Origin of the sequence: Paenibacillus taichungensis, from assembly GCF_003287275.1 — a bacterium.
Classification (GTDB): domain Bacteria; phylum Bacillota; class Bacilli; order Paenibacillales; family Paenibacillaceae; genus Paenibacillus; species Paenibacillus taichungensis_A.
On sequence record NZ_QEVW01000012.1, the window covers coordinates 1 to 230,686 of the forward strand.

Here is a 230,686-nt window from a genome sequence, read left to right on the forward strand (position 1 = left end):
GAATTTGAATGTAACGCCGAGCTCTTCCTTGATTTTTTTGTAAATCTTGTTGTCAGCGGTTGGCTGCTGTCCGGCCTCGTTCAGGAATACCGAGATTTCTAACGGACTATCAGTCCCCACCTCACTACCTTTGCTACTCTCCTCTCCGCTGCCTGAATTGCTACCTGAGCAACCTGCTAGCACAACGCTCAATGATAATAACAACGTTGCCCCCATACGGAAAAATGATTTTTTACTGTCCCCCATAAAGCACCTCCAAAGTTTGATCTCACTATATGAAAGCCCTTTCATTTGAATAATTTAATTATAAATTTACATCTTCATGGAAACTATATTCGAATTATAGCTCTTTCCGAGAAAACCTCAGGTTTTCTTAAAATATCGAAATGGGCTTCTTTGAAGATACATCGCTAGACGTTTTTCTTATATTCGTTAGGAGACATGCCCATTCGTTTCTCGAATTGTTTTAAAAAATGATGGTAATTAGCGTATCCAACCTTTTCCGAGACCTCGCTATTTTTGTACTGATTCATATGTAGCAATCGACATGCCTCTTCAACCCGCAGGTTATGAAGCAGTTCATTAAAGCCGATTCCATTTTTTCGTATCAACAGTTGTCCCAAGTAGGCTGGATGCAGGAAAAAACGCTCCGCAAGCAACTTAATGGTCAATCCCTCCCGGAAATGCGCATGAATATAATCGTTAATATCCTGTACAATCCCCTGTGCTTCGAAGACGCTCTCTTTAAGCAAAAACTCAAAGCAGACTCTTCCGCACGAACGCAACATGCCGATCAAATCATCAAAGGTTAACAGTGTTTCATCCAGATCGGGAATTTCGAACAAACGGTAATTCTCTGAATCTTCTGCCATTTGTGACCTCACGTAGGCCCGAATTTCATGCAAAAGATAAATGACAAATTTTCGAGCCTCATCCGGATGGACCCTCATCTGTCGAAACGATTGCTCCATAAACTCCACAGCGGATTGGTAATTGGCGTAATCAATGAGCTGAAGTGCTCCGAGTACTCGCTCAATCAGTTCAACCTGTTTGTTGTGTCTTTGAAAATCACGGTTCTGAAGATCAGCATAATCCATTATGCTGTTCACTTCCGCTTCATAAAAGGCGTGCAGCAACGCCTTCTCTGCTGTTATTCGGGAGTTGCTGATTCGATGAAGAGAGGATTCCGTTGAGCCAATCGCCATATATGTACGAAAGCCCGCCAGACGGCGAGCCAGTCCTTCTAATAGTGTTCTTAAATTCTCGCTCGTTCTCTGCGGTCCAGAGGAAACATCGCCGAACACAATGGATACGAGATCATTTCGCATACGAATAAAATAAATGACATGCCTGCCGTTCAGAACCTCTGAAGCAAGACTACTCCACTGGCCAAACTCTTTCTCGGATACCTGAACCAGACATACACACCAGGATTCAGCTGACTGGGAAAGGGACTGAATTAGTTGAGTACTTTCTGGAGATCGCACTTTGCCTAATAAAGCCTCTTTCATCGTCAGAATTTCCTGCTCTCTCCATGCAATCTGCCCAATATATTGCTGCTCTTGCTCCTTTAGCAGTTCCATGCCCATTGTACGAATCTCGGACTCCGCCTGTTCCTCATCTAGTGGTTTTAACAGATAACCGGAAACTTTGAATTTAAGCGCTTTTCGTGCAAACTCAAAATCGCTGTACCCCGTAAGTATAATGAACTTGGTTGACCAGTTTCCTCTACGACGCCATTCTTCAATCATCTCCAGTCCATTCATAATGGGCATATGAATATCAACCACGACAAGATCCGGCTTTTGCTCTTCCATTTGTTGCAATCCTTCCGCACCATTGCTGCACAAAGCGCATACCTCAAAGCCAAGACTTTCCCATGGAATCCACAGCTGCAAGCCCTCTAGCGCCAATGGCTCGTCATCAATCAACAGTACTTTAAATGCCATTGTCCCTGCCTCCTTCTTTACCCTGATGCTCTAGCAGTTGCAATGGAATTTCGAAGGAAACCTCTGTCCCTTCACCTATTATGCTCACCAGGTTAAAATCCACTTTATCGTCATAATACAACTCAAGACGGCGATATACGTTACGTATGCCAATATGACTCCCTCCGCACTCCTCCTTGCTCCGCATATGGTACAGAACCTCTTGTAAGCGTTCCTTATCCATGGCCTTACCATTATCAGATACAACGACTCGCAGCCGCTCGCTCACAACTTCCGCTTTAATTTTCACATAGCCGAGTCCCTCAATAGCCTGAATTCCATGTTTGCAAGCATTCTCAGCCAATTGCTGGATACTCATTTTTGGAATTCTATACTGCCTCGCCTCATCGCTAATATCAATGTAATATTCAAACTTGTCTCGAAAACGAAATTTCTCAATCCCAAGATACATGACCGTAAAACTCATTTCCTCTTCCAGGGTGACCAAATCGTCCTTCCAATTCAATAAACGGCGAAGCAGCTTGGATAAGTCCTTGATAATATCCTTGACATCCGCATAGTTGTTTTTGGTGCTAACCACCAGCAGCGCATTTAGTGTATTGAATAAAAAATGGGGATTCATCTGGCTTTGCAACAAATTCAGCTCAGCACGAATGCGCTCAGCCTCCTGACTCCGCTGTTGAATTTCAAGCTTGTACACATTATTGATCAAGGAATGGATCTGAGCAGTCATCATGTTGAAATTACGTATCAGATGACCTATCTCATCCTTTCCACCATCAATGTTGATCAGATCAAATTTCTCGTTACCCACCTTTTGCATATGTCTTGACAGGCGTTTTACTCGATAATTGTATGATCGCAACACGACATAGATAAAGATAGAGGTAACCAAGGTAATGATACCAGCGAGCATGCCAAAATAAAGCTTCATGGAAAGCATCGCTTGTTTGACACGTGTTTCTTGAGGCACACCAATGAGCTTCCAACCTTTTACATAGCTGGCATTGCCAATTGGAACGATATGTAGATCCTTGTCCGATGCCTTGCTCATATTAAATAACGCATAATCACTATCGACCTCGCCCTGATACTTGTCATCTGTGGATACGATAATCTGATTTTTGGCGTTGACCAAATACAGATCCAGTGAACTTTTCTCTCTCGCAATAACGTCATAGAATCGATTAAGGTAAAAATCAATGCGCACCAGCTTCTTGTAAGAGTTGTCCGAGTTGTAATAGTCCATTTTTTCAATTACGCTAAAATACGACGAGATCGCCGCGCGATCATTTGCTGCCTTATCGCGGTATGCGAGCACACTCAGTGACTCCCCTGACGTTTCCCATTGATTGAACCAGGTACTGGTGTTCATTGAGCTGTCCAGATAATAATAATCCCCTCCTGAGACAATGGTTGGGTTATCCGTGTAGATGCCAATTCGCTGAATCTGATTGTTCACGGGAATATAGGAAGTCACCCGATGGCGAAGCTGTTCATCGAACGTATTGTAAAAATCCAGTTGACCATTGTATACACGATCCATGGATTCGGACAACAGTTTATCCGTGATTAATGCGTGACTGACAGCGATTCCCCCGTCAATCATGGTGTGAATGTCCTTTCTGGCCCGCTCCAATGAGATTTGCAAATTCTGTTCTTCCCGCTCCTTGATCAGCCCTGACATACGATCCATGAATAAGTAATTGCTTGCTATGATCGGAAGCAAAATACCAATAACGTATATCAGTATAAACTTGTAGTTCAAAGGAATATCGTTCACGATACCGCGAAATCGGAATTTCCTAAACATGTCTTCCATCGCCATCCTTCATTTGTTACTTGTCGAGTCAGACCTATGGTTGTTTTCTGTAAGTAGAAGGAGCCATACCCGTCATTCGCTTGAACTGACTTACAAAATAGTCAGCATTGGGGTACCCTGAACTGATCGCAACTTCGGCTATGCTAGAACAGCTCTGACGCAATAGTCTCTTGGCCTCCTCGATCCGTTTATCATTCAGATATTCCCGAAAAGACTTGCCAGTCTGCTGTTTGAAGGCTTGCCCCAAGTAGTTTGCATTCATATGAAATTTCTGTGCAAGTTCCTGGAGCTGCAGCTTCTGCCGAAACTCATGGTTAACATACTGCACTACACGAAAAATCGTGCTGCATTCCTTTTCTTTTCGCTGCTCCTGCAGAGCTCTCAAAGCGTTGATACTTAATATATGCGCATATTCCCGAAATGCAGGATAGGAATCAATGTCGGTTAAGCCGCCCAATAAATGTTGTAGCTGAAACTTAAACCTGTCTACATCCCCATCCAGCTCCTTCAGGTGCTTGAGAACTCCCATCTCAAGGGCAAGTAATTGAACCCGAACATATTCTATATCCGACACACTCAGTCCTGAACCTGGATTTGAAAGCAGCTCGTTTACCTCTCTCTCGATCCCGTTCTCTTCACCCGTTAAAATGGTATTAAACAGATTAGTTAAAGCCTTTTGGTTCACAGTCGCCATGATACCATTCCTTGGCAAATCTTGATCGCAAATAATGCCACTCTCTTCTTGATAACGCTTCCATTTCAAAGCGGAAAATGCTTTTTCATATGCCTGCCGCATAGCGACTACTCCACCTGAGTGATATCCAAATGCCGCTATGATCGATGCATGACCGGAGTACATCTCAAACAGGCTTCTCCCTAGCCTCTCAAGCCAAATCAGTGAATCTTCAATTTCAGCAGCAAACACACCCATTCTTCCGTCGGCATCCATAAAAAATTCGTAGTGAGGAGCGCTAGCAAAACGCTGTACATGTAATTGTATGTCCTCATTACAAGTATCCGCCTCAATTAAAAGACAGGCCATGTTCTCATGACCCTCCATTTGCAATATACTTTCCACTTCGGCTTGCAGTTCACTGCTGTCCTCACCCTCAAACAGACGGTTGAACAAACAATTTACATATAAATTACGCTCATGTTGATACAGTTTTTCCGAGACAAGTTCGTTCTGAATTTTTCGACTCATCTGTTCTAATACGTTTTCAATCTCAACCTCATCAATGGGCTTGAGTAAATAATCCTCCACACGCTGTTCCAGCGCTGTTTTCACATAATCGAAGCTATCGTATCCGCTTAGTATGACAAAACGCGGCGGTTTGGCTAGATTTTGTATCGAGCGGTCAATCAGTTCAAGTCCGTTCACTGAAGGCATATGAATATCTGTAAATACCAGATCTGGCCGAAGGTTCTCAATAATGGACCAAGCAGCGTTTCCGTTCTCTGCCTCTCCACAAATTTGAAAACCGTATTTATTCCAATTTACCATTGTTCGCAGACCTTCAAGTACCCATGGCTCATCATCCACCAACAAAACATTCATCATTCTTATTTCCCCCCGTTATATCGATGAATAATCTGCATTTACCTTGGACACAAACGTGGATCATTGCACATTGGAAAATGTGTTCCTATATAATTATTCAGATCTTTCAGCTCTTATACAATAGACAATACTTGATTTAGTATCCAAAGCTTTACTCTTTTATAGCTTTTGGTATAGTTCTCAATTTATGATAGCGAATTTTTTTCAGCCCACTCCTCAGTAGCTTTAAGTACCACATTTGGCGATGATTCTGATTCAATTCTGTCATTGTACACCTCGAATTTGGGACTTTTAAATAATCATAACATCCGAGAAGAGAATGCCAATACTTCAAACCAATAAACAAAAATTTTTAAAGAAAGTTCTTTAATTTGAACAGTAACTCAACTCGCCTATACTGCCTGGCAACAGATTTAATGTCTATGAGCAAGGATGTTGATTAACTTACCAAATGGATCACGAACATAGAACCGACGAACTCCCCAAGGTTCATCCGTAAGTTCATATTCTATTGTGTAACCAGCACTTTTCATGCGTTCGTACACTAGATCGACATCATCAACTTCAATCGAAAGGTCTGGTGTAGGTGTATTGGATCCCCCTTGTGTGGCGATACTTATTTGAACGTTCTCCTCTCCAAGTAATCCGTAGGTCTCAATCCAACCGTGATTCATCAATACATCAAGTTCAAGCACGTCCTGGTAAAAGCTTTTTGCTGCCGGAACGTTTTGTGTATTAATATTGGTGACAATTCGTTTTACCCTCATTTTCAAAACCTCGATTCAAATAATATAATCCCCCATGAGGAAGCCTCGGCCTTATTTCACATTATCATCTGGTAACATGTTATTCAATCGATAAAGAGGCCAACCAGAAAATTCTGGCTAGCCTGCTAATCCAAAAGTGAGATGCACCCCTTATGAAATTTTAAATTTGGTTAATAATAAGAAATTATTCAGATGAAAACCTATGGGAGTGATTCGATGCTGGGGAATGTCATTTTTGGTTTGCTTATCCCCATCTTAATTGGTGGGTGGATTCTACGTAGAAACGTCAACATCCTCTTAGCTTATTATCCGCTGGGTGTAGCCACCTCATCTTGTATAAACAGTGCGGGTTTCAATTTTTTTTGGAATATCCTGCCGAACACACGTAACCAATCCTATGCAGCGCTCCCTTTCGACTTAGGTATCTACCCTATTGCAGGGTGTCTCATGATGTACATGATTCTTATAAAAAATGCCAGGTCATGGCCAGCAATTTTCATAACATCTTTGACTTTAACGCTGATCGAATGGTTGGCTAAAGAAATGGGTAGAGTTATATATTTTAATGACTGGAACATCTATTGGACTTTCTTTTCTTACCTTCTTCCTTTAGTCGTAGTATACGGATATAGTAAAGTATTCACTCTGATGTACGACGTTTCTGAAAAGAATAGAAAATAAAGTTTGATTCTTAACCAAATAACAACTATATCGATTCAAGAATATATCGGTTCCATTTCTGTTGCCAGGCGATATCGTCCCAGAATGGATGATGCGGCGCACAATTAGAGCATAGAGTCATTCCCCAGAAGCCGAGAGCCATTCCTTTTCGTAGTGCGTACTCTGCAATAAATTTCCCTACAGGCCCTTCCTCGAATCCCGCTAACAACGGCGTATAACCAACATATCCTTCTCCTATAACGACCGGCAAGCCAGAATGAGCCGCCCATTCGTGAGCCTCCTCGAAGCGCATATCTGCCTTTTGCAGCATAGCCAACTTATGTTTACTATAATTGTCGTATAAAAAAAGATCCCATTTATCTGGCTCCACCCAGTCATGCAGGTAAAGCAGTCTTAGCCCTACCGGATTTCCTTCCATCCTCCATTCTTGGCCACGAGGTAGCGAGTACTCTTCAAATGGAGACGCATTCTCCCTTAGGAGCGATTGGACGAATGAACCGGGAAAAATCGTTTGCTCATCATCAAGTCCGGCCGCTTCGGTTAATTCATTCAGTACCCCTTTGATATACAGATGGAAATGAGCAACCTGTAAATTCCTTGCTACATAGGATTTGGGATACGCTTCATTTAGTGTATAGCTTGCTGTCATCAGGATATCCGGGTGGACACTTCTAAGATAACCTACAGCCTCTTCAATATAAGGCTGCATGGCTTCCACCAGAGCCGGTACATTGGACGGGGCAATGCCTTGAGCGCTTCCAATCTCGGTCAATTGCCCGAACTCCACCTCATTATGCAGCTCTGCGTAGACGATCTGCTTGTCGTATCCTTCCGCTTTTATATACCGGATGAGCTGATCCATGGATCTCGCAATAGCCATAAATCTCTCCTCCGGAGCAATAGCAGCCAGCTCATCGCGCAACCCGGGAAAGGCCAGGAAGCTGGGGCTCTGCTGATATTCCCACGAAGACAGGATGATATAACAGCCATGGGCCTTGGCCTGTCTGAATAGCTCTAGCAAATGCGCATGTCCATCCAGCTCGGCGCCGCCCCGGCAGTTATACCAGCGTGTCCGCTGCCCGATCTCTCCAAGGCTACCGAAGTGCAACGGCCCCGGCCGCTTTCCTTCCGCCGTGAACAATAAAAAGGGCATGGCACAGATTCGTATCGTATTGTATCCCCTCTCCACTGCTTCCTTAAATCTCGCTTCAAGGTCGCTATAGGGTTCTCCCGGCAAGGTCATGGTGTACCAGGAAAAATCCCACATCGTGATGGATAGTTTGCGTGGCAGCTTGCTAAATACTAGATCCATTATCATTACACCTCTTTTTTTTGTTTGCAGCAATACAGGTTTATTCCCTGTAATGCAGCCAAGTGATAATATATCTCTTCATCTCTTTGATGATGGAGCATTAAGATTGAAATCCATCGCTCAGTTGCCGGAGATACCGTCTATGAACCATTGCCCCTTGATGATTAGGCTCCATTTCCAGAACCAAATCAATTTCGGTTCCGGCTTCTTTGTCACGACCAAGCCCCAGAAGTCCCAACCCCCTCATGTACCGGCAATGGATTTCATTGCGCCGGTTCAGATTGTCCTCAAATACCAGGAAGTCAGGCAAAGATACCGCAAAGTAATCCATTTTAATGTCGTCAAAAATATGCTTTTCAGCATAATCAATCAATTTATTAAAACGACGCTTAGCTTCCTTCCCGTTACGAAGCTTCAACCAGGCCAACCCTTGGTAGAAAATCATTTCTGGCGGCTGATCGTTGTAGAACAACGCACTTGTCGGCTCGGCAAGCCCCTGTGAAGCTATAGTGTAATTAGCGATAGCTTCTGATTCCCGCTGCAGACCTTCGTGGACCATGCCGAGATAATAATAAATATTATTTTCCTGAGTTCCTTCCAACTTCCCTTCACCCAGATTCAACGGATAGACTAGTGCTAGTTGTAAATGCTGAGCTGCTGCTTCATAATGACCGTTTTGCAGTGCTTGTTTACCAAGCTCGGTATGAGCCAACTTATATTGCCCCGTCACTTTCCCCTCTCCGCCTTCCCACGGATGGAAATTGCGCAGAGACAAGGCAGTGATTGCCTCTTCATAACGTTCAAGATTGTTTAACAGGGTTACGTATTCCACATATAGATCATCCCGCTTCTCAACCAGATCTCGCCGCTCTTCAAGGATATGAAGACGTTCGTCTGTAGACCACGCAAGCTTCTTACGCAGCTGATCCAGTTCAAAGAAAATACGCCCATCATCCGGTGCGCATGCAAAGGCCTGTTCAAGCGAAGTTAGGGCCGCTTGCGGATTGTTTTGTTTGTTATAATAGGCCAACCCCAAGTTTCGGTGTACAGTCGGAAAATCATCCCGCAGTTCGCGGGACTTCTCCCAGCTCGCAATCGCCTCGATCGGCCTTTTTTTGTCATAATAGAAATTTCCGAGATAGTAATGAGCCTTGTCGTCCTGCGGATTAGCATGAACTGCACTTACCAGCAGCTCAAGTTCAAACAACGTGTTCGGGAAACAATAGGTTGGGTTGGCCAATTGTCCTTTACTGCGAGCAACTTGAACATGTTCATGCTGTCCGGTACGTTCATATAACTCAGCTAGTGCATAATGCAGCATTGGATAGACTGAATTTTCCGGGTCCATTATTCTTTTCCCTACTGCAATGGCTTCTTCATAGAAACCGCTGTTCATATAATCTGCAATGACATTCAGATAGTTGTGGGCGTCATTTCTCATCAATTGCTGCAATTCAGTCAGAACACCTTGTGCAGCCTCCTTATCTCCCATAGCTGCATGAGCCAAAGCCAACTCATTATATGCTCCAAAATCCGCAACATCCAATTCAAGGGTTTCAAGCGCACAGGCCTTTGCATGATCAATCAGACCAAGCTTGCGCAGCAATGCGGCTTTCAGATTACGTGCTTTGTAGTTTCGTGAATTGCGGTTAAGTGAACGCTCAATCTGCTCCAGTGCCTCGGCGTACTGGCCCTTCAAGCTGGAAATCTGAGCAAGGGAGAAGTACCCTGCATCCTGCCACGCTGCCGACCATACCGATTTGTGAAAAGCAGTAAAAGCTTCATCCAAACGGCTTTGGCCACGAAGTGCTACTCCGAGCTGATAGTAGGCCTCACTATCGTATGGGTTCGGATTTCGCCAGGTCAACCGCTCAATAGCTTTGCGGAAATACTGCTCGCTGTCTATATATAATCCACGGCGAAGCAGTAACGTTCCGTAAGCTACATTTAACCTGATATCACCGTTGTCCCGCTTCAAACCTTCCAGATAGTACGCTTCGGGCTCAAACGTTGCATGACGATATTGCTCCAGATGCAGGCCTGCCAGATATAGTTCTTCGGTCGAACGCAGTTCTTCTGGTGCTGCCAGTGGTTTAGCAGCATCAGGGATCTGTTCAATATCCGCACGTTTCGGTTGATAGGAGATAAGTAACCTGCCTTCCTTATTTCGGACCAAAAGCTTCAGATCATGCTCTTGCTCCCCTCTCTCCAGCGGTATAACTTTCTGATATACATTCACCGGAGACAATTCAACCGTTTCCTGCAAATACCGGGTTGCTTCTCCACTCAACTCCACGACGGCATGTTCAAGTTTAGATGTTGCATATACCTTGATCACTGCCTCTCCAGCTTGAGCATCAACTTCCAGATTGATGGCTGCTTCGATGGAGGCATTTTTTACGACACCGATGTTTTTGTAAGGCATGAAATACTGAGTGAAGGTCTTCTCCTCGTAAGGCTGTAGCCATGTGAAGTCGGGCTGATTATCTGTGTACACTCCAGTCATGAGTTCAATGTACGGGCCATCTTCATCCGTCAATTGACGGTCCCACGCCTGACCGAACTCCCCATTCCCCCACGTCCATTGCTTCTTGCCGGGAGAAATATGATGATTCGCCACATGCAGCAATCCGGCTTCTACGTCGTGATCATATGCGCCGACGAAATTATAATCGGATTTATAAGCCATGTACGAAGTCGGAACCGGGATGTTCTTATACCGGGAAATATCTACGCCTTCCGAGTAATCCTGTTTATAATAGGTTCCGGTAGCGATAGGGAAACGCGAGACATCCCTTTTACCATGATCAAATACAGCCGTTACATCTGGAGGAAACACGGATTGCGTGTAATCATTAACTGCTACAGCCGGATTTGCCCACCACAGAAAGGTCTGCGGCTCCGGTGTCCGATTGTATAATTGAGCATGGATCTCCAAATAAGCCTTGTCCGGATAGAGCTTGAAGGCTGCAGTTACTTTTGTGCCGTACATCCGATCAATCTCACTTACCCATACTGTAGCACTGCCATCGCCAGTTGCTTCGTATTTGTATTCAACCGGACCAAATGTATTAGGACGGTGATGCTGGGGCCAGTTAAATTCAATTCCTCCGGAGATCCAAGGACCGGCAAGGCCCACCAGTGCAGGCTTAATGACGCGGTTATAATAGACAAAATCATAATTGTTCGTCTTGTCAAGCGCACGATAGATCCTGCCGCCGATTTCCGGCATGATCTCAATACGGATATATTGATTCTCCAGAATAACCAATTTGTAATTTTTATCATGCTTCACATCCGAGATACTCTCGATCACTGGATGCGGATACACACGGCCGGTGCTTCCCTGATAGATTCTTTTCTCCAGAAACATGGGATTAGGGTCAGCTTCACCCGCCTCATATGTAGGTATCAACACACTTGTCTCCCACACTTGTACCTGACTGGATCCGGTTGGATCCACCTTCATCTTGTGATCCACAGCCTCATGCTTCATGTTAGAACTGCCTCCCTTGACTTTATAGTTATACTGTATATTCTGGGAAGGAAGGTTCCAATTGACGAAATGCGGGAAGTGATGGATTATATTCTTATTCAGATTATGAATTACGGAGGTAACTGGAATGACCCCAGACCACATACGAAAGCGTGAGGGATTTGTAGAGGAGAAGCTATATGTACTTCCAGAATACTGGATGAAAGAACTGGAACAAGAAGAACTAACCTCTACCTTATTTATTACGGACATCGGCTATTTCCCTAACGCTCAGTATCATTTCAGGGAGCGCCTGGAAGGCAGCCCCTCGCATATTTTCATCTTTTGCGAAGCGGGAGAAGGCTGGGTTGAGTTGAATCATGGAGAGCGATTAATGATGCAGCAAGGCGATATGATAATAATCCCACCCGAAACTGCACATCGTTACGGGGCAATGTACGAAAATCCATGGAGTATCTACTGGTTTCATTTCAAAGGTAGCCATGCGAATAGATTAGTGAAGTTGTTTGGTTTATCTAATGCATCACTCGCTTTATCCCCAAGCGGCAAAGCCCGCTTAATGGAATGGTTCGTACCTACCTATGAAATGCTCGCCGAACGGACATATACCCTGACTACCCATGTACATGTGGCCCAAACTACAAGACAGTTGCTCTCCGGGATTGGCTTAAATGCCGTCAAATCGGCACAAGAGAAGAAACGTGAAACTTATCTGGAACAGGCAATTCAATACATGAATGTACATATGAGTGGCTCTATTTCTCTTACGGAGTTAGCTAATCATGTCGGGGTATCGAAACAGCATCTGATCTTCCTGTTTAATTCTGAGACGGGCGTCGCTCCGATTGAATATTTCCTACGGCTCAAAATTCAACGGGCAGGTCATCTTCTTGATCTTACCGAAATGAGCATCAAGGAAGTCAGCTCTACAGTGGGCATCAGTGATCCCTATTATTTCTCCCGACTCTTCAAGAAGATTTCGGGATTCTCCCCTTCCAGCTACCGAAAGATTCCGAAAGGTTAGACTTTTGAAAGTTCCTTGCCGTCTTTCCTTCATTACCACAATATAAAAAACCGTTGAGTCTTTAAATTAAAGTTCAACGGTTTTTTATATCTAATAGGATCAATGCCTCATATTCTCAATTAAAAATTAGAATCAGACTGAGCATGTTGAGGTGTGTGATGCGATATGTTTTTAACGAGTAGGAAGTACGTAAGAATCGCCACGAGACTGGTCATTAATAACGTGAGTCCAAGTGGGACGGCAGTGTCTTCACCTGCGATACCAACCAGAGGAGCAACCAGGGCGCCTAAAAGAAAAGGAACCACGCCGAGCAGCGCTGCTGCACTTCCAGCCATCTTGGCTTGGCTCTCCATTGCAAGCGGAAATGCTGCAGTAGACGTAATACCGATGGAGCAAACAAAGAAGAACAATGGAATGACCAATGCGAAAAGCGGACCATGAACTATAGTTACAACCAAAGCAGCAACGCTTGCCGCTAAAGCAAGCCACAGTCCAGACAATAGAAGGGTCTGCTCAGGAATACGGTGTGCCAACCGCCCCACGATTTGGGAACCAATGATCAAGCTGATCCCGTTCGAAGCAAACAATATAGCAAATACAGTTGGTGTGACCCCATAAATATTTTGGTAAATAAACGGTGTTCCTGCTACATATGCAAAGACCCCAGCCGTCATGATCCCCTGGGCCAGCATATAGCCAACAAACTTGCGGTCACGTAGAAGCGTTCTGTAATTCCCCAACTGTTGTTTGAAGTCGGCAGCCATGCGTCGTTCAGGCGGGTTGGACTCCTTCAAACCCCATTTTGTCATTATTAATAAGAAAACGCCCAAAAATGAAAGTGAGATAAACACACCAATCCATGTCGTGAATGAAAGAATACCACTTCCAGCGATCGGTGCTGCCAAAGGCCCCAAATTCCCTACAAGCAACAGCAAAGAGAAAAATTTAGTGAGTTCATGTCCACTATAAAGGTCCCTAGCTATCGCACGAGAAATGACAATTCCTGCTGAAGCCGCAAACCCTTGAGTGAAACGAAACAAAATCAATAGTCCAATATTAGGAGCAAAAGCGCACGCCAAGGAGCAAATAATATAGGCTGCCATGGAGATTAACAACGGTTTACGTCTACCGTGAGCATCACTCAAAGGACCCATAACGAGCTGCCCCACACCTAGCCCTAATAAACAAGCCGTAAGACTAAACTGAACAAGTGATGCACTTGTATTGAAATTCTTTGCAATCTCAGGAAAAGCCGGTAAATACATATCAATAGTAAATGGACCTAACGTTGAAAATAAACCCAACAACAATGCCAGGCCAAATACATTCCAATTATTACTCTTTATCATTGTTAATTAAATCTCCAATTCATTACGTAATTTAGTTTATTTGAATCGTCATTACAATCCATTATGCATTACCTATCCCCCGTTCACACCCCACATCTATTGATCCTAACAAATTGTAACTGCCCTACTCCAGAAAAGCCACTTATTTTTCTTTCCTATTCGGAGTATAAGACATAGAGTTAACTGTAAGTCAAATCATATATTTTAATATTTAAAAAAAGAGTTTCGGCTTAACCACTGGATTCGCTTATCCGCTTCATACCGAAACCAAAGTTCTCTTAAAAACAATAATAAACCCCCTACTAGAGCAAATTATAGTTTTGCTTCAGGTAGGAGGTTATTATTTTCTTCATTTCGTTCAAACGGGAACTGTCATCTATGAGAATCATATAGGCGAATTTCGTACACTTCTGCCCGATCGCCGCCGTGCGTTTCCTTGATGATGACCCTAATCCGTGTTGATTGGATGGGATTCTCAAGGCGATGAATCTTTTTGCGAGTAAGGTTATGGCTATCTCCAGCAAAACGTACCCATTCCCCATTAATATATGCCTGCACCTCATAGCTCTTAACCAACTCTGGAATGACCAGAAACGGTGTTTCATGATGGTGCAAATTGATCAAATCCTCATTAACATCGTCATTAAAGGTAAGGTGGATTTCCCGAATATCCACTGGTTCTGGAAGTTTGACTTCAATCCATTCTTCACGGCCATTAGCGATGGGTTTCGATACCCACAGCTGTGGACCGCCAAACGGGCGGACATAGCCGTTGATGACTTTATCAGGTGAATACGCGCCAGTCTCAACTGCAAAACAAAATGGCTTTCGGACAAGGCGCTTCATCGACCATTCGATAATGGGCTGATTCGGCTGATGATCCTCCAGATCGGAGCTGACTATTGGCTTGACTCCTCGCTCGAAGGCGAGGACACCACTGATCGGGACAGCTGATGTATAAAGACTGACTGCTTCATTCGCACGAACAATGATAAATACATTACAAGGATCACCTCCAAACATTGCACTGTCAGCAGGCACCTCCAACCATTGTTTCTGACCTACATCGACCTCGATGTCCATAGCTTGCTTGAAGTTTGCCGGTACATAATTCTCAGGGCGACCTGTATCCCACAGTTCTATAGTCAGACTTGTGGCTTCACGAGCAGAGACCAATAGCGTTAATCCTTCAATTCCACCCTCGGCCGGGAACAGCCATCCAACGTCAGCAAGCAGTCGGTACTCCTCGGAAGGTTCGTTAATCAAAATCCGGGTCATCGTGCTTGAAGCCGAGATGCTCCCCTCTCTCGCAAGGTCAGCAGAATCCATATTTCTGAGTCCTATAATTGAGGCATCGGTCCGCAACATCGTTTGCTGCAATTCGGTCAAGTGCTGCTCGCGCAGTTCACGAGGCGTGATGCCTTTGCTTACCGACAAGGCAGCGCCTGCACCTGCCGCTTCTCCCATGACCGCACAAGTTGCCATGACACGGGTTGTTCCGAATGCAACATGCGATGCACTAATATTACGTCCCGCAAACAGCAGATTGCTGACATTTCGGGAGTACAGGCATCCAAACGGAATATGATAAATGCCATCTGCATGCAGATGCTTGGAGCCGCTCTCGCTTGCATACATCCCTTGCGGAGGATGCAGGTCGATAGACCAACCGCCAAAGGCGACCCGGTCTTCGAATGGGCGCTGAGACATAACATCATTTTGCGTCAGGATCGTATCACCAAGGAAGCGGCGGTATTCGCGTTTGCCTGGAATCGAGCCTACCCATTCCAGCGTCATATCCTCGGCCTGAAACTTGCCGGAGTTCTTAATATAATCCCAGATGCCATAAATAACAGACCATAACTCATCCCGAATCTGTTCATTCTCATGTACCGTATCCAGCTCGCCGCCCCATTCAATCCACCAGTAATGACAGCCGGAATCTCCGCTGCGGATCACACGCTTTAGCGGAATTGGGGTTGTAGTAATGTCTCTAGCAAATGATGGAGCTACAAACCGTACCGGTTTTCCGGTATCTTTTGTATAGAACAGCAGTGTGCTGCCAAGCGTAATATCATCAGCAACTTCCGGTGCCCATTCTTCCCCAAACTCATGACGGGCTTCACGGCCAATCCGGTATGCTGCTCCAGCGAGAAAACCGATGAGTCCGTCACCTGTACAGTCAAGGAACATCTCACTTTCAAACGTAATCTCACGCTCGGAGCCCATCATCCAGCCTTTCACGCTACGAATTATTCTCGCATCCTTCTCACCGTCTGCTTCTACTTCTCTAACATCCGTATTCATATACAGAGTCAAATTAGGTTCGGCTCTTACCGCCTCCAGCAAAGTAACGTCCCACAGATAGGGGTTGCCTTCCGGATTCCGCTGTTGATTCTGAATGAACAATTCACCCATAATGCCGGTCTCCCTGGCATAACGGTTCACACCATGCCCCGTTGCACCACATACCCATACACGGACCTCGGAGCTGGAATTGCCACCAAGTACAGGACGATTATGCACGAGTGCAACCTTTTGACCTAATCTTGCTGCTGCAATAGCGGCACAAATTCCGGAAAGTCCTCCGCCAATGACCGTAACATCGAATGATATTGTTTCGCGTCTCATAATATAAGCCTCCTTTGAATTAGCCTTTTACAGCTGAACTGGATACGCCCTGAATAATATATTTCTGACCAAGCAAAAAGATTAGAATCATAGGGATTATCGCTGCGGAAGAAGCTGCCATCATGCCGTTATAGTCAACGTTGTTTTCCAGAACGAAATTTTGCAGACCAAGCGGAATTGTATAAAGCTTTGGACTCTGCAGGAAAACCAGAGCATTCTCATAATCATTCCATTGCCAGGAAAAATCGATAATGGCAAACGTTGCAAGCGCGGGTTTGGCTAACGGTAACACCAGCTTGAAGAAAATTCGAAAATGACCCGCACCATCGAGTAATGCAGATTCTGTAATCTCGTTCGGAATACTGAGAAAGAATTGACGGAGCATAAATACGCCAAAGATTGAGAACATGGCTGGCAGAATTAATGCCCAATGCGTGTTATAAATATGAAGCCAGTTAAACAGGATAAACTTCGGAACAAAAACGACTTGAGGAGGAATCATCATCATGGATAGATACACGATGAAGAGGGTATTACGTCCTTTAAATTCCGTACGGGCGAAGCCATAAGCAGCAAAGGCCGACAAAAAAACGGCACCTGCTGTACCAATCACGGCAATCTTAATTGAGTTCAAATAATAAGGGAGAAAATTATAGTTTCCCGTCCAGATCCGCTTATGGCTGGTCCAGTCCAGCTTCGAAGGAAGCCATTGACGGAAGACCTCACTTGGAGTCTGGAAGGAAGTACTGAGCATCCATAAAAAAGGGACAATCATAAACAACCCTGCAACCAGCATAAGGATCGTTACAGAAAGCTTAACTGAGCGTGTCTTCGTTGTTCTAAGCATAGAGCCAGCTCCTCTCTAGTAATGGACCCAGCGTTTTTGGCCGACCCATTGGATAATGGTAATTACGAGAATAACCGCAAACAGGAACCAGGAAATGGTTGACGCATAGCCCATCTCATAATAGCTAAATGCCGTTTTGTAAACGAACAGCGACAGAATCGTGGTGCTTCCGCTTGGGCCGCCGCCAGTAATCGCTTGGATGAGAGAGAAGGATTTGACCGTCATTATCAGCCCGGTAATCAATAGCATAAATGTCGTTGGACTAACAAGCGGCCATACAATTCTCCATGTAATAGTCGCTTTCCCTGCACCGTCAATACGTGCCGCTTCAAGCTGCTCAGTCGAAATCTCCTGTAGGGCTGCCAAATAGATAATCATGTTGTAACCTAACATAAACCATATTTGTACGACGTCAATGGCATACATCGCCGAACTCGAATCAGCAAACCAGCCCGGAGGCGATACAATGCCGATAAAGCGAAGTACTTCATTAATTGGCCCCTGAGATGGCTGGAACAGAAGCATCCATACAAAAGCAACGGCAACTCCGCTTGAGATATATGGCAGGAAGAACATGCCTCTAAGCAATCCTTTCAGATACACACTCCGGTTAAGCACAAGAGCAACAAGAAACGCAATTGCCAATGAGACTGGAACGGACATCAGGAATATGATCGTATATTTGATTGATGCATAGAACTGATCATCACCAAAAAGGCGTTTGATATTATCTAATCCGGTGAACGTCCAATTCGGATTGGCGAATTGATAGTCCGTGAACATCATAAAGAAGGAGTACAAGGCAGGCAGAATAAAAAATGCGAGGATACCGAGCATATTAGGCAAAATAAATACGTAGCCCACCCAGCCTTGTTTCCGAATCCAGCTGTTCCTTTTCACAGAAAACGCCGCCTTTCTTCTCGTATGGAACTTTTTAAATACAGCAAAGAGAGAAGACGGAAGCGAAGAATCCTTCTTCTCTCTTAAGGATATTGTCAGTATTCGATTATTTGATATATTCCTGATGGCGTTTGGCCATATTCTTAAGCGTTGTATCAATATCCTGCTCATTCAGGAAGTATTTCTCGTATTCTTCCTTGCGGGCATCCAGCGCTTGCTGCGGTACATTCAATTGGAATGATGGGAACTCACCGAACACAACGCTATTCATCGACTCTGTATCGTATTTGTCTTCAACACCCTTGAGCAGCAGGTCCATTGCCTGCTTGTTATCAACGCTCTTCGAGGATGGAAGGCGTCCTCCGCTTGCCATCGGCAACATTCCGCCGTCCGCATACCACTTTGCGAATTTCCATGCCGCATCCTGATGCTTGGATTTTGCATTAACGGAGAGCATATCCCCTAAACCGCCAGCATATTTATAATCCTTCTGATCGGCAGATACTTTCGGAATTGTAGCGAATGCGATTTTGAAGTCATGCGGAAATTCCTTCAGGTTATTGGCGTTGCGGAAAATAAATTCTCCTGCGGCTAACATAGCTGCCTCCCCTTTGAGGAACATGGTGTCTACCGGCATCTTACTTGTTACCTGTTCTCCATATTCGGGTGTCGATTTGTCCAAAAACATCATGTCATGCACGATTTGAAGCTGCTTTTTCCAAAGATCATTATTGAAGTTAGATGTTCCTTCCGGCGTGGTTACGCCAAGACCCGCTATGGTACCGTCGATTGCAGCGGTAAAGGCAGCATCATGCTGCATAAGACCGTACACATTCGTTTTTGTTAGCGCTTTCGAATATTCCCTCAAGTCATCCCATGTCCAATCAACGGGAGGAATCGGAAGACCGGCTTCATCCAGCATGCTTTTGTTAAGCCAGATGAATAACATGTTTTTCTTTGTCGGAATGCCATAATACTTATCTCCGATTTTCCATTGAGCGGCGTCTACTCCCATTTGCTCGTCGATGTTGTAATCTGTTCTGTTGCTCAGATCCAAAGCGACTCCTGCATCCACACGTTTCTGTAAACGGTTAATCGTGTAGTTGACGAACAAGTCTGCGTCCTGACCCGTCATGAGCGCGGTATCCAGCTTCAAGTTGCCGGGGTCATCATTTACATAACGGAAGTACTCGACCTGAATGTCAGGATTTTCTTTGTTCCAGCTGTCAATCACTTCTTGAGGTCCAGCCTCGGCAGGAACAGCTCCCCAAAGCGTGAGATTAATGGTCTCACCAGCTTTTTGATTCGCCGATCCCGCACTCGCTCCCTCGTTGTTAGCCCCTCCGCATGCACTGAGCATCGAAGCTGTCAAAGTCGTAATCAAAGCTGCCTTTAACCAATTTCTATATTTCATTTACAGTCCCCCTTATCGAGTTGATAAGCTGTTTGCTACGTCTTTAACTTTATCACCAGCCTGACATTGGGGGTATGAACGGTGTTTGGATATTCATAGAACGATTTTTTGTTCTTTACGGTATTCGTTCGGGGTCAGCCCGCACCACCGCTTGAATATTTTAATGAAATAATTGTCGTTCTCGAAGCCTACCAACCTGCCAATTTCACTCACCGTTTTCTCTGTCTCTGTCAGCAGCATTTTCGCTGCTTGAACGCGGCGGTTTTGAATAAAATGCGTCATCGTGATTCCCATCTTCTTCTTGAATAAGTCACTAACATAACTGGCATCCATGCGAACATATTCAGCCAATCTTTTTAATGTCACATCCTCGGCGAAATGCTCCTCAATGTAGGTAATCATTCGGTTCAGTTCCGGATGATCCGTTGGTTCTTGGGCAGTCTTATCCGGGAACCATTTATCTGCCAGGCGAAGCTTATCCATTCTCGTCAGTTCTCCGGCTACTTTTTCCATGGTTTGCTTCAGTTCCTTCAAATCCAGAGAAAGTTTCATTAAATAACCTGAAGCCCCGTATTCCAATGCTTGTCTGGCATACTCAAATTCACTTACTGCCGTCAACATAACGAACCTGCATTCATGTCCCTCCTTTCTCGTGAGCTGAAGTAAACGGATGCCATCCATGAGCGGCATGAAAATGTCGGAAATGACAACATCGGGCTGCAGATCCCGAATCAACTGCAAACCTTCCTCGCCATTTACCGCCTCACCGATAATTTCAAATGGGATATTCGCCTTTGTAAACAATTTGCGCAAGCTTGCTCTTGCGTACTGTTCATCTTCAACGATCAATGTGCGCCACAATGGTGCTCCCCTCCTTCAAATATGGTTTGGATAACAATAATGGGAAATGCATGAAGACCTGCGTTCCATCCGCCGTCGACTCTATCCGAAGTCCTGTTGGCTGGTTCTTAAACATAAGTTCCAAGCTCTCGCGAAGGTTCTGTACGCCAATGCTTTTTCGTTTCCGGAAGGACTGATTCGCCTGGGATTTTTTCATTCCTATGCCATTGTCCGCAACCTCCAAAATAAGCAGCGAATGGTGGATTGATGCACGAATGTCAATCCGCCCCTCAATCTGTGTTTGTCCAAACCCGTGAATCAACGAATTTTCTACCAGCGGCTGCAGACAAAATTTTGGAATCAGTGCATACTCCAGGTCCCTGGAAACTTCATAGTGAAGCTCGATGCCATGTCCAAACCGTTTCCGTTGGATATCCATGTAGGATTCAATTAGCACAATCTCCTCCTTCAGAAGAATAAGATCAACCTCCAAATTCAGCGTAGTTTCTAATATTTTTCCTAGCGATACACAAATCTCGTAAATCTCATCTTCATCCTTATCCAGTGCAATGCTCTTGATTGTATTCAGCGTATTCAGCAAAAAATGAGGATTCATTTGACCAAGCAACACCTGAAATCGGACGAACTGCTTTTGCCGCTCCTCCAGCTTTAACTGTTCCAACAGATTATTGATGTCTGCGATCATAAAATTAAAGCTTCGGGTTAGCGCCAGCAATTCACCTCTTCCTTGTTCCGGCAGCTTTGTCTTCAAATTCAATTTAACGGTTGTCTCCATCTTTCGTTGAAGATGCTTTAAAGGACCGGTAACGGTTGAAGAAATGAAATAAGTCAGCAGCACAAACAGCAGCAGGATGGCCCCATATACGGTATAGAACCTCCGCTTTTGTTTGTTCACTTCTTCAAATAACAAGGACAGGGGAATCTTTTTCACAAGATAACCGTCAAGCTCTTGAATCTTGCTATAGGTATACATCATATGATTGTTCACAATGGATTGGGAGGAGTTATCCTGTCCTTGGCTCTGACTTGCTGCTGTAATGGCAGATGACACGGTAGAGGGTATATTATCCCCCGACTTGGATTGAAGCATAATTCTCCCATATCCATCCATTAGAAAATAGGCCCCTTCACCATCGCTGCCGAATGAATTTTCCTCCGTTTTTTCCTGAAACCATGCTTCATAATCGATACTAAAACGTCCATATGCGAAGGGTTTCAGCCCGTCGTCACGCAGCACTTCGTAAAGGCTCAGCATCCGATTTCCTTTTCTCTCACGAACGCCGGTCGTCAAATCATTGGATTTCCATAAGTAACGCTGTCCCTCGGTCCTCTTCAGCTCCTGTACCCAGGGCTCGGAACTGATGTGGGCATAATTCAGAGAATTCTCTGGCGTATACGAAGTGTAAGCATTTCCTTTTAAATCGATCAATGTGTAGAATACGGTAGCTCCCGTAAGGAAAAAGCTGTTCTCAATACTAGCAAATTTATTTTCCACAATTCGTTTTCGATGGATGGCATCATATAATTCCGGCTTCTGCATCACTTCGCGGAGGACAGAATCCTGATCCAGCAGCATCCCAGTCTTCATCACAAGACTCATCAAATCGATAAGATCGGCTTTGATGCCTTCGAGTTGCTTGACGTTAATGTCCGAAGCGTCCCGTTGAAGCATAACTTCCGTTTCTCGGAAGTTATAGAGGAATAATATGGCTATGGGCGTCAGGAGGAATAACAGAAAGGAAAATAGTATTCGGTGTTTAAAAGTGCCTGGCGTTATTCGTCGCAGCCATGTGGTCAACATGATTATTTCTCAGCCCTCCCATCGATGTATACCTCCCAATTTACTGAACATTACGGTTGATCGCAACAGTAAATTGTAAGCGCTTATATGAAAAGTTGGGAGCCTCCTCTTTCCTATGGAATAAAAAAACGACAGCCAAATAATTGACTGTCGTTAGGTTCTTACTATTTCCGAATCGACTTGAAGGACTCCGTCTGCTGTGTAATGCCTTTCTCTGCCGCAAATCGCTCGATGCTGGATGCGCCGAAGAATCCATCGATGCCCTTCGTTCTCTCAATGACATAGGCCGCATCCTCCGGATCCGCAATGGGTCCACCGTGGCAAATAATCATGATCTCCGGGTTCACAGCCCGCCCTGCTTCAATAATCGCCTCGATTCGTTGTACACAGTCGTCCAGAGTCAGCGCTGTTTTTGCACCAATCGAGCCCTTAGTCGTCAAGCCCATGTGCGCAACCAAAATGTCAGCCCCCGCCTCCGCCATGGCTTTTGCCTGAGCAGGATCAAAAACATACGGCGTAGTCAGCATATCCAATTCATGAGCGACACGGATCATTTCAACCTCCAGATCGTACCCCATACCGGTTTCTTCCAGGTTTTGTCTGAACACCCCATCAATCAAACCAACGGTTGGGAAGTTCTGAACTCCGCTGAAGCCCTGCTCCTTCAGCTGCTTCAGGTATACCTCCATAATTCGGAAAGGATCGGTGCCGCATACCCCTGCCAAAACAGGCGTATGTTTGACGACAGGCAGCACCTCGGCTCCCATCTCAACGACAATTTGATTAGCGTCTCCATAGGAGAGCAAGCCAGCCAGTGAGCCGCGGCCCGCCATTCTGTACCGACCGGAATTATATACGATTAACATATCTGCTCCGCCCGCTTCACTGCTCTTGGCCGTAATGCCCGTGCCTGCCCCGACACCTAGAAGAATTTTCCCCTGCTTTACCTCTTCCTTAAATTTGTCCATAATTTCTGATCTGTTCAGCTTATTCATTTCGTATTTCCTCCTTATTGGATTCATTCGGAATTTGATGTCATGAGATCGATCAGCTTTTGTGCTGCGGCTTCTGCAAAGGCTGGATCGTTGATGGCGCAATCCATTTCAATCACTTCAACAATTGAGTGATCGACATGCTCACGTAGGGTATCAAACAACATCCGGTCCTCCTCCGGTCCGTAGAAAGGCTCCCCCTCCACATCAATTGAGGAGACGCCTCTAAGCGGCAGCATTAACACGGTTTTTTCCTTTGCCATGTTCAGCTTCTCCGCAAGTTTCCTGCCGATCTGTTCATTCTCTTCCACCGTGGTTCTCATCAGAGATACAGTCGGATTATGCTGATAAAACTTATGATCCTTGAATTTCTCCGGCACAGTATTGCTCGGCCCAAAATTGCACATATCCAAAGCGCCCACCGAGACTACCTGCGGAATACCATTGCGGCCTGCAGCCTCCAAGCGATTCGGCCCCGCATTTAAGACACCGCCGATGATTTCATCCGCCCACTCCGTCGTCGTCAAATCCAATACACCTTCAATGAAGCCTGCTTCAATCAACGCCTCCATGGACTGCCCTCCGATGCCCGTAGCGTGGAACACAAGCACCTCGTAGCCCCGCTCCTCCATATATTTTCTTGCCGCTGTCACACATGGTGTTGTCACTCCGAACATCGTCGCTGCAACCAGCGGCTTCTTATCCGGTTTGTGCGTATGCTCAAACTTGAGCATGCCCGCCATCGCAAATAATGCATTTGTAAATATTTTCGTGGAAATTGAGTTCAACCCTGCTACATCCACCACGGACGGAATCATGACAATATCACACGTGCCTACGTAAGGAGCTGTGTTTCCAGAAGCAACGGTTGATACCATCACCTTAGGGACACCAATCGGCAGGGCTCTCATGGCAGGTGTGACCAGGGAGGTTCCACCAGTGCCACCAAAGGAAATGATTCCGTCAAATTTACCCTGTTTGTACAACTGTGGTACCAGCTTCTTCAATCCTATGGACAAAACTTCTGTAGCCAAAGCCCGATCCTTCTTTGCCGCAAGTTCTTCTATGATCATGCCTGCGGCGTGAGCGACTTCCTGATTGGACACATCCGGAACAAAGGACGGTTCAAATACACCTGTATGAATCATCAATGTCCCCAACCCAAGCTCCTCTGCAATGCTCTTGATGTAAAGGTACTCATCACCCTTTGTATCAAACGTTCCAATGATTGCGACTGTTTTCATTCCACGGCCTCCTCGTATGACTCTTTAGAAACCAAGCTCGATCGCAGGTAGCAAGCTGATTTTTTTGGCTAACAGAAAAACCAGTACGATCGTTATAACTTCATCATACTGGTCCTGTTTATTTATGAAAACGCTTTTATGTTCTATGTTTTTGTGTTTAGGTTAGATCTGTACTTCTTGGGAGAGCAACCCTTAAGCTTTTTGAACATTTTGCTGAATTGTGCGTAATTGGGATACCCAACCATTCCGGCCACTTCGGATAATTGAAGCTGCGGCGCATGAAGAAGCGTGACGGCTTTATTTATGCGGAAGCTCACCAGATAGGTCTGAAAGCTGCAGCCAACCTCCTTTTTAAACAAACTGCTCAAATAGCTGCGGGAAACATGAGCAACCTTGGCCAGATCCGAAAAAACAATTTCACTGCTGTAGTTTTGCGCCACGTACTCTTTGACAAACTCAACGTAATCATAATGATGGGTGATACCTTTCAGCATTTTGACCATAAAATCGTCCTCATCCAGTTTACCCAGGCGTTTAAAATCGCGTGTAATTGCCGTAATCGACTTCTCGGAAGGAATTCGTTCAAAAGAAGAACCGCCAATATAGCCCATAATATCTGTGTTGTCGCTATACATGTACTGGACATCGACCGGCGTCTTTACCGGGCCGCCATAAATCATCTTGATCAAATTCGGCTTAAACTGATTGCAGGTATCAAAAATACGCAGCGCCTTTGATTTGGCGGCCTCCAAGGATACAACCTTCCGTGCACCCAATAACCCGCCTTCGGTCAGGCCGAGATGAGCACAGATTACATCTGCTCCCGCTTCAATCATCTGGGCTGCCTGAAGCTCATCAAATACGAACGCCACCGTAAACAAATCCTGTTGATGGGCCAGGCGTATAGCCTCAACCTCAATGTCATAACTTATTCCGTCTTCCTCCAGAGCCTCTCTGAACAATCCGTCTATCAGGCCAACTGTAGGATAGTTGTTGACTCCCGAAAACCCTCTCCTCTTGATTTCCTCTATATAATCAGCCAATACTATGGTTGGATCATTCGCATTCAGTCCAAAGAGTACGGGAGATTGCCTCACCAGCGGCACAATTTCTCTTGACGCAAAATCCATCACCATATCATTACTGTTGCAAAACGGCAAAAAGCCGGCAAGAGAGCTCCTCCCCATCTGGCGAAACTTGCCGGAGTTCAGCATTAATATAAAATCCGCTCCATTCTGAGCTGCATACTTGGCTGTAATGCCCGTGCCAGTTGAGACACCGATGATGTGATTTCCCTCGCGCAGCTGTGATTGAAGACGCTCCAGTATGACTGTTCTGTTCAAACTCATCCGCTCCTCAACACAATTTAACAATTGTAGTTTTTGCTCCTCATTATTATTGTACATCATTCCATATAGCTCATTCCCTCCTTCCTCGAACCGTTTTGTTAAGGGGCATCAAAAAAGCCGATTTCCCAGTTGGGAAATCGACCTCAGACAATGCTCTTGATTCGTTACTGTGTGACAATAATCGGACCATTTTTAGTAAGGATAATCGTATGTTCCACTTGAGCTACATAGCTTTTTTCTGTAGCAAAGGTCCATTCGTCTTCTTTTTGATACACTTGTTCTTCTAAAGTTGAGATAAATGGTTCGAATGCAATAACCATGCCTTCTTTTAATAACTCATCATCCGATGTATCGTTATAATTATAAATATGGTCAGGTGCTTCGTGTATGTTACGTCCAACACCATGTCCTGTAAGGTTTTTAATTACGGTTAATCCATGCTGTTTTGCTGTTAGGAATACCGCTTTTCCGATGCCGCTTTTTTTGGAACCAGGTTTTGCTTTTTTAAGACCTGCTTCAAATGCTAGCTTAGCAACGTCGCATATTTTCGTTAACACTTCTTCTCCTTCGCCTACTACAAACGAGATTCCTGTATCTGCGAAATAACTGTTTTTCGAGCCAGAGACATCTATATTGACTAGATCTCCTTCTTGAATAACCCGTTGCCCCGGAATACCATGTGCCACTTCTTCATTAACACTAATGCAAGTATAGCCAGGAAAATTATATGCACTTTTTGGAGCTGAGACTGCGCCTTCTTTCTCAAAAAGCTCTCCAGCTATATCATCAAGTTCCTTCGTCGTTATGCCAGGAACTGTTCTTTGTACCAATTCATCTCTGATAAAGGCAACAATTCTGCCAATTTCCTTCAAACCATTAAAGTCTTCTTCTGTTTTTGCAATCATTGTTTTCTGACCTCACTATCTTTTATCATCAATTAAATATATAAGCTGAAACAATCAATTAGATAATCATATCCAAATGGTCAAAGCTTCGCAACTTTTTTTAGAAACTCAATTTATCAATAACACATTGACACTAAAAAAGAAAAGCCCCTTCCGTCTTCAAAGGGGCTGAATATCGCATTATACCTCTTCTTCTCCGGCCTGACTCGGCGGAGCCATCAGACCTTTGACGGCACCCATAAATGGATGGATGGATTTGATCATGCCGTAGCCCATTTTCATGACCGGCATGAATTGCTGGATCATGCCGAATAGCCGCATGCCGCCGCCAAGTATGCCTCCAGCCGAAGCCGCACCACCAAGCCCGCCAAACAGCGAGCCCATCATCGGTAGAAAGGACGAAACCTGCGCACGTGATACTGCGCGCGAGCGGGTAGACGGTTTACGTGTACCATTTACCCGTTTCCGGTTCTGAGAACGACCGTTTTTGTTGCGTGAAACGCCCTTTCTTTTGGAACGCGGGGAACTGTCCGCTGTGGCCACCGTGTTGGATAACTTTCCTCCCCCGGTAAGCACCACGCCTCCGCTATTCACGTCAGAAATGTAACCGATGTACGTTTCACCACTATGAAGAGTCACGCAGACGGGCCGGGCCTTATACCGCTTTGCCTTTAGGCGTATTTCATTGGTTTTAGCCATGGATTTTCACCTCGCTCTACTGAATCTACTTCAGTTTACGCAAGAAGTGGACTACTTGCCTGTGCGAATGAGACATACGTGCGGTATTCGCTATAGGTCAATTCATCAAATTAAATGATAGCAGTGGAAATATAACTACAAATCTCGCGGAGCCCACCACCAACAAAAGCAAAGAGCTAAGCGGGACATATGCCGCTTAGCTCTTTGGTCTCTTTAAATGCTAACTCTACTTATTCAGCAAGGCATTGGCCTTCTTCGCCGCTTCAGCTACAGCGGCCTCTGCCGAAACGGAAGAATCAACAACCGCACGAAGAATCTCATTCTTGATCATCTCACCAATCTCTGGATAAACCTTCTGCATTGGACGTGGACCCGCATATTCCAGTTGGTCTACCGCCACCTTGAACAGTGGCTTTTCCTCATAAAGCTTCTTCATTTCATCGCTCTCCACTGCACTGATTCGGCTAGGCAAATAGCCCGTGAAGGAGCTTGCATAAATCGTTTGTTCTTTGGAGGTCATCCACTTGATAAACTTCCACGCCGCTTCCTGCTTTTCTGGAGTCAAGCCAGAAGTCATAACTAGGTTGGCACCGCCTGTCGGCACTCCAAACGTATCATTTGCAGGCATAAATGTCGTTCCAAGTTCAAAGCCCTGCTCTTCTGCAACCTTCATATTATTGGTCAGATCCGCAGTGGAGGAGAACAGCATCGCTGAACGCTGATTGTGGAAATCCGTTTTGGCTTGCGTACCCGCATCATCGGTCGTACCGATGCTCATAGTACCTTCATCCTTCATCTTGAGCCACAGCTTCACAGGTTCAATGCCGGTTTCATTATCAAATGCCGCACTTTTTCCGTCCTCGCTGATCATCGTGCCCCCACTCTGCCTTACAAAAGCTTCATAAAGCCAAATATCGACAGGCATCGAGATACCGTAACGCTGATCCTTAATCGTTAGCTTGCGTGCATAATCTTCAAATTCTGCCCAATTCTTGGGTCCAGCAGGATCCAGTCCCGCCTCCTTCAGCATCGTACGATTAAAGTACAGAATCGGGGTGCTGCGTAAATACGGGAGAGCATATAGTTTTCCATTCACATAGGAATTTCCCATTAGCCCTTGAATGAAATCTTCCATATCCAGCTGGTCCTTCTCAACAAAAGAAGTCAACTCCTGCGTCATGCCTGATTCGGCAAACACACCCACTGAAGCAATTTCATTTTGCCATACTTCGGGGGCATTGCCCGCTGCAAAAGCAGCCTGTGCCTTTGAATGCTGATCTGCATACGTCCCTTGATATTCCGCCTTCACGATCACTTCATCTTGGGATTCATTAAACATCTTAACCAAGTTCTCATTGTTCTCGGCGATCTTGTCTCCCCATGAGTACCAATATGTAATCTCTATTGGTTTGTTGGCCGTATCATTGGAATTGCTACCGGAAGCAGCGCCGGTTGAACCATCAGAGTTGGAAGCACCACAAGCTGAAAGAGTAAGCGCAAGCGTTGCCGCTAACAAAACAGATCCAAATTTTTTCATGAATAAACCCTCCTGTTAATCTGATTATTTAACACCCGAATAGACAAATGCTTTAATAATTTGACGTTGTCCAAATAAGAAAACAATAAGAATCGGAACGACCAAAATCATGTTTCCAGCCATCAAAATATGCCAGGCAGCTCCTCCGTCAACCTCGCGCAGCTTAGAGATCCCGATCGGAAGCGTTCTTGCTGCATCGGAGGTTGTCATCACGAGCGGCCAGAAATAATCATTCCAGTGTGCAATGAAGCTGAACAATGCGAATGTTACTAACGTTGGACGCGCCATTGGCACCATAATCTTAAGAATGATCTTCCATTCCGGCGCCTGGTCAAGTCGCGCAGCTTCAATAAGCTCTTCCTGTACTTGCTTGAATGACTGCCTGAGCATGAATATGCCAAAGGCACTGGAAGAGAAGGGCAGAATGAGTGCCAGCAAATTGTTAATAAGTCCCCACTTGCTCATCAACAAATACACAGGTAGGAAAATGAGCTGACCAGGAATCATCAAGGTCACCATCGTAATCCCGAATAACAGCTTGTCTCCTTTGAAGGAGTATCTTGCAAAAGCATAGGCTGCCAATATTATCGTCGTGAATTGAAGAACGAGTATGCTGACCGATACAACAACGCTGTTCATTAGATATTTCAAAAAAGGCCCCGATTCCCACGCCGCTTGGAAATTGCTCCACATCACCTTGGAGGGAATCCACTTGGGTGGAAAAATTACCGTCTCCGGGTAAGACTTCAAAGATGTTGAAATCATCCATAGAAAAGGGATAGCAAAAATCGCAACCAATGCTATTGTGGCAGTAATATTGAGCGTACGTAGCAATGACTTCCTTGCCATAAATTCCCCTTCTCCTCTCTATTGGTAGTGAACCTTGCGGCTCAGCAACTTGAAGTAGACTAGCGTAAGCAGACCAACGACAACGAGCAGTATAACTCCTGCTGCCGATACATAACCGATCTTGAAATAGCGGAATCCATACTCGTAGATGTAAAAGACGAGCGTATTGGTTGAATTGATTGGACCCCCGTTTGTCATAATGGCAATGGTCTCAAACACCTGGAATGAACTGATCAGATTAATGATGATTAAGAAGAATAGTGTCGGCGAAAGCATGGGAAGCGTAATTTTGTAGAATTTGCGCCACCAATTGGCCTCGTCCAGCGCTGAGGCTTCATACACATCCCTGGAAATGCTTTGGAGGCCCGCGATGAAGATGAGGGCGTTATAGCCCACGCCTTTCCAGACCGAAACAAGCACAAGCGACAGTAATGAACTGTCTGGACTACTCAGCCATGCCAGTTTAGGCAAACCAACCATATCAAGCAAACCGTTAAGCAATCCGAATTTGGGATCCATCAGCCACATCCACACCAGGGAGACCGATACAAGTGAAACAATATGTGGACTGAAAAGCGCACCCTGAACAAACCCGTACCATGCCCCTTCCCGATTCAGCCAGATCGCAAGCAGAAGTGAAATCACAATGGATAAGGATACGGAAAGAAGCGTATAGTTCAAGGAATTGCTTAACACCTGAAGAAATGCACTATCCTTAAATAATTCAACAAAGTTATTGAATCCTACGAACTCTTTGACAGGATTAATAAAATCCCAGTTGTAAAAGCTTAAGAAGATCATATAGAAGATTGGATAAAGGAAAAAAATGGAGAATACTGTGATGGAGGGAGCCACCAATACATAGGGACGGAGCTTGGACCAGACAGTCATGAATATCCTCCTCCCAGGACAATCAGCTCTCCCGTTTCGGACAGCTCATGCTGACGAGCACGCACACCGTTCCGATCAAAATAGTACAGATCCTGCATAGACACGATGATGTTTACCTCGAAAGCTGACTCCAACGGTTTCAAGAAGCTCTTCACGGCGATAAGTCCAAGCGCGGAATCCAGTTGATAGATGATCTCTGCTCCCAGTGTCTCGCGTGTCATGATATGGGCTGAGAACTGAATATGCCCGGTCTGCGGTCTGTTTTCAAGCGTCATCGTTGCTTTCTCTGGTCGAAAGCCAATATGGCCAATATCATCATGAAGCTGCCCATTCCAAAAAGGCAGGATACGTTCACGATTAATCACATTCATCGGCGGTGTACCGATAAACTGCGCTGTGAAAACATTATCCGGATCATTGTAGATTTTCATAGGACTGTCTGCTTGTTGAATACGCCCTTTATTCATGATGACGATGCGATCTCCCATGGACATGGCCTCAACCTGGTCATGAGTTACAAAAACAAAGGTTGCGCCCAGCCGTTTGTGAAGCTGAATCAGTTCCGTGCGCATCTGATGGCGTAGCTTGGCATCCAGATTCGATAATGGCTCGTCCATCAGGAAGACTGCGGGACTTTTAACCATGGCCCGAGCCAAGGCAACCCGCTGGCGTTGACCTCCGGACAGAGCTTGGGGTTTCTTATGCAAATACTCTGCCAGGCCGACGACCTCGGTGATCTCCTTGATCAGTCGCTCACGTTCGGGCCGAGGCACCTTGCGATTTACTAATCCAAACTCAATGTTTTCCTTAACTGTCATCATTGGATATAATGCATAGTTTTGAAATACCATCGCCACATTACGCTTGCCCGGCTCTACCTCATTGACACGATGGTCCCCAATCCAAATTTCACCACCCGTTTCTTTCTCAAGTCCTGCAATCATGCGGAGTGTCGTCGATTTTCCACAGCCGGACGGGCCGACCAATACCGTAAAGGAACCATCCTCAATGGTCAGATCGAGACCTTCGATAACTTTGTCCTGCTTGAAGCTTTTTTCGATCTGCTTTAATACAATTTGAGCCACGACATTCCCTCCTTTTTCTTCACATTATTGTGCGGCCGATGCTATTCGAACGGATAAGATAAGGTCGTTTTCTTCACCCAATGCATTAGCAACAGGTCCAAAGCCGGGCGTATCAAGACAAAAACTCTGAATATCATTACTGAGATCAGTATCCAGCATACGTTGGTGAGTTATTATTACTTCACCCTCATGAACTTCAATAACGCGGTATGCTGGTACATCGAGACAAGCTGCAGTCTGTACATAATGCCATGCTCCTTGCTTAACGATGGAATTCATGTGGTTATGTCCGCAAAAATAGATTCCACCTTCCGGTCGACTGTTGAATATGCTCCTCAGTTCATCCTGGGGGCGGATGTAAAGCTTATCTAATGTCGAGCGCGCAGTCGTATCAAATACCGGATGATGCCCGAAGACGAGTACTTGCTTTTCATGTGAATCGGCAATTTGGCCTTTAATCCATGTCAGCTGCTCTTCGTCTAGCTCCCCTCCCCAATCCTCTCGGTTCATTTCCTGGGCAGTATCCATAAAAATCAACCTGACGTGAGGCGTATCAATAGCCCGGTAGCGCACCTGACCTGTTATCATGGAAATTTCATGCTTTGGCAGCGAATACGTATCATGATTACCCAGCACATGAATGAATTCCCGTTCACTTTTTGCAAGCATGGAGAAAATGGATCGAAGTTCCTGAGCCGTTCCTTCATGCGTTAAATCACCAATTGAGATATGATAGTCCGCATCCTCCTTCAGAAAAGCCTTGAACATATGCTCATATGCCCGGACTCTTGCAGCCCTCATTTCTTCCGTCCCGTGACTCATGCTTGAATAGTGAAGATCACCAAGTAATGCCAGACGCATAAACGCCACCTCCATCTTTATTTTGTATACCTTGTGGTTCAAGCCTTCTCCACATGCATCACATTGGAAGGCTTTGGATAGACCTGCTGCTCCATGATGAATTCGTTAAATGAAGGCCATATATAATCCGGAACGATATCTGTCTTTCCGATATCCTCTTTTGAAGAGATCCCCGTAAGCACGAGCGCAGTCTTCATTCCATTTTGCTGTCCAAATAAAATATCTGTTTCCAGCCGATCACCTATCATGAGGCATCTGCTGCGATCCACATCCAATAGTTGAAGTGCCTTCTCTGCATAATAGCGGGAAGGCTTGCCAATCACGACCGATGCTTTCCGCTGGCTGGCCGCCTCAATCGAGCTTAGAATGGCTCCTGTATCCGGAATGATATCCCCTTGAACGGGACAACAGTTGTCCGGATTAGTTGCAAGCAGAGCCGCTCCGTGCCGAACTGCTTTGGCCGCCAGATGGAGCTTATCGTAGTTAAATCCCCGATCCATTCCGACTAACACATGTGTTGATTGATATGGATCTTCGGTCATGGCTATCCCAAGTGCCCGAAGTTCCCTCCGCAAAGCCTCCTCACCTACAACCAGCACCTTGGCGTCCGGCGCATGCTCTGCAAAATACATTCCCGACAGGTAACCTGCAGTCAGAATTTCATCAGGCTGGCACGAAATGCCCAAACTCAGCAGCCGTTGGTAGCAATCTTCCTTGGTATGAACGGGAGTATTGGTAAGGAACAACAGGCGCTTGCCTCGTGAACGCAAGTTGTTTATGAAGCTATTCACGCCAGGAAGCCTCATCTGGCCAATATAGATCGTCCCGTCCAAATCAAAGCAATAAGCATCGTAAGCATATACATCTTCCATGACGTTAATCCTGCCCGCTCACAATGAGCTGGACAACTCCAATACATCGATGAAGCTTTCCAGTTCGTCAGTGCAGATCCATACGGACGGATACTCCTGAAATTTTTTCATGACGGAAGTCTCGTTGATTGTCCACGCCATCAACTGGATTCCTAATTCTTTGCATTGATGAATGTAATGCTCGGTCACAAAAGCATGGTGTATGGACAAGAACGTCGCACCTATCTCTAATGACCAGTCCAGAATAGCTTTCGAACAGCCGAAGGTAATGAGACCGATACGCACATCGCCAGATCGTTCCCTGATCTTCTCCAGGGCATCGAAATCAAATGACGTAATGACCACCTGATCCAGCATGCTCAATTCCTCGATAACTTCAAGCACCCTTTTCTCCAAAAGAGGGTAATAGCTTCCCATCTGCTTAAGCTCAATGTTAAGTTGAATCTTACCCTTCAAAGCACGCAGCACCTCTTCAAGGGTTGGAATATGTTCATCTTGCCTGATTTGTAAAGATTGCAGCTCCGAAGCAGTATAATCAGCCACTCTGCCTGTTCCATTTGTCATGCGGTCAAGCGTATGGTCATGAATCACCACTGGAATTCCATCCTTGCTGAGATGAACATCCAGTTCGAGATGTGTGAAACCAAGCTCTACCGCCTTTAAAAAGGAAGACATTGTATTTTCAGGATACTTACTTGGATAGCCGCGATGAGCAACTGCTTGAATGATCATGCTCTGTTACCTCCTGTTATATATTTTTGGACAACACAAAAAACCCAGCAGCAAATCACCCTCCTTCAACATCAAGGTTGTATTGATTTACTTACCACCGGGTTTTCTCGTCGTCTCCACCCAAGGATAAATGTATGAAATTAATTAATTCCAGAATTTCTCATGGCCTACTGAAACAAAATCTGCCCCGCTCTTTAATGCTTGTTGTATTTCTTCCTCATACCGGATAAGGCCACCCACAATCAATGGCTGCGAGATTCGTTCTTTTAGTTCTTGGATGACTCGAGGCATCAACCCCGGCATCAGTTCAACCTCATCAGGCTTATAGCTCATAATCATACGAACCGCTGTCGTTATTGCTGCCGTATCAATGGCGAATATGCGCTGAATGCTTAATATTCCCGCTTGCTTGGCCGCAGAAACTGCGTTGCTCTTTGTCGTCACGATCCCGTCGATGTTGAACACATCTGCAAGATATTGAATTGCTGAGGCATCTCGTCCAATCCCCGACACCATCTCGGTATGCACATATGCCTGTTTGCCACTTTGATGCAGACTCTCTATGATTGAACCCAGATTGGTAATGTTACCTGTCATCAGAATAACTCGCTGCACATCGCTTGCTATAGCTCGTGAAATTTGTTCATCTGTCGTAATGGAGGCTATGATGGGATAATTATTCATGAGTCAGTCCTCGTTCCCTCGTTTGTCTTCTTAAATGTTAAAGCTAAAGTATTCGTTATGTATCATTGTGATGTAAACGGGTTGTTAATTTTCACCTTTGTCAAATAGAGAAAGTCGTGATCCTGTTTTCCCATCAAAAAAAAGCGCCCCCTATAAAGGAGCACTTCGGCTTTTGACACCCCGTCTAAATTTTCGCCTTCTCCTCTTCCGCCATTGACCGGATGTAGAAAGCACCCAGCACCGAGCAGAGCAGGAATGAGAAGAAAGCAATCGCTGCGGCTTGTTCACGCTCCTGGAAAACGCTGAAGACCTGCTGCATGGAAACACCAAGCATCTGCGGAGAGTTGGCTCCGATCAGATAAGGCGCAGTGAAAGAGCCAATAACCCCCATGAAGACAAAGGTCAGGGCAACAAGGAATGTCTTGTACGACAGCGGGAAAATAAACCGGGTAAACAGCGTCAGCCTGCCTACACCCACATCCTTTGCACTCTCAATGATCGATGAAGGAATGCCCGACAGCGCGGAACTGAGCAGCATTGTCGTAAATGGAATGTTGAACCATAGGTTGGCGATGATAATCCCTTTCTCGTCAAAAATGATGCGTGGCAGCGTGATTCCGACCACTTCAAGCATTCGGGCGAGCCAACCATGATTGCCAAGCAAGTTGATTAAACCATAAGTTGCGATGACACCAGGGATGAACAGCGGAATCATGTACGTTTTACGAATCAGATTAACGATCGGCCCCTGGTTGAAGCGCATATAAATCGCCAACGTGTAGCTGACCAAGATCACGGCAACACACGTAATGGCAGTCACCTTAAGTGTAAATACGATATTGCTTCGCATCCCCTTATCTGTGAACAGATAGGTATAACGGCTTAGATCGTATCCGCCTGAACCGTTGCTTAGGCTCATGATGAAAGATTGAACAATCGGAATAATGACGACGATCAACAGGATAGCGAAGGAGGGGAGCACCATCGCCAGGCCTGTGATCGACTGTCTAGCTTCCTTACTCATTTCGCAGCAACGTCGCTCTGCCAGCGTTTGTTAATTTCCGTGCCCAGATCCCCGATGTTGAACGTACGGAAGCCTTCTGCCACACCGTCGAATTTATTCTGCATTTCCTGTGACATGTTGGAGAGTTCAATGCCTGGGAAACCATTCATTTTGTCAACGATCACTTCCTGAGCTTCAGGGGACAGTACAAAGTTCAGGAATTCATTGATCGCTTCCTTCTTGTCCGACTCCTGGTTGACCATCAGGTATGTTGGTCCCCCGTTGAAGCCCGGCGTGATCTGCTGCATCTTAATTGTATCCGGCAACAAACCTTCGTTCAGCTGCTGCAACACCATGTCGGACCAGGCCGGAATTAAGGATACTTCGCCATTCATCAGTAGATCCAGCGTGCCCTGGTTTTTCTTCGGATAGATTCCCTGCCCATAGACATACGGTCCGATTTCTTTGAGCGTGTCGAAACCGCCGTCCCACTTCTCCATAATCGCCGGATCAGAGTTGTGGATGTCTTCTTCCGGCAGGTCCTTGTAGACAATCGTCTGGACGAACGAGCTGCCGGAACCACCCGTTGATGGGTCATTGTAGGCGAACTGCTCAGGATTGGCTTTGATCCATTGCAACAGCTCGTCCAGCGTAGTTGGTGGATTGGAGATTTTGCTGCTGTCATAGGCCAGAACCACGGCGGACGAGCGATACGGAACAGCGAAGTTGTCCACGTCCTTCATCGTGTCTGTGTTGACTTTGCTCAGGTTAGGAATGTCTTTCGCGTTCAGTTGCTCCCAAACACCATCCTTTGTGCCCTGCGCGACGGAGGTGATTCCGTCCTCGTACAGATCAATGTCTCCTGAGCCCTTACCCGCTTTCTTGGCGGCCACGATCCGGTCGTAGGTCGGCTCAGCGCCAGTACCGGACGGGATATAGACCAAATTCACGTCGATATCCGGATGCTGTTTCTCAAACATTGGCTCCAGTGAATCCCACAGATCCTTGACGTTCTGAGAGCCCGTAAAGTAGAAGTTAAATTTCACCGGATCGCTCGATGCAGCAGCGTTCCCCCCGGTGGTGGTACTTTTAACCTCGCTTCCGTTTCCACACCCTGCCAGCAATGACACTGATAATCCCACAACAGTCAACAATGATAAAAATGGCTTTTTCATACGCATATCATTCATCCTCCTCAGTTCGATTCATCGACCGGAAATCCGGTCATTTTCGAGATCGAGACGCCGACGTCTTTTCCTACCTGCAGCTGCACAACCAATTCCTTGTTCAGAAAAGCACGTATAATGCCGAATTCCACCAGTTCCACGGTAACTTCGGCGTAATGTCCAAGAATCATTACCTGCTTGACCTTGCCCGCCAGTGTACCTTCACCCATCGTAGTACTGCTCACCTGTACGTCTTCTGGTCGGACCGCAGCCGTCACCTGTCCGCTTAACCCTTTCTCGTTCGGCAGGCTAAGATGTCCAATCCGGATGCTCTCCCCTTCCGCCACCCCCTTAAGGAAATTCATTTTGCCTATAAAACCGGCGACATATAATGAAGCAGGCTCATCATAAATCTGCTGAGGATGAGCAATCTGCTCGATGCGTCCGTGATTCATGACGATAATGCGGTCGGACAACGACAGTGCTTCTTCCTGATCATGCGTGACAAAGACCATTGTCAGCCCTGTCTTCATTTGGATCTCACGCAGCTCCTCACGCATTTCGTGCCGCAGCTTGGCGTCCAGCGCCGAGAAAGGCTCGTCCAACAGCAGTACCGCCGGATTCAGCAGCAGCGACCGAGCCAGCGCAACCCGCTGCTGCTGTCCACCCGAAAGCTCGGCCGGATATTTCTTCTCGAAACCCGACAGTCGGACCAGCTTGAGCGCATCCTCGACCGCTGTGCGGATCTCTTCCTTCGGCATTTTGCGGATCTTCAGGCCAAACGCCAGATTGTCGTATACCGACATATGCGACCATAAATTATAGCTCTGGAACACCATTGAGGTCGGCCGTTTCTCCGGTGGCAGTTGAATGACACTCTTGCCCTCGATCAAAATGTCACCAGAGTCCGGTTCGAGAAATCCGCCGATGCTCCGTAATACGGTAGTTTTCCCGCACCCAGAGGGACCAAGAAGGGTGACCAGTTCGCCTTTTTCGATATCGATGTTGATACCGCTGACCCCGTCACCCGTTTTGTAACGTTTGGCTAACTCTCGTACAGACAACTGCATACTTCTGCCTCCCTTTGCTTCGGTATATCGACCGAAACACTTTTATTTCATTTGAAAACCGCTCGCCAGCACATCCGCACTCACCAGCCGCTGGGCTGCCACTAGCAGAATAATGGTCGGCAGCGTCAGGATGATTGAGAATACGGCTCCGGCGCTGCTCGGAAAGTCGGAAATAATGGAGTACATGACGATTGGCATTGTTTTGTAATCCGGAATACCGACCAGGAACGTCCCCTGCGCTTCATCGAGCGAATTGAGGAACGTGAAGATTGAAGCGACCATGATGCCGGGCATCGCCATTGGCAGGGTGATGCTGCGGAACACTTTGAAGGGGCTTGCCCCAACGTCACGCGCCGATTCCTCCTGCGCCCGGTGCACGTTGCGAAAGGCGGAGGTTGGAATCCAGGTCATGAACATCAGCACATTGATCATATGGATCAGCACAACGCCGAGCAGCGTATTCATTAATCCAATCCGGTAGAAAAGAACCGCGATGGAGACGTACAACCCCATTTTCGGAAAAGCGTGCGTCAGCAGGAATGAGAACAGGAACATCCGCTTCAGCGGAAACTGGAGTCTTGCGAAGGCATACGCTGCTGGGATGCAGACGACGATGGACAGCAGGGTCACCAGAGTAGCAATGAGGAATGACAGTGAGATCGACGAGACAATATCGTCCTTCGCCAGTACGAACTCCCACCATTTGAAGCCCCATACCTGAGGCAGAATATCCGGATAATTCCACTTTTCGCTAAAGGCAAGTACAAGCAGGTTGACCAGCGGACCCGCGAAAAAAACGGCGAACACGGTCAGCAGCACAAATTCGATTATTCTTCTCGGACCTACGTGTTTCCAGTACCAGGACATGTTCCGTCCTCCCTTCCATTCGTCGATTGACGGACAATCACTTCGCTTTCGTATTCAATCAGGCGCGGCACACTCCCCTCGCCGCTAATCAGGCGATCCAGAATCGATACTGCGTCTCGGCCGATACCAGACGCATCCACGCTGACGGTAGTCAGCGATGGGTGGTACATGCCGGCCACTTCGGTATTGTCGTAGCCCATAACGGATACTTCCTCCGGAACGCTGACTCCGCGTTCCATCAGCACCTTCATCGCCCCTAGTGCAAGCATGTCATTTGTACTGAACAGAGCACTGTATCGTCCCTCGCGGAAGGCCACATAATGCTCCTCCATCAGCTTCCGACCGGAATCAAAGCTTGATTCCGATGACTCGACAACGATAAACCCGTCTTGTTCACAACTAACGCCGAGGGATTCAAGCCGCTTTCTGAAGCCCTCCAATCGCAGTGAGTGGCTCCGATGCTCGCCCGGTCCGGCGATGATAAAGAATTTGCGGTGTCCAATATCATATAAATGCTGTGCCGCCCGTTCTCCACCGGCCTCATCGTTGCTAACGAGATGCACGACGTCCGGATCTTCCGTCGATCCGTTCACCATCAGATATGGGATATTGAAGTTTTTGACGTAATCAATGACGTTCTTCTGTAGCCGACTGACCAGAATGAGCCCATCCACCCGCTGTTCCAGCATATAATCGGTGGAGCGCAGCGACATTTCCCGGTCGGTCTTCAGGAAAATTGAGTAGCCCATCTCTTCAGCGGACATCAGTATCTCGTCAATGATTCTGCCATACAGTGTGTGGGACACAATCGGCAGCCTGTCACGGAAAACGATAACTCCGATATTGTAGGTACGCTTGGCAACCATCGCTCTGGCGACAGCGCTCGGCTTGTAGCGAAGCTGCTCGACCGCCTTGAGAACACGATCCCGGACTTCCGGACTCGCGTATCCATTTCCGGAAATCACCCGAGAAGCGGTCGATTTCGATACACCGGCCAGTTGGGCCAGCTCCCGCAGACTATGATTCAACTTATTGTCCAATCCCTATTCTCCTTTGCAAAATCCGTTTCTTCCCGGACGGCAATCAGCTTCTCCGGATCACGGGTTGTTATCGAGTCCACGCCCAACTGTGCTAGTCGCCGCATGTCGTCCGCCTCCATAACCGTCCAGACGTAGATATCCAGACCGCTTCGCTGCACAGCTTCCATTAGTTCGGGCTGAACGACCTGATACGACACGTTAATTCCAAAGCAGCCGGCTTCGCGAGCATTTGCACACGCCTTGAACACTGCCTCGTCGTAGCTCAGACTCCCGAAGCTTTGCATGTTCACATTAAGCAACCTGCGGATGCTTGGAGCGTACTGGCTAGCTTTAACCGCTGACCCGTAATCGCAGCCACTGAGAAACACCATCTCCTCCATATCCATCCGATTCACCAGGGTGGAGATCGGCTCCAGAACGCTGTCTGATTTGATATCAAGATTCATAATTTTACCGGCTGCGCGTATCTGCTCAAGCACATCCTGAAGCGTTAGAATAGGCGCTAGTCTAGCGTTGTTCAACTCCTTCAGTGTCATTTCTGCAAGACTGCAGCAGCTTCCATCTGCCAAAGTAATATCGTCATCGTGGGCGAGCACCGGCACGCCGTCCCGAGTCGAACGGATATCGTCTTCGTAAATATCTACGCCAAGTGTTATGGCTGCCTGAAGTGACTCGAAAGAATGATCTGGATGGCCCATGCAGCCAGTATGGGCTGTGATCAGGGGGAATTTGTTCATCGCTGGAATCCTCCTTCTTCGAAATAGATCGCGTTGGTAAAGGCAATCAGCACATGGACTCCTCGTACGGTTCCCCACAGCTCGGCGCGAATCCACCTGCGGGGGATATCTGGAGCGGACTCCCTCAGTTGTGCTTCAAATTGCATCAACTGTTCATCCAATGAAAACGGAACTTCAAGATTAAGCTCCTCGCCCAAATTGGAACACAGCTTCAATCTGCAGACCTGCTTCTGTAGCGACCACAGTCCGGTGCGTACCGAAAAGTCCAGCAGCAAGTTCGCCCGGATCGGCTCCTCTGCAGCTTCCCGTTTCTCGACTACCGTTGGAACCGTAGAGCCGATTGCATAGAGTGCACCTCCAGCTTCCAGCGTCAGGGTCAGCAGAGGACCTATCGTTACGGACGCACGCCCTTCCCGCAGCGCTTGGATAAGCGTTTCTTCATGGAGCGAAAGGGCTGTCGATCCCTCATTCCCTGCCACTGCGTTGTCTTCGATGCCGAGGTACGTAACCGAGATCGGATCGTCTGTATCGCCCTGCGCATGCCAGTCCCTGCCTGAAGTGGCTGCAATCCGATATCCTTCATTCAGCTTGTGAGTCCAAAGATCAAATGCTCGCCGATTGTTCGTTTGAATGGAAGGGAACGTGCCAGACCAGACTTCAATGTAATCGACTGCGGACCAGTTCCCAATCTCGTATTCCCAGAAACAACCGGTACAGGCCGGACTGCCGATTCGGAAGGGATGAGCAAGCCCGGCGATTCCACCGAGGCGATGCACGTTCTCGATCCCCTCATCGATTCCATCCCGATTCGATTGACGCCAGTCGGCAAAAGCACTCAGCCCTATCGTCACCATATGGCCGTAAAAAGTGGTCCACTCCATGCCGGGGATGATTCGCAGTCCGTATTTCTGCTCGATTTCCGCTTTGCCGCTTAAGCCGGACATCGTATTGTGATCGGTCAGCGCGATGGCGTCAAAGCCCAGATTGACTGCTCCCTCTGCCAGTTCTCCCAGCGTCTGACTGCCATCGCTGTGCAGCGTATGTGTATGCAGTTCACAGGCGAACCACTTCATATCGAGTCCTCCTCTGTCGTCCAGACTTCCAGCCGGTAAGCGCACGTATCGGTCACGATACAGTGCAGGCTTAATGTGACGCTCCAGGGCCCCGGAACCAGCTCGCCCGCCATAAGGCCGGGAGAAGCTTCTCTCTCCGATACGTGTAGATCCTGTACCTCGTCTTGGCGGTGGCATGCCCCACGATATCCCCGTGCATCGTCCAGCGAGAGTGTGATCAGATTTTTCAGAGGGAGATGCCGGTCAGCATTGGCAATCGCGTATTCCCGATGTTCCGGCAAAATGTATAGATCGTAACTGTCCTTGAGCAACCGCAGCGCCTTCTCCCGATTTTCGAGCTTCTTCGGCGTATATTGTAATCGCAGGTTCAGCTTTCCACAGCCCTCTTCCAATTCAAATGGAATGCGGATATGTGTTTTGGAATCCTCCGGAGATGCATATCCTTGTAGATCCAGCAGCTTCATTGCGCCGCACCACCTTTCATTATTCCGTTATCTTCATGACTTACGTTATGCATGTTTTTCTGAATGTGGGACCGTTCCCACATCCAATACTTATGTTACGCGCAAAAAATCAGATCTGTATCTGCATCGTGTTAATATTCTGTAAATGCAAAAAAGACCAGACTTCTATTAAAAGAAGACCGGTCTTTTTATCTTTTTATCACTAGATTGTTTTCGCACTGCATACGAGTAGCAACACATAAATTTTCTCTTGAATGGATTATTAAAATCGATTGATTGAAAATGGAGAAATATTATGTTCCGTTTTCCCTGATATAATCAAATCACTTAAAATCTGTCCAACTACACTACTAAATTTAAAGCCATGTCCTGAGAAACCTGAGGCAATGGCAACGTTAGGATAGCTAGGATGTGTATCGATAATGAAATCTTCATCGGGAGTCATTGTATACATACACGTTTTACCAAACTTCAATTCTTGTGCAGAGGGCATATAGTGTTGTAAAAATTGTTTTAAATCTGTCGTGTCTTCCTCTAGTTCACCAAATCCCAGGATGGCTTCATCTGGATCGATTGTATCTCCTCCATCATGTCGGCCTAATTTTAATCCGGAACCATCGATGCTTGGGAAACCATAATAATGCCCGTCGGCTGTTTCAAACGAAAAGGCGGGGAACTCCTTATGATTATATAAATCTTCATTAGTATCGAACCAGGCAAATGTTTTTCTTATAGGATTAAGAGGAAGATTTAAATCCAACATGGAAAGGAGACTTCCTGACCAGGCCCCTGCTGAAACTACTAACGCATTAGCACTAAAAGTATGATCATCGGTCTTGATGGTAACTCTTTTATCATGAACCATGATTTCTTTTACTTTACTATTGGTTATGATGGTGGCTCCGTTTTGCTCTGCGAGTTCTCGATATGCTTCAATGCATTCCTCACATTTCAACACTCCTGAGGTTGGTTCGTAGCAACCAATGTAATTGTTCGGTAAATTGATGCCTGGCCAGCGCTTATTTACTTCAATGGAATCTAATATCTCAAGTGGCAACGAATAGGTTCTCGAGCTTGAAATGATATTTTGGATAAAATCTGTTTTCTCGTAACCCACGTTTATAACCCCCGTAGGAAGAAATAATTGTTTTCCTGTCACTTTCTCTAAGTCATTCCATAATTCTTGAGCCTTGAGCGCTAACGGAACATAATTTTCACCTTCACCATACGCATGGCGAATGATTCTCGTCTCTCCGTGATGACTGCCTTGGTTATGGGGTGGGTTAAAGGAATCGATTAATAATGTACTCTTCCCACTCTTGGATAAAAAATAACCAGCTGCCATCCCCATTGAACCTGCTCCTATTACAATTACGTCATAATGCATTGCAAGTTACCTCCTTGTAAGAAATCCCCATGTAACTTAAGTATTAAGTATGGCAAGTATTCTTCTATATTACTAATGATATTAATACTTAACAATTGCGCTATCCTGGGCATGATACCCAAGTCATAATAAAAAAACCGCATAACAACGCGGTTTTCTTAGATTCATAAATTTATTATTACTGAGCCGTTAAAATCAGCGGTCCATCCGACGTGATTGCGATCGTATGTTCATATTGTGCCGACAACTTGCCGTCGGCCGTTCTCGCTGTCCACTGATCGTCGTCGATCGTGATACGGAACGTACCTTCGTTGATCATCGGTTCAATCGTAAACACCATGCCTTCTTTTAATCGAATGCCTTTGCCGGCTACACCGATATGCTCATAGGTCGGCTCCTCGTGCAGGCTCCGCCCGATCCCGTGTGCCAGCAGATCTCGTACGACCGAGTACCCATGCGCTTCCGCATGCTGTTGAATCGCCGACGTTATGTCGCCGAGCCGGCCCCCGGGTATAGCCCGGGCAATTCCCAGATCTAAGCATTCCTTTGTCACCTTCATTAATTTTTGCACTTCCGGCCGAATATTTCCCACGGCATAGCTCATACACGAATCACCTAACCATCCCCCGTATTCCGCCACGATGTCGAGTTTCAGCAAATCACCGTTCATAAGTACCCGGTTCGAGGGAATACCGTGGGCCACCACATCATTTATCGAAATGCAGGTTTCGGCGGGAAAACCATTATACCCTTTTGTAAACTGCTTGCCACCAAGTTTGCTGATGTGTCTAGCAACAAAATCATTGATTTCCCGCGTGGTGATCCCAGGCTCGATCAGTTTGGTTACCTTACGATAGCAGTCCGCAACAATTTGGCTCGCCGGCTTCATTTCTTCAATTTCTCTAGGTGATTTTATAATGATCATCTTTTATTTATTCGCTCCTTATCGATCCTATAATTTTAGAAACCGGACGATATCCACTGCCTCTTCGTGCAGCTTTTCACGGCGCAGCGAGAGTGAGGCGCAGCCAACCAAGGCGGCCAACAGCATTTCCGCGCGCTGTAGCCGATACGACTGCTCCGCCTTGTTTCCGCTGGAAGCGACATCCTCGTCCGCCGCACGCTCGGTCTCCACAAGCGCGGCAATCGGCGCGAGCACTTCACCCTGAAAAGCGGCCGTGAGCTTGCTCGAGCGTGCTTCAGGTAGCGAGGAAAAGCCCTCGAGAGACAGCTTATACAGTAGGTATAGGGCGTGGTCCTCCGCCCAAAGCTGCAGAATCCGCACGCTGGCGCTGGCGACAGGGCCAAGCTCTTCGGTAGCAGCCGTTTCACGGATTTCGCGTCTGGGTCCTGATGCAGCCGAGTTCCCGGTGTCCACCGCTGGAGGCAAGTTAACATGCCCGCCTGTCATCTCCTCCCCCGAAGTCGAAGCGTGCGGGGCTACTGGTGCTCCCCCGATCCGCTCCAATGCGTCCCACAACAGATCGTGGAGCAAATCGCCTTTATTGCTGTAATAGTGGTATACCGTGCCATATCCGAGTCCTGCCTGTACAGCCACATCGCGGATTTCGAGTAGAGGTCCTTTATTCAAAAACACATCGGCAGCGGCTTCACGGATTTGCGCCAGACGCCGCAGCCGGATCTCTTCGTTTTGTTCTTTCGTGCGTGGAGTCATCTCGTCCGCCACCTCTTTCTTTTTTTGGCCTACTATTATGTCAATATAAAACATTGGTTTACGAATAACAAGAGAAACGCTGTTATAGAAATTCTATTTTATTCACTTTTATGTATTGTGCTAGTAAAATACTATTATTAGGAGAGAAAAAAGGATGGATATTCGACGAATTAAAGTACATTTCAGAGTGGAGCGATAATATGAAGAAGTCTCCGTTGTATGCAGTAACAGATCGGCTTAATATCAGACAATTTGGCTTGCAAGATATGCTGCCTTTCTACGAGTACCGAGCTAATCCAACCGTTTCCCAGTTCCAGTCCTGGGAGAACTTTTCGTATGAGGATGCCGAATTGTTTGTCGAAAAGCAAATGAACCACATTCCTAACCAGCCAGGTACATGGTTTCAATTCGCTCTTGCCTTAGCGGATTCGGATCTGCTTATTGGAGATTGCGCTCTGCATACACCACTTAATGAACCGAGAATTGTGGAGATTGGGTTTACCCTCTCCCCTGAGTATCAAGGACATGGATATATCCATGAAGGGCTAAAGGCGTTGTTGGATTATATTTTTAGAACACTGGGTAAACACAAGGTAATTGCATTTACGGATGTACGGAACGACAAATCCATTCGAGTTCTTGAACGCTTAGGCATGAGGCGTGAAGGGCATTTGTTGCAAAACTACATGTCCAAAGGACACTGGGTGGACGAGTATCAGTACGCCATTCTCCAATCGGAGTGGTTAATTGACTAATCAATTCATGAGGGGAGGTGCTCTATGCCATTCAAAATGACAGAAGCCATTGAGATTCTGGAGCGTACACCACAGACGTTAAAGCACTTGTTATCTGGACTTTCCGAAGGCTGGTTGACTTGCAATGAAGGGGAAGAAACCTGGAATGCTCAGGAAGTCATCGATCACCTTATTGAGGGAGAGAAAACCAATTGGATGACCAGGTTAACGTTTATTTCCAATGAGGGGGGAAGCAATAAACCCTTTCCGGCATTTGATCGTTATTCGCATTTAGGTAGAACATCGGAGGAATCGATCGAGGATAAGTTACTTGAATTTGATATATTGAGAACACGGAACATTACCGGACTCAAGGAACTAATGGATTCTGAAGCAAAGCTGGAGCAAACGGGAACCCATCCCGCATTTGGTACAGTTACGGCCAGCGAATTAATTGCTACATGGGCCGTTCATGATTTAACACACATCGCACAGATCGTTCGGATAATGGCCAAAAGATACGATTCGGATGTGGGACCTTGGAAAGAATATTTGGGTATTTTAAAATAAAGACCACTCAATATAATCGTGTCATATCTCTTCATTGTTAAAAAAAACAGACGTACCATGGGATGCCCCAAGCGAGTACCCCGGTTTAATACGTCTGTTTTTTAACGAGTAAACAACGTACTTTACGATAACTTTGATTTGCAGATCTGCATTACCAACCGTACACGCCCTGCTCATTCAAGAATTCGCCGTTATGATGTTTGCCATCTGTCGCATAACCCACAATAATCGCAGCGGCCTCTTCTTTCGATTTCCCCCCTTCAGCATTACCGTTTAGGTCTGTTGATGTGAAACCGGGGGTTACCGCAAATACTTGAGCTCTGCTTCTTTTCAGTTCATACGCCATGGAAACTGTCATAGCATTGTTGGCGGTTTTGGATGAGTTATAGTCGAACGCGTTTAAAGCAAACCCCGCATTTTGCATATGATCCAGCGAAGCCATGTCGGTCGATACATTAACAATTGTGCCTTCGTTATCTTTGATTAACGGGAACAAGTGCTGGTTCAGACGAAAGGTTCCGAAAAAGTTGACTTCGAAAGCATTCCTCAGATCCTCTTCTTTGGTGTCCGTAAAGGAACGGGAGAAAGCACCCGGCATACCTGCATTATTGATCAGAAGTTTTAAGTCCGGATAATCCTTGATTATCGTAATGGCTGCCCGTTTGATGCTTTCCAAGTCACTCATATCAATTTGCACAAAATCTATGTCTAACCCCTCGGAATTTAACTCAGCTACAGCCGCTTCGCCCCGTTCTGCGCTGCGTGCACCAAGTATGACTCTCCAGCCGGCCTGACCTAACTGCTTGACGATTTCGAATCCGATTCCTTTATTTGCTCCAGTTACAAAAGCCGTCTTCTTCATGCAAATCCCCTTTTCTCTCATTTGATTTCATTAACAATGTATAAGTTACTATGCTACACTTAGTGTAGGTCAACCATAAATTTTGATAAAAGAGGGTTAGCATGTTAACGATTGGTGAAGTAGCGAAGAAAGTCGATATCGCTATCGGGGCGATACGCTTTTACGAAAGAAAGGGACTGTTGAAGCCTGCTGCGCGAAGTGAGCAGAATAACCGTCTTTACACGGAAGATGATCTGAACTGGCTGGTTTTTATCAAGTGCCTTCGCGAAACCGGGATGAGTGTGGAGGACATCAAAACGTATTATGACAAGGTAAATGAAGGAACCTCAACCCTGCCGGAACGAACCAAACTGATTCAAGATCAAAGGCAGAAGCTGTTGGAAGATATCGAGGAGAAAAAAGCGCAGCTCGTTCATTTGAATAACAAACTGGAGCGATATTATCGCGGAGAAAATTATTAAGATAAGTTGAGTTTTAAAGAATACTCCTTTAGTACAAGAAATGAACTATATCTTTCCTCTCTTGTACTATCATCAGCCAAATAAGACGTTGAACCAGAAGGCAGCCGATCACTTCAATTTGGATCGCGTGCCTTTTGGTCTTATCAAGCACCCTTTTGCGACTGCACCGTTCCCTTCACAAGCAGTCTTCTGGCGAGCCATTACATAAGAACTGTCTGACTAAGCGAGTGGCTTAACAACTTGCGGTAATGACCTTTCGTATTCCTTATATAACACATAACGATAAACACCTCTGGACGAATTTACTGCTTCCCTAGCATGCTCAATGGCTGCTTCATGGCGACCTGCTTTGAGTTCTATTTCCGCGAGCAGCGCTGATTTCATCCATTGCTTTTTGATAGACTCTAGGCGATTTCGCGCCTGACCACTTTCCCCATCCTCCATTAGTAGAATCGTTTCGTAATAAGCGCGGTAATCGGCAAAGCGGATGTTGTGCACGGCTTTTCGAACAGCATTCATATCCTTGCGATAAACGCCGTAAGCCGCCTTGTAAGGCGCCTGTGCCGTTTCTTGCTTATATTTACGCATAAGCTGTTCCATAATTATTACGGCCTCATCTTCAAGTCTGTTCGCAAGTACGTAATTAATGTAAAGTCCCGGGCTATTTTGCTGTCTACGCAAAAAGGACTCCACACGGTCCATACGCTTTTCCAGCGCTAAAGGGTAATACACGCGGATTATAAAAGCAACAAGAGAAGCACCCATTCCAACCCCTACTGTCAACACTGGAGAATAGTCATTGAATATCATAAAAAAGACAAGTACGAACACTACGCAATAAAACACGACTTCCCACCAAAAGAACTTCATTATTATTCTCCTCCGAACAGCGTAATTAACAATCAATATGTATTATACCAAAAATATATTTCTTTTTTTGTGAATTATTAGGTGATAAAAGAAATGAATTAGTCTACCTTTTTTTCTCTCTTTTTTTTGGGGAGTTAGTTTATAAAAAATAGGATTGTGCAATATATCTACAGAAACAGGCAAGCCCCTCCACTCTTTTTATGCGAAATTTATTTAGTAGACAGTCGCGGTTTGACCGTCAAATGAAGGAGGTAATATTGGATGTCAATGATGAAAGCAATTCAAGTAGCAGCCAAGGGTGAACCGATGCGACTGGTTGAAGTCCCCATCCCTGCCCCTAAAGAAGGACAGGTACTTCTGAGAGTAGAAGCTTGTGGTATCTGTCATGGAGATGCAAAAGTTAGTGAGGGGGCCACGACTTCTTATCCAAGAATTCCAGGACATGAAGTAGTTGGTATCGTAGAAAAACTCGGGGTAGGAACGATGAAATGGAAAGTTGGTCAACGTGTTGGTATCGGCTGGCATGGTGGTCATGGCCATACAACAGCCCTTACAACGGACGGGGGTTATGCAGAATATATGGTTGCCTATGAAGATGGGTTGATTACAATTCCACAAGAAATCTCGGCTGGGGAGGTAGCCCCTCTTCTATGTGCAGGAGAAACCGTCTTCAGTGCATTGCGAAACAGCAAAGCTCGCCCTGGGGACCTCGTCGCAATCTCGGGTATTGGCGGACTTGGGCACCTCGCGATTCAGTATGCAAAGAAAGCTGGATATGAGGTTATTGCCATATCTCGTGGGAAAGAAAAAGAGAAACTGGCAAGGGAACTTGGCGCACATCACTATATTGATGCCGATACAAAAAAAACTGCCGACTCCTTAAAAGCTCTAGGTGGCGCAAAAGTTATTCTCGCAACAGCTCCCAATGGAAAAACTATTTCTTCACTTATCGGTGGTTTGGGAACAGATGGAGAACTAATCATTGCCGCCGTTTCGGATGAACCGCTGGAATGGTCTGCTATGGATTTTCTGAATGGTCCCAGCAATGTCAAAGGAACATTTACAGACATTAATGAAATGGAGGCTGCAGTAAGGTTTAGCATACTAACAGATGTGCGGCCTATGATTGAAATTTTCCCTCTGGAAAAGGCCCCTGAAGCATTTGAACAAATGATGGCTGCCAAAACTCATTTCCGTGCAGTTTTGCATATTTCTTAATAGTATAGAGATACGAGAAAGAAGGGCACTCCGGAGTGCCCTTCTTTTGTAAATCTCCTCATTTATATCATCAAGCAGATTTTTGAGAGTAGGCTAAGTTCCTGCTCTAAAGCAATCACGTATTTCTTGAACATCCTTCTGTGGTGACCGACCAAATAATCGACGGTAATCCCTTATAAACTGGGAAACACTTTCATATCCTACCTCTAATGCTGCGTCGGTTACATTGGATGCAAGATCAAGCATCAGCCGTCGGGATTCTAACAAACGAAGTTTCTTTTGACATTGCAATGGGCCCATTCCCACAGCTGTTTTGAATTTTTGATGAAAGCTAGATAAACTCATATTACTTTGTTCAGCTAAATCCTCCATCGAAAATGTTTCTTTGTAATTACTTTTAATCCAGCTATTAATGTTATATATAGTACCTGCCTGTTGAATTGAAATCATGCTTTGCAAAAAAAGTTTTCCATACGGACCTGCAATCAAGTTGAAGATTACTTCCCGTTTCAGATGTTTGCTCATAAATGAAAGTTCATTATTATTATCATTCATATCTATAAGACGCAGAATAACCTCTAATAATTTTGTATTGCTTTGTTGAGTTGTGGAGGGGTCTTCTATTTCGAATAACTTTTCAGGCAAATCTCCATCTATATCCAACATAACGGAAGTCACATCATCTACTAGAAAATCAATCGATATAGCGAGAAAAGGTGAGTCCACCGTTGCAAACAGAGTATGACCAGATAACGGGCTGTCTATTGCTGATATTAGAAATTCGCCAGGTGAGTAGTCCTTAATACCTGTTGAAAAATGAAGTCGCATCGTATCGCTTACAACGAGCAGTATATACGGATTCTGTATTTCGGGAAGATCAATATTTTGCTGACTGTATCGGTACATATTTAAATATGGGATGTTAGTGGTATTTTTACCTTCTGTTATCCCAATTTGATTTATTTTAAGCTGGAGGCTTTGAAGCAGCTTTTCCATTAGTTTTCATTCCCTCGTAACGTCAAATATTTTGTATGTAGTTTATCATATCACATCGATGGTTTAGTGATTTGTACCTTTTCTCCGATTCGTATTCTGACTTGAAATTAGCCGAATTCGGTATTTTTATTGTTTATAAATATTGACACAATGATAATCATTATCAATAATGTGGAGTGAGTTGTACAAGATAATCGCAAAGTCACCGGCAACCTACTATCGAAATGAGGTACACAACGTGAAAATAGACGTGAATCAGTTAGCAGAACATTTTGCACACATTCCTTTTCAAGTAGAAGGAATATATCGATATGCTACATATCCAGGGGTGTCTCACGCTGATTATACCGATTCTTTTCCCGGATTTGTGTTTCCCCTTACAGGAAAGATACAATTTCAATTTAATGGAACCCCTTATATCTTTTCGCCAGGCAAAGTGGTACATGGTGGTGCAAATATGAAATTGGATGAACAAACGTTTGATAACTCCAATTGGGAATATATACTTGTTTTATACCGGATATGTAGCTCAGAATTAGAAGAATCAAGCTTTTCCCATCAGCATTTTGAATTATCAACGGGACACTCCCCTCGTCTTATGGAATTAATTAAGCAGTTATGGCATGTGTATAATCAACGTGGCGGCATTTCGATGTTTCAAACTGAAATGCTGTTTCGCGATGTGCTGAACGAAGCCTTAATAAGCGTGGCGAATAGACAAATGAGCAGTGAATCAAAGGCTTTATTCGAACGGGTATCTAATTATATCCATGAATACTACTATCATGGCCTTACCATAACATCGCTCGCAGAACAATATAACGTTAATCGAAATCGGCTTTCTTACGTATTCAGAAAACATGCAGGAATGGGACCGGCAGAATATCTATTAAAATATCGTATAAACATGGCACAAAAAATGCTATTTACAAGTGACGTGCCCATACAGCAAATTGCACAAACGGTTGGAATTGCTGACCCCTTTTATTTTAGTAAAGTGTTCAAGAAACAATTTGGATTCTCTCCTACTGAATATCGACAGAAGTTCATCAATAATCCATGCTAACTTCAACAGGCATCCATTTTAAAGCCAAAATTAAATCAGTATACTTATGGCAGGCCAAGGCAACATGATATCTGAATTAAGTATGCAGCATTATATTGTAGGTGAAAAATAAGGAGGGCTTACTATCCATTATCAAACGATTAAACTAAGCGAGGAACTGTCTAAAATAAACGATAATTGGTCACCCCAACTAATTGGTGAAATGAATGACTATCAATTTAAGATTGTTAAGATAGCTGGCGATTATGAATGGCATGTTCATCCTGAAACCGATAAGTTATTTTTCGTGATTGAAGGCGAGATGATCATTGATTTTCGTGATGGTCAGGTGAGAATTTGTAAAGATGAGATGTTTATTGTCCCGAGGGGACTCGAGATCAAACCCTCCTCTGAAAAGGAATGTCATATCATGTTAATGGAACCCAAAAGTGAAGGAAACACCGGTGGAACTGTGTCCGCATAAACAGTCTACTACGTATCGTTGAAGGGAATATGTATTCAAGGAATTTGCTTGTATATTCTAGAAAGGAGCTGAATGCAAACGCTCCTTTCCAAATTACCTTTTTTACCGAAAAATCATGTCTACAACAATCTACTTCTCATTCCTCATTCTGTGCTTTTTCTCTCCCGTTTGAATGGGGATTTCCTACTCTCCGCATCAGGGTTTCCAAAGGTCCACGGCTATTTATTTGAGTTATCATCAACGCAACCTCCCGAGTCGATAGATCGTTTCCTTGTTCCATCCAGTGAGTTAAAAGTCCGATACTGGCCGAGGAGGTAAAGGCCAAAAAGTAATCCCAGGGAATGACGACAGCAGGATCATTTGGCATAATTGTTTCAAAATGTTGAAGCATCCGTTCCGCTATCAGTTCTTTAATCTGAATGGGCAGTTGTAAATCACCATTAGGACTGAGCATGATTCGCAGGTAGTCCGCATGTGACAACAGATATTCCAACAGCTTAAGGATAGCCGGGTATGGTTCCCCTCGCTCAGCATAATGTCCTACCTCCAACGGGTTAAGCTCCACTGAAAGAATCTTTATTCCTTCGAAAATCTCTTTCTTCAGCTGGTCAACAAGGTCTGCCACATCCTTGTAGTGCAGATAAAATGTACCCCGGTTTATTTCCGCTCTTTCTGCGAGATCCATAACACTGATCTTGCTCAATCCCTTTTCAGCCGTGAGCTCTAACAAGGCCTGCCGAATAAGTTTCTTCGTTCGGATCTTGCGACGATCTTTTTTTAATTCATGCTCCACTTTGTGTTCACTCCTAATTCAACACCTTTTAGGGCAGTGTTGATTAATGCTCAGTTTATAAAAATGTGATTATTGTTTTTTTTCGTGCAATTATTATAATCAACTTTGTGATGAATAATCAACATCATGATCATTAAAAGGGAGTGAAACGTATTGCATCTGTTCAAAAACAAGATGGTCTTGATGTCACCCATTATTGCATTGGTTATCATCTTTGTCTTCTCGCTGACTTTATTTCCATCCGTCCAGCCTAAGCCCGACAGCTTACCCGTCGCCATCGTCAATGAGGATCAGGGGGTACAAATCCCCAATCAGCCTCAGATGAATATGGGACAAAAAATTGTGGAAATGATTCAAAAAAGTTCATCATCCGGAGATGATACAGAGCCGGCGGTAAAATGGGAGTCGGTAAACAGCCTGGAGGAAGTCCAACAAGGACTAGACCTTCAGAAGTATTATGCAGCCTTGGTTATCCCACAGGATTTCAGTTCAAAGCAAGCTTCACTCATGACTTCGGCCCCTTCTTCACCTGAAATACAGATTCTGATTAACCAGGGAATGAACATGGCCGCGTCGACTTTGTCTGGACAAATCTTAAACGGAGTCGTTGATAACATCAATAACACGGTACGCACGCAACTACTCGAAGAATTAAAAGCAAAAGGCACAACCCTGACCGTAGAACAAGTTGCTTTTTTGGTGAATCCCATTGCCAAAGATGTGACCAATGTTAATGAAGTCGGCACACACAGTGCAAACGGCAATTCCCCCATTTCTTTATTCCAGCCGCTGTGGATGGCCAGTTTGGCAAGTTCTGCTCTTATTTATACGGCGGTCAAAAAAGTGCCTGTCACTACACGGAAAGGTCGCCTTTCTGTTAAAGTGGGACAGATTTTGACGGGTGCTGTCATTGCTGTTGTCGTAGGATTTGGCTTCACCTGGATCGCAGATAGGATCGTTGGGCTGCAAATAACGAATTTTACCGATACTGCCCTGTTCCTGTCCATTTCGTCATTCAGTTTTTTCCTCCTGATCTCGGCCGTCATTTCTCTGTTGGGGCTTGGGGGAATAGCCATTTTTGGCTTAATGCTCTTCTTTGGTGCACCGCTGCTTGCATTGGCGCCAGAAATGATGTCTTCTTTTTATCGGGAGTGGGTGTATCCGTGGCTTCCGATGCGTTTTATGATCGAAGGTTTACGGGGAATTTTCTTCTTTGATCACGGGTTGAGCTGGAGTTCACCACTTTCCGCTCTTGTCTGGATTGGACTTGCGGGAATGCTCATCATACTGGGTAGTGCGTTCATACCGCAACGTCATAAAGAGAGCCGCAATGAAATGATGAGCACATAATCTGGAGAGCGCATAAAGTCCTTTATATGTGACGACACCGTCCAGTTAAGCTGCCAAAGACATAAACGAAACAAAGCCCCTTCACCAATGAAGGGGCTTTTACTTTTTTTAAGAGATAATACATGTCACTACACAGCTGAATGGTTTACTACAAACCGATTTTAAATAAATAGATTATGATTTGCATGAGCTGCCTGTCCAAGATAGTAACCCACTCCACCAATGTTAACTGAATCCATTAATTCTTCACGCTGAATCCCCATCAAATCCATGGACATCTGGCAAGCGACAAACTCAACTCCCTGCGCAGTTGCGGTCTGCATCAGTTCTTCCAAAGAAGCAACATTATTATTTTTCATAATGCCTCGAATAATCTTTGGACCCACTCCGAGCATATTCATTTTGGACATGCCTAGCTTGTGGCTGCCTCGTGGTAACATCATTTCAAACATGCGGCCAATCATAGTTTTGGATACAGGCTGTGGCTGATGCTTACGAATAATATTTAATCCCCAGAATGTGAAGAACATGGTTACTTTACGTCCACTTGCTGCTGCCCCATTGGCAATAATAAGAGAAGCAATCGCTTTATCCAGATCACCACTGAAGACAACCATCGTGCTGGCAGGCTCCTCTTTAGGCGTTTCCATAGCTGAAGATGTGGTCTGCACGGTATTTTTCTCGATAACTGCTTCAATCGTACCGCCTTTGGATCGTTCCAAGTGTAAGAGTGAGGAGCCAGACATGGTTGCCCATGCTTTCACATCTTCATAAAATCCTGGATCGGAAGCTTTCACCCGCAAAGTCTCGCCATTCGATAGTTGATCCATTTTCTGCTTAAGTTGTATCAGCGGACCGGGACAACTTAAACCGCACACGTTCAACTCGTTATCAATACGCTGTGGCTTTGCAGAGATTGGATTGGAAGGCTCTGTTTCCTTTACAGCATATTTCGGATTGTTGTTCTGATCCTGCCCGTTATTATTTTCATCGTTTCCGGGAGAAATTGGAGCGGGCTGAAATTGTGCTTGGCGGTATGTTTTATAGCCTCCACTCAGATTTTTCACATTAAAGCCATGCTGACGCAAAATCTGCGAAGCTGTATATCCACGCAGACCAACCTGGCAGTATACCCAAATATCTTTGGCTGGGTCTAATTCATCTAACCGCTGACGAAGCTCATCCACTGAAATATTTATGGAATCCGGAATATTTCCATTACGGTGCTCCAGCTCACTTCGTACATCCAGCAATATCGACTGCTCCGGATGGCGTTCAGATAGCTGATCATAGGTGAACGTTTCAACACGTCCAGCTGTGATATTTTCAGCTGCATATCCAGCCATATTAACTGGATCTTTCGCAGAGGAATACGGTGGCGCGTAACTCAATTCGAGCTCTGTCAAATCCTTGATGTGACCCCCGAAATGAATGGCTACAGCAATATCATCAATCCGTTTATCCACACCGTCATAACCAACTGCTTGTGCGCCTAAAATTTTTCCTGCCGGTGTAAACAGCAGTTTAAGAGTAATCGCGCTGGAACCCGGATAATACGATGCATGAGATGCAGGATGCACGATTACAGTTCGATAATCGATGCCTAGACGTTTTAGTGTTTTCTCATTACTGCCTGTAGCTGCTCCAGTCATTCCAAACACTTTAATAATGGCTGTTCCTTGTGTCCCCCTGTAAATGGAACTTAGTCCGGCAATACGATCTGCAACAATGCGTCCCTGTTTGTTTGCAGGTCCAGCAAGCGGAATAGCTGTCTTTGTGCCATGAATGGTTTCAGTTACTTCAATGGCATCACCAACAGCATAGATATGTGGCACACTGGTTTCGAGAGCTTCGTTGACCATAATATGTCCACGTGTTCCCAGGGATACTCTGCTATTTCTCACAAAAGCTGTATCTGGGGTTACTCCTATTGCAAGAATAACGAAGTCAGCTGTCAGAACACGACCATCAGCAAGCTCAACACCAATGCCATGTTCAAGTGAATGAAAGCCCTGTACACGTTGGGAAAACAGCAGCTTCACTCCATTTTGCTCCATTTCCTGTGCCAAGGCTGCTGCCAGCTCAGCATCAAATGGAGTAAGTAGCTGACCGTTACCCTCTACCAATGTTACATCCAATCCGGCTTCCTTTAAATTTTCCGCCATTTCAACACCAATAAACCCTCCACCTATAACAATTGAAGATACGTTGTTAGATGAATTAACTTGCTTCTTGATCCGATCAATATCTGGAATGCTCCGCACGGTATAAATCAGTGGATTATCCTTACCTGGCAGATTGGGTATGATTGGCTTGGCGCCTGGTGACAAAATCAGTTCATCATAGCTTTCTTCATATGAACCACGCTCCTGGCTTTGTACCCGAACTGTACGAGTATTGGGATCAATCGCGACGATTTCACTTTCTGTACGCACATCAATATTAAAACGGTCAGCCATACCTTTAGGCGTTTGGACCAGCAGACGCTCTCGCTCCTCAATCGAGCCACCAATATAATAAGGTAAGCCACAATTGGCAAATGATATATAGGGTCCTTTTTCAAATATGATAATTTCGGCATGTTCATCCAGACGGCGCAGACGGGCAGCAGCTGATGCCCCACCCGCTACTCCGCCCACAATCAGTACTTTTTTGCTCATGATTCACAATCTTCCTCTCCAAACAAAATAGGGATCATCTGTTCAATCCGTTGGTCGGCAAGCACGTAATTTACTTCAAGGCCATTGCGCTCAGTCGCTACAATCCCTGCACTGCGCAGCTTCTGCAAATGCTGAGATACTGTTGATTGCGGGAGGTCCAGACACTCCTGCATATATGAAACATTACATTTCTTTTTTCGCATCAACCCACGCACAATGCACAGTCGAATCGGATGAGATAGAGCTTTCAGTAAATTAGCAGGTTCATCGAACTGTTTTAAATTAGTGCTATCAAAAGCTTCAGTATTCAAAATTACCCCTCCTGAATCGTTATATCGTAATATTACGATATTTAAATTGAAATGTCAAAATCTTTTCATCCGTTGATTTAACTTCAACTTAGATTCTATAAAATGTCGCATCAAAATTATAAAAGCCAGTAACACCAAGACCATTAAGAAAAGCCTATACACACGCAGAAACTGTCATGTTTATCGGCTTTTGGGCTTTCCATCCTATTATGATTGACTCTTCCCTGTTCCTCAGAATCCATATAAAATTAAAGATTTGATAAGAAAGAACATACACAGAACACCTAGCAATAGAAACATCATTGCAGACTGACGTTCATTTTTCCACATTCGAATTGTATTAGCAATACTTAAAATTGCCAATGCAACCATATTAATTCGAGTATCCATCTCAACAAAATTAATACACAGGAGAACAAATATCATTACCCCGACAAAAAGAAACCATATTGGTATATTCTTAGTAAGTCGTTTAATCATTTTCATTCCCCTTAAAATTTTACATTCTAACTCTAATAGGGTATTCTTCAAGTTTATTGAAATACCTTCAAAATTTTTTATATTAAGCTTTGCTGTATATGTACTCTTTTATTTTAATCTAAATCAAAAAGCAGCCGGTGAGCGGCTGCTTCTGCATCATTAGTTACTCGTATATTTAACCCAATCGTATTCTGCATACAATGGATTGGCACCGTTATAAGGACCTAGCCAGCTATCCACGCCGGTTCCATTCCATATATTCATCATAATTCTACCGGGTGTTACGGGAATATTGCTGGTTGCAGTATGCTTCAATACGCCATCTACATACCATTTGATATAACCTGGTTGCCAATCGAAAGTATAGGTATGAAACCCCTGTGATGCATCAAACCCAAGGTTAATAACCTTCTCATGACCACCAACCCCATTTGTATAATAATTAAACTGCACTTTGGTCGTGTCCTTTCCCAAGAATTCAATATCAATTTCATCCCATTGTGTGCCATGAGCAGGTCCTGTGTACGTGAAAAAGGAGGAGACAATGCCCGTATTTTTGGCAGGCTTCATACTGACTTCATACAGTCCATATCCGTAATTATTTGTGGATCGATACTCCCCGCAATCAAACTTGTTGTACGCAGAACTTGTCAAACCAAGCTTGAGCTTTCCATCGTTTGTAAAATTGACATTGTTGGCTCTCCACGTGCAATTGAACATATTTCCGTTGGAATAACCATCTGCCTTTTGCCATGTTTCCGGGTTAAAATAAGTTAGTGGTTCCCAGAATACATAACTTGCGAAAGCACTTACCGAAACAAATAAAGATACCACACCTGCCACCACCAAAGTGTACCAAGACTTCCTCTTCATCATACACCTCCATAAACGATTCCACACATGTACGAAGTATGGGCAAGTGATTCCCGAAAAATGAGTAGATTCTCTTGCCGCAGCAGATATGTAAAACGCTTACATGGTTGGTGTTTCCATTCTATCTGGATGTGAAAAGGGTAACTATAATAATCTTTAAAGATAGATATTCATTTCTAAAGATTGATGTGAGGAAAAACTACCTCACTTGCGTCAATCATCATGGATTCATGTGCTGGATGAAGAGAGTCAAACCTGCTGATTTCAATTGATCCAAAAGAAAATATGACACGGTGTCATTTTTATTGTTGACGTATGACATTGGTGTCATATATAATTCGTTAATCAGCAATTGTGACACGGTGTCACTCATAAAGATTGGAGGATTATATTTGCCCAAAAAAACATTTTTCCACTTATCGAAAGATAAACAGGACACGTTAATTCAATGTGCCAAAAGGGAATTTTCTCGGGTTCCATTACACGAAGCATCCATTGCCAATATTATCAAAGATGCCGGGATCTCCAGAGGAAGTTTTTATCAATACTTTGAAGAAAAAGAAGATCTGTATTATTACCTGTTGAACCAGTCCTCGCAGAAAAATAGTGAACGATTTATTGCAGCTTTAAAGGAGAACAACGGAGATATATTCGAAGCTTTTATCGATTCATTTCAATTTATGATTCAGAATCACACCAATCAAGAACACAAAAACTTTTTTAGAAATGCCTTTTTAAATATGAATTATAAAACAGAAAAAACATTTACGAAAAACATTTATGAAGAAAATCGGGATAATCACCTTTTACCTATCATTGGGTTAATGAATACAGAAACGTTAAATATACAAGGTGAACGAGAATTGCAGCATATTCTAAAAATTATTATAGCTGTAACTTTTGATAACCTTATTCAAATATTCGTAAAAGATTTAACCTATGAAGAAGCTTTAAAAAATTATGGTGAGCAAATGGAACTGCTAAAAAGAGGATTTAAAAAAATTCAATAATCAGAAGTGTAAAAAGGAGAAAACAAATATATGGATTCAGCTTTACAAGAAAAAAAACCACCCTATTTAATGATCGCCATTCTTTTTATCGGCGCATTTGTTTCATTTCTCAATAACTCGCTCTTAAATGTAGCACTGCCATCCATCATGGTGGATTTGGACATTAAAGATTATTCCACGATTCAGTGGCTTTCTACTGGCTATATGCTGGTCAGTGGTATATTGATTCCGGCGTCAGCATTCTTATTAACACGTTTCTCCAATAGAAGTTTATTTATTACCTCCATGGCCATTTTCACTTTAGGTACGGCCATAGCAGCCGTTGCACCAAACTTTGGTTTATTGCTTACAGGAAGAATGGTTCAAGCAGCAGGCTCTTCAGTAATGGGACCCCTGTTAATGAATATTATGCTGGTAAGTTTCCCACGTGAAAAACGCGGAACAGCAATGGGTATTTTCGGATTAGTTATGATTACTGCCCCTGCAATCGGGCCAACATTATCAGGTTTCATTGTAGAATATTATGACTGGCGTTTACTTTTTGAGATGATTTTACCGTTAGCCGTCATTAGTTTACTGTTAGGAATCTGGAAATCCAAAAATATAATGCAGCAAAACAAAAGTGCAACACTGGACTATTTCTCGATCATATTATCTTCCATTGGTTTTGGTGGTTTGTTATATGGGTTCAGTTCTGCAAGTTCAGATGGCTGGACAGATCAAGTCGTTTTAATCACTTTAATCGTTGGAGCTATTGCCCTGATCGCCTTCGTTGTGCGTCAATTGAAAATGGATACACCATTATTGGATTTACGTGTTTACAAGTATCCAATGTTTGCCCTTGGCTCTGTTATTGCGATTGTAAACGCAGTGGCAATGTTCTCCGGAATGATTTTAACACCGGCATACGTACAAAACGTAAGAGGTATTACACCACTTGATTCAGGTTTAATGATGTTGCCTGGTGCAATAATCATGGGGATTATGTCACCTATTACGGGTAAACTGTTTGATAAATATGGCCCACGTATTCTCGGCATAATCGGGCTTACAATTACAGCGATCTCAACGTACATGTTGGCAAACCTACAAATCGACTCGACTCACACTTATATTATCCTTGTGTATACTCTGCGTATGTTTGGTATGGCAATGGTGATGATGCCTATTATGACAAACGGCCTGAATCAATTGCCAACACGCTTAAATCCACATGGTACAGCTGTCAACAATACAGCTCAACAAGTGTCCGGTTCAATTGGTACGGCTATTCTGATTACGATTATGAATTCGGTGACAAAAACAAAAGCTGAAGATTTAATGACTGGTGTTGATCCAACAACTTTGACAGCAGCCAATAAAGCTTTATTAACCCAAGAAGCGTTATTAGCCGGAATCCAATATTCATTCTATATCGCACTTGGCATTAATATTGTCGCATTAATATTAGTTTTCTTCATTAAACGAGCGGAAGTCAAAGATGAACCTGTCGAGGCTTTAAAGAATCAACAGGGTAAAACTAAAACAAAACCCGCAGTAAATTAATTAAAAGCATTTGACCAAAAACAATACTGACAAAATAAGAGACGAAATTAAAGAATATACAATATAAATGGAGCTTACTATCGTTAAGATAGCAGGCTCCATTTTTTCTCTCCTCTAAACGCTTTATGATGATCAGATCAACATATCTCAACTTTTATATGTACTGGCAGTCTGAACCACCTTCAGCCCAAGATTTGGGGACTCGAACACATTCCGATAGTTTTCCTATTACAGTGATTGATAAAGGTGAAATACTGAAAATGTCGATGAAAGGAGAGGAAATTGATGCGGATAAGGTAAGATTCGAGATGCAAAAACAGGGATATGACCATATTAAGGATATAGCTTATGCGGAATATGGTGAGGATGGAACGCGCTTTATATCATACCGAGAAAGAGAAAGAAAAACCGAACGATCATTAGAAATATGACATAAAGCCGGGAAAATACTCCCGGCTTTTCGTGTTACTTTCCAGTTTCAGCGAACGTCTGTATCCGTACCCCAATCTGGTCACGAACCCTTTGGAATACAGCCCATCTCTCTTCTTCTGTACCTTGCGCTTTCGCGGGATCATCGAATCCCCAGTGTTCTCGCTTCACTTGTGGAGGGGTCATTGGACATTTATCTGCCGCATCCCCGCATAATGTGACGACGAAATCTGCACTGTTCATTAGCTCGGAGTCAATGATGTCCGAAGTTTGGCTTGAAATATCGATACCTGCTTCGTTCATCGCTTCAACTGCTTTTGGATTCAAACCGTGAGCTTCGATTCCTGCGCTATAGATGTTCCAGTCCTCACTCAGATATTTCTTGGCCCAACCTTCAGCCATTTGGCTCCGACACGAGTTGCCTGTGCATAGGAAATAAAGTGTTTTTTTGTTCATGTTCATCATCTTCTCCTCGTTGTTTGAATTTATAGAATGCTTAACCACAGATATAGACCCACTAGCGTAATCAGTAGAGTCGGAACTGTGATAATGATACCTGTCTTAAAGTAGGTGCCCCATGAAATTTTGACACCTTTGGTGCTGAGCACATGAAGCCAGAGCAGTGTTGCCAGTGAACCAATCGGTGTAATCTTGGGACCTAGATCGGAACCAATAATATTGGCGTAGATCAACGCCTCCCGAACGGTTCCCGTAGCCGTTGTTGCGTCAATAGCTAGTGCGTCAATCAAAACCGTAGGCATATTGTTCATCAGAGATGAAATGATCGCAGCAATAAAGCCCATACCAATCGTTGCGACAAACAATCCTTGATCTGCCACGGCCTGGATGGCTACGGCCAGCAGATCCGTCAGACCCACATTACGCAAGCCATAGACCACGACATACATACCGATAGAGAAGAATACGATTGCCCAAGGCGCTTCCTTAACGACTACTTTAGTCGGTACAGCAGAGCTTCGAGAAGCCATAATCAGGAAGAATATAGCCACGACTCCTGCCACAATAGATACAGGCATACCAACAAATTCACTGCCAAAGTAACCGACGAGCAGGATGCCAAGTACAATCCAAGACAATCTGAACATCTTCAGATCTTTGATCGCTGTTACAGGTGCTTTCAGTTCACTGGCATCAAACCGTTTGGGAATGCTTTTCCTGAAAAAGAGATATAACACACCGATACTTGCAGCCAGTGAAAACAGATTCGGAATAAACATTTTGCCTGCATACTCCATGAAAGTAATACCGAAGAAATCGGCAGATACGATGTTTACCAGGTTACTTACAACCAGTGGCAATGAAGTTGTATCCGCAATAAATCCGCTGGCAATAATGAAGGGAAATACTTTCTTCTCATCAAAATTCAATGCGCGGACCATAGCCAGAACAATTGGGGTCAGAATCAGTGCTCCTCCGTCATTGGCAAAGAAAGCAGAAACTACAGCTCCTAAGATGGAGACGTATACAAACATCCGAACCCCTCTGCCATGAGCCGCCTTCGCCATATGTAAAGCTGCCCATTCAAAGAAACCGATACGATCCAAAATCAATGAGATGATAATAATGGCCACAAAAGCAAGCGTGGCGTTCCATACCATTTGCGTAACATCCCATACGTCCTTGAAATGAACTACGCCTACAAGTAACGCCAGAATTGCTCCGCCGCAAGCAGACCACCCTATGGACAGGTTTTTAGGCTGCCAGATGACAAGCACTAACGTTATCAAGAAGATCATGCAAGCAAGAAAAGTAGAAAACAAACATATACGCCTCCAATCAAATTAAATACATTTACATAATCATATAACAATATACTTATATATTGCTCAAAAATTAATTACATACGGATGAAATGTTCTCTTTATTTAGAGACTTAAGAATGGCTGCAGAATCCGGCATGAATTCCAACACAGATTTAATATAAGGTGTATCCTCTACATTCAAAGAGTAATATACCCATTGTCCACGTTTATTCTCTTTGACCAAGCCTTGATCCTTTAACTTGCGCAAATGCTGACTGACCCCAGGTTGCGACATGTCCAAAATGTCTACAAACTCACATACACACCATTCGCGTTCTTTGAGGAGTGTAAGTATCGTCAGACGAGTCTTATCCCCCAGCAATTTTAACTTTTCCGATGCTTCTTGAATAGAATCCATATCACTTACCTCCTTCTCTTTATATAAGCACATGCTTATATTATAATGTAGAAGTCTTATTGTCAATTTTAATATCCAAGTTAACCTGACAGTATTGGTTAACAGTCGAACCATCACTGTCAGGTTAACCTATTCTACATTAATTGGAACAAGATGAACTACAATCACTTGTCCGCTCGGCTACCTGTACTTCTGGACGATTCAGACTGCATACACCCGTTTCAGGTAGATCCAGTTCTACTTTTGTAGCTGCATCCAGGTCACCTGCCAGAAAAGCTACCACCGAACGAACTTGTTCATATCCGGTAGCCATCAGGAAGGTTGGGGCACGTCCATAACTTTTCATCCCAACAATATACAATCCTTGTTCCATATGACGCAATTCCTTCTCCCCATGAGGACGAACAGTGCCGCAACTATGAACATTCGGATCGATTAACGGAGCAATGGTTGCCACACTTTCTGTGGTCGGGTCGATACTCAGCCGTAGCTCCCTGAGGAAAGACAAGTCTGGCCGACTTCCGGCATTCACGATGATCTCATCAATATGTGCTATCATCTGTTTCACACCATGTTGCTCTCCGCTTATGGTAATTTGCTTCCATTCCTGCTTCAGTTCCTGAATATGGAACGGTGTAACAACAGTAATTTTTCCGGAATCCACCAGTTCATGAATACGACGTCCCAGTTCTCCTCGCGCTTCGAGCTGATCACTCGCTTCTCCGCCATATGCTTCCTCCACGTAATCTTTTCTCATAATCCAGGTCAGTGTCATACCGGAATTTATTTCTTGAAGCATGGCAAGATCAAGTAATGTATTCAAGGCTGAGTGTCCGCTTCCTACTACTGCGATATGTCTATCTGTGTAGCGCTCTCGATCTACTCCAAACACATCCGGAATGCCATAGAATATATGGTTACTAAGAGCTTGTTCCCCAGGAGTCAACACGCCGCTGGCGAGTACAGGGTTAGCATGCCCCCAAGTTCCTGATGCATCAATGATAGCTCTCGCCTCATACCGCTTAGTCTCATCCTCTTCTTCAACGTAGATCATAAAGGGTTGTTTTTCTCGGCTCGCTGTTTTCATTTTATCTGTATTTTTGCGACTGATCCCCACAACACGTGATTTTAAATGAAGATTGGACTGAATCTCCGGAAGTTCTGCGAGCGGGAGCAAATACAGATCTCGCAGTTCACGCCCTGTCGGTAAAACATCGGGAGCAGGGGCAATCCATCCGTTCTTGGATAACAATCGTCCAGCCGCTTTATCTACGTTATACTGCCATGGTGAGAACAAACGAACATGGCCCCATTGGGAGATATTTTCACCCACTTTAGTCCCCGCCTCAAGAATAATAAACGATTGGCCTGCTTCAATCAGATGAGCTGCTGCAGCCAAACCAATAGGTCCTGCACCAATGATAACAACAGGTAGATGGGTTAACTTTCCTTGATTTAAAGATTCCGAAGGGGAAACCTTCTTTTTCTCTAAAGTGGGAGCACAGCAAGAATCAACTTGTTTGAATTCAACGTTTTTCATATCAATGTACCTCCAGTATGTTTAATAAAACTTGCATTTTACAAGTATTAGAGCAATATAACGAGGTAATGAAGCTCATTACCCCAGCGGCGTACAACACATTTTCGATTTTAGCATGCTCTCATTGAGCAGTTTAATGGATTGAATGACCGTCTCCTTTTCCGTATCCGTCATGAAAGAAAAAACCTCATCCAGATGAGTATTCATCTGATGATCGATAGCCGTTGTTACAACCTCCCCTTCGTCTGTCAAACTGAGAATGTATACTCTACGATCCTCAGGCAGTGGTGTCTTTTGAACCAAATTTTTCTTAATCAGTGTCTGCACTTGACGACTAAAGGTTGTGATATCCATGGCGAGCGTTTCAGCAATTTGTTGCATGGACGGCTCATGTTGATGGTTAATTTCGTATAGAATATGGCTCTGAACCAGCGATATTTCATGCTCTCCAACCGTGCAACAGTTTTTATCCAGTAAGCCGAAACGGCGGACCATGATTTGTAGTGGCTCTCTGGGATTCTCAATATCTGACACATCATCACCTCTGGTCATCATTATAAACAAATTACTTGCAGTTTGCAAATATAAAAATTAACACTCTCAATCTATCAAAAAAAGTAATTTAGATTTTTATGTCTAAAATTTTAACTATAAATTAATTAATAGAAAGAGGTAGCAGGAAAATGTCAAATTATCTTCATACTATTACGACAATCATTTGACTTGTCTGTGACAATAGTCACGTTCTTATGATAATTCTGATATATTATGAGATGAATGATCTTGATCGTAATGTCAATGAGTAGAAAACTATGCATTATTACTGTAAGGATATTAGGAGGAATAAGATTGTGTTATTAGCGATATTAAGTATAGTTATGGTCGTACTGTTCACAGCATTCATTGTTCTTAAAACGTATCAGCGAAAAGAAAAACTTACAGGTATGCCTGGCATGATGATCGCTATGACCATTGGCATGATGTCCAGCCTTGTACTTGGTGTACAATTAGGCATTTTGTTTCCACGTGATTTAACAGTCCCATCCATTGCCGCCATATTGTTCGGGCTAGGAGCCGGTTACTTCACAGGCAAACCTATCAGTATATTGGCAACTTTGGATGGAATGTTGGCAGGAATTATGGGTGGCATGATGGGTGCAATGCTCGGAGTAATGATTGGTCCTTCCTATATCATGATGATATTTGTTGACATCCTATTCATTTTTATTTTGAGCGTTGCTCTTCAATTGTCCAATCAAGAAACGGATACTAGCGATAAAACAAATAAAAGTGGGATTGGTATGCCGTTTATTGGAGGTATACTAACGGTAGCTTTTGGAATTATAGCTGTGGGTGCAACGTTATTTTACCAATATCAACCGACTGATACATCGGCAATTAAATCACAAGAATCACAAAGTGAGCAAGCCAATGCTATTCAAGAAAATTCGGGATATCAGATTGTTTCCGTCGATGTAAAATCAGATGGTTTTAGTCAAGAAAATATTGAAGTAAAAGCTGGCGTTCCAACAAAAATAAATTTCATAAAACATACAGGTTATACATGTATAAGAAGTGTTCAGTCTAAAGATTTAGGAATAGATGTGTATCTTGAAAAAGGAGATAACTTCATTACCTTAAAAGATCTGAAACCCGGAACGTACAACTTCAATTGTGGCATGTACATGTATTATGGAACGATCACCGTAGTATAAGCGAGAAATGTAGGATCATAATAGGGAACTTTATGTCAGTGAATCATGACACAAAGTTCCCTATTTAAATTGCTTTCATTAACCATATTACAACAACATAAAAAACCGCCAGCGAAAGCTAGCGGAAATTGTATAGCATCTATTAAACCAAGAAAGCTTTGGAGATGATAACCAACAGAATAAACAATACCAGAATCGCGCCAACGGACGTGAAACCACCGTATCCTGCACCAAGTCCGCCTACATTTCCATATCCAACTTCACTCATGCTTCTTCCCCCTCTTCTGTGGTATGTGTTAGATTATTCAGAATTTGTTAATTTGACAAGGCTAAAAATAAAAATAGGCTACTGCTTCTGCCTCCCTTTCAACTGTAAGCTTTTTGTAAGTTGCAGGCACCGATTCCAGTTACGAAATGACTAACTTTATTTACGACATTTCCTTGCACGATGAACTTGAACTGCTAGTTAAAAGTGGCCTCATCCCACTTCAGTCCGTGCAGTCAGCAACGTTGAATCCGCTGTAGGATATACAAAATACGCCAAGCACTTCCCTTCCCGAATCTGAAGCGGAAGGGCTTGGCGTGTCCGTATCTACTCAACAAAAAAGACCGTTTCCGAGTCAATGTAATGGCTCGAAAAACAGTCTTCTTCATCGTTATTCAGCTTGCCAGATATCGTTCAGCTTCCAATATGACAACCCATTTACTTGAGTCTCTCCGCCCTCAGTGATGAGTTCAATATATGAGAGCTTCCCACTCGGATAGATACGACTTGTCATCGTAGCTTGCCCTTCATTTGCGAACATTTCAATGGATGACCGATCCAGAAATACATGTAGTGTCAGCCGTCCCTCAGCATTTAAGTCTGCACGACGAACGCCATCCGTCTTCTTCCCTGATTTGGAACAATCAAGCTTAAGCTTCTGATCTGGAATGGAATAAGTAATTACCGTTTCCTCCTGATCTGTACTGCGAAGCTTCAAGCCTACCCGTTCCGCACTTGTCTTCGTCAGGTCGAACACGACTTTCACTTCAAGCAGATCCGCTTCAACTTCTGTCATGGAACTTCCTGAAATCACGTGATTCTGATACACAACATGTTCTCTTTGGCGAAGCAGCTTCATTTCTTCTACCGGATTCATCAGAACCTTGTCATTTTCACCCAATGTAAGTACACGTGGGATGGTGAGCGCACCGCACCAACCGTCTGCTTTTGTTGGCATATCCGCTTCCCACATATCCATCCAGCCAATCGCAATCCGGCGACCTTGATCATCTAAGAAGGTTTGAACCGCGTAGAAGTCATGACCATGATCAAGCTCAATGAACTCTCCATGCTTGTATTTATTATGTTCATAATCATATTCCCCAACATAGTACCCAGTCTGGAATAAGTTATTGTACTGATCTCCTTGCGCATCAATACCTTGAGGAGAGAACATAAATACATGCTGGCCGCCTAGTTCAAAGAAATCCGGGCACTCCCACATGAAGCCCATATCTTTGTCTCCCTGTAAAAGCACACCATGATAGGTCCACGTTCTAAGATCCGCAGATGTATACAGAATAACACGCGGTTCCTCTTCTTTCGTACTGTTCCCCAGGATCATGTACCATTTACCCTCATGTTTCCATACCTTCGGATCACGGAAATGCTGGGAGCTATCAGCCGGAGGTTCAGCGATCACGGGATTCTGTTGTAATTTTGTGAAATGAATGCCGTCTGTGCTTACTGCCACGTTTTGATTTTGGAAAAAAATATTGTTCGGTTGATCAATGTAATGATGTCCAGTATAGATCAATGTCAGTTCGCCGTTATTATCAACTGCGCTGCCTGAGAAGCATCCGTCCAGATCACATGCATCTCCAGGAGCTAATGCAATCGGACAATGCTCCCAATGCACAAGATCTTTACTTTTGACGTGACCCCAGTGCATGGGTCCCCAGTTCTCATCATACGGATGATGTTGATAGAAAACGTGATATTCGCCTTTATACTGAATTAATCCATTTGGATCGTTAATCCAGTTTGCTGGTGCCATAATATGATAGCCTAAGCGGTAACGCTTGTTCATTTTCCCTTCTGCCTGTTTCAAAGATTCCTCAGCTTGCTTCGTATTGTTGTAAAAAGTGTTCATATGTTTTCCTCCTATGCTGGTTCAATATGCGAGTTAGGTTTAGGATCCAGCTTATTCAAGTTTTTCGGCTCTCTCTTTAAGGTAAAGATTGAGATTGTCGTAAAGGCAAATACGAATATCCCCATAAGAACATAAGTATTCGAGAAACCTCTGATGTCATAAAGCGTACCAGCGATGGGTGAGAAGATCGAAGCTCCTACCTGACTCGTAAACTGGAAACCAACCAGATACAAGATCGATGACAAACGCGTGTCGAAATTAGCAGCCAAGTATTTGAATACAGAGATTAGCATAATGGGCAGTTCCAATGCATGAATCAATTTCATAGCCGAGATACCGTAAGGTCCGATAACGAGGCCGGAACCCATAATACGGAATGCCATTAAGAACCCTGCCAATATCAGGCCCTTCTTAGCTCCAGTTTTGTTTACAATAAATGGTGCTAGGAACATCATGCCTGCTTCCAGGAACACTTGGAAAGAATTTAAGTAACCGTATACTTGATTGCCTAATGCAGTGCTCGAGAATGTCGATGAGAAGTAAATCGGGAATTGCTGATCATACACATTGTATATACACGTAACTCCGAGCACATATAAAATGAAGTACCAAAAATGCTTATTCGCAAACAAATTACCGACTTGTTTAAAGTTAATGGATTCAGCTCGTTCCATCTCGGATTCTGTCATCTCGACCTTGATTGTCATCATGATGATGAACAGAACGATAGCAGAGACGGATGCAATCCAGAAGTTAATGTTCGGGTTGATATTAAAGAACTGACCAGCAAAGAATGTTGCTGCCGCCCAACCTAGCGAACCCCACATCCGAGATTTACCATATTCAAAGGCATATTTACGGCTGACTTTCTCGACATATGATTCAATAGCACCAATTCCGGCCAAGAAAGAAACACCCAGGTATAGTCCACCTACCACTGCACCAAGAAATACATTGTACTGAAGTAAAGGTCCGTAGATAAAGATATAGAATGGACCAACAAGTAAGAGCAAACCGCTAATTAGAAATAAAATATGCTTTTTCAATCCGATTTTATCCGAAATATAGCCATAAAGCGGTTGCATACATAACGCAAAGATAGCGTTTACAGTAAAGATAATACCAGTCTCAGCACCATTCAGACTGATTTCTTGCCCCAGCCAAATAGAGAACAATGAATAACTTGCTGACCATGTAAAAAAGAAAAAGAAGAAATAGGCGCTTAGTTTCCAATACATGCTCTTTGAATGTCTCATATCGAACGCTCCTCTAAGTTGAACATTTAATGTGAATGTAAGCACTTTAATGCGCTTGCAAAATCGATTATATGTCAACCGGTTTCATATGTCAACCGATTGACATATTTTCGAAAGAAAAAGGAGCTTCCCTTAATCCCAGCATCCAAGGGTTAGCTCCATCCGTCTTGTATTCGAAAATTTTGTAGTGATATGAACATTAGAGTTACACTGTACCAGCTTCAATAAGTTTCACAGGCAGATACGTTTCTCGCGGCACCTTACTGAATTCACCTTCAATTTCTTTAATAACTAGCTCGACAGCAGATCTTGCAATTTCCTGTATAGGTTGCTGAATCGTCGTTAATTCAGGAAGCAAGTTACGAGTCGTTTCGGTTCCGTCATAACCAATGACACGAATATCTTCAGGAACACGTTTACCACGTTGTTTTGCTTTAACAATAAATGAAGCTGCCACCAAATCATTACTCGCAAACAGTCCATCTACTTCGGGATGTTCATCAAGCAAACGCCCAATCGGTTCATCGTGATTCTGTTGATGGAATGGATCATATACTTCATAAGTGATCGCCTGGCGACCATGCTGTTCCATGACATCTTCGTATGCTTTTCTTCTTAAGCTTGCAGGAGTTTCCAATTCGACAGGTCCATTAATATGCAGGATGTGCTTGCATCCCTTCTCAATCAGCAGCTCGGAAGCCATTTTTCCGCCCATGTAATTATCCGATCCTACGACAGGAATTGTATCCGATAAGAAGCGATCAATCGCAACGACTGCAATATTTTTCTGATCATAATTCACAATACCTCGGTTATGTGTTCCTACGATAATGCCGTCAACTTGATTGCGCATCAGCATATCCACATATGCTTCTTCTTTATCAAGCTGATTCAAGCTATTACAAATCAGTAGTTTAAAACCTGATGAGGCACAAATATTTTCAATATGAAAAGTCAACTCTCCAAAAAAGGGGTTGCTTGTTGTGGGTATGATTAATCCAATGAGGTTGGTTCGTTTACTAAATAATGACCGAGCTATATCATTTGGAAAATAATTTAGCTGCTGCATCGCGTCATGGACTCGATTCTTTGTTTCCTCACTTATGTAACCTCGATTGTTAAGCACCCGAGAAACCGTCGTAGGTGAAACTCCTGCTAAATCTGCAACATCATTAAGTTTAGGTTTCATTAATTGCTCCCTGCCTTCTTTCCATACCATATGTCCAATTATCCCTCCATTTTAACATGGTTAAACGTGAAAGGACATGCACCAGCCTATAAGAGTCGCAGCTCAAATGAAAACGACAGCCCAGTAAATTACTGTTCTGCCGTTATAATAAACAGGATATTAATTGCATGCATGATGATCAAGCGAGCACATCTGCTCTTACAAATTCAGATCATCTGCGAGTGCTTCAACTCCTGTGAAGATGGAATCCCCATAACCCCAGAAGTTGTTGAAATCAATAACATAAATTTTCTTGTTTTTAATTGCGTTAATACTTTGCAATTGCTTGTTGGCTAGCAGCTTTTCAATCGTTTGTTCCGGATCAATACCGCCGGCATATTTCGAAATAATCATGGCATCTGGATTGATCTCGATTAGCTTCTCCAAACTGAGCGTGCCTTCTTCGTTAATCAGCATATTATGCATATTGATTAATGACATTGCACTTTCAATAAATGTGTCTCCATTTCCGTTGTACACTCCAATGGTTCCATCACCATTATCAAAGAAAGATGCATAATTGATCGTTTCAGCGCTTGCCCGAGCCGATAACGCTTTCTCGCGTGCTTTGAGCTGTTCGATATATGCCGCTGCATTCGCTTGTACGTTAAATATTTCACCTAGCTCAGTGATATCCTGATATAGATTATCTAATTTTGCATCTGTAACGCTAGTACTTTGTACATATGTTTTGATGTTCATCTCATTCAGACTGTTTACAGTGCCAACGCCCCAATCAGCATCTTCAAACAATCCCCCACGCCCCATAACCAGGTCAGGAGAAGCACCTATGGTTACTTCTTTGCCTACATAACCTTCAGATAACACAGGAATTTTTTTGAAATCTTCAGCAATATCATCAGGCACATTGCCAAACAGCGCCGCTACGCCAACAATCTTGTCAGTCAAACCAAGACGAATCAATAACTCCGCTGCACCTTGTGTATTGGCAACCACTCGTTCAGGTGCTTTATCAAAGGTTTGTTCCTTTGCCACCCAGGTGCCGTTTTCAGTTGTATAGTTTGAAACAACGATTGGGTATGTTGTTTGAGCTGCACCTGTAGCAATTTCATCCGTTTTTTGCTCATCTGTTGAAGCATTCGTAGCGCTATCCGTCACGGCTCCCTGTGAGCTTGTGTCTGCATCGTTGCTGCTACCATTACTACTGGAGCAAGCTGCAAGCACCAGAACAAGTGCAGTAATTAAACAAAGGATTGCTCCTTTTTTTACTCGTAAAAACATTCAAAATCTCTCCCTTTTCCTTTTTCTTTTGGCCAATATGTATCATAGTCATTGTCAGTATACAGCAAATGTCGAATAACGTAAATGATAATGATAATTATTATCATATTAAAATTTTCGATTTATAGAGAAGCACATTCCATTCGTGAAATTTCCAATACCGATTAACTATCCATTCTCTAGAAGCTGTCCGTTTCTAGTAGCAAATCCAGATAATACAAAAAAAGCCGCTATAATAGCGACTTTCAATGGGCCATAACCGATTGTCCCAGCCGGCACGTGCCGTCTTCGAACCTTCCACTCAACCCCGTAATATTGCCCCTGCCCCTGATATTAAACATTAGTTATATTGACGAATATCAGGCGGTACATAAGTACTTATAAAAGTGTTAATTTCGTCTAAAGAATCTGTAACAAGTATCTTTTGTCTATCTGTTTTCGTTAGGAAACCTTCTTCAACCATCTTGTCATAAAATTGGCCAATCAGATCATAATAGCCGTTCACATTGTAGAAGATGCATGGATTGACATGCTGCCCAATTCTCCCCCACGAAATGACCTCTGTAATTTCTTCAAGTGTCCCCGGTCCACCTGGAATTGCAATATAGCAATCTGCAAGTTCAATCATTTTAGCTTTTCTCTCATGCATATTGGACACAATAATGATTTTGTTAAGCTGCGCATGGGCCAGTTCTCTCGCTTGCAAAAAGGTAGGTATAACCCCAGTAACAATACCACTACGTTGAATCACAGTATCCGCGAGCACTCCCATTAATCCCGCTTTTCCGCCACCATAGACTAGTTCATGTTCCTGGTCAACAATCCAGTTACCTATCTGAACAGCAGCTTTCTCGTAAATGGCGTTGTTACCTTTACTTGCACCACAATATACCGCAATCCGTTTCAATTCAGTTCCCCCTTCTATTCATACTCATTAAAAAATTGCTCTGAAAATCCGATTATAGACTCGGTTGAACAGAAGCTAATCTATGTTATCAAAAAAAGAACAAGCATGCTATATTGTTATGGAAATATATGAATATCAACAGTAGATTAGCCGCGCCAACTGCTTACATCACATTGACCATATTCATTATCACCCACAGCAACCACCGTACCGTCTGATTTAATGCCAAGAGTATGAGCACAACCCGCAGCAATCGCCACAATGTCACTCCAGTCACCTACATTGCATTGATCGTACTTATTCCAACCCACGGCAACCACCGTACCGTCTGATTGAAGGCCTATGGTATGATTACTGCCTGCTGCGATCGCCACTATACCACACCAGTCGTTTACTTCGCATTGGCCATGTTTATTCCTACCCACGGCAACCACCTTACCGTCCGATGTAAGCCCCACCGTATGAAGATACCCTGCCGCTACTTCAATAATGTCGCTCCAGTCGCTTATATCGCACTGGCCATACTGATTATTGCCCACAATCGTCACGGTACCATCTGATCTAAGCCCAACGGTATGCCAGTCACCCGCCGCTACTGCAACCATATCACGCCAGCTGCTTACCTCGCATTGGCCTTCATTATTTCGTCCCACAGCAATCACCGCGCCATCAGATTTAAGACCAACGCTACGACGCCAACCCGCAGCAATTGCTACAATATCTTGCCACTCGTTTACCTCGCATTGATTGTGTATATTCCAACCCACAGCCACTACAGTGCCCTGAGAGGTTAGGCCGATGGAATGCGCATTACCGGTGTTCGTCGCCATATGAACATTACCAGCAGCTACCGCCACCATATCGCTCCAACCGTTTACATCACATTGTCCAACTTTATTATCACCCACAGCCGTCACTGTTCCGTCCGATCTAAGACCAATGGTATGACGTCGCCCCGCCGCTATGGCGGTATATTTAGGGCGCTTCTCCTTTAACGCCGCTTCAACCGGCGAAGTATAATCCATCTTTTACCTCCTTGAAATAAATTGCCTTAACGCCGTTGCAGTATGAATATTATTTTTTTACATCTTACTCTACAATAAATAGTAAATACAACAAATAGAACGGTCGAGCATTGAAATGATTTAGAATGATGTTCATGCCTATTCCGGCTATCCTCACAGTAAAAAACCGTTAACTCTTCTCAGAATTAACGGTTTGAAATCGTACCCTATTATAATTTAGCCGGTGGAATACTTTGCGGGTTATTAAATACATTTTTCGGATCGTATTTTGCTTTTACTTTTCTCAATCTGGCGTAGTTCTTGCCATAATAGGTCGGCCCTGGATTTTTAATACCTTGGTCTGGTACGTTAATGTAGGACCCTACAATATAAGGTTGTAATTTCTTTCTCGTGTTCCGAGCTAAAGCAATATTTTTAGCTGCACGGGATGGCTTCACCCATGAGCTGTTCCATTCCACATAAAATTCAGCTTTTCGCCAGTAAAACGCAGTGGCTTGAGGAGCAACTCGACTTACAGCACCGCCCCAGTTAAGGAAATAGAAACCGGCTGGTGTACCTTCCTCAGCATTTTCCAGAAACTCACGCATGACTTTGAAGGCTTTATCCGGGAATGGCTGTCTGCCAAAGCCACTGGAAAACTGGTTGCTGTACCTTTGGGTGAGCACGGGATCTGGGGCTAGCAAAAACTTCGTGGCTGCCCTGTATGGCAGGTACAGAATACTTTTTTTGGTAGGCGTTCCTACGCTAAGAATGGGTTCCAACTGACGGAGGGCTTCAGTCTTCGAACCGAGGTATACTCCTAACATGCTAACATTTCCGCCTTTTTTGGGACCAACACTTAGTTCACTTCCCAGCTTGTTACTGGCATTAGGTGCCCATACTTGCCATTTCTTCACGACTTTTTCGAACTGTTCCCATGGCCATGTGATACTAAATACAGTAGCTTTGGCTGGAGCGCGCCGCACTTTGAATTTATATTTAGTGTACACACCGAAGTTACCGCCTCCGCCGCCACGTGTAGCCCACAGAAGATCGGAATTTTGCTTTTTGTTTGCCCGAATAATTCGCCCTTTAGCGTCAACCATTTCGAGTTCAATTAGATTATCACTGATGAGACCCGTTGTCCTTTGCAGTGGACCAATTCCGCCGCCAGGTGTTATCCCACCAATCCCTACCGTTGGACTGTCACCAAATGGGGCCATAAAACCTTGTCGAGCCAACGTATCCACGATTCTTCCTACTCGATTACCTGTCTCAACAACGGCCGTTCCGCTTTTTTTGTTTAACTTGATTCTCTTCATTTCGCTAACGTCGATGACAATACCACCATTGACTTGAGATAGGTTGGACTCTAAAGCGTGCCTCCCACTTCTCGGACGAATAGGAACCTTATTTTGACGCGCCCATCTTATAGCATTGGCTACATCCTGTGTTTTTTGAGCAAACACAAAAACTTTAGGGAATCTGTCCGTATGCGGATCCCAGTTCTTCCTAGCCACTTCATATCCAGGATCGCCTTTAAACACCACTCGCCCTGTAAGCTTAACTTTTGAAATCACGTATCTATCCAACTCCTTAGTTATGAAAACATATAATTTTCATTAACAAATTAGGCTGATTCCATATAACCTATGAAGGAGAATCAAGTTGTGTTTGGGCGTATAACAAAAGAAAAATATCGGATCCCGAGCAACCTACGCTCAGAACCCGATATTTTCGAATGAAATCATTTTCCCTTATGCAATCATTTTAGTTGAATCTTGAAGACATCTCCTGCTTCACCACCAAAGACGATAAAACCACCTTTGGGAAGCAGCGTTGATTGTAGATGCGTTGCTTTCGAAAATTGAACCACTTCACCTTTAGCGTTATATACCGCATAACCTCCGCTCTTTGGAGAATCAACCGTTAACGTTTTGTTCGCCGAGCGGGAATCGATGGCATACCACCGAGCTTGACCGTTTGACGGGATGGTCGTGATGCCTATTTTGCCACCAAAGATTGGTTTAATGGCCTCCTCTGCAATATACTCCTGTCCATCCTGAATTAAGTACTCCGCTTCATTCTTAGTGCGGAAATGCAGATCAAAGGCATCTCTTCCGTTCATAACAGGAATCTGGGCGACATTCTCTGCATTGTCTGGATCCACAACTCGGGTACCGTTCGCATACCCGTTCTCCACATCTACGGACAGGTTTTTGATCAGCATGGATGGAACCAGATAGAAGATCGACGTTATCTTTTCGTCCAGCGCGTAATATTTCGAGCCGTTTCTAGCCTTCCATTTCTCTTTCGACGCAGTGTCCAATGAATTATTTTCCAATTTTTGAAAATCATATGTGGTCATCGCCGTTTGCCCTAATCCGGGCAACGTGATATTCGCCTGAACTTTAAAATATACCTTGTTGTTGCTTTCCTTCTCGAAGTTGACCTTCACACTTCCATCGCTACTCGTAAATTTCCCTTCACCTGTGTACACGTAATTCTGCTCCGGGATAAGTCCTCCCTGCATAGCCGGAAGTGCGATCTCTCCATTCTTAACCTCTATATCAAGAGTTGAACCTACCGTTCCATAGAGACCGGAATACGCCGTCAACTCAGCAGGCATCTTCATTTTGACTGGTGGTGAGAATGTCTGTTCAGGCTCTATCTCATCAATGATGCCTTGATCCTCAAGAACCTCCAGCAGAACTTTAGTAGCAAACATCTGATTATAGATAGAAGACCCACCCGAAGAAAGGACGGCCATCGATATATCATGTTCAGGTATAGTGATTAGCGATGCATGATACATCATGGTGTCTCCACCTTTGGAAAGTGCAGTAATGCCATAATCGCTGAACGGTGCAAGTGCTACAGCATCCCATCCTAGTCCATAGTTGAAGGTATTTCTCTCTTCGGACACCCATATTCCTTGACGATATTCATGTTTTTGCATGGATTCTGCTGCTGATTTGGACAGAATATCCGGTTTGTTTCCTATCAACATTTCAGCGAACTTGCTTAATTCTTCTGCAGTCGAGTAGACTCCACCCGCACCGATGATATTGGCATTTTCAACAGGCAGTTTTGTTTCAAACGAAGGCCAATATGTTTCGGATAATTGGTTTTTATCAAAAGAATCAAGTGGTGTCTTGGTTGCTTGCAGCTGTAACGGATCACTTATGAACTTGGCAATAAATTCGCTATAGCTCAATCCACTCACCCGTTCAACCAATATCTCAAGCAACTGAAAGCCATCATTGCAATAGACGGAATAGGCTCCCGGGTTTGATTTTAATTTCTCTGACTTAAGTTTGAGTAGTAATTCATCATGATTGCGGGTATCCGTATCGTCAAATAACATACTGTTGCCATAATGGGTACCATAGAGCCCGGAAGAATGGTTCATGAGCATTCGCGGGGTTATTTGGGTATACCGGGCATCTGCCATTTCAAAATCTTTAATATAGGATGTGAGGGGCTGATCCAGATCCACTTTTCCGGAATCCACCAGCATCATGGTGGCAGCCGTGACAACCATTTTGCTAACAGAGCCTATTCCAAACATCGTATCCTTATCGACAGGTGTCTTGGATGCTTTGTCCTGGAATCCAACACTGTCGGATAAAATGATCTTCCCTTCATCCATGATCGCATATTGTAAACCTGTGACACCATAGTTCTGCACCATCTCTGTGGCGAGTCGCCCAGCCTGATCCTCAATCGCCCCCATCTTGTTCGTCTCTGCCCTGACATCTGTCAGCGGAATGACTACAAGTACAGCCGTACATAACATACTGATTAGTTTCTTCATAATAATATCTTCCTCCCTTATGATACTGCTCATATGATTGCATTCATCATATCGGGGAATAAGCATATATAACGATAACGAGCCCTGAATGGAAAAAAACAATCCCCGAACGGTATGTTCAGAGACTGTCCATGTCAAAAGGAAGCACAACCATGTTATTAAATGTCCGATGATGATTCTCGATACTCATATGTCCGCCATACTTGTCGCACATTCTCGATATATTCGTTAAGCCGATCCCATGAAACTCGGGATTGGGCTTCTCACTCTTGAAGTGAGCCAATTTTTGCTCCACATGATTTAGAATCTGGATTACAAGTGTAGACGCCGTGGAGTGAATTGCAATCAGGATATACCTGTCTTCGGCATGTTTAACTTTCTTGGAAGCTTCGATGGCGTTATCCAACATATTGCCGAGCACAACACACAGATCATAACGATCGATAAGAAGATGTTGTGAATGGAGTTGAATACGGGTGTCGACTTTGATCCCATTTGCCTGCCCCACGGCGATGGTATTCGTAACAAGAGCATCAATAACAAGGTTGCCGGAGTTCACCCGCTGGTACGCCCCTTCAATCTTATTTAATGTGAGTTTAATATGCTCACCTGCGGCATCAAGCTTGTTTTGCTTGATGCACTCTTCAATGTACAGGAACTGCTGATTGGTATCATGGATGATGCTTTTCACGTTTTTGAAACTGTGCACTGTCTTCTCATAGTTGGCGTCCTGATAGTCCATCTGACGCTGTAGTTGAACATTTTCATGTGCGAGCTGAACCTTTTCTACCATATTATCGAATAGATAAACAATGAATACATTAAGAAAAAGGGAGCCTAACACGGAAACGACATAATATATGTTTTTTTCACTATAAGTTGAGGCCACATTGATCTGATAGATCGTAATGGTAGGTACAATCAGAAACAAGAAATAATAACGATAATGCATAGCGAAACTTCTCCGTTTGGCAATCAAACGCACAATCTGGATCACAATGAACATGATACCGCAACCAAGCAGCATCACTTTGGAGAACACCCAGTGATAATCCACGTTGAAATGATCCCATATGCTGTAATCCGTGGAATCAATCGCACTCATAATATATACGGCAATGTAATTTACCGTTGTGAGCAGTACTGCATAGAGGATGGTAAATGCAATTTTTTTGATGAATTCCACCTCATAGGATTGTGCCAGGCTGAAGATGAATAACAATGCAAAAGCGGACGAAACGACAGGTGAAAATGAAGATACCAAATAGAAATACCCCAGTACAACAAATACAATGAAATAGATCGCTCTGTATGGCTTTCGTCTGGACTTGCCCAGCACGGAATTGAAGTAAAAATTCACCTGGAATGCCATAAGTAAAGGAACGACGAAGACGGACAAGAGTACATACATATCCATATCACTGAATCCTCATGATCATATATTTGGTATAGGCATCCTTGACTTCCTTGACTTTGGAGCGCCCTATAGGTAATTCCGTACCATTTAACATGACGACTTGGGTACCCACAAACTTCTGGACATGCATCAGGTTGATGATAATTGAGCGATGAATTTGCAAGAAACCATGGTCTTTCAAAGCGGCAGCATAACCGGATAGGATGCCTTTGCTCTCATGCGAGTTTTCCTGAGTCACAAATTTTAATTTGTTCTTGATCGTCAAACTCTTCATAACCTCAATCCAGAGAATATCATCGTATTTCAATAGCAGCTCTTCATAATCTGACTTAATCAGTACATACTTTTTGTCCAGCGCTTTAAAATATTGGCACAGCTTAATCATCTTCTCCTCGAAGATATCCGGCAGGATTGGTTTGATCAGATATTGAAAAGTTACCACATCAAAGCTCTCCACCATATACTTCGGATAGCTTGTCAGAAACATGATTTGCACATCCAGATACTTCATATTCCTGATTTCTTTGGCTGTCTGGATTCCGTTCATTCCGCTCATCTCCACATCCATGATGAGGATATGAAACGCGTCTCCAACGTTATTATAATGTGAGACGAGCTGCTCACCGGATGCAAATAATGTAATTTGGAAATCAATATTCGTTTTTAGAGACAAGGAGATAAGCATCGTTTTTACAAGTTCTCTTTGTTTCTCCTCGTCATCACAGATTGCAACATTGAACATGTTTGAACATCCGCCTTTCATCGACATCGATGCTGAATTTCACTCTCAAATATACTATTTTATCACAGGTTTAAGGATGAAATTCGGATGAAACGCATGATACAGACTCTAAAATGCACAAAAACCGTTAACCTTTTCAGATTAACGGTTTAATTTTTAAATAGTTATGAATCCTCCAGTATTATGATTTGGGACGTACCCAAACAACTACGGGGATTAGAAGCAAGGACAGGAAACCGCCGATTAGGGAGAGTGTTGAAAAGCTTGTTTGTTCCACAACCATGCCAGACATAGCGCCTCCAGAAGCCCCTGCCAAAGCGATCAGCACATCCACCATCCCTTGAGTCTTCGCACGAACCTGAGGAGGGGTAGCATCGACGACGGTCGCAGTTCCACTGATCAAACCAAAATTCCATCCGAGCCCAAGGAGGGCTAAAGCCAGGATAAGGAGTACCATGGAATCAGCAGGTGCAAATGCGGCCAGCAAACCTGCAAGTAGCAATGTCACGCCAGAAGCATAAGACATCAACGTACGCCCAAACTTATCGACGAGAACACCGGTAATCAAAGAGGGCAGATACATGGCCGCAACATGGATACCGATAACAATGCCTACATCGCTTATTCCATGTCCATGATGCGTCATATGAACAGGAGTCATGGTCATAATGGCAACCATGACACTCTGGGTAAGAATCATGACCGTTGCGCCGATAACGATGCCACGCTTATGGACGCTCGTTATCCTATTATTCGGTTGTTCTGTTCGATCATGTCTCTCTTTTTCCGCAATGGCTTGGGCCACCATGAAAGGATCGGGACGCAGAAATAGGAGCAGTACCACTCCGGCAACAATGTAAGCTACTGCCGCGAGCATAAACGGTCCCGACAATGCTGGAGCACCTATGGATACGGAAAATCTCCCCATTACATTTACTAGATTGGGACCGGCAACTGCACCAAATGTAGTGAACACCATGGCCATGCTTATTGCTTTCGCTCTTTCTGTGGGCAGTGCCAAATCGGTACCCGCATATCGAGCTTGCATATTTGTCGCCGTACCTCCCCCATAGACTAACAATGAAAGAAAGAGTAGCGGTAAATTGTTGAATATAGCCGCAAGCACGACACCAACCGCGCCAAGGCCCCCTGCCAGAAATCCGGTGGCCAATCCAATTCTACGGCCCTTTCGCTGAGAAAGGCGACCCACAAGCAGCGCCGCTGCGGCAGAACCCAACGTAAATAGTGCTGTTGGGATTCCCGCATAACGGTCCGTTCCTAGCATATCCTGAGCGAGCAATGCTCCCACTGTGATGCCAGCGGCGAGCCCTGCGCCACCAAATATTTGAGATGCGATGACAATGCTCAATGTTCTTTTTTGCAGCTGACGCTGCTTCTCATGTGACTCTACGTATCCTTGAATTTCTGCGTTAAGGCGTCCATTCTTATCTTGATTCTGGATCGTTTCAAACGACATACACGTACACCTCTTTATTTAACGAATTGAATGAATAATAACTATTGTTCCTTGTGCTACACTCCTTCTATGTTGACATCAGACTTTATTCTTGGTTCGGCTAATTTCATTATATAAGAGTACAATCAGCCTACAATCCCAGAACGATGGGATATTGACTTGGAGAAGGAGCCCCCTTTGTAGCCGACATTAGATAAAGCCATGTTATTCACAACAACTCTCTCAAAAACAATAAAAAAGCCGATCAATTTTATCCATTGATCGGCTTTTCTTGATATCTACTCCTACTCCATTCAAGCTCAATGCTCATATACAGGCTGTGTAGAATCATAACACTATTTTAAAACTACTGTTCTATTTACGCCTTACCAACCGCGGTTGGACATGCGCTCTTCTGGAGCCAATTTAGAAATTTCAATGCCTTTCATAGGGGCGCCCAAGTTTTTGGATACTTCGGCAATTAGCTTGTAATCCGTGTAATGTGTAGTAGCTTCAACGATTGCACGAGCGAATTTCTCAGGGCTATCTGATTTGAAGATACCTGATCCTACAAACACACCGTCTGCTCCTAGGTGCATCATTAGTGCTGCGTCTGCCGGAGTGGCTACACCGCCTGCTGCAAAGTTAACGACAGGAAGTTTTCCATTTTCATGAACATCGCGCAGTAATTCATAAGCTACGCCCAGATTTTTTGCTTCAGCGTATAACTCATCCTTGGACATGTTTTTTACTTTGCGGATCTGGCTGTTAATCAGACGCATATGACGAACTGCCTCAACAATGTTACCTGTTCCAGGCTCACCTTTTGTACGAATCATCGATGCACCCTCGCCAATACGGCGAAGAGCTTCTCCCAAATCCTTGGCTCCACATACAAATGGTACGGTGAACTCATGTTTATCGATATGGAACACTTCGTCTGCAGGCGTAAGAACTTCACTTTCATCGAGATAGTCCACACCTAGAGATTCAAGTACTTTGGCTTCTATGTAATGACCGATACGAGCCTTGGCCATAACCGGAATAGATACAACCTTCATAACCTCTTCCACGATGGTTGGATCTGCCATACGAGCTACACCGCCAGCTGCGCGAATATCGGAGGGTACCCGTTCAAGAGCCATAACAGCTGTTGCCCCTGCTGCTTCAGCGATTTTAGCTTGCTCTGCATTCATGACGTCCATGATGACGCCGCCCTTTTGCATCTCAGCCATTCCTCTTTTTACACGATCTGTACCTGTTTGCATGATTGTATTCCTCCTAATTAATGTATTGTTTCACTTCAACCTATGATTTAGTATAGAATGAGAATGGACAACTAAAAAGATCCAATAATTTCGGTTTTTATTGTACCACTTCTAAATTAACCTCTGGAGGGCATATGCAATTTCATGTAGCTTACAGTTCATATTTGAACCGAAAATATACCAAGATGAAGTCTCTCTATCATGCGATTCGTGATGCTATTCATGAAGGCAATCTGGTGCATGGCGAGAAGTTACCCTCTACGAGAGAATTAGCTGCGACGTATCACATTTCCCGAGGCACAGTGAATCAGGTATACGATACGTTGACTGCTCAAGGTTACATTCATTCAGAGCATGGAAAAGGAACCTTTGTTGCTTATCAGTTGGATTTAAGCAATGATGAATCCAACGTGAAGGCTTGCACACATCACTTATCTGCCTGGGGCAATCGTATTCAGCAGTTTGAACAGCACACAAATCATAGGAATTCACAAACCAATGCACAAACAAGCATTTCCAGAATAGAAAGCGACGAAGTTATTGATTTTAGCAAATACCAGCCTGATTTCTCCAAATTCCCATACGATGAATGGAATAATCGATTGTATGCTGAGATACGAAATCGAGAGCATCACATCGAAACAACCTCTGTTCTTGTAAGTTCAACTGGAGAGCCGAAATTGCGAGAAGCCATTGCTGCCTACCTTCGGCGGATGCGGGGCATTCAAGTCGATGCAGATCATATTGCAGTGACTGCAGGCTCTATGCAAGCTATAGCTCTGCTCACTCAAATACTTGCAGATCCTGGAGATCATGTAGTGACGGAAAGCCCTTGTTATGTTGGGATTTCTCAAGCCGTGTTGGCTGCGGGTGCTAAGGTGATTGAAGCCAACCTCGATGGTCAGGGCGTTGTTCCGCAAAACTGGGACGCACGTATGCTGTTTGTCACGCCATCAAGACAATTTCCTACGGGGGAAATGCTTAGCCTTGAACGCAGACAAACATTGCTGGACTGGGCACATCGTCGTGATGCTATGATTGTCGAGGATGATTATGATAGTGAATTCCGATATCGTGGAATGCATGTTGAACCGCTGAAAACATTGGATAAAGCGGGACGCGTAATCTACCTCGGTAGCTTCACGAAAACCTTGCCTTTAGAAGTACGGCTTGGTTATGTTGTTCTCCCCCCCACTTTGGCAGACACCTTTAGGAAAGCACAGGCATTATACGAGCCCAGACCTGTCAATCTGATCGAGCAGCGGGCATTAGCAGCATTTATGACAAGCGGCCAATATGAGCGTCATCTGCGTAGGATGAATCGTTTATACAGTCGCAAATTTCATCTGTTACTCAAACTTTTGAACGAGCAACTCTCTACATGGTTTGATTGGGTGGAAAACGAAGCCGGTCTGCACGTGTTTGGCTGGTGGCGAGGAGATGCGTCCACTTATGAAGTCTTTCGCGCATCGGCTAGGTCAGAAGGGGTTATATACTCAGAAGTCAGCAGTTCAACGTCTGAGGGTACAAAGTATGGTATCTATTTATCCTTTGCACATTTGTCAGATGTTCAATTACAGGAAGGCGTATCCAAATTAAAAAATGCCGTCATAGCTCCATTGTGAACTTTTTCTCTTTCTTGTCTCTCTCGTCTTTTAAAAAGGAACACCAAAAATCCCCTCTGTTGTACAGGAAGAGCTCACAATCACGGAACTCTATTGACCTGTCCACCCTGAGGGGATGTATTGGTTAATGCAAGGGCTCTGGTTGAAGCATCGCACTTTTCATTTGATTATTTATTGAAAGTAACCTTCTCCGAACCACCTTCAAGAATGATTGACGTGTCCCGCGGTTTTGTTTCCGCGATTTTGCGGCCACCTCTATACGAGTACAGTACACCAGCCTGTTTGCGAACAGCCTCGTATTCGTTCTCTGCTTCAAGAACGATGAAGTTGGCAGGTTTTCCTACTTCTATGCCGTATACGTCCTCGATATGCAGCGTTCTTGCGCTGTTTTTCGTAATGAGATCGACCGAATTTACGATTTGATCATAACCCAGCAACTGCGAAGCATGAATACCCATGTGCAGTACTTGGAGCATGTTGCCCGTTCCCAGCGGATACCATGGATCGAAAATGTCATCATGACCGAAACATACGTTAAGACCAGCTTCCTGCAGCTCTTTGACACGGGTCAGACCTCTTCTTTTTGGATATGTGTCGAAGCGTCCTTGCAGGTGAATGTTGACCAACGGATTGGAGACGAAATTGAGGTCAGCCATCTTCAGCAATCTGAACAATTTGTACGTATATGCGTCATTGTAAGACCCCATCGCCGTCGTGTGACTTGCCGTTGTGCGAGAGCCCAGTCCACGTTCGTAGGCTTCCTTGGCAACGACTTCCACAAAGCGGGATTGCTCGTCATCGATCTCGTCGCAATGGATGTCGATCAAACGATCGTATTTTTCGGCAAGGTCAAAAGCAACCTTCATCGAATCAACGCCGTATTCTCTCGTGAATTCGAAGTGCGGAATGCCACCGACAACGTCAACGCCCATTTTCAGTGACTCTTCCAGCAGTTCTGCACCGTTCGGATAGGAATGAATACCTTCCTGTGGGAAAGCCACAAGCTGGATGTCGATGTATGGTGCCATCTCTTCTTTTACTTCAAGCATCGCTTTGACTGCCGTCAGGCTTGGATCTGTAACGTCCACATGTGTCCGAACATGTTGGATCCCCTGCGCCATCTGCCATTTCAGTGCTGTTTTGGATCGGGTTTTAACATCTTCATGTGTCAGGAATGCTTTGCGTTCCGACCAACGTTGGATGCCTTCAAATAGCGTTCCGCTCAAATTCCATTCCGGCTCGCCAGCGGTTAACGTTGTATCCAGATGGATGTGAGGCTCAATGAATGGTGGCAGTACAAGTGAACCGTTGACGTCAAGTATCTCCTCATTTGCAGTGGCTTGAAGCTCCTGCGTAATTTGTTCGAACTTCCCGTCCTTCACGACGATATTCCATAGACCTTCTTTACCCCGCAATTTTGCGTTCTGTATAATCATTTATTTTCCCCTTTTCTTTGTTGGATTCTTTGTTAGGAACGATCAACATCAACACGATGTAAGCCACCGCCGTACCGAGCAGCGCATTCAGTGGTGTTACTCCTGGAGCCAGCTGAGCAAACGCAACGCCGATGGCCCAAGCAACCATTGCTACCCAGTTTACCGTTTTGAAACTCATCTCGGCAAACGGTTTATAGTTTCTGCGTTTCACGAAGAAGTAGTCCGCGATGATGATGGCACCAATGGACGGTACCGCCGCGCCCAGCACATTCAGAAAGCTGACGAAATTGTTGTACATCCACATGGCGAATACTGTACCCACAATGCCGTTTACGATGACGAAGAACTTTTTCGAAATTTTAGTGATGTTGGCAAAACCAAGACCCGAAGCATATAAGGCATTATCGTTGGTTGTCCAGATATTGAGTCCAAGAACGATGATCGCGGGAATGAGCAAGCCTTGCAGGAACATGACCTCAGAGATATCAGCCAGGTTATATGCCATTGCACCAACTGCCCCGAACAGGAACATAAGCGAGTTCCCAAGGAAGAAGGCAATAACCGTCGCGGTAACCGCCTGCTTGGACGTCCGGGAAAATCGGGCAAAATCGGGCGTCAGCGTTCCGCCACTAATAAATGAACCGATACAAATGGTCAATGCTGCTGCCGCGGTGAGTGTCTCTGTCGGCGTGTAATCGAGCAATCCTTGCAGACCCCCCAGCGAGCCTGCCCCTTCGAACATGGAGTAACCGCCGAGAATGGCAATAGCAGGAACCGCGATATAACCCAAGATGACGAGCGACTTCATACCGAAGATGGCTGATGCCGTCATAGCAAGACCGAACAACAAGATTAACAGATACACGTTCCAATCCATCGCTTTGGCAACCGGAATTGCGAACATGGCCACGCCTACCCCGAACCATCCGACCTGTGTGAAGCCGAGCAGAAATGATGGCAGGTACGATCCTTTCGCACCAAACGCATATTTAGCAAGTAAATGTGTGGAAAGGCCTGTCTTGGCAGCGATATGCGCTAGTGCTCCAGTATAGATACCGAGCACCAGATTGCCCGCAAGCACGATGCCAATGAACTCCATGAACGTCAAACTGACTCCAAGCGTCCCCCCTGCCAACATACTCGCCGAGAAGAAGGTGAAACCCAACATGACGGATAACGTCTTCCAAAAATGATTTCTCTGCGTTTTTGGCACCTCTTGCCATGAAAACTCTTGATCTTGTTTGCTCATCAGAATACCTCCAGCTTAAAGTGTATCTGATACCAAAAAAAAGCAGAAAAAAGAGGCTACTCGTCAAGTTATACACTGACAAGTAGCCTCTTTTTGCATCATAATCCGCGCGAAGACGCAGAGCATCCCTGAGGGGATCTGCCCTGATTCACGCGTGATTATAAAATCCGCTGCCCTTGCCAGCCTCTCTGGACTGAATTAAAGGTACCAGTATTCAATTACATTTATTATTTTAGAAAACGCCGCAGATGTCAATGTCATTATTATCCAAAGGTTATAAAACCCTTCTACAACAAGCTATTTTTATACTTATTTATCTTTTCAAATAAACTAGCACTTATTAATAAAATCAAAGACCACGTAGTTTCCTTCAGAAGGGTCAACGTGGTCTTTGATCGTTATCTATACTCTAGATATACTGCAGTCTGTCCTTGTACCAGACGTCGGGAATCATATCGCGCTCCAGTTCCAACAATTCATGAATGATCTTGTCCGCATCACTAATGGAACTCACGAGCGGGTCGGTGAGCATCGCCCTTCTCAGTTTCTCGTAGCTCTGTTCCAGAACAGCTTCGACCGTCAGCTCATGCGTATCCAATACAAGTTCTTGCATACCTCTTACACCTCGCGGCATCTCGCCTACATGAATTGGTTTCACTCCATCCATGCTCACGTCGCATAGCACTTCCAGGAACGAATCGGCATTCATATTGGTTACCGCGTCTTGATTAAGCGTATTAATGAAAAACTTCTTCCCCAAATTTCCTACCATGTTCTCAATGATATCCGTCGCATGATCCGGGCCAAAGGTACTCATGTAATCGGCAATCGGGATATTCCCCGCAAGAAAGTCATCTACCTGACGCCACATTCCGTCATGACGCTGATACCTGTCCTCTGTCTCCCAGATGGACAATGGCGAGATAGCGTCTCTAGTCTTGCCGAGACCTTGCCAATACCGAACGTATTCCTTCGTATGCGCCGTGCAGGTGGGGATGATTCCGAAAATATCATACAGTTCGTAGGTAATCGCATCGTTAAAAATAGCTTTTGCGCCGCGATCACCGCCGTTGTTCTCATCACCTGCCATTTTGCGCATGGCTTCCGCGATTAGGGGCATCACATTTTTCCCTTCGAATTCAGCTTTAAGCAGCCAAGTGAAATGATTGACGCCAGCGATGCGGAAATCGAATCTCTGGTCGATCTCTTGGGTGAACTCGTCTGACTTTTCGATAATTCCCGCTCTTACAGCGTAATAGGCTTTCTTATGCGGCATATGATGACTATCGCACAGGGCAAATGATTTCAGCTTCGGCGCATAGCGATGTAATGCGATACCATGAACGGTAGACGGATTAATATAATTAATGACCCAGGCATCAGGACATAGCTCTTCAATGTCTCTGGCGCATTCCATAATAACCGGAAGCTCTCTCATTGCCCTAAAGATCCCACCCGGGCCAATCGTATCGCCGGAACACATGCGAATGCCGTATTTTAGAGAGACTTCGCAGTCAATTCCCCGATATTTGACCGATTGCTCTGCAAAGCTAAGCACAACGAAGTCAGCTCCCGGCAGCACATGTCTTCGGTCCACCGAGCCCTCAATCTTCAAGGATACGTTGTTCTCACGAGCAACCATCTCTGCAAGTTTTACCATTTTCGAGAGCCGCTCCTCGTCCGTATCCACCAAAGCCAGCGTTCCCTGATTCAGATATGGGGAGTGAACCATCTGCCAGATGGACTGACGACCGAAAAACAGACTGCCTGCCCCTATAACGACTACCTTTGGATGCTGTGTGTTTGTAGCATTCATCAATAACCCCTCCTCGTAACGATATAATTTCATTATAGGTGAGTGGGCTAGAATCGGAATGTGAGATAGTTTTCAAAACATGTCATATGGTACGATAATCAACAACAGATAAACCATTGGTTATATTAGTTAGAAGTCGAAGGATGTCATAAAGTGGAGAGAGACGAGATGAACAAAATGCATGCAGGGACTGTAAATATGAGTATAATCGATGAACTTTCGGAGTATATCACACTGCGCATGAGCTCTTATTTGGAACAAAATCACGACAGCAATTGGATGGAGCACAAGTCTCATTCCGATTATGATCTGTGGTTCATTACAGCAGGCTCCGTCCAGATCACCATCGATGGGATCGAACATATGGCGGACCCGGGTGACATTGTATTTTTTTATCCGGATATGCCCTATCTGGCTTCCACGACTGGAGAGCAGTGCCGATTCATATACATGCACTTTGATTTCAGCATAGCTGAGCAAAAGCGAATTCTGGGCGAGTTTCAGCTGCCGGGGATCGTACCGGGCAACCTGGTTCGGGATGAGTCAACGCTGTTCACCTCATCCTATCGAAGGTTCAAGCAGGACAGCGGCGCATCCGGAAGTCCACTCTATTTGAAAGCTTCCTTACTTCTCGTCATTGCAAAAATTTTGGAGCTTCACGGGCATGGTCTGTATAACGGTGAATTTCTAAAAGACCGAAAACCGAGGAAAACGGAAGGAAGTCTGGAGGTTCTGCAGAACGTATTCCCCTATGTGGATGCGAATCTGCATCGTATCATCCGAGTTAGCGAGCTTGCAGCCATTGCAGGAGTCTCTGAGAAATATTTTATTTCTTTATTCAAGAAAATTTTAGGTATTACGCCGGGGCAGTACATCAATCAAATCAAGATGAATCGGGCACGAGACTACTTGTACGAGAAAAAGTATACGATCCAGCAAATTGCCGGATTTCTGGGCTATCCCGATCCCTTCACCTTCTCCAAAGCATTTAAAAAATTTTACAACGTGCCTCCTTCCAAATTTGAATAGAGCGCCATCACTAAACAAAGAGGCAACCGGTATATGCCGGCTGCCTCTTTGTTTAGTCACTGGTTATTCATGCTTCAGGTGTATGTTCCTCAGCACTCCTCATAACGTAAAGGGTGCTTCACTAGAATACATGTCATGGAAAAATCCCCTGTACAGTATATCCTCTTCCAGACATTTAATGAGATACAACAGTTCATCGTCATCCTCAGGTTCTTCACCAGTATGCTGCATTTCCTCAAATTGACCTAGAATATTCTCCAAAAGGGTGACTTGAATAAATAAAGGCAGCTTCTCCAACATCGAATCTTCGATCTTGGTTTCGGAAATATAACCAGCGAGGGCAGTTTCAAAATAATCATCCATGAATGATTTCCGTTTACCGGCGTCAGGTTCGAATTGGATCCAGCCCACACCGTGTGTCCAGAGATCTGCCAGGTCATACATATACCAACCAAAGCATGAATTATCGAAATCATATACGGTGATTTGACCATTATCAAAATCGATTGAGTAATTCCCATCGTTATAATCGAAATGGATCATCCCGAATGTTTCCGGGTTTGTATCCAAACCTTTTAAGGTATCCAGAAGCTCGACCATCTTCCCCTTAAGCAGTGAGAATGATTCAGGTATCAAGTTATTGATATATTCATCTTTGTAATTGTCAAAAAAATGATGCCGGCGATGGACAGGACTATACTCTTTCGATAATTGGTGCATTTTCCCCAGGACTTTACCGCAATTATAATAGTATTCGGTAAGTGGAACACCTTTCCGATACTGATAATTATTTTCTACCAGCAACTTTCCCTTGGCCTTCACAAACATACAGATAAAGAACGTATGCTCATTATAAGTGATCTCTTCAAACAGATGGCCCTTTTTCGAGTTGACTACATTCGATACCCTTGCTTCGTGCTCAAATAAATAACGGACATATTCCAGTTCTGCCAGGAAATCTTCTCGCTTTCTGTCAGGCAAAAAAGACACTCGAAGGATTAGCGATTCACACCCCTCTTGCTCACAGGTATATACGACATTCCGCCCACCCTCATGAGGTGGAATAAGCTGAATGCTGTAACCCTCCAGATCGAACAACTCCGATACCAATGCCAGTACATGCGTGTTGCTGATGTTAACAGCCTCGTTAAAATTAATAATAATCTCCTCCAGTAAACATTGTCGGGACGGTTTCCCGCACTGCAATGTCCACAAAAGGAATCCCTATGCCGCAAATATCCTTCTGTGAACCTAAAGCACAATCACCTTGTTAGTCATTTGAAATTCGCTCCTTTTTGTTCAGATGTATATATCTTATCCTATAATTCCATATTATTCTAGCCCTCTTGTAACACTGCTGTCTCGTAATAGTACCGAATCAAAATGTCCTGATCGTAGTTGCCGAACCCCTTCCCGAACAGCGTAAGTCCACCCCGGCCGGGTACCACTTCTTCCGGGGTTAATCGAATGGTCCAATATGGAGCAGCATTGAGATTCAATTCATGTATTCTTACATCCGAGATGCGCTGGCCATCGATAAAGGTTCCTTCAACGTTGATACGAAGCACTTTCAATACGCCGTACTGGTTCACATCGGCATGCCACCACTGCGGCGTGAGTCTGCCCTTACGGTCTCCAAAGTCACCCGGGCTTGTCCAGGTTCCGAGGTGATGGTTATTAAGTGTAAAACGGATGTCCGACGGCCAGTTTTCATTAACTTGTGGAGCCTCCGAGCCAAGCTCCAGCGATATTTCGATTTCACGGAGTTCCTGATCTTTGTACAGATAATTAGGGACCTTATATTCAAGGAAGCCTCGTGCCAACCAGAGTATGCCCGCATTCACCCGGCTGGGATCCATGAAGCAGGCTGGCGTGTCGTATTGTCCAATCATCTGGGTTGTCGTCGCGAGCCCGCATGTTGGCCACGCTTCGTAATCCGTATATTGCCCTACCGGAATAGATACCTCGTGGTACGGTACATCGAGCGGTTCAGGTGACAGATTGATCAGCATAAATTCTTGCTGAATAAAACAGTACTTATACGTCCCGCCGTTCTCCCGTTTCATTCGACTGCCTACAATCCCGGCCTTTTGTAGCTTGCTCACATGGGTACTAACGATGGCTTTACTCAGATACAGCTCCTTGGCGAGCGCATTAATGTGCATTTCTCTGTTCAGCAGCAATAAACGAACGATATGTAACCGGGCTTCACTCGCGAGCGCTTCGTAAATGATCAGTGAAGATGCATCCGTACCAAGCATCATCTGTTTCACTCTCCTATTTTGAATTCGCTATTTTACGAACCCTGTAAAATAAACTTGCTCCCATATAGGCATTATGATACACATAGATTAAGAAATCAAATTTCCGATTTCGCTTTAGAGCGAATCCAATAAAATTCATTCTATGGAGGTTTTCATTTTGCTTACATCCAAGATGCTTATTGATAAAGAATTTCAGGTAGCAGAGGTGGATCCTCGTCTTTACAGTTCCTTTGTTGAACATTTGGGACGTGCCGTTTACGGTGGCATTTACGACCCTGGTCATCCTACTGCTAATGAACAAGGTTTCCGCCAAGATGCCATCGAAGCAATCAAAGCGCTAAATGTGCCCATTGTTCGTTATCCAGGAGGGAATTTTGTATCCGGTTACAATTGGGAAGATGGTGTGGGGCCTGTAGCGGAGCGGAAACGCAGACTTGAGCTTGCCTGGTGGACCATTGAAACCAATGCGGTCGGCACCAACGAATTCGCGGATTGGGCCAAACTTGTTGGAACCGAGGTCATGATGGCAGTTAATCTCGGCACCAGAGGCATTGATGCTGCAAGAAACCTGGTGGAATACTGCAACCATCCTTCGGGTACCTATTGGAGTGATCTGCGTATTTCCCATGGTTATAAAGCCCCTCATCAATTTAAAACGTGGTGTCTTGGTAACGAAATGGATGGACCTTGGCAGATTGGAGCCATGACCGCTAGCGAATATGGCCGAATTGCCAACGAAACGGCGAAAGCGATGAAATGGGTCGATCCCAATATTGAACTGGTGGCATGCGGTAGTTCCAGCCGAGGCATGAGTACTTTTGCAGAATGGGAAGCGACTGTTCTTGATCTCTCTTATGAAAATGTGGATTATCTGTCCTTGCATGCGTACTACAACAATAACAAAGACAACACATATGACTTCCTGGCTACATCGCTGGATCTGGATCAATTCATTGACAGCGTCGCTTCGATCTGCGACTATGTGCAAGCTAAGAAACGCAGTAAAAAGAAATTGATGCTGTCGCTTGATGAATGGAATGTCTGGAACTCGATTGGCACAAGCCGAGCCGAAGAACGCTGGCAGATTGCTCCTCCGGAATTCGAAGATGTATACACACATGAAGACGCCTTGGCCGTAGGATGTTACCTTATTACGCTTCTCAAGCACGCGGATCGTGTAAAGATGGCCTGCCTTGCACAGTTAATCAATGTCATTGCCCCAATCATGACCGAGAATAACGGAGCCATCTGGTTCCAAACAACGTATTATCCGTTCATGCATGCATCCAACTTCGGACGTGGCACCGTGCTTCAGTCCATCGTATCTTCTCCGAAGTATGATTCTAAGGAATTTACGGACGTGCCTTACCTTGAAGCGATCAGCGTACATGATGATGAAAATGGAATCATCACCATCTTTGCGGTGAATAGGCATCTGGACGAACAAATGGAACTCCATGTGGATCTTCGCTCCTTTGGGGAAACGACTTTCATGGAGCATATCGTAATGGAGAACCCGGATTTGAAAGCCGTTAATACCAAGTCGAACCCTAACAATGTTGTTCCTCATTCTGGCGGATATACCAAGGTGGATCAAGGAAAAGTCCAATCGATCCTGACCAAAGCGTCATGGAACGTCATTCGTTTTAAAACACAGCAGGCTTGAGCTAACTATATATGGACTGCCTAAATAATGATTGATAAGCATGATGGATGTTCATTACATTAAACAAAGACCTCCAGTCTTCTCACGAAGCTGGGGGTCTTTTGGTGTTTCATTAACCCACAATTCAAATCTATAAGAGGATTTTGGAGCCATGAGTAAAAAAAGATTTGGTGAAAAGTAAAAAAAGTGCACAGACCAATTTTATGATTCCTCCACTTTAACCCAAAAGTAAAAAATATGCGGATTCTCGTCAATAACCTTTATATCCCGTTCTCGCTTTCTCGTTTAGACTATTTTCAAGAAAACGTATTCAAATAGGATACTCAAGGGGGAAAGGAAATGAACAAGAAAACCAAGACTTTAATGTTGTCCTTATGCATGTCGACCCTGTTACTCGCTGCCTGTACGAATGGAAGCACTATCGAGAAAGGTACATCCACTACCGATTCGGATGCCAACGAGGGCGGAATAACGACCATACACACCGTAACGTCAGAATATACTTCTGCCAAATATCCAAAGGGCGATGATATCACAAACAATGTGTGGATTAAGCGATACAAAGAACAGTTTAATATCGATGTCAAAACAGACTGGGTCAGCGATGAATATGATACCAAATTGAATTTGGCTATAGCATCGAATGATCTTCCCGATGTGTTTAGGGTTAACCCATCACAGTTAAGGCAGTTGGTCGAAGCAGATATGGTCATGGACCTTACTGACGTCTTTGAACAACACGCTTCAGGACGTCTCAAAGGCTACATGGAAGCAGATGCAGACAGTTATGAATCAGGTAAGAAGGACGGCAAGCTGTACGGGATACCGCAGATGCACTGGGGATTAATTGAACAACCAGACTTCATCTGGATCCGAAATGATTGGAAAGAAGAACTGGGTCTCCAGGATCCAAAATCTGTAGAAGACATCAAGAACATTGCACTTAAATTTATGGAAAAGCACGGCGGGTATGGTATAGCAATAGATCAATCGCTCGATTACCTCAACCTGCTCGCCATTGCATGGAATGCGCATCCTGATATGTGGATGGAGGATAGCAGCGGGAAACTAGTATATGGTTCAGTTCAGCAAGAGATGAAAAATGCACTGACTGAATGGTCCGAATGGTACAAGCAAGGCATTATTGATCCGGAATTTGCAATCAAAGACTTTAATGCGATGAACGCGGATATCGTAGCAGGCAAGGTGGGCGTACAACCTTATTACCAGTGGTGGGGTTATAATCCTGGTGTCGATACAGTAGCCAATCTGGGAAAGGACGCAATCTTCTATCCGTATATCATCCCTACCATCGATGGAAAGGAAGCGAAACAATCCATTTTCTTCGCCAACAACAATTATATTGTCATGAAAAAGGGATTCAAGAGCCCTCAAGAAGTGATTAAGATTTTGAATGACTATGCTTACATCGTTGATGAAGGCAATGGCAAGGAGTCCAAAGAAACACTGTCCGCTCTGCTGGACAACGATATTGCACATGTGGTCGGGGCGTTCCGTGTACTTAATCCGAATTCCGATTACGAGCAGTTCGAGGCTGTATCAGCAGCCCTTCAATCCGAGGATACCAGTGGACTCACAACTTCGGGAATGTGGCAGAAATATAATAACAGTGTTGAGTTTATGAAAAATGCAACACCGGGAGCAGTCGGTGATTATTTGCAACAAGGTGCTCCAAAGAATGCGTATGGTCTGGCTAAGAAAGTACTCGATAACGAGAACTACACAAAGACGGCATTGTGGGGTGTCTCACCAGAGGTGCTGTCGAGTTACGGCACAACGCTGGATGATATCCTGACTGAAGGCTTCACCAAGATCATCATGGGCAGTGAAAATATCGATTATTTCGATGTTGTCGTCCAAAATTGGCGAGCAGCCGGTGGCGATGAAGCAACCCAGGCAGTCAATGACGCCTACGGAAAATAATAATGCGGTTGCCAAGAACGGAGGAATAATGAATGCTGAGAAAATGGAAACAGCAGAGTCCCTACCATCTCATGTTGATCCCGAGCCTGGTCTTGGTCTTCATCTTTAGCTACATCCCTTTTTACGGACTTATTATTGCATTTCAAAAATACAATCCCGGTCTCGGTTTTAACTCTCCATGGGTCGGATGGGATAATTTTTCCCATGTATTTAGTCAGCCGAACTTCGTAAGAACCATCTGGAATACGCTGTATATGTCCGTCTTCAAGATAATCGGCGGCATTATCGTGCCCGTTATTTTCGCATTACTGCTTAACGAGGTACTGCACAGTGGAATTAAACGTACATTTCAAACACTCGTATACATTCCGAACTTTCTTTCTTGGGTCATTATGGCTGGCATCATGCTGGATATACTTAGCTCTGATGGCATTATCAACACATTTCTAGGCGTGTTCGGGATTGCACCTATTTCTTTTCTGGGCACACCGTCCATATTCCCTTGGACCATGATCGTGAGTGATATTTGGAAAGGCTTTGGATTCGGGACGGTTGTATACCTGGCAGCTCTAACCAGTATTGACCCTGGTCTATATGAGGCAGCGGTTATTGATGGAGCTAAACGTTGGAAACAGACCCTCTACATTACTTTACCCCTTCTCATGCCAACGATTGTCTTAATGACTGTGTTGTCACTTGGTAACGTCCTCAATGCCGGATTCGACCAGATCTATAACCTGTATTCCCCTGTCGTGTATCAGACTGGCGATATTATTGATACCTATGTATACCGTCTGGGAATTCAGCAGGCTCAGTATTCGATTGGTACCGCTGTCGGATTATTTAAATCCATCATTTCCAGTGTTCTCGTTGCTGTATCGTACTTCCTGGCCTACAGGGTAGCAGGCTATCGTATCTTTTAAGGAGGAACTACCATTATGATCTATGATAAAAGTGTAAGTAGGCGCTTGTTCCATATCCTAAATTACACGATATTGCTTCTAATCTCCCTTCTATGTATCCTACCATTTATCAACCTGTTGGCTGTTTCATTCAGTAGCAGTTCCGCTGTATCTGCGGGAAGCGTGACGTTCTGGCCAGTTGAATTCACGACTAAGGCTTATGAATTTGCATTAACTGGAGGTTCATTTTTCTCCTCTCTCTGGGTGGCGATCCAACGAACTGTTCTCGGAACGTTTGTGAATCTGGTTCTGATCGTACTCACAGCCTACCCGCTATCCAAATCCAAACAAAAATTGATGGGTCGTAACATCTACATGGGATTCTTCATTGTGACCATGTTATTTAGCAGAGGATTAATTCCTACCTATCTGGTGGTCGTCAAAATGGGATTGATTGATTCGATTTGGTCTCTGATTCTGCCCGGAGCTCTACCCGTGTTTAGTATGATTATTCTTATGAATTTCATTAGAGGTTTGCCAGAGGAGATTGAAGAATCGGCAATTATCGACGGTGCCGGGCCTATACAGGTATTGCTTCGTATTCTACTGCCGCTCCTCAAACCCGCTCTCGCAACGGTCGGTTTGTTCAGTATCGTCGGCCATTGGAATTCATGGTTCGATGGCATTATCTATATGAACAATCCAGCCAATTATCCATTACAAAGCTACCTACAGACCCTGCTGCAAAGCTTTGAGCAAATTATGCTGAAAGCTGGATCAGACTACACTCAATTGTTATCAATGATGAACGCCAGAACTGGGCGCGCCGCTCAAATGTTCTTGGGTGCCATTCCGATTTTACTCGTTTATCCGTTCTTGCAGAAATACTTTACCAAGGGTTTGGTACTTGGTAGCGTCAAAGGGTAATTAAAAGAGCTTGCAGTTAATCCTGCAAGCTCTTTTGGTGTGTTCACCCTATGTAACATAGTTGGAATCGTTCTACTATGGTAAACGTATGCATGAATCCATGTTGACTACGTTATTTCTATGATGGCAGGTAACAGAATGGTAAAAGTCGTGCCTTCTCCAATCTGACTAGCTACCTGTATTCCATAAGGCTTGCCGAAATGAAGTTGAATACGCCGCTGCACATTATGCAGGCCGATTCCTGTTCCTTTGTCTGCTTCGAGCTTATCTTCCATAAAGTTCTGAATCGTATGTTGATCCATACCAACGCCATTATCGCAGACTTCGATTACAATATCACTGCCCTGAGGTTGAATCCGAATGCTAATAGCCCCGTCTTCTTCGAATTCAGCCAAACCGTGAAAGATCGCATTCTCCACAATGGGCTGCAGGATCATTTTGGGCATATGATAATCGAGCAGTCTCTCCTCAATTTCATAATTCATCTGAATACAGTCGTAGTACCTGACATTCTGGATCGTCACATAATTCGCTATATTATCGATTTCTTCACGAATCGTTACGAGGGTTCCATCGGATCTTGTTGCATAACGAAGCATCGAGATTAATGCATCTGTCATTTCCACGATTTTGTCGGCCTGCTGCATGGAGGCAATCCATTTCACTGAACCCAGTGTGTTATACAGAAAGTGAGGCTTGATCTGGTCGTGAAGCGCACGCATCTCGGCCTTTGCTTTCTCTATTTCTTCCTGCTGCATTCGCTCAACCATACGCTTCAATTCATGTGACATCTTGTTAAATCGAACCGATAAATGCCCAATCTCATCGCGAGAACGAATATGTTCAACTTGTTCAAACTGCCCCTTCTCGACCAAAGAGATATTGCGCAGCAGCTTCTTGATAGGGGTGGTGATGACATGAGATAGAAAAATCGAAATAATGGCAGCAAAAAGAACCAGAACAATGGACAGTGTCACCAGATTATGCCCTAATATTTTGCCGTCCGCAGTCAGCTCATCCAAAGGCATGTATAAGTATGTAGTCCATTTCTGCTGACTAAGTGGACTGGTCACCACAACATTTAATGATTCGGGTGGACGAACATTGTCCCGGAACAATGTACCGATTAAGCGGTCATTCACGTTATATACAATTTTGTCATTCTCATCGACGATCATGAACCTGGAACGTAGCCCTTCCTGCAAGTTACGATTAACGATTTCGATGAACTTTATATCAATGCTGACGACAATCACGCCAAGCAGTTCTCCGCTAGCCACATCATGAATTTTGCGAGCGTGTGACACTGCCAGAATTTTATTCTTTAATTGCTCATCGATCCGGGTTGTCAATGTGATGGTCCGATCATTATCATGCATGAATTTTTTGAACCACAATTCGTTCGCCACTTTGAAGTCCGGGTCAATAGGCTGGTTAGGACTGACAAACAGATCTTGCCCCCCGTTCAAATTATAGAGGTAGATGGAAAATACGCGATCTTTCATCATGATATAATTCATCAAAATATTGTACGCGGCAATCTCATTTTGTTCATCACCCTCTCGCAGAAAATCCTGGATCGGAAAGCTTCCTTCATGGGTTGCAGATAAATTGTTGCTAAGGCCATTACTGGCAAGCAGCGTGATCTTCTCAATTTCCTTTAGGAACTCGTCGATGCGAATATTCGTCTGCTTGGCCAGATCGGTGAGCAGATTGGTGTAATTTTGTGCCAATAATCGCTCTGAGGAATAATACGAACTAATCGTCATCACAAATACAGGGAGAATGATGACTGTAATACATATCACCATGATTTTGTACTTAATTCGTAAGGGCTGGGCGTGCTTCATATGCTGCACCTCTATTCACGGATCATATTAATCCCTGCTGTTGTTCTCGATATTCCTCAGGAGTAAATCCTACGGATTTTTTGAAAATCTTACTGAAGTACGTGTAATTATGGTAGCCCACCTTGTCAGCGATTTCATATACTCTCAGTTCCCTGCTCAATAGGTAAGCCTTGGCATGTTCAATCCGAACACGTGTCAGGTAGGTGATAAAGTTCTCTCCTTTTTCCTGCTTAAACAATCGACTGAGATACGAAGGGTTGACACTGATCTGGTTAGCTATACTCTGCAACGAAATATCCTCGGCATAATACTTGTCCATCAACTCAATTGCGAGGTCTGTGTAAGAACGTTCCTGCATGATCAGGGAATCGGTTTTAAAGTAATACGCGATATGAGCCAGCATAACTTGGTGAATATCCTCCCAATACTCTCCCTTCAAAACGATTTCGTAAGGCGATCTATCGGTGAATGAAAGCTTGCCTCTTTCAGTAGCCCGTGAGAGATGGGAGTGTATGGTTTCCATCACCCTGATATATTGCTTGCGAATACTGCTCTCATCTGCTCGTTGCACCTCCAAATCAGAGCGGATTTCTTCAAGAAATTCCTCAGCCTTTATGTTGTCTTTACTCACCCATAATTTGAGGAAATCTCGTTCCTGCTCCGGACTGAGCACTCCATTCACTTCTCTCCGAGCTGGAGCTTGAATCACGTCCGCGTAATACAGAATCTGGTTACTGCCTTTAAAGAAACTTTGTTTTAGGGCGAATTCTGCTTCTCGACATGCCTTTCTTATGCCATGAAAACCGGAAACAATTGTACTTACACCCGCTGAGAGTGACAGATTCATAAAATCCTTAATTGAAGACAGAAGCTTATTACATAATTTGTTTAGATCAGCTTGCACAGACTCACTCCCAGGAAGAACATTGACAATAACCCAATATTCAGATGAGCTTTCCACGAAAATCTCTTTCTCCCATTTGGATGGAATGATCTCTTCCATAATATTCAGAATAGAGAATCGAAGTAGTTTTTCCCCCTTCTCGACATATTTCCTCTTCGCGTCCTCGTAATAGTTGACAACAAACTGGATGACGACCAACTTGTCTGATCGTATACGGAAATGCATTTCTTCAGCTTTGGATATCATATCCTTTTCATTTATGAATCCGCTTACAACATCTTGGAAGAAGCTATCTTTTAGATGTCTCAGGCTCTTGAAATAGTCATGTGTCATAAATGGTACGTTAGTCTTAGTGTCACGTTCACTTTTTAATTTCTCTTCAATGGTGGTAAGAAGATCAACTAGAGAGCTTTCTGTAATCTCACTTTTAATCAAGTAGTCTACAGCCCCAAGCTTCAGTGCCTCTTTTACATAAAGGAATTCGTCAAAATTGCTCAGGATGACATATTTGCAGGTTTTCAGCAAACAAGATGCCTCTTGTATGAGCTCTAACCCATCCATGATCGGCATCTTGATATCGGTAATAATTAGATCGGGGGTCACTTCTAGCGCGAGTTCCAACGCTTCCTTCCCGTTCCCCGCTTCTCCGGCAACATAGAAATTGTACTCTTCCCAGTTTAGCATGGAACGAATTCCAACCCGCATGAGCAGTTCATCCTCTACGATCATCAGTTTATACATGAGCATCCTCCAACATGAACCATTTTCACTATTTTACCATTAATCCAATTATTGCAAAGATGTCTAGCCGCCCTATGGATTGTGATTTTTAAGCGTATCACTGTTCAGAAAAGATAATGCCTTAGCATGATCGACGAAACGCAAACCCAAACACCAAAAATACTGATTCCGTATGTTGGAATCAGTACTTTTGGTCAGTACTAATCGTGCTTTAATCCGTTCTCACAGGTAACTTACCCTCAGCTTTCCGTTGGCCAACCAGCACTTTGATCCCTGCTGTCGTATTGGGCTCCTGCTTTCCGTACACGGCAAGCCCTGATCGCACATTCTGTAAATAAATCATCTCGTACGGGTTGCCGAGCGACAATAGGGAGTATCGCTGATTACTCCTGTTCATCGTATCAATCAAGGTTTGATAATCGGACCATCCGAACTCACTGGCCACGTTACGGAACTGGTAAGATGCGAGAATGACGTAGTCAGCCTGTCCAATCGCCTTAAGGGCTTCATTCGTCTTCCCTTGTCCAATAAGAGAAATTTCTGTCTTCAGAGATAGGTTACTTGCAGCTTGTATCAGTTGCTTCTCGAGTTGCTTTCCCTGTTCCTGTTCGGCTGCGAGAATAACGACCCGGTCACCTTGCTGAATTTGATCCGGAAGTACACCCTCGCGGCTGGCCAATACGGTAACCGCTCTCTCTGCAATTTCCTGCTCCACCGCCCGATGCTGCTTCGATCCAATGACACCGTTAAGTTCGTTTAGCTTTTGCACCAGAGTCTGGCTGCGTTCAAACAAACCATATTTGGCTTTCAGCTCCAAAATTCGTTTTACTGAAGCATGAATGGTTTCGTCCGGGATCTTCCCGCTCTTCACCGCGTTCACCAGCGTTTGATGTGCAGCCGCCGGATCTTTTGGCATAAGGATGATATCAACACCTGCAGAAACAGCACGTTCCACGGCTTTATTCTCTCCAAAATGCTCCGCGATCGCCTTCATGGTAAATGCGTCAGAAATGATCAGACCCTCGTATCCCAACTCCCCTCGAAGCAGTCCGGTCAGCACTTTTTTGGATAAGGTTGCAGGTATGGGCACATTCTTTCCGTCTTTGAGTGAAGTAACATGCTCGTTATCGATGGCAGGGAAAGCAATGTGTGCAGTCATGATCATCTCGACCCCGTTTTCAATCGCATCCCGAAATGGTTTTAATTCTACCGCATCAAGTCGCGCCCGGTTATGGGTTAGTACCGGCATACCGAGATGAGAGTCTACGGTTGTATCCCCATGCCCCGGAAAATGCTTGACTGCCGCGATCACCCCGGATTGCTGTAGACCCTTTATCGTTGCTAGACCAAGCTGCGTCACCAAATTCGCGTCTGAGCCAAACGATCGTATGCCAATGATTGGGTTGTCTGGATTGCTGTTTATGTCGAGCACTGGTGCAAAGTTGATCTGTATTCCCAGTGCCTTTAGCTCTTCCCCTGTCAACTGACCAGCCGCTTCGGCCAATGCCGTGTCTCCCGTTGCGCCGAGCGCCATTTGCCCCGGCAGATTCGTCCCGCCCGGTATCCGCTTAACGACGCCTCCTTCTTGGTCGATGCTAAGAAATAAAGGAATATCACCGGCTTCTCTTTGCATGTCATGTGTGAGCGTTGTCAGCTGCCTGATATCTACAATATTTTTATCGAAAAGAATAAGCCCGCCCAAATCTTGATCATGAATGCTGCGTTTCAGTCCTTCATTAACGGTCGTAGTCACTTTACCGTTCCATTGCCTAATGTCCGGCATAAGCATCTGGCCGACTTGTTCGCTTACGGTCATATAGGATATCAGCTTGTCCCAATCTTGAGTACGAATAGCCGCTTCGCGTTCGAACCGAATCACTCGTGACATAAACACAGCATATTCCGCTCGCGTGACCGTTTGATTCGGACGATAGGTACCATCCGAATACCCGCCGACCAAGCCGTTGGAGCTCAAGATGAGAATGGGTGCCTCAGCCCAATGTTGTTTCGTATCTGACCAATTGGCTGGCTGCTTGCCTTCCAAGAGTGAATACGCACGCGTAAGGAATGCCGCAGTTTCGGCGCGGCTAAGCGGTGCGTCCGGCCGGAAGGAGCCACCAGGAAATCCGCTGGCAAGTCCGTTTTTTGATGCTAATGCTATTTCCCGATAAAAGGGGTGCGTTGTCGGAACATCCGAATAAGTCGTTGTACCTTCCACCGGCTTCTCCAGCTGTTGAGGATAAAGCTCCCGCACCATAAACGTGACGGCTTGCGCCCTGGTTACCAACCCTTGGGGCTTAAATATTCCATTTCCATACCCTGCGACTGTTCCACGTTCGGCCATATACTCGATACCGTCTTCTGCCCACTTCGAATGCTGCAGATCGGTAAAACGTTCTTCCGCATCTGCACTTCCTGCCCATATGAGCATAGAACCGAGAACTGCACCAAATATCGCTATCATTTTTAGTTGCATCTTTTTCACTCCTGTTGCTGTTCTATGTAAGATAAATAGACGCTATTGATATACGTTTTGTTGCGTTTGGTCGCTGTTTTTATCGCCCTGGTACTTATCCCCCTAAGATCACTTGACTGTTGTCGCAGCATCTAAGATAATTACAGTTTGACTAAAAAATTCCTTACTAGAGGACCATTTATTTGGAAGGGGGGATCATTATGAACTGGTTAAATGAACTCTATAAAATAAATAAGCGCGATTCAAAAAGAGAAATCGAACGATCCTTGGTTGACGCCATCTTCCGAATCTATGATCGGTTTCCTCGAATTGGCCTTAGAGAGCGAATCGGGCAGCAAGAAATGTCTCTCGATATAGCCGATGCTTATATCCATGGGCATAACGCTATGATTGAAGCTGGTGTCGGAATCGGCAAGTCTTTTGGCTACCTGATACCCAGCCTGCTCATGAATCAAATATCCCAGAAACCGGTCATTATAGCTACATCCTCCATTCAGCTTTCGGAACAGATACATAAAGATTTACGGGTCATTGGCAGTCGGTTGGGCTTCACAACGGTTCGCTCTGTCGTTGGGAAAGGTATGGGCCAGTATGCATGTCGAAGTAGGGCCGCGGAATGGACTAGGCCTGATGATCCGAACACCTCACTATCTACCCTTGCCAAGCGCATTTTAGATTTTGAAATTGATGAAAGAGCGGATATTAAAGCTGGAATTAGTGATGCCGAATGGTCCAACTTTTCCGTAAATGATTGCAAATTTGAACGTTGCCATCATAAAAATGCATGCTTGTTTTACGATATGAGAGCTAAATTAAATGCAAAGGCTCATGAGATTGATTTTATTATTGTGAATCAGGACCTGCTCATACGGGATTTGATGAAGAAAAAAGAAGGAACCAAGAGTATCATCTCGGAACAGCCTGCTCTGATCGTCATTGATGAAGCGCATAATCTGGAAGCAAAAGTTCGAGATGCCAGAACGCTCGAGTTCACTTATCGGAGAATCTGCGGCATACTGGATAACACTGCGCAGCTTCTCACGAAGCAGTCCGGGGATAAAAGTCTTTTTTCGCAATCCAAGTTTATAAAAAAATGTGCCCAGCGTATCTTCCAACAGATAAACGCGGATTTGCTACACCATGCCAAGCAGGATAGCGATCGTATAAAAGTGTCGGAGATCAAAGGTATACCGTTAAACCAGGTCTCGAACGATTTGAAAGATCTCAGTCTTCGCCTTTCCATTTTGACCTCCCGCCACGAGCGGGAGATTGATGATGCTTTTGAAGCTATCAACGGGCTTATTACCCTCATCCATGTTTTGGCTGAAATAGAGGATAACTATCTCATATGGGCAAGCAGTCCACTGGGAGTAGCCACGATCAGCATCTGTCCCAAAGATATAAGCCAATTTCTGAAGTACGCTTTATTTAATGGAAAGTCGCCTGTTATCCTAACGTCGGCAACGCTATGCCAAGGCGGGGAGACACTGGAGGAACAATACTCTTATTTGACGCAATCCCTCGGTTATAAGGGTGAATTTATGGATCGAAAATCCTCCCCTTTTGACTACACCAACCATACCATGATGTACATCTCGAACAAGGTTCCATATTACCACCATGATCAGCGTGAAAACTATCTTGAAGCAGCCTACAACGAATTGGTTCAACTTTGTAATTTAACACAAGGAAGAACAATCGTCCTTTTTTCAGCTAAGGAGGACATGAAGTACATTTATAAGAAGCTGATTTCGAGAACCAATGAGTATACATGGACAGTCCATGTTCAAAAAGAAGGATCTTCCCAGGACAGTGTCATCACCGAATTCAGGAAAAGCAATGGTGTACTCCTTGGTACCGGTGTATTCTGGGAAGGTGTGAATATTGAGGGTCCCGACCTGTCACAGGTCATTATTTTCCGGCTGCCCTTCCCTGTTCCTTCGGACCCTATTTATGAATATAAGGCATCTGTAACGAAGAATCCGTTCATGGAGGTATTTGTACCGGATATGCTTCTACGGTTACGGCAAGGAACTGGACGTTTAATTCGCAGTGAAACAGATCTTGGCATACTCAGCATACTAGACTCCCGTCTCAGTACCGCGGCAAAAAAGAGTTACCGGGCACAGGTGCTGGACACGCTGCCTTTCAAAGAAGTGACTGAGGATTTTTCGATTTTGGAGAAGTTTGTTCAAAAAAAGGGGATACGGCGTACGGATTGAAAGTGAAACAACCCAACCATATAACTGCTCAAATCACATGAAATAGGTCCTTCCGCCCATAATTCGGAGGGGCCTATTTCAATGCTGGAAGTAAGATATATGCTACAATATATTCCAGATCTATGAATCCCAAAGGAGGCATTTACATGGTTGAAAGACCAACTACAGCGGAGTATGCGGCTTTTTATGAAGGGTACATCCAGCTTGTTCCTGAAGGAAACATCCTCGAACGGTTAGAGCTGCAAGCCAACATCGTACAAACTTTGCTTTCATCAATGACAGAGGAGCAAGCAAATTATCGTTACACCGAAGGCAAATGGAGCGTGAAGGAAGTCATCGGCCACCTTTTGGATAACGAACGCATCATGAGCAGCCGATTGCTTCGCATCGCCAGAGGTGACAAAGCAAATCATCCTGGCTATGATCAAGACGTGCTTATGCAGAGCGATCCTTTCAACGCATATACCGTAGCCAATTTGAACGAAGAATATTCCGTTACACGCCACTCAACCATTCTTATGCTCCGCCGCCTCACACCGGAAGCTTGGCTCTGTAGAGGGATCGTCAGTGATAATCCTGCTTCAGCTCGTTCGATTGCCTATATTATGGCCGGACATGAGCTTCACCATTTATCAGTACTTCGCGATCGTTATTCGCTGGATGTGCAATTATAATCACTACTGAATAATAGCTCCGGCTTCTTCTACAATTTGAATAATGATATCGCCTGCAGATTGGTTATCTGTTAACATTCTCGTTCCCTGACCTGCCCAAAGGGCCATATACTCGGGATTATTTTGCTTAGCAGAAGCATTTCTAATCTCTCGAGTTAATGTATTTTGGGTAGGAAAGGTCAGCGGCTTCATGCTGGATGCTTCCCAATGTTGTATAAAGGCGTTCTTGATGCCACGCGCTGGCCGTCCAGAAAAGGCATTTGTAATTACAGTGCTTTCCTCTGTGCTATCAAACAACGCACGTTTATATACCTCATGTGCGCCAGACTCTATTGATGTCAAAAATCGAGTCCCCATTTGCACCCCTTGTGCCCCTAAAGCGAGTGAAGCCACCAGTCCTCTGCCATCCATAATTCCTCCGGCAGCAATGACAGGAATATGGACGTGATCTACAATTTGTGGGACAAGTGCCATGGTTCCGATATTTGCTCCACTGGACTGAGATGATACATCAAAAGTTCCTCGATGCCCTCCTGCTTCACTACCTTGTGCAACAATGACATCACATCCGCGCTTTTCCGCTTGAATAGCTTCCTCTACCGTGGTGACCTTACTCATAATTTTGATGCCTAACGATTTTGCTTTCTGCACATGAGACTCGGAAAGCAATCCAAACGTTGTACTAATAATCGGAACTTTTTCGTCCAGCAAGATAGCAAACTGTTCTTCAAAATGATTGGGAGTACGTATTTCATCTTGAGTACGCTTCTTCACACCCAAAGATCCTCGAATCGGTGTCAACTCTTCATTTACTACCTCAAAATTCGTATAATGATCCGGTCCAACATGAGCAAAAATATTAATGGCAAACGGTGCTTGCGTCCGTTTTTTAATCTCATGTATGGCGCCTCTTAGTTCCTCAGGACTCATATACGCAGCGCCTAACGTCCCTAACCCACCTGCATTAGAAACCGCAGCGACTAGGGGTGCCATGTTTGCAATACCGGCCATCCCTGCAAGAACGATTGGATAACGAATATTGAAGCTTTCACAGAACCTACTGTTTAATTGAATAGACATCGAGGTTACCTCCTCATCAATTCGGATTCCATTCTTTATAGTTTACATCGAGTTTATCCATCTTGTATAATCCGTAAATCAGATGTTATATATCATGATTTCAGATAGATTGTTTTCTAAAGGAGGGTCAACTTGGATATTCACTTGCTGGAGATTTTCATCCAAACCGCTCATGAAGGAAGTATTTCCAAAACAGCAAAAAAACTAAATTATGCTCAATCCAATGTTACTCACAAAATTCAACAGTTAGAGGCGGATCTTCAGACCATCTTATTCTATCGCCACAAAAAGGGAGTTACACTTACTCCTTCTGGACAAGTTTTAGTAGGTTACGCCGAAAAGATTCTAAATACCATTAACGAAGCCAAAACCGTAGTAGGAAGCAGCTCCATTCCTTCAGGTCCTCTGGTTATTGGTTCTATGGAAACAACTGCAGCAGTGCGGCTGCCTTCCGTTTTCGCACAATATCATTTGAAATATCCGAAAGTAGATTTCTCTTTAGTTACAGGGCCAACAGAAAAGCTGCTTCATGGAGTCCTGCATTATGAGCTGCATGGAGCTTTTGTTTCCGGTCCGATTGAACACCCAGATCTCACGCAGGACAAAGTCATTGAAGAGAGGCTTGTTCTTGTTACTTCACCCAATCTTCCCCGGATACAATCGATTCATGATTTACAAAATCATACGATGCTCGTTTTTCCCAAAGGATGTTCATACCGAGCCAAGCTTAATACTCTCCTACAAGAAGAAGGATTATTGCCTGTGAAATTAATGGAATTCGGAACACTCGAAACGATAATTGCTTGTGTTAGCGCAGGCATGGGCATTACATTACTGCCTTATTCCATCATTGCGGATTATGAAGTACGTGACAAGGTAACCTGCCACTCCTTACCGGAGAAGTATTCTTCAGTAACGACCATGTTTGTTAAACGAAAAGACACCCTCATTACACCGGCGCTATCTGCTTTTTTAGATGAAACTAAGAAAGAAATTCCCCAAAGCTAGCTGCACCGTTAAAACAAAAAAAGCCGCTAAACCAGCGACTTTCAATGGGGCTACGCTCTGCTTTCTCCACATGTGCTTTTGCCCACTTCAATACTCTCTCTTGATTACAAAAAATGAGCCCCGAATGGTTCCAGCTAACTTAGATTTCTGTCTGGCAAACTTAAACTTGCCTTCCAACTCCGCTGGAACTTCCATCCCCTCAGAAAGCTTAAAACCCACGGCCCGCTTCTTAGGGTCATCCACCGTATACATAACATTGAGTCCAAGACCATCTTCATAAAAGACGTAGGAAAATCGAATGTTTTCCACTTGAAAAGCTGACGTCTCCAAAGGCTTGGCGGCAAACTCAATATCACGTTCTTCCTTCAAAATTCGTGTTACATAGTCAAGGGTGTCCTGACTTTCGCTAGCAGGAACAACCGTAAATTCATGCTTATATTTGTTCATAAAGTAACGGGCTTCATTCGCACGCAAACCTGCAAGCGCTGCTGCTACTGGTGAGGACTCTAATCCGACCGTAGACACATTTTTAAAATCAACGATATACGACATCCCGATCTCTCCTTCAAGTTTATTTCCTAATTACAGGAATCCATATTTCACCAAATAACAAACCGTTTCGTTGTCCCATCTCAACCGTAGTATTTGGCCCACCAACATAAGCATAATTCGTTTCCGTTGGAAGGACTTGACCAAAAGCCACGCCAGTAAGGTTATTACTTAACTCATCAGACGTTGCCCCTTCCCCCTTAACGACCAGATATTCACCCTTAGGGAATTGGATCACTCTGGTTGCTTCTGGCAGTGTTTCTTCTGTCATGACGCCAGCATAATGCATCATTTTGTTATTCACCGCTTCGTTCACGGCAAAAATATAGTCATTTGTCGCTATTGCTTTTAAAGAGTCCAGACTTCCATCTTCTTTCACAGCCGACCAAAAATCAGCCTTTTCTTTGTTAATACCAGCATAGTCTGTGTAGTTGCTCTTAAGCTCAGTTCCAATACCCAAAACGATAAAGCTGTCTTTTTCTTCAAAATTATAATTACTCATTCGTAACACCATCCTCTTTAAATTTATCTAAGCATTTGTCTTTTCACTTGATGAGTTTATAATAACCTTAAATCATGTCAAATTATGATACTGTTTAGGAGGACCGGATGAAAAAAGTAGAACGGATTAATATCATCATGAGATATATCAACAACCGCGCTCACTTTACCATTTCTGAAATCATGCGGGAATTTAACATCTCTCGTTCAACCGCTATTCGAGATATCCGAGAGATTGAAGCTATGGGCATGCCACTTGTCGCTGAAGTTGGGAGGGATGGGGGTTATTTTGTCATGAACAACTCTGTCCTGCCTACGGTCCGCTTTACCGATAATGAGATCAAAGCTCTTTTTCTCGCCTTTATGGCAACCAGAAATCAACAACTCCCTTATTTAAAGAGTCGTCAGTCTTTAACTGAAAAGTTACTGGGCCTTATTTCCGAAAATCAGCAAGATGACCTTGTTCTTTTAAATCAAATATTGCTTTTTGAAGGGACCAACCCCCATAATCCCGACTTGCTTGATTTGTCAGACCTGCCCCACCCTATGTTGGAAAAACTCATCCAGCTTCTTCTTATAGAGAGCTCTTTGTTGGTTACCATCCAAGAAGAAATGGAAATAAAGTCTTATCCCATTTATCTCCTGCACCTTTATCGTGAAAAAAGCCTGTGGATCATTGAAGGCTTCGACTTGGAGGAAGAAAAGAGACGGATTTTATCTGTCGACAATCTCACCCATATTGAACCTTTTCCTACAAAGAAAAAGGTAAGTAAGAAAAAGATTTTAGAAAAATTAAGTAAGCAGGAAGAAATGATCAACCTTGTCCTTGAACTTGGTCCAAAGGCGATTGCACAGTTCAAGAAATACCACCCTTTAAAGCTTTCACTTTCTTATACGAACCCTTACCAAACTACAGCCGTTATAAAGACGTTTATCAATGTTCGTCATGCAGAAGAATTAACCGAAATATCCAATTGGTTGCTTTTCTTAGGTGGAGATATCCAGGTCAAGGAGATGCCAAAAGAAATTTTAGCATGTGTACAAGAGAGATTAAACTTATATTGCCCTTAAGTAGTGGATAGTTAAAACCAAATAAAATTTGGACTTAATCGTGCTTTTTATTATCTGCTGTTTCTACTGAGATCTACTATGGAACATTATCCCAATTGCCCTAAGCTTTAAGGAAATGTTTAGCGATAAAAAAACGTATTAAGGAATTATCTCCTCAACACGTTTTCCTGGTGATCTACAACTCATTTACATCATCTGTTATTGTTAAGCTCTTCAAAGAACTTAATATTAGTCTCGAAATCAGGCACGGTTTGAAATTCTTCAGCTTGTTTAACTAATCTTACAACCATATCATTATAAGGTGTTGAGAAGTGTTTCAATTCGTTCCTGATGGTTTCATCGGCAACACGGACGGCACTTACAACACTAATATCAAGATCAAGCACGACGCCATACTCCACGTTTAATGCTGCAGATAGGCCGCTAAATGCATTGTTAATAAGCAATTTGGACCACTTCGTGCCCATCAGGTTATCGGAAATATGTGTTCCACCCACAAGGTCTAGTATAGATTTGATCTGTTGAATTCTTTCGGTTGTTTCACCATTTAATATGACAACAGGTCTTGTAGAACGGACTCGTTATATGGCTGTTTAGTTAAAAGCAAGACTAGATCATAAGTTCCTGACAAGTCGTCAGGACTAATGGCCTTCACCTTTGCCTGAAAATCCGCAGTGCCAGTGGTTTTCATCTAAAATACTGTAAAATATCATTTACTGATTGCTCAGGTGACTGCTCCGAACTGTCCAGCCAAAATCCGATTTGAGGCGTTTCCTTCAAAAAGTCTGAATACAAATTCTCTACCGTAAAGCCAGTGTACCCGACCTTTCCTCTTGATTTTTCACGCTCTTTTACTACCTCTACCTTAGGACACAGCACAACTAACTGAACCGGATAATCCTTTAACTGGTCCATCATATAAACTAATTCCGCACCATAGTAATTATCCTGCAAAACTACAGAAAAGCCATTTTCATAGTACGTTTTTGCAGCATTTGCGGCTAACTGATAACGTAAATATAATTGACGGACTGCTTCTTCCGACGGTTCAGCAGACATGTCTTCGCGTCCGGATACAATCATGCGACGGAATATATCACCACGCAGATGCACGGCTTTTCCCAGCTTGGAAGCCAGCAGCTCCGACACTGTTGACTTACCAGAAGCCATTAAGCCTGTAATTAAGCAGATCGCTTTTTCCATAACTAGTACCTCCTTTTTATCATTAAAAGAGAAACATTCCACATGGGTTCTTAGACATATTTATTTATCATGGCATTTAGAAACTCCCGGAATTCTTCAACATATGCTTTAGGTTCTAAGATTTCCAAATCCGTTCCAAAACTAGCTAAAAACCGAAATCCAAAGTGGTTTTGTGGCATATCTATTTCGGCTATAAAGAGTTCAGAATTGTAAGCTTCAATCCTTTTTTGACCGTATCTTTCAATAAATTGATCTTTTATTCGACGTGAGATCAATACTTTAATTTTAATTAGTTTAGGTTGATAATATTGCTCTGTTTTCTGTTCAGTCACATAATCTCTAGCAACAAATGTTTCGATATCGATCTTCAGATTATCCGTTCTGGACAATTTAAAAGTTCGATATTCCATTCGATCTAAACAAAACCCCTTCAAATACCAACTCATTTCACTAAATTGAAGCTGGTATGGCTCGACCCGTCTCTGCGACTTGACTCCACTTTGATCTATATAATCAAATGTAAGCAACCTGCCTTGCTCTATTGCTTTCTGACAAGTCTTTAAAATTTGTACAATTTCAGGACGACCATCCCAATTGTAAAAAGACAGTTGAATTGTACCTTCTGAAGTCGTTGAACCTATCATCGATTCAATCTTTTTAAGCGTTGATTCTACTTCGTCACTAAAAAGAATTTTTCCCAATCCGCCCAGTGCAGTCAATATATTTTCTAAATCTTTGCTACTTAAAAGCCGTTTGTCTATTTTGTATTCATCCATAATTCCGTATCCACCGTTCACTCCATTTATAGCATAAATGGGAATGTTAGATAATCCAAGTGTTTCCATATCACGTAGAATCGTTCTTTTGGATACATTGAATAATTTAGCAAATTCGGTGGCTGATACCACATTCTTTTGCAGCAAGATCATGATGATGGATATTAATCTTTCAATTTTGTTCATGATAGTCCTCTTTAGGTAAATAAATTTTGATCATAGCTATAATAGGTGACAAATTAGCTGTCACCTATTATAGCTTACACTTCATGTATTACAAGAAGGAGGTTTTATCATGTCAGTTATTGCATATTTAAATTTTGATGGGAACACAGAGCAGGTCATCGCGTTTTATTCAGAAGCATTGAACGCAAGTGAGGTAAAAAAAGTAAAATTCAAGAATTTTTCACAAGATCCAAACTATCCTTTGCCAGAAAATGAGTTGAATATGATTATGGAATCATCGTTAGAATTCGCAGGTGGAAAAATAATGATGTCGGATCTTCTTCCTTCGATGAAAAATGTAACGGGTGAGCTGGTTAAAGGCAACAATGTAATCATTAGTATCATTATTGATGATAAACAGGCAATGGAAAATTACTTTTCTAATTTGTCTGTAGGTGGGTATGTGATTATGCCTTTATCAGAAATGCCTTGGTCTTCCTGCTTCGGAATGTTGGTTGATAGATTTGGTATCGTTTGGAAGTTTAATAGCGACGCTGATACATTCCTGGATAGTGTAATTTCTAATGCTACTTAATGAACTGCTTCCAGCAAAGTCAAAAAGCGAATTGAGATCTTGGTTTCAAGAACATTGCCTGACTGAACATTTTTGCTGGATCGTTGTGAGTATGAAATCAACATCAGGTACGCTGCTGTATCTGGATGCTGTTGAAGAAGCCTTGTGTTTTGGATGGATTGATGGACAAAAAAAGAAAATTTCCGAGACTCAATTAGCCCAAAGGCTATCTCCTCGAAGCAAAAAAAGTTCGTGGACTGAACTGAATAAAGAACGGGCCCGTCGCCTTGAATCGTTGGGCTTGATGACAGATGAAGGTCGAAAGGCTCTCCCTGATCTCAGTTACGAATCATTTAAAATTGACCCTATTATTGAGCAGAGGTTAAAAGAGGACACGGATATGTATCAAAATTTTACGGCATTCCCAGATCTGTATAAAAGAATTCGAATCGACACCATCCAAAGTTATAAAAATCAACCTGAGTTATTTAACAAAAGATTAGATAAATTTATAACTAACACCAAACAAAATAGAATGTATGGCAATTGGAATGACAATGGACGCCTTTACACCCCAAACACCTCACCTTGAATATTCAGGTGAGGTGTTTGATAATAGCAAGCGACATGATCGAAATTGGAATTTCCAACTTATCAATCAATGATCATTTGAAATTTTATCAGTCATAAAGATTTGATTGGTGGAGTTGCTTTATTGGATTTGTTGAGTCAAACTCCTTGATTACTCACCCAGGTTGTTCCAGAATGCTTGGAAGGAACCTTTCCCGATTTCGAAGAATACTGGTACATTGCCGTAACGAACCAGACCTTCCCCAAACAGGACTAATTGGACATTCGTCTTATCTTCGAGCGTCAGGTAGATGATCTTGCGATCTTCCTGCCCGTAAAGGCGCTCCTCCAGTTCAGGGCTTGTTGCTATAGGTTTGGCAGCATATAGCGCTGAGATAAAGTTGTTCAGTGATTTGTCCGCTGCGAGCAGCTGCATCTGCTGCAAGCCGTTGTTCCAGCTGGCGAAGTTCTCCCACTGCGCCGAAGCGACGTTGCCTTCGAGATGAAGCTTGCCGATCAGGTCTTCGCCACTGCCGATAGTGATGCCGTTGCTCTGGTCAAACAGTTGGGCGTACCCCTTACCATCGATCTCGGTGTAGGACATGATGCGGAAATTCGTGTCATAGCCGTTGACCGCATAGATGTCTGCTTCTCCAATGTTGGAGGCCAGCTCCGTGTACTCATTTTTGTCGCTCAGCTCATGAATGCCCCCTGTCGTAGTTCCGAGCTTCTCGCCTCGCAGGGCAAGCGCATCCGCACCGTCAAGTGATGTTGCGGATTGTGTATAGACATTGCCCTGATAGACCACCAGTTGAAGCATAGCGGCCTTCACGCCATTCTTGGAATCCGGCAGCTCCATTTTTGGAATCACCACCGGGTCGAATGACGCGCTCGGTGTGACCTGTGCCACCTGCGTCGCTGGCGCGGCTGGACCGCTCAATTGCTGCCATATGCTTGGCGCCGCGAGTCCAACACTGGCAGCTATGACGACGCTCGCTGCAATGTATAGAGGTTTTCGCTTTCGCTTTTGTTCATGACGTTGTGTGTTTAAGGTTTGCTCTATCCGTTTTTTCATTTGGTCACTTGTTTTCATATGGTCCACCGCTTTCTTATAATTTCGTTTGAATTGTTCCTCATTCATAGGGGTTCTTCTCCTTCCAGCTCCAGTTTTAACAGCTGTCTTCCCCGCTTCAACCGCATCTTCACTGCAGACTCGCTGATCTGCAGAATCTCGCCGATTTCCCTGATCGGATAATCTTCGTAGTAATACAAATGAACCACCGTTCTATACTTGACGGGCAGTGACAGCACGAGTTCAATCAGTGCCTGATCTTCGGGGTTGTCTGTCGTAAGGGGATCTGCTCCCTCCAGCTTGACCTCCCGTTTGCGCCAGCCTCTGCCTAATAAGGATTTACAATGATTGGTGATAACCCGGATCAACCATGCTTTCTGATGCTCTGCATCGTTGAACGTAGGGGCTTTTTCCATTAACTTGATGAAGGTATCCTGAGTGGCTTCCTCCGCGTCCTCTCGCCTGCCGAGGTGCACCATGGCAATCCGGAACAGCGTATCCGCGTATGTCTCATAGACTTTCATCATATGATCTCCCCGTTGGGGTATTGATCGCTGCATGGTTGTTCTGCCCTCCTTTATATCTCTAACACTCTCAAGGACGGCATTTGGTCACATTTTGTTGTAAATTTAATATTTAGATATTTTTCTAACGGATGACCGACCAACCTCTTGCTCGCAAGGACGGATATGGATTTGTAAGATAAAACAATAAAAAGCCGCTAAAATAGCGACTTTGACGATTAAAAACCAATTGGGATTCATCATAGAGCGGAGCTTCTTTTGGCAATAATTAAACTTATTGGGGATTTAAACAGACAAAAAGCCGTCATTATGACGGCTCACATGTTTTAACGCATCTATGATAGTTACAGCAATAACAGAAAGCGTGTTAAATACTTCTATGGATCACAGATTTGGTCTCTGCTGCCTCAAAAATGGTCTCAATCAGTACAAGTACTCTGTGAACTTCATCATTCTTAATTGCTATCTCAGATTTCCCTTCAAGAACAGAGGCAAAATTTTCATAAAAGCTTTGCTCTTCCAAGTCCGGCTTTTCTATTCCAAACTTTAGTGTGGACTGTTCGGACGGCGGCGCCATCGTTTTGGTCAATCCCTGCCCCGCTTGAATAGGTTTCGGCTCTATATGTGCAACATCCGGATTTCGAGTGATAATCTCTCCACTCAAATCCCAGTCCCTAATCACTGCAGTACCTTCCGTTCCTTTCAGATACCATCTCGGTAACTTCACATAATTGGTCGTTCCCACTTCAATAAGTGCTGTCAGGCCATCTTTAAACGTTATATAACTCGTAAAACCATCATCCACTTCGGTTCCCAAAATATAACTCAAATTAGCCGAAACACTTTCAATTTGACTATCCGTAATCTGTAGCAGTTGGTCCAGCAAATGCACGCCCCAATCCAGCAGCATACCTCCACCGTAATCCTTCAGCTGGCGCCAATCGCCAGGGATGCCGTTGGCTCCTTGAACCCGGGATTCCAAATGGAATAGCTCCCCAAATGTCTTTTTATCGATGATGTCCTTGGCAGTCCGGAAATCGTCATCCCAGCGACGATTTTGATGGACCGTAAACACTCGTTTCTCCTCGTTCGCTACCTTGACGATATCATTAAAATCCTTGCTGGTTATTGTAACCGGTTTTTCGCAAATTACATGTTTACCAGCCTGCAGAGCTTGAATTGCTATATCTTTGTGAACATCATTAGGGGTAGCAATCAAAACGATATCCACCAGCTCATCTGTTAGAACAGCATCCAGATTTGCGTATGTTTTATAGCCGGCTTCCTTACCCAATTCCATCCGATATTCAACAGTATCGTATACCCCAATTACGGAAATCTGTGATACAGGCTCAATTAACTGGCAATGATAGCTGCCCATCCCCCCAAAGCCAACAATTGCTATATTATAAATTCGGTTATTCATTTTCATCGTCCTTTCCCTTTTTGAATATGCCTACATGTTAGATTTCACACAGCAAACTTTATGTAAAAAAGATGAGTGGCTGCGACCTTGATTTATGCAAGATGTATAGCACCTCAACTTGTTTAATACCCTTATCATACAAGTCTCACAAAAGACTATCTTCCTATTTTCTTGCTGTTTTATTCCCGGATATTGTCATGCGATACTTTAAAGGCGATGTGCCCGTCGCTTCCTTGAAGAAGTGATGAAATGTCTTAACGCTATTGAATCCGGCCTGTTCTGCTATTTCGGTAATCGAATAATTTTCATTGAGCAAAATCCATTTCGCTTTATTAAGTCGATATTCATTTAGAAAAGTTACAAAGGTCATTCCAGTATTTTTCTTAAAAAACTTAGTGAAATAATAAGGGCTGAACCCTATATAGTCAGCTACGTCTTTTAGTATAATTGATTCCTGGTAATGGCTTTCTACATATTCAAAAATTCGTTCCAGCTTTAATAGCATTTCTTTGGTCGGAGTCAGGATATTTTCCGAGATTTGGGGTCGATGTTTCTCATTCCCCCTTGGTACTTCTCTCAGAATAAAAGTCAACATTTCGTAAAGTTTGGCCTTGATCATATATGCATAGCCCTCTTTGCGCTCGTAATCTTCTGTGCTTATGTTTTGAAGAAGAGGAAGAAGCTTGGTTGCCGTTTCACGAGGCCAGTTCCTGCTGGATTGCTCTATTTCAGTAAAAATGTCACGAAGCGACCGATCATCGTAAATTAGTGTTGATACGTCTTGGAACAGACTCAGATCAAATTGAATAACAATTCGCTCACTATCAGGGGACGACAAAAAAAAGTGGACGTCACCGCCATTAATGAATTGGACTTCCCCCTGCTTCAGACGGATTACCTGGTCATTCAATCCCAAATCCAGGCTTCCCTGGGTAACATAAATAATTTCAATTTCTTTATGCCAGTGAGGATAACAGAGCACATCTCCTTGGTGAATAAAGCTTCGAAATGGGAGTCTTTTGTCAAGTTCCGGGATTTCCAGATATAAACTCATGTACGCTAACTGTCCTCCTTATATATGTTGCCTTCAATATATCCTGTAACCGTTCTCATAAAATCCTCATGTGCAAATTCCTTATTTTCATTCTCTGTAGTTCCAATAATAATTCAAAAGGATATGTTTATAAACGTTTTTCTAATAACAATTGTTGTGAGTATTCCTGCGTCATCAATTCGATTTTGAAGGTAACAGTGCAATATAAAATTTAAAAATAAGCCTATCAAAAACCGCAAATCCGATATTCGGATGTGCGGTTTTTTGACATTTTAATTTTCTTGTTCCTTTATCACCTGCTCAATTCCCGACAAAATCAGCTTCAAGCCGAACTCAAACGCTCCATCGCTCCCCATCATCTCAAACAGCCCACCCTTGTGCATTCTTCGGAACAGTCCTGCTTCTGTTTCGCTCATGGAATCCAGAAGCTGTATCATCTCCCCGCCCGGATGCTCTCCCTGGTCCTTAGTCATAACGGAGACCGTGCGCTGATGCTCATAATTATCCAGAACGAAGAAGAAAACATAGTTCACAAGCGTAAGAACGGCTTGCAATTTCTGCTCTTGCTCAAGCGGCGTCGATTCCATGCAGAGAAGCATGCGGTTGGTGAAGCGAATCATGTCCGGCTCATGTGGTAGGGTCTGCATCATAAGCTGCGTGGAGCAGGGATAACGGCGGAGTACACTCCGTATCGATATTGCAAGGCCCTCCATTTGCACCTTCCAGTCCCCGTCGTATTGGAATTCGTTCAGGATCATTTTCGATATCTGGTTGGCCAGATGCTGGTAGAGATGCTGCTTGCTCTTAAAGTACCAGTACAGAGAAGGAGCTTGAATACCCAGACGATCGGCCAATCGTCTCATACTGAATTTCTCAATGCCTTCATCCCCCAGAAGCTCCCAAGAGGCTTCCAAAATCTTATCCTCCGAAATCTGAGGCTGTTGTTTTTTCATCCGTATCCGCCCTTTTATCTAACAGTGTAAGATTATGCTTTACAGGTTCATAAGTTCATGATAACATCTAACACTGTAAGGCACAAACTAACACTGTTAGATTGAAAATTGGAATATCGTTCGAATTCCAAATCATTTCAAAAAATAAATGAAGAAAGTAGTGACTCACACATGGATGCAGAAAACCTCCATTACTTTGAAAAAGCACCGATCGCAAAAGCCGTAGCTCACTTCGCTGTACCGATGATGTTAGGTACGTCGATGAGTGTCATCTATTCTATCCTGAACGCCTATTTCCTTGGTACATTAGGCAATACTGCCATGTTAACCGCACTCGCGCTAACCTTGCCATTATTCGCGGTGATTATGGCGCTCGGCAATTTGATTGGTATGGGTAGCGGTACATTCATCTCCCGTTTGTTAGGTGAAAAAAGATATGATGATCTAAAACATGTTTCCTCATTCGCTTTTTACAGCAGTTTAGTTCTTGGTCTTATCGTAATAGCCATCGGCCTCCCGCTGATCGACCCAATTGTTCATAGCCTGGGAGCAACGCCTGAATCCTTCGGATTTACAAAAGACTATGTCACGATTATGCTTATCGGTTCACCATTCGTCATATTATTCTTCACGCTGGAGAACATCGTGCGCTCGGAGGGTGCAGCAATCACATCCATGGTCGGTATGATTCTAAGTGTGGTTGTAAATATTATTCTTGATGCAATCGTCATCTTCATCTTCCATTGGGGGATAATCGGCGTTGCTTCTGCAACGGTCATTTCTAACTTAGTTGCCAGTATTTTTTACGCATTCCATATGGGATATAAAAGCCAATTCTTAACGGTCTCCGTAAAATGGTTCAAGGCTTCCAAGGAAATTATGAGTAATGTTTTCAAAATCGGAGTTCCTGTCTTTATTATGAGTATCTTCTTGGGTGCAATGTCGCTCATTTTGAACCATTTTCTTGTCGAATACGGAGATCAGGCCATAGCGGGGTACGGAATTTCATCACGTTTGTTGCAATTTCCTGAGTTTATTCTGATGGGCTTATGTGAGGGAGTTGTGCCATTGATTGCCTTCTCTTTTACAGCGAATAAATTACGCATGAAGCATACCATTGGATTCACGATCAAAGCGATTTTGGCGTTAGCTGTTGTGTTCGGGGTTATCGTCTATTTGATTTCCGACCACTTAATTGGTTTATTTACGAATGACCCGCAATTAATTGAAATGGGTAGCTACATTCTACATGTGACGTTCCTATCCTTGTTCATTACAGGAATGACATCGTTGTTTGTGGGGATCTTCCAAGCAACAGCGCAAGGAACCGCAGCATTTGTTATGTCAGTCATTCAAGGAATTACTCTGATTCCTGTACTCTATATCGCCAACCGATTGAATGGCTTCCATGGGGTTGTATGGTCACTCGTCATTGCCGATGTTGTCGCGTTTCTTGTTGGAGCCATCATGCTGTATATTCTTCGTAGCAAATTGCAGCCGGATTTAGAGAATCTAGTGCATTAGAAAACAGTTAATAAGCTTTCCACCTAATCAACGAATTACTAATCAAAATAAGAAAACCGTTCCTCTTGTCTAGGAACGGTTTCTTATTTATGTGTTATTATTCAATTACGCTGCAATCAGCAAGAACTTCTGGTTTATAGCGCATGCTGTCCGATTCTGTGATTGGACGAATGACTCTGCAAGGTACACCCGCTGCAAAAGACCCTTCAGGAATATCTTGGGTCACTACACTTCCAGCGCCAATGACGCATCCGTCGCCAATGGTAACACCGCCGCATACGGTGACGTTGGCCGAAATCCAAACATCATTTCCGATGGTGACAGGTTTAGCATAACAGAGCGACTTAGGTTCCCCATTTTGGTCCAGCATTTGTCGACGTTCTGAAGCAATGAAAGGGTGAACCGGTGTAACAATGGTTACGTTAGGTCCAAAGCTGACGTGATCACCAATGGTAACCTTAGCATCATCCTGGACGGTCAGATTATAGTTCGCAAAAAAATGGTTACCGATTTCTGTGTGAACGCCATAATGAAAGAAAATGGGGCCTTGTATAAAACAACGCTCTCCTTTTCGACCCAGAATCTGCATGAGTAATGCTTCGCGTTCTTCCGTTTGATCTTCAAAAGTACGACTGTATTGACTACTAAGATTGTGTGAGCGAAGCTTAATAGCCTTAAGATCAGGATGGCCGGGGCTAAATAAGATCCCATTAAAAATACGTTCTTCTTCAGTCATGTTATCAACTCCTATTATAAATACTTCGATACATGAATCAACCAAACTCACTTTATACAATACCTTTATAATGAATATTTATAAAGTGTATAAAAAGCATCCTACGAAATCAACTACAAAACAAGTGTATTTATCCACACCATTTCTGTCAATGAATACTCGGAGGCTTTTCGTTCTTCCAACAACGTTTATTTTCCTTACAAACTGATTCCCTTTTCGTTTCGTACTTTGTCCGGTGTTACATCATTTCCATCTGGATCAAGTATGGTAAGCACTGAAAAAGTGTTTAGAACTTGCCCACGAATTTCCCGTAAATAGTCCTCTCGTAATACTTGTTGTTCAACTCGTTCCGCATTGGTCAAACCTTCTTCACGCTCTTTTTTCGCCAATTCATTAATGCGACCTAAATGTTTAATCATCCTTTTCCTCTCCTTCTTTACAATTAATCTTACTGGTAGTCTAGCACCGAAATGCATACATTGCACCTATTTATTAGATAACGCCGGGAAATATGGAACCATTTCCTGCCCTAATTCTTGAATCACCTCTTCAACCGGTCGTGTTCCATATTTCAAGTTGAATGCAAGATGATTCATACCTATTCCCACATCCCCAGAGCTTGGAACATTCAAAGGAATAAGACTCTATCGAAAAATAAATCCGAGCGTAAGTTGGTCTTCTTTAAACATGTTTGTATAGTCCAGATGTGAGTCAAATTTATTCATTTCCTGACCTCCGCAAAAATATCCAATATTCAGTTGCAAAGGCAATGATAAACCATATAACCTTCAGAAAATAGTACGCACAATTTTGTTCTATAGGATAAAATTTGTGATAATGTATACTTTTTTATACCAAACGGGAACTGTCACGTTCGACAGTCCCCGTCTCCTAATTACTGCTTGCCTTGAAGCTCCTCATGCCATTCCTGTTTGAGCTCACTCCAATGTGCTCGTTTTTCCAGTGCAGCCTGGAAATCACTCCAAGCCTGTTCAAATTGTGAGTCATCCTTAGCCATAATCAGCTTGGCTTTGTACTCTTTTCGTACATTATCAAGTTCAGGCAAATATTTCTCCCATAAGCCGCCCGGTTTGGCCTTCACCATATCGTAGTTTTCAGCAACCCGGGTCCCACCCATTTTGCCAATCTTTTCGGTGAATTCGATCGTTTTGAATCTTCCTTTCGGATCAGTAACCCCATAATTCCACCACGGATACCAGTCATTACTATAGGAAGATGTTGCGTAAAGCTCTGGCGTCGTGCTTGCCTTCTTCGCCTGATCTCCAGAGTCATGCAAGGATTTATATTTCTCGTCCGTGTACACCCATTTTCCTAACGGTTTATCCACCCAATCCCAGAACACTCCTGGCGGACCTTCATTCACCACCTGCTGCTGTTCAGGCTTGGGCTGTAGTGTATAATCGAAGAAAGCAAGAATGGAATCGAGATTTTTAGTATTTTTATTGATAAATACGTCATTGGCAGGATAAGGATTGATAATCTGATTAGCGCCAATCTCACTCACGCCATCCACTTTTGGATAGGGAATGACATCATAGTACCATGCCGGATCGGTTGGCCCATCGAGAACCTCCCATAATTGGGCGTCCATATTAAAGAACCCACCTGCATTCATGGCTACACGTCCTGATTTGTTTTTCTCTTTGTATCGCTCCTTCTTGTCTGTAATCGCTTCATGATCCAGAAGCCCTTCCCGGAACATGTTGTTCATCCATTGGTAAGCCGCTTTATATTGTGGATTGTCATAGATAAACTGATAGTCATTACCTTGCTTCTCTACTGGAATGACGCCGCCCGCTGTGCTGACCGTAACGCCAAATGTACTCAGGATGACATTTTCATCGCTTGCGTCAGAGAGAAAACTAAGGGGAATCAACGGTTTCCCGTTTGCATCTTTCTGCTTAGCCGACAATCTCAAATACTTCTCTATACCATCCAACGATTTCAGATCATCCATCGTCATGCCGGTTTTCTCCAGTACATCTGTACGGACAAACCAGCCATAGGAAGCCCAACCAGGCCAAGGATCATCGGGATTTTGATCAAACCATGTCGGAATGGAATAGATATGTCCGTCCGAAGCTTTCATCTGATCCAGATAGATTTTCGGAATGGAGGCCAATCCAGGATATTTATCCGGCATATCAAAGTATTGCTCCAGCGGAAGAACGCTGCCCGAACGCGTCATCGCAGTGGTCACGACATCACTACGTGAGAACAGAGCTGCATCATCAAAACCACCAGTATTCAATTTCAGGTTCAGCTCGGTCATTACATCGCCCTGCGTAGCCTCCAGCCGAACGTCTATGCCCGGCTCCTTTTCTTTCCAATACATTTGGACCATGCTTTGGTTATTAATTGTTGCATTCCACCCCAGCCATAGCTTAAAGGAATTTGCAGAACTGCTGCCGCTCTCCGTACTGCTGCTTGAGCATGCTGTTATCCCAAACATCAGTAGAGCCAAGGATAATAGCGCCAGCTTTCTTCCCTTTTGTTGACGTAAACTCATCACATGTGTCCCCCTCGGTTATTTTGAATTTGTATAGGATTAGAAACCCCGTTCTGTTACTTCATTTTTCATTGGGTTATCCTTTTACTGAGCCGATAAGCACACCTTTTACAAAATACTTTTGCAGGAATGGGTACACACACAGGATTGGAAGCGCACTTACCATGACTGTCGCCATTTTGATGGACATGAGTGTAACGTTAGAGAGCATAGTGCCCCGGGCAAGCGCTTCCTGATTATTGTTGGATCCGAGGACAGTCGAGATATCCTGGGCAGACAGCAGTTGTTGCAAAAACGTTTGAACCGGTATCAGATTCTGATCTGAAACATAAAATGCGCCAGAAAACCAGTCATTCCAGTGCCCTACTGCAGTAAAAAGGCCAATGGCTGCAAGCATGGGTTTCGAAAGCGGCATAATAATAACGAAGAGAATGCGGACCGGATTGGCGCCATCAATCTCAGCCGATTCGATCAGTGCTTCCGGAATTCCCTGGATGAATTTCATCATCACAAACATATTCCACGCCGAGAAAGCGGACGGAATGATATACACCCAGAATGAGTTTAATAATGACAAGTGATTAAGCTGGATATACAAAGGGATTAATCCGCCACTAAAGAGCATCGTAATCAGCACGTATCCCAGGAGGGATTTCCTGAAAGGAAGCTGCCGATAGGACAAGCCATAAGCCGCCAGAAGTGTGATGAGTAAGCCGACAAAAGTGCCTACGATTGTTCGGGATATCGTAATTAAGTAGGCATGTTGAATAACCGAATTTCCAAGCACAACTTCGTAATTGTACAGAGTAAACTCCCTAGGCCACAGATAGACACCGCCTTTTGCGGCATCGCTGCCAACGTTTAAGGAAACGGCGAGCATATACGTGAATGGATAGATGACCGAGATACAGAGAAGTGCCAATAGAAACACAATAATTGTCTGGCCCACCCGTTCCCTTATAGAAGTTCTCATATTACCAAAGCCCCTCTCCGTTGAACTTTCGCGCCATCTGATTGGTACATAGTACCAACACCAGACTGATGACTGATGAAAGGAGACCCACTGCAGTGGCCATTCCAAAATAACCTTGCTGCAAGCCATTGCGTAAAATATATGTGTCTAGCACATCCGCGACTGGCTGATTAGCCGGATTCATCAGAGGATAGATTTGATCCATGCCTACTGCAATCAATCCAGGCATACTGAGAATCAACACGATGGAGATGGTCGGCATGATACCCGGCAGGGTAATGTTGCGAATTTGTGCGAGCCGTCCTGCTCCTTCCACCCTAGCGGCTTCATAGAGCTGCGGGTCAATCGTTGTAATTGCCGCCAAATACAAGATTGTATTCCAGCCTACCTCCTTCCATAGACCGCTCACTACGATCATGGGCCGGAACCACTCCGTGGATCCCAAGAAAAAGACTGAATCTCCTCCGAACTTCTCTATCAACTGATTGACCAATCCGCCGTCCAACGTCAGCAGGGATTGCAGAATGTAAGCCACCACGATCCACGAAAAGAAATGCGGAAGATAACTAACGGATTGAACAAACCGCTTGTATTTGTTATTTTTCACCTCATTGATGAGCAGTGCCAAAATAATAGGAGCTGGAAATCCGAACACAAACTTGAGAATCGCAATGTAAATAGTATTCTTCACCACAATCCAGAACTGTTCATCTTGCAAGAATGAGAAGTTTTCCATACCAACCCATTCACTACTCCACATCGTGCTGCCGATGTGAAAATCCTTGAATGCCACCTGGATGCCCACCATCGGAATGTAGCTGAAGAGAAGCAGCAGGATCGCACCAGGTAGAATCATTACATATTGCCAACGGTATTTTGCCAGTCGTTCAATCATTTAACCACCTCTGCCATCAGTATAGAGATCAATTAAAAGCGGTAACATACAACAACGATCGGATTTCTATCGATTGGATTGGCAAGATCAGAAAAGGCGAAGTAACAACTTACAAATCAAATACGCTGCGTACAATTAGCTGTGATTGCAGTTCTTCAAGGGATGCTGGTTTGTTGAGATCATCTTTCTTCAGAGAAACGGTCTTTCTCTCACCTGCTGACAAATCAAAATAATTGTTACTGAAAATACCGTCTAATTCACTGAAATCCAGTTCCACAAACCGTGCAAAGGCTTTCGAATTAATCGTAATAACAAAACGATCCTCTTCTTCTATCATCGTGGTCTCAATTGCAGGATCAATAAAACCAAAATGCTTTGGCTTCACAAATAACACCGTACCTTCGCTGACAACTTCACTATCCACCACAAAGGAAAACTGTAAATACGTATTCCGTTTCTTAGCAGTTGTATCGAGCATCTCAGTGAAATCAAGCTGTTCGAACAATGAGGTTGATAACGCTTTCAATTCGATTACTTTTGAAGAAGCTACGATTTTATTGGATTGCGAATCCATGAGCCTCCATTTCAATTCTCCTTGTACAGCACTCCTACTCTCATTCGATACGTGAAGGTCTACCTTCGAACCATCTTCCCGAGCCGATACAAGAACAGGCGCGAAAAAACGTTTGGCTGCATAATGCAATGCTTTCCAGCGACCAAAGTAATCGATACTGGACCAGGAAGCAACAGGCCAGCAATCATTTAACTGCCAGTACAGTGCACCCATACAGCGACCACGATGTCTGCGCCAGTGCTCTACCCCACATGAGATACCTTCAGCCTGAATGAGCTGTGAAGCGTATAACAGAGAATTGAAATCTTTTGGCAAGCGATATGTCTCCCCGATGTAATACAGAATTTTCTCATTGCCCGTACCATTCTTCTGATGAGATTCCATGACCGGAGAGAAGATATTGCGATCTTCCGGCAATGTAAATGTCTCAATGGTCTTGTGATTCGGAAAGGATTGCAATCCGAATTCGGACATGTAGCGCGGGTACAATGTGCGAAATTCGGTAAAAGGTTTCTTGCCATGCCATACATCCCAGTAATGCATGTCTCCGTAATTTTCATCGTTTGGATTGTCAAAGCTGCCTTTTGATGAAGGTGAGGCTAACCAGTAGAACGTGTTTGGATCATATTCCTTCGCTATAGCCGGAAGTAATACCTCGTATTGCTTAATATAGTCTGCTTGTAACTGTAAGGATGTTTTCTTCGCCCAGTCCCACTCAACCCAAGCCATCTCCTGCTCATTGTTTCCACACCAGATTCCCAATGAGGCATGATGACGCAAGCGTTTCATGTTATCGATGGTCTCTTTTGTAATTGATTGCTTGAATTCCTCAGTCAGTTCATATACACCGCAGGCATACATCAAGTCCTGCCATACAATCAAGCCGTATTCGTCGCACAAATCATAAAAGTAATTCTCCGGATAATGTCCGCCACCCCAGACACGAATTGTATTGAAATGGGCTTGCGCACAGCTCTTGATCAATCGTTCTGTCCGACCTGGGTTACAGCGCGGCAAAATGTTATCTTCCGGAATATAGTCAGCACCCATAGAGAAAAAGGATATACCGTTCACTTCGAATTCGAAGGACTCGCCCCACTGATCCTGCTCTTGTTTAACAGTTAATGTTCTCAGTCCAATGCGCTTAGCATCACGATCCAGTTCCACGCCTTGTTCCATAAGCGTAACGCTCAGCTGATACAATGGCTGTTTGCCTAGACCATTCGGCCACCATAACTCGGGATGGTCCACTTCGATCAAGATATGATGATCCGCATCATTCACGACAGATGTGCATCCTTTCAATGTCTCCCCGGAAGGAGTATCCAATGTGACCGTGATCTCCCGCTTTTCTTCGACCCAACCAGATGCCCTTACGCGAACATCTAATGTCACTTTGCCTTCGCTATGCATCTGTGTAATGTAGAGATCTTCCAAATGGGCATGATTATAGCCTTGAATGGAGATATTCCGCCAGATTCCCAAATCAGGTAATTGTGGCCCCCAATCCCAACCGAACATGGAGTGTGCTTTACGCAAATGGGAGATTCCTTCCACTGCATCACTGCAGTTAATCAACGGGCGCTCGGCTTGTTTACGCAGTACATACTCCACAGGGGAACGCAGAATAATGTGTATGGTATTTTCACCTTGTTTGATAAAGGAGGTAATATCGATTTCATAAGTACTGTGCATATTGCTTACATTCGCGATATTCATTCCATTCAGAAACAATTCGCCAATCGTATCCACCCCTTCACATAACAGGATGATCTGGTCGTGTTTAAGATCCGCTTCGCTCACTTCAAAAGAGTGTTTGTATTCATAATCATAATTGCACAGTTCAAGTGCCGCTTGCTCATGCTCGCGGTAGTAAGGGTCTTCCATTTGTCCAGCTTGAAGCAAATCATTAAAGACCGAGCCTGGAACCGTCGCCCGAATCCATTCGGCATGGTCCACTCTCTTCATTTGCCAGCTGCCATTGAGATCGATAAGCAACATTAGTGATACCTCCTGATGTCTTTGTAATCTATTTCATTCTATCAAGAGGCCTCCATACTTTCTTATGTTGTGTTCACGGATTTCGTGTGCTATTTTGACATTAACAATAATTGGAGAGGTTCGAGCCATGATCAAATACACAGCGTCTACTCACATCCATCCCGACCTGCTCGTAGATCCATTCTGGGTCGATTCCTTATCGAAAGTATCACCTGAGCATACCCATGACTTTTACGAATTCTTCATTCTAAGTGAAGGGCAGTGCCAACATATCGTCAATGGAAGAACCCAGCATTTAAGGCCGGGCTGCCTTGTCTTTATTCGACCGGACGATATTCACCGTTATGAGCCGGAAGGCACTCAGGACTGCCGTTTTCTGAATAGCCCTTGTCGATCCGCAGTAATAGAAGAAGCTTTGGCCTACTTGAATGAACAGAAGTATGCACAAGGGCTCTTGCAGGCTCCCGTTCCCCAGATTGCCATGTTATCTCAGTTAGAAATGACAGAGATGGTTCGCAGCTTTGAACGGATTATGATGCTCTCCACAGTGGATAAGAAGAAAGCTCGCGTATACGCAAAAGGGCTGATTATTCAAATTTTTACGCAGCATTTCTTTGAGTTGGATACCATTGAACAACCCATTCTCCCGCTGTGGCTTGAGCATGCGATTTCCAAAATGCAACTGAAAGAGAACATGAATCGTGGTCTTCATGCCCTCTATGAATTGTCAGGTCGAAGCGTCGGTCACGTGAACCGTGCCTTCCGTCAATATCTGAATCAGACACCAACAGAGTATATTAATCAGCTTCGGCTGAATGTAGCCAAGAACTTGCTGCTCACGACTGAGCTTCGCGTGCTTGAGATTGCACTGGAAGCGGGATTTGAGAACGTCAGCCACTTCTACCATCAGTTCAAAAAATACTATAATCAAGCTCCGCTAGATTTCCGTAAAAACGCGACAATGAATAAGGAATCGCTGCTGCCATAAGGAATTCAAAGCACCCATATTGTGATATCTGCAGCATGCCATCCATCATATCCGAATCCAAAGTTTAAAAAAGCTCTCCCTATAGTGCAGGGAGAGCGGAGTAAACACAAAGCAAAATAAGCGGAGCATTGATATTGGCTATTGGCGACACGAACCCCTTCGAGCATTCCCTCTATTTCTCTCACTTCGAGGTTAGGTGCAACTTAGAAGGATATAGTTGCCGTCCTTTTCTTCAGATATGTTGAGCCGCAGGGAAGCCGAACGAGATTACAGCTCCTCCTTCCTTACGGTTGGTGGCCTGAATCAGCCCGCCGCACCGTTCCACAATGGCCCTGGCAATCGCCAGACCCAATCCGGACTCACCGTCTTTTCCTTTGACAAAACGGTGGAATAAGGTGGGCAACAGCTCCTGCGGAAAGCCGGGACCGTCATCTGAGACGGATAGCGCGATCTTTCCTTTTTCCAAGTTTGCAGTGATGTGAATTTCTTCTATAGCGTATCTTGCAGCGTTCGTCACGACGTTGAGCAGTGCCTGCAGCAGTTTATCCTGATCAGCCATGACGAACAGCTCCTTATTCTCCGGGCAGGCGATATGGAGTGTTAGTCCTTTCTTTACAAGCAGCGGATTGACACGTTCTGACGTTTCCTTCAACAATTCGCTCAGACTGACTTTGGAAGGTTTGAAGATATCCTCTTCGCTATCCAGCTTCGCAAGCAGCGTCATTTCGGTGACAATCTTTCCCAATCTGCCACTCTCCCCCAGGATCACGTCCAGTCCTTTACGGACATTCTCACCTTCAAAGATTCCATCTCGAATACCCTCCGCATAGCCTGCAATGGACATCAGAGGGGTCTTCAGCTCATGAGAAGCATTCTGGAAAAACTGCTTCTGCACCTCATTGAACCTGTTCAGTTCACCAGCCATCTCGTATACCGTCTGTGCTACAGCTCCAATCTCACCGCCAGCCTTGACCAGCTGAACATCCGTGAAATGACGTTGTTTGACCTTCTTAAGTTCCTGCTTCAGATTCATCAATGGCTGAATCAGCCTTTTGGTAATAAACAAACTGAGCAGGAACATAATGGCCCCAACAATACAGATCACCAGGATGAGACGACCCAGAAGCGCCTGTTCGATAGCTTTAATCTTGCTCATAGGAGTCAACAGAGTCAGGGTTCCTTGGGGGATGGGACTGACATCCATCACATAACGTCCATCCGTTCCCTTCCACAGGTCCTTGATGCTGGACGAAGTGACCGCTGTGTATTTCGACAAGTTTGCTGGTACGGCTTCAGTCAAGGTGTTACTGCTCGCCATTCCGGTTGTACCACTTACAGACAAAGTCCCCGACAGCACATTTCCGTTAAAATCAGTGACAAAGGCTTCAACATCCGCAGGAATGAGTGTTGAAGGAGCACTCATAGCCTCTCCCGTTACCAACTGGACGGACTGCATTCCCGTAATGTTTGAATTAGGCATCGTGACAGCAGTTCCAGTGGTAAGTACAGGACTCATTGTGAGATCTCCCGTTTTCGTTATAGAAGCAGACATCGCCGCACTTAACGTCTTGAGATCATTTTTCTCTGTCCCAATGAAATGATCCAGCAGCACGTAATGAAGTAAAACGGCCGTGACGGAGAGAATTAGAACCAGTGACAATCCGAACGCAAGGTTAATTTGATGAACAAGTTTCATATTAAACTTCACTCCGATCTGTACGCATACGATACCCGTGTCCCCATACCGACTCGACGGGAAGTTCCTCAATCTTTTTGCGAATCCGCTTAATTAAATGATCCACGGCACGGTCACTGCCAAAATAGTCTTCTCCCCAGACAAAACTGAGCAGCTCGTCCCTCGTAAACGCACGATTTGGATGTTCAGCCAGTACCTTGAGCATGGTGAACTCTTTGCTGGTCAGGTCCACTTCTTCCCCTCGCCATAACGCCCGCCTCTCTTCCAACATTAATTGAAGCTCCCCCATATCGATTCGTGGCGTCGCCGCTTCGCTTACAACAGCTCTTTCTTCCGCACCGGTAAGTCTAATCCAACGTTCCAGCTGCCGCTTGATGCGGGCTACCAGCTCACGGGGGCTGAAAGGCTTCACCAGATAATCGTCACTGCCCAGTTCAAGACCAAGTATTTTGTCCACCTCATTATCTTTCGCCGAGATCATAATAATAGGTACCTCTCCTTCATTACGGATGCGTTTGCACAATTCATAGCCGTCCATTCCGGGCAGCATAATGTCCATCACCCACATGCTCGGCGGACTTATTCTATATAAAGACCAGGCATCCTCGGCATTAGCAAGGCCTATTGTTCGATAGTTCTCTTTGTGCAAATAAGCTTGAATCAGTGTGCGTATATTCTCGTCATCGTCTACAACCGCGATGAGGTAATCGTTATTCATGAACGGGGCCTCCTGTACTTTTCTCTATAGTGAGTATACCAAAGGTATATATATGGAAAGAGCTTTGCCATTGTTTTTCCACAATTACACCAATATTGTGCCACACTCCTTCGGTAAATTGATAACTGTAAGACAAACCAAACCATAAGGAGTGTTACGAAATGAACTACAGTTTCAAATTCAGAAATGTTGCCCTGTCCGCCCTACTGCTCACTGCGATCTCCGCACCGATTGTCGCGAATGCCGACAGCGCCGCTAACACAAATGCTGTTACAAATGGAACTGCTACCTTGCAAGAAGCGAAATCCGCCATTGCGACCTTTACATTGGCTAATCCAGTGGAGCAGGCCAAAAAGTACGCGCCAGAAACAGTAAGCGAATGGGAAAAAACGCTGGCCCGTTACAATAAACTGCTTTCACAAAACTATACATCCCGAGTAATGGCCACTTTGGTTGCTGTTGACGTAGACTCTGATGAATGGAAGAAATTTTCCGAGAACGCCAAACCAGGTGAGATCAAAGAAATGCAGGCCTTAAAGCTTGAGGAAGGCAAACTTACGTCAGTTGAGAGTGTAAAAGCCGAAAAATTACCTAATTCCGAAAATAAGAACACCTTGTCTTTCTCCATTACCACAAGCAGTTCAGATCTGAAAGGATTAGTTGAGAATGCAGAATCTGGAGTGCCAATTGCCGTCAGCCCGCTGAATCTTGACGAAAAATCAACCGGAACAACAAGCGCGGTTATAGCAAATGCTGAAAGTCTTCAATTTAGCGGTACTACAGCTGCCAGTGCATTCTTCTTAGCACAAAGCAATTTGAATAATGCCGTAACAGCTAAGGACGAAGCTGCAATCAAGACTTCCCTTGCCGACCTTCTCAAGCAATACAAAGCACAAATTGCTGAACTAGAGGCAGCTCAAGAGTAGGCTTAAATACATTTCAGCTTTAACTACATCATTAAGCCAAGACGTAATCCTTACCCGAACTAAATGACCGGACGCCAACAACCAGCAAGCCTCCATATGGAAGCCTGCTGGTTGTTGGTTTATCGGCTATAAGCTATTTCTGTTATTGTTACCCACTGCCTACCCTGATCTTCAATGAGTCAGGGCTTTTGCCGTTATGTTTATTTTTCATTAACACGGGTAACCACAAATGGCTCGTTCAACGCATGCAGGGCTGCGGCCATATCTTCAACCGAAAGGCTGCCGCCAGCCGAAATATGATATTGAAACTCATAGAAGCCGCCCAAGGTCGCTTTGAAATTCGTCTCCCAATAATTCGTCATCAGCCAGGCATAGGCTTCCGGTTGAGCGTCAGGCGCTTGCTGGGTGTGGACCTTTCTGGTCCCGTAATCCAGCGTTCCCCATTGCACGAGAGGTGTGTCCGGGACGGCAAGCAGCAGGCTGCGGTCATTATCCTGCCAGGCAATGCCCGACTGTACAGCGGAATAGTCCAGGCAAGTTCCCGGAATCTGATCCTTCCAGGGGCGAACGAGGCCTCCTGGCTTGTCGGCAAACAGGGTAACTGGCCCAGTGCCTCCCGGGGTGAACGGTAGAGCCAGATAAACGTTCTCCGGATTCCAGATGCTCTCTTTATGGAACCGCGCCGAAATATCCATCCGGTTTTGACGGGTATAAACCCGCAAGTGCAGTGAAAAATAGGCGATGCCCTTGAGCTGATAACCAAGCTCAACGGTAGCATACAGCGGTCCATTATCCACCGCGCGCACAGAGATGAGCTGACCAGCCGAACGCTCCACGTTAAGGCCTTTACGGTTGCGTCCCATTTTGGAACGGACACTCCAAACCTGAGAAGCATCCGCAGGGTTCGCTGGATTTGTCACCTCATAGATGGGTGTAAACGCCCCATACAGATCATCCGCTTTCAGCAGTTCGCGTCCTGTCTCCTTATCGATCCACGAGACAATGCCGCGCTCTTTCGACCAAGTCAAGCGTACAAAAGGTGACTCCAGCCCCGTTTCGCAAACGGAGACCTGCGCTTGCTGTCCGCCTGTGATTAAGGAATACATATCCTCCATATCGTACACCTGGTCAGCGCCGATCAGCTTCGAATTGGAGGTTGACGTTAAGGAAGAAAGACTCTTCTGCGCTGCCAGAATTGGGCGCAGCATCAGTATGCAGCTCTCCATACCCTGGAGCTTAAGCTCCGCAATAATCGTCTGTGGGTGGCTTGACTGCTGGATCAGCACCTGTCCCGTGTCCTCCCGGATTGCTTCTACTCCGTTCAATAGCTCATCCGGTTCCCATCCTTCAAGCTTCAACTCAACCAACTCGGTTACCTCCCGCTCCGAGAGATTCGTGACCTTAAAGCGATAAGGACGCCCCGGGTACAAGGTGGCGGCATTATCGGCAAGCAGCACCTGATCTAGCGCGCGGTAAGCAAGCCTGCTTGCCTCTGCGGCGTTAGCTGTCTTGCGAACCTCAAGCATCTGCACATTTTTGTGCCAAGGTTCATACACAGAAGAATGATAACCCCAAGTATGTTCGGCATAAAGAGTAAGCGCCTGCTCTACAGCCTCGATTTCCTGGAGACTAACACTCTTCTGTTCAGGGTCGAGCTTTTCCACCTTGCGAAGCGTCCGCTGTGCGTCACGGTAAATCTGAGTGTGCATCGGTGTGGAGCTTACACCGTCCGACCACCAGTCTGGCCAATCGCCTTTATGCACAGGCAGACCGTCCGTCCCTTCCTCCTTCAAGCGGGCAAAAAAGCCGCTCAACGTGCTCATCTCCACGGAAATTCCCTCGCCGTTTTGACGGTTCCATGTATCAATCCATTCCATGATTGCGCTATTGGGCGATCCGTTGTCTGTGGGCAATCCGGACAGCATCATCGGCACGAAGTCATATGGATACTGTTCCGCCTCAAGCTGGGCCAAGTACCGGTGGATGCGAATATTGGCGATTTGATCATGAATGTTCGCCGGTTCCACAAGTCTGTGCCCGAATTCATCACGAATCATGTATTTGCCAAGCGCACCAGGGCAGAAGCCAAGCTCGTTGCCAAGCATGTAGTGGTCTCCATTCCAGACCAGCAGGCGTTCCCCACTTGGGGCTTCCCACCAGAAAGGAGACTGCTTGCGGCCCAGCGCATACATGCCGTGATGGGTATGTATACAGCTGAATAAATGTCGGATTCCGTTATCCAGCAGGCTGTCGGCATATCCCCAGCTGTAGCCGTTGATATCCGCCGTCATCGCACTGTCTATTGGGTGACCGATAGATTCGGCATAGGTCTGAGCTTTGCTGTGTATTTTGTTCAGCAACTGTAGGTCGGGCAGCTCGGTCATATTCAAATACGTGCCGGAGAGCTCGATATCGCCGCGCCGCACGGCATCGGCAAATGCAACTTTTTCCTCGTCTCGAGCCTGCTTCAAGAATTGCTCCACAGCCCAGAAGGTCTCACATGTCCAGCGGAACCCTTTCCACTCGGGGTTTACACCGTCATGAGCATCATTAACAATACGCAGTGCCTGACGGATAAAATCGATATGATATTGTTCAATCTTCTCCTGCCGGTCGGTATAACCAATGTCAGTATGGGAATGGTGAATGACATATATTTTCCATTTCCGTTCAAGTGTCGGGATGGCGGCCTGTTTGATTTGTTGTTCGAGTGTCATCTTTTTTCTCCTTTATTGGTGGATTAGGTACCTTTTACGAGTTGGAAAATCCCGTGAAACACATGCTCCTGCATTTGTTTCTCATTATGCAGAGGCATCTTCTCGGGCAAGAGTGCTTCCGAAAGCGTCCCGCCAAATAGATCATGGGTTTCGGCAATTTGTCCCCCCAAGATCAGACGAGTGGGGCGAAACTCAGCCACGTACGGACGCAGCATTTCCCCAAGCCGCTGGCCGTATAGCTGCCATACACGGATGGCAGAGGAATTTCCCTGTCTGGCCGCTATCGCCAGATGGTACACGTCCTCTCCCTGCCTTCGAGCATCATGGCTATCTGCCAAGGCCAAAATCCCTCGGCTTCCGAACAAATCATCCACGGTTCCTCCCTTGTATTGCTCGGCATACAACATGCCTGAGTCGGGAATACCCCATTTTCCGCTGACAATGGACCGGTTCTCAACAAAAGCGGAGCCAAGGCCCGTTCCCAATGTAAGGCAAAGCAATCTTTCCTGTGGAAAAAGCCTACTAACCCCCAGAGCGAACAGGGCAGCATCATTGCCAAAACGAATATCTGCGGCGGCAAGCTGGGTCATCCATTCAGGCGCGGAACCTTCTGATGCAAGCGCCGTTAATTCACTTCGCAGCAGTGTTTTTAAATTAACTTCATATAGCTGTTCGTATTTATTCAAACCCCGGATACGGGAAACACCTGTGTCGTATTCGAAAGGGCCGGGGAAAGCAAAGCCTATGTGAAATCTGGGAAATCTGAACCTGGTTCCTTTAACGGAACTTAGCTGCTGCATGTAGGCGAAGTATCCAGCTGCAAGCTCCTTAATCACGTCGACTAGGTTGACGGCAATTTCATACGCGCTACTGTCGGAGCGAGATGACCTTTTGACATAAAGTTGTGGTAGAAGATTCCCGTCACTCAGCACGACCGCACCCTTCAAAAAGGTTCCCCCGGCATCAATGGCAATCGTGACGTCAGGATTCATAAACGCTCACCAGATTTCCAGTGATGCGGAAGCAGAGACATGTTCCAGTCTGGCGAAACCTGTGCCCGGATCAGGGTGCATGGTCTGTCACCCAGACTCTCCAGACGGAAACCTCCGACGGAGGCAGGAACGATATACGCTTCGGCGTACCCCCACTCCACAGCTGCTGCCTCATCATCCAGTGGAGTCAGCCGCACACGGTCGCCTTCTACGAGGTTGAACATAACAAACTCTCCAGCCGTATCGTCGATCCACTCTCCGTCCAGTTTTAATCTTTTGATCTGAAAAAGCAGATCCTCCCGTTCGCCCAACAGCTCTTCCCTGCTGTCTCCCTGTACCCGGCTTTCCCTTGGAACCGCTATCAAATGCTTCTTAACGTAATCCGTATCAAACTGTTCCTGCATGTTGGCTCTGGCATGATCGCCGTTGATTGGACGGGGCAGTCCGTCTCTGTCCAGCCGCAAATGATCGTATATTTTGAAGGTAAACCACCAGGTTGTCGAAGAGATCTCCAGCACCAGATTGTTTTTACCCGAAAAATGTACGGCGCCCGGCGGGATCAGAAACAGGTCACCCTTATTCGCACCCCAAATATTTACATATTCTGGGATGTTCAGCGGTTTTCCCAAGGTGTGGGCAGATTCAACCGCCTGAAGCAGCTCCTCCCCGGTTGTCCCCTCCTTGAAACCCAGTCCCACAAAAGGGTTGGCGCCTTCCTTCTGTTCCATAATGTAATAGGATTCCTGCTGAGTCATCGTTTCGTTGAAGGTCTGCTCGATGTAAGCCTGCTGGGGGTGGACCTGCAAAGACAGATGATCCCCGTCAATCGTATCGAGATAATCAAACCGGATTGGAAAATAGTCGCCAAACAGCCCGACATTGCGCTCGCCCATAATTGCTTCTGGATGAGCCGACAGTAGCAGCGGGAAAGGAAGCTCCAATATAAAATCCCGATAACCGATTAATAGCGTGTTCTCCGGTGCGATAGGTTCAAACCCCCATGCGCAGTTATTCCAATCCTTAGGCAGTTCGCATACTTCTTTTAAATACTGTCCGCCCCAAATCCCCGGTGCAAAAAATGGCTTTACTCGAAAAGGCTGCTGGGCTGCTGAAGCCAAAAGTCGGCGCAGCATGGGGAGGGTGACCAAAACGGGTCGTTCCCTGTTGTTCGTATCCACGTAGTAGTCAAAGTCATACAAGTGGTGTTTGCGATATCCCTCCCAGACGGGCCACTCCAGAAACAAGGCCTGCTTATAGGTTTCTACCGTATCCCGGCAAGGACCTAATCCCAGAGAACCCATCCCCTGCTGATGCAGTTGCTGTTGTGCCTCTCTGGATAAGTCGCAAAACAGAGAAACGTTCGTTAAACCTGATGCTGTAGAAAGGAAACCAGCGCCTGGCCCAAAGGTCACAACGATGGGAACTAACGGGTCTACGTTTGGCGATTGGGCCTCAGCATGTTCAGCGGAATGATAAAGCCGAAGTTGATCGTCAACATCACTGAGCCAGACTGACTGTGCATGTGGCCGGAAATAATCCTCAACGCTGACGTCCGAGGCCACAACGCCAAAAGCACGGTTATCCGTTAGGTAAGGGTGAAACTGCTGAAGCAAATCTGCAGAAGACTTTATATAAGCAGCGCTGTCTATTTCAATTAAAACCCTGCTATCTAGGTTGCAGCGCGACCGAAGTATTTCCAGACATTCGCTGAATGCGACACCATGCGTACCGTCAATGACCATATAAAAAGGAAGCGAATCATTCTGTACACATTCAGGCCAAATTTGATCAAGCCATTGTTCATACGCATTCCAGATCCCCGGTTCTGACTCTTGGTCGGGATGAAGCCGAATGATATTGACTGGGTTGGTTTGAAAGGGCATAGGGGCTATTCGGGGCATGTTTAAAACCTCCAACTCTATATCGATTTATGTTCATCATTGTATAGGGAGTTGGAGGTGCTGTCTTTAAACGATCAAGCTGTGTTTTTGTACAATCAGGACATGCGGGGTGGGTAATGCATTTTGCCAGAGCGGCCTTCGGCAAACTGATTGCGTCGGAATTTGGCCGGAGAAACACCAAGCTCGCGGGTGAAGATCCGGGTAAAATAATGCACGGATTGGAACCCGCACTGGATTGCGATATCTTTAATTGGTGTCTGTTCATTTAACAGGAGCCAGGTGGCTTGCTGCACGCGTCGTTCCTGAATATAGTGGACAAAGGACTGCCCCAGATTTTCCTGAAACAACCGGGTCAGGTGGCGGGACGAAATGTGGAGGTGCCTTGATACCGTCATAAGTGTAAGCTCATTGACCAGATTATCATCAATGTATCGTTTGGCCTGTCGGAACAAGGTATTTGGTTCCATGGGCTGCTCTCCCGTGTCGGCCGAATCTGTTCGAGTCGGAACGTGCAAATCTGCTATGGATAACAGCAGAGAAGCGGAAATTTGCTTTACAGCAAGAGGAAGAGTTGCCCCAGGCTGGTCGAAAGAAGTAATGAGCGCTTGCCATAAATGGCCAGTTGGCGTAAGGTCCGCTTGCTGCGCTACGCTTTGCCCAAGCTCGGCAAGACGACGAAAGGATTCAGTATAATAAACATCTGTGTGGGCTTCATCCAGTTCGAAAGCCACATAAGAAAGTGTCAGTCCGGTCTGGCTGCGAATTTGATGCCATACACCTGGAAGAGATAGAAATGCTGTTCCTTTATTTAAAGCATAATGCTCGTTTTGTTCTATGTAGCTTCCTTCACCGTCTACCACATAACAAGCCTCAAAAAAGGAATGCCGGTGGAAGGCATTGTCGAAATGATCGGGCATGAATCCCCAATATAATATGGACAATGAAAGCCCTGTTTGCTCCACTTTTGTAATATAACGATTGCATATTTGATTGGCCCGGCGGAAGCTGGCTTCGATGGTCATGGCGTTTCTCTCCCTTCAAGCTCTCATTATACGTTTGCATAACAAAAAGGCAAACCGAAAGTCGGTCTGCCTTTTTGAATATGTTTCAACTAGGTAAATCAGATTAGTCCGTTTGGCAATACGTTAATAATCTGCTCAATAAAACAGCTGCCTCAGCCCGGGTCAGATTACGTTTCGGATTAAGTTTGTGATCCGGTGTTCCTTGAATGAAACCAAGCTCAATGCAAATCGCTAATGCTTCCCTGGACCAAATTCCTGCCTTATCCGCATCTTTGTACTTAGACAGTACCATTTGTGTTGTATTGGAGGCTTCTGGCAATCTCCCTTTCATCTCAAGCGTTCTTACTATAATAACGGCCATTTCTTCACGGCTTAAGGGTTTCATAGGTTCAAATAAATTACCCGCATAGCCCTTAAACAAACCTGCATTCGCCACAGCACGAACATCATCCTTATACCACTTATCTTCTGTTACGTCTTTAAATGATGATGACCCATTAACCTTAAGACCCAATGCTCGAGTTAACATCGCTGCGATTTCAGAACGGTTTATCGTCAGATCTGGAGCAAATTTCTGATCATTCATTCCCTTGATAATCCCTTTGCTTACAAGAGCTTCAATTTCCTTGTTTGCCCAGTGACCAACCGTATCGAGAAATGCTTTGGGTTTGGTATTACCCGTATCCGGCTTAGTTCCAGTTTGGTTATCCTGATCAGACCCATTATTTGTTCCTGTACCAGGATTAGGCTGGGTTTCGGGTTTCGTACCTGTGCTTGGATTTGATCCGATGTCTGGGTTTGATCCTGGGTTTGTTCCTGTTCCTGGATTTGTACCCGGATTACTGCTGTCCTTCGCTTTTACTTTGACAGTCGCAATCGCTTTAATGTCCGTCCCATTGACCGCGCCTTTCACCTGAAAACTACCTGCCTGTGCATAAAGGGAAGGATCAATCGCTTCCCATACAACGGTAGCATTCTCCGCCGTATCATTACTCAATGTCACAGTCACTTGCGAAGGCAATATCGGTCTCGATCCAGCTTCCGTTTCAACCTGTACGTTCTCAATGGATACGATGCTAACTGCTAATTTTTCTTTAATGTAGAAATCATCGAGAATGAAGGCGTAATCAGAAGTAGGGTTTCCAGCACCTTTGGATACCATTTTGAAAATAACTTGGTAATCATGTTGAGCACCAGTTATGAATTTTTTCTGGAAGCGAATATAACCCCCGTCTTCACCCGCTTTATTACCCGGATTAGGTAGCGTGCTCAGTGCTTCCTTCAGCACAATTTCACCAGTGGAGCGTGATTGTACAGAAACCTCATAACCAGCATACTTTTCTAAGGTGTAAATAAAGCCTAAGTCATATTCTGTGTTTGGTTCCATTTTCACGCTGGATTCATTCGTTTTTATTAATTTACCAACATCGGTTTCATTAACTTTCAACGAATTCTCCCCATCCAGAACCCAGGTCATTACAGGACCAACTTTGTTCTCAGATGCGGATACAACGGGATTGTTATCCTGTTTATTGCTCTGATCGGTTGCTATATGAATTTTTCTATCCCCACCACCGTATTCAAAAGGCCCCCAGCCTTCATATACATTTTCAAAATCCTCATATACAACGTAGCCCTTATTTGCAGGGTCCTTCTCTACAGTTGTATGCTTCCAAATTCGCACATCATCAAATTGAACAGTACCCGCTCCCGGATCAGCAACAAGTTTAACTGTCGCGGAATGAATGCCTACCGGAACCTTGAATTCCACATTCATTCTTTGCCACTTGGTGTCCACGTACTTAAAGGAGGATTTATGGATGCCATCTTGACCTGTCACATCATTGGAATAGGTTTGACCATTAACCGTGACCTGAAGTGAGGATTTTCTCCCTTTCTCAGTCTGTGTCCACACTCCGACAGTGTAATCCTGACCAGGCTGCAATCCGTTAATCTCCTGTGAGATTACACCTGAATCACTGCCGACCTCTGCGTATCTGTTCCAATTCGATTTGTTCATTTCTTTAGTGATATCGTATTCTGTATCCCCTTGAACAGTCTTGATTGTAATGTTTGCTGGATCATCGACTATCCATGAACCGGGAACATTGAACTTCTCTGAATTGAAGGCAAAATCCTTGATCAAACTGCCTTCTCCCCAGTTCCCTGCATTAGGCACCAAAGTCAGGGCATCAGCAGATGCTGGATACAATACATAAGGCGTATTTTTCTTTGCCTTCGTAATCGTAAGAGATTCATTCCGGGCGACCAGCGTATCCACTAGAACTTTACCTTGTTGGGTCAATTCGTACATATTAAACTGCTTCACATCTTTAAATTCATCCGTCAACTGCCAGGTGGTCGTGTTACCTGTTGTGTTCCAATGATACAACTTCGCACCATCGTTAACACCCAAGGTTTGATTAGCTTTGATATCCCAAACCCATGGAATTAACGAGTTAGCCTCTCCTGTATGGCGCACTGATTCATCGGTAGTTGTCCCGGTATCTTTCCAAGAGGAGATCAGCTTGCCATTTTTGGTAAGCTCTATCATACCGGTGGATTTATTTCTCTTAGAGACGACATCATGATCAAAAGTTACTTGGTCTTCTTCATATTTCAGCACACCGAAATGCTGCATATACTTCGTCGGCAATACTTCATTGAAGAACACCGTTACACCCTGCTGTATGTCTGGCTTAGAATCCCCCCAAGTGGTCACACCAGGGATTTTTTGTCCTTTAAATAAGGCGTTCCCCACAAAAATATCGAGATTGTTCTTCACCATTCTAGAAAGGATACTCTTGTTGCCTTTATTGGGATATCCCAAATCCGGACCCCAGTGAACGAAATCCACACCCGGTTCTATCGGACCGGAGAATTCTGTTCCTACTTTGACTCCAAGTCCATTGGCATATTGCAACAATTTATAGGCATTGTAGTCATTGCCGGTATACACGTCTACATAATAGAAATCCAACGCAGGATCTTTAGGGTTATTGGCGTCCTTGGTGAGATTATACAGATTGGTTAACCGTGATTTCAGTTCACCACTCAGGACATCCTTCGTTTGATCTACATAATAAGCCGTATCGATCCAATCCCAACCTTTGGATAATCTGTCTAACTTCGGTCCATTAGCTGTAGCCCCAGTTAGATTGGAATAATCCAATTCGTTGGCATCAAGATGGTATTCGGTTGCATTCAGATGTACGCCGACGTGAAGGTTGTACTTATCCCCCTCATCGATCAAATAATTGAAATCATCCAATCCACCTTGTCTTACACCAATATTGGAGTAGGAAGGAATATCATCATCATGCCCCTCCGCCTGATACCCCTTATGCAGAATCATCTGTCCAAAACCATCTGTAAAATTATATAGAACTTTTCCCGTATCCAAACTGTTCAAGAACGGATCATTGGCTTGGCTGGCAAAGTTGAAGGCAATGTACATCATATTGTTCTTCATATCCTGCGCGCCAAATGGCTCATTGTAAATTTCCGTTCGGTAAGCAACAGCCGCATCCTGCCAATCTGTCTTATCGTCGTTATTGCGTTCCCCAGTGACGACCACTTCATACCATGGTAACTCTTCAGTTTCACTACTTTGAAGATGTCGGTACGTCCAACTGCCTGGCTTCACCGTTATTTTATTGACAAGTGTTTTTTTCTCTGTGGTAATTATCAATTTATTGCCACCACTCATGACGTTGTCCTCTGCCGATGCTGCCAGGCCATCTCCACTCACCATAGCCATCGTTACACCTGTTGAACCGCTTTGCTTCATAAGAGACATATCGTCAACCAATTCCTCCGAGACGCCGTGCCACTCCCCGTTTGACTTACTCCATGCATATGATGCATCTTTCATTGAACTATTCACATGGATCAGAGCGTTGTTCATTTGAATCGAACGCACTAAGAAATCCGGGCCGTCGGAAATTTTATCCATTTCAAATCGAACTACATTGTTCGCCTTTGCCTCGAGATGCCCATCAATCACAACGCCGATCTCATCAAAAGTCATCGTGTACTGATATGTGCTAGCGTTCTCTTTCTTCGACACTGTACGTGGTACATAATCCTTATTATTAATCTTCACGCTATTCGTTTGCTCCACGTCAGCCTGCAGCGTGTGATGATCCACTTGATATTCTACAATGCCTGGAAAATCCTTATATATGGTAACGCTCAGACCATCTTTCTCAATCGTATCTGTTTCTTGCGCCAGCTTCAGCTTAGGTAGCGACTCCAGTTCCACCATTTTGAGGTTACTCAGCGTCATTTGTTTGGTTCCATACCATGAACGAACACCAAACCAACCCGGCATAACAGCCATCGATTCTTCAGATATTGAACCCATATCCGTAACTACGCCATCAGGACCCGTAATGTTGAGACTAACCGTTGTTCCCACCAGACGAAGCTCAATATGATAATTTGTATTTGCTTGCATCTGATACGTATTCGGAAAGGATATCTCATTCCCGTTACTTGTTGTGACCTTCCACTTGCCATTAATATCATGAACGACACCTACATATTTGTCAGCCGCCGAACCTCTCACGATAAAACCATAACGGCCACCATCTGCTCCTGCGGAAACATTCGTGTTAAAATCAAAATTGAGTAGCTGATCATTGAATTTAGGGCTATCCTTATCCACGGCTAATGAAACCCCTGGCATGTTCAATCGGATTTGGCTGTTTCCACCCGCGAGTACCTCTGGTTTACTGTTATCAAGAGGACCCCAGTTCTGCACATTATAATCTGGTGCATACACGCGAACCTCTTCTGCAGTGATCGCGTCTATCTTGGCTTGAATAGCATGGGTCGCAGAATTGTAGATGCCAAATGAACCTGGTGTATATCCCGTTACATTCACACTGCCAACCCTAATTCCATTCACGTAAAGACCTAGCTCGTTCTCGATCATTTCTACACGTAGCGTGTAATCTTTGCCATAAGCAAGTGTAGTAGTAGCGCCAATCGCAAAGGCATCATTACAGCCTTCCAGCTTGTATTTCCAACTCCCCGGACTTTCCTCGTAAATCACGATATTTCCAAGGGTAATCCCCGCAGCTCCATCCGTCTGCATTTTCACTTGATATATGCCGTTGGGTACTGGATTTACATCCTTATTGACAGCAGCCGTCCCAGCATCAAGCATCCCTTGCAAATATCCATTTGCAACTTGCGGCATATCCTTGAATCCTTCCCAATTCACGATTGGATCACCTTCATAATACTCTTCGTATCTCAGTTTACCGGCATGTGGTGAAGACGTATTCATATCAAGGAATTCTTCAGTAAAAACAACATTATCAATATACATGTAATTCTGCGCAACTATCCCAAAAGACCCTTCCCCGAATTGCTGCCCTGCCGGTAAGTTGGCCTGTAATGTAGCGCCATTAATACTCAATATTACAGAATGATCAGAGTATTGAAGTCCAACTTTGTTCCAGGTATTAGGTAAAGGATTGAAGCCCATTGCATCAGAAATGACAAAGTCAGTGCTGGTCCCATCCTTATTCAACAAGACCCATTTCGTGCCCTCATACTTTACAATAGCACCATCGCCTATAACAAATCCGATATCCGTTGTTGCTGGCTTCACATCCAACATATATGTGGCACTTTGCAAGGACGGTGCATCCAAGTTCATTACATTGTCTTTGATATTGGAAAGTCTCAATACCCGATTACTACCTTCTGTAATAATAGTAGAATCAGCACCAGTCCAAGTACCTTTAATTCCATCCTCAAAATCATTACTGTATTGTGCAATTTGTTTGGGTTCAATGATCTGATTCGTATACTGCACATTGTCGATTTGTAGCTCTACAGTGCTTCTAATGCGAAGTCCGAAACGTCCAGCTGCTTCAGAATACTGTTCAAACGAAATGTCGCCAATCCGCTTTTTATTCAAAAAAACCGTTATTTTCTTACCATTAAAATTAAACATGAGATTGTTCCAACGCCCTTGAATCGGATAAGGAATCTCTTGCTTATCTCCCCAGCCCGTATTGGACTCCGGTATCCAGCTGCTTGGATCAACCCCGAGTTCATTAAAAATACTTGCTGAATCATTCATTCTGAAACCAAAAGCAAATCCTTGTCCGCTAACCAATTTGTCCGGATTAACCAGTTTGAAATCTAACGAAAGAGTTCCTTGTTGAATTTGTGGCGAATCCAGATCCTCACCTCTTTCGCTAGATCCTTTTTTAAGGGAAAGAACTTTATTGCCCGTAATATCCGTCACGACCGTTGCTTTCAGCCCCGACCAATGGGGTGTATAATTGGAGTTTTCATAATCTTGAACATAATTAACAATGTTTGCAGGTTTCTCCTTCGTCCCCACACCTTCAATTCGCAAACTTTTGATCGCAATCTCTCCTGTAGCATAGCGCTTATACAGCCCGATCTGCCCTAATCCGGATAACGAACTCAATAAATCAGTATTCTTATTGTAATAAGTCACGTCGTCTACAATGATCAAAAGCTTCGTACCATGAAAGCCGATCTGAATGTGATAATCTGTTTCCATTTTTAGTTCTGGTCCGTCAAATGTTTCCCACTTACTTGTACCATCCGGACTCTGAATAACCCATGTTGTGCCGGCATCATAACGAATAGCTACGCCTTGGTTACTATCATTAGATCCTAGAACAAATCCAATATTGCTTTGATTTGTGCTGTTATAACGCATCGTTGTATCTATGATTCCTCCGGAGAGCCAGGGAGCCTTATCCCATGTGGCTATAGCTCCACTGCCACCCAGATTGTTAATTGTTACTGTCAATCCATTGTTTACTGAAGTTGTTCCATTTCCTTTGACGAAAGTCATGGCTTCCGGTTCCATAGACTGATAGTTGTTTGTGTAGGAAACAACCTCTTGGCTACTTGGAACATTATTTTTTAATTCATCCAGGAATGTATCTATATCTACATTTCCTGTTGTTTCCTTACTCTTTTCAAGAACCGTGACTGCAGCTTCAGCTTTAATACTCGTTCCCTCTACAGATCCCTTTACGGTAAATGTCCCTACCTGCGCATAGTTAGAAGATTCGATTGAATCCCAGCTCACCATGACTTCTGCGGTAGTGCTGTCACTGTATACTGCTTGTATTACTGATGGGATTACTGGCTGCTCATTAACGAATGTTTCAACATTAATCGGAGGAATGCTTTCGATCGTTTTTTCCTGTGACACAATCGGCAAATCATCAAGTTCTTCTGAATTAGCATGAGCAGTATTGCTTGGGAGTACCATCAACTGACTTGAAGCAACCAATAAAACCATCATCCAAATCCATAATTTGAATATCATTTTATTATTTTTGCTGAGCATCAAATCATTCCTCCTACAATAGAATGCTGGATTTTTATATTTCGTACCACTTGATCTCATTGGCATCCAGCTTCAGTGAGAAGCTGGAGCCATCACCGCGGTAAACGACGGTCTCCTGTGGCTCATACGTATTATTCACCACGCAGTATTTGCCCTTTTCCACATAAGCATGAACCTCAACATTATAGTTCTCACTGAACCAGCTGTTCAGCTCCTGATCGCTGCGGGCGCTCCAGAGGATCGCACGGTACAGCAAGCGGCTGTTCTCGAAGCTGTATGGTAAACCGCTTATATATACGCTTCGCCCGTCACCGAATTCGTTCACCGCGAGTTGGACTTCCTTGTCCGTTTGACGGAGAATCGTAGTGCCTTCAAGGGCAAAAATATTTTTTTTGCCTTCTCCAAAGTCGATTTCCTTGCTTCCATCCGGATTGGTTTTACAATCTGCCGTAATGAAATGTTCATGCTCATCCCAGTTATATTTGTCATAACCTAACGTAAAACCGCGTTCTTCCTCTACACCGAGAATATTGGCCAGTTGGAAAAAGCGCCCGTTCGCTTGGTGTGCTGTGGGTTCGCCAACACCGATAAAGCCACCGCCTTCATAAACAAACCTTTTTACAGTGGTAACGATATCCGTATCCAGCCACCATTCTCCGCCCGTATAGGCCGTATCTGCATCTCCGACGTTTAATATGACGTCAATATCATCCAGGACGGAAGGGTTTTCTTTGATATCGTCGAAGCTGATGAATTTTACATTAAAAGGTGCGCCAGAAAGAGCTTCAATAATACCGGCATAACTGTAATTTTGCTTGTAATAAAGTGCATGATGGACCATATGGTTGCCCCAGGCCCGCATTTTGCCCCAACAGTTAAGCACGGCTACCGACTTGATGCAATACGGCGTCGTTCCCTGTACATTGTCATAGAGCGTACGGAACTCATCCGTAACGCTTTCTACATATTCAATAAACTCGGGAAAATCAAGGGCTAGCTTAAGATATCCGCCGTAGCCAATCCGATCGATCGGTTTGCGGAGAATCGCACGTCGCGCGGTGACCCAATTTACTTTGGCTTCCTTTACAGGGTCCCCGCCTGTATGAAAGGTATCCGGGAAAAAGTAAGGTAAGAAACGACCTTCCGTATATTGCACGCCTGGGATGTCGCTGATCAGTCTTAGTGTTGAACCGTTACCTACACTGCCAACTACGGCATCCAGACCGATTGATGTAAATTCTTCCATGAAAGGCTCTGTGCCGATCCAATGATCACCCAGGAACATCATGGCCTCCTTACCGCATTCATGGGTAATATCGACCATTTCTTTGGCAAGCCTCGCCACTTCACGGCGCTGGAATGCTTGAAAATCACGGAACTCTTTCGTAGGAATTCGATAGGTGTTGTTGTAGTAACCTTGGTCGATAATAAATTCAGGTCTGAATCGGTAACCGATCTCTTCCTCAAACTGTTTGAGGATATAAGGACTTACTGAGGCTGAATAGCCGTACCAGTCCACATATTTTTCACGAGCGAGCTCATCAAAAACCAAGGTGAATTGGTGGAAAAAGGTTGTATACCGAATCACATTGACATAAGGATGATCTTCGATAAAATTGCGGACTCGCTCCATCGTGTACTTACGAGTCTTCGGTTGACGAACATCAAAGGTAATTTGATGCTCGACATCTTTCCATTCATTGGTGACCGCATTGTACATATGAACCGGATCCCACATAATATAAGCCAAGAAACTAACGGTATAGTCATGGAACGGCTGGGTTGTGATGGTCACATCACCGATTTTGTCGTCATAGTTCCATTGTTCGGTCGGAACAACCTCGCCGGTTGTACGATTGATGACTTCCCACCAACGCTGAATATCATCTCGACAATTCACTTTGAGCATGTCGGGATAAATCCCCTTCATAAGGGAAATGGACATGCTATCGCCTTCAGCCGTATGAATGGGGGTCATCAAATACATTTGTTGAATCTCATCAGGGTTGGCATTTGCCCATACGTTATCCTTGCGGGTTGTATAATAGGTGGAATAGACCTTGGCATCGATATCCCGCAGCTCGGCGGGAAAGTCGGTTCCATCACAGTCGCGCACAGCGTCGGCTCCCCAGCGTTTCATGATCTCCAGGGTTTGCGGAATAACGTCTAAATCAGTAGGGATCGTTACACGTCCTCTTTTGGTACTCATCGTTGAAAACTCCTCTATTTATATTTTCGGTTATATAGCCACAACAGACCAATCAGCATAGCAAGCCCAAGCAACATCAGACCCAGTCCGGGGGCTCCAATGTTCTTTTGGCCGATAATTACCAATCCAATACCGACGATAAAAACAATCAGCATCAACAAATTACGCAAATAATTCTTTGTAAAGTCTTCCATCATCGCACCTTACCCTTTCAGCCCGCCCATTGTCATGCCTTGGGTTAGCTTTTTTTGTACCAGAATATATATAATCAAGGTTGGAAGCATGACCAGCACCAGACCTGCATACATCTGACCATACTGAACAGCGGATTTTTGCGCTGCCATCAGGTTCATTAAGCCGACAGGCAATGTCTTAAGGGTGGGTTTGGTCAGGAGTGTCATGGAGATGATATATTCGTTCCAATAGGACAGGAAATTGAACAGAATAACCGTTACGATGCTGGGTTTGGCCATAGGCATGATGACTTGCACCATAGTACGGAAATAGCCAGCACCGTCCACCGAGGCCGCTTCCTCAAACTCTTTGGGCAGCGATTTAAAATATCCCGACATGAGATAGATGGTGAATGGCAGGGCCATCGCAGCATATACCACTGCAAGAATAAACAGGTTGTTCAGCAAGATGGGGTGCCCCAGAATGCCGCGGAGCATCTTGTCGCCGTTGTTAAGCATCAGAAAGATAGGAACAATGATATAGTTGATATTAATAAACAAACCCGCCATAAACATCATATTCCAGAATCCGTTCCCTCTAAATTTAAAACGAGAAAGCACATAGGACGCAGGCAATGCCACCATAAGCAGAAGCACCAGTGCGATTACCGTCACCAATACGGAATTGAGCATAAAAGAACCCATTTTTGCCTTCAGCCATGCATCTGCAAAGTTCTGTAGATGCATCCCGGCGGGCAGTGCCCAGGGGCTGCCGTAAAACTCACTATCTTGTTTAATCGAGGCCATGAATGCCCATAGAACTGGGATGAGGATGAGGATGGCTAAAGCGATCAGTATAACGTAAATGAAGCCTTTATATAATTTGTCGCTAACACCTCTACGTGAGCGGTTGTTTGTATTCATCTTATCCCCTCCTAAAATTCCAAATGCTCTCGTCTGGTAACTGCGTTTAGGATCCCAGCAAGCGCAAACGAGAACAGGAACACAATTACACCGATGGCCATCCCATAGCCATAAGAGGAATTAGTATAAGCTTCTTTATACATATAACTAAGGAACACTTCGGTGGCACCGTCGGGACCGCCGCTTGTCATCGTCATTACGAACAAAAAGCTCATGTTAATCGTACTGATGATGAAAAAGGTGAGCGTCGTCCGTATGTTCGTCCAGATTAACGGGATGGTGATCTGGAAAAACTGAGCCATTCGCCCTGCCCCCTCAAGTCCTGCCGATTCATATAAGCTCTCTGGAATGTTGGCCATACTAGCCATGTACATTACCATGTAATAGCCGATCGCCTGCCAGATCATCGCGCCTGCAAGACTGAAAATAACCACTTTCTGATCTCCTAACCATAGGACGGGCTCTGCTTGTAACCCGCGAAACAGCTTTAGTAATGAGTTCAAAAGCCCGCTGTTCGGATCGTAAATCGCTGAGAAGATCGCACTGATGACAACCACAGACAGAATGTTAGGAATATAGAAGATTACGCGTAAAAAGTTTTGCCCCTTGAGTTTTTCACGTGTGAGCATCGATGCATACAGAAGTGCCAGAGCAAAGGTCACGATTGTAACAAGAACAATGAGCAGAACACTGTTTTGAAAGGTCTGATAAAACTTGTCGCTATGAAACAGCTTATTGAAATTCTGCAAACCTACGAAGGTTTTGTTATCGGTATAGCCGCCCCACTTGTACAATGACATCCGAAAGACATCGATCGTAGGAATAATTAAGAAAATTGCAAAAAGGAGGACGGCAGGTGCTAGACAGAAGAAAATAAAACGTGCTCTTCCTTTTTTCATATCCATGACTTTCTCTCTCCCCCCAAAGGTCAGATCATGGTGGTCAGCGCAGTTCCGCCCACCATGATCCTGATACATGATCAAGGCCTCGGCCTCTTTATTATTTCAATGCTCCCCGCAAGGCGTCGCTTGCTTTAATGATTCCCTCAACCCACTGTTGCTGTGTTTTAGCACCTGTTACAAGGGAGTCAATGGAAGCAAACACTGCATCCGATATATTCACCCCTTCGACAGGGTCTGTTGTTGCAAATGCACCCATAGCAGCCTTTGCACCATTGTCATAGATGCTGTAGAAAAGCTTGTTGTCTCCATCCAATTTGTCGGACATACCTTTGATCGGTTGAATCGCGCCAACCTTTGAAAAGATAGCTGCTGCCTCATCGGAATAAAGATAAGCAATAAATTGTTTTGCCAGATCCGCGTTTTCCGCTTTGGCAGGAATCCAAATTTGTTCGAAGAAAGTATAAGAATAACGGTCTCCACCGTCTTTTATTGCCGGAAGAGCTGTGAAACCCCATTTAAAGCCTTCTGCTCGCGGAGCTTTGCTCATTTCGCCAACGACCCAAGTACCGTTAGGCATGAAGAGTGCTTTATTGTCCAGAATTAGTTGTTGGTTTTTGGTAAAGTTATCTTTGTTGGCATTTGCGGGAACCGTTTTTTCCGTGTAAGCAGCCAGTTTACCGATTAGTTCGACGGTTTGTTGAGCTTCTGGGCTTTGCCAAATGCCCTCGTTGTAATGTGTTACTTTGGTGAAGAAATCCGCGCCGCCCACCTCGTTGAGCAAGGCATAGAAGAAAGAGTCAAAGTAACCTGAAGTCGGATAAGCAAATAGTGAAATCCCCTCGGCTTTAGCTTGATCACCTAGAGCCCACATTTCGTCCCAAGTTGTAGGAACTTTCCAACCTTTTTGTTCAAACAATCCCTCGTTATAAAACAGACCGGTTGGGCTGTAGAACATAGGCATCAGATAGGTCTTTCCATCGTTATACGGATTCGTGATCGTTGTATCAGTGAAACCTGGAATGAGCTTATCCTTGACGGTTACACTTTCGCCGGGTATGGTCATGGACAGCACATCTGAAAGGTCAGTTAGGTTATTATCCTTTACAAAGGTTTCAGTCAAGCCCTTCGGCTGGCCCGTGGCCAAATGGATAACATCAGGAAACTCACCAGATTTCATGCTGGGCCCAATGACATCTTCAATATTTTTGTCAATCGTCGTTTCGACTTTCACACCAGGGTTGGCGCTTTCGAAGGCAGCCGTAATTTCCTTCCATACATCAGCTCCGTAAGCGGTTTCCAAAGCAGCTAGCTTAAGAGTACGTTGTTCCGTAGGCGTTGCCGAGTTCGTGTTGGATGAATCCTTTGTTGAATCGGAGCCATTTTCAGAAGAGCTGCCGCAGCCTGCCAAGCTAAGAGTCAATGCTGCCGTGATTGCAAGGCTAAAAATCTTTTTCATAAATCCATTCCCCCTATATTTATTGATTGTTCGTAACCGCTTACATCCTTCTCGCCTTTCTAATTTATCTTAACGGCCTCTTTATATCTACATACATGTTGTCGTTGATTTTATATATCTTGCTAATATAATAAATTTATAAATTAACAATTTTTTCAGAGCATAAAACGTTGAAATTGGTTTAACTGTTGTTCACTTTATGAGATTGAGGAAAGGACGGATTGCTGATGGGAAATGTACGCTATTGGCTCCCTGGTAAGGGACGTGGAGAGATTCCCGCAAAGTTAATCTATGTTAGCTCTTCCATTTATGAAGGGGATTGGTTCAGCATTCGTCATTCACATAGCTTCGCCGAGCTGTTTTATGTCCGAAGTGGACGAGGAAATTTCATCGTAGAGGATGAGATTTTTTCCGTGCAGCAGGACGATCTGGTCATTGTGAACCCGAACGTAGAGCATACTGAAGTATCCATTGGCAGTGACCCTTTGGAATATGTAGTGCTTGGGGTTGAGGGGATGAGTTTTGATTTTGGAAAGAAAAGTGGAACCCGTAATCATGAAATCATCAATTATTCAAAACAAAGGAATGAACTCTTGTTGTATTTCAACGCTATGCTTTCGGAAACCGAAAACAAGAATGAGAACTATGAGGACGTCTGTCAAAACTTACTTGAGATTGTCATCATTAGTTTGATGCGAAGATCTGGTCATCCCTTCTCTGTTGTAACCACGCAAAGGGCTGACAAGATATGCAGCCGGATCAAGCGACATATCGACTCGAACTATGCTGAGGAAATCTCGCTCCACTCTCTTGCGGAAAAGGCGCATATCAGCAAATATTATCTGGCACATACTTTCGCTAAATATTACGGGTTGTCACCTATTAATTATCTCAATGAGGTCAGGATTCGTGCGAGCAAGGAGCTGCTGGAAACCACAGATCTTACCATTGCTCAAGTTGCGGAATCCACTGGTTTTTCCTCTCAAAGCTACTTCTCACAAAATTTCCGCCGGTGTTGCGGCCTAACTCCAAGCGGTTATCGCCTTCAGACCAAAAAATGAACTCAAATGAACTGCCAAATACGTAACTTCGAATGCGACTAAATACTTGTCTTCTGACATCAAAAAGTCCGATTGCGCTCAGTTTCAGCAATCGGACTTTTTGTGTAACCATTATTGTTCAGCCATTTTCAGAAAATACTCTGAGGCCAAACGGACAGCCAGGACACTCGCACTATTGAGGGAATTATCAAATATAAGAACATGGTTGTTTTTTACGGCCTCCAGTGAGTTCCATACCTTCGAAGATTCCTTTTCCTTCACGGCTGCCTTTGCAACGTCAATATCATGTTGAATAATAATATAATCGGGATTCATGTCGTATAGCCCCTCCAGCGTAAGCGCCTCGCCACCCTCAGGATATCCCTTCGGTGCCAACAATCCAAAGCCTGCAGTTTGATTGTAGTACATTGTATTTTTAGATCCTTGAGCATTAAAATTGGCTTTTCCATCAACTCGCAACAAGGCAAAGGTCTTATCCTCAAGAGTACCTAACTGATCTTTCGTTTTTGCTATCATTTCCTGGGTTTCCTTAATCAATTGTTCTGCAAGTTCTTCTTTTCCAACAACCTCTGCGAGCAGCATCGTTGTATTTTCCCAAGTATCGGTGTAGTCGATCAAAATGACTGGAGCAATCTTGTTCAACTCATCATAAATGGTATCCACAGACCCCTTAAAGGTTACAATCACATCAGGCTGAGCCTCAATAATCTTTTCCAGATTCGCTGAGTCGCTACCCAAATCAATAATGTCAGCAGACCCGGCGTAAGGCTGTAAAGTAGCAAACTTCTCCATCGCTTCCGCCGCGCTTATGGATGCGATTGGAGGCGTATCCAGAGCAAAAAAGTAATCTAAGTACAATGGATGCAGCACCGCTATACGCTCTGGTCGTCTTTCAAGCACCACCCCATTATCGCTGGCATCCGCAATGGTTCTTGGCCATCCTTCACCCTCAATCTTGCTCGCCTCAGGAGTAACTGCAACGGGCGTTTCGGAGCATCCAGCCAGTATCCCCCCTGCAAGTAAAATTACAGTTAAAATCAATCCAGTTAGTCTTTTCATATGTCCTCCCCAATGAATGTGAATGCAATGTTTTATGAATTCCCTAAATGATCGCGCAATGTTTTCCCGGTATATTCACTTCTGAACAGTCCTCTTTCAACCAGTTTAGGAATCAACTTATCAAAGAATATTTCCATCGATTTTTCTGAACCTCCCGGCAGGGCGATGAATCCATCAATAGCACCAGCCTCAACCCGCTCCATAATATCATTCATTACGGTCTCGACTGTTCCTACAGATACCCAATGGGCAGATCCAACAACCTCTGGCCGATTCAGAATATCTTTCACTGTAGGCTGGTATTTTGTAATATATCGGCGCAACAATTCAGCATGTGTACGACTGCGAACAGCCTGATCCGGATCAGGAAGCATATCTTCCGTTACGCGTTGCTCCAAGGGGAAGCCGCTTAAATCAAGCCCCATCAACGATTGCAGAGATGCGTGTCTGCGCTCAAGACTTAAATGGGCATGAGTGGCCTTATGTAATTCAAGCGCTTCTTCGTGCGTATCCGCCAGGAAAAAATATAAACCTGGCAAAACTTTAATCGTGTTCGGATCGCGCCCATGTTCTACAGCTCGTTTTCTCAAATTACTTCGCAATTCCACACCCGATTCAAGATCCGGCATGGCCGCAAAAATAGCATCCGCTACGGAAGAAGCAAAATTCCGTCCAATATCCGAAGCCCCAGCTTGAAACAGCGGAATGGTTCCCGATGGATGAGAAGGTAAAGTAAGCGGACCTTTTACATTGAAAAATTCACCGGAATGATGAATAGCGTTCACTTTTTCCTTATCAGAAAACATGCCTGACTCACGGTCAATAACAATAGCTCCATTCGGAAAACTATCCCAAAGCTTGCATACCACATCCGTAAATTCGATTGCCTTTGCATACCGTTCTTCCGGTGATGGCATGGGTGAATCGCCAAAATTTTCAGCACCTTCAATAGAAGTAACAATATTCCATCCAGCACGACCATTGCTTAGCCAGTTCAAGGATTGAAGCTGCCGGGCAACAACATAAGGCGGATTAAACGTAGTGGAAATGGTCGTAACGAGTCCGATCCGATTGGTTTCACGAGCTATTGCTGCAAAAAACAAAGTAGGATCTGGGCTGCCGAAATTAGAAGAATCGCCTAACATCTGCGGGCTAATATACAGGTAATCAGCTCTGAAAAGAAAATCGAGCTTAGAATTCTCCGCCATTTTCGCCCAATGAATATAATAGTCAATGGATCCAGTCTGCTCCACTCCACTATCCGGGTGCCGCCAGCCATCACCTTTATTCCATGTTGCATTCAAGGACAATCCAATACATAGTTGCTTGTTTGAAGTCATTTCTACCAACCTTTCTTATTTCTGATCATTGATGTGCGCCAAGAAAGCCCTACCTTCTATATTCAGGCGTCATTTATCAATAATGATTCTCATTATCAAAACAAAGTGTAGCAAGGATTTAAGAAAAGTTAAATACACAAGTTACAAATTCGATATGCACAATTATCTAAACTATGGTTAAGTGGTAAAAAGTCAGCTTCTTGTCCCCGACAAAACAAAAAAAGCCGCATCAATGCGACTTTTATCTTTCAAAGCTTTAACTTATGTCTTCTGTACTGTTTGCCACCTATTGTCACGGTTCCGATTCCACCTCTAAATTAATCTTATAATCAAAGTAGCTCCAGAGCTTTCAACAAGGCATACTCACTAGAGTTGGCACCTATTTGAGAAAAATGTGCATTCGGAAACATTGGAGCCAAATGATGGTATCCAGGGAGTACTTGCAATTCAATTAACACACCGTCAAAGGCAAGTTGTTTGGCAAATAATAAGGTTTCATCTATAAACAGATCAACGCTGCCTATGCTCATATACGTGGGTGGCAAACCGGCAAGAGATTTTGCACGCGCTGGCACGTAATATTCACTTGTTTCTTCTTGTCCGGGTTCGTGACCTAATACTGATTTCCAGCCGAAATAATTGCTTTTTTTGGTCCAAACAAACTCACCTGCATATGGATGATCTGGCAAAATACTCGTACGATCATCGAGCATTGGACTTCGCAGTCTTAGATGGTGGATGTCGAATTCCTTCTGGTCGCGAATGTACAGGGCTAGCCCTGCCGCTAAACCACTGCCAGCGCTGCTGCCCGCAAGAGCGACTTTCTCGGTATCGATCCCTAATTCCTCGGCATGCTCGATGCACCATTTCAGGCCAGAATAACAATCCTGTAATTGACTTGGCTGAATATGTTCAGGCGCTAGCCGATAGTAAACAGATACACAGCAAAAACCATGTTGCACAGCCAGTGCCGCATTGCTTTGGCGTTCACCGACCGGACTGCCCATAACCATTCCGCCACCATGAATCGAATAATATAACGGCAACTTACTGTACTTTGGTTGGCCGGGTTTAATAATTTCTATACGAATATCAGGACCACCAAAATAACTTGGTATCTCCCTTTCTTCGAATGTGACTGGAAACAACTGTGTTACATCGATTTGCGGCATCATTTCTGTTTGACTTTTCCGTGCTTCCATTAGTGTGGCAGCGGAAAGATCGGTGGTTAGGATTAATTCAATCGCACCTATGATCTCCTGATCGATCAGATGTCTGCTTCTGCTTTTTGGTTCATTCATATTTACCGTTTCCTCGCTCTCTTAATCATGTTCAATGAAGTGCTGCTCGCTCCAATGGTTCCAGTATTCCCGATTTGAATTCTAATCAAAAGTTACACTTTCTCTCACCGTATCGACTTCCCTTCTGCCTAATCCTATTGTAAAGAGCGCACTAAGCTATTCAAATGAAAACAATAAGTTAGAATCGTTTTTGACATAAAAAACACTGATGAATTCCTTCATCAGTGTCGTGTACTACTTATTTTTGGAATAAACAATTTTCTTAATGGTTTCAACAGAGAGAAAGTAGTCCTTAGCAAGTTGCTCAATGCTGCTATTATTCTTAAAAGCTTGTCTAATAGTGGCATTTCGGTGATCTAACCACTGCCTTCCGCCACTCAAGCTTCCCCAATGGTTATATTCCTTTTCCTGTTTCGGAATGTAAATCGTCTCTCCCTGGACATACTCTTGAATCATTATTATTAACTTTTCGGGTAATATTTTTTTAGCGTTAGTATATCTCACTCTGCTTCACTCCTTATTTTAGAAAATAAGGTGCAAAGCCAAAATATTAGATAAGCTTATTTAGCGTTAGAAAAAATTTAGCCCCATGCAAAGTAACGCTTTTCCAATACTGGCTTTGCACAAGTGAAGAAAGTCACAGACAATCTTAACAGATTCTCCATCAGTAAAGCACCTCCCTTTTACGTTGACAGTATAGCATAAATATTATTACTTCGGACTATCTCATGATCAAAAGTTAGTCGTTCCTATGGATATATTGAATTAACTTAACTTTACCGGGATCGATAACCCTTACCTATCAAGTTTCCCATTGGTTGATTTTTTTAATACAAGTCAACGACAAGTCGCTTGGGAGTTGATTTTATAAACCGTATAATCATAAGCAGAGGTGACGTTGATGAACGAAATTAATTTGGCATCGATTCTAGTCGCTAAACGCAGAGAAAAAGGATTAACACAGGATGCAGTTGCTGCATTTATCGGTGTTTCCAAAGCGTCTGTTTCCAAATGGGAAACGGGACAAAGCTATCCCGATATCACATTTCTGCCGCGGCTTGCGGCCTATTTTAACATTAGCATTGACGACTTGATGGGTTATTCCCCGCAAATGAAGCAGTCGGACATCGCAAAGCTCTACACCAAACTGGCCAACGATTTTGCTTCTCTCCCTTTTGATGATGTAATTGCTGAATGTGCAGCGATCATCAAGAAATATTACGCCTGCTTCCCACTCTTATTGCAGATGGTCAGGCTGTACACCAATCACTTCACGCTGGCGAGAACACAGGAGCAAAAAGAGGCGCTTCTTAACGAAACCATGACGCTATGTGAACGGATTGAGGCCGAAAGTGGCGACATGCAGCTTTCCAACGATGCGGTTATGTATCAGTCGGTTTGTTGTCTGGCTCTCAGGGACCCGCAGCGGGTGTTAGATTTGCTTGGGGAGACTGTGCGGCCCATGATGCCAAAAGGTGTATTAATTTCACAGGCATATCAGCTTATGGGCAACATCGACAAAGCCAAAGAAACCTTGCAGGCTGAATTGTATCAGCACGTAATGGCAGTCTTTCAAGGGCTGCTGAACGTCCTGCAATTAAATATTAATAATATCGAAAAAGCCGAAGCTGCTTTTATGAGAGCGTCCGATTTTGCACGGATTTTTGATATGGAGCGATTAAATCCAAACAATGTCGTCCTGCTTTATGCACTAGGTGCTCATCTATATTGCGTGAACAAATCCCCTGAGAAATCGATTGAACTCCTTGAAAAATATGTAGATACCTGCGTGGAAGGATTCTTTCCTTTTGAGCTTCGTGGAGATTCCTTTTTTGACCTGATTGATCCGTGGCTGAACGATTTCGACGTCTCCGCACCACGCAGCGAGCAAGTTATCAAGAATAGCATGATGAGGGATGTTCTGATGAATCCAGCGTTCAATTCGTTACATGAAGTTCCCGAATTTCAACGATTAGTTCAAAAAATGAATAGATTTATTGAATAAACATGCTGATCGGAGGTTATAGGTTATGGGAATGAACGAAAAAATAATTATTGGCAAAGAAACGAAATATCCTCTAAATGGAATGTTATCACTGCCGGAGGATGGCTCGTCAAAAGTTCCGGCCGTGGTATTGGTGCATGGCTCTGGCCCTGCGGATATGGATGAAAAGGTGGGGAATAACTTCCCTTTTAAAGACCTTGCAGAAGGATTGTCCGACAAAGGAATCGCCGTGCTGCGATATGACAAAAGAACACTCGTCTATGGAAAAGAAATGAAAAACGATACCAGCTTATCCGTTAAAGAAGAAACCATTGAGGATGCTATCCTCGCAGCTGACTTATTGCGCCAGGACTCACGTATTGATGCCAACCAAATATTCATTATAGGTCATAGTTTAGGCGGGATGTTAGCTCCACGAATTGATGCAGAAGGTGGACATTTTGCTGGTATCATTATTATGGGTGGATCTCCACGAAAATTCGAAGAGATTTTGATGGACCAAAATGACGATGTTTTGAACTCGTTGAATCTGTTTTTGAAAATGATTGCGAAGAAACAAATAGCAGCACTATCAACCAAGTTTAATAAAATCTATACGTTAAGTGATGCAGAAGCAAAATCAACTGTCGTTTTGGGCAAATATTCCAGAGCCTTCTACTTCAAGGAAATGGGAGAACATCCATCCATTAATTACCTTAACGTATTAGATAAACCCGTACTCATTTTGCAGGGAGATCAAGATTTTCATGTATCCGTAGACAAAGATTTTAAGGGTTACCAAGACTTGTTGGGAGAAAAGCCTAACGTAACGTTTAAACTTTATCCCCACTTAAATCATTTATTTATGCCAGCTGTTTATGGGGAAATATTAAAAATGAAAAAAGAATACAAAGTTGCACAACATGTAGATAAGAAAGTGATACAAGACATTGCTGAATGGATTCATTCCGTTTAGGAAAAAACATCGTTCATACCATGCTAGATCAAAGAGCTCTTTACAGGGCTCTTTCTATTTTTCAAATAAACCCCTCGGTTGATTGAAACATCTCATCTATGAACAACGAACGAAGTTTTACGTTTATCGGAAAGGTAATAACTTTCCCTTTGAGCAAATTTGCCTAAAGGGCAAATATAGGTTAAGATGATCCTGAGAAAGGAGTCGTGTAAAACCATAATGAAGTTAACAACTTACAATTGCTTCCCTCCCGAAACAACCATGACGGAGGTGTACGCATAAGCGGAAAATGATGGCCAAACCAACTTTGCGGCATTTAAAAAAAGAAGCGACAGAGCAATCGCTGGCGATCGCAGCATTTGAACTTGCACTTGAACATGGTCTGGATGGCTTCGTTGTTGAAGATATCGTGCAAAAAGCCGGTTACTCCAGAAGAACTTTCGCAAACTATTTCACATGTAAGGAAGAAGCTGTTGCGATGGGAGCTACAGCTGTTCACAATACTGCTGAGTTTGAGAATTTACTTACCATGATTCCCCCAAATACCTCCTTGCTTGACGTTCTGTATCAACTTATCCAGATGCAGCTTACAGCGGATCTCATAGGAAGATTGCGAGAACTTTTGATACTTTCGAAAAAATATCCGGTGTTAGAACCGCATTTCCTCGGGGTACTGCATCATATGCAGACGACTGCGCAAGAAACATTGTTAGACTTGTCCAATGGAAATGATGACGAGGTATATACTTATCTACTTATAAACGCAGTTTACGGGATTATTCTTCCTTTAATTGACGGAAGACTTAATGTGCTGCTCCCTGGACAAAAGAAAACGGACCACCCTAGCACTGAAGCTGTAGCATTCGATGAGTTTTTAGAAACCATGTTTGGTCATTTGCGCAAAGGATTCTAATGCGCTAGCAACCCATAATCACCATAGAGGGAGTGTAAAATTAGAGATATGTCTACATTATTGTATAGATTGGGGAAAACGGCTTTTCGTAAACCGGGGTATTTCATCATCGGGTGGGTATTGATTCTGGGTGTTGTCATTTCTATGATCAGCATCAATGGCATTCATATTAGTTCTGAAATGAAAATTGAAGGCACAGAATCACAAAAGGTTTTGGATCAATTAGCTAAAGAATTACCAGCCGCCTCCGGCGGGCAAGGAAGTGTTGTGTTCAAAGCACCTGACAACGAGCGTCTGGATACGCCTGAACGTTTGGCTGCAGTGATGAAAGCTGTTAGTGAAGTATACGGATTGAAGGATGTGATTAATCCTGCCGATTATGCAGCTGAAGCTGGCAGTTCGGGTGCATCCGCAGACATGGCTCAGGCTGCCAATATGCAGCAATCAGCAACAGCCTCACCTCCTCCCTATGGACCTCTAATGGTGGATGGCGTTCCTGTACCTGGTGTCCTTCTCTCTTCTGATGGTAAAGTTGCTCTGTTTCAATTTCAGTTTACCATTGAGCAGTCTGCAATTACGCAAGATGTATTTGATTCTGTAATTGACTCCGTTATGTCTGCCCAACAAGGGACCAACATCACCGTGTTACCGGGCGAAACGCTCAAAACAGTAGCTATTGGAGTAGGCTCGGCAGAGATTATTGGACTGATCATTGCTGTCATTGTTTTGTTAATCACCTTGGGTTCCGTTGTTGCGGCAGGTCTGCCACTTGTCACCGCACTCCTCGGCGTTGCCATTGGAGTGGGTGGTGCATTCTCGATCTCCAAATTTATAGAAATGCCGAGTGTCACTTCCGTCCTGGCTCTCATGGTTGGTCTGGCCGTCGGAATCGATTATGCTCTCTTCATTGTTAATCGCCAGCGCCGAATGATTATTGATCAGCGCTTGAGCGCACAAGAAGCAACAGCAAGAGCGATTGGCACATCGGGTAGCGCTGTATTCTTTGCTGGATTAACCGTTATTATTGCACTTTGCGGTATGCTTGTCATCGGCCTCACATTCTTATCTACGATGGCTTTAGTTGCCGCAGCTACCGTTCTTATTAATGTATTTGTTGCCCTTACTCTATTGCCCGCTTTACTTGGATTGGTGGGTGAACGCATCTGTTCCACTAAAGCACGCGAGAAAAGTACAAAACATCCTAAAGCGGCTGGCCACGGGATCGCTCACAGATGGGTGAAATTCGTTATCAAGTATCGTTGGATCACAATTATTGCCATCGTCGTGCTTCTTGGCGCGGCAGCCACTCCTATAACAAAAATGGAAATGGGTATTCCGGGAGCTTCTTCAGCTAATCTGGACACGACAGCAAGACAGGGTTATGACGCAATATCCGAAGGCTTCGGAGAAGGATTTAACGGACCACTTATTCTGGTCGCGGAGCCTAACAATTCTTCCGCGCAGGTGACTCCGGAACTCTTGGGCAATGTCATGAAGGAACTCCAAAGCCAAAATAACGTTGCACAGGTTACACCGCTAGGCATGACAGAAGATCTGGCTATCTTTAGTCTTATTCCCGGCACAGGTCCTAACGATAGAATCACCAAAGATTTGGTGAATGAACTACGATCTACTGAATCGAGCGTTGCGAAGACGAATGACGTTAAGATTGGTGTTACGGGATTCACTGCCGTTAACATTGATATGTCAGCGAAATTAGCGCAGGTATTCCCTATCTATGTAGGAATTATTATCTTGCTGTCGCTTATTATTCTGCTCTTGGTATTTCGTTCGATCATCGTTCCAATTAAGGCAACTATCGGTTTCCTTCTTAGCATTCTGGCTACATTCGGGATTACTACTGCTGTATTCCAATGGGGCTGGTTGCATTCGCTCTTTGGTTTCGACACCGGCGGCCCGCTGCTGAGCTTTATGCCGATCATCGTGACAGGTATCCTGTATGGATTAGCAATGGACTATCAGGTTTTCCTTGTCAGTTCGATGCGGGAATCATACGTACACGGTCACAGAGGAACAGAGTCTGTTGTCCATGGTTATAATCAGGTAAGTCGCGTAGTTGTTGCCGCAGCTGTAATCATGGTCTCGGTATTTGCTGGGTTCATCTTTACAGATGACGTCATGATCAAACAGATTGGTTTCACATTAGCTGTAGGAATTCTGATTGATGCTTTCATTATTCGGATGGGATTGGTTCCCGCCATCATGGCTATTTTCGGTGACAAGGCTTGGTCACTTCCAAAATGGCTGGATCGCATTCTACCAAATCTCGACGTTGAGGGCGAGAAGCTGATTGCTACACTTCACGCTAAAGATCATTCCAACTCCAAGTCTTAATAAGGATTTGAATCATAGAATAAAACGAAAGCCCGTTGACCAGTCCAGTCAATGGGCTTTCGTTTTGTTTTACTTCCGTTTTTAAAAAATTGATTCATAGGAGTTGTTCCTGTCCAAGCTTATGACACATCATATTTCACTCCATATATATTGAAGATGGCCTTGTATTTATTTTCAAAGATGGTCCAACGATGTTCTGCTCCATACTTTCCATGCAAAGCCCTCAGATAAAGGTTAGCGGCTGTTACCTCCCCGGATTTCAGAAGGAGATGGAAGCTCTCTTCGCTTAGATGCAAAAAGGGACCTGACATGTAATAATCAACAATGGATCTCGCATCGGTCATCGTTTCAAAGAACCGTATTACTTCTTCCAACCCGGGCAGCAGCACTGCTATCAAATCATCCTTATTCGTATCAGGAGTAACTGCGAATCGATCCGGAACAGCCTGAACAATTTCCCCGATTCTTGCTCTGAAGTGACACTCGGGTTCAAGGGGTGCCGTCAAAATCTCTTTTGATTGAATTTGTGCTAACTCCACTGAGTAAATGCCGCAGTTCACATAAAACATGACATTATCCGCCGAATTTCCAGAGGATTTTTGAAAATTGAACATGTAAACAAGGTCGTCTGCTTTTCTACTGAAATTTAAACTCTTCTTTGTATAACCGTAATTGGAAAGCAACGGCTTTACATCCTGTTTGATCAGATCGTTAAAGAGCTGCTGCAACACGATCCCTCCTTCTCCTAACCAACTCCATCAGATTAGTGCTTTACTTTTTTAAGCTTTCCATAAAATCGTGCAGCGCGTTGGATACCCACTTCTTCGGATGAAGAACGAGCTGTATTTCGAGTTGGAGCTCTGCATGTTCAAGGGGTAAGGCTTTCAACTCTCCCCGCTCGATTTCTTCCATTACAGCCATTTGCGGCAGAATCGAAATGCCCTCCCCTGACTTAATACTTCTTTTGATCGCCTCCGGATTGCCAAGTTCCAGACCGATCCGATAAGGGATTGAATTTCCGCGAAGCACTCTTTCAAGCAGCTGTCTGTAATTGCAGGTATCTTCAGGCATTATCCATTCCATATCCTTTAGATCATTCAATTCAATCTGCGCCTTGATGATCAGCGGATGCTGAGGATGGACGATCAACAAAAGCGGTTCCTGGCGAATGGTAATCCACTGCAAAGCCGGATCGCTCGAATCATCTGCGAGAATAAGTCCGATATCGGCTTCACCTTCCCTGACCTGATGCAAAATTAACCCCTCACGATTCGTATGCAATCGTATGTTCAGATCAGGGTATTCCTTACGAGTGGCTTGCATATATGGAGGTAAAAAGTAAGAAGCGATAGAGTCCATCGTACCAATCGTTAAGGAGCCACCACCCTGCTTCGCCATTTTTTCCTTGGACTGTTCAAACAGTTCCAACATCTGTCCGGCAAGCTTGAACAACTCTTCCCCGGCAGAAGTCAGACGAATCTTGTTATTGCTGTAGCGTTCAAACAGTTTGACTTGATATGCTTTTTCCAGCTTCTGAATTTGCGTAGTAACACTCGATTGTGCATAACCCAGTACTTCTGCAGCTCTAGTGAAGCTCTCGCGAATGGCAACTTCTCTGAATGTCTGAAGATAGATTAAATCCAACTTGCTCACCTCATCGAAAATATTGATGACAACTATCATTTGTTATAGGTAACTGTGATGCTGGTTCCTATGTTACATTAGTTTCAATATAACGGGAAGAGGTAGTTGATTATGATGAATGAACAACATGTTCAAGGAATTTATATACCGGTAATTGCCCCTTTTTCGGACGACAACAAGCTCGACATTGAATCGTATCGCAAATATGTTACCCATCTTGCCAAACACGACATTCAGGGATTGGTCGTAAACGGCACGACCGGAGAATCTCCGACTGTCTCCTGGGATGAAGTAAAACAGATGGTGGAAGTAACGAAAGAGATTTTGACAAGTCTGAACAAATCCATCCCCCTCGTCGTGGGGACAGGAACAAATGATACCTATTCAACGGTTCATCGGACTGAAATGGCTGCTGAATTAGGAGCAGATGCTGCCCTGGTAGTCACTCCTTATTACAACAGACCGACGCAAGAAGGAATTCTAGAGCATTTTTCCAATGCATCCCGGACCGGATTACCGATTCTAGTCTATGAGATTCCGGCTCGAACCGGTAGTCGCATGACCTTGGATACGATGAGAAAAGTCATGGATCTGGATGGGGTTATTGGCCTGAAGGACAGCACTGGCGGTTTGGATCTGCTGCTGGCGTTAACCCAATATGAGATGAAACCTGTACTTTGCGGCGAAGATGCGTATTTCCATGCGATGCTGTGTCAAGGTGCTGCAGGCGGGATGGTGGCCTCTGCCAACATTCATACCCAACGGTATGTGGACGTGTATCAACGCTTTGCATCTGGTGACGTGAATGGGTCAAGAGACAGCTTTAAGCAGCTGCAGCCTCTGATTAGTGATGTATTTGCAGAACCTGCTCCAGCCTCGATCAAATGGTGGCTTGCTCAGCAACAGCTGATCGCCACGGCAAAACTGCGTCTGCCACTGACTGCCGCATCGGAAAAAGCAAAACAAAGGTTGTCGGATACACTCGCAGAGATGGTTGTACCTTCTTAAAAAAGCGCAAATCTTGCTACGATTGATGAATACATTGATCTGATAAAATGAGACATAATGGAATGGGAAATAAAAACAACCAGTATGGATACATCCATCCTGGTTGTTTTACGTTTAAACACAGATTTTCAGACGGAAATCGAGGTATTGCTAATCCCCAAGGGGATGCTGATCCCTACTTTGAATATTAAAAGTAATCCGAAAAGTAAGGCGCCTGCTGCTCAATAGCATCTTCTAATAAATCAAGCGTTTCTGGATCACACTTAATGCGTCCAATCTTATGCAAATATTCAGGACGCTTATAGCCCAACAACATCGTCGTCATGGTTTGGATACTTATGCTATCTTCACTACGTCGGCTTTGACTCCGAATTACTCTTCCGCTTCCATTCGGTTCAATTTGCAGAGTAAATGTGCCCTGATTCCATGACAGTAAAGGGTCTTGCAAAGTAAAGGTCCACTCTCTATCCATCGCTGCGGGTTTGAACGGATATTTTGAGATAAATTGCTCAATGTCCACGATCCGTGCCATAAAGTAAGGCGAAATGGTTTCCTTAATATCCGCATCTTCCAGCAAAAAAGCAAGCTGTTCATCGGTGTGAATATTGCCTACCACTTTAGATATCATTGAAAAATGCGCACTAATAAAATTCCACAGTCCACTTCGTGCCTCTTCGTGAATGAAGATCATATCTTTGACGTGGAATACTTCTTCTTCAATCCAATATAAAATGTAGCCATCCGGTTGACCATCTTCACCATAGTAGACGGCTGCAGTTAAATCATCTGAATCCCATCGCCAATACTCACTCCACGCCAGCTCTTTCCGCAACATGGCTCCATGGGTTTGCATTGAAAAGCGTTCATAAGCCAGCTTCACATCTTCGCTGTCAGGTTCTACACGTGCCACATCACCAGAAACAGGTTTGTTTTTGGGTAATTGGAAGTCTTGAACCTCAAACACGATTTTATCAGAAATGATCTCCCAGCCTTTACGGCGATAATACGGTATGGAGTAGGGATACAAGTACGAAATGGATTGTTTCTTTTCACGCATATTGGTGAGTGCTTGCAGCAGCAGTTTATTCATTAAGCCCTGACCGGAATATTCAGGAAAAGTTCCGACACCTGTGACGCCACCCATAGCGTAAGTTTGGTTAAATATCCGAACCTCAAATGGATATATGGATACCTGAGAAATCAGTTTTTCTCCATCGAACCATCCAAGTACATCTGCCTGTTGTAAGACAGGTGACTTTTCATGGAGAATTTCGTTTTCTTTCCAGCCATGTTTGTGAAGATCATTATGAGTGACCTGAAATACATAGCGTAACAGCTGACTATATTGTTCTAAATGTGATAAATCTACTTTTTTCATTTTTAGATTTTGCTTACGATGCATGCCAGTTATTCTCCCTTGGTTTTAAATTATATGATTTACCAATTGCTTCAGAATAATGCTGGCAATGATCTGATCATAATGATTAAGAGCTTGTTTTTACCTCTCTAAGTTTCCCTGTCGAATCTCTAAGGATAATATCCAGAAACTTATGCGCTGCATTATGTGAGAAGCTGAGCTTAAGATTCATATCCGATTCCAGTGTTGCTTTAGAGCTATATGCAAACATTTTTTCCTCATAGTGCTCTAAAGCCGTTTTTAGATCGCTGTGATTAGCAAGAGATAAACCTAACTCGGCTGCATCAAGCATGGCAATATTCGCTCCTTTTCCTGCAAATGGAGACATTAAGTGTGCAGAATCTCCTATGAGAGTGACCCCGTCCTTATGCGTCCAGCTGTGGTCGATTGGCAGCATATAGATTCTACGAGGCAACATCTCTCCATCAGAATAACGAATGTAATTTTTCAAGTCATCACTCCAATCGGATAATAATTGGAGCAGGGATTCTTTTGCCATTGCTGGTTGTTCGAAGTTAATACCGCAATGATCCAGCCATTCTTTCTCAATCTTGAAAGCCAAATAAGCTCGGATGCGGCCGTCACCATTAAGCTGAGCCATAATCGCTTTTTGATCTTGGAATGCAAACATACTCCCTTTCCCGTTAAACTCGGCTAAATCCGGGTGATTTTCATCAACATTTGATATCCCCATCTCAACCGCGCTTATTCCCGTATAGATGGGCTGCACATCCGAGAGAAACTCACGAACTTTTGAAAAGGCACCGTCAGCACCAACAACAAGATCTGCAATTTCTGTATGCTCATTCTCAAATTGCAACTCATGCTGACCATTGTCTAGTGAATGTATACTTTTTAGGTGATGGCCCCATTTTATTGTGTTTGGTTCAATAGAATCCAATAACAATTTGCGAAGTACGCCACGATCTATCTCAGGTCTATGGTTATCTTCGGGACCTGAAATTTCGTCCCAATAGACTTTTCCGGTTTTATCCAGAAGTCGTAAGTCCTGACCTTCATAACGAGCATTCACTTCGAATTCCTTTATCAGTCCAGCTACCTCCAATGCAAATTGACCTGACTCAGGATGCATATCAAGTGTGCCGCCTTGTTGACGAGAGTTGGAGGATGGTTCACGCTCATATACAGTAGCCTTCATTCCATTTTGCTGCAGAATACGAGCCAGCGTTAATCCCGAAGGACCACCACCAATGATAGCAATACGGGCATTTTTATTTGACATATGAAAATCTCCCTTCAATCTTCAATGAATTGTTAAGATAAATAGAATACCATTAAAATATTATTTACCTGTAAACAATAATAGTTGATAAAGATTATCATTGTCAAATAATAACGTGGTGATGTCCATATCATAGAATACTAACGTTTGTTTTCAGAAAAAACATGCTAGAATTAAGAAAGTATCATTATACTCTGACATTCAGTTTGAAACCGATAAAATTCTTGCTGTGTTTCTCTTTCCCATTTAAATGTTAACCCCTCTACTCATAAAAATATTACAACCAAATTTATTGTAAACCTGTTAACTAAATTATTGAACTGAATGCTATTCACCATACGTTAAAACACGTTAGTCTTCTGTTTATAAAAATCCAGACATGTGTTGGTCCTCTCATGTGAGGCAAGATTTCATACTCACAAAAAAAAAGCCGCTAAAATAGCGACTTTCAATGGGTCCATCTTATTGCCTCACACAAACCAACTAGTTTCTCAACTCCAATGTAAATCCTTCCAGCTCTTCTTCAGCTTCATGCATCAGGTCCAGCAACTGATCTGCGTACTCTCCAAGAAACTTCCGACTTGCATCAAAATCAATCCACTGAATGGTAAGTGGCATAGGGAGAAATCCAGTCAGGCAATCCCATAATGCGTCCAAATTCCGACCATATGTTTGACCTAATTCAAGACTGGTCTGAAGGACGTCATGTAATTCTTCTCTTCCATGAATGTCCTTTCCATTAATGACAATTGTCTTCATATTATCACCTTTTCCCTATTCGATTTGCTTGAACGTACGGTAATGATCCGTTGTTTTATAGATTAATCCATCATTGGAATATAAAATCCGATCACTGCCCCGCGTTCCTCCCGAATAGTTAATGTCTGCTTCGTACCAAATTCTTCCTTTTTTATTAGGCAACAGCCCTTCTCGATTTTGAAATACGTCACCGCCAATGCTTTTGCCTGGAGCTACTTTTTCCAAATTACCTTTGCTAGGCTCCCATCCTAATTCTCTGGCTTCTTTCTTGGTTATATAATTTTCCGGAAGTTCATTATGCTCCGAAATATACTTGGCTACTTCATCAAATTGCGTTAGAACGGCACTCTCTTGAGATGAGTCATTTAACGAAACCGTTTCGAGTGAGCATCCTGTAAACAGGATCGTCGCCAGAATAAAAAGTAAAGCACCTAACCACTTTTTTACAACCATTGATTTTGATCTCCTTCTGAAAAATTAGCATCCTCCCTATCATAACATGTTCCTTACGTATACTCCTCTTTATATTCGTTTCTCGTGAATTTCAGCCATCCCAACAGAAAAAGGCTGGAGCGGATATCCCCGCTCCAACCTTTATTATGTTTGCATCCTTACGGCTCAATCCCCCACACCAGTTGACCGTTGATATACCCGGTAACCTGTTCATTGTTTGCGAACTGAGTACCGGATGCCTTAAACGAGTAATCGTTAGCCTGGTTGTAATTGGACCAGTTATTTTTGGAGAACCGTGCTTGAATTTCAGCGCTTTGTCCAGCATTAAGCGTTCCGGCAGAACTCGTAAAACCAACCTCCAAAACATAATCCGCTCCCGCAACTGGCGTAGCCAATTTAACGAATTTGCTGGTTACATTTGCACTCCCGATACTTGCCCAGTCAGACCAGAAACTCTGCGCTTCTTCCCCGTCAATCGTATAGTAATACCGGAGCTTTACATCACTCAACTGAATCGCCGAATTACCGGTATTGACCACTTTAAATTTAGGTGAAATTCCGTTGGTGGACACACTTGTATTGCCGTTAAAAGCTTGGATCGTCAAGTTCCCAGAGGGTACAGAAACACTGCTGTCTACTACGTTTACTGTAAGAACAGCGTTATTTCCTCCGTTAAAATGAAACGTTATCGTATTTGGGCTTAGCGGCAGCGTGGAAAGGTAGGATTTACGTAGAACGACGGCTGTGCTTGATGCCGTATAATCCTGGCCCGATACAAGTGTATAAGTTCCATTCGTTATACTTGTAAGCTGTCTTCCGTTTAAGGTGAGGGTCAAGGAAACATCCTGCGCTAGATTCGCTGCTTTATCAAAAGTTGCATTCACGGGCGAAATTACAGCGCTTGTGCTTGGTGTTGAATCTACAATTTTAACTTTTAGTACAGGATCTTGCCCTTGATTAAAATCAAAAACGATGGAATGTTCGCCAACCGGCAGTCCGGTCAAAAATTCTTTTTTCAGCAGCAACGTACTTCCGCTTAACGTATAATCCTGATTTGCAGTTAATGCAGAGGTACCTATCCGTAGACCGATTAACGTATTACCGTTAAAGTTCACAGTTATGGCCTTGTCGCTTGAATTGGGTGTGTGTTTGTCAAATTCAACGGTTGTAGGAGTGAGGGACGCGTTTGATGTTGGATTGTTAGCCTTCAAATTAGGCAGTTCATCCAGCGTAATGACATAATCACTTTGATAAAGCGTTTTCAAAGTTGCTGGATAATTAAAGGCCGAACTCATGAGATGCTCGCCATACCAAGGACAGAAGTAGAGCCATCCTGATTTTTCCTCTGTCAGATTCTGTACACTTGGGACGGTATCGTTCTCTGTCATGGCCACCATTTTCTTGCCATCCGTTAGATCAACCAGTTGATAGAAGGTCGAGGTAATGGCATCCTCATTCGGCACCCCAGACAAACCGTCATTGCGGTTGTAAATCGTATTGTATTTATCATAACCGACAATATCTACCTGATCGTCACCAGGGTACCATGCAGGAGAAGTGTTATATACGTAGCTGTTGTAAGTCCAAATCAAGTTGTGCAGACCGTATGTCTCTGTAAGTTCAGTGTAGAGCATATCCCACAGTTGTTTGTACACATCCGCACCTGCAGAAGCCCACCAGAACCAGGCGCCTTCCCCATTCAACCCACCGTTGCCTTCTGCCTCATGATAAGGCCGGAAAAGAACGGGCACATTGTTATCTTGAAGAATCAATAGTTGTTCTGCCAGATCATCAATCGTACTCATTACGTATTTATATTCTTTCGTACCAGGAATTACGGCGTTGGCTGTATTAAAATTCGTTTCTGTTGGTTTATAAGTAGCCTCTTTCCAATCCACATGATCCCCAAGCTGGTAGGTCGTGAAATTTCGGGGTACATTGATATGCCAGGAAGCTGTCGCAATTCCATCCCGGTTATTGACCCAATCGATCATTCGATCGGTTGTACCGTCTTCCCATCCGTAGAGCGGATTATAGTTCATAAAATCAAATCCGCGGATAGCTGGATACTTTCCGGTTAAATTATGAATCCAATCAAACTCCAACTCCGTATTGCCATCGTTTCCACCACCGTATATCTCCTGCTGGCCAGAGATAATATGATTGCCATAAACCTCCGTTAGATAATTCATCAGAAGTTGTGTTTCCGGTGTGGCTTGGGGATCAGTAAGGACAGGCTGAACTTCCAGGGGATCAAGATTGGCATAGTCTACAGTGAAGGTGTCGAAATAAGCGAAGCCCCAACCTGCCTTCAATTGAATCGTGTTACTTCCCTGATTCAGCTTCTGATAACCAAAATTGAAATCAGACCATGTTGTTGTGTAGGGCAGCATAAACGAACCTTTGGTAACGCCATTAACAGATAAATATTGAAGTCGGCCATCAGCACTTAGCTCCTGCATGTATCGGGTGGAAATTGCATACATGCCTGTTTCGGGGACAGTCACAGTGAAGGTTATTGTGCCGGAATTCTGCATCCAAACAAATCCACTTCCAGAATATCCAGGCTTGGGTTGACCGTAAATTTCTGTCGTCACTTGAAGATCGGAGGAAAGTAAAGCGTTTTCGCTTTCGATCGTGAAAAGTGGTGAATCTGCATGAACGGGTACTGTCATCAATCCAAGAAGCAGAGTCAATGCCAGCATTAATACGCCTGTCTTTTGGAGCAAAATCTTCATCATCATCTTCCTTCCCATTTTAAAATATGATAAAGAATGATCCCTCTGTTTACTCATGATGGCGCTTTCATTGTAAACATAGCATATGTATCAATTTTTGCAAATATCTGGACGAAAAAAAGCCGCAATTTTGCGGCTTTTAATATGTTAATCCATTTATGTTCGGTAAATAAAAACCTCTTATTGGGCCGTGTATCCTCCATCAACGATCAGGCTATTTCCTGTCATATAGGATGAATCGTCGCTAGCCAGGAACAGTACCGCTTTGGCCATTTCATCTGCTTGTCCGAGCCGCTTCATTGGTGTTGCAGAAGAAAGAGCCTGTTTGCTCTCTTCTGGAATAATCGGTGTATCGATGAAGCCTGGGCAAAGTGCATTCACCCGAATATTTTTCTCAGCATACTCCAGCGCGAGTGAACGAGTCAAATTCACGACGCCACCTTTCGCTGCATTGTAGGCTGCAGAACCGGGTGAACCCACCCATCCGTACATGGAAGCCGTGTTGACGATCGTCCCACCGCCAATTTTGAGCATTTCACGGATCGATTCACGTGCGACCAAGAATACGCCGTCCAGATCTACATTCACCGTATTGCGCCATTCAGCATAGTCAAGCTCGTGCGAAGGATGAACACGCCCAATGCCTGCATTGTTAAATACGATATCCACTTTACCGAAAACATCAACGGTTTTTTTGAAAATCTCAGCAACCTCTTGTTCACTCGTGATGTTTGCTTTAATAAAGAGGGCGTCAGCTTTAAGCGCTTTCAGTTCTTGCTCAAACGCCGTTCCTTTTTCTTCATTCAGGTCTACCAAGACCACTTTGGCTCCTTCTGAAACGAATAAGCGTGCTGTCGCTGCGCCGATCCCGGATGCCCCTCCTGTAATAACTGCCACTTTGTCTTGAAGTTTGCCCATGATTAAATCCTCCAGTATACTATTTTGAATAGCACCTATTTGCATAAGTGCTATATGACGTTTACAAATATAATTGTATGCTTAAAATTGTAACAATCCAATCATTAAGATACGATGATGTGTCTACTACATCGACACTTGGTGAAACAATGTCTATTTTTATAGGAGTTTTTATGTATGAATGATGAACAAATTTTGAAATCTCAACAGCGCAATAGAACCGAGGAGCATCTTAAAACTGCTCTGATCCAGCTTATTAAGAAAAAAGGCTACCATGCCGTCTCTGTTAAAGATATCGTTGATCAGTCTGGTTACAATCGCAGTACATTTTACTTACACTATCAAGATAAATTCATGCTCGCCGAAGAATTGTTGAATACGAAACTTGAAGGTCTGAGATTCGCCGTAGGCAAGCCATATTCACATGGTCAAAAGGTCTACACCAACAAGCTTAATTTTGAATCCTTTCAAATCATCGACTATATCTATGAAAACCGAGACTTCTTCGAACTGATTCGATATGATGATACGTTACCTGGTCTGCATACAGGTTTTCCTCAGACAATTCTGAAAATCTATGAGGAGCAGTTTATCTTTGAGACGATCAACGATTTCCCTGTTAACATGGAATATTTTAAGTACTACACGGCTTACGGCTTTTTTGGAATATTGAACAATTGGATATTAAGCGATTTTCGCGAATCACGTGAGATGTTTATCAAGAATGTAATCGAATTGTCTAAAACGCATATTCATTCCTTTTATTATGTAGGGGACAAGTTGAATTAATGGTACCGATGGACTTGTAGGTTTAGGGTCAGATGGATTCGGATAAATTAAAACAAAAATAGCCGCTAAAATAGCGACTTAATTGGAATTGTGTTCTGCGACAGTTGTTATGAAGACTGCCTGCAAATTTCACAGGCAGTTAGTTGCTTAAATCGTAGTATTTTTCTCTTCATATTCGCTTGATAATTGCTTAAGCGATTTGATTTTACCATGAGGATGCTGTTCTTGCTTTCGTGACTTCCAAGCAGCTTCCTGCCTTTTCTTCTGGCTAGCCATAAAAGATCTCCTCCTCTGGAAAATTAGAGTTATACTACTTTTTTAGGATGTCATTTATGGATTATTTTCATTCAAGATCAGCAAATGATTTAATGTTAGTTGTACCAGTAGATTAGATTGTTTAAATTTCATTTAGAGACAAAGAAGGAGAATCTTATCCTCCATTCTTTGTCTTTTTTTCTCTTTTTTATGTAATTTATTAGGTGATTAATTTTTCGATCAGCCACATCAAAAAATTTGCCTCTTGATTAATTTTGCACAATGAGCAAATTAAAGTTATGATAATTCCAGTAAATGCTTGCTCGCAAAATTAACAATTATAGTTTTCAATACTATGGAAAAATACTTGTAAGCAGCATAAAAGAAGCTATATTTTTCGACAGTAAGAGGCTGCCGAAACGCTTGTTTTGAGCGAAGGCAGCCCTATCCCTTAAGTTATATGGTTACCTAACTCACACACAACCTCATTTCCCGTTCCCAACATGATGGAAGCTTAGTTTCTGAAGTGCTGCCTCCTGGTCACTTTCGGTGATTTCAACAATAACACCCCGGATTTTGATCGCAGGGATACGAATAATCGCCTTATGACCGATATGCTTCCCTTCATAAATGGTCACAGGTCGTCTTGACTTTTGAGTAATGATGTCAATCTTGAAGCTTCGTATATTTTCACCCGCTGTAAGATCCTCTTGGATAATAATGTGGTCGAGCATTTGGGGCACCTCGGTCTCGTAAATCCACGATTTTTCAATTTTTCTGCATTGCTCAATTGTTGCGAATGGACGTTCAAAACGGCGAATTTCCGAACCGAATTCCAACAGTCTCTCTACGTCTTTCTGCGGAAGCAGGCCGTTGCGATCCGGTCCAATATTCAGGAGCAGGTTTGCACCCCGGCCAACCGAATGATAATAAATGCCCATAAGTTCTTCTGTACTTTTCAGGGTAAGTTCATTGCTATCGCTATAGAACCAATCACCTCTAATTTGGACGTCACATTCCGCTGGCAGCCATAGGTTTTCACCCAATCGTTCTTTCTTTTCCGTCAAAATTGAAAACTCCGTTGAGTCCACTTCATTCCAGCATGGAATAGGTGCAATACCATCCTCGTTCCCAACCCACCGAAAGTCGGGGTCACCCATATTAAAAATTAAAATTTGAGGCTGCAAGCGTCGAATTTCAGCAATAATACGTTTCCAATCATACGAATGTCCCTCAGAGCCACAACCGTCAAACCACAGGATATCGATTTCACCATATTGCGTGAGCAACTCTGTGATTTGATTGACGAAATAATCATCGTAGGCCTTTGCATCTTGGGTGTAATAGTCAGCTGAACCATCATACGGTGAATAGTACAAGCCGGGTTTCATATCATATTTTCGGCAAGCATCAACAAATTCGCGTACGACATCCCCTTGCCCATACTTCCACTGAGAAGCCGCCACACTAAATCGACTATAGTCGGAAGGCCAATTGGAAAAGCCGTCATGATGCTTCGCAGTTAACACAGCATAGTTCATTCCGGCTTCTTTCGCCGACCGGATCCACTGCTCACTGTCTAAGTCAACAGGGTTGAAAGCTGCCGGATCCATCTGCCTTTCATCGAAATCGACATATCCTTCATAAAAGGTACGAAGTCCGAAATGAAGAAACAATCCAAATTCCCATTTTTGAAAAGCAAGTTGTTTGGCTGATGGCGTTAATTTCTGAACAAGATTCATATGATCCTACCTTTCTCATCCCATTGTTTAAAACAGCTGTTCATTCTGTTTGTCCGTTCTCAATCTCATATAATCGATCGTAGTCCTCGATATTAAAACTGTATAACTGCATGGCCGTTTTGCCAGAGGAGGGCGCAAGCTCTCTCGGATGATCGAATCGAAATACTCGCTGGAGAATCTGCTCAACCTGCTCTTCCTGTCCATTCCGCTTGGCGATCTGCATATATTCGTAATCGCGGATGCCTCGCTGCAGCCACTTATAACGCAGCGAAAGCAGCGGTTTGCCCCTTTTTCCCGGGTAAACGAAATTGGTATCCCCAGCCTTCCATATCATAGGACGATAGGAAAGCCTCTCCAGAGGTTTGTCGGGCCACACGGTATAATTCCACCGTAAAAAGCCGTCCAATTTCAGCTTTTCTGCGAGCCAAGGGATCACCCTGGACTCAATCGACGGCGAACTGAGGAACGTGTTGGGTTTCTCAGGTGAGCAGCAAACGTAAAACGTAAATGTCCCCTTCACTTCTTTTCTTAACTGTTCTAGCTGTTCATACTCTTCTGCAGCACAGTCAAGGACAGGCACATAATCAACAATTCCTTTGATATGTTTACGAATAAACTCGGTATGATTGATGGCTGCTTTATAGCGGAATGATGGTGCCATCTCGCGTAAGCATGCTAAACTTTCCTCAAATAAGCTGATATCAGCCGGTTCATCAGCAACAACGCGAACACGGTCAATCCAATTTTGCGAGATAAAATGCTGCTCTAATGCCACGATATAAGCGCTAAGATCTGATTTATTTCGGATAAACTTATAGCTCCCCGCTTCTTCATCATAATAGCGGACGCGAATGGCATCGGGGTAATCATCCACAACTCCCCCGAACCCTTCGTCCTCATGCTTCCAAATATTGATCAAACCGAATACTTCTATTTCTTGGCATATTCCGTGCTTCTCACCTATCTCAACATACCGATCCAGGTACGTAAAATCATAATCGAATCGCCCGTCGCTCCTTCTCACAATCTGAACGATACTATATTCATTCAAGTCGGATGGCTCAGCATCGATAAATGATCGCTGTCCGCTCCAAGGCTCCTCTGAAACAACAAGCGTCAACGCCTTTTGTCCAAGCTGAGACAAGCTGTGAAGATATGAATCAAGAAACGTGAAATGTTCATCAGACCAATAGGAAACATCATATTTTCTTGCAATATTACAGTTATGCTGCCACAAGTCCAAAACGAAAGTATAATTTTCAGGCTCTGGCAGCACTTGTTCACTGATCGTTAAACGAAACGTCAGTTCTTTCTCCAAAACCTCATCCTCGAACATCGTATGCGTGTAGAATTTTAGCTTGCCTTCATATTGACCACTTGCAACGGAATCATCGGCATGAAGCTCCACCCACAAAGGTTGGATCTGACGCTTCCTAAGCCATTGATAGGGTTCATCCAGCAGAACATCTGAAGTCATAACGCGATTATCGTCCTCTATCAACCCGATAAGCTGAAGATCGATCTTGCAGGGAGCATCCGTTTCCACCTCGCAGCGCACAATTTTGATCGGGCCGCCCTTCCATAACAGGGCATCCCGGTTCATCGTAACGAGCATATCCTCTTGATCTGAGCTGACCAATGCCTGGAAGGCGGCGCTGTCATTTTTACAGCAGCGAAGTTCCAAGTGTTTCACCTGTGTGTCTTCACGTCCCTGATTCCACCAATTGGACGACCACACATACTTATAGAACATGTTTTGCAAACCACAGTTCATTCCAATCTGCACCTCCGTGTCTAATCTGAAAGCCCCTAATTCCGCCTCCCGTTCAGTCTAGAAGGTGGAATTAGGTGGGGATTTTCGAATTATTTCGTATCAATTGCCCTCTGGTAAATTTCTATATACTGACCAAGCTGCAGGCCGTCCAGACCTTTCACATATGAATCCCATTCTTTCTCGATGTCCTTGCTGCCCGTAATGAACTGAGCCATGTTTGACTTGACGTAATCTCGGATTGATGTTTTCAGTTGAGCCGCTACCTGCGTGTCTTCCAATGCAATGAATACGCTGGACGGATAATTCTCCTTCGATTGGAACGGCTCATATTTGGCTGATTCACGCTTCAGACGAACCTCGTAAGCGCCTTCAGCAAGCGGATCCTGCAGAGCTGCCCATGAGTCACGATACTGGTATGTGCGGAGGGACGGTCCAAGCTGATCCCAACGGTCGTTATACGTAATTTTGGTTTCACCATCAGAAATAATTGCATAAGTTGCCGGGTTGCCGTCCATACCCAGCTCACCTTCCTCTGCTTTACGCCATCCTTCGCCTTCCGGACCATGCTCTTGATTCACAATGGCTTCTTCTGTGTACAAGTAGTCAGCCAAACGGATTGCGGCGATTTTCTGTTCATCGGTCGCTTTGTTCGTAATAGCCATTTGCGATACACTTACTCCCGCAAAGTACCCAGCTTGCTGCACACCATTCGGTCCTTTGAGGGGAGGAACGGTGACATACTCTTTATGACGCGGGTGTTTGTCATCGGGGCTGTGGGCGTAACTGATTAGAGCGGTTGTAATGCTGCCAATCACATTCGCGTCTTGACGGTTGCCCAACTGCTGGATGGCATCGGAGTTTTGTGTGAATGATGCTGGATCGATCAGGCCTTCCGTGTAGAGCTTTTTCAAGTACAATAATCCCTGCTTCCATTCTTCCTTATTGGCGACGAAATCCACTTTGTCGTCCTTTACCTGGAGAAAAGTCCCGTTGTCTTTGTCCACCTGATCGTCGATGATGAACGAATTCATCAAGAAGGAAGCGACGTTCCCTGCCCACATGTCGTCAGCGCCGGTAAGCGGAATTTCGTCTTTTATACCATTACCGTTTGGATCATTTTCTTTAAAAGCTTTTAGCACTTCATAAAACTCGTCCGTTGTTGACGGCATTTTTAACCCAAGCTTATCCAGCCAGGACTGATTGATCCATAGCTTCTGGGCATAGTTGCAGTGATAGCACTCGTTCACTTGCGGAAGTGCATATATGTTGCCGTCCGGTGAAGTGATGGAGCTTTCCAGGTACGGCAGTTCAGCCATTGCTTTTTTGAAGTTAGGCGCATATTTATCAATCAAGTCGTTCAGTGGAATAAACACACCCTCTTTGCCGTACTTCATCTGCTCTTCTTTGGTTAAGCTCCCATGCAAAATGACTTCGGGATAATCACCGCTTGCCAGCATCAATTGTTTACGGTCGTTTAGCGCTTTTTCGGGTACGAGATCCCATTTTATTTGAATATTCGTCTTGTCCTGGAGGTATTTCGTGAATGTATTGGTTTCCATATTCTCTATGACGGCGTACTGTGGAGCAAACATTTTGATCGTCATGGGCGTATTGACAATCGGATATTCCCCAACGGGTGTGAACACGTCGCTTGCTTCTGGTGCACTGGCAGAAGGTGTATTCGTAGTTGTGTTCGAATCCCCGCTACAGGCGCTCAAGACGAGTGATAAACAGAGTGCAGCTCCGAGGACGCACGAGAATGACTTTTTCCATGTTTTCATAGTTATGACCCCTCCCATTTATCGAACATTAATTTCAATTACGGAAGCATTCTATCTGCTTTTCAACCCCTCACCTCCTTAAATGCTGGTTGAGCTACCTCCCCGTCACTATCCTTTTAATGAACCAATCATGACACCTTTAACAAAGTGCTTCTGTACGAACGGATAAATGATCAGGACAGGTGCGCTTGCGACAACGATAAGCGAATATTTAAGCAAATCCTTCAACCCTTGCTGCGCCAACATCTGATCGACATTGCTCACCATGGTCGGATCGATCGAGTTCAGAATAAGAATGTTACGCAACACGATCTGTAACGGGAACAATTCTGCAGATTTCAGGAAAATCAAAGCATCAAAGTAAGCGTTCCAGTGCCCTACAGCGTACATCAGCGTCAACACAGCCAAAATGGGTTTGGAGAGCGGAATTACCATACTGGTAATGAACCGGATGTCACTACACCCATCGAGTTCGGCAGCTTCCGCAATTTCCTCGGGAATCGTGGTCTGGAAAAAGGTCCGGGCGACAATTACTTGAAACACCGCCATGGCTCCTGGCAATATCATCGCCCATCGTGTATCAAGGATATGAAGGTTTTTTACTACGAGATATAAGGGGATTAGCCCTCCTTCGAACATCATCGTTATAACTAGAAGGACCATGATGAAATTACGTCCGTAGAACGTTTTTCTGGCGAGCGGATAAGCAAGCATAACAGTCAAAGCAACGTTGACTGCTGTACCTATGACTGTGTAATAGAGCGAGTTCAAGTAACCGAAAACGATTTGTGGATTTCGAAACACCGCTTTATAGCCTTCCAGCGTAAAGTCGACGGGCAACAGCCACACCTTGCCGGATACGACGGCTTGCGGTGAGCTAAACGATGATGAAATGATAAAGATGAGCGGAAAAAGAACGACAATCGTCACCATGATCAAAAAAGTATAGACACCGATTAGAAATAAACGGTCACCATACGATTCCCGAATCCTTGACGTTTTGAACATACTTGTTCCTCCTTTCTGCTGATTTTGCTGTTACCATAAACTCGAACTGGATAACTTCTTCGCAATATAGTTAACGCTCACAAGAAGAATCAGATTGATAATCGAGTTAAAGAAACCGATCGCCGTCGAAAAGCTGAAGCTCGAGCTGAGCAGCCCCACCTTATACACATAGGTAGAAATGACCTCTGAGGTGCTGATGTTTAGTGGATTTTGCATCAAATATACTTTTTCAAACCCAACTTTCATGAAATTCCCCAAATTCAATATGAGCAGAATGACGGACACCGGGATAAGGCTTGGTAAATCAATATTGAAAATTTTCTGCATCCGGGACGCACCATCCACTTTTGCCGATTCATACAGTTCAGGGTTGACTCCTGCCAATGCTGCGATGTAGATAATGGCACCATAACCTGAAAATTGCCAGACATCCGACCACACATATATCGATTTGAACAAGCTGGGAATTCCCATGAAATTTGTATTCTCAATGCCGAGTATTTGAGTGAACTTGCTAATAATCCCAACACTCGGCGATAAAGTTACGATGAGAATAGAAACCATGATAACCGTTGAAATAAAGTAAGGCGCATAGGTGATCATTTGTACACTGCTTTTGAAAAAACCGTTACGAATTTCATTTAATGCAAGTGCCAATAGAATCGGAGCAGGGAAACCAACAAGCAAACCGTACATATTAATGCCAAGTGTGTTCTTCAAATACAGCCAAAAGTTTGGTGATTCAAAAAATTGATCAAAATATTTCAGTCCGACCCATGGGCTACCCCAAATACCTTGGATGACGTTGTACTCTTTAAAAGCAATGACGACGCCAGACATAGGTATATACTTGAAAATGACCAAATACAGCAACGGTAGAAATACGACCAAGTATAACTGCCAGTGACGCTTCATTTTTTTTCCAATGAAGCGTAATGATGATTTGCTGTCAGGCAATGCAGGTTCATGTGGCTGGCCTTGCAATGAAGTTTCGGGTTTCCTGATTCTCTTTTGCATGCTTGACATATGCTCCTTCTCCTTCCGTTCGATCTAATTGTTTGCGCTTACATTCTACATAGTAAAGTAGGATAACGAGGTCCAGCAAGAAACAATAATCGTTAACTTAACCGTCTTCGCATGGCCTGAAAATACGCAGCAGCTCCGGTGATTAGCCGGAGCTGCTGCATGAAATACATTATGAAATTGCTAGGCAAGCAGGCGTAGCAAACCATTTTCAACCAGTTAACCAAATTCAACCGATCTGTCTGCGCGCTGCTTCTTCGCGGAATTCGCTTGGGGAGTAGCCTACCACTTTCTTAAACACACGGCTGAATGAGATCGCGCTTGTATAACCTACCTTCTCAGCTACCTCCTGCATGGAACCTTGCGTTTCCGTGAGCAAGCGCTTTGCGGCCTGCAAGCGGATGTCAATCAAGAAGTCGACGAATTTCTGTCCGGTCTCTTCCCTGAATAGCTTGCTTACATATTTTCCATTAATGTTAAAGATTGAACTGAGATATTCAAGCGACATGTTCGGATTGGCATACTGCTCTTCGATCATTTTTCGCATATCTCGTATGGTAGCTGCATGCAGACGCCTGTTTTGCGCTTCCTTCAAATCTGTGAAAAAGCTGTTCAACACGGTCAAAGATTCTTCCCGCATTTGCTCAAGTGAATGGCACTCATCTATGATTTTACTGAGCCTCGGTAATCCATCTCGCATCCATATTTCTTGGACCTCTTTTGTCATCCCGGAGATTTCCAATCCCAAATAGTAAATGAAATAATTCATCAGATTTGTAATTTCATCTTTCGTTAACAACCCTAACTTCATTTCATTCATGAGCTTATCGTACTTCGTCTTCCATTCGTCCTCAAGAAGTCTGAACGACTGGATGATGGATCGAATTACGTTTAATTGTGAGAACACCTCAACCTGACCGTGATTTGTGATGTGTTCGCTAGTAATGAGCCTATTTTCTCCAAGCACTATCTTATATTTAAGCGCCCTGAGTGCCTCTTTATAAGAATTTGCGACGCTTGAAAGCTCTGTAACCTGCTCACCGATACCTACCGTTACCGTAAATTTCAGATTTTCCTGCACCCACACACGAACGCTCTCGAAAAGTTTGTATGTTATGGAAGTACCTGCTTCCTCCCCACTGTCCACAAATACCATGACACTTAGCTGAAATGCCGAAGTCCACTCGGACCAAAGCGCGAGCCCATATTTTGGAGCAAGCTCCTGAATAACACTACGTAGCGCGAATTTAAGAAGGTTTTGGTCTCTGCGGGAGTATCGGCAGCAAAAATCACTGTATTTATCCATTTCGATCACAAGTACGACTTGTTTATTAAACGAGTATGGAAGCTGAAGACTGTTTGTTTCTCCTATCCATTCCTCATGGGTTAAACCCATGTCACCTTCAATGAGTTGGTGGAACAAGTACCTTTTTCGCAAATGCAGATCTTCATCGTGCTTTTGCTGATACTGATTTGATTGCTCAATAATATTGGACAAGGCCGATTCGATGAAGGAAAATTCATCTCCCAACTCCTTGGACAAAGGGAGACGGTAACCGCGGATTCGCGCCACAATCTGTTCCAGCGGTCTTGAATTGCGTCTGGTAACATAGAGCAACCATACAAAACCACCCCCGATCGTCACGATACCGATGATAAACCAGACATTATATAATGAAGAGATCACATGGAACAACTTTCCATTTATAAGTCCGCTTTGGTAGGACCATCCGGTATAGCTCGATACATAATTGGAGAAGATCTTTGATTGTTCTTTAGAATGCAGATCACTAAACAAATCGTTTCCCGCGGCGTCCCGAATTCCGATAAAGCTTGTTTTTGAATCGTATAGGTCAGCAATACTGTTCTGTAACGAATCAGTTGCCACATTGACGACGATCATGCCTTTCTCGCCTGTAATAAATGGCGCTCCCCGTACCAAACTAACGACAGACTTACTCCCTTTTGTAGAAAACTGCTCGAAGCTTCTTACGCCCGACCATTGCTTGGATGCGAGCGGATCCATAGACTTTTTAATAAATGGCTCATCCCTGTAGTTGCTAAGTTGATCACTTGTCGCATTACTGAGCACGAAATTGTCTTCATAACGCACAAAATAGATTGAATCAATCATGGGGTAATAGGATATCATATCCTGCATTTTTTTAACTGCGCTTATGTTGATGAAAATGTTATTCTTCTCTTCATTATTGAAGAAATCAATCAACTGCTTATTATTTATTGTTTCCGACATGATCATATTGTCTATCGCCTTCAGGGAAGTATCGATCAGACGCATCGCCTGTAATGATAGCATTTTATTGGCGTTAAGCGCCTCCTTACGGCTTTGTTCGCTTAGTATCTGAAAAAAAACAAAAAACGTAAACGTGACCACGACAATAAAAATCGGCATATAAGAAAACAGCAATCGATTAAATAACGTTTTCCTCATATCCAGCCCCCAATTTTTTAAACGGAATGATATTTATTACATATTGTACACGCTTACATCTGAAGACGTCCATACAAACGGTAAGTCCACCACTCAACAATATGTAGACGAATTCCCTCTTTTTTGGCCATACAAAAATGCACCCCCTAGAATTTCATCGGCTAAACCCAGAGGTTTTTCCAATGTCTATTCTAAGGGGTGCACTTCACTCAACAGTAAGAGTCATTCTCTTAACTGTCTGACTGGAAGGGGATTGCTGACCTTTTATACTCCCGAATCGGTAGGATTCACACTCACTAAGATGCGGTCGATATCTGGGGCATAACCCGTCGGCTGTGAGAATAGAAGCGTATTGGACCCCGCCTGCAGATGTACTGTCGTCTCCTGAGAAGCCACTGTTGTCCAACTGCCGGAACTTGGGAAGTTGAGCGATGTACCAGCCGCTCCATTCACACTTAATATGGCGGAGCGGCTTGCTTCACCATTCAAGTACTGAATCGTTAATTTGTAGTTACCTGCTGACGGCACTGTTACACTATTGAACTTCAGCGTGCCGCTACCGTTGCCTAAATAACCCACCTTTGCCCCACCAGAGCAAGTCGTACAGTTCGCAATGACCGCTGAACCTGCTAACGTGTTTCCCGCTGCCTCTGCCTCATAGGCGCTAACACCTGAATTCGGAGGTGTTACTGGCGTCACGGGCGGGTCAGCCAGTAAAGTAGAAGTTGTAGCACTCGCAGAAACATGGAAACCGGACAGTGTTAGCCAGCCGTCTCGGTTTGCGTCCTGACGTGTGTTCGCAAAGCGAATTGTTTTGCCGCTGGTGAGTGGATTGACAATTCGCATGACCAGCCTGTAATCACCGGCGGGAAGGTTGTGATTCGCACTATATGAGAAAGAATAGTCCGCGTCTCCAGGCAAGATGCTTTTCAGATTCCATGATTTCGTGCCAAGCGACTTAACCCATGTGTCGGAGGAATTCAGTACGCCAAACTCGACCTCCCAATTGTAGTAAAACGGAGCAACGCCTTTGTTCTGGAGTTTGACGTTGACTTGCAGTGAGGACGCCGATGAATCACTCAGCTGCACGGATGAATTGTACAGCGTATAACCAAGCATTTTATGAGCTTGTAGCGCATTAAGCTTAGCCGTCTCGTTAGGTAAAGAATTTTTGTACACACGATCATACATTAGCCAAGAGGCATGTGTCGTTTCGACTGAGGTCTGGAAGTCTTCACCGTTTTGGTTGGGCCAGTGCTGCCAAAAACTCGTATCCTGCTGGAGGGGTGGATATAATTCGCCACCAATCGGATGAGTCTTCCAGATGTCCTGCAGGCCGTTTTGCGTAATCAAATTCCAAAAACCCCAATCATTTGCGAACAAGGTTTCGTACGAAAAAGAATCATCATGGTAGCCGAAAGCGTTTTTCAAATCTGCTGTACTCGCCGAATAAGGGTACCTGGCAAGTACCTGGGTCTTCTGGAATGCACCCTTGAATGCCGAAAGCAACCCGTCACGGTTAGTCTGGTTCATCTCCCAATTCGTTGGATCGGTATTATAGGGCCATGTATGCCACTCTCCCCAAAATCCGTATAATCCTGTTGTCAGAAAGCCAATTCGAGGATCACCATCGTAGCGGGTCCCAAGTGCGCTGACGAACTGTCGCAACGCCTGATTTAAATTTGCGTCGTTCCAGTCTGGGGCCAGACTGTGGGTAGATGTATCGTGATTGCCGTTCTGATCATAATCCCGGGTCTTAAGCCCGCCGTTAATTAGAAACTGCGGAATACCGCTTGTACGCCCCGGGTAGTCAACGTAGACACGAAAAGCCGCCTGGTTGCCCCGACTAGCGATATCATTAAGATAGGCATCCAGCGGTGCCCAGTTGTACGTGTTCCAGTCCGTCATCAGGTCACGAAGCGAAACGTAGAACCATTCCATGCTGTGCGGAAAACTACTGTTCGGATCAACACTTTCCGATGGAAGCTTGGAGAAAGGTAAAAAGCCCTTCAGTGGGTTTAGCTCCAGCCCGGCTTTGTTCGGGTCATAGGTTTGGGCCTGCCATTCTCCTGATGCATATGCATGGTTGGGCTTGAAGTTTATAAACATTATTGAGCCAAGTAGACAAAGGACGACCATCATCAATCCTAACCTTGCAAGTCTTGCATTGGACATTGCATCGTTCACTCCTGTTCGCATGAGATTAACTATTAAATATGGCAACAAACATACTCGCCAGCCTTACTCACCCCCTCTCCAGCCCTGAACTCTACGCATGAATGAGAACCCACCCCGTCTCTACTTGATACAGAAAGCTTAATAAACGTGGTGGTAGTACGCTCAGTCCTTTTCACAGATTACAATCGTTGTAATTCAAAAAGATCATCCCTTACTGGCACTAAAGGCGACACCCTCAATAAACCGCCGTTGGAAAATGAAAAACAGTATGAGCATCGGAATAACTGCCATGAACGCACCAGCCATCAATACGGGATAATCCGTACCAAACATGGAGACAAGTGTGGCAAGACCTGCTGACAGCGTTAATTTTTCCGGTGAACTGTTGATGATAAGCGGCCACTGTAATTCGTTCCATGACCAGAGCAGTTGGATGATGACGACTGCAACCAGTGCTGACTTGACAAGGGGCAGCATGATATAGCGAAAGATTTGGAACGGATTGCATCCGTCGAGCACTGCCGCCTCCTCCAATTCTTTGGAGATGCCGAGGAAAAACTGGCGCAGCAAAAAAGTCGCAAATGGGCTGACGAGCGAAGTGATCCAAAGTGCGGTCGTCGTATTCACCAATCCAAGTTTGCTCATCATCAAATATTGCGGTGTATAGAACACTGGGTTGGGAATCATCATGACCGAAATGATCAGAAAAAAACACAGCCCTCTACCTGGAAAGCGAATACGCGCAAATGCAAAGGCCGCCATCGCGCTGAAGACGACAGGGAATAACGTCTTCATGAACGCAGCCATCAGCGTATTCGCATAATAATGCAAGAAGGCCGATTGCCTTAGGGCGTCTACATAGCCTCGGAAACTCGGCTCGGCAGGTAATATCGTAATCGGAATCTGGGTCGCCTCCGTTGTCGTCTTGAGAGACGTAAGAATCATCCAGAGAAATGGAAGCACCATGACGGCTGCGCCAGCGATCAGAACCAAATGAATAATAAAATTGCTTCTATGCTTCGAAGAGACAACTCTGCTCACTTTCGTACCTCCTCAATCGTAAATCACCCATTTTTTTTGCAGCATGAACTGAATACCCGTCAAAACTAGGTTGATCACCAGCAAAATGTTGACGATAGCTGCTCCATAGTTCTGATCGTAATAGATAAATGAATTTTGGTAATAAGCGTATACGAGAGAACGCACGGCCGGTAGCGCAACGTTCGTTTTACCAATAATCAGATAGATACTGTCAAAAATTTGTGTGGCACCGATCACAAGCACAATCGACGTAAAAAATAGCGTTGGTGTTAATAGCGGGAGCGTGATGGAACGAAACTTGCGAAAACCAACAGCGCCATCAATCTCAGCCGCCTCATACAGAGTGCGCGGAATTCCTTGAAGCCCAGCTAGGATCAGCAACATGTTAAAACCAATCGCTCCCCAAACACCGACCATGACAAGAGCATACATGGCGAACCGCTTGTCAGATATCCACGCGATGTGGGTGCCGAGTACGGAGTTCAGTAGTCCGTAATCCTGTGCGAAAATAATGACCCACACCATAGCAGCCGCGGCCGCCATCGTGACCTGCGGTAGAAAATAAATGACCCGATAGACAGACTGTCCCTTAATCTTTGCGTTAAGCAGTACGGCGAAGAACGTTGACAATATAATCGTCGTAGGTACAAACAGCACGACATAAAGTATCGTATTACGTAGATTTTGCCAGAACTCCTCGTCCATAAATAATCTCTCGTAGTTTGCCCAACCGACCCAGTGGTTGACAAGGCCGAAGTTTTCGGACTTCAGGAAGCTCAGATAGATGGAATACACAGCTGGCCAGCTCCAGAAAACGAGCGTTCCGATCAACGTCGGAGCGATCATCATATAAGCCCATATATATCTGCTTTTTGAATGCATTGCCTTCACCTCATTTGTGCCATAGGTATTCCGTTTACCGGAATACCATCGACAATTTTGCCTGGCGTAGGACGCTTATTTTGCGTCCTCAATCGCCTGATTCATCATTTCCGCCACTTTCTTGGCGCCTTCTTCGATTGAAATCGCGCCGCCCCATGCCTGCGACATAATTTCTGCCTCTTTCGAGAACCAGACTGGGTACGATTTTGAACCACTCGGGTACGGAGTAGCGTCCGCCGCTTGATCAATGAATATCTGCAGGTTCAAATCGGGATTGTTCTGCACCCATGCGTCTTGCGTATTATTGAACGCCGGAATCGCTGCACCCATCTCTGCCGTGATCTCAGCGGCCTCCTTGGAGCCGAGAAACTTCAGGAACTGCCATGCTTCATCCTTGTGCTTCCCCTTAGTAGACATGACGTTACCGATGCCATTAATGATATTGCCGCGCTTGACCTTCCCCTTCGGCAGGGGTGCCCAATCGTATTTTCCTTTGATGATTTCACTACTCGCCAGATTGCCGTTGTCCCAAGATCCATCGAAAATCATCGCGAGCTTGCCGGACTTGAACATTTCGACCGAATCCGTGTCTGTCATCTGCTGGTGCGTCGGTGAAGCCTTGTCAAGAATCATCTGGTAGCGGGCTTTTAGTGCCTCAATCGAAGCCATTTCGTCGTAGCCAGATTTGGTCATGTCGTCATTTAAAATAAAACCACCGTTCGCTAACATGTCGTTCCAGTAGCCTGCTTGGGTGTCCAACTTTGCGCCAAAACCGTATATGCCCTTGTCTGGCTGACTTAGCTGTTTGGCGACTTCAGCAAGCTTGGCATAATCCCATGTATTGTCTGGATAAGGAATGTTCGCCTGATCAAACAGCTCCTTGTTGTAGGCCAGACCAATGGTATCGAAGTCCTTTGGAATACCATAGTTTTGCCCGTCCTTCGTGTAGATGGAGACAAGGTTGGACGCGTAGTTGTTCAGATCGATTTCATTGGCCTGGACTTTGTCCGTGATTGGCTCGAGGAACTGGCCCTCTGCGTACTTCATAAACTGACCACCATGCATCCAAAATACATCGGGCAGCATTCCCGCTGGCGCTGCGGCGGACATCTTCGTCCAATATTCGCCCCAAGGAATAGCATCAACTTTCACCTTGATATTCGGGTGCTGCTCAGTAAACGCATCTGCAATCGCCTCCATCGCAGGCTGCTGGTTTTTATCCCAGATCGTGTAAGAGATCGTAACGCTCTTCTGGGCACCACTGTCGGTAGCCCCGCCCCCGTCATTAGAACTATTACAGCCCGCCATCAACGTGACAAGCAGTAAGCTGGCGATCCCTGCCGCCATTTTTTTTCTTATATTCATCGTCAAACTCCCCTCGACTTTTTCTTGAAAAAGAAGATTGTACTCTTACGTCCAGCAATCATGCTCCAAAAGCCGGAGACGGAAAAAATGCGCGTTTTTTCCGCCAGTCGATCGTCGTGAGCTCTTGACGTTCTCATCATAAATCAGGAAAAATCCGGTTTAAATGCCCAGATTTTAAGATTCAAACCACATTTTTAAGATCCCCTTCCCAACTGCGGATGATCTCTGCATAATAAAACCCGTACCTAAATTCAAACGATTGGGGCAAATCATCCGCAAGATTTTGTCCGCAATTCCAAAGGAGACTTCTCCCATGAATAATATCTCAATCACCCGGCTGCCCGGTGAGTACTGGTGGGGCGGTGTGATCAACGATGGCAGCTCCATGCCGTTTGGCAAAACAACATATACGAGGGATTTACGTGTGACGGATGACAATCAGGCCTCGCCTTTGCTGCTCTCCAATAAGGGCAGATATATTTGGAGCGAGCAGCCGTTTGCCTTCCATGTGGACGAGAATGGACTTTCCGTCTTTGATAACGCTGATGAAGTCGTCGTGGAAGAGGAACATCGTTCACTGCAGGGAGCATACCGTCATGCTGCCGGCACACACTTCCCTCCTTCCAAGCAAATGCCCGACGCCCTCGTCTTCACAGCCCCGCAGTACTGTACCTGGGTCGAGATGTTCTATAACCCTGCGCAGGACAGAATTATCCGTTATGCAGAATCGATTCTAGCGAATGGACTGCCGCCCGGCGTCCTCATTATCGACGACAATTGGATGATGGATTATGGCATGTGGGACTTTGACAAGCACAGGTTTCCGAATCCCCGGGAGATGATCGATACGCTTCACGGCATGGGGTTCAAGGTGATGCTCTGGATGTGCCCATACGTAAGTGCGGACTGCACCATGTTTAAGGAATTGCGAGCGGATGATCTGCTTCTAACAGGCTTGGACAACGCGCCAATCATCCGACATTGGTGGAATGGTTACAGTGCAGTTGTGGATTATACGAAGGAGGAAGGAGCGGCCTGGTTCAAGCGGCAGATGGATCGTCTAATCACTGATTACGGTGTCGATGGTTTTAAGCTTGACGCCGGCGAGCCGTTCTTGCCGGGCGGAGCGGACACGACCCAGCCCGTTGCATGGACTCGTCCCCTGCGTCTGCTTGAAGATTGCGAAGCTTACGCCAATCTCGGAGTTGGCTATTCGCTCGTTGAGCTGCGGATGTGCTGGAAGCTCGGTGGCCAGGGACTCATCCAGCGCCAGCGGGACAAGACTCATACGTGGGACGCCACTGGGCTCAGCGGACTCATACCCAACGCGATTGCTCAGGGACTGCTTGGCTACGCATTTAACTGCCCCGACATGATCGGCGGCGGTATGGACGGCGATATCAACTCCCCGGAATTTCACTTTGACAGTGAATTGTTCGTACGGTACACCCAGTGCGCCGCGCTGTTCCCTGTGATGCAGTTTTCCATGGCACCCTGGCGCGTGCTGAAAGGTGAAGAGCTAACCTGGTGCCTTGACGCCGTACGGCTAAGATCCGAGCTTGGCCCCGAACTGCTCGCGCTTGCTCGCCAGGCCTCTGCAGATGGCCTACCGATACTGCGCAGCCTGGAGTTCGAATATCCCGAGTGCGGCTACGAGCTCGTAAATGACCAGTTTCTCCTCGGACAGAATCTGCTCGTTGCGCCAGTCGTCGTCAAGGGACTTACATCCAGAAACGTGGTTTTTCCTGAAGGTCAATGGCAGGATGAGGATGGGAATATCATCAACGGGCCAGCCGAACTTCAAGTTGATGCGCCCCTCTCACGTCTGCCTTGGTATCGTAAAATCCAATAGAAGGTATATCTCCATGAAAAAAATAAAGCTCGCCCTGATTGGCGCAGGCGCCAGAGGGCTGCTTCGCTAGATGAGCGAATTCAAAGCAACGATTTTGACGTCTTCGACCTTCAATTGACAAAGGAACAGTTCTGCTCAGATAATAAAAAGGTTGAAGATACACCATCCGTAACAAGCGAAAACTGACTGGGGGATTTAAGCATGTATGAGCTACTAATCGTTGATGATCATGCTCATCTCGTGGACAGTCTCGAACGCACCATGCCGTGGGAAGCGCTCGGCATTGGCAAGGTTCACAAGGCCTTCTCTGGTGAAGAGGCACTTGAACATTGCAAGAGCTATCCCGTCGATATTATCATCACCGATATTCGAATGCCCGGAATCTCCGGCCTGGAGCTGATCGAGCATATAAAAAAATACGACAAGCACTTCAAAAGTATCCTGTTGTCCGGCTATGGCGAATGGGACTATGCTCAGGAGGCAATCAGACAGCAGGTGGATGGTTACCTGCTCAAACCGGTCGACCAGAAGGAGCTAGCCGACATGCTGCACCAACTCACGGAAGCACTCCGCCTGGAATGGGACGAACGGGGCAAACAGGAGAAGGCAATGAGCATGCTCAGCGAACATATGCCATTGTTTCGAGAAAAGCTGCTTATTGATCTGCTTCAAGGTAGGAAGCTTCCTCCCAAACTGCTCGAAGAAAAAATGGCTTATTATCGGTTGCCATTCTGTCCGAGCGACGAAACTGCAATTTGCCTCCTCCGTATTGAATCTTCTGCAGAGGAGTTGAACTGGAAGGACAAGTCCCTGCTCTCCTCTGCCGTCGCAAATATCGCAGAGGAAACCTTCTCGGAATTGTTCCATGTCTGGCACGGGCGTGATGCATACGACCATGAAGTCTTCGTTCTCAAGGTACGGGAAGAGTCATGGCTAGCGTTAGAGAAAGAACCGGAGCTTAATCGACAGCGGTCCCTCGAACATTTGGCGGCCAGGCTTCAGCAGCACGTCAGACACTTTCTCAAAAGCAGCATTTCAATCGTCGTTAGCCACTGGCAGGTCATGGTTCACGGCCTGCGTGAGACTTACCAGGACTCACTGGCTATACTCACCCGCCATCTTGGCGGTGAGACGGACCTCTTAATCCGCATGCAAGACGCCTTAGTGCCTGAAAAGCCCTACCGCGTCCATAGCCTTTACGAGTCGCCCACAATGATCCAGTTGTTCGAAATTTACCAGTGGGAGGCGATCTCTGCCAAGTGGGACGCCATTTTCCTTGAGGTGACAAACAAACGAATGGATTCACGGGAAACGCTACTTGAGCTCTATTATCACGCGATGGGTGCCTTCAGCTTTTTTGCCCACAAAAACGGACTCAGCCTGCTTGAGATCATCCCTCCAGAGCTGGACAAGGCCACTGAAGCCAACCGTTTCCGCCATATGTACCAGCTTCAGGATTGGATAGTACTCACGCTCGAGCGATTGCGGGAGATGACCAAAAGCGAATGGAACAATGAGCAAGTAGCGCTCATCCTTAAGGTCCAACAGTTCATCACCGCGCATCTCGCGGACGCCACGCTGCAGACGGCAGCGGATCACGTCGGCCTGCATCCCGCGTATTTGTCTGCTCTGTTCAAAAGCAAGGCAAGCGAGAATATTAGCGAATATTTGTACAAAATGCGCATGCAGCGCGCGCGGGAAATCCTTATCGAGCAGCCAGAACTCAAGGTTAGCGACGTTGCGACGGCAATCGGCTACCATAAGCCGCAGTACTTCATCAAATTGTTCAAAGAGCATTTTGGACTGACACCGCAAGACTTCCGTCATCAATCCTCCTGACCGAACGGGGACACTATAATGAAACTAACCATTTTCACAAAAATTGTACTTGTCATCTTTCTACTGCTCGTCTCTACCCTGCTTCTTTACTATCTGACCAATCGCTCCAGCGTGCGGCTCATCAAGCAGGAAATTCAAAGAGTGAAATTGAATGAGCTTACTTTCCTGGCCGGAGACATCGACAACAATCTGTCCAAAGTATCGTCCTTTAGCGATTTTCTCGTACTCGACAAAGATGTGCGACTGCTTGCGACTCCTTCCTTTCTGGAAGGAGATTTTGAGTTAAACAAGTTGAAGCTGCGGGTATCGGACAAGTTGAACCTTTTGCATGCCCTGAACAACTGGAACGCCGAATTTATGGTGATTTACGATGAGGACAGTTCATCTTTCTCCTCAACGTCCACTTCGTCAAAGTTAAGCGAATTGTACCTGGAGACACACTTCCGCCCGTTCTGGCAGTATGAGCAGACGGGCGATGGCACGTATTTGACGTATTATTTGGCGCATCCGTACACCTTCCGCTTTGATCCGGAGGAAGTGTCTTATGTCGTCAGGGCCAAGATCGACACCAAAAATGTACTTGCCTACTTGGACCGTGCCAAGGGAACGAACGACAACAGCGCAATCTTGTTGTCTACGGCCGGGGATGTGCTGACAAGCGACACAGAGAAGCTTCCTTTCATTCATGAATTGACAAGCCGACTTGATGTTGGTAAAGAAATGAGTGGTAACCGGCTTATTAAACTGGATGGGGAGCAATACCTCGTTAATTTCACTGCTCTGAGTAACTTCAAAGATTGGTACATCGCGGACTATACCCCGATCAGTGAGGTACTCAATCCAATCTATGCTAACCAGCGTCTCTACTATTTCTCTAGCGTTTTCCTACTTCTGTTCAGTATCCTGCTCGCCCTGCTGTTATACCGGGACGTGCAGATTCCGATACGTAAACTGCTCTGGGGCGTTAGGAAAATCACATCCGGCCAATATTCCATCACACTCCACCAGGAGAGTAATGACGAATTCATGTATTTGTTTGAGCGCTTCAACGAGATGTCCAAAGAAATCAAAGAATTAATTGAAAGGGTTTACATGGAGCAAATCCGCTCCAAGGAGGCAAAACTGCGGCAGCTTCACTCCCAGATCCAGCCGCACTTCCTGTACAATTCGCTTGCGTTTATCAAGAGTATGACCGAGCTTGACGAGAAGCAAGCCGTCATTGACATGTCTATAAGCTTAAGCCGTTATTTCCGGCAAACGATCAAGTTCGAGAACACGTACACAACGGTGCGGGACGAGCTTGAGCTCGTCCGGTTATACCTGACGATCCAGAGCCTTCAGATGGACCGCTTTATTTTCACCATTGATGTCGAAGAGCAGCTTCTCGATATACAAGTGCCGCGGTTGCTACTACAACCGCTCGCGGAAAATGCCATTCTGCACGGCATTGAGTCGCTGCGGATGGTTGGGGACATCCGAATTCGCGGCTATTCCAACGGAGAATATTGTGAGCTGATTGTGGCGGATAACGGCTGTGGTGTCGAGCCCGGTCGACTCGACACGCTTCGTAATGCAATCTACTACGGCGCGGATGCCAATACTGCGTGGGCACTTCACAATGTATATGAGCGGATGAGAGCAATGCTCGGCTCGGAGGCCAATATGGAGCTGTCTAATGGAGATCTGGGCGGATTTCAGGTGACGTTGCGCTGGAAAGTGGTCCGTGAACAGGAGGCAACAGAGATATGTTAATCTGGAAATGGTTGAAGCAAACAGGGCTGTTTGGTCTCGCGATCATCTTGTTCCTGGTTGTTATGATTTTCTCGTTTATCTTTTGGGAAGATCCAACGGCCCCCTCCCAACTACTGGAGAAAGAAAACACGTCTGTGGGGCCTGCCCCTTCGTTCATCGGTGGAAAATATGAGTCTCCCGTCGTCTTGACGACCGTTGGGCATCTGTACCCGGACATCGAGTTCAAAAACGGTGAGGATCTGCAAAACAATGTACTGAGCCGACTGTTTGAGGACAAGCTTGGCATCCAGGTCAATTACCTCTGGACGACGACTGGTGATGAGGATGTCTACATCAATAAACTGAATACCTTGATTGCGACCGGTCAGTCCCTTCCTGATATCGTTACCTTCAAGGGTGGACAAAATATGTATTCGTTGCTGCGCTCCGGTGCCTTCCGCGACGTAGGAGAGTTGTTCGAGCAGTATGCCTCACCTAAGTGGAAGGCAGCCATGGCGCAGGCACCCGAGTCGTGGGACCGATACATGATCAACGGCAAAAAAATGGCGATACCAATCCTCGACGGCAAGATGAATTCGAACGAGGTATTGTACATTCGTCAGGATTGGCTTGATAAGCTTGGTCTGCAAGCACCCACCACCCTGGACGAGATGGAATCCGTCATGGATGCGTTCGTTCATCTAGACCCGGACGGCAATGGTAAAGACGACACCTATGGACTTAGCATCAGCTTAAAAAATTCGTTTTTCACCTGGATGTCGGATGCGGGCTTCGTATTTGGGGCTTATGGGGAGATGCCGGATATCTGGAGCACAGATGCATACGGGATGCTGTCTTACGGTTCGGTACAGCCAAGTATTCGGCAAGGTCTAACGACGTTAAAACGCTGGATGGAGCGAGGCTACATACCAAAGGATGCTGAGATTCTCGATGAGGTCCAAGCGACGGAATCATGGAAGCTTGGCAAGGTAGGCATGATTGTGGCGCCGCTATGGGCGGCCGGATGGCCGCTAGGGAACGTAACTACGAACGTACCGGACGCCCGGTTCGAGGCATACCCGATCCCCGCCGGGCCGAGCGGTTTATCCGGTACGCGTGGCACGCCGCCAGAATATGGCGCAATTGCTATCAACGCAAATATGGCGAATCCTGAGATTTTTTTCAACTATATGAACTTTGTTTATGACAACTTCATAGATCCTCCTGCCGGCTCGCCATATCGCTGGGGTATCGCTGAAGGCTACGACTACGGCTATGAGGATGGCAAGGTGACATTCCTGGAAAGCCAGGTTCCGGGCGGTTTTGCTGACCCCCAGAAGTATCTCTTAAGCCTGTCTCTGCCCTCGGTCCCTAACTTGCTCAGTGAATCGATTGCCCGTATCAACAGCGGCGTATCCGATCAGACCTCATATGACATCAAAAACAAGCTGCTCCGTACACCGCAGGAGCTGAAGGGTTGGCAAATCGTTGAAAGCAATCCCTCCGTCTACAAGACAGATGCCTTCACCGGTGCGCCAACGCCTACGATGGAAAAAATCGGTGATGTCCTTGACGAGTTACTGCATGACGCGATGCTCAAAATCGTATACGGGCAGGAGCCGCTGTCAAGCTTCGATCTCGTCGTCGCTAGATGGCACAAGCTAGGTGGTGATAAGATCACTGAAGAGGTGAACGACTGGTACACATCGCTGGAAAAAATCAATCAATAATCGTTGTTTTCTGTGGGTTATATAAAAAATGAAAGGATGAGATTAAAAACATGGCGCACAATGTTTAGTTGTACGCCATGTTTGATGAAATATTAATGCAATTCTCCTATGATTGGATAGATTGGGCTTCTCAGATTGAAATTGTAGTTCAGGTCTACAATCCCTACGACTTCGTTGTTATCATACAGATATAACATAAATCCTGCCATTTCTTTGGCGGTGTGGTATTTAGACATATTTGCTTTGTAATCAAATTCTTCTGTATCTAATGATTTCTTCACAAATTCTGTTTCCGTTATAGCTGGAGCAAGGACTTTTGCTTTTAGTTTTGCACCTTTTATTTCAAGTTCTTTGGCAAGCCCTTCTGTGAAGGCACTAACGTAGAATTTCGTCGCCGAATACGCAACACTTCCAACAGCAATGGCATAGCCAAGTGCGGATGCAACGTTAATTAACTGAGTTCCCTCTACTTCCGCATAATCACGCACATACAGTGTGGAAAGGATTGTCAGGGCCTCAATGTTCACACGCAGCATCGTTTCAACTTTCTCCAGATTCTGTTCTGCTACAAAAGAACCTTCACCAAGCCCCGCATTGTTAATCCAAGTCTCAATTTGATATTCCTTCAGCGCGTTATACAGTGTGTATGCCTGAGCAGTATCCGATAGATTACTAGTTTGAACAATAACATGTACTGTAGCGTCAATATTCTGAATTGCTAATTTGAGTTCTTGTAATTTGTCCAATCTTCTTGCGACCAAAATTAAGTTTTTGCCTCGTGCAGCAAACGCCAATGCTGTCTCATAACCAATCCCTGAACTTGCACCTGTAATAACTGTGTATTTCATCCTATTTTCTCCTTATCAACATGTATTTTAGTATTCAAACTTTGAAAATAATTTTAGAACGATCGTTCTTAATATTGCAAAAAAAACAGTTAGATCTAACTTGCTATTTAGAATATCATTTCTAGAACGAACAGTAAAGAATTATTTTCTGGCTACTATATAATCACGTGGAACAGGAAACCATGAGTTTTGCCAGAGATGCGATACAAGTTCTTTATAACGATAACTGGACAAGAACCTGTATCACTAAAACAACCAGCCTTCATGGAGACAACCCCTCTTTGCCTGCCATGCCTTAACTCCATTTTCAATCTAAAACGGATAATGTCATATCCATAATATTTGTTAATTTTTGCGAATCCGTAGTGGTTTTAACCAACGTTCGTATCCCCACCCAAGCATTCATCAAATAATGAGAAATAACTACAGGGTCAACGTCAGCCTTGATTTCACCCTTTTGCTGGCCTTCCAGAACAAGGTTTCTCAAGAATTCCTCTGTTCGCAAGTAACTCTCATTAACCAAGGATGCAACCTCAGGATCCAATACGCCCAGTTCCACGCCTGAGTTTACAAGAAAACAGCCTATAGGTTGTCCTTCATTTCTTATTGTTGACTCAAACAATGCCCGAATAATCTCTTTGATTGGTTTTTGGGTATCAATTAGAAAACTCATTTTGTTGGTCTGCTTCGATTCATATCGTTCAAGAGCTTTCATAAACAGAGCATGCTTATCCCCAAAGGTATCATAGATACTTCTTCGATGAATGCCCATATATTCAACCAAATCCTGCATCGAAGTTTTCTCATATCCTTGGGCCCAGAACAGTTGTATTGCTTTATCTAATACTTCATTAACTTCAAATTCTTTGGATCTTGCCATCTTCATCACCTCGAATAATCATTATACATTGAAGCCCCCGATTGGGAAACTTACATGGTTCCAGAGGATATAAGGTTAGTTCCACGAAAAAATCCTTACCAATTAGCTGATAACTCTTTGAAACTAGCTACATAAGATATAACATAATAATAGATTGGAGGAATTGTTATGGTTCGTACGCTTGACGCTCGTACTTCACTCGGGTCTAACGGTGTTGCTCCGTTTAATGTTCCACTCACTCCAAATACGCCTACTTTGGTGGGTATCCTTGGTCTAAACATTGTCAATCCAGGAACAGTTATTCGCACTCAGTTTAACGGAACCTATCGGATTTCGGTAGCAAATTTGTCCTCACAACCTTCTTCCGTTCGATTTGAAATTTTCAGAGGTTCGACCTACACAGGCACGCCGATTTATGTCGTTTCCCAGCCTATATTTCCTTCTGTGGGTAGCATACTGGCAAGCTTCGATGGTTCTGATTTCAATGTGCCTCCTCCTCCTTCCGGGCAGCTTATCTATTCTTGTTTTGTGACATTTGTTCCGGCATCCCCATCAGAGCAAGCCAGCCGCGTTGGTCCAGAATGCTTCAATGCGGTTTCATACAGCGACGATTAACTCATGGCTAACTGGACTCTATGAAAATACGGAAGGAGGAAATTTCATGGTTAAAACGTTAGATGCACGGACTTCCCAAGGCTCCAATGGCCAGCAAATTTTAACTCCCAGCTTTACGAATGGTGTCCCGCTATTGTTTGCACAGGTTGGATTGCAAATCAGTAACCCGGGTATGTCGATTCGGACTTTTTTTTCGGGAATCATCGAACTTACGGCAAGTCAGTTGCCAGTTAACGGAGATCTTGTCATAGAAGTATACCGAGGTTTAGGCGGTTCGCAACAGCTTGTGTATCGGGCCACTACAACTGTATTGGACAACCCTTTTTTCAGTCCTTGCATTTTAAGCTTTACCGGTTCGGAGTTCAATGTACCAGCCCCAGGCAACGGGCAGCTTGTCTATTCAGCGTACGCCACATTCTCCTATAACCCCATTTATAATGTGAATAACGTACGTTTGGGTCCTGAAAGTTTCAATACAACTGTTTATTCTGATGATTGAGTCAATATGTTTGAAGCGTATGAACAAAAATTAAACCATCTCAATAATTGAGATGGTTTTTTTGGGATCTTGCTAAAAACTTATTTACACGAACCATTGACGTTTCTTAAAAAGTGTAAGTATGGCAAATACGATTTTTGCCCCAGCAATTTATTTTCTCATAACGTCATCCATGACCTGAACAGCCAGTTCAAATGCTTTAATTCTTCTTCTCAAAAGCGTTTTTTGAGGGCTGCCCGTTTTTGACTTACTGTAACTGTTCTCAAGTGATGGGAATAAACCGCTAAGAACATTGCGAGCTTCTGCTAACTCTTCCTTGGTGTAATGATGAGCTTTTTGATTCCAGGCCGTTTCAAGCATCGATAAACCGATATATAAGGCGTTCAGTCGTTTCTTTAATAAAGTAGTGTTATTCCCTTTCTGAGTCAAATTAGTCAATGCGTTTTCGGATTTGCGTATGGTCGATTGGAAGGCATGGATGGATTGCAATTTATCTTCCTCTGATACATTTTCCATGTAGAGCTAACCTCTCCTTTTCTCATGCATACAACTAATTTACAATCCCGGCGAGATGTGATTAATAATATAACGATTAAAAACTACCGCAGGCTTCAATGTCAACTATCGTCTCCAGTGTAGCAGTTGGATAAAATAAAATGAATTAAAATGAAATGAAAATCCCGCCCTAGACTTTTACGTTCAGAACGGGATATACAGGATGATTTAATCGTTTGCGTTTTCCTTAGTCACCAGCTTCAATTCAGCTGGAATTGATTTCTCTACCTGCTTGCCGCCAAGCACATCCAGAGCAGCTTGCACCGCCAGTTGGCCAATCAGTACTGGTTGCTGAGCGACTGTTGCTGTCAACTTTCCGTCCTTAATGGATTTGATCGCGTCATCGTTGCCGTCAAATCCAATTACGGGAATATCTTTACCAGAACTTTGAATCGCTTCAATTGCGCCCAGTGCCATCTCATCGTTATGGGCAAACACCGCCTGCACATCAGGATTGCCCTGCAGCAGGTTCTCCATTACATTCAGACCTTTGGAGCGATCAAAATCGGCAGACTGCTTCGCAACCACATTTAGTTTTTGGTCAGCAATCTCGTGGAAACCTTTCCCCCGCTCTCTTGTTGCGGAAGCTCCGGGTACACCCTCAAGTTCGATCACTTTTGCTCCCTCGCCAAGCTGTTTCACGAAATATTCCGCGGCCATTTGTCCACCTTTGACGTTATCCGATGCGACTAACGCTGCCACGTCGCCTTTGTCTGCGGAACGGTCCAATGTAATCACGGGAATGCCTACACTATTGGCAGATTGAACAGCTGTGGAGATTGCCGCAGAATCCGCAGGGTTAATCAGAAGGGCATCCACGCCCTGTTGAATCAAGTCGTCCACATCATTCGTTTGTTTAGCGGAATCATTTTGAGCATCAACCACGATAACTTCAATTCCTTGTTTTTTGGCTTCTGCAACTACCCCGTCCTTGAGGGAAACAAAGAAGGGATTATTCAACGTGGAAACTGACAGGCCGATTTTTTTCTGTCCATTGCTTCCGGCAGAGTCAGGCTTAGCCCAACCCGGAGGCTCCAGAGAGCATCCCGCCAGAACAATCATCATCACGCTTACAAGCAATATGGTTAGTTTTTTCATGTTTGCTTCTCTCCTTAAGCCGTTTTCTTGCGGTCCAGCAGGACAGCGATGGCAATAACGACGCCTTTTACAACCATTTGATAAAACGAGTTCACTCCGAGCAGGTTCAAACCATTGTTCAGCACGCCGATAATCAGGACCCCAATCAGTGTGCCGACGATCCGTCCTCTACCACCTGATAGACTTGTTCCACCCAGAACGACTGCTGCAATGGCGTCAAGTTCATATGAAGTACCTGCCGTAGGTTGCGCAGAATTCAGACGGGATGTCAGGATCGCGCCTGCCAGCGCTGACAGCATACCTACCAAGGAGTAAATCATGATTTTTACACGATGCACTTTAATACCTGAGATAATCGATGCTTTCTCGTTGCCACCAAGCGCGTACGTTTTACGGCCAAAAGCCGTTTTATGCAAAATCGTCCACAGAATTACGAAAGTAATGAGCATTGTGATTGCTGGAACCGGTATGCCTAGCATATAACCACGACCGAACAGTTGGAACAGCAGGCTATCGCCCAATCCGGTAATCGGATTACCGTTTGTATATACCAGCGTCAATCCCCGGAACACCGTCATCGTCGCCAAGGTAGCAATAAACGGGGCCATCTTACCCTTTGTAATCATCAGGCCGTTCACCATACCCATGACACCACCAAGTGCCACCCCGATAATGATCGACAAAATCGGATCCAGGCCAGACAGCATCATATTGGCTACAAAGGCGCTCGATAAAGCCAAAATGGAGCCGACCGACAAGTCGATGCCGCCAGTCAGAATGACAAATGTCATGCCAAAAGCAATTAGCGCATTAATCGAAACCTGACGCAATAGATTCAAGATGTTAAGCGGTTCCAAAAAGCTTGGATTCAACACCGATACGATGATAATCAATATGATCAGTCCGAGCAATGGACCTAATTTCTGTGTCACATTTGTCAAGCGGAAACCGCTCTTGGCGGATTGGTTTTCCTGCAAAGTTGTCATATCATTGTCCCCCTGTAGCCAATGTCATAATGTTTTCCTGTGTTGCTTCTTCTTTTGCCAGTTCACCACTAATTCGTCCCTCATGCACTACCGCGATTCGATCACTCATACCGAGTACTTCAGGCAGCTCCGAAGATACCATAATGATGGCAACTCCGCGGTCTGTCAGCTCGTTCATCAACTGATAAATTTCCCGCTTAGCTCCAACGTCCACGCCTCGTGTTGGCTCATCCAGGATGAGTACACTAGGACCAATGCCGACCCATTTGGCGATAACCACCTTCTGTTGGTTGCCCCCTGACAGGTTTCGTGCTGCCGTCTCAGAGGATTGCGTCTTAATTTGCAAACGTTTGATGAGCGTATCGACGAATTCCTGTTCTTTCTGAGTCGAGATGAAGCCCTTACTTGAGAAGCTGAACAGATTCGGTAAGGCCATATTTTCACGAATGGAGAAATCGAGCACCAAGCCTTCATCCTTGCGGTCTTCCGTAATAAATCCAATTCCATGTTTAACCGCATCCGCTGGCTTCCGAATATGAACCTTTTTGCCTCGAATAATGATTTCGCCACGGTCCAGAGGTTCCAAACCGAAGATCGCCCTCATGATCTCTGTTCGTCCAGAACCCATCAGCCCGGAGAACCCGAGGATCTCGCCTGCTCTCACTGTGAAGCTAATATTCTGGAACAATCCCTTGCTGCTTGCGTCCCGTACTTCAAGGACCACTTCACCATACGAAGGATTTCGTGCCGGATATCGTTCCGTGAGTTCCCGTCCAACCATCTTCCGCACCACTTCGTCAAAACTGGTCTCCGGAATCGTTTTGGTGTCTACCGTTTTGCCGTCCCGCATGATCGTAATCCGGTCGCAAATGGTGAATATCTCCTCCATCCGGTGCGAGATATATACGATGGAAACGCCATTTTTCTTAAGCGAAGTGATTACGCCGAACAACTTCTGAATCTCCCGCTCCGTAAGCGCGGCTGTTGGCTCATCCATAATGATAACTTTGGCGTCGGTCATCAGTGCTTTGGCAATTTCAATCATTTGCTGCTGACCGACAGAACATTCACCGGCAGGACGATCCAACGGGATCTGCACGGAAAGCTTGGCAAACTGCTCGGCGGCAAGCGCTTTCATTTGTCTTGAATTCAGCAACCCAAAGGATGAAGTTATTTCCTTACCGATGAAGAGATTATCAAGCACCGTCATCTCCGGCCAAACGTTCAACTCTTGGTGGATAAAAGCAAGCCCCATCTTCTCGGCTTCCTTCGGATTGGCAAAATAGGTTTCTTTGCCGTCAATGGAGATGGTTCCCTGATCCCGCCCGTGAAGACCAATTAAAATGTTCATAAGCGTTGATTTGCCGGCCCCGTTCTCTCCCATCAGGGCATGAACCTCTCCTTCCTTCAATTCAAAATCTACCCCGCTTAGCACTTGGTTGGTGCCAAACGCTTTATATATGTCCTGCATCTGAATATGCATGATACTGTCCCCCTTTTAACCGAAAATGACGCCCGATTGTAAAATGCAATTGGCATAAGGTGTAGCTTCGCCCGTACGAATGACGACTTTAGCATTCCGGGTCAATGCCTTGAATTGTTCATGGCTGACGGAAACGTCAATGACTTCATCGCCAAATTTCTCGGTAATACATTGCAAAGCTTCTGGATTCCCTGCCTTGATCTCTGTTGCCAAAATCACTTTCTCAACGACCATATCGTCTGCAATAAGCTCCACGACCTCTTGAAAACTCGGTGTCCCCAGTTTCAGGGACAGATCAATTTTGGGTATACCATCTGGAACTGGAAGGCCAGCATCCGCAATGACAATCATGTCTGTATGACCCAGATCAGATAACACCTTGGAGATGTGACTGTTCAATATTCCATGCTTCTTCATTTCAGGCTTTCCTCCACTTCATCCCGTGTCGGCATGCCTCCTTGTGCACCGAATTTGGTCACAGATAGCGAAGCAGCCCGGTTAGCGAATCTAATGCTGTCTTGTAGTGGTTTACCTTCCGCCAGAGCGACCGCAAATGCGGCGTTAAACGTATCACCCGCTCCGGTTGTATCCACTGGTTCCACTTTGTAAGTTGGTACAACGATCTCCTGTACGCCGTCAAAATATCGAACCCCGTTGCTGCCCTCCGTAATAAACAACTTGTTTGGATATTTGCGCAGCGCCTCTGCCGGGGTCATTCCCTGAAACAAAATCTCGGCCTCATGTTCATTCGGTGTGATATAAGCAGCTTTGTCGATGACCTCATCCGGTACTTTTCTCGCCGGCGCTGGATTCAACAACAGGGGCGTTCCGCTTTGGGCACAAATTTCGCTGACACGAACAACGGTTTCCTCCGGAATTTCCTGCTGAATCAGTACAATATCTGAACTTTGGATCACTTCTGCCGCTTCATCCACATAGGCTGCTGTAACTTCGCGGTTTGCTGCTTCAACGACCACGATACTATTATCACCTTCAGCCAACACGATATGAGCCGTACCGCTCTCCAAATATGTAACCGGTTTCACATTCTGCGTATTTACACCATTTGCTTTGAAATTATTTAAAATGGCTGTACCAAAAGCATCATCGCCCACCCGGCCGATCATGGAAACGTCGGCCCCCAGCCTTGCGGCAGCGACTGCCTGATTTGCTCCTTTGCCGCCCGGAACGGTTTTGAAGCTGTCACCAAGGACGGTTTCACCCGCCCCCGGCCGCCTTGCAGAAGTAACAACCAAATCCATGGAGCTGCTGCCAATTACGCATATTTTAGCCATTTGAATTCACCTTTCTTGTTGTGCCCCGTTCAATGAAACTGACCGGAAGCTGTATGTGTTTGTTTTCGATTGGAGCTTGTTCCACAAGTTTGATAAGCAAACCGGCAGCTTCCCTTCCCATCTCGTACGCCGGTTGGCGAATGGTTGACAATGCCGGCGATAACAGGCTGCTCATCGGGATATCATCGAATCCAATAATCTGCATATCCTCCGGAACTTTTTTGCCGATTCGCAAAGCCTCATGCAGTACCGCCATAGCTGCAATGTCATTACTTGCAATGACTCCGTCGGTATCGCCATACTTGCTGAAAAGCTCATCCGCCCATAACCCAACATCGTTAAAGGAAAAGGATGTCGTTTGGATTACACGGTAATCCAGGCCAGCCTGACGAATGCTCTCGATTGCGCCTTCAAAACGATCCTGTGCAGGTTTGATATGTGTTGGTCCCTGCATAACTGTAATTCGGCGGCTTCCGCGCTTGATGATTTCCCGTGCAGCCAGACGTCCACCCTCTCTGCCATCCGCAAATACGGAGGGACTGTCCAGAGGTGTTCTGTCAAGAAACACCACGGGAATTTTCAAATTCTCATATATTGAAGAATGAGGGTAATTCGTTGAAGAGATTACGCCGACTACATTATTCTGGATAAAAGTCTGGATATAATCCTTTTCCTTCTGTTCATCCTCATCACTATTTCCGAAAATCAGTCTGAATTCCTGCTCTTGCATCCGGTCCTCTACGCCGCGCGCAAGCTGCGGAAAGTAAGGGTTTGCAATATCGGGTAACAGCAGGCCAATCAATTTGGACTTACGCTTGTATAAAGAGCGAGCTACCTCATTGGGAGAGAAGTTAAGCTGCTTGACCGCTTCCTCCACTTTCTTACGAGTGTCCGCATGAACATAACCTCTTTCATTAATGACCCTTGATACGGTGGCTACTGAGACACCAGCCAAATTAGCTACATCTTTTATTGTTGTCATGAACGTTCACTCCTATGTGTGTAACCGGTTACAGATATGAAATTATCATATTTTTTTCAGTTTGACAATCTTTTTGTTACTGGAAATTTAATCCACACACCAGAAAAGAGACCTGATTACAGTTGCATCATCATGCCATAGCAGCTTCAGAAACAATCCATATATTCAAACCAAATAAACAATTCTTATCAGTTGTATATCAGGATATTGACCAGTTTATCGCCTTTTTCGAGGGGGACTCCGACGTACGTATTAAGGTACTCCATTACCTTGGTGAGAAGCTGCAGACCTGGAATAAGTAAACGGATTGTAGGGGATTCTCTTTTTAAAGGATCATCGTGGTTTTCGGAAATCGAACTGAATATAAGCTAACCTTTTCAACTCTGGATTGAACTGAAAACAAAAAAGCCGCTAAATCAGCGACTTTAAATGGAGCATTGTTTTGTCCAATGCTAGTTCAAGCGATTGACCACTACTCTTTTGATGAAAAGGGAAAGCACAAACCCAACAAGGGCAATGATCATGCCGAATATGAACGCATCCTGTACACCGGCAGTCAAGGAAAGCGGGATAAGTGAAGAGTCGTTTGGATTCGTTGCCTGACTCATATATTTGGCTTGTCCATTACTCATCACGCTTACCGCAACAGCTGTACCAATCGCACCAAATACCTGCTGCATTGTGTTGATGATTGCCGTTCCGTGCGGATAAAGCTGCGGTGGAAGCTGGTTGAGGCCATTCGTTTGGGCAGGCATCATGATCATTGAAACGCCGATCATCATAATAACATGAACCATGATAATAAAGGCCACCGAGGAAGCAAGTGTAACGCAAGAGAACAACCAGAGTGCCACAGCTATTAAGACAATCCCAGGAAGAACGATCCATTTGGGGCCATATTTATCGAACAGCCTGCCCATAATCGGAGCCAAAAGTCCGTTCAATGCACTCGCGGGCAACAGGATCAGACCTGCGCTAAGCGTGGAGAACGCAAGGCCTACTTGCAGGTACATTGGCAGTACGAGCATCGAGGACAAGATGACCATCATGCAAAGTGCAACCATTAGCGCACCAATTGTAAACATCGGGTACTTAAAGGCGCGCAGATCAAGCAGCGGATTGGGTATTTTCAACTGTCGAATTGTGAAAAGAATAAGCGCAACAAGACCGATTGCGAGGGAGATGACTACAGTGGAACTGGTCCATCCCCCATCCCCTTCCCCAGCGCTACTGAAACCATAAACAATACCTCCAAAGCCTAGGGTCGACAACAGCATGGACAGTAAATCAATACGCGGCTTGGTCGTTTCAGAAACATTTTGCATCGTGAGAATTCCAATGATAAGAGCCATGACAAGAAAAACAAATGAAAGCCAAAAGATATAATGCCAGTTCAGCGCTTCAATGAGCAGACCGGCAATTGTCGGCCCGACCGCAGGGGCGAACATGATAACGAGTCCAACCAGTCCCATGGCTGCACCGCGCTTTTCGACCGGGAAAATGAGCAGTATCGTATTAAACATAAGTGGTAGTAACAGCGCAGTACCTACTGCCTGAATAATACGCGAAACCATTAATACACCGAAACTTGAAGCAACGGCTCCAATCAGAGCACCGAGACATGAAAATAGAAGTGACGTTATGAACAGTTGTCTTGTTGTAAAACGCTGCATTAACAGACCTGATAGTGGAACGAGTACCCCCATGGTCAGCAAATAGCCTGTTGTCAGCCATTGAATGGTCGCCGATCCAATGTTGAAGATCTGCATCAAATCGGTAAGCGCTACGTTTAACGCCGTTTCACCGAACAGACCGATGAACCCACTCATCAAAAAAGCGAGAACGATAGGAAATACTCTAATGTCTTTCTTGACTGCTTTAATTCCAGCATCGGATGTGGCTGTAGAAGCTCGCATTATTTACACTCCTTAAGTTCTGTTGTGAATCTCCCCTACCCACCATTCTCCAAAAAATTGTTGTGTCCAGTACACTAATAATGATTCTCATTATCGATATACACAGTGTAGCAATTGCTCCTACAAATGAAAATACACAAATTCCAAATACGATATGTATAATTATCTAATTCAAGCTTGAAACTGTTTTCATTGAAGCCATAAAATCCTGTGTTTTAGCAAAATGATATATGGATTATAATCAAATGTTCACCCAGTTGATCCATGTTTAAATTCTTAATATTTTTTGTGGGCACTAAAGAATTCAATAGTTTCGTTGCAACCCCTACATGGTTTTAATTGGATACTAAGATACAAGTTCTAGGTGAGTATTGCTTGCCTTAAATTCGACTTATCCTTTAGAGTAGAAAATGGAGGTGTACATCATTGAAATTTAACGAGTATGTAATAGGCGAAACCTATAGAACAGAGTCTATTCAATTGTCAAAGAAGGATATTATTGATTTTGCAAAAATTTACGACCCTCAATATATGCATATAGATGAGAAAAAAGCAAAAGAAGGCCGCTTCGGCAGCCTCATTGCTTCGGGTATGCAGACGATGAGCACATCTTTCAAACTTTGGGTGGAACTCGGGATATATGGAGAAGATGTTGTTGCAGGTACGGGCATGAATAACATAAAGTTTATCAAACCTGTGTTTCCAGATGATGAAATCAGTGTTGTCTCAGAAGTGATTGAATTGTCCCCAAGAAGGAGTAGTGGTGGAATTGTCACCGTGCTGCTCACTACCTTCAACCAAAATAATGAAAAGGTCTTTCAGGCAGAATTAAGTGCTCTGATTAGCAATTGATTTTTGATTTTTGTACAATTCGTTTCCGTTGTTGACTTTGAAAATAAAAAACGATCGCACATCAGGTCTGATGCGCGATCACTGCTGTACATTCTCAATTCGTGTATTTTACAATATTTCAATATATCCTTCGGTTCCATGTACCCGAATTCGTTGCCCATCTTTTATTCGATGGGTTGCCTTCTCCACTCCGACAATGGCCGGCAAGCCATATTCACGCGCAATCACAGCTCCATGGGTCATCAGTCCACCCACTTCCGTCACTAGGCCTTTAATAGATACAAATAATGGTGTCCAACTCGGATCCGTATAGGGAGTCACTAGTATGTCTCCATCTTCCAGATCCGCATCTTCAATATTAAAGATGACACGTGCACGGCCCTCGATAACTCCCGAAGAAACAGGCAGACCCACAATGGCTTCGGCTGGCATATTTTCACGTTTATACTGACCTGTAATGATTTCACCATCAGACGTGATCACACGAGGGGGAGTTAGCTTTTCATAGATTTTGTAATCGTCTTTCCGTTGAGTAATGATCTTCTCATCCTGTTCATTGGTGCGAACAACTTCACGAAGTTCTTCATAAGTGAGATAGTATATATCTTCTTTTCCAGCAATAACACCCGCTTGTGCAAGTCGCTCAGCTTCTTTCAATAAAGCCTGTTTATATACAAAGTAACGATTGATGATGCCGTATTTGGGATATTCCCGATAACCGATGAAGTTGCGAACCAGGTCGATCATTCGTTTCGTTTCCTTGGCTTTTTGTTCACCACCAGGCAACAGCTTCAATCGATCTAGTATCTCCTGTTCTTTCTTCAACGCTTCCTGTCGTCCCTGCTCGAATTTCCGTTTGCTTTCATTAGGCTCAAAGTTTTTGATGTTACCTAGAATCAGCGGCACAATGGTAATGGGTTTTTCAATCCAACGGGTTCTGGTCAGATCAATTTCTCCGGCACATCGCATTCCGTATTTGTCCAGATAATCCTGGATAGCGTCCCTTGTGTCCTGTCCTCCCTCAACCTTAAGCAGTTCATCCATAAAGTCATCCTCTTTCACATGCTGTAAATAAGCAATGACTTCAGGATAGGGACGAATTACATCTGCAACATCCAGTAAAGCCAGACCCATTTCCGAAGTGATATTGTTAGGAACAGATTGAGACAGTGTATCTGCGGCATTTTTCTCACCCAACCACTTTTCCATGTTTTCATTAATCCATGCAGAAGCATTCATGGCAGTCATAAATACATTTGAACTTCGTGGGTCAGATAGAAATCTCTTCAATTCTTGGAGATCTTCAAGGATAAAATTAAACAAATCCAACCCAGACTTGTTTTGGATGTTACGTTTTAACGCTTCTACTGAGGCTTGATTGCTCGTAATCAAATCAGAGACGATAGTCGATTCATTTTCAATATGTGCTTGAAACCCCTCGGACACGCTCTGTTTATGGTTATTACGTGGTATTGGTGCTGGCTGATCAATAGGTAACGATTTTATGAAATTCTCGCGCTCGATTACATTTGTAAGTGCGTCCTTAAGGAGCGGATCGGATTGTCCCATGGTATTTATGAAGTTTTCTCTCATGACAGGCGAAGCCAGCCTAGGCGTAATATCAACAAACAATCTTCCACCAGCTATACGCATGGGTGCCGGAGTCGTTAATAGGAAGAAAGATAAGCCCAGTGGTTTCATGGGATCAGTCATCATTTGTTGATGACCCACAGAAAGGTACACATGATTTTCCTGGTCGCTCGCTTCAGGAATAGGGTATAACGTAGTGATTGGCCGACTTTGGACTATATAAAACGTATCATCCGCCAAACACCATTCAATATCTTGCGGGAAACCAAAATGAGCTTCAATCTGTCTTCCTATGCGTGCCAGTTCTAAAATCTGTTGATCGGTAAGTGTTTGCGTCTTTTGCAGCACGGGATCGATCTGATGTGTAGACGTTCCACCCTCTTTCCTTCCATACATAGCCAACGTTTTGACGGCTATCCTCTTATCGACAATTTCACCTTCTCGTACTTTATAACAATCGGCAGATACCAAGCCGGACACCAACGCCTCACCAAGTCCAAAGCTGGCATCTATGGATAGCAGTTTCCGGTTGGATGTGATCGGATCAGCCGTAAATAAAATCCCTGAGGCCGTTGGGAATATCATCTTTTGAATGACAACGGACAAATAAACCTGACCATGATCAAATCCATTTTGCATACGGTAGATTACTGCGCGATCCGTAAACAGGGAAGCCCAACATTTGCTGATATGGTGCATAATTGATTCTTTCCCAATGATATTTAAATAGGTGTCTTGTTGACCCGCAAAAGAGGCATGTGGTAAATCTTCAGCGGTCGCACTAGAACGTACTGCATACGCATGACCCTCTCCAAATGTGGAGAGATAAAGAGCAACTTCTTTTTCAACATCGACAGGAATGTCTACGCCCATAATAAGTTCCCTGATCTTCCTGCTGATATTACCAATTTGCTCTCGTTCTCCTATTTTCAACAAGGTTAGTTGATTCAGTAACGCATGATATGCTTCATTTTGTTCGATGGCCTTTTGATACCCAACAGTTGTAACACAAAATCCATCGGGGACCTCTACTCCTTCAACCTTTGATAACTTCGCTAGATTTAATCCTTTTCCACCAACGAGCGCAAGTTGCAATTTTTCCGTTTCCTGAAATCCGATAACCAAAGAATTCATTCCGTATCTCCCCTAACCAATAAATTGAGAAAAAAACATTTGACAAAGAGTTTACCGCCATGATAAGATTTAAATATAAGATAAGATATTTATGTCTACGATATCAAAAGAAATGTAATCTGATTATAACATTGTGTTTATTTATATACAATATCGAAGAACCTGGGATAATTGCCCAGGTTCTTTTTTGATTCAAATATTATTAATAGCCTATCAAAACATGGCTCTCCTCAACCAGATCTCAATTTTCGTACCTTGCCGCATTTTGGATTGTACATGAATTTCTCCGCCGTGTGCTTCCACGATCGTTTTGGCAATGCTCATCCCAAGTCCAGAGCCAGCCGTCGATTCCTCTGTATTTGTTCCCCGATAATAACGATTGAACAAATGCTGCAGCGTTTCCTCGTCCATCCCTTTGCCATTATCGAATACGCGGATACATGCCTTATTGTTCATTCTGCCGATGGAAACGGTCACGTTCACGCCTGGCGGGTTATGCTTCACGGCGTTGGACAGCAAGTTATCCATTAACCGCAGCAACCAGGTTTCATCAGCCTGTACCCACAAGGGACGCTCCTCTCCAACGTAGTGAAACTGGTATTCAGATAGCGTAGCGTCATTGACATACTTCAGCACGGAGCAACGCACCAGCTCAACCAAATCGATTTTCCGAAGCTCCATAATCGAATCACCTTGCTTGAGCTGATGGATCATGGAAAAGTCAGAGATCAACTCAAGCATGTAATCCCCCTTTTCCCGGATCGTCGCCCCCATGGTACGCATCTCTCCTTGGCTCCATTGTTCCGGTAAACTCTCAAGCATATATCCATAACCTTGAATGGTGGACAGAGGGGTTCGCAGATCATGTGAAATTCCTGACATCCACTCTCTTTGATCTTTCTCCAGCCGCTCGCGCTCCTTCTCGGTTTGGGCCAATTGATCAGCCATTTGATAGAAGGATTCAATGACTTCCTTATAGAGCCTGTAACGGTTTCGCATCGTGCCATTGGAGCGGAATATCTTGCGTTTGTCCTTGGCGGTAAGTACCTGATCATACTGCCCACGCCCCATACGTTCGAACCAGCCTGCGAACAAAATTAGTGGCTGACCGTAACGGTAGCCATGCCAGACCGATAAGGGTACTGCCAAGAGAAGAGCTAGACCTGCAAACCACATGAGTCCGCGTGTTGCCGTATCCATCGCCGGATGTTTCAAAGGACCACCCGCTGGATTGCGCGTATAAAGAATCCAGGTCATTCCACTACGCTGGTCCCGATGGGCGACAATATTCGTATCATAGTTGCTGGGCGATTGCTGGATTGCCAGAATGTCCAGTGGACGGTAGCCCTTCTGCAAATAAGTTTCATCACCGATGGCTTGTTCTGCATGACCAGAGGAATTGATTACCTGGAGATAACTGCCGGTTTCACGCAGTCGCTGATCCAGAAAGGGAAGCTTTTCGCTAGACACCCTCCCTTGTTGCCCATATTCGTGGAACCAGGCCATGAGCTGATCAAGATCAGAACTTTGGTAGCCAAGGACATACAGAACCGGCACATTAAAGGCAAAGTTCAGATGAGTTTGAACAGCATATGTCCCAAGTGTCCGTGTCTCCTGAATATCGAGCAGTTGGGCGATAGAGTACGATGGCGACAGCCCATCATACGAATTTGTATTTACTTCGTAGATGACGTCCCCTTCGGCATTTACAACCTGCATCCACATTCCTTTTTCCTCAATGAGCTTATCCCACTTGGGGGAGATCTGAATGGTCCCGTCCTTTGAAGAAGCTTCTTGAGCAATCAGTTGTAAGGCACCTACTGAAAAGTTCCGGCGCAACTCACTATTGGTCGTGTTTTGAAAGTATATAATGCAAGCAATGAGAGTAATGGCCAGAATGATCAGGGCATAAAAGATCAATTGATACGTGAAGTGGAATGTCATGCGCTGTTGTATCTTCATTGCTCCTGAAACTCCTTCGACAGCTTGTAGCCGAGCCCGCGTACAGTGAGCAGCAATCTTGGATTTCCTGGATCGCTCTCGATCTTCTCTCGTATGCGCCGAATATGTACCATTACCGTGGAGTCATCTCCCTGTCCGTTGATCCCCCACACCTGATCGTAGAGCTGTGTTTTGGAAAATACGACTCCTGGAAACTTGCAGAAATGCAGCAGTAGATGGAAAACCTGTGCAGGACAAGGGACAGACTGTCCCTCCACGATTAACTCACCTTCCGCCTCATTCACGGTGAAGCGGCCGAATCGGTAAACCCCTGGTTCAGGACGCTTCACCTGACTCACAGTTGGAGTTTCAGGCTCCAAACGGCGTATGCGCGCCTGAATTCTTGCAGCTACCTCCAAAGGATTGAAGGGCTTGGTAATATAATCGTCCCCGCCCATGGCGAATCCCCTCAGCACATCGAGATCGGATGCCTTAGCCGTCAGAAATAAAATATGCGGATTTCCGTATTCACGAAGCTTGGAGCAGAGCTCCAGACCACTCCCGTCCGGGAGCGTGATGTCGAGCAGGACGATATCCGGGGAAACCCGCTTCACCAGATCGAGAGCTTCCGCACAGGTGGAGGCATCGTACAGCTGATGAAACCCTGCCCTGCGAAGCACCATTTGCAGCATGGTGACTATCGAGGGTTCGTCGTCGACAATTGCGATTTTAATATCCGTTTGATTAGTCATCGTTTTCACCCATTTCATAGTAGCATACTCACATTAACAGAACCTAAACGGCTTGGGCAAACTTAAACGATTGTTCAGCAACTCGTTTAGGCTCTGTTTCAATAACGCTGTTAGCATAGGAAATGAGATACTGATTCGCAACAAATCTACTTTATTTTAGGAGGAAAACATTTGCTAATTACAACAACACCAATAATTGAAGGTTCCCCAGTCAGACAGTATATCGGCGTTGCAACAGGTGAAGTCATCATCGCTGCCAATGTCGGGAGAGACTTTCTCGCTTCATTTAGAGATCTTGTAGGCGGCCGTTCTCGTACCTATGAGAACAAGCTAAGGGAAGCAAGAGACGCTGCCTTTGAAGAAATAACCGAGCAAGCCGCACAGATGGGAGCCAATGCCGTAATCGGTGTGGATCTGAATTACGAGGTTGTCCGTCAAGGTATGCTCATGGTTGCTGTAAGCGGAACGGCAGTTATTATTTAGGCATCCAAACTAACCAAAATATAAGTCTATTAATTTTTGGTCATCTATTTCATCCGATAAATCAATAAAGTATTGTTGTTGCCACTTTTGTGTTTGCACAGCTGATTTATTTAACTCTTTTTCCCAAGAAGGGTAAACTCTAATAGCCATCTTCCCTTTAGTGTCATTGTTTTTCAAAATTCCTTTTTCGAGTAATTTAGATTTTGGAAAAACGAATTGTCCCTTCATATTTCCATTTATAATTGAGATTATTAGTTTGTCTGGACTTTCGAAAAAGGAGTACGGTTGATTTTGATTGTTTTCGTCTTTTTCCCAAAATACAACAAAAAAACCTTTTTTCTTTGGAGTTAATTTGGCGAGGCGACTTCGATATTTATAATCTCCAATATAGATAATCATTCCTTCATATTCTCTATTATGCTTTTCTTCAATAATGCAGGTAATCTCTATATTATCAAAGTTAGCAAGTATGCTATCTATTAGCTCTTTAGATTTAAACATGCTATCATCCCCTCAATCATTTTTCACAACGTTAATTATAGCCTCTTAGCTTTGTATGAAACGGAAATTCATTTTTTTGTTACAGCTACTCGCAGTTTGTGATATGGTCAGTGAGGTGCGATCAGACCGTACACATTTACATATCATGCGAGGAGAAGATTGAAAGTGAATGAAATAAAAGCAATGGAGAACCCGAATAAGTTTAGCGATCCTCTATTTGTAACGTTAGTTGCAAGTATTTGCTGCTTGTTATGGGGAAGTGCCTACCCGTTTATTAAGCTTGGATATAGTGCTTTTGACATCCTGGCAGAAGATATTCCATCCAAATTTGTATTTGCGGGTTATCGATTTATTTTGGCAGGATTACTGCTTCTTTTCCTGTTTCGTGTCATTAGTAAACGGAAATTTGAACTGTCTGGACGGCAATTTTCAAGCTTAATATTGCTTGGCTTGTTCCAAACAGGTCTGCAGTATCTGTTTTTTTATGTGGGTGTAGCCAATACGACAGGAGTCAAAGGTTCGATTATGAATGCGACAACGACCTTTTTCAGTGTTGTTCTAGCTCACTTTTTATATAAAAATGATAAACTGAGCAAAAATAAAATAGCCGGCTGTCTGCTTGGATTTATTGGCGTAATCATTGTTAATTTCCACTCCAACCTGCTGGAATTCTCTTTCTCTCTCACAGGTGAAGGTTTCGTTATTATTGCGGCTCTTATTTTTTCTATTACGGCCATCTATGCAAAGCACTTAACTGGCTCCATCGACGTCCTCGTTATTACCGGAGTTAGCCTGTTTGTCGGCGGACTGGGACTCACCATACTGGGATTACTGCTTGGCGGCCGGGTTACCCATTTTACACTTGAATCAACGGGTATCTTGATTTACTTAGTTTTACTTTCATCAGCTGCATTTTGCTTGTGGAATCTACTTCTGAAATACAACAAAGTGGGGAAAGTATCAGTGTATAACTTCCTTATCCCTGTCTTTGGTGCATTGCTATCGGCATTGTTTTTGGGAGAAACGATTTTGGAATTCAAAAACCTAGTCGCATTGCTCTTTGTATCCATCGGTATTTATATGGTCAATAGAGTCACCTCATCAAAATAATATTTTTCTTTCCAAACGAATGGGGACCACCCACCTAAGACTTGGTACAAGAACGTACTCTTTAAATACAAAAAGGTCGCTAATTAGCGACCTTTTCTTGTATTTAAAGCCTCACCTTTTCGCATTACAAACAGGAATAAACAACATTACGCAAGCGCCGATGAACATAAGGCTCCTGATTGTTCAGCAGATGCTGCGCATACATGACCGTAAGTTCAGAGTCTGGATCAATGATGGCCATACAGCCCGCAGCACCACTCCATCCAAATTCACCTAGTGGACTTAACGAACCGCTGCCAGCTTTGGAGATATGCGTACGTACACCCAGCCCATAACCATACCCTCCCATATGATCCCAGGAGTAATCACCACGGGTCAGATCGTTCAGATGGTCTGTGCGCATCAGCTCAATTGAAGCCTGTGACAGAATGCGAACGCCTTTCGGACTTGTTCCTTTTCCCGTCAGTGCGCTAAGAAACAGTGCATAGTCGCTAACGGTGGACAATAGTCCGGCACCACCGCTCTCCAAATCCGTGCCTACCCGGAATCCGTTTCCGTCCATTCGGATGGCTTTTTCAAGCTCATCATTGTAAGCATACTGCGGAATCAGGCGGGTCTTTTGTTCATCGTTCAGATCGAACGCCGTATCGTTCATACCCAGCGGCCCGATAATTTCTTCTTGCAGATACATACCAAAACGTCTGCCACTTACAACCTCGACCAAGGCTCCCAGCACGTCGTGACACATACTATAGTTCCAATGCGTACCTGGCTCAAACAGAAGCGGTTCCTTGGCGAGCGCTTTCGCGAAGTCTCTTGTCGATAATGTTCCGTTGGTGTTCTGCACAGCTTCCTGAATGCTTGGCGAGCCAACATCATAGGAGAACCCGGCAGTCATCGTAAACAAGTCGCGTACTGTAATTGCCTTTGTCGCTTTTTCCAATCTGACCTCGCCGCTCGATAATGTTTTCTTCACCGTCATCTCGGCGTATTCCGGCAGATAGTCGGATACCGGATCGCTCAGCAGCATCTGCCCTCTCTCGACAAGTTGAAGCGCTGCCACACAGGTCATAATTTTCGTCATGGAGTAAAGATTAAAGATTGCCCCATCGCCGATGGGCGTTTGCTCCTCCAGATTGGCGTAACCATTCCGGTAACGGAAAACGGTATCATTTTGATGCATCACAAGGACCTCTGCCCACGGAATTCTCCATGATGTGATGCGATCAATAAATGACGCTAGCGGTTTAAAGTCCATATTTCCCCGTCCTTCTATGTAGAATCGTTTATCAATGCACATCGTGGATCTATGTTCATACACATGACCCACATAGTATTAATATACGACCATTCACATGCATTGACCATATCTAATGAAAAGCAACTTTAAACATTCTGCACCACTTTTTAGGATCGGTACAATTACTGGAGTGTCTTGACCATGATAAAATCGATTTGTTCCTCATCCCCCATATAAAAAGAGTGTGAGCTGGTTTGGACAAACCCCATCTTCTTGTAAAAAGCAATGGCATTGCCATTCTTTTCCCATACACCAAGCCAGATTTCTTTCTTTTTGTATTTCACTGCGGTCTCCAGAGCTTTATTTAGCAGATATTTACCTAGTCCATGCTTTTGATATTTTTTCCTAATATATATTCTCTCGATTTCAAGTGAACCATCACTCATTTGTTCAGACTGGGCGCTATCTCTGTTCAATTTTAGATATCCGGCAAGTTCATCATTGTAGTAAACGAAAAAGATGTCTGAACAGCTATTGGATAATTCGGCTTCCAACTGTTTAGCGTTAAATGCTCTCTCCAGATAGGCTCTCATATTGTCAGGGGAATTCTGATCTTTAAATGTATCGTTGAATGTTTCTATACTTATTTCTTGTAGTTTTAGTAAATCCTCGTGACTGCATGCTCTTATTTCTACTGTCATTGTGATGTATCGCTCCTTCTATGAATCAATTATCCATTTAAAAACAGGTCGGTTTTTTTGTTGTAAACACAACATTATTTATATTCTTAATTTACTTCTAATTTGTATAGTTTGCAACATAAATTAGCAAGGAGAAGCAAAATTGATATACTTAGCAAACGTTTTCGGAATTTTTAATAAGGTTTCCCCGATCAGATTATTTAAGCAGTTTTTCTTTATATTCTGTGGGACTTAGTCCTGTGTATTCCTTAAACACCTTGGAGAAATAATGCTGATCACTGAACGATAACAGATCCGATAACTCCTTAAATTTCATCTCCGGTTGACATTCCATGAGTCTGCATGCTTCCTTCATTCGAAGCTTTGTATAATACTGAACAAACGTGACTTGTGTTACGCTTTTAATCACTCTGCTAACATAAGAGGGGCTGACGTGAAACTTCATTGCAATGTCATTGATGGATATTTGGGTATACTTGTTCCGTTTGATGTACTCATCCATTTGCACAAACAGATCTTCTCTGCTTTTGCGTCCATGGGATTGAAGCATATCAAAACATTGTCCAATCCATTCCGTTAACTCAACGCAGAAATCACCATATGCTTCTTCATCAAATAACTTTTTTGCTCTAAGTTCCAAACCAAGCCTAATTCCCGCACCTTGCTCTTCAACCAAATGTGCGAATGTATCCACCACTAAGTTGATAAAACGTTCCAATTCTTTTACATGTACGTTTTCTTCTGTCCATCGATTCATTAACTCGGATAGCTTAAGGGCAAACTGTTCCTTTTGACGAGCTTGTATCATCTGGACAAACGAAAATTCCAGTGTGGAATCCAGACAACCTGCTTCAGTTCTTACTATAGAGACGGGATTCCCGCTATCCAGCACCAATCCATTGTTCAATCGCTGATGCATTGATAAAATGGACGATATTTGGTGATAAAGTTCAGACAAAATAACGGATTCCGACCATAGCAGCTGCCCACCGATTGTTGTGTCCATACCTTGTGAAACCAAATGGCGGCGCAGCGATTCCAGACATTCATGTACAGAGGAATACAAATCAAGAATTCCTTTATTTACAAAAACGATGAATTGCTGCGGAGTTTGACTTAGAAACACTTTACATGGACGAGAAGCAAAAAAATCTTCTAAAGAAGCCTGTAACGTCTTTTGTCCCCATCGTTCCCGTTCCGGGGTGAAAGGCTGCCTACGTAGAACAATCATTATTTGGGACAAAAAAACAGCATGTTCCCCCGGCTTAAGTTCAGCATAACTATGGGGATCAACGATCTCCTGCAGCTCATGAAAGTTCCTGGATCTCGATTGATCGAGCTGTTTAATAACTCTGCCCATGACTTCCTCCAGCGCCTCAGGCTCGACGGGCTTCAGCAAATAGTCGAACACCTGTAAATTCAATGCTTTTCGTGTATATTCAAAATCGCTATACCCGCTAATTAGAATAACCTTTAACTCAGGCTGAGCAAGCTTGGCGTGCTCAATTAGTGATAAGCCATCCATCTTGGGCATCCGTATGTCTGTCAACAGAAGATCGATTGGCTGCTTCTGAAGTGCTGCCAGCGCCTCTTCCCCATTCGTGGCCGTAACTGCCACGTGAATGGGAAAATCCAGCGTGTCCAGCAGCATTTTAATATTGCGCAATATAGGTTTGCTATCCTCAACGATCATGATATTGTACATTGTCTATGCCTCCTGTGCTCAGTAAAAATCCCTCGTCATCGAGCCGATGATTTGAATAGTTGCTCCTTTTCCCTCGTCAGAATGATTGTTGTAGATGTTAAAAAACAGCCGATTGCTATACATCAGTTTCAGCCGATTGACACTATTGACGATTCCCATGTTGCCAAGAGCTGTCTGACGATCAGGGTTTTGACTCATTCCGGAGCCAGACTTCTGAATATTGGACAAAATCTCTTCTATTTTGTTTGGCGGGAAGCCCTCTCCGTTGTCTTTAATCTCCAATGCCCATAATCCGTTATACTGCTTCACGGTAATTTGGATACACCAGGGAGGTGTGGTATTGAAGAAAGCATGCTCAATACAGTTTTCAACGAAAGGCTGAATGACCAGCCGCGGCAGGCGAATTTCACTCGTCAGTTCATCAGCATCAATGTTCCACTCTAGATCTTCTTCATACTTTTGCTGTACCAACGACAAATAATGTCTCGTATGCTCAAGCTCTTCCGTCATCGTCACATGTGCATAAGGGGATGAAACTATATATCGTAAACTGTCTGACAGATGTTTGCACATATCGGACACGACCCGGGTTCTTCCCTCTTGAGCAGCAATGCTGATCAAATAAAGGACGTTATGAAGGAAATGGGGAGCGATCTGAGCTTGCAATGCGGAATTCCGCGCGGTGACTTCTTCATGTAACGCCTTCTTCTCACGGTCAATAGACTCCTGTAATCTCTCCATCAAGTCCTGAAAAGCTTCATTCAACAGCAAGAGATCATTATTTTTAGGCCGATCATCGACTTTCAGCTTCATATTGCTGTAGTTGATGCGCCAAATCTGGCTGCGAAGCTTGCGAATGGGAAGCAACAGATTGCGTGTGGAGAAGAAAATGTATACGAAAGAAATGAGCATTAAGGCTGTAATCAGCAAAATGGACATGCTTTGCACGGAGCGGATTGAGCCTAAAACCGAGTCTTTCGGCGTTATTATAAAAGTAATCCAACCCGTCTGGTGAGATGTAGAATGCGTAACGTAATTATTTTGTTCATCAACTGCCAGTCCTTCGTCGGATAGTGGCTCTTTCCACACCAATGCGTTCTTTCTCACTTCCGAGCCAGTCATTTGCTCACCTTGCTTGTTCATAATGAATACATCTCCTGCTGTAATTCCTTCCGTAAGGTTTTGAATGTAAGCTTGATCCATTTGAATACTAAGATATCCGTATAGCCTGCCATTCTGATCGTTGACCGTACGGACAAAGGAAATCGTGTCTGCATCTCGAAGCAGAATAAAACCGTTCCCTGTCCACTCTCGTCCACTTCTACTTTTTTCCGTTAAGGCACTTAGGATTGTTGGAGGATGTCCTGAACCCAGATACGATGTGAGCAGCACACCCTGTTTATCATAAATGGACATGTCCTTGATGTTCATGCTGGGGCCAATAGCCTGAAACATGATATCTTTCAGTTTCCGAATCTGCTTCAGTCTTTCATAATTGCTTGGGGCTGAAGAACTCTTGTCCATCGTTGCGAAGATGTCCTTATTGGACAATATGCGCTGGGACATCTGGTTTTGCTGCTCTACGTATAGGTCAACCTGTTCTCGTACCTTAGTGGCAGTGACTAGCATATCCTCCTCCGTTTTTTGTGTAAGCGGGCGGATAACGACAAGGTTCACATAAACGATAAAACATCCCAGCACGAACAAAAGAAGCGCCAGAAATGTCAAAAATACTTTTGTCTGCAAGCTGAATTGTGTGGCTCTATGTAGAAGTTTAGCCATGCTTCGCGAAGCCTCCTGTCCTATCATGCTGTGAAATTCGTCTGGATCATGTCTTAATGTAGCATGGGTTTGAATGAAATGATAGCGATTTCAAGTTCAGTATTTTACACATAAATATTCAAGCACAGACATGTACCGAAGTAAGAGAGGATTCTATAATTGGATTTGTAAACGGATTCATCACATGTTTCAGAGGGGGATTTACGTTGAACATGCATAAAAGAAAAAAAGCAGCATCCATTGTATTGGCAAGCTTGTTGTCCATTTCACTGACCGCTTGCGGATCAGGTGACACTGATTCTGGCACATCTGCAAGCAATGGCAATAAAAACAGCAAGGTCACACTGGAACTGGCCATTTCCAAGAGCTCACAGGATTCCGCCTTTATCCAGCAGGATATTCTCGATGAGTTTGAAAAACAGACCCATATCTCTGTAAATTTGCAGCTCATCCCGGCTGAGCAAACAACAACCGTACTGCAAACCAAGCTGGCTGTAGACGAAACGCCCGACATTATCCAGTACAATTTGGCCAGCGCCATTACGGATTTGAATCTTGAACGCAATTTCGAAATTCTGGATAACGAGTCCTGGGCCAGCAGAATTGTAAACAAAGATGTACTCTCTGCTGCCGGCCATATCTACAGCTTCCATGTCAGTCAGGACACGGGCATGCAAGGCGTCGTGTACAACAAACAGATTTTTGCTGACCTGGGTCTGTCCATCCCTACAAGTTACGAACAATTTTTGGCGATCTGTGAAAAAATTAAAGCTAGCGGTATTACTCCAGTATTCATGCCCTATAAAGATGCATGGGCTGCGAACATTTGGCCTGCGGCAGCATTTGCCGATTTTGTAGCCAAAAATGACCCTACTTTTTTCGATGAACTCAACAGCAACAAAAAAAAATGGTCCGATATTCCCGAGTTTAAAACGTTTTTGGAGCAGCAATACGAAGTGTACACCAAGGGGTATACCAATACGGATGTGCTGAGCGACAGCTATGACATGGCGGTTGGCAAATTCCTGAACAAGGAAGTCGCCATGATGTTTATGGGAGATTGGTTAATCGAAGGCGTAGCAGAGCAGGATCCAAGCATGGAACTCGGCGTATTCCCAATTCCTTCTTCTGATGATGCCAAATTGGGTGCAAGTCCGCTTGGAGGACAGCTGTTCATTCCGAAAAAGGCTAAGCATTTGGACGAAGCCAAACAGTTCCTGGACTTTATCGCCTCCAAGGAAATTGCCCAACAGATCGTCGACTCCAAAGGCTATGTATCCAATTTTAGCGACGTTACTACGCCAGAGTTGCCTGCTTACAAACAGGATATCGTTGACAATTACATCCTGCCCAAGAAAACTGTGTTGACCACGGATGCTTACATGCTGGTAGATCGCAGTGAGTTATACAGACTGTTACAAGATCAATTCGCTGGCGGTTTGACACCGGAGGAAGTATTGAAATCCTGGGATGAGAAGTTCAGTCAACTAATGCAGGATAAAGGCGTTTCCGGTTTCTAAGAATTGAATTACAGGGCAGCATGTCATTCCTGAATGATGTGCTGCCTAGCTATAACGGAGTGTGAGACATGAAAAGGGCGAAAAATTTATATTCGTATTACATGGTATTTCCGGCACTACTCATCTACTCTATCTTTTTTGTTATTCCAGCTATTGCTGCTTTCTATTACTCTTTTACGGATTGGCGGCTGGATCGAATTGATCTGAAGTTTATCGGATGGGACAATTTCGAGAAAATTTTCTCAGACAAAACACTTATTTTGGCGCTTAAAAATACGGCGATTTTTGCCGTTGTTACGGTTGCTGGCAAAAATATTATTGGTCTGCTATTAGCCGTGGCCCTAAATATGAGATTAAAAACGAAGAACCTGCTGCGCGCAATATTCTACTCACCTTCCATACTGAGCATTCTGGTCATCAGCATCTTGTTCACACCAATGCTGCGTACAGAAGGTACGATCAATCGTGTATTGGAAGCAGTCGGATTACATTCATTGAGCCAGGCTTGGTTGACCAATCCTTCCCTTGTCATCTGGACGATTGCCATCGTATCCATCTGGCAAAGCGCCGGATTCCAAATGGCCATCTATCTGGCTGGTTTACAATCCATTTCTCAAGAATATTATGAAGCCGCTACGATTGACGGAGCAAGCTCATGGAAAAGTTTTTTCAAAATTACTCTGCCACTTTTGCTGCCAGCCATCAATATTAATCTGATGTTGACACTGATTGGCGGGCTTAAAGTATTCTCGGAAGTGTATGTCATGACTGGCGGAGGTCCAGGCAACGCTTCACAAGTTGTGGGAACAATCATTCTCCGCTCCTTCGGCGAAGGAAACTGGGGACTTGGTACCGCAGTCAACACACTTCTGTTTGTGGTGGTCACGATTATTGCTATACCGCTGTTGATTTTCATGCGGCGCAAGGAGGTTACGGAATAACATGGGATATACACGCAAACTCGCTATTCGCAACTATGTTGTTGAAGGATTTCTGCTCCTCGCCTCTCTACTCATTCTGTTGCCTCTGGTGGTTCTAATTCTGGGTTCGTTCAAAACGAGCGCTGAAGTGCTCAGCTTTTCCTTAAGTCTGCCGGATCAATGGCAATTTTCAAACTATGTCCGGGTATTTGAAGAAGGCGGTCTGTCCCGAGCATTCCTGAACAGCATCTGGATTACGGGGATATCGTCCATCATCAACATTGTGGCTTCCTCAGCGGCTTCCTTCATTCTGGCACGCCGGGACACCAAACTTTCAAACACAATATATATGTATTTTTTCATGGGACTGATTGCACCGATGTCGATTATTACGACGATCCGGGTCGTGCAAGGGTTGGGGTTTTATGGAAGTATATCAAGCGTCATCCTGATCTATGCAGCGCTTAATACCGCCTTTAGCGTATTTTTGTACAGCGGATTTATCAAAACCATTCCGAAAGCACTGGACGAGGTTGCGTTTCTGGAAGGTGCCAGCGTGTTCGGCGTGTTTTTCCGTATCGTTACACCACTCATCCTGCCCGTCAACGCAACGGTAGCGATCATGGTTTTTATGTCGGTATGGAATGATATTACGATTCCGGTGTACTTCCTTACGAATAGTTCAACGTGGACGATGCCGCTCTCGATCTATAATTTTTACGGCAAATACAGCCGTGACTGGAACTTGATTTTTGCTAATCTTGTACTGACTTCACTTCCTGTGTTTATCCTCTACTTGTTTGGACAGAAATATATCGTTAGCGGACTTACTGCGGGAGCGGTCAAAGGGTGATCATTGGTATTTATATAGAAATAAACTTAGGACGCTTTTGGGAAATCAACTCCCAAAAGCGTTTTTTTGTTCATGCTATCCTGACGTTTATTTACAATATACACTTCTATGTTTATTTCTGAACAAATTCAATGAATCCAACAATTGATTATACAATTCTCCCTTATATAATAATAGATAGATGTTCATTATTGTATGAATGTAAATTTAATTCACACATCAGTGTTACTACAGTAATGGATGACATTCACTTTATCCCATTCATGTCGAAAGGAGATGCTGCGATGGACAGACCCTATATGATTTGTCATATGCTTAGTTCGTTGGATGGCAAAATTATCGGCGATTTTCTGGAAGATGATCAGTCAGCCTACTTCATTCATGAGTATGAACGTATCCATGACCGCTACGAGTGTAATGCCTGGATGTGCGGACGAATCACGATGCAAGAGCATTTTGCACATGAATATATTCCTCCATTCAATCAAGACAAGCTGTCCCCCATTCCTCGAACGGACTATATTGCGCAGCGAGACATTGAAACTTATGCCATCGCTGTAGATCCACACGGCAAATTGGCTTGGAACCACAACTATATATCCGAAGAGAATGGCAACAGAACAACGGATCACATCATTGAAGTCCTGACTGAAGAAGTTCCCGATGCTTATCTGGCATATCTGCAAGAATTGGGCATTTCTTATATCTTTGGTGGGACGAAAGAGCTGAACGTTGTGACGGTTGTAAAAAAATTGAAAGCATTGTTCTCCATTGATCGAGTACTGCTTGAAGGCGGCGGTGTCTTAAATGGTTCTTTTCTGAATGAAGGTTTGATTGATGAGTTGAGTCTCTTATTCGTTCCTTTTGCAGAGGCAAGCTCTCCGGCTTTGACCATGTTTGAGAAGGGTTCGAGTTGCAAAGAAACCTCCCCCGTTCATTTTGAATTGATAAGAGTTGAACAAATGGAACATAACGGATTGTGGATGACTTATCGAGTAGAAGGAAATTCTAAATAATTCTTAAATGTACAAGGAATGGAGGATCACTTAGCCATGGAAAAAAAACAAACGGCTGGACGAGATATATTGGGTGAGTTCGCCCCCAAATTTGCAGAATTGAATGACGATATTCTGTTTGGCGAGGTATGGTCAAGAGTAGAAGAATTATCCAGTCATGATCGCAGTATGATAACAGTCTCTGCACTTATTGCCGGTGGGAATTTCGAACAATTAACCCCACACCTTCATAAAGCAAAGGAAAATGGAGTAACTCGTAATGAAGTGTCTGAAATCATTACTCACCTTTCCTTCTATGTGGGCTGGCCTAAGGCATGGTCTGCGTTCAATATTGCAAAAGATATTTATAAATAGAATAGAAAGAAAGCAGGGAATCATCATGACAAACGAACATTTGAGTAACAGCATCATCTTCCCACTGGGAAACAAAGTAGAAGCCAATTTTATTGGAGATGCTTATCTGGAGATGGTCTTTACAGATGAAACTCCACTTAACACTAGCATTGGAAATGTTACTTTCGCGCCAGGAGCACGCAATAATTGGCATTCGCACGCTGTAGGTCAAGTTTTACTCGTTACAGGTGGTGAAGGCTGGTACCAGGAAGAAGGTAAACCCGCACAATTGCTTAAAACCGGTGATGTTATTAATATTGCTCCCAACGTTAAGCACTGGCATGGGGCAACAGCCGATAGTTGGTTTGTGCATCTGGCCATGACTCCTGGACAAACCGAATGGTTAGAACCTGTGAATGATGAGTGGTACAACGCGCTCTAAGGCGAAAGAATCTGTATCTATATGAAAGGAATGAAATCGAATATGTCTAATATTGCGGGTAAAGTTGTAATTCTTACGGGAGCATCCAGTGGGATTGGAGAAGCTACCGCGAAAGTTCTTGCTTCGAAAGGAGCCAAGCTGGTATTGGCAGCTCGTCGGGAAGAACGTTTAGTACAATTGCAAAGAGAAATTCAGAACAATGGCGGTCACGCTATTATCAAACCAACAGATGTGACTTCGCATACTCAAATGGAAGATTTGGCTGAATATGCACTAAGCGAATTTGGGAAAATTGATGTTCTAATCAACAATGCAGGCATCATGCCTCAAGCCTTTCTTTTCAAGAAAAAAGTTGATGAATGGGACAATATGATCGATGTAAACATTAAGGGTGTCCTTTATGCTATTGCAGCAGTTCTTCCGTCCATGAGAGAACAGAAATCAGGTCATATTTTGAACCTTTCCTCTGTTGCCGGACATAACATATATCCAGGTGGAACCGTATACTGTGGAACGAAGCATGCCGTTACAGCCATCTCCGAAGGTCTGCGCCAGGAAGAAGCCATGAGTGGAACCAATATCAGAGTCACCAATATTTCTCCAGGTGCTGTCAGCAGCGAGTTACTGGAAACGACAAGTGATCCTGAGTCCAAAGCAGGCCTAGATGAGTTCTACAAATCCGCTATTGATGCAGATCACATCGCACGTGCCATCGCATTTGCAATTGAGCAACCATCGGATGTAGCGATTAACGAAATGATTATTCGTCCCACAGTTCAAGTGGGTTAATGGTATGATTCTCGAAATTTTGATGAATTCGTCGTATCAGATTAATACAACAGAAAATCCAATCGCAATGTTATGAGCGATTGGATTTTCTGTTTTTATAGTTGCAGTTCAAATGGTAAAGGCCCATACAATCTATTATAAAACAACTTAAATTGTGCTAGTGTCAATTACGAATCTGTACTTCACATCTGAAGCTAATACACGTTGGTAGGCCTCGTCAATTTGGTCAGCTGAAATAACTTCGATCATAGGGACGATACTATGTTCTGCACAGAAATCAAGCATTTCCTGAGTCTCACGAATGCCACCGATCATTGAACCTGCAAATGAACGACGGTGACCGATGAGTGACATCACGTTTACTGCCAAAGGCACCCCAGGAGCACCCACATTAACCAATGTCCCATCCAGAGTGAGCAGTGAGAAGTAAGCATTAATGTCGATATTCGCACTTACCGTGTTAATAATCAGATCAAACGACCCGGCGAGTTTTGCGAACGTATCTGGTTCACTTGTGGCATAGTAATGATCTGCCCCGAATTGCAAACCATCCTCTTTTTTCTTCAATGATTGTGACAGAACAGTTACTTCTGCGCCCATGGCATGTGCAATTTTGACAGCCATATGACCCAGTCCACCCAGACCTACAACCGCTACTTTTTTACCTGGTCCAGCTCCCCAATGATTTAGCGGCGAGTATGTTGTAATACCTGCACAAAGTAAAGGTGCAGCGACATCCAGCTCGATGTTGTCTGGAATCCGAACGATGAACTCCTCGGTTACGACGATGTGAGTGGAGTATCCACCTTGTGTAGGCTCGCCGTATTTATCAACACCTGCGTAGGTGGGAACATTTCCTTTGAGACAGTACTGCTCTTCTCCTTGGCGGCAGTTCTCACATTCGCCACAGGAGTCAACCATACATCCAACCCCCACTCGGTCACCAACTTTGTACCTTGAAACCTCGGCTCCTACATCGGTGACAATTCCTGCGATCTCATGTCCAGGTACGAGCGGGTAGTTTACGGGACCCCATTCACCGTGAGCAGTGTGGATATCAGAGTGGCATATGCCAGCATATTTAATTTCGATCAGGACATCGTGCAAGTCCAGATCGCGTCGTTTAATCTCGGCTGCCCGGAACGATTGGTCCGGACCATCAACAGCTCGTGCTTTAGCAGTTATCATCATAAAACCTCCTAAGATTGTCATTCTTCCTTTTCTCTTGCAAAACGATCTTAATCCCTCTAGTTAACTCTAGGTCAACTCTCTTTAGAAACTTTGACATCTTGCAACCTGCGTGGTAGAATCCCAAAAGACAATCCTAGAGTTAGCTCGAAGTCTATATGAGTAAGAAAAGAGGAAAATAAATGACGTATTCAATTAGCGAGGTCGCTAAAGAATTGAATCTAACCGTATATACTTTGCGTTACTACGATAAGGAAGGACTCATGCCTTTTGTTGAACGTACCCCTGGCGGAGCACGAAATTTTAAAGAATCAGACATCGATTTTTTAAAGATCATTCAATGTCTGAAATCTACCGGGATGCCGATCAAGGATATCAAAGATTTTATTGCATGGTGTTCCG

The 230,686-nt window shown here is 44.4% G+C and carries 193 protein-coding genes and 3 pseudogenes (1 of these 196 cut by a window edge); 53 read left to right on the forward strand and 143 right to left on the reverse strand.

Annotation, left to right across the window (positions count from 1 at the left end; all coding sequences use genetic code 11):
• The 5 genes and pseudogenes from DC345_RS18215 to DC345_RS18235 all read right to left on the reverse strand — a co-directional run.
• Window positions 1–246, reverse strand: a pseudogene (locus tag DC345_RS18215) (sugar ABC transporter substrate-binding protein); the annotation flags it as partial.
• A gap of 164 nt (window positions 247–410) precedes the next feature.
• Window positions 411–1,949 (reverse strand): response regulator transcription factor, encoded by a 1,539-nt coding sequence (locus tag DC345_RS18220; RefSeq protein WP_113054269.1) that lies wholly within the window; start codon window positions 1,947–1,949, stop codon window positions 411–413.
• Entirely contained in the window at window positions 1,939–3,762 is a 1,824-nt protein-coding gene (locus tag DC345_RS18225; protein ID WP_258530709.1) for a sensor histidine kinase, read from the reverse strand. The genes DC345_RS18220 and DC345_RS18225 overlap by 11 nt, the downstream gene beginning before the upstream one ends.
• A 43-nt stretch (window positions 3,763–3,805) precedes the next feature.
• Entirely contained in the window at window positions 3,806–5,332 is a 1,527-nt protein-coding gene (locus DC345_RS18230) for a response regulator transcription factor (protein WP_113054271.1), read from the reverse strand.
• A gap of 413 nt (window positions 5,333–5,745) precedes the next feature.
• Window positions 5,746–6,099 carry a VOC family protein gene (locus tag DC345_RS18235; RefSeq protein ID WP_113054272.1) on the reverse strand — a complete coding sequence of 118 codons (354 nt, stop codon included), beginning with the start codon at window positions 6,097–6,099 and terminating at the stop codon, window positions 5,746–5,748.
• 216 nt (window positions 6,100–6,315) lie between these two features.
• Here DC345_RS18235 and DC345_RS18240 point away from each other — a divergent pair, with 216 nt between their 5' ends.
• Entirely contained in the window at window positions 6,316–6,780 is a 465-nt protein-coding gene (locus DC345_RS18240) for a CBO0543 family protein (protein WP_113054273.1), read from the forward strand.
• 25 nt (window positions 6,781–6,805) lie between these two features.
• Here DC345_RS18240 and DC345_RS18245 read toward each other — a convergent pair whose 3' ends face one another.
• A complete protein-coding gene (locus DC345_RS18245; protein WP_113054274.1) occupies window positions 6,806–8,092 on the reverse strand; it encodes a cellulase-like family protein in 1,287 nt (428 codons plus the stop codon).
• Between the two features lie 100 nt (window positions 8,093–8,192).
• On the reverse strand, window positions 8,193–11,588 hold the full coding sequence (locus DC345_RS18250; protein ID WP_258530710.1) for a tetratricopeptide repeat protein: 3,396 nt from the start codon (window positions 11,586–11,588) through the stop codon (window positions 8,193–8,195).
• A 127-nt stretch (window positions 11,589–11,715) separates the two neighbouring features.
• On the opposite strand from DC345_RS18250, the gene DC345_RS18255 reads away from it, so the two are divergent.
• Entirely contained in the window at window positions 11,716–12,612 is an 897-nt protein-coding gene (locus tag DC345_RS18255) for an AraC family transcriptional regulator (protein ID WP_113054275.1), read from the forward strand.
• Between the two features lie 119 nt (window positions 12,613–12,731).
• Here DC345_RS18255 and DC345_RS18260 read toward each other — a convergent pair whose 3' ends face one another.
• From DC345_RS18260 to DC345_RS18410, 31 genes are all read right to left on the reverse strand, one after another.
• The gene (locus tag DC345_RS18260) at window positions 12,732–13,961 is read right to left on the reverse strand and encodes a multidrug effflux MFS transporter (RefSeq protein WP_113054276.1); all 1,230 of its coding nucleotides are present in this window, start codon (window positions 13,959–13,961) and stop codon (window positions 12,732–12,734) included.
• 372 nt (window positions 13,962–14,333) lie between these two features.
• Window positions 14,334–16,592: an FAD-dependent oxidoreductase gene (locus DC345_RS18265; protein WP_113054277.1), complete on the reverse strand. Its 2,259-nt coding sequence runs from the start codon at window positions 16,590–16,592 to the stop codon at window positions 14,334–14,336.
• Between the two features lie 19 nt (window positions 16,593–16,611).
• Window positions 16,612–17,439, reverse strand: a complete 828-nt coding sequence (locus tag DC345_RS18270) for a carbohydrate ABC transporter permease (protein ID WP_113054278.1) — start codon at window positions 17,437–17,439, stop codon at window positions 16,612–16,614.
• A gap of 15 nt (window positions 17,440–17,454) precedes the next feature.
• A complete protein-coding gene (locus DC345_RS18275; protein WP_076289323.1) occupies window positions 17,455–18,339 on the reverse strand; it encodes a carbohydrate ABC transporter permease in 885 nt (294 codons plus the stop codon).
• Window positions 18,340–18,445: 106 nt separating this feature from the next.
• Complete coding sequence (locus tag DC345_RS18280; protein ID WP_113054279.1) at window positions 18,446–19,753, reverse strand: ABC transporter substrate-binding protein; 1,308 nt, start codon at window positions 19,751–19,753, stop codon at window positions 18,446–18,448.
• 93 nt (window positions 19,754–19,846) lie between these two features.
• On the reverse strand, window positions 19,847–20,614 hold the full coding sequence (locus DC345_RS18285) for a response regulator transcription factor (RefSeq protein ID WP_113054280.1): 768 nt from the start codon (window positions 20,612–20,614) through the stop codon (window positions 19,847–19,849).
• Complete coding sequence (locus DC345_RS18290; protein WP_113054281.1) at window positions 20,592–22,415, reverse strand: cache domain-containing sensor histidine kinase; 1,824 nt, start codon at window positions 22,413–22,415, stop codon at window positions 20,592–20,594. The genes DC345_RS18285 and DC345_RS18290 overlap by 23 nt, the downstream gene beginning before the upstream one ends.
• 164 nt (window positions 22,416–22,579) lie before the next feature.
• Window positions 22,580–23,410, reverse strand: a complete 831-nt coding sequence (locus tag DC345_RS18295; protein ID WP_113054282.1) for a phosphoenolpyruvate hydrolase family protein — start codon at window positions 23,408–23,410, stop codon at window positions 22,580–22,582.
• A 23-nt stretch (window positions 23,411–23,433) separates the two neighbouring features.
• On the reverse strand, window positions 23,434–24,651 hold the full coding sequence (locus DC345_RS18300) for a Tm-1-like ATP-binding domain-containing protein (protein WP_113054283.1): 1,218 nt from the start codon (window positions 24,649–24,651) through the stop codon (window positions 23,434–23,436).
• Between the two features lie 143 nt (window positions 24,652–24,794).
• Entirely contained in the window at window positions 24,795–26,000 is a 1,206-nt protein-coding gene (locus tag DC345_RS18305) for a phosphoenolpyruvate hydrolase family protein (protein WP_113054540.1), read from the reverse strand.
• 164 nt (window positions 26,001–26,164) lie between these two features.
• Window positions 26,165–26,905: a type I methionyl aminopeptidase gene (gene map, locus DC345_RS18310; protein WP_063568306.1), complete on the reverse strand. Its 741-nt coding sequence runs from the start codon at window positions 26,903–26,905 to the stop codon at window positions 26,165–26,167.
• Window positions 26,906–27,085: 180 nt separating this feature from the next.
• A complete protein-coding gene (locus DC345_RS18315) occupies window positions 27,086–27,604 on the reverse strand; it encodes a hypothetical protein (protein WP_113054284.1) in 519 nt (172 codons plus the stop codon).
• A 226-nt stretch (window positions 27,605–27,830) separates the two neighbouring features.
• Window positions 27,831–29,141 carry an ABC transporter substrate-binding protein gene (locus tag DC345_RS18320; RefSeq protein WP_113054285.1) on the reverse strand — a complete coding sequence of 437 codons (1,311 nt, stop codon included), beginning with the start codon at window positions 29,139–29,141 and terminating at the stop codon, window positions 27,831–27,833.
• 24 nt (window positions 29,142–29,165) lie between these two features.
• The gene (locus DC345_RS18325; RefSeq protein ID WP_064637538.1) at window positions 29,166–29,990 is read right to left on the reverse strand and encodes a carbohydrate ABC transporter permease; all 825 of its coding nucleotides are present in this window, start codon (window positions 29,988–29,990) and stop codon (window positions 29,166–29,168) included.
• An 18-nt stretch (window positions 29,991–30,008) separates the two neighbouring features.
• Window positions 30,009–30,881 (reverse strand): carbohydrate ABC transporter permease, encoded by an 873-nt coding sequence (locus DC345_RS18330; protein ID WP_113054286.1) that lies wholly within the window; start codon window positions 30,879–30,881, stop codon window positions 30,009–30,011.
• Complete coding sequence (locus DC345_RS18335; RefSeq protein WP_113054287.1) at window positions 30,878–31,966, reverse strand: ABC transporter ATP-binding protein; 1,089 nt, start codon at window positions 31,964–31,966, stop codon at window positions 30,878–30,880. The genes DC345_RS18330 and DC345_RS18335 overlap by 4 nt, the downstream gene beginning before the upstream one ends.
• A gap of 24 nt (window positions 31,967–31,990) precedes the next feature.
• Complete coding sequence (locus DC345_RS18340) at window positions 31,991–32,827, reverse strand: metallophosphoesterase family protein (RefSeq protein WP_181586639.1); 837 nt, start codon at window positions 32,825–32,827, stop codon at window positions 31,991–31,993.
• 38 nt (window positions 32,828–32,865) lie between these two features.
• A complete protein-coding gene (locus tag DC345_RS18345) occupies window positions 32,866–33,699 on the reverse strand; it encodes an HAD-IIA family hydrolase (RefSeq protein WP_113054289.1) in 834 nt (277 codons plus the stop codon).
• An 18-nt stretch (window positions 33,700–33,717) separates the two neighbouring features.
• Window positions 33,718–34,431 (reverse strand): glycerophosphodiester phosphodiesterase, encoded by a 714-nt coding sequence (locus tag DC345_RS18350; protein WP_113054290.1) that lies wholly within the window; start codon window positions 34,429–34,431, stop codon window positions 33,718–33,720.
• Window positions 34,432–34,575: 144 nt separating this feature from the next.
• Window positions 34,576–35,115, reverse strand: a complete 540-nt coding sequence (locus DC345_RS18355) for a glycerol-3-phosphate responsive antiterminator (RefSeq protein ID WP_064637529.1) — start codon at window positions 35,113–35,115, stop codon at window positions 34,576–34,578.
• A 184-nt stretch (window positions 35,116–35,299) separates the two neighbouring features.
• On the reverse strand, window positions 35,300–36,139 hold the full coding sequence (locus tag DC345_RS18360; protein WP_064637527.1) for an ABC transporter permease: 840 nt from the start codon (window positions 36,137–36,139) through the stop codon (window positions 35,300–35,302).
• Complete coding sequence (locus tag DC345_RS18365; RefSeq protein ID WP_113054291.1) at window positions 36,136–37,299, reverse strand: extracellular solute-binding protein; 1,164 nt, start codon at window positions 37,297–37,299, stop codon at window positions 36,136–36,138. Before DC345_RS18365 ends, DC345_RS18360 begins: the two co-directional genes overlap by 4 nt.
• Window positions 37,300–37,313: 14 nt before the next feature.
• Window positions 37,314–38,354, reverse strand: coding sequence for an ABC transporter ATP-binding protein (locus tag DC345_RS18370; RefSeq protein ID WP_113054292.1), 1,041 nt, complete (start codon window positions 38,352–38,354; stop codon window positions 37,314–37,316).
• Window positions 38,355–38,396: 42 nt separating this feature from the next.
• On the reverse strand, window positions 38,397–39,221 hold the full coding sequence (locus tag DC345_RS18375) for an ABC transporter permease (RefSeq protein ID WP_113054293.1): 825 nt from the start codon (window positions 39,219–39,221) through the stop codon (window positions 38,397–38,399).
• Window positions 39,197–40,261 carry a LacI family DNA-binding transcriptional regulator gene (locus DC345_RS18380; protein WP_113054294.1) on the reverse strand — a complete coding sequence of 355 codons (1,065 nt, stop codon included), beginning with the start codon at window positions 40,259–40,261 and terminating at the stop codon, window positions 39,197–39,199. The genes DC345_RS18375 and DC345_RS18380 overlap by 25 nt, the downstream gene beginning before the upstream one ends.
• Window positions 40,246–40,998, reverse strand: coding sequence for a glycerophosphodiester phosphodiesterase (locus DC345_RS18385; protein WP_113054295.1), 753 nt, complete (start codon window positions 40,996–40,998; stop codon window positions 40,246–40,248). The genes DC345_RS18380 and DC345_RS18385 overlap by 16 nt, the downstream gene beginning before the upstream one ends.
• Entirely contained in the window at window positions 40,995–42,071 is a 1,077-nt protein-coding gene (locus DC345_RS18390) for a CehA/McbA family metallohydrolase (RefSeq protein ID WP_113054296.1), read from the reverse strand. Before DC345_RS18390 ends, DC345_RS18385 begins: the two co-directional genes overlap by 4 nt.
• Window positions 42,068–42,535, reverse strand: coding sequence for a hypothetical protein (locus tag DC345_RS18395; RefSeq protein WP_113054297.1), 468 nt, complete (start codon window positions 42,533–42,535; stop codon window positions 42,068–42,070). Before DC345_RS18395 ends, DC345_RS18390 begins: the two co-directional genes overlap by 4 nt.
• 262 nt (window positions 42,536–42,797) lie before the next feature.
• The gene (gene solA, locus DC345_RS18400; RefSeq protein WP_113054298.1) at window positions 42,798–43,922 is read right to left on the reverse strand and encodes an N-methyl-L-tryptophan oxidase; all 1,125 of its coding nucleotides are present in this window, start codon (window positions 43,920–43,922) and stop codon (window positions 42,798–42,800) included.
• 178 nt (window positions 43,923–44,100) lie between these two features.
• On the reverse strand, window positions 44,101–44,847 hold the full coding sequence (gene map, locus DC345_RS18405) for a type I methionyl aminopeptidase (RefSeq protein WP_113054299.1): 747 nt from the start codon (window positions 44,845–44,847) through the stop codon (window positions 44,101–44,103).
• A gap of 27 nt (window positions 44,848–44,874) precedes the next feature.
• Window positions 44,875–45,597 carry a TetR/AcrR family transcriptional regulator gene (locus DC345_RS18410; protein WP_113054300.1) on the reverse strand — a complete coding sequence of 241 codons (723 nt, stop codon included), beginning with the start codon at window positions 45,595–45,597 and terminating at the stop codon, window positions 44,875–44,877.
• A gap of 200 nt (window positions 45,598–45,797) precedes the next feature.
• Here DC345_RS18410 and DC345_RS18415 point away from each other — a divergent pair, with 200 nt between their 5' ends.
• Both DC345_RS18415 and DC345_RS18420 read left to right on the forward strand, forming a co-directional pair.
• On the forward strand, window positions 45,798–46,352 hold the full coding sequence (locus tag DC345_RS18415; protein WP_113054301.1) for a GNAT family N-acetyltransferase: 555 nt from the start codon (window positions 45,798–45,800) through the stop codon (window positions 46,350–46,352).
• A gap of 24 nt (window positions 46,353–46,376) precedes the next feature.
• Window positions 46,377–46,901, forward strand: coding sequence for a DinB family protein (locus DC345_RS18420; RefSeq protein ID WP_113054302.1), 525 nt, complete (start codon window positions 46,377–46,379; stop codon window positions 46,899–46,901).
• 151 nt (window positions 46,902–47,052) lie between these two features.
• Here DC345_RS18420 and DC345_RS18425 read toward each other — a convergent pair whose 3' ends face one another.
• A complete protein-coding gene (locus DC345_RS18425) occupies window positions 47,053–47,763 on the reverse strand; it encodes an SDR family NAD(P)-dependent oxidoreductase (RefSeq protein WP_113054303.1) in 711 nt (236 codons plus the stop codon).
• 101 nt (window positions 47,764–47,864) lie between these two features.
• Between DC345_RS18425 and DC345_RS18430 the strand changes: the two genes are divergently transcribed.
• The gene (locus tag DC345_RS18430; protein WP_113054304.1) at window positions 47,865–48,224 is read left to right on the forward strand and encodes a MerR family transcriptional regulator; all 360 of its coding nucleotides are present in this window, start codon (window positions 47,865–47,867) and stop codon (window positions 48,222–48,224) included.
• A 40-nt stretch (window positions 48,225–48,264) separates the two neighbouring features.
• Window positions 48,265–48,432 (forward strand): hypothetical protein, encoded by a 168-nt coding sequence (locus DC345_RS31790; RefSeq protein ID WP_181586640.1) that lies wholly within the window; start codon window positions 48,265–48,267, stop codon window positions 48,430–48,432.
• 11 nt (window positions 48,433–48,443) lie between these two features.
• Here DC345_RS31790 and DC345_RS18435 read toward each other — a convergent pair whose 3' ends face one another.
• Window positions 48,444–49,094: a hypothetical protein gene (locus tag DC345_RS18435; protein WP_113054305.1), complete on the reverse strand. Its 651-nt coding sequence runs from the start codon at window positions 49,092–49,094 to the stop codon at window positions 48,444–48,446.
• A 261-nt stretch (window positions 49,095–49,355) separates the two neighbouring features.
• On the opposite strand from DC345_RS18435, the gene DC345_RS18440 reads away from it, so the two are divergent.
• Complete coding sequence (locus DC345_RS18440) at window positions 49,356–50,312, forward strand: zinc-binding dehydrogenase (protein ID WP_113054306.1); 957 nt, start codon at window positions 49,356–49,358, stop codon at window positions 50,310–50,312.
• A gap of 93 nt (window positions 50,313–50,405) precedes the next feature.
• On the opposite strand, the gene DC345_RS18445 is transcribed toward DC345_RS18440, so the two are convergent.
• On the reverse strand, window positions 50,406–51,308 hold the full coding sequence (locus DC345_RS18445) for an AraC family transcriptional regulator (RefSeq protein ID WP_113054307.1): 903 nt from the start codon (window positions 51,306–51,308) through the stop codon (window positions 50,406–50,408).
• 238 nt (window positions 51,309–51,546) lie between these two features.
• Here DC345_RS18445 and DC345_RS18450 point away from each other — a divergent pair, with 238 nt between their 5' ends.
• Entirely contained in the window at window positions 51,547–52,374 is an 828-nt protein-coding gene (locus tag DC345_RS18450; protein WP_113054308.1) for a helix-turn-helix transcriptional regulator, read from the forward strand.
• Window positions 52,375–52,498: 124 nt separating this feature from the next.
• Complete coding sequence (locus tag DC345_RS18455) at window positions 52,499–52,837, forward strand: cupin domain-containing protein (RefSeq protein WP_113054309.1); 339 nt, start codon at window positions 52,499–52,501, stop codon at window positions 52,835–52,837.
• Between the two features lie 136 nt (window positions 52,838–52,973).
• Here DC345_RS18455 and DC345_RS18460 read toward each other — a convergent pair whose 3' ends face one another.
• Window positions 52,974–53,630 (reverse strand): TetR/AcrR family transcriptional regulator, encoded by a 657-nt coding sequence (locus tag DC345_RS18460; protein WP_113054310.1) that lies wholly within the window; start codon window positions 53,628–53,630, stop codon window positions 52,974–52,976.
• A gap of 159 nt (window positions 53,631–53,789) precedes the next feature.
• On the opposite strand from DC345_RS18460, the gene DC345_RS18465 reads away from it, so the two are divergent.
• Window positions 53,790–54,980, forward strand: coding sequence for a YhgE/Pip domain-containing protein (locus DC345_RS18465; protein ID WP_113054541.1), 1,191 nt, complete (start codon window positions 53,790–53,792; stop codon window positions 54,978–54,980).
• A 161-nt stretch (window positions 54,981–55,141) separates the two neighbouring features.
• Here the strand turns inward: DC345_RS18465 and DC345_RS18470 are convergent, their stop codons facing one another.
• From DC345_RS18470 to bglS, 3 genes are all read right to left on the reverse strand, one after another.
• Complete coding sequence (locus DC345_RS18470) at window positions 55,142–57,640, reverse strand: FAD-dependent oxidoreductase (protein WP_113054311.1); 2,499 nt, start codon at window positions 57,638–57,640, stop codon at window positions 55,142–55,144.
• Window positions 57,637–57,951: an ArsR/SmtB family transcription factor gene (locus DC345_RS18475; protein WP_113054312.1), complete on the reverse strand. Its 315-nt coding sequence runs from the start codon at window positions 57,949–57,951 to the stop codon at window positions 57,637–57,639. Before DC345_RS18475 ends, DC345_RS18470 begins: the two co-directional genes overlap by 4 nt.
• A gap of 639 nt (window positions 57,952–58,590) precedes the next feature.
• Window positions 58,591–59,304, reverse strand: a complete 714-nt coding sequence (gene bglS, locus DC345_RS18485) for a beta-glucanase (RefSeq protein ID WP_113054314.1) — start codon at window positions 59,302–59,304, stop codon at window positions 58,591–58,593.
• Window positions 59,305–59,696: 392 nt separating this feature from the next.
• Here bglS and DC345_RS18490 point away from each other — a divergent pair, with 392 nt between their 5' ends.
• From DC345_RS18490 to DC345_RS18500, 3 genes are all read left to right on the forward strand, one after another.
• On the forward strand, window positions 59,697–60,314 hold the full coding sequence (locus tag DC345_RS18490) for a TetR/AcrR family transcriptional regulator (RefSeq protein WP_113054315.1): 618 nt from the start codon (window positions 59,697–59,699) through the stop codon (window positions 60,312–60,314).
• A 30-nt stretch (window positions 60,315–60,344) separates the two neighbouring features.
• On the forward strand, window positions 60,345–61,859 hold the full coding sequence (locus DC345_RS18495; RefSeq protein WP_113054316.1) for a DHA2 family efflux MFS transporter permease subunit: 1,515 nt from the start codon (window positions 60,345–60,347) through the stop codon (window positions 61,857–61,859).
• 125 nt (window positions 61,860–61,984) lie between these two features.
• Complete coding sequence (locus tag DC345_RS18500) at window positions 61,985–62,290, forward strand: YetF domain-containing protein (RefSeq protein ID WP_113054317.1); 306 nt, start codon at window positions 61,985–61,987, stop codon at window positions 62,288–62,290.
• 34 nt (window positions 62,291–62,324) lie between these two features.
• Here the strand turns inward: DC345_RS18500 and arsC are convergent, their stop codons facing one another.
• The 5 genes from arsC to DC345_RS18525 all read right to left on the reverse strand — a co-directional run bounded on the left by arsC (window position 62,325) and on the right by DC345_RS18525 (window position 66,534).
• Window positions 62,325–62,744, reverse strand: coding sequence for an arsenate reductase (thioredoxin) (arsC, locus tag DC345_RS18505; RefSeq protein ID WP_113054542.1), 420 nt, complete (start codon window positions 62,742–62,744; stop codon window positions 62,325–62,327).
• A 29-nt stretch (window positions 62,745–62,773) separates the two neighbouring features.
• Complete coding sequence (locus DC345_RS18510; RefSeq protein ID WP_113054318.1) at window positions 62,774–64,069, reverse strand: arsenic transporter; 1,296 nt, start codon at window positions 64,067–64,069, stop codon at window positions 62,774–62,776.
• Between the two features lie 73 nt (window positions 64,070–64,142).
• A complete protein-coding gene (locus tag DC345_RS18515; RefSeq protein ID WP_064637482.1) occupies window positions 64,143–64,469 on the reverse strand; it encodes an ArsR/SmtB family transcription factor in 327 nt (108 codons plus the stop codon).
• 139 nt (window positions 64,470–64,608) lie between these two features.
• Complete coding sequence (locus DC345_RS18520) at window positions 64,609–66,009, reverse strand: NAD(P)-binding domain-containing protein (RefSeq protein WP_113054319.1); 1,401 nt, start codon at window positions 66,007–66,009, stop codon at window positions 64,609–64,611.
• Between the two features lie 78 nt (window positions 66,010–66,087).
• Window positions 66,088–66,534, reverse strand: coding sequence for a MarR family winged helix-turn-helix transcriptional regulator (locus tag DC345_RS18525; RefSeq protein ID WP_113054543.1), 447 nt, complete (start codon window positions 66,532–66,534; stop codon window positions 66,088–66,090).
• A 326-nt stretch (window positions 66,535–66,860) separates the two neighbouring features.
• Here DC345_RS18525 and DC345_RS32230 point away from each other — a divergent pair, with 326 nt between their 5' ends.
• Entirely contained in the window at window positions 66,861–67,724 is an 864-nt protein-coding gene (locus DC345_RS32230) for a cupredoxin domain-containing protein (protein WP_258530711.1), read from the forward strand.
• Between the two features lie 142 nt (window positions 67,725–67,866).
• Here the strand turns inward: DC345_RS32230 and DC345_RS18535 are convergent, their stop codons facing one another.
• From DC345_RS18535 to pdxS, 13 genes are all read right to left on the reverse strand, one after another.
• On the reverse strand, window positions 67,867–67,992 hold the full coding sequence (locus tag DC345_RS18535) for a dihydroorotate dehydrogenase (RefSeq protein ID WP_113054320.1): 126 nt from the start codon (window positions 67,990–67,992) through the stop codon (window positions 67,867–67,869).
• Between the two features lie 388 nt (window positions 67,993–68,380).
• Complete coding sequence (locus DC345_RS18540) at window positions 68,381–69,862, reverse strand: glycoside hydrolase family 32 protein (RefSeq protein WP_113054321.1); 1,482 nt, start codon at window positions 69,860–69,862, stop codon at window positions 68,381–68,383.
• 11 nt (window positions 69,863–69,873) lie between these two features.
• A complete protein-coding gene (locus DC345_RS18545) occupies window positions 69,874–71,118 on the reverse strand; it encodes an MFS transporter (protein ID WP_113054322.1) in 1,245 nt (414 codons plus the stop codon).
• A gap of 205 nt (window positions 71,119–71,323) precedes the next feature.
• Entirely contained in the window at window positions 71,324–72,307 is a 984-nt protein-coding gene (locus tag DC345_RS18550; RefSeq protein WP_113054545.1) for a LacI family DNA-binding transcriptional regulator, read from the reverse strand.
• Window positions 72,308–72,505: 198 nt separating this feature from the next.
• On the reverse strand, window positions 72,506–73,588 hold the full coding sequence (locus tag DC345_RS18555) for an ABC transporter substrate-binding protein (protein ID WP_113054323.1): 1,083 nt from the start codon (window positions 73,586–73,588) through the stop codon (window positions 72,506–72,508).
• A gap of 340 nt (window positions 73,589–73,928) precedes the next feature.
• Window positions 73,929–74,495 carry an LOG family protein gene (locus tag DC345_RS18560; protein WP_113054324.1) on the reverse strand — a complete coding sequence of 189 codons (567 nt, stop codon included), beginning with the start codon at window positions 74,493–74,495 and terminating at the stop codon, window positions 73,929–73,931.
• Between the two features lie 146 nt (window positions 74,496–74,641).
• A complete protein-coding gene (locus DC345_RS18565; protein WP_113054325.1) occupies window positions 74,642–75,520 on the reverse strand; it encodes an RCC1 domain-containing protein in 879 nt (292 codons plus the stop codon).
• A 209-nt stretch (window positions 75,521–75,729) separates the two neighbouring features.
• The gene (locus DC345_RS18570) at window positions 75,730–77,079 is read right to left on the reverse strand and encodes an FAD-binding oxidoreductase (RefSeq protein WP_113054326.1); all 1,350 of its coding nucleotides are present in this window, start codon (window positions 77,077–77,079) and stop codon (window positions 75,730–75,732) included.
• A gap of 185 nt (window positions 77,080–77,264) precedes the next feature.
• Window positions 77,265–79,316: a serine hydrolase domain-containing protein gene (locus DC345_RS18575; protein WP_113054327.1), complete on the reverse strand. Its 2,052-nt coding sequence runs from the start codon at window positions 79,314–79,316 to the stop codon at window positions 77,265–77,267.
• Between the two features lie 118 nt (window positions 79,317–79,434).
• A complete protein-coding gene (locus DC345_RS18580; RefSeq protein WP_113054328.1) occupies window positions 79,435–80,733 on the reverse strand; it encodes an ATP-binding protein in 1,299 nt (432 codons plus the stop codon).
• A 1-nt stretch (window position 80,734) separates the two neighbouring features.
• Entirely contained in the window at window positions 80,735–81,475 is a 741-nt protein-coding gene (locus DC345_RS18585; RefSeq protein WP_113054329.1) for a LytR/AlgR family response regulator transcription factor, read from the reverse strand.
• Between the two features lie 181 nt (window positions 81,476–81,656).
• Window positions 81,657–82,952 carry an MFS transporter gene (locus DC345_RS18590; RefSeq protein WP_113054330.1) on the reverse strand — a complete coding sequence of 432 codons (1,296 nt, stop codon included), beginning with the start codon at window positions 82,950–82,952 and terminating at the stop codon, window positions 81,657–81,659.
• A 365-nt stretch (window positions 82,953–83,317) separates the two neighbouring features.
• Complete coding sequence (gene pdxS / locus DC345_RS18595; protein ID WP_218642256.1) at window positions 83,318–84,202, reverse strand: pyridoxal 5'-phosphate synthase lyase subunit PdxS; 885 nt, start codon at window positions 84,200–84,202, stop codon at window positions 83,318–83,320.
• 161 nt (window positions 84,203–84,363) lie between these two features.
• Between pdxS and pdxR the strand changes: the two genes are divergently transcribed.
• Window positions 84,364–85,824: a MocR-like pyridoxine biosynthesis transcription factor PdxR gene (gene pdxR / locus DC345_RS18600; RefSeq protein ID WP_258530712.1), complete on the forward strand. Its 1,461-nt coding sequence runs from the start codon at window positions 84,364–84,366 to the stop codon at window positions 85,822–85,824.
• Between the two features lie 167 nt (window positions 85,825–85,991).
• Here pdxR and DC345_RS18605 read toward each other — a convergent pair whose 3' ends face one another.
• The 3 genes from DC345_RS18605 to DC345_RS18615 all read right to left on the reverse strand — a co-directional run bounded on the left by DC345_RS18605 (window position 85,992) and on the right by DC345_RS18615 (window position 90,325).
• Window positions 85,992–87,260 (reverse strand): cytosine deaminase, encoded by a 1,269-nt coding sequence (locus DC345_RS18605; RefSeq protein ID WP_113054332.1) that lies wholly within the window; start codon window positions 87,258–87,260, stop codon window positions 85,992–85,994.
• On the reverse strand, window positions 87,229–88,509 hold the full coding sequence (gene codB / locus DC345_RS18610) for a cytosine permease (protein WP_113054333.1): 1,281 nt from the start codon (window positions 88,507–88,509) through the stop codon (window positions 87,229–87,231). The genes DC345_RS18605 and codB overlap by 32 nt, the downstream gene beginning before the upstream one ends.
• A gap of 409 nt (window positions 88,510–88,918) precedes the next feature.
• Complete coding sequence (locus DC345_RS18615) at window positions 88,919–90,325, reverse strand: family 4 glycosyl hydrolase (RefSeq protein ID WP_113054334.1); 1,407 nt, start codon at window positions 90,323–90,325, stop codon at window positions 88,919–88,921.
• A gap of 177 nt (window positions 90,326–90,502) precedes the next feature.
• On the opposite strand from DC345_RS18615, the gene DC345_RS18620 reads away from it, so the two are divergent.
• Window positions 90,503–91,354, forward strand: a complete 852-nt coding sequence (locus tag DC345_RS18620; protein WP_113054546.1) for a helix-turn-helix domain-containing protein — start codon at window positions 90,503–90,505, stop codon at window positions 91,352–91,354.
• A 99-nt stretch (window positions 91,355–91,453) separates the two neighbouring features.
• Here the strand turns inward: DC345_RS18620 and DC345_RS18625 are convergent, their stop codons facing one another.
• Both DC345_RS18625 and DC345_RS18630 read right to left on the reverse strand, forming a co-directional pair.
• The gene (locus DC345_RS18625; protein WP_258530714.1) at window positions 91,454–92,569 is read right to left on the reverse strand and encodes a phosphotransferase enzyme family protein; all 1,116 of its coding nucleotides are present in this window, start codon (window positions 92,567–92,569) and stop codon (window positions 91,454–91,456) included.
• 122 nt (window positions 92,570–92,691) lie between these two features.
• A complete protein-coding gene (locus tag DC345_RS18630) occupies window positions 92,692–93,618 on the reverse strand; it encodes an ArsR/SmtB family transcription factor (protein WP_113054335.1) in 927 nt (308 codons plus the stop codon).
• A 172-nt stretch (window positions 93,619–93,790) separates the two neighbouring features.
• Between DC345_RS18630 and arfA the strand changes: the two genes are divergently transcribed.
• The 4 genes from arfA to DC345_RS18650 all read left to right on the forward strand — a co-directional run bounded on the left by arfA (window position 93,791) and on the right by DC345_RS18650 (window position 99,057).
• Window positions 93,791–95,284 carry an arabinosylfuranosidase ArfA gene (gene arfA, locus DC345_RS18635; RefSeq protein ID WP_397333688.1) on the forward strand — a complete coding sequence of 498 codons (1,494 nt, stop codon included), beginning with the start codon at window positions 93,791–93,793 and terminating at the stop codon, window positions 95,282–95,284.
• 339 nt (window positions 95,285–95,623) lie between these two features.
• Window positions 95,624–97,228: a type 2 periplasmic-binding domain-containing protein gene (locus tag DC345_RS18640; RefSeq protein ID WP_113054336.1), complete on the forward strand. Its 1,605-nt coding sequence runs from the start codon at window positions 95,624–95,626 to the stop codon at window positions 97,226–97,228.
• A 32-nt stretch (window positions 97,229–97,260) separates the two neighbouring features.
• Window positions 97,261–98,151, forward strand: a complete 891-nt coding sequence (locus DC345_RS18645) for an ABC transporter permease (protein WP_113054337.1) — start codon at window positions 97,261–97,263, stop codon at window positions 98,149–98,151.
• Window positions 98,152–98,166: 15 nt separating this feature from the next.
• The gene (locus DC345_RS18650; protein ID WP_113054338.1) at window positions 98,167–99,057 is read left to right on the forward strand and encodes a carbohydrate ABC transporter permease; all 891 of its coding nucleotides are present in this window, start codon (window positions 98,167–98,169) and stop codon (window positions 99,055–99,057) included.
• A 107-nt stretch (window positions 99,058–99,164) separates the two neighbouring features.
• Here DC345_RS18650 and DC345_RS18655 read toward each other — a convergent pair whose 3' ends face one another.
• The 3 genes from DC345_RS18655 to DC345_RS18665 form a co-directional block, all read right to left on the reverse strand.
• Window positions 99,165–100,907 (reverse strand): cache domain-containing sensor histidine kinase, encoded by a 1,743-nt coding sequence (locus tag DC345_RS18655; RefSeq protein ID WP_113054339.1) that lies wholly within the window; start codon window positions 100,905–100,907, stop codon window positions 99,165–99,167.
• A 22-nt stretch (window positions 100,908–100,929) separates the two neighbouring features.
• On the reverse strand, window positions 100,930–102,552 hold the full coding sequence (locus DC345_RS18660; protein WP_181586641.1) for a helix-turn-helix domain-containing protein: 1,623 nt from the start codon (window positions 102,550–102,552) through the stop codon (window positions 100,930–100,932).
• A 211-nt stretch (window positions 102,553–102,763) separates the two neighbouring features.
• Window positions 102,764–105,028 carry a glycoside hydrolase family 3 N-terminal domain-containing protein gene (locus DC345_RS18665; RefSeq protein ID WP_113054341.1) on the reverse strand — a complete coding sequence of 755 codons (2,265 nt, stop codon included), beginning with the start codon at window positions 105,026–105,028 and terminating at the stop codon, window positions 102,764–102,766.
• A gap of 200 nt (window positions 105,029–105,228) precedes the next feature.
• Between DC345_RS18665 and DC345_RS18670 the strand changes: the two genes are divergently transcribed.
• Complete coding sequence (locus DC345_RS18670; protein ID WP_113054342.1) at window positions 105,229–107,250, forward strand: ATP-dependent DNA helicase; 2,022 nt, start codon at window positions 105,229–105,231, stop codon at window positions 107,248–107,250.
• 146 nt (window positions 107,251–107,396) lie between these two features.
• The gene (locus tag DC345_RS18675; RefSeq protein WP_113054343.1) at window positions 107,397–107,924 is read left to right on the forward strand and encodes a DinB family protein; all 528 of its coding nucleotides are present in this window, start codon (window positions 107,397–107,399) and stop codon (window positions 107,922–107,924) included.
• A gap of 3 nt (window positions 107,925–107,927) precedes the next feature.
• On the opposite strand, the gene DC345_RS18680 is transcribed toward DC345_RS18675, so the two are convergent.
• Window positions 107,928–109,004, reverse strand: a complete 1,077-nt coding sequence (locus DC345_RS18680; RefSeq protein ID WP_113054344.1) for an NAD(P)H-dependent flavin oxidoreductase — start codon at window positions 109,002–109,004, stop codon at window positions 107,928–107,930.
• Between the two features lie 132 nt (window positions 109,005–109,136).
• Between DC345_RS18680 and DC345_RS18685 the strand changes: the two genes are divergently transcribed.
• Window positions 109,137–110,012, forward strand: coding sequence for a LysR family transcriptional regulator (locus DC345_RS18685; protein ID WP_113054345.1), 876 nt, complete (start codon window positions 109,137–109,139; stop codon window positions 110,010–110,012).
• An 87-nt stretch (window positions 110,013–110,099) separates the two neighbouring features.
• Here the strand turns inward: DC345_RS18685 and DC345_RS18690 are convergent, their stop codons facing one another.
• Together DC345_RS18690 and DC345_RS18695 are read right to left on the reverse strand one after the other, a co-directional pair.
• Window positions 110,100–110,564 (reverse strand): hypothetical protein, encoded by a 465-nt coding sequence (locus DC345_RS18690; RefSeq protein WP_064637420.1) that lies wholly within the window; start codon window positions 110,562–110,564, stop codon window positions 110,100–110,102.
• 19 nt (window positions 110,565–110,583) lie between these two features.
• Window positions 110,584–111,063 carry a GyrI-like domain-containing protein gene (locus tag DC345_RS18695; protein ID WP_113054346.1) on the reverse strand — a complete coding sequence of 160 codons (480 nt, stop codon included), beginning with the start codon at window positions 111,061–111,063 and terminating at the stop codon, window positions 110,584–110,586.
• A gap of 107 nt (window positions 111,064–111,170) precedes the next feature.
• Between DC345_RS18695 and DC345_RS18700 the strand changes: the two genes are divergently transcribed.
• Window positions 111,171–112,133, forward strand: a complete 963-nt coding sequence (locus DC345_RS18700; protein WP_113054347.1) for a helix-turn-helix transcriptional regulator — start codon at window positions 111,171–111,173, stop codon at window positions 112,131–112,133.
• A gap of 191 nt (window positions 112,134–112,324) precedes the next feature.
• Here DC345_RS18700 and DC345_RS18705 read toward each other — a convergent pair.
• The 3 genes and pseudogenes from DC345_RS18705 to DC345_RS18715 all read right to left on the reverse strand — a co-directional run.
• Window positions 112,325–112,821, reverse strand: a pseudogene (locus DC345_RS18705) (hypothetical protein); the annotation flags it as partial.
• A complete protein-coding gene (locus tag DC345_RS18710; RefSeq protein WP_113054348.1) occupies window positions 112,821–113,336 on the reverse strand; it encodes an AAA family ATPase in 516 nt (171 codons plus the stop codon). The gene DC345_RS18710 and the pseudogene DC345_RS18705, both read right to left, overlap by 1 nt.
• A gap of 50 nt (window positions 113,337–113,386) precedes the next feature.
• Window positions 113,387–114,298 (reverse strand): helix-turn-helix transcriptional regulator, encoded by a 912-nt coding sequence (locus DC345_RS18715; RefSeq protein WP_113054349.1) that lies wholly within the window; start codon window positions 114,296–114,298, stop codon window positions 113,387–113,389.
• A 109-nt stretch (window positions 114,299–114,407) separates the two neighbouring features.
• Between DC345_RS18715 and DC345_RS18720 the strand changes: the two genes are divergently transcribed.
• Both DC345_RS18720 and DC345_RS18725 read left to right on the forward strand, forming a co-directional pair.
• Window positions 114,408–114,872, forward strand: coding sequence for a VOC family protein (locus DC345_RS18720; RefSeq protein WP_113054350.1), 465 nt, complete (start codon window positions 114,408–114,410; stop codon window positions 114,870–114,872).
• Window positions 114,862–115,443: a YdeI/OmpD-associated family protein gene (locus tag DC345_RS18725; protein WP_113054351.1), complete on the forward strand. Its 582-nt coding sequence runs from the start codon at window positions 114,862–114,864 to the stop codon at window positions 115,441–115,443. The genes DC345_RS18720 and DC345_RS18725 overlap by 11 nt, the downstream gene beginning before the upstream one ends.
• Before the next feature lie 150 nt (window positions 115,444–115,593).
• On the opposite strand, the gene DC345_RS18730 is transcribed toward DC345_RS18725, so the two are convergent.
• The 5 genes from DC345_RS18730 to DC345_RS18750 all read right to left on the reverse strand — a co-directional run bounded on the left by DC345_RS18730 (window position 115,594) and on the right by DC345_RS18750 (window position 120,450).
• Window positions 115,594–116,562, reverse strand: coding sequence for a hypothetical protein (locus DC345_RS18730; RefSeq protein WP_113054352.1), 969 nt, complete (start codon window positions 116,560–116,562; stop codon window positions 115,594–115,596).
• Window positions 116,559–117,053: an RNA polymerase sigma factor gene (locus DC345_RS18735; RefSeq protein ID WP_113054353.1), complete on the reverse strand. Its 495-nt coding sequence runs from the start codon at window positions 117,051–117,053 to the stop codon at window positions 116,559–116,561. The genes DC345_RS18730 and DC345_RS18735 overlap by 4 nt, the downstream gene beginning before the upstream one ends.
• 331 nt (window positions 117,054–117,384) lie before the next feature.
• On the reverse strand, window positions 117,385–118,449 hold the full coding sequence (locus tag DC345_RS18740) for a Gfo/Idh/MocA family protein (RefSeq protein WP_113054354.1): 1,065 nt from the start codon (window positions 118,447–118,449) through the stop codon (window positions 117,385–117,387).
• A gap of 157 nt (window positions 118,450–118,606) precedes the next feature.
• Window positions 118,607–119,497, reverse strand: coding sequence for an AraC family transcriptional regulator (locus DC345_RS18745; protein WP_113054355.1), 891 nt, complete (start codon window positions 119,495–119,497; stop codon window positions 118,607–118,609).
• Between the two features lie 272 nt (window positions 119,498–119,769).
• Complete coding sequence (locus tag DC345_RS18750) at window positions 119,770–120,450, reverse strand: TetR/AcrR family transcriptional regulator (RefSeq protein ID WP_113054356.1); 681 nt, start codon at window positions 120,448–120,450, stop codon at window positions 119,770–119,772.
• 171 nt (window positions 120,451–120,621) lie between these two features.
• Here DC345_RS18750 and DC345_RS18755 point away from each other — a divergent pair, with 171 nt between their 5' ends.
• Entirely contained in the window at window positions 120,622–121,974 is a 1,353-nt protein-coding gene (locus tag DC345_RS18755) for an MATE family efflux transporter (protein WP_113054357.1), read from the forward strand.
• A gap of 97 nt (window positions 121,975–122,071) precedes the next feature.
• Here the strand turns inward: DC345_RS18755 and DC345_RS18760 are convergent, their stop codons facing one another.
• The 7 genes and pseudogenes from DC345_RS18760 to DC345_RS18790 form a co-directional block, all read right to left on the reverse strand.
• Window positions 122,072–122,710 carry a sugar O-acetyltransferase gene (locus tag DC345_RS18760; protein ID WP_063562689.1) on the reverse strand — a complete coding sequence of 213 codons (639 nt, stop codon included), beginning with the start codon at window positions 122,708–122,710 and terminating at the stop codon, window positions 122,072–122,074.
• 197 nt (window positions 122,711–122,907) lie between these two features.
• On the reverse strand, window positions 122,908–123,129 hold the full coding sequence (locus DC345_RS18765; protein ID WP_076289250.1) for a DUF896 domain-containing protein: 222 nt from the start codon (window positions 123,127–123,129) through the stop codon (window positions 122,908–122,910).
• Window positions 123,130–123,195: 66 nt separating this feature from the next.
• Window positions 123,196–123,312, reverse strand: a pseudogene (locus tag DC345_RS32235) (LLM class flavin-dependent oxidoreductase); the annotation flags it as partial.
• A gap of 293 nt (window positions 123,313–123,605) precedes the next feature.
• Window positions 123,606–125,240 carry a type 2 periplasmic-binding domain-containing protein gene (locus DC345_RS18775; protein WP_113054358.1) on the reverse strand — a complete coding sequence of 545 codons (1,635 nt, stop codon included), beginning with the start codon at window positions 125,238–125,240 and terminating at the stop codon, window positions 123,606–123,608.
• 76 nt (window positions 125,241–125,316) lie between these two features.
• Window positions 125,317–126,213, reverse strand: a complete 897-nt coding sequence (locus DC345_RS18780; RefSeq protein WP_113054359.1) for a carbohydrate ABC transporter permease — start codon at window positions 126,211–126,213, stop codon at window positions 125,317–125,319.
• Between the two features lies 1 nt (window position 126,214).
• A complete protein-coding gene (locus DC345_RS18785) occupies window positions 126,215–127,108 on the reverse strand; it encodes an ABC transporter permease (protein WP_113054360.1) in 894 nt (297 codons plus the stop codon).
• A gap of 109 nt (window positions 127,109–127,217) precedes the next feature.
• Window positions 127,218–129,683 (reverse strand): beta-mannosidase, encoded by a 2,466-nt coding sequence (locus DC345_RS18790; protein WP_113054361.1) that lies wholly within the window; start codon window positions 129,681–129,683, stop codon window positions 127,218–127,220.
• A 127-nt stretch (window positions 129,684–129,810) separates the two neighbouring features.
• Between DC345_RS18790 and DC345_RS18795 the strand changes: the two genes are divergently transcribed.
• A complete protein-coding gene (locus tag DC345_RS18795; RefSeq protein ID WP_181586642.1) occupies window positions 129,811–130,671 on the forward strand; it encodes an AraC family transcriptional regulator in 861 nt (286 codons plus the stop codon).
• A 232-nt stretch (window positions 130,672–130,903) separates the two neighbouring features.
• Here DC345_RS18795 and DC345_RS18800 read toward each other — a convergent pair whose 3' ends face one another.
• Together DC345_RS18800 and DC345_RS18805 are read right to left on the reverse strand one after the other, a co-directional pair.
• Window positions 130,904–132,367 carry a sensor histidine kinase gene (locus tag DC345_RS18800; protein WP_113054363.1) on the reverse strand — a complete coding sequence of 488 codons (1,464 nt, stop codon included), beginning with the start codon at window positions 132,365–132,367 and terminating at the stop codon, window positions 130,904–130,906.
• A gap of 1 nt (window position 132,368) precedes the next feature.
• On the reverse strand, window positions 132,369–133,085 hold the full coding sequence (locus DC345_RS18805; protein WP_113054364.1) for a response regulator transcription factor: 717 nt from the start codon (window positions 133,083–133,085) through the stop codon (window positions 132,369–132,371).
• Window positions 133,086–133,246: 161 nt separating this feature from the next.
• Between DC345_RS18805 and DC345_RS18810 the strand changes: the two genes are divergently transcribed.
• Window positions 133,247–134,011: a hypothetical protein gene (locus DC345_RS18810; RefSeq protein WP_113054365.1), complete on the forward strand. Its 765-nt coding sequence runs from the start codon at window positions 133,247–133,249 to the stop codon at window positions 134,009–134,011.
• A gap of 200 nt (window positions 134,012–134,211) precedes the next feature.
• Here DC345_RS18810 and DC345_RS18815 read toward each other — a convergent pair whose 3' ends face one another.
• From DC345_RS18815 to DC345_RS18860, 10 genes are all read right to left on the reverse strand, one after another.
• The gene (locus tag DC345_RS18815) at window positions 134,212–136,728 is read right to left on the reverse strand and encodes a glycoside hydrolase family 38 N-terminal domain-containing protein (RefSeq protein WP_113054366.1); all 2,517 of its coding nucleotides are present in this window, start codon (window positions 136,726–136,728) and stop codon (window positions 134,212–134,214) included.
• Window positions 136,729–136,751: 23 nt separating this feature from the next.
• Window positions 136,752–137,720 (reverse strand): ROK family protein, encoded by a 969-nt coding sequence (locus DC345_RS18820; protein ID WP_113054367.1) that lies wholly within the window; start codon window positions 137,718–137,720, stop codon window positions 136,752–136,754.
• On the reverse strand, window positions 137,717–139,621 hold the full coding sequence (locus DC345_RS18825) for a class I mannose-6-phosphate isomerase (RefSeq protein ID WP_113054368.1): 1,905 nt from the start codon (window positions 139,619–139,621) through the stop codon (window positions 137,717–137,719). Before DC345_RS18825 ends, DC345_RS18820 begins: the two co-directional genes overlap by 4 nt.
• 95 nt (window positions 139,622–139,716) lie before the next feature.
• Window positions 139,717–140,643, reverse strand: coding sequence for an AraC family transcriptional regulator (locus DC345_RS18830; RefSeq protein ID WP_113054369.1), 927 nt, complete (start codon window positions 140,641–140,643; stop codon window positions 139,717–139,719).
• Window positions 140,644–140,746: 103 nt separating this feature from the next.
• Window positions 140,747–148,000: an endo-alpha-N-acetylgalactosaminidase family protein gene (locus DC345_RS18835; RefSeq protein WP_181586643.1), complete on the reverse strand. Its 7,254-nt coding sequence runs from the start codon at window positions 147,998–148,000 to the stop codon at window positions 140,747–140,749.
• 34 nt (window positions 148,001–148,034) lie between these two features.
• Window positions 148,035–150,209, reverse strand: a complete 2,175-nt coding sequence (gene gnpA, locus DC345_RS18840; RefSeq protein ID WP_113054371.1) for a 1,3-beta-galactosyl-N-acetylhexosamine phosphorylase — start codon at window positions 150,207–150,209, stop codon at window positions 148,035–148,037.
• A 14-nt stretch (window positions 150,210–150,223) separates the two neighbouring features.
• The gene (locus tag DC345_RS18845; RefSeq protein WP_113054549.1) at window positions 150,224–150,403 is read right to left on the reverse strand and encodes a DUF6903 family protein; all 180 of its coding nucleotides are present in this window, start codon (window positions 150,401–150,403) and stop codon (window positions 150,224–150,226) included.
• 9 nt (window positions 150,404–150,412) lie between these two features.
• A complete protein-coding gene (locus DC345_RS18850; protein WP_113054372.1) occupies window positions 150,413–151,306 on the reverse strand; it encodes a carbohydrate ABC transporter permease in 894 nt (297 codons plus the stop codon).
• An 11-nt stretch (window positions 151,307–151,317) separates the two neighbouring features.
• Complete coding sequence (locus DC345_RS18855) at window positions 151,318–152,283, reverse strand: carbohydrate ABC transporter permease (protein WP_258530723.1); 966 nt, start codon at window positions 152,281–152,283, stop codon at window positions 151,318–151,320.
• Window positions 152,284–152,305: 22 nt separating this feature from the next.
• The gene (locus DC345_RS18860; protein ID WP_113054373.1) at window positions 152,306–153,664 is read right to left on the reverse strand and encodes a carbohydrate ABC transporter substrate-binding protein; all 1,359 of its coding nucleotides are present in this window, start codon (window positions 153,662–153,664) and stop codon (window positions 152,306–152,308) included.
• Between the two features lie 227 nt (window positions 153,665–153,891).
• Between DC345_RS18860 and DC345_RS18865 the strand changes: the two genes are divergently transcribed.
• Window positions 153,892–154,725 carry an AraC family transcriptional regulator gene (locus tag DC345_RS18865; protein WP_113054374.1) on the forward strand — a complete coding sequence of 278 codons (834 nt, stop codon included), beginning with the start codon at window positions 153,892–153,894 and terminating at the stop codon, window positions 154,723–154,725.
• Between the two features lie 111 nt (window positions 154,726–154,836).
• Here DC345_RS18865 and DC345_RS18870 read toward each other — a convergent pair whose 3' ends face one another.
• The 4 genes from DC345_RS18870 to DC345_RS18885 form a co-directional block, all read right to left on the reverse strand.
• On the reverse strand, window positions 154,837–155,784 hold the full coding sequence (locus DC345_RS18870) for an ABC transporter substrate-binding protein (protein WP_113054375.1): 948 nt from the start codon (window positions 155,782–155,784) through the stop codon (window positions 154,837–154,839).
• Window positions 155,785–155,816: 32 nt separating this feature from the next.
• Window positions 155,817–157,124: an NtaA/DmoA family FMN-dependent monooxygenase gene (locus DC345_RS18875; RefSeq protein WP_113054376.1), complete on the reverse strand. Its 1,308-nt coding sequence runs from the start codon at window positions 157,122–157,124 to the stop codon at window positions 155,817–155,819.
• 329 nt (window positions 157,125–157,453) lie between these two features.
• Window positions 157,454–158,425 (reverse strand): alpha/beta hydrolase, encoded by a 972-nt coding sequence (locus tag DC345_RS18880; RefSeq protein WP_113054377.1) that lies wholly within the window; start codon window positions 158,423–158,425, stop codon window positions 157,454–157,456.
• Window positions 158,426–158,659: 234 nt separating this feature from the next.
• The gene (locus tag DC345_RS18885; RefSeq protein WP_113054378.1) at window positions 158,660–158,929 is read right to left on the reverse strand and encodes a CD3324 family protein; all 270 of its coding nucleotides are present in this window, start codon (window positions 158,927–158,929) and stop codon (window positions 158,660–158,662) included.
• Between the two features lie 397 nt (window positions 158,930–159,326).
• Between DC345_RS18885 and DC345_RS18890 the strand changes: the two genes are divergently transcribed.
• The 4 genes from DC345_RS18890 (at window position 159,327) to DC345_RS18905 (ending at window position 164,653) form a co-directional block, all read left to right on the forward strand.
• The gene (locus DC345_RS18890) at window positions 159,327–160,430 is read left to right on the forward strand and encodes a helix-turn-helix domain-containing protein (protein WP_113054379.1); all 1,104 of its coding nucleotides are present in this window, start codon (window positions 159,327–159,329) and stop codon (window positions 160,428–160,430) included.
• A gap of 25 nt (window positions 160,431–160,455) precedes the next feature.
• Window positions 160,456–161,385 carry an alpha/beta hydrolase family protein gene (locus tag DC345_RS18895; RefSeq protein WP_309304337.1) on the forward strand — a complete coding sequence of 310 codons (930 nt, stop codon included), beginning with the start codon at window positions 160,456–160,458 and terminating at the stop codon, window positions 161,383–161,385.
• A gap of 292 nt (window positions 161,386–161,677) precedes the next feature.
• Window positions 161,678–162,298: a TetR/AcrR family transcriptional regulator gene (locus tag DC345_RS18900; RefSeq protein WP_113054552.1), complete on the forward strand. Its 621-nt coding sequence runs from the start codon at window positions 161,678–161,680 to the stop codon at window positions 162,296–162,298.
• Between the two features lie 48 nt (window positions 162,299–162,346).
• Window positions 162,347–164,653, forward strand: coding sequence for an MMPL family transporter (locus DC345_RS18905; protein ID WP_113054380.1), 2,307 nt, complete (start codon window positions 162,347–162,349; stop codon window positions 164,651–164,653).
• Between the two features lie 119 nt (window positions 164,654–164,772).
• Here DC345_RS18905 and DC345_RS18910 read toward each other — a convergent pair whose 3' ends face one another.
• On the reverse strand, window positions 164,773–165,384 hold the full coding sequence (locus DC345_RS18910; protein WP_113054381.1) for a DUF4304 domain-containing protein: 612 nt from the start codon (window positions 165,382–165,384) through the stop codon (window positions 164,773–164,775).
• A 40-nt stretch (window positions 165,385–165,424) separates the two neighbouring features.
• Complete coding sequence (locus tag DC345_RS18915) at window positions 165,425–166,297, reverse strand: LysR family transcriptional regulator (protein ID WP_113054382.1); 873 nt, start codon at window positions 166,295–166,297, stop codon at window positions 165,425–165,427.
• A gap of 111 nt (window positions 166,298–166,408) precedes the next feature.
• Here DC345_RS18915 and dapA point away from each other — a divergent pair, with 111 nt between their 5' ends.
• Window positions 166,409–167,305: a 4-hydroxy-tetrahydrodipicolinate synthase gene (dapA, locus tag DC345_RS18920; protein ID WP_113054383.1), complete on the forward strand. Its 897-nt coding sequence runs from the start codon at window positions 166,409–166,411 to the stop codon at window positions 167,303–167,305.
• A gap of 187 nt (window positions 167,306–167,492) precedes the next feature.
• On the opposite strand, the gene DC345_RS18925 is transcribed toward dapA, so the two are convergent.
• The 6 genes from DC345_RS18925 to DC345_RS18950 form a co-directional block, all read right to left on the reverse strand.
• Window positions 167,493–168,707, reverse strand: coding sequence for a GNAT family N-acetyltransferase (locus DC345_RS18925; protein ID WP_113054384.1), 1,215 nt, complete (start codon window positions 168,705–168,707; stop codon window positions 167,493–167,495).
• An 82-nt stretch (window positions 168,708–168,789) separates the two neighbouring features.
• Window positions 168,790–169,965: an FAD-dependent oxidoreductase gene (locus tag DC345_RS18930; RefSeq protein WP_113054385.1), complete on the reverse strand. Its 1,176-nt coding sequence runs from the start codon at window positions 169,963–169,965 to the stop codon at window positions 168,790–168,792.
• Window positions 169,966–170,448: 483 nt separating this feature from the next.
• A complete protein-coding gene (locus tag DC345_RS18935) occupies window positions 170,449–170,724 on the reverse strand; it encodes a barstar family protein (RefSeq protein WP_113054386.1) in 276 nt (91 codons plus the stop codon).
• Window positions 170,725–170,739: 15 nt separating this feature from the next.
• Window positions 170,740–171,177: a ribonuclease gene (locus tag DC345_RS18940; protein WP_113054387.1), complete on the reverse strand. Its 438-nt coding sequence runs from the start codon at window positions 171,175–171,177 to the stop codon at window positions 170,740–170,742.
• Window positions 171,178–171,335: 158 nt separating this feature from the next.
• Window positions 171,336–173,915 carry a glycosyl hydrolase gene (locus DC345_RS18945; RefSeq protein WP_113054388.1) on the reverse strand — a complete coding sequence of 860 codons (2,580 nt, stop codon included), beginning with the start codon at window positions 173,913–173,915 and terminating at the stop codon, window positions 171,336–171,338.
• Window positions 173,916–174,095: 180 nt separating this feature from the next.
• Window positions 174,096–174,833 (reverse strand): SDR family NAD(P)-dependent oxidoreductase, encoded by a 738-nt coding sequence (locus DC345_RS18950; RefSeq protein WP_113054389.1) that lies wholly within the window; start codon window positions 174,831–174,833, stop codon window positions 174,096–174,098.
• Window positions 174,834–175,010: 177 nt separating this feature from the next.
• Here DC345_RS18950 and DC345_RS18955 point away from each other — a divergent pair, with 177 nt between their 5' ends.
• Window positions 175,011–175,622 carry a TetR/AcrR family transcriptional regulator gene (locus DC345_RS18955; protein WP_113054390.1) on the forward strand — a complete coding sequence of 204 codons (612 nt, stop codon included), beginning with the start codon at window positions 175,011–175,013 and terminating at the stop codon, window positions 175,620–175,622.
• A 147-nt stretch (window positions 175,623–175,769) separates the two neighbouring features.
• On the opposite strand, the gene DC345_RS31970 is transcribed toward DC345_RS18955, so the two are convergent.
• The 11 genes from DC345_RS31970 to DC345_RS19005 form a co-directional block, all read right to left on the reverse strand.
• Window positions 175,770–175,898 (reverse strand): DUF6254 family protein, encoded by a 129-nt coding sequence (locus tag DC345_RS31970; protein ID WP_220095247.1) that lies wholly within the window; start codon window positions 175,896–175,898, stop codon window positions 175,770–175,772.
• Between the two features lie 464 nt (window positions 175,899–176,362).
• The gene (locus DC345_RS18960) at window positions 176,363–177,619 is read right to left on the reverse strand and encodes an alpha-L-fucosidase (protein WP_113054391.1); all 1,257 of its coding nucleotides are present in this window, start codon (window positions 177,617–177,619) and stop codon (window positions 176,363–176,365) included.
• 40 nt (window positions 177,620–177,659) lie between these two features.
• Window positions 177,660–179,393 (reverse strand): DUF4091 domain-containing protein, encoded by a 1,734-nt coding sequence (locus tag DC345_RS18965; protein ID WP_113054392.1) that lies wholly within the window; start codon window positions 179,391–179,393, stop codon window positions 177,660–177,662.
• Window positions 179,394–179,482: 89 nt separating this feature from the next.
• The gene (locus tag DC345_RS18970) at window positions 179,483–181,174 is read right to left on the reverse strand and encodes an ABC transporter substrate-binding protein (protein ID WP_181586644.1); all 1,692 of its coding nucleotides are present in this window, start codon (window positions 181,172–181,174) and stop codon (window positions 179,483–179,485) included.
• A 108-nt stretch (window positions 181,175–181,282) separates the two neighbouring features.
• Window positions 181,283–182,182, reverse strand: coding sequence for a carbohydrate ABC transporter permease (locus tag DC345_RS18975; RefSeq protein WP_113054394.1), 900 nt, complete (start codon window positions 182,180–182,182; stop codon window positions 181,283–181,285).
• Between the two features lie 30 nt (window positions 182,183–182,212).
• Window positions 182,213–183,199, reverse strand: coding sequence for an ABC transporter permease (locus DC345_RS18980; protein ID WP_397333690.1), 987 nt, complete (start codon window positions 183,197–183,199; stop codon window positions 182,213–182,215).
• Window positions 183,200–183,434: 235 nt separating this feature from the next.
• Window positions 183,435–185,657, reverse strand: a complete 2,223-nt coding sequence (locus DC345_RS18985) for a helix-turn-helix domain-containing protein (RefSeq protein WP_113054396.1) — start codon at window positions 185,655–185,657, stop codon at window positions 183,435–183,437.
• A gap of 264 nt (window positions 185,658–185,921) precedes the next feature.
• A complete protein-coding gene (locus DC345_RS18990) occupies window positions 185,922–187,832 on the reverse strand; it encodes a DUF4832 domain-containing protein (protein ID WP_181586645.1) in 1,911 nt (636 codons plus the stop codon).
• Window positions 187,833–188,039: 207 nt separating this feature from the next.
• A complete protein-coding gene (locus DC345_RS18995) occupies window positions 188,040–188,876 on the reverse strand; it encodes a carbohydrate ABC transporter permease (protein WP_064637320.1) in 837 nt (278 codons plus the stop codon).
• Window positions 188,877–188,888: 12 nt separating this feature from the next.
• Window positions 188,889–189,758: a carbohydrate ABC transporter permease gene (locus DC345_RS19000; protein WP_113054398.1), complete on the reverse strand. Its 870-nt coding sequence runs from the start codon at window positions 189,756–189,758 to the stop codon at window positions 188,889–188,891.
• A gap of 75 nt (window positions 189,759–189,833) precedes the next feature.
• A complete protein-coding gene (locus DC345_RS19005; RefSeq protein ID WP_258530715.1) occupies window positions 189,834–191,123 on the reverse strand; it encodes an ABC transporter substrate-binding protein in 1,290 nt (429 codons plus the stop codon).
• Window positions 191,124–191,436: 313 nt separating this feature from the next.
• On the opposite strand from DC345_RS19005, the gene DC345_RS19010 reads away from it, so the two are divergent.
• From DC345_RS19010 to DC345_RS19025, 4 genes are all read left to right on the forward strand, one after another.
• Window positions 191,437–192,975, forward strand: coding sequence for a glycoside hydrolase family 31 protein (locus DC345_RS19010; RefSeq protein ID WP_113054399.1), 1,539 nt, complete (start codon window positions 191,437–191,439; stop codon window positions 192,973–192,975).
• A gap of 201 nt (window positions 192,976–193,176) precedes the next feature.
• Window positions 193,177–194,814: a response regulator gene (locus tag DC345_RS19015; RefSeq protein WP_113054400.1), complete on the forward strand. Its 1,638-nt coding sequence runs from the start codon at window positions 193,177–193,179 to the stop codon at window positions 194,812–194,814.
• Between the two features lie 18 nt (window positions 194,815–194,832).
• Window positions 194,833–196,566 carry a sensor histidine kinase gene (locus DC345_RS19020; RefSeq protein ID WP_113054401.1) on the forward strand — a complete coding sequence of 578 codons (1,734 nt, stop codon included), beginning with the start codon at window positions 194,833–194,835 and terminating at the stop codon, window positions 196,564–196,566.
• Complete coding sequence (locus DC345_RS19025) at window positions 196,560–198,275, forward strand: extracellular solute-binding protein (RefSeq protein WP_113054402.1); 1,716 nt, start codon at window positions 196,560–196,562, stop codon at window positions 198,273–198,275. Before DC345_RS19020 ends, DC345_RS19025 begins: the two co-directional genes overlap by 7 nt.
• A 92-nt stretch (window positions 198,276–198,367) precedes the next feature.
• On the opposite strand, the gene DC345_RS19030 is transcribed toward DC345_RS19025, so the two are convergent.
• Together DC345_RS19030 and DC345_RS19035 are read right to left on the reverse strand one after the other, a co-directional pair.
• Window positions 198,368–199,123 (reverse strand): SDR family NAD(P)-dependent oxidoreductase, encoded by a 756-nt coding sequence (locus DC345_RS19030; RefSeq protein ID WP_113054403.1) that lies wholly within the window; start codon window positions 199,121–199,123, stop codon window positions 198,368–198,370.
• A 307-nt stretch (window positions 199,124–199,430) separates the two neighbouring features.
• Window positions 199,431–200,003 (reverse strand): TetR/AcrR family transcriptional regulator, encoded by a 573-nt coding sequence (locus DC345_RS19035; RefSeq protein ID WP_113054404.1) that lies wholly within the window; start codon window positions 200,001–200,003, stop codon window positions 199,431–199,433.
• Between the two features lie 168 nt (window positions 200,004–200,171).
• Between DC345_RS19035 and DC345_RS19040 the strand changes: the two genes are divergently transcribed.
• Window positions 200,172–200,618 carry a hypothetical protein gene (locus tag DC345_RS19040; protein WP_113054405.1) on the forward strand — a complete coding sequence of 149 codons (447 nt, stop codon included), beginning with the start codon at window positions 200,172–200,174 and terminating at the stop codon, window positions 200,616–200,618.
• Between the two features lie 46 nt (window positions 200,619–200,664).
• Window positions 200,665–201,117 (forward strand): hypothetical protein, encoded by a 453-nt coding sequence (locus DC345_RS19045; RefSeq protein WP_113054406.1) that lies wholly within the window; start codon window positions 200,665–200,667, stop codon window positions 201,115–201,117.
• A gap of 150 nt (window positions 201,118–201,267) precedes the next feature.
• On the opposite strand, the gene DC345_RS19050 is transcribed toward DC345_RS19045, so the two are convergent.
• From DC345_RS19050 to DC345_RS19090, 8 genes are all read right to left on the reverse strand, one after another.
• Window positions 201,268–201,633 carry a hypothetical protein gene (locus tag DC345_RS19050; protein ID WP_113054407.1) on the reverse strand — a complete coding sequence of 122 codons (366 nt, stop codon included), beginning with the start codon at window positions 201,631–201,633 and terminating at the stop codon, window positions 201,268–201,270.
• 207 nt (window positions 201,634–201,840) lie between these two features.
• On the reverse strand, window positions 201,841–202,770 hold the full coding sequence (gene rbsB / locus DC345_RS19055) for a ribose ABC transporter substrate-binding protein RbsB (protein ID WP_113054408.1): 930 nt from the start codon (window positions 202,768–202,770) through the stop codon (window positions 201,841–201,843).
• Between the two features lie 14 nt (window positions 202,771–202,784).
• The gene (locus tag DC345_RS19060) at window positions 202,785–203,756 is read right to left on the reverse strand and encodes an ABC transporter permease subunit (RefSeq protein ID WP_076289211.1); all 972 of its coding nucleotides are present in this window, start codon (window positions 203,754–203,756) and stop codon (window positions 202,785–202,787) included.
• Between the two features lies 1 nt (window position 203,757).
• Complete coding sequence (locus DC345_RS19065) at window positions 203,758–205,239, reverse strand: sugar ABC transporter ATP-binding protein (protein WP_113054409.1); 1,482 nt, start codon at window positions 205,237–205,239, stop codon at window positions 203,758–203,760.
• Window positions 205,240–205,254: 15 nt separating this feature from the next.
• Window positions 205,255–205,656, reverse strand: a complete 402-nt coding sequence (gene rbsD, locus DC345_RS19070; protein WP_113054410.1) for a D-ribose pyranase — start codon at window positions 205,654–205,656, stop codon at window positions 205,255–205,257.
• Complete coding sequence (rbsK, locus tag DC345_RS19075) at window positions 205,653–206,534, reverse strand: ribokinase (RefSeq protein ID WP_113054411.1); 882 nt, start codon at window positions 206,532–206,534, stop codon at window positions 205,653–205,655. Before rbsK ends, rbsD begins: the two co-directional genes overlap by 4 nt.
• Complete coding sequence (locus DC345_RS19080) at window positions 206,527–207,516, reverse strand: LacI family DNA-binding transcriptional regulator (protein WP_113054412.1); 990 nt, start codon at window positions 207,514–207,516, stop codon at window positions 206,527–206,529. The genes rbsK and DC345_RS19080 overlap by 8 nt, the downstream gene beginning before the upstream one ends.
• A gap of 452 nt (window positions 207,517–207,968) precedes the next feature.
• Entirely contained in the window at window positions 207,969–209,432 is a 1,464-nt protein-coding gene (locus DC345_RS19090; RefSeq protein WP_113054414.1) for a DHA2 family efflux MFS transporter permease subunit, read from the reverse strand.
• Window positions 209,433–209,858: 426 nt separating this feature from the next.
• Here DC345_RS19090 and DC345_RS19095 point away from each other — a divergent pair, with 426 nt between their 5' ends.
• Window positions 209,859–210,284 (forward strand): MaoC family dehydratase, encoded by a 426-nt coding sequence (locus DC345_RS19095; protein ID WP_113054415.1) that lies wholly within the window; start codon window positions 209,859–209,861, stop codon window positions 210,282–210,284.
• A 108-nt stretch (window positions 210,285–210,392) separates the two neighbouring features.
• Here DC345_RS19095 and ppsA read toward each other — a convergent pair whose 3' ends face one another.
• From ppsA to DC345_RS19110, 3 genes are all read right to left on the reverse strand, one after another.
• Complete coding sequence (gene ppsA / locus DC345_RS19100) at window positions 210,393–213,008, reverse strand: phosphoenolpyruvate synthase (protein WP_113054416.1); 2,616 nt, start codon at window positions 213,006–213,008, stop codon at window positions 210,393–210,395.
• A gap of 213 nt (window positions 213,009–213,221) precedes the next feature.
• On the reverse strand, window positions 213,222–214,970 hold the full coding sequence (locus tag DC345_RS19105) for a sensor histidine kinase (RefSeq protein WP_113054417.1): 1,749 nt from the start codon (window positions 214,968–214,970) through the stop codon (window positions 213,222–213,224).
• Entirely contained in the window at window positions 214,967–215,701 is a 735-nt protein-coding gene (locus DC345_RS19110) for a response regulator transcription factor (protein ID WP_064640793.1), read from the reverse strand. Before DC345_RS19110 ends, DC345_RS19105 begins: the two co-directional genes overlap by 4 nt.
• A 171-nt stretch (window positions 215,702–215,872) precedes the next feature.
• Here DC345_RS19110 and DC345_RS19115 point away from each other — a divergent pair, with 171 nt between their 5' ends.
• Window positions 215,873–216,184 (forward strand): YbjQ family protein, encoded by a 312-nt coding sequence (locus DC345_RS19115; protein ID WP_113054418.1) that lies wholly within the window; start codon window positions 215,873–215,875, stop codon window positions 216,182–216,184.
• A 9-nt stretch (window positions 216,185–216,193) separates the two neighbouring features.
• On the opposite strand, the gene DC345_RS19120 is transcribed toward DC345_RS19115, so the two are convergent.
• Window positions 216,194–216,685 (reverse strand): MepB family protein, encoded by a 492-nt coding sequence (locus DC345_RS19120; protein ID WP_113054419.1) that lies wholly within the window; start codon window positions 216,683–216,685, stop codon window positions 216,194–216,196.
• Window positions 216,686–216,850: 165 nt separating this feature from the next.
• On the opposite strand from DC345_RS19120, the gene DC345_RS19125 reads away from it, so the two are divergent.
• Complete coding sequence (locus DC345_RS19125; protein WP_258530716.1) at window positions 216,851–217,795, forward strand: DMT family transporter; 945 nt, start codon at window positions 216,851–216,853, stop codon at window positions 217,793–217,795.
• A gap of 124 nt (window positions 217,796–217,919) precedes the next feature.
• On the opposite strand, the gene DC345_RS19130 is transcribed toward DC345_RS19125, so the two are convergent.
• The 4 genes from DC345_RS19130 to DC345_RS19145 form a co-directional block, all read right to left on the reverse strand.
• The gene (locus tag DC345_RS19130) at window positions 217,920–219,053 is read right to left on the reverse strand and encodes a serine hydrolase domain-containing protein (protein WP_113054420.1); all 1,134 of its coding nucleotides are present in this window, start codon (window positions 219,051–219,053) and stop codon (window positions 217,920–217,922) included.
• A gap of 164 nt (window positions 219,054–219,217) precedes the next feature.
• Window positions 219,218–219,736 carry a spermidine/spermine N(1)-acetyltransferase gene (gene paiA / locus DC345_RS19135; RefSeq protein ID WP_113054421.1) on the reverse strand — a complete coding sequence of 173 codons (519 nt, stop codon included), beginning with the start codon at window positions 219,734–219,736 and terminating at the stop codon, window positions 219,218–219,220.
• Window positions 219,737–219,932: 196 nt separating this feature from the next.
• Window positions 219,933–221,441: a response regulator transcription factor gene (locus tag DC345_RS19140; RefSeq protein WP_113054422.1), complete on the reverse strand. Its 1,509-nt coding sequence runs from the start codon at window positions 221,439–221,441 to the stop codon at window positions 219,933–219,935.
• 18 nt (window positions 221,442–221,459) lie between these two features.
• Window positions 221,460–223,223, reverse strand: a complete 1,764-nt coding sequence (locus DC345_RS19145; protein WP_113054423.1) for a cache domain-containing sensor histidine kinase — start codon at window positions 223,221–223,223, stop codon at window positions 221,460–221,462.
• Between the two features lie 212 nt (window positions 223,224–223,435).
• Between DC345_RS19145 and DC345_RS19150 the strand changes: the two genes are divergently transcribed.
• The 7 genes from DC345_RS19150 (at window position 223,436) to DC345_RS19180 (ending at window position 229,096) form a co-directional block, all read left to right on the forward strand.
• A complete protein-coding gene (locus DC345_RS19150) occupies window positions 223,436–224,743 on the forward strand; it encodes an ABC transporter substrate-binding protein (RefSeq protein WP_113054555.1) in 1,308 nt (435 codons plus the stop codon).
• A 68-nt stretch (window positions 224,744–224,811) separates the two neighbouring features.
• Window positions 224,812–225,684 carry a carbohydrate ABC transporter permease gene (locus DC345_RS19155; RefSeq protein ID WP_024633185.1) on the forward strand — a complete coding sequence of 291 codons (873 nt, stop codon included), beginning with the start codon at window positions 224,812–224,814 and terminating at the stop codon, window positions 225,682–225,684.
• A 1-nt stretch (window position 225,685) separates the two neighbouring features.
• Entirely contained in the window at window positions 225,686–226,516 is an 831-nt protein-coding gene (locus DC345_RS19160) for a carbohydrate ABC transporter permease (protein ID WP_113054424.1), read from the forward strand.
• 263 nt (window positions 226,517–226,779) lie between these two features.
• Window positions 226,780–227,532 (forward strand): dihydrofolate reductase family protein, encoded by a 753-nt coding sequence (locus DC345_RS19165; RefSeq protein ID WP_181586646.1) that lies wholly within the window; start codon window positions 226,780–226,782, stop codon window positions 227,530–227,532.
• 36 nt (window positions 227,533–227,568) lie between these two features.
• A complete protein-coding gene (locus DC345_RS19170) occupies window positions 227,569–227,886 on the forward strand; it encodes a carboxymuconolactone decarboxylase family protein (RefSeq protein ID WP_113054426.1) in 318 nt (105 codons plus the stop codon).
• A gap of 25 nt (window positions 227,887–227,911) precedes the next feature.
• Window positions 227,912–228,307, forward strand: a complete 396-nt coding sequence (locus DC345_RS19175; protein ID WP_113054427.1) for a cupin domain-containing protein — start codon at window positions 227,912–227,914, stop codon at window positions 228,305–228,307.
• 42 nt (window positions 228,308–228,349) lie between these two features.
• Window positions 228,350–229,096, forward strand: a complete 747-nt coding sequence (locus tag DC345_RS19180; protein ID WP_113054428.1) for an SDR family oxidoreductase — start codon at window positions 228,350–228,352, stop codon at window positions 229,094–229,096.
• 147 nt (window positions 229,097–229,243) lie between these two features.
• Here DC345_RS19180 and DC345_RS19185 read toward each other — a convergent pair whose 3' ends face one another.
• A complete protein-coding gene (locus tag DC345_RS19185) occupies window positions 229,244–230,284 on the reverse strand; it encodes an NAD(P)-dependent alcohol dehydrogenase (RefSeq protein ID WP_113054429.1) in 1,041 nt (346 codons plus the stop codon).
• A gap of 182 nt (window positions 230,285–230,466) precedes the next feature.
• Between DC345_RS19185 and DC345_RS19190 the strand changes: the two genes are divergently transcribed.
• On the forward strand, window positions 230,467–230,686 hold the 5' portion of the coding sequence (locus DC345_RS19190) for a MerR family transcriptional regulator (protein WP_076289189.1). Its footprint extends 194 nt past the window's final position; 220 of the gene's 414 nt are visible here — the first part of the coding sequence; it begins with the start codon at window positions 230,467–230,469; its stop codon lies beyond the right edge, outside the window.

Coding starts and splice junctions, on each gene's coding strand:
- DC345_RS18220 (WP_113054269.1), bottom strand. CDS start 1,949: ATGGCATTTAAAGTACTGTTGATTGATGACGAGCCATTGGCGCTAGAG.
- DC345_RS18225 (WP_258530709.1), bottom strand. CDS start 3,762: ATGTTTAGGAAATTCCGATTTCGCGGTATCGTGAACGATATTCCTTTG.
- DC345_RS18230 (WP_113054271.1), bottom strand. CDS start 5,332: ATGATGAATGTTTTGTTGGTGGATGATGAGCCATGGGTACTTGAAGGT.
- DC345_RS18235 (WP_113054272.1), bottom strand. CDS start 6,099: ATGAGGGTAAAACGAATTGTCACCAATATTAATACACAAAACGTTCCG.
- DC345_RS18240 (WP_113054273.1), top strand. CDS start 6,316: ATGCTGGGGAATGTCATTTTTGGTTTGCTTATCCCCATCTTAATTGGT.
- DC345_RS18245 (WP_113054274.1), bottom strand. CDS start 8,092: ATGGATCTAGTATTTAGCAAGCTGCCACGCAAACTATCCATCACGATG.
- DC345_RS18250 (WP_258530710.1), bottom strand. CDS start 11,588: ATGAAGCATGAGGCTGTGGATCACAAGATGAAGGTGGATCCAACCGGA.
- DC345_RS18255 (WP_113054275.1), top strand. CDS start 11,716: ATGACCCCAGACCACATACGAAAGCGTGAGGGATTTGTAGAGGAGAAG.
- DC345_RS18260 (WP_113054276.1), bottom strand. CDS start 13,961: ATGATAAAGAGTAATAATTGGAATGTATTTGGCCTGGCATTGTTGTTG.
- DC345_RS18265 (WP_113054277.1), bottom strand. CDS start 16,592: ATGAGACGCGAAACAATATCATTCGATGTTACGGTCATTGGCGGAGGA.
- DC345_RS18270 (WP_113054278.1), bottom strand. CDS start 17,439: ATGCTTAGAACAACGAAGACACGCTCAGTTAAGCTTTCTGTAACGATC.
- DC345_RS18280 (WP_113054279.1), bottom strand. CDS start 19,753: ATGAAATATAGAAATTGGTTAAAGGCAGCTTTGATTACGACTTTGACA.
- DC345_RS18290 (WP_113054281.1), bottom strand. CDS start 22,415: ATGTTGACCACATGGCTGCGACGAATAACGCCAGGCACTTTTAAACAC.
- DC345_RS18295 (WP_113054282.1), bottom strand. CDS start 23,410: ATGAATAAGCTGAACAGATCAGAAATTATGGACAAATTTAAGGAAGAG.
- DC345_RS18300 (WP_113054283.1), bottom strand. CDS start 24,651: ATGAAAACAGTCGCAATCATTGGAACGTTTGATACAAAGGGTGATGAG.
- DC345_RS18305 (WP_113054540.1), bottom strand. CDS start 26,000: ATGAGTTTGAACAGAACAGTCATACTGGAGCGTCTTCAATCACAGCTG.
- map (WP_063568306.1), bottom strand. CDS start 26,905: ATGATTGCAAAAACAGAAGAAGACTTTAATGGTTTGAAGGAAATTGGC.
- DC345_RS18315 (WP_113054284.1), bottom strand. CDS start 27,604: ATGGCTAAAACCAATGAAATACGCCTAAAGGCAAAGCGGTATAAGGCC.
- DC345_RS18320 (WP_113054285.1), bottom strand. CDS start 29,141: ATGAAAAAATTTGGATCTGTTTTGTTAGCGGCAACGCTTGCGCTTACT.
- DC345_RS18325 (WP_064637538.1), bottom strand. CDS start 29,990: ATGGCAAGGAAGTCATTGCTACGTACGCTCAATATTACTGCCACAATA.
- DC345_RS18330 (WP_113054286.1), bottom strand. CDS start 30,881: ATGACTGTCTGGTCCAAGCTCCGTCCCTATGTATTGGTGGCTCCCTCC.
- DC345_RS18340 (WP_181586639.1), bottom strand. CDS start 32,827: ATGCGTCTGGCATTACTTGGTGATCTTCACTATTCAAGCATGAGTCAC.
- DC345_RS18345 (WP_113054289.1), bottom strand. CDS start 33,699: ATGGAAGATGTATATGCTTACGATGCTTATTGCTTTGATTTGGACGGG.
- DC345_RS18350 (WP_113054290.1), bottom strand. CDS start 34,431: ATGATCATTCAAGCAGTTGCTCATCGCGGCTATCCAAGTAAGTATCCT.
- DC345_RS18355 (WP_064637529.1), bottom strand. CDS start 35,115: ATGAATAATTATCCCATCATAGCCTCCATTACGACAGATGAACAAATT.
- DC345_RS18360 (WP_064637527.1), bottom strand. CDS start 36,139: ATGAGTAAGGAAGCTAGACAGTCGATCACAGGCCTGGCGATGGTGCTC.
- DC345_RS18365 (WP_113054291.1), bottom strand. CDS start 37,299: ATGCGTATGAAAAAGCCATTTTTATCATTGTTGACTGTTGTGGGATTA.
- DC345_RS18370 (WP_113054292.1), bottom strand. CDS start 38,354: ATGCAGTTGTCTGTACGAGAGTTAGCCAAACGTTACAAAACGGGTGAC.
- DC345_RS18375 (WP_113054293.1), bottom strand. CDS start 39,221: ATGTCCTGGTACTGGAAACACGTAGGTCCGAGAAGAATAATCGAATTT.
- DC345_RS18385 (WP_113054295.1), bottom strand. CDS start 40,998: ATGAACAAATTCCCCCTGATCACAGCCCATACTGGCTGCATGGGCCAT.
- DC345_RS18390 (WP_113054296.1), bottom strand. CDS start 42,071: ATGAAGTGGTTCGCCTGTGAACTGCATACACATACGCTGCACAGCGAT.
- DC345_RS18395 (WP_113054297.1), bottom strand. CDS start 42,535: ATGAAGCTGCTGGATCTACAAGGATATGCATCTCCGGAGGATTCCAAA.
- solA (WP_113054298.1), bottom strand. CDS start 43,922: ATGCATTATGACGTAATTGTAATAGGAGCAGGTTCAATGGGGATGGCA.
- map (WP_113054299.1), bottom strand. CDS start 44,847: ATGATCATTATAAAATCACCTAGAGAAATTGAAGAAATGAAGCCGGCG.
- DC345_RS18410 (WP_113054300.1), bottom strand. CDS start 45,597: ATGACTCCACGCACGAAAGAACAAAACGAAGAGATCCGGCTGCGGCGT.
- DC345_RS18415 (WP_113054301.1), top strand. CDS start 45,798: ATGAAGAAGTCTCCGTTGTATGCAGTAACAGATCGGCTTAATATCAGA.
- DC345_RS18420 (WP_113054302.1), top strand. CDS start 46,377: ATGCCATTCAAAATGACAGAAGCCATTGAGATTCTGGAGCGTACACCA.
- DC345_RS18425 (WP_113054303.1), bottom strand. CDS start 47,763: ATGAAGAAGACGGCTTTTGTAACTGGAGCAAATAAAGGAATCGGATTC.
- DC345_RS18430 (WP_113054304.1), top strand. CDS start 47,865: ATGTTAACGATTGGTGAAGTAGCGAAGAAAGTCGATATCGCTATCGGG.
- DC345_RS31790 (WP_181586640.1), top strand. CDS start 48,265: ATGAACTATATCTTTCCTCTCTTGTACTATCATCAGCCAAATAAGACG.
- DC345_RS18435 (WP_113054305.1), bottom strand. CDS start 49,094: ATGAAGTTCTTTTGGTGGGAAGTCGTGTTTTATTGCGTAGTGTTCGTA.
- DC345_RS18440 (WP_113054306.1), top strand. CDS start 49,356: ATGTCAATGATGAAAGCAATTCAAGTAGCAGCCAAGGGTGAACCGATG.
- DC345_RS18445 (WP_113054307.1), bottom strand. CDS start 51,308: ATGGAAAAGCTGCTTCAAAGCCTCCAGCTTAAAATAAATCAAATTGGG.
- DC345_RS18470 (WP_113054311.1), bottom strand. CDS start 57,640: ATGAGCAAAAAAGTACTGATTGTGGGCGGAGTAGCGGGTGGGGCATCA.
- bglS (WP_113054314.1), bottom strand. CDS start 59,304: ATGAAGAGGAAGTCTTGGTACACTTTGGTGGTGGCAGGTGTGGTATCT.
- DC345_RS18495 (WP_113054316.1), top strand. CDS start 60,345: ATGGATTCAGCTTTACAAGAAAAAAAACCACCCTATTTAATGATCGCC.
- DC345_RS18500 (WP_113054317.1), top strand. CDS start 61,985: ATGATGATCAGATCAACATATCTCAACTTTTATATGTACTGGCAGTCT.
- arsC (WP_113054542.1), bottom strand. CDS start 62,744: ATGAACAAAAAAACACTTTATTTCCTATGCACAGGCAACTCGTGTCGG.
- DC345_RS18515 (WP_064637482.1), bottom strand. CDS start 64,469: ATGGATTCTATTCAAGAAGCATCGGAAAAGTTAAAATTGCTGGGGGAT.
- DC345_RS18520 (WP_113054319.1), bottom strand. CDS start 66,009: ATGAAAAACGTTGAATTCAAACAAGTTGATTCTTGCTGTGCTCCCACT.
- DC345_RS18535 (WP_113054320.1), bottom strand. CDS start 67,992: ATGAGTGAAGTTGGATATGGAAATGTAGGCGGACTTGGTGCAGGATAC.
- DC345_RS18540 (WP_113054321.1), bottom strand. CDS start 69,862: ATGAACACTTTTTACAACAATACGAAGCAAGCTGAGGAATCTTTGAAA.
- DC345_RS18545 (WP_113054322.1), bottom strand. CDS start 71,118: ATGAGACATTCAAAGAGCATGTATTGGAAACTAAGCGCCTATTTCTTC.
- DC345_RS18550 (WP_113054545.1), bottom strand. CDS start 72,307: ATGAAACCTAAACTTAATGATGTTGCAGATTTAGCAGGAGTTTCACCT.
- DC345_RS18555 (WP_113054323.1), bottom strand. CDS start 73,588: ATGTTTTTACGAGTAAAAAAAGGAGCAATCCTTTGTTTAATTACTGCA.
- DC345_RS18565 (WP_113054325.1), bottom strand. CDS start 75,520: ATGGATTATACTTCGCCGGTTGAAGCGGCGTTAAAGGAGAAGCGCCCT.
- DC345_RS18575 (WP_113054327.1), bottom strand. CDS start 79,316: ATGAAGAAACTAATCAGTATGTTATGTACGGCTGTACTTGTAGTCATT.
- DC345_RS18580 (WP_113054328.1), bottom strand. CDS start 80,733: ATGGATATGTATGTACTCTTGTCCGTCTTCGTCGTTCCTTTACTTATG.
- DC345_RS18585 (WP_113054329.1), bottom strand. CDS start 81,475: ATGTTCAATGTTGCAATCTGTGATGACGAGGAGAAACAAAGAGAACTT.
- DC345_RS18590 (WP_113054330.1), bottom strand. CDS start 82,952: ATGTCGTTTGAAACGATCCAGAATCAAGATAAGAATGGACGCCTTAAC.
- DC345_RS18605 (WP_113054332.1), bottom strand. CDS start 87,260: ATGATTATACAGAACGCAAAATTGCGGGGTAAAGAAGGTCTATGGAAT.
- codB (WP_113054333.1), bottom strand. CDS start 88,509: ATGAGCAAACAAGATCAAGAGTTTTCATGGCAAGAGGTGCCAAAAACG.
- DC345_RS18615 (WP_113054334.1), bottom strand. CDS start 90,325: ATGAATGCTACAAACACACAGCATCCAAAGGTAGTCGTTATAGGGGCA.
- DC345_RS18620 (WP_113054546.1), top strand. CDS start 90,503: ATGCATGCAGGGACTGTAAATATGAGTATAATCGATGAACTTTCGGAG.
- DC345_RS18630 (WP_113054335.1), bottom strand. CDS start 93,618: ATGATGCTTGGTACGGATGCATCTTCACTGATCATTTACGAAGCGCTC.
- arfA (WP_397333688.1), top strand. CDS start 93,791: ATGCTTATTGATAAAGAATTTCAGGTAGCAGAGGTGGATCCTCGTCTT.
- DC345_RS18640 (WP_113054336.1), top strand. CDS start 95,624: ATGAACAAGAAAACCAAGACTTTAATGTTGTCCTTATGCATGTCGACC.
- DC345_RS18645 (WP_113054337.1), top strand. CDS start 97,261: ATGCTGAGAAAATGGAAACAGCAGAGTCCCTACCATCTCATGTTGATC.
- DC345_RS18650 (WP_113054338.1), top strand. CDS start 98,167: ATGATCTATGATAAAAGTGTAAGTAGGCGCTTGTTCCATATCCTAAAT.
- DC345_RS18655 (WP_113054339.1), bottom strand. CDS start 100,907: ATGAAGCACGCCCAGCCCTTACGAATTAAGTACAAAATCATGGTGATA.
- DC345_RS18660 (WP_181586641.1), bottom strand. CDS start 102,552: ATGTATAAACTGATGATCGTAGAGGATGAACTGCTCATGCGGGTTGGA.
- DC345_RS18665 (WP_113054341.1), bottom strand. CDS start 105,028: ATGCAACTAAAAATGATAGCGATATTTGGTGCAGTTCTCGGTTCTATG.
- DC345_RS18670 (WP_113054342.1), top strand. CDS start 105,229: ATGAACTGGTTAAATGAACTCTATAAAATAAATAAGCGCGATTCAAAA.
- DC345_RS18675 (WP_113054343.1), top strand. CDS start 107,397: ATGGTTGAAAGACCAACTACAGCGGAGTATGCGGCTTTTTATGAAGGG.
- DC345_RS18680 (WP_113054344.1), bottom strand. CDS start 109,004: ATGTCTATTCAATTAAACAGTAGGTTCTGTGAAAGCTTCAATATTCGT.
- DC345_RS18690 (WP_064637420.1), bottom strand. CDS start 110,564: ATGTCGTATATCGTTGATTTTAAAAATGTGTCTACGGTCGGATTAGAG.
- DC345_RS18695 (WP_113054346.1), bottom strand. CDS start 111,063: ATGAGTAATTATAATTTTGAAGAAAAAGACAGCTTTATCGTTTTGGGT.
- DC345_RS18700 (WP_113054347.1), top strand. CDS start 111,171: ATGAAAAAAGTAGAACGGATTAATATCATCATGAGATATATCAACAAC.
- DC345_RS18710 (WP_113054348.1), bottom strand. CDS start 113,336: ATGGAAAAAGCGATCTGCTTAATTACAGGCTTAATGGCTTCTGGTAAG.
- DC345_RS18715 (WP_113054349.1), bottom strand. CDS start 114,298: ATGAACAAAATTGAAAGATTAATATCCATCATCATGATCTTGCTGCAA.
- DC345_RS18720 (WP_113054350.1), top strand. CDS start 114,408: ATGTCAGTTATTGCATATTTAAATTTTGATGGGAACACAGAGCAGGTC.
- DC345_RS18725 (WP_113054351.1), top strand. CDS start 114,862: ATGCTACTTAATGAACTGCTTCCAGCAAAGTCAAAAAGCGAATTGAGA.
- DC345_RS18730 (WP_113054352.1), bottom strand. CDS start 116,562: ATGAATGAGGAACAATTCAAACGAAATTATAAGAAAGCGGTGGACCAT.
- DC345_RS18735 (WP_113054353.1), bottom strand. CDS start 117,053: ATGCAGCGATCAATACCCCAACGGGGAGATCATATGATGAAAGTCTAT.
- DC345_RS18740 (WP_113054354.1), bottom strand. CDS start 118,449: ATGAAAATGAATAACCGAATTTATAATATAGCAATTGTTGGCTTTGGG.
- DC345_RS18745 (WP_113054355.1), bottom strand. CDS start 119,497: ATGAGTTTATATCTGGAAATCCCGGAACTTGACAAAAGACTCCCATTT.
- DC345_RS18750 (WP_113054356.1), bottom strand. CDS start 120,450: ATGAAAAAACAACAGCCTCAGATTTCGGAGGATAAGATTTTGGAAGCC.
- DC345_RS18755 (WP_113054357.1), top strand. CDS start 120,622: ATGGATGCAGAAAACCTCCATTACTTTGAAAAAGCACCGATCGCAAAA.
- DC345_RS18760 (WP_063562689.1), bottom strand. CDS start 122,710: ATGACTGAAGAAGAACGTATTTTTAATGGGATCTTATTTAGCCCCGGC.
- DC345_RS18765 (WP_076289250.1), bottom strand. CDS start 123,129: ATGATTAAACATTTAGGTCGCATTAATGAATTGGCGAAAAAAGAGCGT.
- DC345_RS18775 (WP_113054358.1), bottom strand. CDS start 125,240: ATGAGTTTACGTCAACAAAAGGGAAGAAAGCTGGCGCTATTATCCTTG.
- DC345_RS18780 (WP_113054359.1), bottom strand. CDS start 126,213: ATGAGAACTTCTATAAGGGAACGGGTGGGCCAGACAATTATTGTGTTT.
- DC345_RS18785 (WP_113054360.1), bottom strand. CDS start 127,108: ATGATTGAACGACTGGCAAAATACCGTTGGCAATATGTAATGATTCTA.
- DC345_RS18790 (WP_113054361.1), bottom strand. CDS start 129,683: ATGTTGCTTATCGATCTCAATGGCAGCTGGCAAATGAAGAGAGTGGAC.
- DC345_RS18795 (WP_181586642.1), top strand. CDS start 129,811: ATGATCAAATACACAGCGTCTACTCACATCCATCCCGACCTGCTCGTA.
- DC345_RS18800 (WP_113054363.1), bottom strand. CDS start 132,367: ATGAAACTTGTTCATCAAATTAACCTTGCGTTCGGATTGTCACTGGTT.
- DC345_RS18805 (WP_113054364.1), bottom strand. CDS start 133,085: ATGAATAACGATTACCTCATCGCGGTTGTAGACGATGACGAGAATATA.
- DC345_RS18810 (WP_113054365.1), top strand. CDS start 133,247: ATGAACTACAGTTTCAAATTCAGAAATGTTGCCCTGTCCGCCCTACTG.
- DC345_RS18815 (WP_113054366.1), bottom strand. CDS start 136,728: ATGACACTCGAACAACAAATCAAACAGGCCGCCATCCCGACACTTGAA.
- DC345_RS18820 (WP_113054367.1), bottom strand. CDS start 137,720: ATGAATCCTGACGTCACGATTGCCATTGATGCCGGGGGAACCTTTTTG.
- DC345_RS18825 (WP_113054368.1), bottom strand. CDS start 139,621: ATGCCCCGAATAGCCCCTATGCCCTTTCAAACCAACCCAGTCAATATC.
- DC345_RS18830 (WP_113054369.1), bottom strand. CDS start 140,643: ATGACCATCGAAGCCAGCTTCCGCCGGGCCAATCAAATATGCAATCGT.
- DC345_RS18835 (WP_181586643.1), bottom strand. CDS start 148,000: ATGCTCAGCAAAAATAATAAAATGATATTCAAATTATGGATTTGGATG.
- gnpA (WP_113054371.1), bottom strand. CDS start 150,209: ATGAGTACCAAAAGAGGACGTGTAACGATCCCTACTGATTTAGACGTT.
- DC345_RS18845 (WP_113054549.1), bottom strand. CDS start 150,403: ATGGAAGACTTTACAAAGAATTATTTGCGTAATTTGTTGATGCTGATT.
- DC345_RS18850 (WP_113054372.1), bottom strand. CDS start 151,306: ATGAATACAAACAACCGCTCACGTAGAGGTGTTAGCGACAAATTATAT.
- DC345_RS18855 (WP_258530723.1), bottom strand. CDS start 152,283: ATGTATCAGGATCATGGTGGGCGGAACTGCGCTGACCACCATGATCTG.
- DC345_RS18860 (WP_113054373.1), bottom strand. CDS start 153,664: ATGAAAAAGATTTTTAGCCTTGCAATCACGGCAGCATTGACTCTTAGC.
- DC345_RS18865 (WP_113054374.1), top strand. CDS start 153,892: ATGGGAAATGTACGCTATTGGCTCCCTGGTAAGGGACGTGGAGAGATT.
- DC345_RS18870 (WP_113054375.1), bottom strand. CDS start 155,784: ATGAAAAGACTAACTGGATTGATTTTAACTGTAATTTTACTTGCAGGG.
- DC345_RS18875 (WP_113054376.1), bottom strand. CDS start 157,124: ATGACTTCAAACAAGCAACTATGTATTGGATTGTCCTTGAATGCAACA.
- DC345_RS18880 (WP_113054377.1), bottom strand. CDS start 158,425: ATGAATGAACCAAAAAGCAGAAGCAGACATCTGATCGATCAGGAGATC.
- DC345_RS18890 (WP_113054379.1), top strand. CDS start 159,327: ATGAACGAAATTAATTTGGCATCGATTCTAGTCGCTAAACGCAGAGAA.
- DC345_RS18895 (WP_309304337.1), top strand. CDS start 160,456: ATGGGAATGAACGAAAAAATAATTATTGGCAAAGAAACGAAATATCCT.
- DC345_RS18900 (WP_113054552.1), top strand. CDS start 161,678: ATGGCCAAACCAACTTTGCGGCATTTAAAAAAAGAAGCGACAGAGCAA.
- DC345_RS18905 (WP_113054380.1), top strand. CDS start 162,347: ATGTCTACATTATTGTATAGATTGGGGAAAACGGCTTTTCGTAAACCG.
- dapA (WP_113054383.1), top strand. CDS start 166,409: ATGATGAATGAACAACATGTTCAAGGAATTTATATACCGGTAATTGCC.
- DC345_RS18925 (WP_113054384.1), bottom strand. CDS start 168,707: ATGCATCGTAAGCAAAATCTAAAAATGAAAAAAGTAGATTTATCACAT.
- DC345_RS18930 (WP_113054385.1), bottom strand. CDS start 169,965: ATGTCAAATAAAAATGCCCGTATTGCTATCATTGGTGGTGGTCCTTCG.
- DC345_RS18935 (WP_113054386.1), bottom strand. CDS start 170,724: ATGAAGACAATTGTCATTAATGGAAAGGACATTCATGGAAGAGAAGAA.
- DC345_RS18940 (WP_113054387.1), bottom strand. CDS start 171,177: ATGGTTGTAAAAAAGTGGTTAGGTGCTTTACTTTTTATTCTGGCGACG.
- DC345_RS18945 (WP_113054388.1), bottom strand. CDS start 173,915: ATGAAGATTTTGCTCCAAAAGACAGGCGTATTAATGCTGGCATTGACT.
- DC345_RS18950 (WP_113054389.1), bottom strand. CDS start 174,833: ATGGGCAAACTTCAAGACAAAGTGGCAGTTATTACAGGAGGGGCATCC.
- DC345_RS18955 (WP_113054390.1), top strand. CDS start 175,011: ATGAATGATGAACAAATTTTGAAATCTCAACAGCGCAATAGAACCGAG.
- DC345_RS31970 (WP_220095247.1), bottom strand. CDS start 175,898: ATGGCTAGCCAGAAGAAAAGGCAGGAAGCTGCTTGGAAGTCACGAAAG.
- DC345_RS18960 (WP_113054391.1), bottom strand. CDS start 177,619: ATGAATCTTGTTCAGAAATTAACGCCATCAGCCAAACAACTTGCTTTT.
- DC345_RS18965 (WP_113054392.1), bottom strand. CDS start 179,393: ATGAACTGTGGTTTGCAAAACATGTTCTATAAGTATGTGTGGTCGTCC.
- DC345_RS18970 (WP_181586644.1), bottom strand. CDS start 181,174: ATGAAAACATGGAAAAAGTCATTCTCGTGCGTCCTCGGAGCTGCACTC.
- DC345_RS18975 (WP_113054394.1), bottom strand. CDS start 182,182: ATGTTCAAAACGTCAAGGATTCGGGAATCGTATGGTGACCGTTTATTT.
- DC345_RS18980 (WP_397333690.1), bottom strand. CDS start 183,199: ATGCAAAAGAGAATCAGGAAACCCGAAACTTCATTGCAAGGCCAGCCA.
- DC345_RS18985 (WP_113054396.1), bottom strand. CDS start 185,657: ATGAGGAAAACGTTATTTAATCGATTGCTGTTTTCTTATATGCCGATT.
- DC345_RS18990 (WP_181586645.1), bottom strand. CDS start 187,832: ATGTCCAATGCAAGACTTGCAAGGTTAGGATTGATGATGGTCGTCCTT.
- DC345_RS19000 (WP_113054398.1), bottom strand. CDS start 189,758: ATGCATTCAAAAAGCAGATATATATGGGCTTATATGATGATCGCTCCG.
- DC345_RS19005 (WP_258530715.1), bottom strand. CDS start 191,123: ATGAATATAAGAAAAAAAATGGCGGCAGGGATCGCCAGCTTACTGCTT.
- DC345_RS19010 (WP_113054399.1), top strand. CDS start 191,437: ATGAATAATATCTCAATCACCCGGCTGCCCGGTGAGTACTGGTGGGGC.
- DC345_RS19015 (WP_113054400.1), top strand. CDS start 193,177: ATGTATGAGCTACTAATCGTTGATGATCATGCTCATCTCGTGGACAGT.
- DC345_RS19020 (WP_113054401.1), top strand. CDS start 194,833: ATGAAACTAACCATTTTCACAAAAATTGTACTTGTCATCTTTCTACTG.
- DC345_RS19025 (WP_113054402.1), top strand. CDS start 196,560: ATGTTAATCTGGAAATGGTTGAAGCAAACAGGGCTGTTTGGTCTCGCG.
- DC345_RS19030 (WP_113054403.1), bottom strand. CDS start 199,123: ATGAAATACACAGTTATTACAGGTGCAAGTTCAGGGATTGGTTATGAG.
- DC345_RS19035 (WP_113054404.1), bottom strand. CDS start 200,003: ATGGCAAGATCCAAAGAATTTGAAGTTAATGAAGTATTAGATAAAGCA.
- DC345_RS19040 (WP_113054405.1), top strand. CDS start 200,172: ATGGTTCGTACGCTTGACGCTCGTACTTCACTCGGGTCTAACGGTGTT.
- DC345_RS19045 (WP_113054406.1), top strand. CDS start 200,665: ATGGTTAAAACGTTAGATGCACGGACTTCCCAAGGCTCCAATGGCCAG.
- DC345_RS19050 (WP_113054407.1), bottom strand. CDS start 201,633: ATGGAAAATGTATCAGAGGAAGATAAATTGCAATCCATCCATGCCTTC.
- rbsB (WP_113054408.1), bottom strand. CDS start 202,770: ATGAAAAAACTAACCATATTGCTTGTAAGCGTGATGATGATTGTTCTG.
- DC345_RS19060 (WP_076289211.1), bottom strand. CDS start 203,756: ATGACAACTTTGCAGGAAAACCAATCCGCCAAGAGCGGTTTCCGCTTG.
- DC345_RS19065 (WP_113054409.1), bottom strand. CDS start 205,239: ATGCATATTCAGATGCAGGACATATATAAAGCGTTTGGCACCAACCAA.
- rbsD (WP_113054410.1), bottom strand. CDS start 205,656: ATGAAGAAGCATGGAATATTGAACAGTCACATCTCCAAGGTGTTATCT.
- rbsK (WP_113054411.1), bottom strand. CDS start 206,534: ATGGCTAAAATATGCGTAATTGGCAGCAGCTCCATGGATTTGGTTGTT.
- DC345_RS19080 (WP_113054412.1), bottom strand. CDS start 207,516: ATGACAACAATAAAAGATGTAGCTAATTTGGCTGGTGTCTCAGTAGCC.
- DC345_RS19090 (WP_113054414.1), bottom strand. CDS start 209,432: ATGCGAGCTTCTACAGCCACATCCGATGCTGGAATTAAAGCAGTCAAG.
- ppsA (WP_113054416.1), bottom strand. CDS start 213,008: ATGAATTCTTTGGTTATCGGATTTCAGGAAACGGAAAAATTGCAACTT.
- DC345_RS19105 (WP_113054417.1), bottom strand. CDS start 214,970: ATGAAGATACAACAGCGCATGACATTCCACTTCACGTATCAATTGATC.
- DC345_RS19110 (WP_064640793.1), bottom strand. CDS start 215,701: ATGACTAATCAAACGGATATTAAAATCGCAATTGTCGACGACGAACCC.
- DC345_RS19120 (WP_113054419.1), bottom strand. CDS start 216,685: ATGTTTAAATCTAAAGAGCTAATAGATAGCATACTTGCTAACTTTGAT.
- DC345_RS19130 (WP_113054420.1), bottom strand. CDS start 219,053: ATGGACTTTAAACCGCTAGCGTCATTTATTGATCGCATCACATCATGG.
- paiA (WP_113054421.1), bottom strand. CDS start 219,736: ATGACAGTAGAAATAAGAGCATGCAGTCACGAGGATTTACTAAAACTA.
- DC345_RS19140 (WP_113054422.1), bottom strand. CDS start 221,441: ATGTACAATATCATGATCGTTGAGGATAGCAAACCTATATTGCGCAAT.
- DC345_RS19145 (WP_113054423.1), bottom strand. CDS start 223,223: ATGGCTAAACTTCTACATAGAGCCACACAATTCAGCTTGCAGACAAAA.
- DC345_RS19150 (WP_113054555.1), top strand. CDS start 223,436: ATGCATAAAAGAAAAAAAGCAGCATCCATTGTATTGGCAAGCTTGTTG.
- DC345_RS19155 (WP_024633185.1), top strand. CDS start 224,812: ATGAAAAGGGCGAAAAATTTATATTCGTATTACATGGTATTTCCGGCA.
- DC345_RS19160 (WP_113054424.1), top strand. CDS start 225,686: ATGGGATATACACGCAAACTCGCTATTCGCAACTATGTTGTTGAAGGA.
- DC345_RS19165 (WP_181586646.1), top strand. CDS start 226,780: ATGTCGAAAGGAGATGCTGCGATGGACAGACCCTATATGATTTGTCAT.
- DC345_RS19170 (WP_113054426.1), top strand. CDS start 227,569: ATGGAAAAAAAACAAACGGCTGGACGAGATATATTGGGTGAGTTCGCC.
- DC345_RS19175 (WP_113054427.1), top strand. CDS start 227,912: ATGACAAACGAACATTTGAGTAACAGCATCATCTTCCCACTGGGAAAC.
- DC345_RS19180 (WP_113054428.1), top strand. CDS start 228,350: ATGTCTAATATTGCGGGTAAAGTTGTAATTCTTACGGGAGCATCCAGT.
- DC345_RS19185 (WP_113054429.1), bottom strand. CDS start 230,284: ATGATAACTGCTAAAGCACGAGCTGTTGATGGTCCGGACCAATCGTTC.